Raw genomic sequence first — 230,686 nt, 5'->3', positions numbered from 1 at the left:
TCTCCATAATCTGTTGAACTAAACTCTCCTTGGTTAAAATCCACAAGCTTAACTCCATAACGCTCCTGTAATTTCTTATATCCTAAAGTTTCATAAACAACATTTATATCAGGAATCAGGGATTGCAGAGCACCTTCGCCAATTGTCAAATCACTAAAGCCGTGTTCCGCTAAGATGCGTACCAAGGCCTCCATCACTAAACTGGTGGTAATGACACCATAAGGCGGAAATGGTAATTTGTATTCCCAACATACAACGTTTGGTTTAATTAGGATTTTGTCATTTGTCGCAAGCCCTGCAAATCCATCACATAGGCTTAAGCACTTCTGAAGAGACTCATAAACATCCGTTACTCTAACTAGAGATACCGCTTCCTTAAGCATTGAAACTACCCTCCCTTTTTAAGCAATTGGATTATTAGTCATTATTCATAGGAATAAAAACCTTTCTTCGTTTTCCTACCCCATTCTCCCTTGGCAAATTTCTCCACAATTAATGGGGAAGGCTTATCTTTGGGGTCGCCAGTTTCTTGATAATGTTCCATAGTGACATAATAGGCCAGATCTATACCTGTAAGATCTATTAAACGGAAGGGCCCGATGGGATGCCCTAGAGCATTGGTTACTGCCAAGTCAATCTCTTCGGGAGTTGCTATCCCCATCTCCGCAAGAAACTGGGCTTCATGATGAAGAGCGACGAGGATGCGATTAACTAAGAAGCCATAAATCTCCTTCTTCAGCCAAACACCGTTTTTGCCCATTTTTTCGCAAAGTTCCATGGTTATTTGGGCAGTTTCTGTGGACGTATGCGGTCCTTGAACGACCTCAACTAGTTTCATGATCAGGGCAGGATTAAAAAAATGCATATTGCAGACTTTATCAGGGCGATTCGTAGCATCTGCAATTTTCGAACTGACAATAAAGGAACTATTGGTGGCTAAAATCGCGTGAGGCGGAGCTATCTCGTCCAGGTTGGCAAAGAGATCGCGTTTTACGTTAATCTTTTCAACAGCAGCCTCGATGACAAAATCTGCATCTCCAATGGCCTCTTCAAGGGATTGAGTAAATGAAATATTCGCCATAGCGAGATCAACCTGTTGTTGAGTTAATTTTCCTTTAGCAACTCTCTCCGGGAAATATGTGCGGGCAAATTCCTCAGCCTTGCCCAGCATTTCCGGATTAATATCTGTACAACTAACCTTATAGCCGGCCAAAGCTGCGCTCAAGGCAATTTGATGCCCCATGATACCTGCTCCAACGACCCCAATCTTCTTTACGTCCTCGATTTTCATTTTTATATCAATTCCTTTCACTCGCTCAAGGCACAAAACGTAATGAAATAACTTCATGCCAAGCATAAGAGAACCGACTTAACGAAACCTTAGAAAGCTCCTTCTGGAATATCAATGGCGGAAGTATCCCCTTCCTTAATAACCTTCACTGTTGCCATTATATCAGGCACAATATTTAGTAGATAAAACTTAGCAGTCTGGATTTTCCCATTATAGAAATCTTTTTCATCATCCCCTTGTTTCAATTTTTCTAGGGCAACTATAGCTTGTTGAATTAGTAAATAGCCCCCATAAAGTTCAGCTGTAATACGCAAAATTCTTGTACTGTATAAAGGAACGAGTCGGATATTTTCTTTAAAGTAACCTAAAACCGTGCCCAGAAGTTCCTGATAGGCTAACAATGCTTTACCGAGAACCTCAAACTCCCGGGCAAAAGTGTCGTGATTCTGGTTCGCCTGGACAAATGTTGCAATCTCCATTAGCCATTCTTTAAAGATATTCCCTTTATCCAGATTCCATTTACGACCGACTAAGTCCATTGACTGTATGAAATTGGTCCCCTCCCAGATAGAGTAAATCTTAACGTCCCTAGCTTGGCGCGCCACTGGGTATTCCTCGGTAAAGCCATATCCGCCAAAAACTTGAATGGCTTCAGTAATCATTAACCACCCTTGGTCAGAGCAATACGCTTTTACTAAAGGAGTGATAACTTCAATGGAACGTTTAGCTTTATTGACATCGGCAGGATCATCCCCAAATACGATTAAATCCTGATAATAGTAGCCCTTAAAGATCATAGCTCTCATTGCCTCTAGAGTCGCTTTTTGGGTAAGGAGCATACGCCTTATATCCTCATGCTGAATAATGGGAACCCTGTCTCCTTTGGGATTGTGAATAGGTCGACCCTGAATACGTTCTCTAGCATAGTGAACTGCATTATTATAGGCTACTGTCGCCACTGCAAGGGCACTGTGCCCTGTATCCAAGCGTGAACCGTTGATCATCATAAACATTTGGGCCATACCCTGTCCAAACCCTTTTTCATCCGGGGCGCTTCCTAACAGGATACCGCGACATTGCCCTTCATCTCCGAAACTAAGCACTGCTGTAGACGAACCCTTGAGACCCATTTTATGTTCAATCCCAACCGTAGCAACATCATTGGATTCTCCCAAACTGCCGTCTTCATTAACCCAGATCTTTGGCACAATGAATAAAGATAAACCTTTGGTGCCGGGAGCGGCGCCAGCCACTCGAGCCAGTACCAGATGAATGATGTTATCTGTAAGATCGTGATCCCCTCCGGTGATAAAACACTTAGTACCTTTCAACTTATAAATTAAGGGGTTGTCTGTAACATAAGCCTTGGTTGTCATATCCCCAACATCAGAACCGCCGCCTGGTTCAGTTAGGCACATTGTTCCTTCCCAAACTCCCTCGAACATTTTCGGAGTAAAAAGAGCGATCTGTTCCGGAGACCCGAAGGCTTTGATTACAGATGCTATACCCCCGCACAGCCCAACATAGGGAGACAAAGATGGGTTTGCACCAATAATAAACTCACGTACAGCTTGATTAAGGATCTCCGGAAGGGCGCCTTCTCCATCTACATCACTGTTGCTGGCTCCCCACCCATTTTCTTGAATGAATTTGAATGCTTTATGAAATGAGGGCGGAACTGTAACCTTTCCATCTTTAAAGATCGCTCCGATTGTGTCACCGTCATCATTCGTGGGAGCGACAACCTCTCTGCATACTTTTAAGGACTGATCAAGAATTCCATCAACATCCTCTATGCTTAAATAGTCCTGAAAGCGTTTTAAGCTAAGAATTTTTCTTCCGTCCAGCCACTCTTTTATAATAAACTTGTGGTCACGATTGCTAAATATATATTTACTTGCCATGGATAATCATCCTCTCTCCTAAGACTTTAAAAGTTATAGCGACTTAAATACTACAGATCTGGTCATATCAAGGTAATAATCGAGTCAATTTCTTATTTTCTTTTAAGTCATCTAAACTATCCTTGAGTACCAATATTCTTCTCTATTTTTTCTTAGACCTAGGTGACATCCCGGCAATAGCGCGGACAATGTCTTTTTTAGACTCTAAGTCGTACTGGGAAGTTATCGCAATCTGCTCCATAATCGGTGATCCCCCGCCATGGTAGGCACCGTATTGTGTTGGTCCCGAAAAACTGGAGAGACCAAAATCAGCAAAGTTCAACCAGAACTTGATTTGATCCTCGATGGGAATCTTCGGGTTTCGGTTAAGATACTTTTCCAGCAAATGTTTAGTTTCTGGATTTGCAAGGTCCTTTTCATAAGGAAACGTTGCAGGCATACCCCCTGCTATGTTGCAGAGAATCTCTTGCTCATGGAAGACGGCTTCCCCAGTTAGACACCTTCCAACGTTGGCATAGATTGAGTTTGGGATATAGCTGCCTGGACCATACTTCATGACTCCTACTCCTGGGATATAAACCTCTGGCTTGCCAAAATCAGATGCCGTATAACCTGCTGCATATCCCAGTTCACCTGTCATGATCAGCTTGGACAGCATCTCACGCACATGGGGGGTGCTCTCAATTCCATTTATTTCAGCCGCCAAACCGCTCAGACCAATGACATAATCAAGCATTGCTGGCTTGCATCCAGAATATGAATGGCGGTGGAACAAAGCAAACAATAGGGCGGCGATCCCCCCATGCTGGGTTTCTCCGCATAGGAATACGCGTTCCCAGGGAATGAAACAGTCTTCGAATATGATATAAGAATCCGTATAGCCATATTCAATTCCCCTTTGATAATGCTCGCGCTTGCGAGTATTGTGAATATGGACAACCTGCTTAATGCCTTCATAATCCGAAGGGACAGCAAAGGCCAAAGCATAAGCCTCTTCCCCTTTTTTAAGGGCCCGGTTAGGCACTACCAATATTTCATCGGATATCGAAGCTTCAGAAATATGGACCTTGGAACCACGGACTATAATGCCGTCACTTCGCTCTTCTACAACGTGGACATACATGTCAGGATCCTCTTGTTCGGCTGGCCGCTTCAGACGTTCACCCTTGACATCGGTCTGAGCGCAACTTGCTACAAGATCTTCTCTTTGAAACCGCTCCAGCCACTTAAGCCAGTTGTCATGATAGGCAGTTTTAGCCTTAGGGGACTTCTGAGCTTCAAAAGAAACGGCATTGATAGCGTTGGCGGCATCTATACCCATACACCGTTGAATGCACTGACCAACCTTATTGCACATAAATCGAGTCATGTCTTGCTTTTTATGTAAATCTTCTACACTCTGGTGAATGTGGTTAAAGCGATTAATGATTTCTCCTGTAATGTGGGACGTTGCTGTACAAAGATCCTTGCTGGCGGGATCCCAGGCCGCGTCAAAGGTCAAGCCCATGACATTGATTGTCCCTTCTTGACGCTCATCCAACCTATCCATTTTCTGTCCATTGCAATAGAGGTTGTTGTTCATTTTGCCTAATCCCTCAATATACTGAGCTCTTGTTCTCATAGTCAAACCCCTTTCAGTTCATAGTTTAATCATCCAATCCGTCGATGCTTACCCTCGTTTGTCAGATATTCTTACATGATCTTAACCCTAACGCCCCTGAAATCTTGCAGGTCTTTTTTCCAAAAAGGCTCTCATGCCTTCTTTTTGATCCTCAGTCGAAAAAAGAAGACTGAAACATTTATGCTCGTACTGCAAACCTGCCTCCAAGTCCATTTTAAGCCCTTCATTCACGCATGATTTAGCCAGACGTAAAGCCACAGCACCTCGTTCAGCAAAACGTGTTGCCATTTTCTTAGCCTCAGTGAATAACTGATCTGCAGGCACTACTTTATTAACAAGACCTATGCTCAAGGCCTCATCTGCCTTAATAAAATCCCCGCCAAATATTAGTTCTTTCGCCTTGCCAGCACCGATTAGACGAGGTAAACGCTGTGTTCCGCCGCCCCCTGGCAAAATACCCAGTTTTATTTCGGGTAAGCCAAACAGAGCATTGTCGGCAGCGATTCGCACATCCGCAACCAATGAAAGTTCACACCCGCCACCTAAAGCATAACCAGCGACCGCCGCGATGACTGGCTTAGGCATATTTTCAATTAAGTGAAATGCTCGATGCGAGGGGTTATCGCTTGTTGTCACATCCACAGCGGATGCAGAAGCCATCTGACCGATATCCGCTCCTGCAGCAAATACCTTATCCCCACCTGTGATGATCATGACACGCACAGACGGATCAGCAGCTATAGTTGAAGCAGCTTCAGCCAACTCGTAAAAGACCTGATTGTTTAGAGCATTGAGTACCGTGGGGCGATTAAGAGTAAGTACTGCGATTCCCTCTTCTATTTCCACAATTATTGTTTCATAAGCCATTTGAACAACCCCCTAATTTTGTTCTTAAATATATTGATTTTAAATTTTCTGAATATACCCACTAGTAATCTTTGCAAAAAGCATGCCTGTTTAGATGTATGGGTGATGACAAAGGGGCGTGACTGCTAGAGGTAGCGATAATTTCCTAAAAAAAAACTCCCAACAGGCAGATCCGCCCGTTGGAGGTTACTTAATCCGTATGGAATTAGATACAAAGCATAATTCCTTAACTATAATATAGTGCGTAAAACGCACATGCCCTAAGCCCTTCTACCCTTTGCTGAACGAATTACTTTATACCATACCGTCGTAACTTATCGTAAAATACTCTCCTGGAAAAGCCTAATGCCTCCATCGCCTTTGTACGATTATTCTTATGGGTGACTAAAGCCGATAAAATAAGTTCCCTTTCCACGGATGCAATAATCTCTTTTACAGAAGAAGAGTCCTTCGTCTTATCATATTGATCGAAAGTAGACGGTATTAATTGAGCAGGCAAATGATACATTTCGATAATCATACCATTACACACGATACTTGCGTGTTCTAATACATTTTGCAATTCCCTAATGTTACCGGGCCAGTCGTAATCCTGAAAAAAACCTACGACTTGGGGAGACAATATCAGCTCATGACCAACTTCTTTAGCAAACTGACCAAGGAAGGTTTTAGCCAGAGCTAGAATGTCATCTTTACGCTCACGCAGCGGAGTTAAATTAAGAGGAACGATATTTAAGCGGTAATATAAGTCACGTCGGAAAGCGCCTTGTTTGATCATACTTTCTAAATCTCGGTTTGTGGCCGCGATCACCCGAATATTGACTTTTATCGGTTTAGTTCCCCCTACTCGTTCAAACTCTTTTTCTTGTAACACTCGCAGTAGTTTTGCTTGCATGGTATAGCTCATATCCCCAATTTCGTCCAAGAAAATTGTGCCGCTGTGAGCCAACTCAAATTTCCCGAGCTTCCCTCCCTTTTTAGCGCCCGTAAAAGCACCGTCTTCATATCCGAAGAGTTCGCTCTCAATTAAGTCCTCGGGTATAGCTGCACAATTTACCTTAATCAGAGGCATATCTTTACGACGGCTGCTGTTATGTACTGCTCTTGCCAATACTTCCTTGCCTACACCGCTTTCACCCCGGATTAAAACTGTACTATCCGTGCGCGCTACCTTGGCAGCCAACACCAATGTCTCTTTAACGTTCCTGTTTTGTCCTACATATTCCTTGAAAGAAAGCGGCAGTTGCTCCCATTGTTCTAGCTGCTCTTTTAAATAGTCCGCCAGTCCCTTGGTTTGTTGCAACTCACGGTTTAATTCAACCACTTCGGTTATGTTTTTGAATGTAGAAACACAGCCAATAATACTGTCGCCATTATATAAAGGAAAGGAGCTCCCTACCACATCGATCCCTAAAGAATCCAAATAGTCTGCACCGCTGGTTGGCTTACCCGTTCGCAATATTTCAATCGCCGCTGCTTTTGGCTCAATCTTGTCTAATCTTCGCCCTAATACTTTAGCCACAGGCACTCCAAGAATTTTAGCATAAGCCTCGTTTGCATAAACAATCGTCGTATCGGAATCAATAACAAGCACTACGTCATGAATATTATCCAATATATGAAACAATAGTTCTCTGTCCCATTGTGGAAAATCGCTGGTTGTGACAGCATGGACTCCGACACTCATGCTTTTCCCCCATTCTCTTTGCTTTTTATCACCATTATATAGAAGCTGGTTAATTGAAGTAAAGGATAAATCATTAAATAGTTCAAATATTCTTGATATAATTTGATGCCCATAGAAACACAAAAAGACCTTGTTTAGGCCTTTTTGTGTTTCTATGGGCATTCGTGCAAACCGTTGTATACTAAAACGCACAACAATGTTTAGTTTAAACAGGTCCACCCTGCATATATGACAGATAAAGAAAACTTGGCTTGCGCCAAGCCTTCAGGTGCCGGCGGAAGCCTTAGTTGCACTTATGCTTCCAGAAAGTATGTAACCGAAGTTATACTTTCTGACTAGTATCAAAAAAGACTCGTTAACAGTGATTTAGCTTTTAAGCGTGACGTATGCCAAGCCGGATAAAACTCTCTCCTTCTTGTCGTTAGAGGCTTCTAAAATACAAACTAAGGTGTTTTTCGATCGCGCTTTAATAGAACCAGAGCAGGTTATCTTATCATTCGGTCGGACTATTTGCTCAAACCGCACATTGAATTTACTGATCGTCCCTTCTTCACCGATCCAATCTGTAAGCATTGTACCTATTTGGGCCATTGTTAACATGCCGTGCACTATCGCCCCCTCCAAACCGGCTTGGCGGGCATAATCATCATCTAAATGAATCGGATTAAAATCCCCTGTAGCCTCCGCGTATTGACGTACTTGCAAGTCACTGGGAACCCATTCTCGGATAGGAAGAGGTTCTGAAACCTGATAATCTAATAGGCTTTTCATTCGCCTTCCTCCTTAGAAGGTGCAATCAAGACAGAACTACTGGCAAATACCAATTCTCCTGCCAAATCATAACCAGTAGTTTCGAGCACTACAAACATCCTCTTCCCTAGCTTGCCACTGCGTTCATAAACATCTTTGACGCACTTCTTATAATTAAGACTATCCCCCACACAGAGCGGACGATAATATGTTATATTCTGTTCTCCGTGAATCATGCCAGGTGCCGGCAATTCTACTCCGGGAATGTTTGCCTGAACTAATGTTCCCACAAAAGTTGCTGGCACTCGGTCATTGAACCGAATCCCAATGGCTTCTGCGAACCTACGCACATCTTCAAGTTTAATTTTCAATGGGAGCAACTTGCTCTCAAGGCCAATTAACTCTTTGCCAATTATTATATTCTCCGCCCTCCTTCCTTTTTGCCATAGGTAATTGCCACTTTTTAAAGACCCATTTTCTTCTTAAGTTCGCCCAGTTTGATCTGTATTATTTCTAAATCTGGATCAAGCGCATTTGCCACCATATATTCATTTAAAGCTTCATAAAGATGGCCAGCACGTTCCTTGCAAATACCCTCACCTAAATGACGCATAGCTAAGCTCTCATGATCGAGGTCATCCTCGTTATGTCCAATATGCACGATTAACCTCCTTACACCTTTTGAAAGGTAAGTTCACATAGCCCGCTGCCCTCTGCCTCATTTTTACAAGTCATTTGCACGGGAGTTCCAGCTTGTTCTGCTGCCACTTGACAAGCTGCCAAGCAGAAGGTCTGGCAGTTGTTTATCCCTTTTTCAGCGAACTTCTTGCCTAGGCTGCAGTTAAAACTGCGCACTTTCAAGACCCTTGTGGTTGCTTCTGTGACCGTCCAGGCATCTCGTGGACGTAAAGCTAAAATGGCAAGTTCAACATATCGTTCAAAGACATGGGGAAAACGAATCCCAGTTTGCTGAGCTACACGTTCAATCATATCGGCCGTCCTATCTCGGTAGGCGTCGGAATCAGCGTTTCTTATTACAAGGTTCATAAAAGCTTTCCCCTGTTTTACCAGAAATTCCTCGCTGGTTACTTCGTCTGAGCTAAACAGACTTTCAATTGGGAATTCCTTGTTCACAGCATAAATTAGCTCCTTAGGCAGATCATAGACATAATCCTGACCGGGGTTTATCTTTAGCCTGCGCCCAGGTGCTGCCTCTGCACTGGGGTTGCCTTTGACTTTTTGCAAAACCTTAAAATCCAAAGCCATACTTAACTCCCCTTTGTTTTTAAAATGTTCAATTATTCCCGAATAAGTTAAGAATTACGTTGTTTTAATTGAGCTGCCCTTTCCTCCTTATATTTCTGGGCTAACTGATCACGGGGGACAAAATTTAGTTGTATAGCATCAATAGGACAAACCTTGACACAATCACCGCAACCGGAACACTTGTCGAAATAGCGTCCAACGATTCGATATTCACTGGGATCACTCTCTCGTCCTTTCCAGACTTTCGTCGGACCGCACACGAAAACTACCGATGGACATACACTCAAACACTTGCGACAGTTTAAGGGATCTTTGCATAAGTTATAGTCAATGCCAATTTGAGCAATCATTAGGTTCTCCTCCTTTTACCAGTTTTCGGCTAATCCGGGCAAACTTTGCCTGTCAATTAATTCGATAGCGCCACTTGGGCAGGCAGTTACACAGAGTCCGCACCCAAAACATTGATCTAAGTCTATATAAGCTTTGCTCGTGTAAACCTCAAGATTTAGAGCTTTAAACTGACAACGGCCCAAGCAACTTTTACACCCTGTGCATTTCTCTCGATCTACTTTAGCCACTGTGTGGCCCTTAAGCAGAAATTTAAAGTCATAATCGATCCTGTTACGCACCGCAACACACCCAGGATACTCGCATTGGCAGAGTCCCCCAATGTAGGGCGTGCCGAATACGTCAACCGTCTGAACTCTTCCTTCCTTGTGGTTCATCATTGCCCATTCTTTTGCTTCCTCCGGGGTAACGAATTCTACCCCGCCATGATACGTCTCAGGCCAACGTTCCCACTTATACATTCCAGGTCCAATGCCCATACACGTGAAGTTTTCCTCATCAGGCATACCCCTTTGCACTCGACGACATCCGCAGGTCATTTTAGCCAAGGGATATGCAATATCCAGAATCTGAAGATATTCGTCAAGGGTGACTACCTGTCCAAAATGTGTTTGATAGGCATGTTCCAAGGCTTCGCGTTTAATTTCGTCCTCCCATTCTTGATCCCCGCTGATTCTAGCTTTAACTAACTCTGCCACCACGCCGGCACCCATCCCGGCTGCCTGTGGGTCTGCATCAGCACCAGCCGCTTCTTTGCCCTCTTTGCGCACTTTATATAAACGTCTTGCATAGTTTTCCGGGTTGAGATACCATTTTTCGCCGTTACTATATTTATCACATACCCAACACATTCCGTGATACCTCCTTCTTTTTTGCCTGAATACATCCATTTAGCAATTGATCTACCAGGTGTGCCTCATTCTCAACTGGGGCATCAAATACGGTTACACAAGAGCCAACACTGAGTATACTGTGGGCGTCGCTCCCCCCGGTTCCTTTTTTACCTAAAATTTTTGTGGCCTTACGCGCCGCATTTATTTCCTCCTGACAGCTTCGGCCATTATAGACCTCCAAGGTGTCTACAAAGTCAAATATTGATCTCCTGCACATCACCTCCACTTCAATCGGTTCCAAACCACGTTCTTCCCTCGAGAATGGGGATAAGGCAAAATCAGTTCGAAAAGGATGCGCAGCGACCATCACCCCCTTCGATTCCCGTACGAATTGTGCTAATTTAGGCAAGTCAGCCCTAAGGTGTAACAAGGATTGATGAACACCATATACCAATATTTCTCCAACAGATGTGCTTAATTCAATTCCACCATAGACTTGAAGACCGCTTTCCTTGTGCAGTTTGGCCAACTCCCTTGGATCCCAACAATAATCATGATCGGTGATGCAGACACCATCTAAACCTTTCTGACACGCTGCGTGAATTAAGTCCCAAATGTTCATACGGCTGCAGGCCGAGCCCTGACTGGAATGCGTATGCAAATCAAACTCCATACTAGATTTCTTCATATTCCTCCCCGCTTAATTTCGAGCCTTTGCTATTACTATAAGCAATTTCCATGCCAACAAATTACTAAGCAAAACCATCTCAAGCGGATACTCACAATGTTCACTTCAAACACTCTAATTAATAGCCCTATAAACTCTCCTCAGGCGAGTCCGCAACAGCTCTCGGGAACGGCCATTATCTCAAGAAACTTGTCCTTCATAATCCATGAAATCATACAATAGTAATCAGTATGTTTTAATATCGTACACCAGGTTTCAATCAATGTTGACTTTTATGTACTACTCGAGACTAAGCAATAATGAATGTAGTTGGTAGGCCTTGAGGATCTGTGGAGGTTTATAAGAAATAGCCACGATTGAAATCGCGGCTATTTTCTGCCAAAAAACCCCTGAATAGATGTTGTTGCTTAATCTACTTGAAGTTACAAGCACTGTAGTAATAAATCAAGATATCCGTTCGATAATGAAAGCACACCCCGGCCCACCGCTGGCACACATAGTTGCGCAGGCATAACGTCCGCCCCGCCGATTCAACTCATTCATTGCTGCCATAATAATGCGCACACCTGTCATTCCAACTGCATGACCCAAAGATATACCCGATCCAACTGCATTAACACGATCCAAAGGAATATTAAGTTCCTTTTGACAGCCTAAGAATTGGGCTGCAAAAGCTTCATTAATCTCCCAGTAATCAATATCATTTAACTTAAGACCTGCAAATTTCAAAGCTCTTTCGACTGCTGGTACTACACCCATCCCCATGATTTTGGGCTCAACAGCGCCAGAAGCTGAGGAAACAACTCGGGCCAAAGGTTTTAATCCCAATTCCTTTGCCTTTTCAGCGGACATCATAATCATTGCCGCAGCACCATCGTTTAATCCTGAAGCATTAAAAGCAGTGACTGTACCTTCTTTTTTAAATACTGGTTTTGCCTTAGCTGCTAACTCCAGTGAAGCATTTGGATTAGCATGTTCATCAGTATCAAATACGTTAATTCCTGTTCTCGTTTTGATTTCAATTGGAATTATTTCATTCTTAAACAAACCATCTTTGATAGCTTTACATGCTCTTTGATGACTAAGTAATGAATATTCGTCCTGTTGTGCGCGAGTAATTCCGTATATTTCTGCGATATTCTCAGCAGTAACTCCCATATGGTAGCCTTCAAAGGCGCAAACCAAGCCACCAATCATTAAGCTGTCCTGAATTTTTTCCCCATCATTCAGCCGATAGCCTTTCCGGGCTTGCATAAGCAAGTAGGGGGCATTACTCATGCTTTCCTCCCCTACCGCCGCAACTACATCGACTCTTCCTAACATTATCTCCTGAGAAAGAATATCTGCTGCTCGCATAGAAGATGGACATTGTTGATGAATAGTTGTGGATATGGTTTCAACCGGGCATCCTGATTTTAGCGTCACCCAGCGGGCTGAGTTTCCAGGAGAACCGGCTTGATTGCATTGCCCCACCATTACTTCTTCAAGAATATTTGGGGATATACCAGCCTTATCCATTGCTCCTTTAAGGGCGATTACACCTAAATCATGTGCTTTTAAGCTTTCCAACGACCCTTGAAAATCACCGACTGCGGTCCTGGCGGCACTTACGATAACAACATCTCTCACCATTTAAGCTCCTTTCAACAGTAACCATATGTTTGATATTTAATACTTAACTCCATAATTTAAGTCCTACAGGATAGCATCAGCCAAAAGCAAGGTTCAATAGGAATACCGTTCCAAAGATAACGGATTACTGCCAATCCACGTCTATATTTTCCTGAACACCAGCAAGCTTCTCCGCTAAGTTTTTGCGGTGCGCGAGATTGATCAAACGACTGATCATAATGCGTTGGGCTTGGGGAGAACCTGCTCCATGCATAGATTCTGTCAGGTAGCCTACAGCAGCTGTCCCCATCGTTAGGTTTTCTATCAACCGGAGCATCCGCTGACGACTTTCTGCTGAGATGTCCGACTTGCCGATAAAATACTTTTTAATTAATGGCCCTACCTCCACGTGAGCGAAGTCTTTTTCTGATGGCATTGTAACGAATGCTCCTCCTGCAACATCTTGCGCTAAGCGAGCTATTTCATAGGGAAAACGAGTGACATTTTGTTTGCAGATATTAGCTAACAAAATATCAACGAGATAATTGCCAGATGCCGTTTTACGGCCCTCTGTGGAACAGGCAATTCCGCAAGAATATAAGGTCTCGTTAAGGTGGCACATCTCCACAATCTTGTCCTTTACATGGGAAGCCCGAGAAACGCCATTGTACTCTGCCATGGCCTGAGTTGCCCCGATTAGTGCATCACCAACCCCGACCTTGCACCCTCCATAACTCTGTCGATGATAGGAAGCAAATCTCTCTACCAGCATGGTTGAAAAATCAGTTTCGCCATCCATAAAAACACGATCCCACGGCACGAATACATCATTGAATATTGCCATAACCTCTTGACCGCCGAAATACTGATTCCCTACATCTATACTGCCGCTCTCTAATTTTCGGGTGTCACAGGATTGTCGACCATAAACGAAAACAATTCTTGGGGTTTCGAGAGGCACCGCAAAGCTTACTGCCCATTCTTTCTCGTTCTCCTTAAGTGAGTTATTAGGCATCACTAGGATCTCATGAGAGTTGAGCAATCCAGTCTGATGCATTTTGCATCCCCGGACGATAATACCTTTTTCATTTCGATCCACTATATGAACATATGCGTCCGGATCGGCTTGATCTCCTGGGCTTTTAGATCGATCACCCCGTGAATCTGTCATACATCCATCGACAGCAAGATCGCTCTCCTGTACATACTTCAAAAACTTAACGAATCGTTGATGATATGTGGTACCATGTTTTGCATCAATCTCAAACGTGGTGTTATAGACAGCATTGAATGCGTCCATCCCAACACAGCGTTGGAAGCAACAACCTGTTTTTTGACCCAGCAGACGTTGCATCTTGACCTTTTTTACCAAGTCCTCAGTACTCTGATGAAGATGTGTGAAACGGTTAACCTTATGTCCTGTCAGGTTCGATGTCGCGGTCATAATATCTTCATGTTCAGCTTCCATGGCCAACTTATAGGTCATTGCCATAGCGTTTACGGAAGGACGAACCATTGGATGATCAACGTAATTTTCTACCTTATCCCCAAACATATAAAGGTCAATTTTCATTTTACGAATATCATCAATGTATTCTTGCGGCGTTTTCAAAGTCATCCTTGTCACCTCTTTTAAATATTTCTTAAAGACTACCCGGTCGAACGCCTAAGTGGTAGCCACGCCGAGTAGCCATCTTGTGATTGCAATTTTCTTTTATTGCAATAGCTGTGCCAAAAATCTACAGTTTTTCTCTACGCGACACTTCTCTAACATTCCAGTTTTGAAGTTTGGCTAGCGCAAAGCCTTTTAAGGCAATAATGAACAATCAATAAATAAATAAAAATTGCAATCTCCAAGAACTTAATCACAAAGAGTCCTTTGAAGATTGCAATGCTTGTATAAATTTAATACATCAAGATAATGTTTTCGAAGATTTAGTATATAAACTGCACAGGTCACAGGAGTTTAATCAATTCTGAGACTCTCACTTCTGGTCTTCAAAGTGGCTGTGTGAACAAAATTTTACCGCCCTCCTTGCTAGAACTTACGCCTGATTAGCAGCTGCTGCTTGAATTTTAGCTTTTTCTTCTTCTACCAACTGACGGCGAAGAACCTTCCCGACAATAGTTCTTGGCAGCTCATTCCTAAACTCTACAAGATGCGGCACTTTATAGGCGGCCATTTTTGTTCTGCAGAAAGAGATAAACTCCTCTCCCGTCGCTTCCGTATTTGACTTTAGGACAATATAGGCTTTAGTCGTTTCTCCTCGATAACTATGCGGTACTCCTGCGACAACGACTTCTTTTACTTTGGGGTGTTCATAAAGGACTTCTTCAATATCACGCGGATAAACATTGTAGCCGCCTGCAATAATAATATCTTTTTTACGATCAATAATATAAAAGAAACCATCTTCATCCATTCTGGCAATATCCCCGGTGTGCAACCAGCCGTTACGCATTGTTTCCGCAGTCTCTTCTGGCTTATTCCAATATCCTTTCATCACTTGCGGACCTTTGATGCATAACTCACCTATTTCACCCACAGCGAGTTCCCTATTACCAGTCTCTAGATCTACGATAATACAATCCGTATCCGGGAATGGTATACCGATGGATCCTTCTCGAGTAGGACGATCTAAAGGATTGCTGTGTGTTACTGGGGAAGCCTCCGAAAGACCATATCCCTCAACTAAATTACCTTCTCCCTGTGTCACTTCCGCAAACTTTTGGGCAACCTCCAGAGGTAGCGGAGCTGAACCGCTGTTACACACTTTAATGGCAGCAAGACCTTCTTTGTATTCCGAGATGCGAGGGTGACTATTAATGGCCATATAGACAGTTGGAGCCCCTGGAAAAAGCGTCGGTCTGTATTTATCGATTACTTCCAAAAAATTATTCAATTCGAAACGAGGTAAAAGAATTTGGGTTGCTGCACAAGCCACTGCGTAATTTACACAGTTGGTCATACCGTAAACATGAAACACTGGTAAAATTGTCAAAATACGTTCTTTCCCATACTGTAGGTCCAGAGACCAGGATATGCTTTGGAAGGTATTGCAAATTAGATTTCGATGAGTGAGCATAACCCCTTTTGATACGCCGGTAGTGCCACCCGTATACTGTAAAACAGCGAGATCCTCACCTGAATCAATGAATACAGAAGGAGGATTAGGTTCATATTTGGCGATTAGTTCATTGAAGGAATATAGCCCTTCAATTGACTTAACAGGCGCGACAAAGTTAAAGCCAATTACCCTTTGTAAGGAGGTTTCTTGAATAATATTCTTTACTCTCGGATACAACGGCTCAAAGACAATAAGCGTCGTTGCCCCAGAGTCATTCATTTGGTAAGCTATTTCACTTTCTACATACATTGGGTTCGTTTGAACGACAATGGCACCCAATTTGAGCAAAGCAAAGAACGCGGTTTCCCATTCGGGACAATTCGGACCCATGAGTCCAACGCGTTCACCTTTTACTATACCCAAGTCCGCTAAAGCAGTTGCCAAACGGTTTACCTGATCACCAAAATGTTTATAGGTTATTTCTTGACCCTCAAAAATTATGGCTATCGTCTCAGGCATCTTGACTACAGCTTCATCAAACATTTGTCCAAGTGTCTTTGCAGGATATTCAAGGCTGTGACTACTGTAGGAAGGATAGCTTTGTAACCACGGTTTATCTGCAACTTGCATTCTTTGACTAACCTCCTTAAACTCTAACACATTTTCAACTCTTGGATTATTGTTACTAAAAGTCCGCCTTGAATCTTTCAAAAGGAAAACCGAGAGTCTTTATAATTTTCGCCTCCTCTTCAAAATATTCTGAATAGTACATTTTTTATTATAGCAAGAATCGTGCCACCAGTTAAAACACTGCACCTAGTGTCTAGGCCTTCTCTAAAAGCAGGGCAATGGGTACTATGTATGTATAAAATTTATACATACATAGTACATTATTACAAGGTTTTGTATACTTACTATACACAGCTATCTTTCATGAATAATTCCCCTAATTTTTAATGCACAGAAAGAAGACCCTATTCTAAGAACAGTGGTCTTCTTTCTGTGCATGTTAACATAAGGAAAGGTTGCGTATAGAAAGTATACAATTGAAACTAAACTTGTACAAAAGATGCTTCATAGAAGTTCGAGACTTAAAATACATAAAAACCATTGGCTGAAGTTAACGTTCATAAGGGGTAATTACCCATTTAACACAGCCATCTTCATGGTCACCGAAAACTTTATAACCATTCTCGATATCATTTAAGGGAGAACGATGGGTTAGCATGAATTTCGCATCAATTTTGCCTTCTTTAATCCAGTCCAGCATTTCCTCTAAACCCTCGCTCTTTTGAATACCCATTTTTAATTGAATATTTCTAAGAATCATATCCAAAAGTGGCATAGGGACAAGAGGGTCACTAAATACTGCAATCGTAGAAACAATTCCACTCGGCCTTGCAGCTGCAACTGACATCGCCATAGTTTCCGCAAGTCCTGGAGTTTCAAGAACTACTTCTGCTCCCAAACCACCTGTTGCTTCTTGAATAAGTTTTACGACATCATCCGTGTTTGGATTAAAGCCTGCATCAGCGATTCCTTCAGCTAACGCCATATCCACTCTGTTTTGAAGTATATCTACAGCAATTACCTGTTTGGCACCAAATACCTTTTTAGCTAATAAGCAGGCACTTAGTCCTACCGGACCAACTCCAATTACAGCCAAAGTTTGTCCCTTTTTGAAATCCGCGTTTTTCAGCCCATACCAGGCAGTGGCAAGCATATCAGGTATCAAAATGACATCTTCTTCAGTCAGTCCTTCAGGAATCTTAATCAGACCGTTTTTATGATGTGCATAGGGAGCTCTAACATATTCTGCATGACACCCTTCCAGTGGCCCGCGACTGCCGAAGACCCCACCATTTTTACATGCTACAATAATCCCCAGTTTACAAGCCAGACACTTTCCACAAGCAACACCAGGGTTAAGAATGCACAAGTCTCCGGGCTTCACATGGGTTATTTTAGAGCCAACTTCAACAACTTCCACGCAGCATTCGTGCCCCATAGTCTTTGGGTAAGTAACGTTGACAAGCTCGCCCCTGACAGTATGAATATCACTGGTGCAAATGGCTGCCAGGGTTACTCTGCCAATTACATCGTATGGATCAACTATCTGAGGCACTGGAACATCTGTCAGACTATACTTATTTGGTTCATGATATACGAGTGCTTTCATTGTCGCTTGTTCCATCGCCATTCCTCCTACCGTTTATTGCTGTTACGCCATAGTTTTAATTTTTGCGCTTCACGGATGAGGTCTTCCCTGAAATCGGGGTGAGCAATGCTGATCAAAGCCTCTGCCCGCTGCCAGGTGAACAGCCCTTTTAGATTGACTATTCCGAACTCTGTGGCCACATAATGTACTGCTGGCCGTGTATCGGTAACAACTGCGCCATGGGCTAGAAGGGGCTTAATACGAGAATGTACTTCGCCATTCTTATCCTTATATGTTGAAGCCATACACATGAAACTGCGACCACCTTTTGAATGATACGCTGTTTCTACGAAGTCTAATTGTCCACCGGACCCACTAATCATGCGCGGCCCAACAGATTCTGAACAAACTTGACCAGTAAGATCAATTTCAAGTGAATTATTGATTGATACAACATTGTCATTTAAGCTGGCAATCTTGCGATCATTGGTATAATCTGCGGTATAGCCTGCTACTGCAGGATTATTATCAATAAAATCATAGAGCTTTTGAGTTCCTAAGGCAAAGGTATAGACAATCCGACCGGGATCAAGTTGTTTTTTCCTTCCATTTAGTACTCCTGCATCTACCATATCTACGAAAGCGTCGCATAACATTTCCGTGTGAGCTCCTAGGTCTTTCAAATCAGATCGGGCAATTAATTGACCTAAAGCACTGGGCATGGCGCCGATTCCAAGTTGCAGACAGTCACCATTTTTGATCTCCTTGATAACATAATTTGCAATCTTTTGATCAACTTCCGTAGGCTCTTCAGAAGCAACCTGCGTCATACCACAGTGCCCTGCTTCAACAATATAATCGACTTCGGAAATATGAATATAATGACCGTAACCGCCATGGCCTATTGGCATATCTTCATTCACTTCAACAATAATTATTTTAGCGACATCCATAGATGCTCTATAGTGAGAAATAGTAGGTCCTAAGTTGAAATTGCCATGTTTGTCCATAGGGCTAACTTGAATCATCAGTATATCTACCGTCAAATTCTCACGGATATAGCGTAAAATTTCTGAATATTTTAGGGGCATATAAAAGACGCTTCCCGTTTGCGCCATATAACGGTCTGCAGCGGAGAAATGGGAACAATTCCAGGTAAAGTGCTCACCAGTGGGATCGGCCTTAAACCAATCATAGATTCTAGCTGAAACTCCACCAATAAGCTTGATATCAAAAAGTTCAGGGGTACGTGCGGCCAAGGCCTTGTCTAGAACCGGTAAAACGTTTGCAGCATAAGAAGAACCAATCCAATCACCACTTTTTACTACACTGACGGCTTTTTCAGGGGAAACAAGCTTACTTTGGTATTCTTTCACCCATGTAGACATTGTTATTTTCCTCCTCATCTTTAGAAACACGGCATTGGTGAAACCCGGATTCCGCGAAGACTTCGGTAGCAGCATTAAGAATTCGTTCAAATTTACTCACACATTGTATTTCTTGTATATTTTCACTCATAGGAATAAAAACCCTTTTTGCTTTTCCTGCCCCATTCCCCCTTGGCATATTTTTCAGCTATCGAAGGGGAAGGCTTGTCCTTAGGATCCCCGGTTTCTTGGTATCGTTCCATATCTATAATGTAAGTAAGGTCATTACCTGTAAAATCCATTAGACGAAACGGCCCAATAGGGTGTCCTAACGCATTCGTTAAGGCAAGGTCAATCTCTTCAGGGGTTGCAACTCCCATATCTACCAGGTACAATGCCTCCCGGTAGATTGCAGACAAGAACCTATTGACAACAAAGCCATAGATTTCTTTCTTAAGCCAGATCCCATTTTTGTTCATCTTCTTACATAAATCCATAGTTATTTGTGCAGTTTCTGTTGAAGTATGCGGTCCCTGCACTACTTCAACGATTTTCATTATCAGAGCAGGATTGAAAAAATGCATATTACAAACTTTATCAGGCCGTTTTGTTGAATCAGCAATCTTCGAACTGACGATAAAGGAACTGTTGGTAGCGAAAATTGCATGAGCGGGTGCAATTCTGTCCAACTCTTCAAAGAGCTTCCTTTTGATGCTAATCTTCTCTACTGCAGATTCGATGACGAAGTCAGCATCTCTCACTGCTTCTTCAAAGTTTTGAGTAAAGGTAGTATTTTTTATGGCTTGATCAACTTGTTCTTGCGTCCATTTTCCCTTAGAAACCTGTTGGGGAAAATATGTACGCGCAAAGTCTTGAGCTTTATAAAGCATCTCTAAACTAATATCCGTGCAGCTGACCTGGTAGCCGGCCAAAGCAGCGCTAAAAGCGATCTGATGGCCCATGCTGCCAGCCCCAATCACACAAATCCTCTTAATGTCTTCAACTTTCAAGGTTAAAAGCGCCTCCAACCCATATTATGTCAGTATCAATCCCTAATTCCAGCAAGGTATTTGGCAAGATTTTTCTTGGACTTCATGTCATATTGGCCAGTTATAGCAATACGTTCCATGATAGGAGATCCTCCGCCATGCACTCCGGCAACCTGAACGACTCCAGCATGCGACGAACACAACAGATCACTAATCATCCGGAAACAACGATGCTGAGCCTCAGCCGTAATGCCATCCTTACGCATGATGTATTTTGCCATAAAATCAGAGATAACCGGATTAAAGAATTCCTTCTCTGAGGGGAGAGTAGCCGGTAATCCCCCTGCTATTTCTGCAAGAATCTCGTGTTCGCGGTAGACATTAATCCCCGCATGGTAACGACCTACGTTTGTATAGACGATATCTGGAATTTGAGTACCTGAAGGAGCTTTGGTAGATTTAACGGATGCTGCGATACCTGCCGCAAATACTAATTCAGCCATTGTTACAAGTTCGGCTAACTCTTCTCTCACCTGACTGGATTTTTCTACGCCGTTATACTCCGCAACTAATGCAGTCGCGCCCATGAGCACATCTGTCGTAGCAGGCTTACAACCGGTATAACTATGGCGATGATAAGTTGCAAATAAGGAAGCCAGTTGTCCGGCGAATTTATATTCTCCACACATAAAGACTCTTTCCCAAGGTACTAAGACATCATCAAAGACTGTCAGTGAATCTGCTGATCCATAGTTATTAAACGGAGCCTGCAATTCTTCTCTAGGTCTGGGATTGGAAACCCGCACAACCTGGGAGACTCCCGGCGCATCCGCTTGGATCGCAAAGGCCACCGCCCAATCCGCATCCTTTTCAGTCATCATCCTTGTAGGCACGACAATAATTTCATCCGCGTAAGGGGCAATTGTGTTATGGGCTTTACAGCCACGTACAATAATCCCTTCATCCGTCTTTCCCACAACTCGAAGATAAAGGTCCGGATCAGTCTGTTGGTGGGGACGAAGGGAACGATCCCCTTTAACATCGGTTTGAGCGCAGTTAGCAACAAGGTCTTCTTCTTGATACTTTTTCAGATAATTTAGGAAACGCTCATTGTATTCAGTTCCCATCTCAAGATCGATATTTTTGGTAACTACGGATAAAGCATTAAGAGCGTCAATGCCCATGCAGCGTTGGATACACCCTCCAACCTTTTGACAAAAAAACCGCGTCATTTCTTGCTTTTTCAATAAGTCCTCCGGGGATTGATGGATATGGCAATAACGGTTGATTTTTTCTCCAGTGAGATGAGATTTTGCCGTAAGCAATTCTTCATTGGCTGGGTCCATAGCCCAGTTAAACGTCTCCGAAATGGTATTAACTCCATACTTTAGACGCGAATCATCCCTAGAGACAACTTCACCATTTAAATAGATATTTGGACGCATTGTCTTTAGTTTAGCAATATACTGTTCTGCTGTTCTCAAAATTACTTCCTCCTCAGTTATTTGGACTTCTGCCTGCGGTTAGTATCAAAAGCCCTATTTTCCTTGAAACTTCACTTGGCGTTTCTCTAAGAAAGCGTTCATACCTTCCTTTTGGTCTTCAGTTGCAAAGAGCAAGCTAAAGCATTTATGCTCATATTCAAGTCCTGCTTCCAAATCCATTCTAAGTCCCTCATTCACTGACGATTTAGCCAAACGCAAGGCCACTGCTCCCCTCGCAGCAAACCGTTTTGCCATTTTTTTCGTTTCAGCAACCAATTGATCCGCAGGAACCACTTTATTCACAAGACCTAAGCGTAAGGCCTCGTCAGCTTTAATAAAATCTCCGCTGAATATTAGCTCTTTTGCTCTCCCAGCACCGATCAAGCGCGGCAAACGTTGGGTTCCACCAGCCCCCGGCAAAATTCCCAGTTTTATTTCCGGCAATCCAAATTGAGCGTTGTCTGCCGCAATACGAACATCAGCGACTAACGTTAGTTCACATCCGCCACCAAGAGCATAACCGGATATCGCGGCTATGACTGGTTTAGGCATATTTTCAAGAAGTTGAAATGCCCTGTGTGAAGCTTTCTCCCCAGTCGCCACATCGACTGCCGTAGAAGTGGCCATCTGACCAATGTCAGCTCCCGCCGCAAAAACTTTATCTCCACCAGTGATAACAACTACCCGAACAGAATTATCTGCACTCAAACTCAAGGCCGCTTCCGCCAACTCATTAAAAACCTGATTATTCAGGGCATTTAATACCGCTGGCCGGTTTAAAGTTATCGTAGCAATTCCTTCTTCGATTTCCACTATGATTGTTTCGTAAGCCATTTGTCTGTCCTACCTCCTTGTTGAGAGTCTATTATTTACTGAATACACTCCTTTTTTTTTCAAATCTTCAGCCTTCTTTATTTCTATATTTGCAATAATTATGCCATAAAGCAAAACCCCCTTAAGACTAGAAACTTAGCCTAAAGAGGGTTAATTCATGTATATAATTGAAACAATAAAACACTTATACATAAGGATTAAGTATATAAAGTACACAACCTATTCTTCAATACCATACCTGCGCAACTTATCGTAAAATGCACGCCTTGAAATCCCCAACGCAGCCATTGCTTTAGTACGATTATTGTTATAAGTTGCTAAGGCAGAAACAATCAGGTCCTTCTCCACTCTGCCTATAACTTCCTTTACATCAAATGGCTTTTCCTTACTACTCGAACGATCCTCATAGGTTGGAATTAAGTGCGCTGGTAAGTGATGAAGTTCGATAGTTGTTCCACTAGCCACAATGCTGGCGTGTTCAAGTGCATTTTGCAACTCCCTAATATTTCCCGGCCAATCATAATCCTGAAAAAACCGAACCACTTGGGGAGACAGTATCAGCTCGTGACCAACTTCCCGAGAAAATTGATCAAGGAATGTTTTCGATAAGGCCATAAGATCATCTTTTCGTTCACGCAGAGGAGTCAGCTTGAGGGGAACAATATTCAGCCGATAGTATAAGTCACGCCGGAAAGTACCTTTTTCAATCATACAAGCTAAATCCCGATTTGTAGCTGCTATAACTCGAATATTGACCTTGACAGTTTTAGTGCCTCCTACCCGTTCAAACTCTTTTTCTTGTAATACACGCAATAGTTTTGCTTGCATCGTATAGCTCATATCTCCTATTTCGTCCAGGAAAATTGTTCCAAAATGAGCTAATTCAAACTTACCAAGTTTTCCACCCTTTTTAGCACCGGTAAAAGCACCGTCTTCATATCCAAACAGTTCACTCTCAATTAAATCTTCAGGTATAGCAGCACAATTCACTTTAATTAGAGGCTTATCCTTGCGTCGACTGCTATTATGAACTGCCCTAGCCAGTACTTCTTTGCCAACTCCGCTTTCACCAAGGATAAGGACGGTACTGTCTGTACGAGCTACCTTAGCTGCTAACACTAGAGTTTCCTTGAGACGACTGTTTTGTCCCACATATTCCTTGAAGGAAAGGGGCAAATGTTCCCATTGTTCCAATTGCTCTTTTAAGTAATCTGCTACGCCCTTTGTTCTCTGCAACTCTGTATTTAATTCAACGACTTCCGTAATATTTTTAAAGATCGATACAGCGCCAATAACTTCTTGACCATTCAATAGAGGAAACGAATTCCCAACCACATGAATATTCAAAGATTTCACGTGATCTTGGCCTTGACTGGGCTTTCCCGTGCGTAATACTTCAATTATTTTCGCTGAAGCTGTTTCAATCGAATCCAGTCTTCGACCTAAGACCCTAGCTACTGGTACTCCTAAAATCTTGGCATAAGCCTTATTCGCATAGACAACGGTTGTTTCTGAATCTATAACAAGAACCACATCATGAATGTTATTCAGAATTTCGAATAAGAGTTCACGATCCCAGTGCGGAATTATGCTGCTTGTTATGGCGTGGGCCCTTACACTCATTTCCATCCCCCATTTATATTGTATCCTAAGTAAACATTATATAAGAATGTTACCATATATAAAAGATTTTTTTGAAGGTTAGAAATAATCAATTTTTTCACTATAACGTTAAAGAAGTTGATAGAAAATCCCACTTAAATGGAATCAACCTCTAACTTCGTTCCCAAATTGAAATTTTTTAATTAAAACAGTTTTAATACAAATGAGAGTGCGCTCTCCTAAAAGCACACTCTCATTTGTATTCTATTAATCCATGACCTTTTTGATTCAAGAGCACCACCCCCTCTGCCGATCGCTGTACGTACCCCTGCTACTATAACTGCCTCCTGCATCATCCTCACCTCCTTTAACCTATAACGAAAATTCTTTCTTCAGCTGGGCAGCTATAATATTGCGTTGAATTTCTGAGGTTCCTTCATAGATACGAGTAATTCGAGCGTCACGATAGAATCGTTCTACTTCACATTCCCTCATATATCCCATACCGCCATGGATTTGAACAGCCATATCAGCTACACGACCAAAGACCTCCGAACCGAATGTTTTCACGATAGCAGCTTCTTTGATTATTTTTTCTCCTTTATCTATTCTTCGTGCAACATCATAAGTCAAACTGCGTAAGGCCTCAATTTCTATAGCCATATTGGCTAAATAATGCTGTATTATTTGGTTTTCAAAAATTGGCTTACCGAATTGTACACGTTGTAATGCATATTTGATGCTAATCTCCAGTAATTTTTGACTGGAGCCAAGATTCCGGGCTGCTAGTCCCGCGCGACCATTAGCCAAGATTTTTAGGGCGTTGACATATCCCTGCCCCAGCTCCCCTAAAACGTTTTCAACGGGTACTTCACAGTCCTCAAAAATTAGCTCGGCCGTTTGAGAACCGTGCAATCCCATTTTCTTCTCAAATTTCCCCACAGTAAAACCTTTAAAACTACGCTCTACGATAAAGGATGTGATGCCTTTGCTCCCTTTGCTTTTATCGGTTACCGCCATTACAGTGAAAACACCGGCAACATCACTGTTAGTAATGAACTGCTTGGTCCCATTTAGAATGTAACGATCGCCCTTCAGCACCGCCGTCGTTTTTAAATTACCTGAATCAGAGCCAGCAGACGCTTCTGTAAGGGCAAAAGCTCCTATTATTTCGCCAGTAGCCATTTTAGGCAAATAACGCTGCCTTTGTTCTTCATTGCCGCACGCTACAATCCCTACACTGCCAATTCCATTATGGCAACCAATAATGGAGGAAAAACAATTCGGTCCACGCCCTAATTCTTCATAAACCATGGCTTTACCGACCATTCCAGCGCCTAAACCACCGTACTCTTGAGGCATGCTTAGCCCGAACAAACCGATCTCAGCTGCTTTGTCCAACAAACTGAGAGGAACTTTTTCCTCTTCTTCCATCTGTTCAGCTAAAGGATCTACCTCTTTTCTGACGAAAGTTCTGACCGTTTGTTTAATAATACTAAGCTCTTCATCAGTGACCTCCATAGCGACTCCTCCTATCTGCTTATCCCGCCCCCCAAAAATTTAAGCACTTTAAAATCTTTAACTATGTAATAGAAGGACAATTTAGATATGCATTTCAATGACATCGTTCTCAATCTTTTACAGAATAATCGTAAAATCCCCTGCCTGTTTTTCTTCCCCACTCTTTATGTATGAACTTCTGAACAATCGTTGGGGAAGGACGATCTGCTGGATCACCAGTCTCTTGATAACGCTCCAAGCCCCTGTAATAGGTAAGATCTATTCCCGTCAGATCCATTAAACCGAAAGGCCCCAAAGGATGCCCCAAGGCTAATGTAACCGCCCTATCAATATCGTCGTGACTGGCTATCCCCATGTCAAGCAGATAAATCGCCTCGTTTCTAATAGCAACAAGAATTCGGTTAACTAAAAACCCATAGATTTCTTGCTTTAATAACACCGGGGTTTTTCCCATACGCACACAAATATCCATTAGTTTGCTAGTGGTATCCTCTGACGTATGGGGTCCTTTAACAACTTCCACAAGCTTCATAACCAAAGCCGGATTAAAAAAATGCATATTACAAACTTTCTCAGGCCGACTTGTCACATCAACAATTTTAGAACTTACAATATATGAACTGTTGGTTGCTAAAATAGTATGTGGCGGACATAAGCTATCTAATTGAGCAAATAACTGACGCTTAATTTCTAATTTTTCTATGATAGCTTCTATGACCAAATCAGCTTCTCGAGCAGCCTCAGCTAAATCAGAAATAAATATAAGATTCGCTTTTACAGCTTCCGCATCTGCTTGCTTGAGTTTTCCTTTAGAAACTCTTTCCGGCAGATAGTTTGAGACAAATTGCTCCGCCTTCTGCAAAACTTCTTCGTTAACATCCGTACATATTACTTTGAAACCAGCTAATGCAGCATTTAAGGCAATCTGATGGCCCATGCTCCCTGCCCCAGCAATGCAAATACTATTTATTGCATGTCCTTCCACTTTCATTCCTCCTAATACCGAATAAAGCCCTCAGTATTACCTTTAAATGCAAAAATAATGCCAACCAATATTAGAAACCCCTCCGCAGAACTGTTGACCCAGTTAGAGGAGGGGATTAAACGATGGTCATTAATTAAACTCTTTCAAAGATAGTTGCAATTCCTTGCCCTCCGCCAATACAAGCAGTGATTAGACCAAACTGGACGTCCCTGCGATTCATCTCATGAACTAATTTTGCTGTAAGAATTGCTCCTGTAGCTGCAATAGGATGACCATGAGCAATTGCCCCGCCATTGACATTTACTTTAGACATGTCGAAATGAAGCTCTCTGTCTACAGCAAGTACTTGAGCTGCGAAAGCTTCGTTTAATTCAATTAAGTCTATGTCAGCCAGGGCGAGTCCAGCATGAGCCAAGGCTTTTCTGGTTGCCGGCACTGGTCCGATTCCCATTATGTTAGGATCAACACCAGCGACAGCGAATGTGCGTACTTTAGCCAAAGGTTTTAAACCGAGGGCCTTAGCCTTATCAGCGGACATTACAACAACTGCAGCGGCAGCATCATTTACACCAGAACTGTTTCCTGCCGTGACAGTCCCGCCAGTTTTAAAGGCTGGACTAAGTTTAGCGAGGCCCTCTATCGTAGTTTGAGGACGGGGGTGTTCATCAGTGTCAAACATAATTGACTTATTCTTGCCAACTGGAATAGTGAGCGTGAGAATTTGATCTTTGAAATAGCCAGCTTCCATTGCTATACCCATTTTTTGCTGGCTACTTAGAGCAAATTCGTCCTGTTCTTGGCGGCTAATCTGATATTTCACCGCCAAATTTTCTGCTGTGATCCCCATTGGCGGGTTTCCAATTTCCTCAGTCGATAACTGGAAACTGCGGAATTTTGGTGGCGTCCTGCTGAAGAAATCGGTATGTTCCATGACATAGGGTGTCAGAGAACAGCTCTCTGTTCCTCCCGCAACATATACATCTCCCATACCTGCCATCACAGCTTGAGCAGCATAGTTGACAGCATTTAAACCAGAGCCACACTGCCGATCTATGGTTATTCCGGCAATTTCCATGGGTAAGCCCGCTTGTAGGGAGCATAAATGAGCGATATTGCCACCGGCATTCAAACAATTGCCAAAGATCACATCTTCAATTTCCAGTGGATCCAAACCAATGCGCTTAACTGCTTCTTTAATTACTTCCGCTCCATATAGGTGGGGAGCAATCCTTCCCAGAGTGCCTCCTGCTCGACCAATAGGAGTTCGGACAGCTGATACGATTACCGCTTCTTTGATCATTTAATTAACCTCCGTATTTTGCATTCTGTTTAATAAAACTTTTTAGGTTCTCATTCGTAGGTGTAAAAACCTTTTTTAGTCTTAATGCCATACTCTCCCTTGGTAAATTTCTCAACAAGTAATGGTGATGGTTTATCTTTTGGGTCTCTGGTATTTTGGTAGCGTTCCATTCCAACATAGTACGCTAAATCTATACCTGTGAGATCTATTAAACGGAATGGTCCCATAGGATGACCCAGTGCATTGGTGACTGCAATGTCAATCTCTTCAGGGGTAGCAATGCCCATGTCTGCTAGAAACATAGCCTCATTATTTAGGGCTGCTAAGATACGATTAACGACAAATCCATAGATTTCCTTTTTGAGTAAAACTCCATTCTTACCAAGTTTTGCTGCTAAATCCATTGTAACTTGAGCAGTTTCCATGGAAGTATGAGGTCCTTGCACAACCTCAACTAGTTTCATGACTAAGGCAGGGTTAAAGAAATGCATATTACAAACCTTTTCAGGCCTCATTGTAGCATCCGCAACCTCAGAACTGACAATAAACGAGCTATTAGTAGCCAGAATAGCGTGGGGAGGAGCGATCCTATCTAAATCTGCGAAGAGTTTCCGTTTGATATTCATTTTCTCAACTGCAGCCTCGATCACGTAGTCAGCATCTCCAGCAGATTCCTCCAGACTGGCAGTAAAACTAAGATTTGCTAAGGCCATGTCAGCTTGTTCCTGCTTCATTTTCCCTTTTGCAACGCGTTCCGGTAAATATCCCTTGACAAAGGCTTCAGCTTTATCTAACATCTCTTGGCTAATATCTGTTACGGATACTCTATACCCTGCTAAGGCGCAACATACTGCAATTTGATGGCCCATATTTCCGGCCCCGATCACGCAAATTTTTTTGATATCTTCAACATTCATCTAATACACCTCCAAAAAATTCCGATTACTCAAATACTTTATAAACAATCTCCTCAACATTTACCCTGGGGCGGAGAGCCGGACTTTGATTTGGAAAACCCACCGGCAATAAAGCCGTAACTACAAGGTTATTTGGTAACTCCAAGATCTCGGCTATCTTCTTCGCCTTCATTAATTGGACCCAGCACGTCCCTAAACCCAAGGACACTGCACGCAAGGCAATGTGTTCTATGGCAAGAGCTACATTCAACATTGCGTGAGGAACAAAGGCTTTTAGGGTATTAGCATCTATTGGCTTATCAACATCGGGATAATTGTTAAAAGCCTCTGGCCCGAAGACTCCGGAATCGATCAGTTCCTGCAACCTTTTCCTAGTATTGTTAGCATAGGTTGAAAGATCTGCACAACAGACTAGAAGAATCGGAGCTTCACTAAGAAACGTTTGATTGAATGCAGCAGCTTGGATTTTTTCCTTCACGTTCTGATTCTTAACTATGATGAAACGCCAAGGTTGATGATTTGTTCCTGACGGAGCTAAACGAGCCGCCTCTAGTAATTCTTGCAACATATCATCAGGCACAGGATCTGATTTGAACTTGCGAATACTTCGCCGCTCTAGAATTGCTGTCTTTACATCCATAACGACTAACCACCTTTCAGGCATAAGCCTTATACTTTTGATTAGGCTCGAAAGAGATTTTTCCAAGTCTTATTAAGCGCCGCAGATGTTTTTCAACCATAACTTCTTCGAAATATTGATAAAGGCTCTGAGGTTCAGGGTAGCGCTTATATATTATTTTCATTTCCATTAATTCCTGTTTAGACAAGGGAACACGTAAATTCTGCAAGATTTTCTCATCCCGTTGATCGAGTTTCTCTGCGTATTCTCTTAGCCTTTCTTGGATATTATCAGTTACCATACCAGAATGACTCGTCAGCATTACTTTAGGATTTAACTCGATTAACCGTCTGATGGAGGCAGAAAACTCTTCAATACTCGAACTTGCGTTGCCATACCAAGGTCCGAAGGGGGATAGGTCAATATCCCCCGAAAACAATATTCTTTCCTTTGGTTCATACAAGGAGATGTGACCTGGGGTATGGCCCGGCGTATGAAGCACTTGTAATACAATATCTCCGAAATCCAAAGTCTCGCCGTCTACCAGTTCTCTTTCTACCACACGACCTAGCATGGCATTTGGAAACGGGTATCCCTCAGGAAATTTTGGGTTCCGATTAAGTCCCGTATAAACTAAAAACTCCTTCTGACTGCGCAAGGCTGGCGCATCCAGAACGTGGGCCCAAACCCTTGCGTCCGGAAAACACTTGTTTCCAAAAGCATGATCCAGATGAAAGTGAGTATTAATAATCACGTCCACATGACCGGTTTCCAGTATAGCCTCCCTGCGGCTTTGTCCAAATCCTGCATCCACGATCACCTTAAGATCTGAATCGATCAGTAAACCGTTACAGTAAGGGTATCGTCCTTGATGCTCGCCGGGTATAAAGAAAAATTTTGGCAACAGCTCTTGAAACATTTCTGTACTCATTTTTCTATACTCATCTTTCTCAGTTACCTCAGATCTCTTTAAAAAGCTTCTTCTGGCATGTCGATGACTGAGGTATCAGCTTCTTTAATGATTCGGACAGTAGCCATAACATCAGGCAAAATATTACGAACGTAGAATTTAACGGTTTGAATTTTTCCAGTATAGAAAGCGTCTTTAGTACCTTCTTTGATTTTTTTATGAGCAACTAAAGCTTGTTGCAGTAACAAGTAAGCACTATATAGCTCCGCTGTAATCCGCAAAATTCTCGTGCTGTACAACGGCACCATTCTGATATCTTCTTTAAAGTAGCCAAACACTGTAGTCATCATGTCTACATACGACTGTAATGCTTCTCCGAGCAACCCAAATTCACGAGCAAATTCGGTATTTCCTTGGTTACTTTGAACGAAAGCACCAATCGCTTGCAAAAACTCCTTGAATATACCGCCTTTTTCCAGATTCCACTTACGACCAACAAGGTCCATGGACTGAATAAAGTTAGTACCTTCCCAAATGGAGTAAATCTTTATATCCCTGGCATTGCGCGCTACAGGGTATTCCTCTGTAAATCCGTAGCCGGCATAGACTTGAATCGCTTCAGTAACCATTAACCAACCTTGATCTGAACAATACGCTTTGACTAAAGGGGTAATGACTTCTATGAAACGTTTAGCTTGTGCAACTTCTTCAGGTGCACCACCAAAATCAATTAAATCCAAATAGTAATATCCTTGGAATATCATGGCACGCATTGCTTCTAATGTAGCCTTCTGAGTAAGTAACATGCGACGAACATCTTCGTGTTGGATGATAGGGACGCGTTTACCTCTCGGGTCAGTGATAGGACGGCCCTGAACACGTTCTTTAGCATATTCAACCGCGTTGTTGTAGGCTACGGATGCTACGCCAAGAGCGCTATGCCCGGTATCCATCCTTGACCCATTAATCATCTTGAACATTTGAGCCATACCTTGTCCGAACCCTTTTTCATCGGGTGCACTGCCTAACAGGTAGCCAAAGCACTGATCTTCATCGCCGAAGCTGAGGACTGCAGTGGACGAACCTTTTAGACCCATTTTGTGTTCAATTCCGACGGTAGTGACATCATTGGGTTCTCCAAGGCTTCCATCTTCATTAACCCTGATTTTTGGAACAATGAATAGAGACAGACCTTTAGTGCCAGGGGCAGCACCATCAATTCGTGCTAACACAAGATGGATGATATTTTCAGTAAGGTCATGATCTCCACCAGTAATAAAACATTTAGTTCCTTTTACTTTATATAATAACGGGTTATCCGTTGGGTATGCCTTAGAAGTCATATCTCCGACATCTGAACCGCCTCCAGGCTCAGTTAAACACATAGTACCGCCCCAAATCCCTTGGAACATATTCGAAGTGTAGAGATCCGTTTGTTCTTTAGAGCCAAACGCCTTAATTACGGATGCAATACCGCCTGCTAAACCGAAATAAGGGGTCATTGATGGATTTGCACCAATCATAAATTCACGAACAGCTTCGCTTAAAATCTCTGGCAAAGTGCCTTCTCCGTCGATATCCTTGTTACTTCCTCCCCAACCATTTTCTTCGACAAACTTGAAGGCTTTATGGAAAGATGGGGGAACGATAACCTTCCCATCAACAAACTTTGCACCTATATTATCTCCGTCATCATTAGTAGGAGCTAATACTTCTCTACTCATTTTTAAGGATTCATCGAGAATTGCATCAACATCATCAAAACTCAGATGATTCTCAAAACGCTTTAATCCAAGGATTTTTCTGCCGTCTAACCACTCTTTGATAATAAACTTGTGATCACGGTTATTGTAAGTATATCTGCTAGCCATAAAAAACACGTCCTTCTTAAATCAAATTTTTAAATGTAATCTCTAGGGTTGGTATTTTTCACCTCACTCAAGTTTAAGTTTTTTAAATTACCTTTTACATGAGCTTCTGTAAATAGGATTCTTATCTCTTTATTACAAGAACCATGCCAACTGCTCTTAATAGACGAAAATACTTTCTTACGTTCCCTGGTAATTTAATTAATATTCCTATCTTCCAAGGCTAGACATATTAATCTGAATAACATAATTAGTTAGATTTTAACAGTAGCGCCTATATAAGATTTGCACTAAAAAATATACCTGTATGGAATTGAAACAAACCAGAGAAATACTTCATCGATATCAGTATATATACCATACAGTTTCTTTTAGAGTTATCTCTCGCGAGTATATCCTTGGCTACCAGATACTTCAAAAGGCAGTAGCACCTCATAGGTCCCTTGCTCTGTTCAATATTTTCCGAAAATTTCAAACCTTTATTCCAATCCTAAAGAATTGTAAATACTATATATAGAAATGACTAAACGATCTGTTTAAGACCATGCGACTTCTGTGTATAACATTTATACGATATGTATATAATTGAAACAGTAATTTTCTAAACATCCCTATTTATACTCGCCTTTCTTATCCGTAAAGTTGTTAATATTAGATTTAATATCGGCTTAACTTTGTAGACTCAATAAAATAGCTTAGTTATTCACTCCAAAAAGTGTCTTTGGCCTTCAATATTAGGCTAAGACACTTTTTGTTTCTATAAACAATTTATTTAGAATATTTAAACAATTTCAGGCATCAAAGTTGCATATTAGTTTTGAGGGAATCAAATAAAATAATTTGGGCTGAGATGTGATGGATGACATACCAGCATACAAGAGGAGGCGAAATTTTCTAATCCAAAATAACTTAAAAAAATATAAGGAGGATGAACAAATGGCTTCTCTTGCAAGTGCCTTCAACAAACTGAACGTTATCTTCTTAGCTTTATTACTGGTACTTATTATGGCAGGTGAATTAATCTTAGAGCCTAGACACTTAGCTACTTGGCCGGCATTTTTAATTATGATCTTTTTCTTTATGTCACACATGAACATTAAGGAAGCACCTGCGATTTTAATAGGAAGTGCCTTTGGCCTGCTTAATCTTGTTCTAATCACATATTGGGTAGGTGCAACTGTCCCTATGCTAGGCGGGGACATGGCAAAAGTCACTGACCCCCATACCGTAGAAGCTATGTTCATATCCAAACTGATCTATATCGCATTGTTTGTCTCTCTTATCGTATTTTTAAAGGACATCCTTCCCTGGGTGTTTAACAACTATGCTTTTATGTGTTTCACAGTATCTGGCGCTGTATCTGGCGTATACACAGTTGCCGCCATTGCAGCACATACGATTGCAGGATACGCCAATGGTGTTGTTGCAGCGGGAGGTAATCCTGCTGCGATCTCCGCTATGAAGGCGGCGACTGACAAAGCAATTGCTGCAACAGTCCCTGTCGTAAATGTATATCAATGGATAGCAATCGAACTGATCGGCGGAGCTATCTTCATTGCTGGTATCTATGGCATCACCAAGCTGTTGGCTAAGCTCGCTGGGGCTCCTGCTGCCCACAATGATGTACAGGGATAAGACTTAAAAAAACCATATATGCGAAGCGCTCACAAAGGGAAAAAGTGGGCGCTCGTTTTAAGCCTTTAATTAATTATGAACTTAATATACTTTTTTTAGATAACGATGTAGATTTCAATTAGAAAGTTTATCACTTTAGCTCATTGAATCTATTTAGAAAGAGGCGTATATATGGAAAACACTGCAACATTGAATAACTTAAATGAAGAAAATATTTTTGAAATTATTGGAAAAATCGCATCGTTATTTCATCAAGTGATACCGATAGAGAATACTGTGATAATAACTGATAGAGAAAAATTCAGGAATTATTTTATGGGTTCAGAAGCTGTTGTAAAGCAATCTAACTTAATAGGGAGCCCCATCCCCGAAAAAGGACATATCCCTGTTGTCTTAAAGACTGGTGTCCATAAAATAGGCATTATGCCAAAGGAACTCTATGGCGTAGCATTTAAATCCTCAACCTTACCTATAAAAAATAATTCCGATACAATTATCGGAACCCTGACTCTTGCGTTAAGTTTAAAAGGTCAAACTGCTCTACAAGAGATAACTGAGAATATTTCATCTTCGGCTGACCAACTGTCAGCTACAACAGAAGATTTAGCATCCTCCGCATTATTATTATCCGATAATGTATCTGAGGTATTAGAACAAACTCAGGATATTCTGCAACTGATAGAGCAAACTAATAACATTTTAGATTTTGTAAATAGTGTTGCCACTAATTCAAGGCTCCTAGGCCTAAATGCGGCTATTGAGGCTGCACGAGCTGGCGAATTTGGGCGTGGTTTTGCCGTTGTAGCCGATGAAATACGTAAAATGGCCGAAAATAGTGCAAAATCAGTTACTGATACTAAGAAACTCATTTCAACGATTGATAATAAAGTTAATCATCTTATGCGAAAAGTTGAAGAATTAATGAATGTCGCACATACACAAGCGGCAGCTAACCAAGAAATGACAGCTACCATTCAGAGTTTCGCCGCCACTACTCAGACCATGCGAGCGGTATCAGAAATTATTTAAAATAATTTCAACAAGGTTATGAGTTGCTATTGCATAAGCAGTATAATTGGAACAAATAAGGTCGTACTTATACTTGAATTAAAATATAGACACCCTTCTAGGGCGTCTATATTTTAATTTTAGAATGTTTTTCGCAAAAATTGCTCCCTTACTTAGACTTAGTTAATCGAGGCAAATCCCAGAATTCCTTTTTTAACGGGACCTCATAGGTAATCTTAGTATATTGTTCTTTGTCATAAGTTTGCCCCCTTAAGAGGTCAACCAGAAAACGTTCACCACTGCGTTTGTCTTCAATAACGACCATACGACTCGGGTTGCTTTGCTGTCTTTCCAAAATAAAATCCCCTTATCAAATTAAAGTTTACTCACAAACAATAAATCACATCTGTTACAATTCGATAAATATTTAGAGATTCCTTCTTTGATTGCATTAAGGAATCGATGATTGCCACCTTAATATATGATTGCCAATTTGGAGATAATATATTAGTGAGTAAAATTTGAACAAAAATCTTTAATTCAATTAGTTCTTGAGAGATTTATAAATACTCGGAAACGGAAAGTAGGTCATACATGGAAAATTCATGGGTTTCACTATTGCCTTTTATCGTTGTCATTCCAATAGCGGTCTTAACTAAACAGGTTCTGCCAGGATTGTTTGCGGGTTTGATCCTAGGAAGTTATCTTATTCAACCGGATCTCTTTGGAGGAATTATTACACTTATCTCCTATCTGATTAACAATTTGGTAAAACCCAATAATATACGTATAATTATTTTCCTCTATGTGTTTGCTGGCCTCATCAATTTAACCAGGATGACTGGAGGAATTAAAGGTTTTGTTGACTTAGTAAGTCGAAAAGTAAAAACAAAACGCTCGGCCATGCTTCTTATATGGCTTTCAACAATTGGGACCTTTAATAATCCCAATTTTCGGATTGTAACTGTTGCACCCATCATGAAACTGCTGAAAAGAAGATTACCGATTTCTACTCAGAAGATCGGCTTCATGATTGAAGTCACCTCCAATCCGGTTGTTGCCCTTGTACCTGTAGCGACTGCCTTTGTCGGATATATGGTATCTTTGATAGGGACAGCGTTGCAACAGGTCGGCATTAATGAATCCCCTTACAGTATCTTCATAAAGAGTATACCTTTTAACTTTTTTTCACTTATTATAATTGGAATAGGAATTTACTATAGCTTTTTTAGAGAAATGAGCAACCATATGCAAGGAGATATGGTTGAAGATTCTGATGCCCAGCGAGAGGAAGAAGAGTTGCAAAAATGTATGCAAGCTTATGAAAAAGAAACTCCCAGTAAGCCTCTAAATCTATTATTGCCTTTGGGTATTATCTTAGTTATGACTTTGTATCTAAGTTGGCGAAATGGTCAGCCCAAGGCAATAAGTTTTTTTGATGCCTTTGTTAAGGCAGACGCACTTGGAGTTATGCTTGAGGCGCTCTTCATTACATTATTTTTATCTTTGCTTCTTTTCCTTTTGCAACGTTTCAGCGTTGCAAAAATCGTTACTCATTTCATTGATGGAGGCAATGAATTGGTCTCTGTTATCCTTATGCTTGCCTTAGTTTGGGCCTTATCCGCTGTCTCTGAAGATTTAGGGTTTTCCACCTATATTGCTTCAAATTTGATTGGTTGGATCCCCGAAACCTTTATCGCACCTGTAGTTTTTATCTTAGGGAGCTTTATAGCTTATTTTATTGGTTCATCATGGGGAACCTGGGGCCTGTTAATGCCCCTGGCAGTAACTCTCGCCCACCAAACCGGATCAAATATTATCCTCGTCATTGGTGCCGTTTTTGCAAGTGGAACGTTTGGAGCTTTCGCCTCCCCTTTGAGTGATAATTCCATAACCCTCTGCGCAATACTCGATCTGCCAGTAATGGAATATGCGCGATCAAAGTTAAAACCATCGTTAATTGCGGCTGGCTTAACGACGATTTTATTTGGAATTGCATCACTGTTTATTTGACTTAAGCCATTCCTTTATTTAACCAGGTAATTTAGAAAGTGCATTCTTACTTCCAACGATCACCAATACATCCTTTTCATCTATGACATCCTCTGCTCCTGGCGCAATAACAATATGCTCTCCCTTCTTCTTAATGGCCATGACATTAATTCCATACGCAGCTCTTAGATTTAATTCTCCAATCGTTTTCTTAAGAAAACGATTGGGAGCGGCAATTTCAAAAATGCTGTAATCTGGGGATAATTCTATAAAGTCCATGACATTCGAACGAATTAAGTTATGAGCTAAGCGTATCCCCATATCTTGTTCCGGATAAATAATTTGATCTGCTCCGATTTTTTCCAAAACCTTTCCGTGCTGAGACGATTGAGCTTTGGTAACTACAGTCGGAATTCCCATTTCTTTCAACATCAGGGTAATCAATATATTTGCTTCTAAGTCATCCCCCATCGCTACAACTGCAACATCAAAGTTTCGCACTCCTAAAGCTCGAAGTGTCTCTTCCTCTCGTCCATCAGCCTGTACCGCTTGGGTTACATCATTCATGATGGCATGGACGGCATGTTCGTTCTTATCCATTGCTAGAACATCATGTCCTAAGTCGCTTAAGATTTTTGCGACACTTGTTCCAAATCTGCCTAAGCCAATGACTACGAATTGTCTACGCATTAACAACTACCTCCTTTAGCCAATCAGCATTCGTTCATCCAGATATTTATAATTCGCTTGATTTTTCTTTTTCTGAGTAAGCACAAACGCCAAAGTTAATGGACCCACCCTTCCAGTGATGGTTATAATAATAGCTATTTTACCAATGACTGTTAGATCAGGAGTTAATCCTAACGACAGGCCTACTGTTCCGAAAGCAGAAGTGGCTTCAAATAAAACGGTAAGCAATAAAGTCCCAAACAGAATGAGCAAAGCAAAACCTACTACCAACACCCGAGATGGTGTGAGAAATTTACTTAATATGTTCAAATCCCATTCTCCCCAATAGTTCTTTATACTATATGCCTTAATCTGTCCAAAAACAATATATCTAATCTTACCCCTGCGGGACTTTTATCAGTAATATGTATATACTAAAGCTTGCTAACCAGCTTCAAAATAAAATCAAATTTTACTAAAAACATTAAAAAGGGTTTATAGTGAAATCTGTAGAAGTAAATCTACTTAATAATAAAGCAAAGTGAGGTGGTCAACATAACAATGAGCATTCTGATCGGTATCGTACCTTTAATACTAATCATTTTAATCATAGCAAGTGTGATAGGAATTAAAAAAGGCAACGAAGAATCTGTGGAAAGAGGTAACGAAATGATTAAAACTGTCTATGTTTATTTGATACTATTTGCAACGTTGATGATGACGATTGGGGGGACAGTAGCGGCTTTTATGGCTGTGGCTGATATTGTTGCTCCACCTGGTTATTATCAGAGCTTTGAGCAATATAAGATGCAACCCCAATATAAAGGAGAGATTCCAACGCCAGCTAATCCAACTCAAACTCTAAGTGATGCAGAGTTAAAAGAGCAATACGATCGAATTGTTAATGATGAACGATCCTTAACCAAACAAAGAGCCCTAAATAGCCTAATTAAGAGCTTCGGTTGGATTATCGTTCCTCTCCCGATATTTCTATTTTTTCAGCGCAAGGTGAAACAACCGGTTTAACCTCTATATCTAATATAAATTGCTAATCATCTAACGGAAACCTCCCCAGTCAAAAGACCGGCGAGGTTCTTCTTTTTAAGGTATTCAATTAAGAATTTCATTTCAATTGAAGTATAATCCAGCATCGATACGTCTAAAAGATAGTAAGGGCGGTGAACGGTATTTGCATGATGATGAAGCTCAAAACATCCTCAAAGGGGATGAAGAATTAATTAAATCTATCCTAGCAGGAAATGGCGAGCGATATGGAGATATCGTGGAGCGCTATCAGACAGGATTATACAGGACAGTTTATTATTATACTCAGAACGTTGAAGACGCCCGAGACCTCACCCAAGATATTTTTATCAAGGCCTATAACAATCTTGCTGGATTCAAACAGGGCTCTGCGTTTTCCACTTGGCTCTACCGAATTGCAGTAAACCATTGCCTCGATTGGTGTCGGAAGAAAAAACCCACATATGTAGAATCTTTCAGTCTGGATAATCTCTGTTCTGACGAAGACAGCCCAGAAGACTTGTTTCTACAGCAGGAGATTACCTCTGAAGTACAAGCAGCGGTCGGGAGCCTGCCGGCAATCTACAGTACAGTCCTTATCCTATACTACTTTGAAGACTTCAGCCCCCAACAAATTGCAGACATAACGGATATACCCAAAAGAACGGTGGAAACTCGGTTGTTTCGGGGTCGAAAAATGTTAAGAGACAAACTCCAACCTACATCTTCTGGAGGTGAAGACCATGACCTGTTATCGAAGCCGGGACAACTGGCACAGCTACGTTAAATACAGTTTGAGCGAGGCAGAACGAGACGAAATGGCTTCTCATCTAGCGAATTGCCCTGAATGCCGCAGTATCGTTGCAATTATTCAGGAGACATTAGAGAGCTTGGCAAAAAAGCAAGTAATCCTCTATCCTCCTCTAGATATCAAAATCAACGTTATGAAGGCTATTGATAAGAATCGGTATAGGGAAAACATGGTTAGCACGAACCCCTTCCACCTTTTCGAGTTAAAAAACTGGGGCGTTAGCATGATAGCAGCGGGAATCCTCCTTTTCGCCCTGAACCTAACCACCTTGAACCCTGGATCTGAAAACGGTCAGATGACCGAATTGCATACCGAGCTAGGTAAGCAAATTACTATTCCCTTCGATAAAATGAGCCAAGTAGCTAACGACGCTCTTGAAAAGATTGAATCTTTGAGATTGTCAAAATAGAAAAAGGGGGATTTACCCATGAATTGCCAATATCATCCCAATCAAGAAGCCCAAGCCATATGCGTGAAATGTAAAAATCCAATCTGCTCGGAATGCACAATTAAAGTAGACGATAAAACCGCCTGCCGCCAGTGCCTTGAACAAAATCTCAGTTTCAACCCAGCGTCAACAAATTCCCCTGCGGGCATCCCTAGAAAAACTTTTCTAGAGAAATTCCTGTTTCTCTGCTACAGTCTGATTCCTGGTGCTGCGCACATGCATTTGGGGCTTTTTCGACGTGGTCTTCAGCTGATGATCATCACCTTTGGCGGAATCGCTCTCATCAACTTTATCGGTTTGGATTTCCTCATTCCTTTTATAGTAATACCCACTTGGTTTTTCAGTTTCTTTGAGAGCCATCATTTAAGGAAGCGGTTTGAAAACGGGCAAACTATCGTCGATCAGGATCTCTTTGACCGTCAATTGTTTGATTATACTCCTCTTTTGAAAAATCGTCGCATAATAGGATCTACAATAATAATAATCGGCCTTCTCAGCCTAGTAAGGCAAATAGACAGATATTCATTCTTGCCTCGTCTTATCGAAAACTGGGATTATTACAACTTACTTAGAGGGAGTTTAGTTCCACTCTTGCTTATCTCAGGCGGTATTTACCTAGTCGTCAAAGCGACCCGTACACAACCGCCCAAGGAGAAATTAGACCCTGAAATATCAGAAAATCAATAATCCCTAATTAAGGTATCCATCGATCAAGGTCTTAATCACAAGCATGTCTATTGATAAAAAAACAAAACTTTGGTTATACTCTATATATCGGTTTGTGTCATCAGGAAGTAATATTGCAGATCCTCTGAACACGACGATATCCACTAAGAACTAAAGAGGTGTTTATTTATGTTTAATGACAAGATTTTGACTTGTCGGGATTGTGGCCAAGAATTTGTTTTCTCCGCGTCAGAACAAGAATTCTTTGCAGAGAAAGGGTTTACGAATGAACCCGGAAGATGTCCCCAATGCCGTGCAGAAAAAAAGGCTCAGAATCGTTCTTCGGGGGGATATAACAATAATCGTCAGGAACGGGAAATGTTCCCTGCCATCTGTGCTACATGTGGAAAGGAAACCACAGTTCCGTTTCGACCGTCTGGTGAGAAGCCGGTATATTGTCGGGATTGCTTCCACCCCGCCCCGCGTAACAATTGGTAGACATCCAAATATTAAAACCTCCCAGGTCAAACCGAGGAGGTTTTTTCTCTTTTTCTGATCTCTGCTTGCATATTAGCATACAATTCTTCGGAACAGTCCGGACAAATATCATGAGTAAATTCCGCTTCAGAATGTGCTTCTATGTAACTCTCAACTCGATTCCAGTAGCCCTTATCATCTCTAATTTTTTTACAAGATGCACATATTGGAATAAGTCCTTCTAACTCTGTAATCAGGGAAATATCTTCTATAACAATAACTGCATATCCCTGATGATTATATTCAAAGGGCGAGGAACTAACTAATATCGCCATTGCTTGGCCTGTAAGAAATTCCAGTTTTCCTTTTGCTCGACGAGTTTCTGTTCCCACAATCGCGTCCAAGGCTGTATTCCTGACTATGCATTCAGGACAAACTGAACTAAATCCACACCCTTGAGGATGGTCTCGATGATGTACACACCCTATAACTTCGCCACAACTTGCTTCCTTAAATCCCCCTCCCGTATATCCGAAGAAGGCCTTTGCCGATCGATTTAAAGCATGAACCTGGCACTTTGGATCAAGGAGCAAGGCTAACTGAGGGATAGTATCAAATAAAATTCTAGTAAACCCCTTTTGTTTCAATAATTTCTCCAAAACTCGCACACTCCTTTCCGAATACTAGTATTGCAATCTTGCTTATTGTTTCATAACTTTAAATTTATGTTTTAAAAAATATTAGTTCAATCTCAAAAAGCATAATTTATAGCTATATTATACTATAAAATCTAAATTGTCTGTATTATTGACAATAATATTAATCAACTATAAACACCTCCCAGTCGAAAGACCAAGAGGTGTTAGATTAATAATGAATCTGTATCAAATTATTTACGTTCTTTATTTAAACATTTCACAGTAGCTTCCATAACCCTCTTCGACTAGTACTTCTTTAGGAATAAACCGCAGAGCTGCAGAATTGATACAGTAACGAAGCCCAGTTGGCTCAGGACCATCCTCAAAGACATGCCCGAGATGTGCATCCGATTTTGCACTTACAACTTCAGTTCGCTTAATTGAATGACTAAAATCAGGCTTTTCCTTTATCTCTTCAGGCCTGAGAGGTTTTGAAAAACTCGGCCACCCACACCCAGAATCGAATTTGTCTTGAGAGCTAAAAAGAGGCTCCCCAGAAATCGCATCAACATAAATTCCTTCTCTGACATTATTCCAGTATTCATTTTGAAAAGGTGGTTCTGTCCCTCGTTTTTGAGTAACTTCATACTGTAACGTTGTCAGTTTAGATTTTAGCTCCTTTTCTTGTTCCTTTTCCTTTTCCTTATCCTGACTCCAATGTTCATCGAGAAACATATCCCGTCCTGATCCTTGTCTGTAGGCACCATATCTTAACGGAAACTTCTTATAATAACCTTGGTGATACTCTTCCGCGGGATAAAACGTTGCAGCTGGTATAATTTCCGTTACGATAGGATTCTGGAATCTCTTGCTTTTTTCCAGATTTTCTTTAGACCGTTCGGCAAGATTTTTCTGTTCCTGATTATGATAAAAAATGGCTGTTCTATAGGCTTGCCCTAGATCAATAAACTGTCCTCCTGGGTTAGTAGGATCAATTTGTCTCCAAAAAACCTCTAATAATTGAGTGTAAGACAACAAAAGTGGATCAAAGGTAACCTGTACCGCCTCGTAGTGCCCTGTCTTTTTGGAGTAAACGTCCTCATATGTAGGATATTCCAAATTTCCGCCAGTATATCCTGACTCCACTTTAACAATGCCAGACAATTCTTCAAACGGTTTGACCATACACCAAAAACAGCCTCCCGCAAAGGTAGCAAGTTGGAATTCGTTATTGTTCATAATTTCTTCCTCACATTCTCTCCATAAACATTTTCGCCACTTTTAGTTAGTTAATTAGTAAGCATATAATCAATTGAAATTAATATAATTAGCGTTATTATCAGAACCCATTGTTAACTTAGCAAACAATTCCTATATGCTATTATTTGATAAATTATGATAATCATACCCCTTATTAAGCTGATAGGTCTGATTAGAAAAGTAAAGCTAAGACGCCGACTGATGCAAGATACGAAAATGTTACTTTACATTCTCGGAATTTATGAGATAATTATGATAATTGATGAATGGTCATTCATTATATCAATGAGAAGAAAGGTGTGAGGTTGGTGTCCCTCTTACTTAATCCACAAAACTATGAAAGTCCGCAAAAAGATTCTCAATCAAAGGAAATAATGGAGAAAACTATTGCTTTTTTTGAGGAAAAAGGGCTCAGAAGCATCAAAGAAGATGATCAGGCAAGTCGATGGTATACAGATTTCTTAAAACTTATTAAAAAAGAACAAATTTTTTCTACTTTACTAACCCCGGCAGGATATGGTGCACCTGACTCACGATTTGATCTAAGTCGAGTCTGTGAATTTAACGAGATAAGTGCATTTTATTCGTTGTCGTATCAGTACGCCTACCAGGTTTCCATTCTTGGGCTTGGACCGATTTGGATGGGAGATAATGAAAAAGCAAAACACTTAACGGCGGAAAAGCTAAGAGAGGGAGCTATCTTTGCGTTCGGATTATCCGAAAAGGCTCATGGTGCAGATCTTTACAGTAATGAAATGTCATTATCTTCGACTAGCGAAGGGAACTACCTTGCTAACGGTGGAAAATACTATATTGGTAATGCCAATGAAGCAGCACTAGTATCGACTTTCGCTAAATATAGGGACTCTAAAGATTACGTATTTTTTATCGTAGATAGTCAACACCGCAACTACAAATTAATTAAAAAAATCTCAACTTCTGGGGTTCGTGCCGCCTATGTAGGAGATTACGAACTGATCGATTATCCAATCACTCAGAATGAGATTCTATCAAGTGGACCTTTAGCTTGGGATTCTGCCCTTTCTAGTATTAACATTGGCAAATTTCAATTAGGATTTGCCTCTATAGGTATTTGTACCCATGCTTATTATGAAGCTTTGAATCACGCCTCAAGCCGTGAATTATACGGTAATAAGGTCACTGATTTTCCACATATCCAGAAAATTTTCACCGAATCCTATGCCCGACTGATTGCCATGAAGTTGTATGCCTTAAGAAGTTTAGATTATTTTCGTTCTGCCACTGACAACGACAGACGTTATTTACTCTTTAATCCCATACAAAAAATGAAAGTTACTACTCAGGGAATGAAAATTATTGAAATGCTCCTCGACGCTATTGCTGCCAAAGGATTTGAACAAGACACATATTTTGAAACGGCCATCCGCGACATCGGTATGATCCCTCGCTTGGAAGGGACGACTCATGTAAATATTGCCCTCGTAATTAAGTTTATTAACAATTATTTCTTTAATCCTAAAGAATACCCCATTATACCCAAACGGGACGATCTGGCAGACGATTCCTATCTATTCCGTCAAAAGGCAGGGAAACTTGCGTCTGTCAGTTTTCCTGATTACCGTTTGGCCTACGAAGGAATTCAAGTCCCCAATGTAACTGTTTTTCAAGAACAAATTGAACTCTTCCGTTCCTTCTTAGAACAAGCCAGCCCTAATCAGGAACAGTTAAGAAATATTGACTATATGCTCGCCTTAGGTGAAATGTTTACATTAATTGTTTATGCCCAGCTGATCTTGGAAAACTCCAAAATCCATACTATTTCTTCCGCCTTACTGGATGAAATTTTTAGCTTTATAGTTCGTGACTTTGCTCAATTCGCCCTAACTCAGATTTCAAATTATAACAATTCTACTCAACAAGAAGATTTCTTAAAAGCCATGATGAAAAAGCCTAACTTAAATCCTGCTGCCATGCAAGCGCTTTGGGAGACAGAGGTTAAGCCTTTAGCAGGTACTTATCAACATGCTTAACCCTATTTGATTCTACGCAGTTTAGTCTGGCTCTTTGTTCTTGATAAAGGATAGACTTTGGGTACACTTTGTTTTTGTCTCTTCTCTGATTTGAGACGACGGTTTCTGGACCAAAAACCCACCGATACTATAATTACCATCGCTAATGTCAGTGTCAAATAGCCCATTATGCAGCACTCACCCTTCCAACCGAACAATATATTAGTTAATTATATGCCAAGGCCAATCTACTCAATTCCAACCTTATGATCATGTTAATTATTATCTTTCTAATTATATTGCCAAAGATTTTTAAATAGTATCATAAATAAAACTTATCTAGCGCCAACTGATTAGTATTAAAAGAACCCTTGAGATTTTATCCCATGGGTTCTTAGTTTTTCACTCGAACTGAATAGCGGCTCCCACCGTTCCCGGCCCAGTGTGCACCCCTATAACTGGCCCCACCTGAGTAAAAACCGTTGTCTGAAGTTGAAAGGCATATTCTAAAGCTTCCTTCAGATATGTTCCAGCCTTATGTGCAGCACCGTGAGCTACTACCAATCGGATTGGTTTCCTACCTTTAGTTAAATCTTGATAAGCCTGAACAACACTATCTAACGCCTTCTTCTGACTATGCGCTTTTCCATAGGTTTGATATACCCCGTCATCTCCTACCCGGATGATTGGCTTAATGTTCAAGAGCGAGCCCATGAAACCTTGAACCCTCCCGATACGCCCCCCCTTTTGCAGGTACTCCAACGTATTTAAAGTGAAAAGCGTTTCGATATTTTTTCTGGCCTTCTTAAGGTTCTCAAGAATCCATTCAGTATCTTGACCCTCTTTAATATTCCTTGCAACTTCCATTACCATTAGTCCTGCACCCAGGCTAATGGTTTTTGAGTCTACAAGGTGGATCCTTTCTTTGAACTTCTCCTTAGCCAGATATGCAGCATTAAATGTACCGCTCAAAGCAGAAGATATATGCACGGAGATAACTTCTTGATATTCCTCTAGCAACTTACTGTATAAACAGCTGAACTCTTCCGGAGTTGGTTGTGATGTTTTTGGAAGTATCTTATCTTCCATTAAACGTCGATAGAAGTCTTCACTTGTAAGCTCCCCATCAGAATACTCCTGCTCTCCAAACCTCACTTTAAGAGGGATTACATGAATATCAAAATCCTTTTTAATTTCTTCCGTTAGGTCAGCTGTACTATCCGTCACCAGGGCAATCCTTTTCATTAAAAACCCTCCGTTTTATAACATTCCATCTATCTTCAACATTCGGTAAATTCCGATGAATTCCTCCACTCCTATGAAAGAAATTTTATTTGAAAACAGAAAAAGGCTGAAAGGATGGTATCTCAGCCAATGTTTCTGTATATTAGCAGTTACGCAAATCTTAATTTCAGGTTTCTGGATATTTCTTGTAACAATTCAAAAGAGCGATTGATACTGGAGGTTCCATCTCCATTAATAAGACAACAACGAGACGGGGCTAACCAGGAACGATCATAAATCAAACTATCATCCAGTCCATGATGGTTAAGAAACTTCCATAAATCAAGCAAACGAGCAGTCAGTGATTGGATGGTCTCTGAACTTAATTCGCTGGTCAAAGTGGGGATAACTCCCCAGGAGATTATTTTTCCCCGTCTCAAAAATTCTTTTACTTCATCAATGTAGCGCACCAAAATGTGTCCCCAACTAAAAGCATCGACGGAAAGAATATCTATATCTGCTTTTAATAGAAAGGACCAATCGGGATTCCCGCATAAATGAACACCTTTCGGACCCGGCAGTTTAGACAAGAAAGCCCCGTACTCGACTTGAGCAACTTCTGAAGTATAAGCACTTAGCGAGTTAAAGATCATTTCTAATCCTGGTTCATCCAGCCAAACAAAGGGTGTAGAATGAACCTTCTTCAATTGATTATATTGCCAAGTTATCTTGTGATGAAGAAAATCATATAGAATTTCGCGAACAAAATCATTGTAAATCATTGGTTTTCTTTCTTCGTCGCAGATCTTTAGTCCAAAACTAATCGGACCAACTGTCTGTCCATGAATCATTTTATAGGAGGACAGATCCTGAGCTAAAAATCCATTAAACGCTGCTGAAGATTCTTCAGACAATGCAAAGTAATCTGGGCTAATGCTGGCCTCGAGATATTCATCAAGTTCCTGTGCAAAGCGTTCATGGGAGAAATGAAGGCTTTGTTTTCCTTCATTAACTATGATACCCGGGAAATGCTCGGCAAATTGAGCATACATATCTTCCTTAAATCGAAAACGCGGTAATTGAGGCCAAAACGGAATATCTAAACTCAGCGCCAATCTCTGAGCCGCTGGTAAATCAGTGTGCGGCAAAATGCCCATTGCGGTTGTTAAAGCTTGACCCGACAGCATTTAGAACAACCCCTCTCCGTTAGTCAGAATAGTTCTTTAATTCTTATCTTGAATTATACTAAAATCTGAACTGACTTAACATGACATGGATCACACAAACAAATTATGCACCATCATATGGCAAAGTAACTCCGGAACATACTCAAATGACCTTCCAGAAAGATATTGAAAACTAAGAACCTTAATCACAATATCCCTTATACCGAAGTTTTTCTAGATGCTCTTTCAAAATCGCTTCCAAATTAATGCCATATTGCTCTTCTAAAACAAACATCATTGTTACTGCCGTCTGAGCGACATCTACTAATTCTCGGGCCACCATCTGCATGGCTTCCTCTTCTTTCATCCGCTGGCTCTCTCCACTGAGTCCTCTAAGTTTACCAATTGCCTGAGCCAGCTCACCGGATTCTTCCATGATTTTAAGAGCTGTACTTTCCAGGGAGGGGCTCAAACGATTCAAACGGGGAAGAGTTACGGTTTTTGAAGCGAGCCGTTCTTTGCTAAATGTATTATTTTCAGTCATTTCACCACGACCTCTCGGCTTATCTTATCTTATCTATCACAGTATACATTATTATGGATGTGCAAATCGACTGTTTGTAAACCCAGAATCCAACTATTCCACTTGATTTCTATTCGAATATGTAGCAACAACAAAGAATGAGCATTTTTAGATACTTCAGCGGATCAAAGACTCCGCCTGTGAATCAAAAATGCTCTTTTCTCAATTATATCTGGCGGTTGTAACTTCCCCCAGTCTCTAATAGACTATAGTTTCTGCATTCCTAAGAAAACCTTTTCAGGAGTAATCGGCAAATGATTCTCTCTAACACCGACAGCATTATAAATCGCATGAGAAATGGCAGGCGGCGGAGTATTAGCCACCACTTCTCCAATTGATTTTGCCCCAAAAGGACCCGTGGGTTCGTAGCTTTCTTCAAAGGCTATTCGAACCTTCCCCACATCCTTGCGACTGGGAATTTTATATTGCATAAAACTGTTCGTAGCCATCTTTCCTATCTCATCATATCTTACCTGTTCATAGAGGGCCATTCCGATTCCTTGAGCAATCCCGCCTTCGGCTTGAATACGCGCAAGATTTGGGTTAATCACTGTACCGCAATCTATGACTGCCACATAGTCAATTAAGTCTACTTTTCCAGTCTCTCGATCAACTTCTACTTCAGCAAACCCTGCAATATAAGGCGGTGGGGATACTTCACACCCCTGCGTAGCATAACCCACTAACTGAAGCTTTCCCGTACCCAGGATGGTAAGTTCCGCTAGCTTAGCAAAGCTTATTTCTTGATCCCCGCTTAAAGTACGGACTGCTAAGCCATCGAATTCGACGTCTTGAGGGGCAACCCCTAAAATTGCTGCACTCTGTGCTAGTATTTTATTTTTCAACTCTTCTGCAGCCTTCACCACTGCCCCCCCCGCAACATAGGTCGTACTGGAAGCATAAGACCCTGGGTCATAGGGAGAAGTATCCGTATCTCCGGCATGAACAATGATCTTCTCCATGGGAACTTCTAATATCTCTGCAGCCATCTGGCTGAGAATCGTGTCACAGCCCGTTCCCATATCCGTAGCCCCAGTGAGCAGAGTGAAATTTCCATCATCATTTAAGCGAATTTCAGCAGAGGCAGTCCCGATATTAGCAATCCCTGAGCCTTGCATCGTGATCGCCATCCCTACTGCTCTCACTTTATTGTAACCGACTTCCCGACGCGGGAATTTTTCCTCCCAACCAATCAGCTCTTTGCCCTTGGCAATACAGCGATCTAAGCTTGAACTGCCCAACATGACTCCCGGCCCGGTAAGAAAAGTTTCCCCAACCTTACTGATATTTTTAAGGCGAATTTCCGTGGGATCCATCTTTAATTGTTCAGCTAACATATTTACAGTCGATTCCAGGGCGAATGTACCCTGAGTTGCTCCATATCCTCTAAAAGCCCCGGCTGGCATTTTGTTAGTGTATACGGCCTTCCCGTCAAACCGTACCGCTCTTGTTTTATTATAAAGCGGGAGCGTGTAATGCCCTACACAACCTAAAACAGTCGGGGCATGCTCTCCATATGCACCAGTATCCGATAAAACCTGCATATCGATAGCTCTAATAAAGCCCTCTTGATCTGCACCTAACTTAACCTTTAATCTCATGGCATGACGGCTTGTTGTAGCGCTAAAGGTTTCTTTTCGATCATAAATGATCATAGCCGGTTTTCCTGTTTTCAAAGTTACAAGGCCGGCAAATACATCCCCTGCCCCGGTTTGTTTTCCGCCAAACCCGCCACCGATTCTAGGCTTGATTACCCTGATCTTACTTGCCGGGATCTGTAAAGCTCTTGCCAACTGCCTTTTAATATGAAAGGGGACCTGTGTAGAACTGACTGCGATTAACCTCCCTGCATGATCCAGATAGGTAAAGGCCCGATAGGTTTCCATCATAGTATGCGCTTGAGCTTGTGGATAATAGACATCCTCTACCACCACAGCACAACGTTTAAATTCTTCGTCAACATCTCCAACTTCTTCATGAGAGGAAGATGTGATATTGTTTTCCTTTTGCAGCCCAATCTCAAAGTTACAGCTTAAGTCCTCTTCAGGATGAACGACTGAAGGATGCCCTACGGCCTGCTCAAAATCTAAAACAGGCTCCATCACCTCATATTCAACTTTAATTCTTTTCATAGCCAAAAGTGCAGTTTTTTCGTCTACAGCCGCTATAATAGCCACTTCATCCCCTACATAGCGCACAATCTGATCAAGGATTAGACGATCGTAGGGTGACGGTTCAGGATAAGATTGACCAGCTAACGTAAATCGAGCGTTGGGGACATCCTTAAAGGTGAGGATACATTCTACACCCTCTAAAGACTCCGCTTTGGAAATGTCTATTGACGTAATCTTGGCAAAAGCGTGTGGGCTTCTGAGGATTTTTACCACTAGAGCATTAGGCATAGCTAAATCCTCAGTATACACAGGTTTGCCCATGGCAATTGCCATTCCATCTATTTTACGAATGCTTTGTCCGACATTTTCCATTCTAAGCCACCCCCAGATAGATCTTTATCGCTCTAAGCTGTCCCATATAACCCGTACAACGGCATAGATTGCCCGTTAAATAGTGAATAATTTCTTCCTCTGTAGGGTTAACCAGCTCATTCTTCATAGCTAAGACGCTCATGATAAAACCCGGACTGCAAAAACCGCATTGTTCAGCCCCTTCTGCGCTGAGTATTTGGGCAAATTCCTCTGCTTCCTTGGGAAGTCCTTCTATAGTTGTGATTTTCTTGCCATGTGCCCGCAGAGAAAGGACAGAACAGGAAAGCATCGATTTACCATCCATCCAGACAGTACAAAGTCCGCAACAACTTGTATCACAAGCCTTCTTAACACTAAGAAAGCCATGGGATCTGAGTGTATCAGCTAAAAACTCATCGTTAGCGACTTCCCATTTAACAGCTTTATCATTAATCGTTAGTTCGATTTGCATGCCAATACCTCCATTATTCCCCGTTTGACAAGCGCTCTGCAAAGGGCTTTCCGATAGGTTGCTGTTCCCCTCGTATTCGTTCCAAATGATAACTCTTCGGATGTCCTCTTCGCTGCTTCTTCAATTGTTTCTGATGTTGCACCTTCCAGTGATAACAGCGCAGAAGCACTTATCGCAATCGCTGCTTTACTCGGCCTGGCGCCCACAGCAATCGTCCAGCGATTATTCAACATAGAGACCGCCACATTTAAGACCGCATAATCGCTGGCAGAGTTTCTGAAACTCAGATAGGATGCTTGACGCTTGGTTTTCTTAATCCATAATCTAACCAGGAGGTCCTTTTCCTTGGGTTTAGACAGAAAGTCCGCCAAAGGCATTCTGCCGGCCTTAAATAACTCAACCTCAGTGTCCAAAGACAACAGGGCCGTGATTAAATCAGAAAAACCGTATTTAGAATAAACCGAAGCACCCACAGTTACGCCGTTTCTAAACTGCACTCCAATAATGTCACGAAGGGATTGAGGAAGCACCCCATTATAATGCTCCGTTAACAGAGGATGAGTTTCAATGTCTCTCAGGCTCGTCATAGCCCCAATCTCAATAAAACCATCCGTTTCCTGTATATAATTAAGCTTAAGCTTAGTCAGGTCTACCCCTGTATTAATTCGCTTTTTGCCCATTTTCAGAAAAGCACAGCCTCCAAGAATGGTATTATTTCGTTTATCAGATAAGATCTGATAAGCTTCTGCTAGGTTATCTGGTTGAACTAAATCAAGAATAGTAAACACACTTGCCCCTCCTCAGTGACGCTAATTCTTTCGCAGAAAAAACAAACCCAAGCAGACAGGTTTCAACTCAAATTGGTGAGAGAAATCTGCCCGCCTGGGATCTGACCCTGCGGTATAATCCAAAAACAAATTTAGACTTATAAATAAAGTCTTTGGATATGTACAATGGCATATTGCCTTTAGTACATCTTTCGCTCATAGTCGGACCATTTACGGCAGTCCGGTAGAAACTTGCAGACCATATCTCTGCTACTATATGAACACTATTTATTTGCTGACCCAGAGTTTATTCTACAAGAAACTTAATCATAGGTCAATACATTTCCGAACATTAACATCATAATTTTGTATATCGTTCGATCAGAATCAAGATTGAAGCAGCCTTTTCACAACAAGTCCGTATATTTAAAAACAAGGCTGCAAGTTAATCTTACAGCCTTGTTCCTGAACAAAAGTCCATGTTTAGCTATTAGTATTATCAATCATTAAGTTTCCTTTAGGCCGTATGATAAATCCCTTTAAACTCATCGACTGCTGCATCTATATTAGCGGTATAGCCCATCTCTTGAAGAGTCACTCCAACAATTTGGAGTGCTTTAACAAACATTTCTTCAGTGGCATTCCCCATGTGCCCTATTCGGAAAGCCTTTCCAGCTAAAGCAGCTAAAGCTCCAGCCACGACGACACCTTTCGAAGCTAACTTCGATCTGAACTCCGCATCATTTAGACCTTCAGGATAGATTATGCAGCTCAAGGTTGGAGCCGCGACCGCTTCTTCTGCCAAGGGCTTCATGCCAAAGACTTTTAGTCCAGCTCTCACGGCGCGTCCAAGAGCTAAATGTCGACGATAACGGGTCTCCAGTCCTTCCGCCATAACCAGTTCCATGCCCTTATTGAAAGCGTAAATCATGTTAACCGGAGGCGTTGCAAAGTATTTTACTGGCTCATTCATGACTGGGAGCCAATTCTTAATATCAGTATAGTACCCCATAACAGAAGGCATCGCTTCACGTGCGGCCAAAGCTTTTGGTCCAAAGGCCACAATCCCCAGTCCGGGAGGAACGCCAATTGCTTTTTGAGATCCTGTTAAAACAACATCTATCTTGTAATCTGGGTGACCATAGGTTTTTTGCATATCCTCTTCCATGGCAGCAGAGGCACATACTCCATCAAGAATAAAGAGAGCACCAGCTTTTTTGACAACCGGAACCAATTCTTCAACATTAGCCATGACTCCAGTCGAGGTGTCAACATGAGTTACAGTTACTGCCTTGAAACCGCCTTCAGCCAATTTTTCTTCGACTAATCCCTTACTGATCTGCTGACCCCACTCCGCTTGAAGAGTCTCTACTTGGATGCCAAAGACTTTTGCCAAGGGAACAAAACGGTCTCCAAAATAGCCGTGACTAACCACAAGCAACTTTTCTCCTGGAGCAACAGTATTGATAATTGCCATTTCCATCGCCAAGGTCCCTGAACCTGCAATCACAAAAACTTCGCCATCTGTGTTGAACAATTGCTTACTTAAGTCTAAGCTATTCTTAAAGATTTCGGCAAATCTCGGATCAGTGTGTCCCATTGTCTCACTGGAAAGAGCATCATATATTTCATCCACAACTGGTGTAGGGCCTGGGACAAGCAGCATTTCTTTATTACGCAAAATATCCATCTCCTTTTTAATAATAAACACTTTGTATCGATGGGCTCAATAAGTGGATTAAGCCCCTGAACAATTAACTATACTTTCGAAGGAGTAAACCGCTCGAAGTAAGTTCTCTTTATCCATTAAAATTAATTAATATAAGTACGTTTATGGACTCACAGGTCCTGCATTACTAGGATTATCGACTTCTCTGTTGTCCTCCCTTCGTTGTATACACCAACCATATAGAATTATTACCAAGCAATTGCTGGTATGGATACACTGGATCTTTGTGTATTAGAAAACTTGGGTACCAAGCTGCAGGTGAAGGCCATAGTACAAAAAAAGAAGACCCCAACGAACAGATCCTGCTCATATGAAGTGAGAGAACCTGTCAGCTTAGGGTTGCGGATCGCAATTTACCCAACGGAATAATCCAAATACAGATTAACTTTTTGAAAGTCTTATAATCTGTGAACTTGGATTTGACTCCTAGGACACTTTCGCTCATAGTCGGACGATTTACGGCAGCCCGGTAGAAACTAGCAGACCTTATCTCTGCTTTTATATGAACTAATATTCACTTGTCATGATTATATTTTACAAGAAATATGGAGATAGGTCAAACATTTTTTCGAACATTTACTGGATTGATTGAAAGAACGTTCGATAATTTAAGATTCGCCCTTGCTGATCAATGAGTATAAGATCTCTAATCCTGAAATAATTTTTTCCATTTCCTCTTCACTGGCATTCTTAAGAGTATCATAGATGTACTTATTCATTAACTCATTAATGGCATTATTTTTTTGCCATTCTGGAGATAATGAGAGACGCACAATCCTCCGATTACTTTCAGGAATTTCTCTAATAACTACCCCCTGGCAGACTAAGCGATCCACAATTCCGGATACAGTACTTTTAGAAAGACCTAAACACTCACTCAGCTCATTCAAGGTTGAAAAAGGGTTCTTATGCAGACCCATAATTAAACCGATTTGAGGTCCAGTAAAACCATATTGTCTGGATTTTTTGTAGATTTGATCCCGATATACCTTGTGAATTGCTTTAAACAGAGATACGACGCGTTCAGAATCTTTACTCCAAGATTGTTGGAATTCGGGGTTCTGATCCTGTTCCATCTAATACCTCCCCCTTGACGAGACTTTTTTCGGGTTCTTTGTTCTTAGACTTTTTACTGCTTCTCATCATTAGAACCAAGAAAATAGCAATAACTACTGCGAAGACTGTTATGGCAATCACATAATTCATGGCATCCAGATAAGCCTGGGCATAAATCATTTTTCCGAGAGTTGTCAATGCAGACCCTTGTGCATCTCCTTGCGTCAATCCGTTTTTCATATAAATCCCTTGCAAGGCCTTCACCAAAGAGTTTGAGGCATGATTAAAGGGGGTAATCTGTTCAGTAAGTCGAGCATAATTATCGCTTGATTTTGTAGAGATCATAGTCGTCATAAATGTTATAGCTAAGGCACTCAGTATACTTCGAACGGTCGTGGACAAGGCCGTTGCCTTTCCATAGAGATGTCTGGGCACATCATTCAAACCTGCCGTATTGACAGGCATCATCGAAAAGCCAAGTCCAATCCCTCTTAAAGCTGCTACTAAGGTTATTGTTGACATTGCAGTATTCATATTAAACCTTGACATTTCATAGGTAGCATAGGCAACGATGATAAGACCTGGAATCGTAACGACTTTTGCTCCGTATTTGTCAAACAGAGCACCGCTTATAGGCATCATTAATCCTGATGCGATAGCGGATGGGAAGAGGATTAAACCGGTTTCCATTGCCGTATACCCTCTTATATTTTGCAAAAACAGAGGTAGTACATACATACCACCCATCATTGCCAAAGTCGTTACACCTGAAATAACTTGACTTAATGTAAAATTATATACTTTAAAGACCCTCAATTCAAGCAATGGCTCAGGATGGGTTAGTTCATTGACCACAAATATGAGAAGACTAAATAACCCAAATGTAAGGATAAGTGGAAATTTAACATTTCCCCAATCGATTGAATTACCCTCACCGAAAACGTACAACAGGCTGACAATGCCAGAAATCGAGGAAATAAATCCAACGTAATCGAAATTCCCTTTGTACGGTTTCAGGGGTGTCTCCCTTAGTAACAGCGCTGCTACAATAACGCCAATCACACCGACTGGAACGTTAACATAGAAAATAAAGCGCCAATCCATATATTGAATGATATATCCGCCCAGGGTAGGCCCTATTGCAGGAGCGGACATTGAAGCAATTCCCCAAAAACCCAAGGCCTTACCACGTTCATGGATGGGAAAAATCTGCATAATGTAGGACATGCCTACCGGCATAATAGCGCCGCCGCCTATGGCCTGAATCACACGAAAAGCGATCATGGTATTAGTACTCCAAGCAAAACCGCATAAAAATGACCCTATGGTAAAAAGGCCTAAAGCCCCAATAAACAGCTTTTTTATCCCAAAGGTATCACTGATGAAGCCTGTAATAGGCACAACAGCACCCATGGCAAGTGTGTATCCCGTCAGTATCCACTTTACTGTCTCCAAATCGGAGCCAAAAACATTCATCATTTTGGGAATTGCAATATTAACAATGCTGCTGTCCAGCATCACCATAAACGTACCTATTACAACGACAAGCAAAGCAGACCACTTATACAAGCCGCCATCTGCCTTTTCCGGTGTGTCATGTCCTGTCATATTTCATACACCCCATCACTTAATATGAATCTTCACGACAGCATTAGTACCGGGTAGCAATGTGACATCGCTTTTATCAAATTCAATTTTTACAGGGACCTTTTGAATGACTTTAGTGAAAGTACCGCTTGTTGATGAAGGTAATAAGGCGAAGGTAGAATTTGAAGCTTGACCAACATACTTGACTGTCCCGGAAAACGCCTTATTAGGAAATTGGTCAACCGAAATATCCACCTTTTGACCTTCTTTTATCTTTGTCAGCTTTGTTTCTTCAATATTAGCAGCGATATAAAGCTTTTCCGGATCAACGATTATGGCGACGGTTTGACCTGTGGAAATAAACTCGCCGACAGTTCCCTGCTTCTTGATCACCATCCCGCTGATAGGTGCCCTAAAAACAGATTGATCTATGTTAGACTCCATAAGGTTGCTTATTCCCTGACGCCCAAGGATTTGATCCTTAATAACCTTATCTCCTTCTTCAACATTTAGTTCCAAGAGCTTCCCCGAAATCTGTGGACTCACGCTCACTAGATCACCAGCCACTCGGGCATCCTCTGTTGAAACGAAATATGAATTTTTATACCAGTAATAGCTGCCAACACTGGCTAAAGCAATTACCATTGCGACAATTATTAGAGAGATTAATTTTTTTCGTTTGTCAGCCATATTCTTCACCTGCCACTATTTAATAATGCCGATTTCAGCCAGCATTCCCGGTTTTAATGTTTTATTGGGGTTGTCTACTTGAATTCTCACTAAAACGCTTTTACTGCGCGAGTCGAGCACAGGATCAATCACTGAGATTTTTCCCTTGAATTCTTGATCTTTAATTTCTGCAACTTTAACAACAACTTCCTCCCCGACACTTACATCTCCCATAAACCCTTCTGGCAAAGAAGCTTTAATATACAACGAGTCAACATTTACCACCGAAATAAGGATAATACCTGGGGAGGCTAATTCTCCAACATTTATATTTTTTTCACTAACTATTCCAGAGATCGGAGATACTATCATTCCATTACCCAACTGAGTTTTGGCAAGTTCTAAAGCCGCTTGGGACTGGCCAACCTGGGCCCGCATAACATTTAGAGACTCTTCTGTTTCTCCTTGGATTAGCAGATTTAGCTGATCTTGTGCAGAGTTGTATTGTGCCTGTGCCGCAGCTAACAGAGTCTGTTCGGTTTCAAGCTGGGCTTGGGAAATTGCTCCCGCAGCTAAAAGCTGTTGGTTTCGATCAAAGTTATTTTTGGCATTAGTATAACTTATTTTAGCACTATCTAGAGCTGACTGAGCTTGAGCTATCTGTTCCGGTCGGGCTCCAGCCTGCATCTTAAGCAAGTTTGCCTGGGCGGTATTAACTCCTGCCTCAGCCTGTGACACTTGAGCCTCAATATCTTTGGTATCTAACAAGATCAAGGAATCACCCTTTTTCACTGCTGAGCCTACTTCAACTGAAATATCAGATACTTTAGCAGATAGTTTGCTAGTAATCTGTGCCTTTTCATTAGCATCGACGATTCCTGCCATTACATACACAGGTTTACTTACTTCAACAGTAGTATCGGTTTCAACTTTTTGAGTTGAACTATTACATCCTGTAAGCAACAAACCCATAACTAATAGGATACTGACCATTCTTTTCATTACAATCCCCCTTTTTCGTTTCTACAAGAATTGTTCGCACACCTACATTTACGAGCAAGATTTAATTTACTGCGATTTTTAAGTTATGTCAACCCCTATTTTTCATTATTTTTGTTCCTGTTTTTTGCAGGGATGCAAGACCATAACCATAATAAAAAAACGCTTCTCAACTTTTTAAGAAACGCAAAGGAATAGAAAGGCACGAGACAAATTAACGCTTCCATATAATGGTTTACAAGTTAACGAATAGCATTAAGCGCAAAATGGCGTTTGAACTAGCTAAAACTTTAAGTCTTATTAGGAGGAGTGATTTTGATGGACAGATGGAGTCGCAGACATCGCAGGCGTTTTTGGCGTCGGTTTCCTTTGATAATTGTTGTTCCACGCTGGGGGCGTCGTCGTCGTTGGTAAATTAACAGAGATTATTGGCATCTGCGCTTAGCGCAGATGCTTATCTATTTTCTTGCAGGATTTCTTGTATTTTGGCATATTGAGCCTCTGCTTCATCCTCATTAATAAACCACAATACCCCTTGATCTTTTGATTCAATATTAAAGGTATGGATCAAACCATTAGATAGAGACCCTCTGCCCCACGCTACAAAAAGCTGCGCAGGAGAATTGACGGGATTAACCCCAGAACCATAATAAACAGGTATCCCATACACCTCAGTTTCCTCATAAATCCTAGCCTTTGTCATTCCACAAGGGTTGCCCATTGATTTCCCTTCTTTCCGAATTGATTATCGCTTCACTCTAACAAACAAATAGTCTATAATTGCAATATACATAAGAGGACAGGAGCGTCCAATGAATTGGGGGAATTCTATGTTTACTCAGGCTTATTCACCTGAACAATCTGCTTTTGGCAAGCTAGAAAATGGTCGGGATGTACTTATTCTCTATGTCAAGGAATTTAGCGAACAAGTCCGGTCCATTAACCAGTCCGGCCTTTCTAAATATACCTATCATTGGTTTGCAACAGAACATAAGGATGCCTATGTCCTGCAAGTAACCTGGGAAAATGAAATCCACATTGCTATCCGCTTTAACCCTCAACATTTTGGCCTAATTGACCAATTACTTCAACCCAAAGATGTTATCCTCACAACAACTCCCATATCACTCCTTATGGAAAAAGCCCAGATTAGCGACTATAACTTTATCGAATTCAACGATGTACTTACCTTTAGTAAATTATTGTTTGAAGTACCCAATTCCGAATATGAGAGTTAACATATAACAGCTTTTATCAATACTATTTCCTGAAAAGAAACCGTTGCAAATTCCTAGCACTGTCGTATAATGAGAAAAGATTGGCAAAGGCGCCGACCTGTTTTTTTCAGGTCGGTTATTTTTATTTAGGGGTGATCTGATCTACATGGCAAACGAAAATCTCGTTATCGATACTTCAATTCTACTAAGCGAACTCAAGGACGCGAACCAGGAAATGGGTCAAGTCATTGAATCCATCCGGCAAATAGCCCAGCACACAAACCTCTTATCTCTAAATTCTGCCATTGAAGCAGCCAGAGCAGGTGAAGCTGGTCGTGGCTTTAGCGTAGTAGCGGACGAAATTAAAAAACTGGCTACACGAAGTTTAGCTTCAACTAAAGAGAGTACTACGATCATTGAAAATATTCAAAGTAAAGCAAACGAGGTAATGGCTGTACGAATGGCCGATGTGGCCTATGACACGATTGATAAGATTGATCGGAACCTTTTCGAACGCAATTGCGATGCCCAAGCCTGGGCTGGTTTCGATAAAGTTAAAAACTGCTTCTGCACAACGATTAGTGACCGTTCTTCCATTGCCAACAGCTTATTAAAAAAACTAGTTGATATTTATGAGGTCTATAATGACCTATACGTATTAGACCCTGAAGGAATAATCGTTGCCGCTGGTGTTCATCACGAACTTATCGGCCAGAGCATGGCGGATAGAGACTGGTTTAAATCTGCCAAGGTTGAAAATACCATATCAGTAAGTGACCTTTACTATTCCACGGTTGCTAAATCTCATACCGTGGCGTATACATGCCCAATTCGTAATGATGGAGGTGAAATAATCGGATATTTTTCTACTCGATTCAACTGGAACTACATCTACGACATTATCGATTCTGCCCGAATAGGCAAGAATGGAGATATATTCATTATAAACAGCGCTGGATACGTCATTGCCTGCCGAAATCGCAAGGGTATACTTACAGATAATTTGAAGCACCTTAAGGCTGCCCAATTAGCGATTAATGGGGAAACTTACGGTTATATTTTCGAAAAAAGTACTATGGGTACTAAAATTTATGGGTATGCACACACACGTGGTTATAACGCCTATAAAGGAAAAAACTGGTCAGCTCTTGTCAGCGAAAACCTCTAAGAGCCTTCCCCTGACACTAGGATAGCGATCTAGATCAGTATGAGGCAGAAATTTGCTGCTGACGAACTTGTCCATAAAAGCAGAATTAGCATTTAGCTCAAAATATGTTACTTTTCCTGCGATCCCTTCTGCTTCCAAACGCTTGCAACGGGACAAAAGCACTTGGCGGGCCGCTTCACCTGAACTGTTACCTAGGCGCACGATCGCTGTCCTCGGAAGATCAGGGTAGAGACCTATCGTAACGGCAGACTCAATTGGAAGATACTGACCGAAGGCTCCAGCAGCATAGAAATGACTAATTTCTCGCCAATCACATCCAACATTTTCTATCAATAGATCCGTAGCTGCGTTGACTGCCCCTTTAGTCGCCATAAAATTATTAATATCGACCTGAGAAACAACAATGTCTTCCCCAGAGGCTGCTTCATGGGCAGGGACTATAACAAACTCCTTCTGTCCGTTCTGAAAACGGGCAGTTCGATTAATAATGCCGCTAAGGAAAAGTCCGGCGAGTGTGTCCACCAGACCTGAACCGCAAATACCGCGAGCAGGGAAATTACCTACTGTTGAATAATTCACCCAGCCTGTCTTTGGATCAATGGAAACATGATCAACTGCCCCTGGTTCTGCCCGCATACCATAGGTTGTAACCCCGCCTTCCAGAGCCGGTCCGGCTGCACCAGCACAGGCGACAAGCCACTCTTCATTACCTAACACGATTTCCCCATTTGTCCCTATGTCGACAAAAAGGGAAATGTCAGACTGTTGGTGCATGCCACTAACTAATATTCCTCCTATGACGTCTCCCCCAAGAAAACTGCCTATACTGGGCAAGCAATAGACTGGGGCCAAGGGGGCAATATCAAGGCCAATTTCTCCCGCCGGAATCAATCCCGGATTATTAACAACCGGAGTATATGGAGCGCGGCAGATTGAAGCAGGGTCTAGACCTAACAAAAGATGAATCATAGTCGTATTTGCCCCTATTGCAGCCGCGGTAATCTTACTTGTCTCAGTTGGAAGCGGATAAAGACGCTTTATCAGACGATTGAGGGTATTCAAAACCGCCGATTTCAGGCTTGCTAAACCGCCCGGTTCTGATGCATGACGAATCCGGGTCAGTAAATCCTCACCCATGGCAATCTGATCATTATAGTCTGCAGCATGTTTAAGTACCGTGCCATCGCAGAGATTGATCAGGTATACAACCACGGTTGTTGTTCCAATGTCTATGGCCAACCCGTAGTGTTCTTGGGCAGTATCACCGGGTTCTATGTCAATTAATTCCCAGGCGTGTCCAGTGTCTGCTACTGTGGCTGTAAGTTGCCAATTGGCACCCCTGCATATGCTGGGTATCTTGGGCATCATTGCCAACGGCACATATACAAAGCCGCCGCAACTGCGCTCTAACACTTGACGTATTTGGTCGACATCTGCTCGGTTATCTTGTGGGCCAGGCGGGTTAAGAGACAAGAATACCTTCCTGGTAAGGGGCTCGAGCTTATTTAGAGGGGATTGAACCTGATCCGAAAGAATCACCGACTTCTGATTATTGTTTGACATAATCGTACCTCATTTAAATTTTTTTGTAATTATTAATTATCATCCTATCAAATATCTTCTGAAATAAGAGTTTATAAATGTTTCAAATTTAATTGCTTACCAATAATGTTAGAAGCAAATAAGTAAGTTTAGATGAGTTTAATTGACGTTATATTATTCTAAATTCATGCCTGACTTCAATAGAGTTTTTTTGGCCAGGGGAAAAACTTTTCTCTGTAAATGTCACATGATTGTTGCGATCAATCAGTATCACCGCGGAAGACCTAGTTCCATAATCCATCCCTTGGATAAAGATTGAAGACAGCTGTTTTTCAAGAACATAATTAATTCCGGTATTGGGCAATTCGTGATCCAATGCCTTTTCATCATCGGCTAAAATTTCAAAAAGAGCTTGCGCTTTGATTAAGGTTTTGTTGTTCTCTATGTGATTTGCTAATGCTTGTTTAGCTTTAAGGACTTTAGGCCAAGGAGTATCTAACAGATGATTACTAAGACCATAGATCCCAGGTTTTAGTTCCTTAAGCTCCGATGTTTGTTTAGAATAATATACAAGACATGATAAATCTCCCACTATGAGATTAAACGGATTATAAAGTTCGCGATATTTTGCGACATCTTGCAAGTAATTGGTTGGGCATTCATTCATGCATAAAAAGTCACTGACCAGTTTCCCCCTGGATTTAGCATTCGTAAGTTGCAGAGAAGGGTCCCGATAGTTTGTCAGTGCTGCAAAACGCCCTGAACTGGTTATTCCCATCCAAGTTCCCAGCATTTCCAAATCCCTGCCAGCTAAAACCCAAGGGTAAGATTCCCAAAAATGAGCCTTTTCTGTTGGCCTCTGGAAATACTCATCCCTATTAGCTGCGAGAATTAGACGATAATTTGGATGGCAGTTATATGCAAATAAGATCAAGCACATAATTTTGTCCCTCTCATAAGAAATAATTCGCCAAAGCCAAAGACACTCCAACATGAGTGTCTTGTTTATTATAAGTTATTCTATAATAAATCGTAAAGAAAAAGCGGCTAAATTGTTAAAAACTGTATCTGTAACGTTTCGTCATGTGGATTTTACTTCGCGCTTTCGATACAGCAAGGAGCGGTGGACTCCTAATCTCCGAGCTGCTTCGTCTACTCGTCCATTGCATTCTTCCAGAACTTGATTTATATACTTCTCTTCCACGGCTTTCATAACACTTTTTAGAGTTCCTTGATAAGCTATATTAATCTCAGGAAAACATTCTAAATCATAATCAAAATTTAAAGTGTCATTAGCTGACGTAATCACTAATCTTTCAATAACATTCCGCAATTCTCGGACATTTCCAGGCCAACTATATTTTAAAAATGCTTGTGTCGCTTGAATAGAAAATCTCTTCTTGAGATTGTATTTTCTATTCAATTCCTCCAAAAATTTATGAGCGAAGGCAATGATATCCTCAGGTCTTTCTTTTAAAGGCGGTAAATCAATGGGTATTACATTAAGGCGATAGTATAAGTCGCTTCTAAACAATTTTTGCCTCATCATTATTTTTAAATCTCTATTCGTAGCAGCGATAAATCGAACATTGGACTTGTAAATGGTCGTATCACCTAACCTTTGGACTTCACTGGATTCTAAAACTCTTAGCAGCTTAGCCTGCATCGCTAGTGGCAATTCAGCAATTTCATCCAAAAACAAAGTCCCTTTATCGGCAATTTCAAACAACCCCGGTTTTCCTTGCGGATTTGCACCCGTGAAGGCCCCTCGCACATAGCCAAAGAATTCCGACTCCAGTAATTCATGAGGAATCGCTGCACAATTTACGGGGATAAGCGGTTCTTTCGATCGAAGACTATTGCGATGAATATGTCTAGCCATTATTTCTTTACCAGTACCTGTTTCTCCGATCAGCATTACAGTACTGTCGGTTTTCGCTATGACATTACTGATCTTCATAATTTGGCGCATTTGCTGACTCTCGGCCACAAGCTCTTTATTCTCCAAATCCACTTCACTCAAATACTCTACCGCATTTTTATAACGATTCACAGTTAATCTTTCTTTTTCTAAAGCTGCTATATACTCATCGACCAAATTTTTATCACGTGCATTAGTGATAACCATAACAATATCACCATTTTCATCCAGCAATGGATTACTGGTAACCATAAACTGAATTCCAAGCCTGTTTGTAACATTCCCTGATACTATAGAACGTTTTTTAATAGCCTTCATGGACGGAGAACAGTCATAGATACCCCTTTTTAGTAATTCCTTTACATTCTCCCCAATCAGTTCTTCAGCCTTACATCCCATAAATTTCTCCGTTCCTGAGTTAGACAAGAGAACGTTGCCATATTTATCGATAACAAATATCGCATCAGATGAATTATCAATAATCTGTTGTAAAAACTGTTGCTCGAGGGTTTTTCTTAATTCACACGTATAAGAGTCTTGTTGGTTAAAGTTTTGTTGTTTATGTTCAGACGCCACTTTTATCACCATCCTTAGAGGTTGAAATAGAAATGACAACGTCTACCCATCAAAATCTATTCGTTTAAAAGTTATTCTTATAAATTATATTAGAATATAAAATATTATTTGATTTATTCGACATTTCTGAATAAATTCCTTTTTAAAAATACTCATAAGCCATTAAATGTTTAAAGCCTTTGTGCATGCAATTAACGAATACTTCCGCGCCGTTGGATAAAGTCTACCTCCTTCGCCGCCAAGTGCTCTTATTGGGAAAGGCGGCTCGGCGATACTCTCCACTGGAGACTATCGTCACCGAAGCACAGTACGGGGTACCGCTCCCACTTGGAGAAGTGGGAGTCTCACGATGTAGATAAAATGATATAGCCTTCCGAGTGGTAGATCCTGTCTACACCCCAAGAAGGCTACAATTCAAAATAATAATATACCCATAAGATTATTGTGATCAGTTGATCGATTATCTATATTAAATTTCTCGCTAATCTTACTGAACTCTTCTAGTTAAACCACATATTTACCACTTTCAGAAATAGCTGCAGCAATTTCTTGCCTCAGGGCCACCGTGTTTCGGGTAGTATACTTAGTCAGCCTCTGCAGATCCTCCAGTAGGCTTGCCAACTCCTCATCCTCTGCAAGGGCAGCCAACGTTTCCTTAGCAGAGTACTCCAATAACCCTACGACAGCATTAATATAAGTCCTTGCCATACTGAGCTTAAGTTTTGCCTTGGCCTCACCCTCATTAGCTACGGCTTTCTGAGCTCGCAGCCAAGCACTCTCCATGGCAAAGGCTCTAATAGCCATATCTGCTAGTCTTCCAACTATTTCTTGATTTTTTTGTAAATCCTTCCCATATTTCTGAAGCCCGGCACCCATGGTCAGCAGGAAGATATCCTTTGCTGCCTGTACTAAACCCGCTTCCCCTTCTCTGATCAGATCTCCAGATCTGATTTCTCCCTTGAGTTTTTCGATTGCTTCCTGAAGGGGCAAATCCCCTTTTGCCGCTCGGCGCAACAGGGTAGAGGGAATCAAGACACGGTTTATTTCGTTAGTCCCTTCAAAGATACGGTAAATCCTCGCATCCCTGTAAAGTCTTTCGATTGTGTATTCGGAACTAAACCCATAGCCACCATGAATTTGTACCCCTTCATCTACTGAATACGCTTGTACTTCTGTAGCAAAAATCTTGTTCATCGAGCACTCTATAGCATATTCCTCAATACCCTTGGCCGCTATTTGTCCTCCGTCATCACCTGAGGTGTCCAAACTGTGCAGTATGTTTTCCAACAACCCACCAGTACGATAGACCATGCTTTCAGCCACATAAGTTCTAATAGCCATTTCAGCAAGTTTTTCCTTAATTAGGCCAAAATTTGCGATTGGCGTGCCAAACTGCTTGCGGTCATTAGCGTAGGTGGCCGCTAGTTCCAGAGCATACTTAGCATTACCTAAGGCATTTGCAGAAAGCTTATAGCGACCCAGATTTAGTATATTGAAAGCCACAACATGCCCTTTGCCGATTTCGAATAGCAGATTTTCCACGGGCACCTTTACGTCTTCAAAGATTACGGACCGAGTGGAGGAACCTTTAATACCCATTTTATGTTCTTCAACCCCAGTAGAAAGACCATTTGAATCTCCGTCTACGATAAAAGCAGTAAACTTATCTCCGTCTATTTTAGCGTACACTATGAATATATCGGCCATCCCGGCATTGGTGATAAACTGTTTGGTTCCGTTCAGGATATAATAATTGCCATCAGGACTTAAATCTGCCCTAGTCCTCGCAGATAAAGCGTCCGATCCTGCCCCCGGTTCAGTCAAGGCATAGGCCCCAACTTTTTTACCGCTGACGATACCGGGGAGGTATTTTTTCTTTTGCTCATTGCTGCCGAACATGACAATGGGCATACTGCCGATACCAGTCTGACCACCGTGAGTCATGGCAAAAGAACCCGACCTCCCGATACACTCTGCAATGATGGTAATGCTGATTTTATCCATATTCATACCATCATAATCTTCCGGGATATCTGCGCCGTTTAAACCTAACTCTCCAGCTGCCTCTAGAAGTTCCCTGATTAGGCCTTCCTTTTTGGATTCCAGCTCATCCATTCTGGTCAATATACTATCATTAACGAAACCCGCAGTAGTCCGGTAAATCATATTATGCTCAAGTGTAAAATCCTCGGGGGTAAATATATCTTGAGGGTTAGTCTGACCGAAGAGGAAACTCCCCCCTTTAGGTAAGTTACTCATAGGCTCACTCTCACTTCCATCGAGTTATCTAAGGGTCTACTTTCCCGTGAAGTTAGGTTTCCGTTTTTCCATAAAAGCCCCTATGCCTTCTTTACGGTCGTCGCTGGCAAAAGCAGTGACAAAACATTGGATTTCCAGCGTTAAGGCAGAGGAGATATCTAGATTCAGCCCCGTGTTAATAGCTGATTTAGCCATAGCCATAGCCACAGCAGGTTTAGAGGACAGTCTCTTGGCTAGTTTTTGAGCCTCTTCAAGAAGTAATTCTGTGGGTACCACTTTATTTACAAGACCAAGACCTAAAGCTGCTGAAGCATCAATAATATCGCCCAGGAAAATAAGTTCCTTGGCTTTCGCTGCACCAATAAGCCTTGGCAGGCGCTGAGTACCTCCTGCACCCGGGATAATGCCCAGACCAATTTCGGGTTGCCCAAATTTGGCGGTATCGGCAGCCACACGGAAGTCACAGCACAGAGCTAACTCGCACCCTCCTCCTAATGCCAGGCCGTTGATGGCAGCAATAACGGGTTTTCCTAAGTTTTCAATTCTTTTGAAGGCAATCTGAGAATCCTGACAAAAGTTGTAAACCTCAACTGGGGTCAGATTAGCCATTTCCGTAACATCCGCGCCGGCTGCAAAGGCCTTATCTCCTGAACCGGTCATAATAACAGCTCCAACAGATATGTCGGACTGCAATTCATTAATAGCCTGAGTTAACTCCTTAAATATTTGAGTGTTCAGGGGATTCATCGGAGGACGATTTAAGGTGATAGTAGCCACTCCGTTTTCTTTGCTCACCTGAATTGCTTCATACGTCATGAAATCACACTCCTTTACTTTTGTAATCAAACCAACCAGCACCAGTCTTCTTGCCAAGGCGTCCAGCCCGTACTATTGCTTTTATAGTCTGCGGAGGATTCCATTTAATGTCTTTTGATTCATTAAATAAATAATCTGCTACATGAACTGAGATTTCTACGCCGGTAAAGTCCATGAGTTCGAAGGGACCCATTGGATAGTTTAGACCTAGTTTAACAGCAGTGTCTATATCTTCAGGGGTGGCTATACCTTCTTCTACGATGCGAATGGCTTCTAGGAATTGAGGCATCATGATGCGATTTACGATAAAACCTGGTGTGTCCTTCTTAACCACCACTGGGGTCTTGCCTAAACCTAGTGAAGCCTCTGAGGCCAACTTTACGGTCTCATCACTAGTGTAATAACCTCTGATCACTTCTACCAAGCGCATAATCAGAGGTGGATTAAAGAAGTGCAGTCCAACCACCTTATCCGGGCGGGAGGTTGCTGAGGCTAATGCAGTAATTGACATGGAGGACGTATTCGAGCCAAAGATTGTTTCAGGACCACAAATCTTATCCAGTTTTTCAAAAGCACTCTTCTTAACTTCCATATCTTCAAAAATGGCTTCAATTACCATATCAACAGACGCAAAGTCCTCTATTTTAGTCGTGATCGTGATCCTCTTTAATACTGCATCTTTTTCTTCGAATGTCATTTTCTGCTTTTCGATGCTCTTATCCATAAAGCCAGCTATACGCTTAACTGCGCCTTCGCCAAACTTCTGTTCCACATCACATAGTATCACCTCAAACCCTTTTATTGCTGCCAAATGAGCAATTCCGCCCCCCATTGAACCAGCACCTAAAACTCCAATTTTCTTAATTCTCATCATCAGTACCTCCTATATTTTCTAATTCTTACATGATTTTTCCGATTCTCCCGCTTTCCCAATTTCTTCAAGTTAATCACCAATATCCATTAGTGCTGTCAGTAATCTCACGCGGTTTTCTCTTTTTTCTGTCAAATTTAATAAAACCGCTTCTCGTTGAAGGCTTAGAGTCTCTATTCGTGTCATCATCGTTAATCAGACTCCTCTTTAGAAAGCTCCTAAATACTACCTTTGGATTGGAGAATTTCAGCCAACCTTCCCCATTTTTCTTGGAATATCTCCGGTGGCATTGGTTTTACATCTTTGATAATCGGTTTGAAATCCATCAACTCCAAAATGTCCTTTTCCAGGTTAACCCCAGGCGCGATTTCAATCAGCTCCAAGCCTTCCGCCGTAAGTTGGAAAACGGCCCGTTCTGTGACATATAAAACCAATTGTCCATCCTTCACGGCATACTTCCCGCTGAAGGTGATTTGTTCTACATCGGTTACGAACTTTTTTCTTTTTCCCTCTTTCACGATCATCAATTCACCCTCGACAATTTCCAATTCGGCTCCGTCAGTAAAGGTTCCACAAAACACAACGTTTTTAGTATTTTGCGTTATGTTAATAAACCCTCCTGCTCCAATTGGCCTCCCACCGAACTGGCTAACGTTGACATTACCAAAAACATCAACCTGTCCCATTCCCAAAAATCCGATATCAAGGCCGCCCCCATCATAAAAATCAAATTGAAAAGCTGTTCCAATAATACTTTCCGCATTTACAGAATGACCGAAATCTAAGCCTGGTGCTGGCATGCCGCCAATCGCACCTGATTCCGTTGTCAGGCACACTTGGTCCGCAACCTTTTCCTCTGCGCAAATCTTTGACACACCATCCGGCATCCCTATCCCTAGATTGACGACGACATCCGGTTTTAATTCCATAGCCGCTCTCCTGCATACGACTTTTCGATCATCCAATTTCATCGCATTGACTGACATTGAATCAACCGCTAGTTTTATTTCCCCTGTAAAGGCTGGGTTAAAATACGTACACATGGTTTGATAATGCCACTCAGGCTTAGCAACAAGTACATAATCAACTAGGATACCCGGAATACACACCTGCTTAGCATGTAGTGTTCCTGCTTTTACTAAATGTTCCACCTGGGCTATGACGATCCCCCCACAAGCTTTCGCTGCCATGGCCGCTGATAAACCCTCAACAGAAACCCCTTCCCGATAATCCGAGATATTACCACGTTCATCTGCCACCGAACCCCGGACAAGGACAACGTCAAGCTTCGGTAGTTTGTAATGAAGCCACTCCTCGTTTTTAAACTCTATGAGTTCCACGAGATCCTCACTATCTATGGCTTTCTGGTTAAGCTTCCCTCCAACAATCCTCGGATCAATAAAGGTACCTAAGCCGACTTTAGACAAGATACCTGGACGCCTACTGGCTATATTGCGTGACATCGTCACAAACACGCCCTGAGGTAGCGTATAGGCTTCTAGCTTATTTTCCATGACAAGTTTGGTTATTGCTGGTCCGGCAACTGCAAAATGTCCCGCTACCAATCTCTTCAAGAGTCCCTCAAGAGCAAAATGAGCAACCCCGCGATCTTTGAAGTTCCCGACGCCTGTAGCGTAATAGAGTGTTAAATCACGAGGATGACCGGTTTCAAGAAAACTTTCTCTAATGCCGACAGCCACTTCTTCCGCAAAGCCTCCTAACCCGAAGCCTGTAGTATAAATGGTGTGCCCATCCTTTACATACTTTCGTATCTCTTCAGATTCAATGATTTTAGGCATATTTTCACTTCCTTTCATGCTATTTATAAATGAGGGGAATTCTTGAATTAGCCCCTTTTTATAGCGTTACACAGGGTTTCTTCCCAAGTTAAGAAACCCTGATAACGAGAGCAGCACCGGTGTCGCCAGCTGCACATCCTGTGAATAGACCATAACCACCGCCTAGAATAGCCAGTTCTTCAATCATTTCTATAATTCCCCGACCGGCAGTGGGTCCTTGAGGATGCCCATAAACAAGAGAACATCCATAATTATTCATGTTCATGACATCAAGACCCATTACGTTAGCCATGTATAAATCATTGGCCGTAAATGGATTGTGCGATTTGATTGATTTTAAGTCCTTGACACAGATACCTGCTTTATCTAACGCCATTTGGGATGCCGGAACTACTGCTGCTGCCATATGAGCCTTCTCTGCACGGGCATAACCATAGGAAAGGATCTGAACTTCGATGTTTTTATCTGAGCTCAGTTCACGAGCTTTATCTTTTGTTGTTACAATAAGACCGCAGTTACCATCAGCCGGGTGGGTTTGAGCACCAAATGAGTGTACTCCGCCTGGAATAACTGGTTTTAGTGGAGTCAAACTTTCAAAAGTTGTGGGTGTAATGCCTTCATCGGTTTTAACTTGGCCCGTTTTCTTTTTGCTTATTTTATATTCTGCGGAGACCATATAACGTTTTTGGAACGCCCGATCATTAGCCAAAGCATCCTGATATTGCTCGTACCGTCTAGCCGTAACCCTGTCTACGTCTTCCTTGGTAATCCCGCCAACTTTTTGGACCACGTTTTCCGCAGTCTGAATCATGGCTGCTCCGGCCCAAGGGTCATTGGCGAAGTTATCCATCAGCCAACTTTCCGCAATCAATTCGCCGCCTGGACCCTTTGGATTAGGCCAAACTGTGAAAGGACCATTAGAAGTACGGTCTGTGAGCATGCAAAATGAGGTTTCGTAGAGACCTGCTTCGATAGATATTGCCGCTTGATTTAAAACAGTCGTGGAAGTCGAGCAGGCCTGAGTAATATGCATTCCAGTAATATTTGGGGCTCCCATTAGAGCTGCCGCCCATGGACCATCGTAAAAAGTATGCAGTTGACCAATGGTTTTACCAAAAACAAGATATTCGAATATCTTTGGATCAATTTCTTTTGTCGCCAGCCACTTTTTAGTGGTCGACGCAGCCAGTTCAACGGCATGTTCATTTTGCAAACTCCCCTGCCACCGAACAAAAGGTGTACTGTAATAACCACCATAGGGAATATAAGCTTTTGAATACATTTGAATAACCTCCTTATTGTTTCTAAGTCTCAAACTCGAGGATAAATCCCAACACCGTTTACTTCCAACACCCCATATTATTGTGTAGATAAATTCCCTCTGGTTCGAAATATAAGCAAGATCCATACCAAATCATCAATAGATAGCGGTCAATTATCATAAAAATCCGAGAAGACCCAATTTGCTTAATAATCAGTTAATTTTTTCTATGTTAAGTTACTAATTCGTTGGTGTTTATTAATCCTTAATAGCTAATCCTTAAGAATTGTCGCATTATTACTACAACTTGATTGTATAAATACGACATTTTACATAACAACACCCCAACTAAGATTTGCAACTCACTTTGGTCACCTGATTGCATCCCTTTTTCATTGTTTATATGCCCCCCCTAATTGCTAGCTAAAAGCAAGATCTGCCAAATTGCCGTATTAATAATTATTACAAATAAAAAAGATAAGCATGAATTAATAATAATCCCTGCTTATCTGTATAGATGTTATATAAACTTTAAAAGTCTTCATAAAAAATAGTTGCATAATCACCATAACCTAATGCGTTGACAAATAGCTGAATACTTCACCTCTTGAAATTTTATCCGCTTTTTTTGCGATAATACTCATAAGTTGCTTCTATATGAAAACCAGTCTTTTGATAAAGCTCTATGGCATTGGCATTTTCGTTATTGACGTCAATTGTGATATCCGATCTTCCTCTTTGCAATAAGTCATCTACAATAAGGTGAAGCAGTTCTTTCCCGTACCCCTTGCTGCGATATTCAGGTACAATACCGAATCCAAATATCGTCACATCTTCTTCCTCTAAATTCACAGAAGCTATACCAATAATCTCATCATCCAAAACCGCAAGATATTGTTCCCTTGTATCCGATAAGAAGCAGTTTTCAATTAGGCTCTTAGATTCTTCACGGCTGTCGTCGAACACCTTCATATTAGCGGCAATCGCCTTTTCAAGATCCTCTTGCACTGCCTTTAACAGAATTAAGCGATACCTATTAAGACGAGTATAACTCGCCCTATCAAATCTCATAAAATACTCAGTATGATCATAATCAGCATTGAGAGCATCAATTACCCGTTTACCCGAAATTGATGGGCTTTCGCATACAAATAGAAGTTCGGGAATATCAAATGCTCTTAATTCTTCAACTGCTTTTCCTAATAATGACTTGAAGTATCCTTTTCCTCTAAACTTTGGCAGAGTGTAGGCAGTAATCTCTGCCTCATTTTTTGTCGGGATAAACATAGATAACATACTTATTAACTTGCCATTTTTATAGAGCAGGAAAAAACTTTTAATCTGTTGATTGATGTTCAATGACGAATCTAAAAATACGCTTCCTCTAAGGCTATCATGGTCAATACAAATCCCTTCTAAATCAAGTACCTCCGCGATAGCCTTTTGCCTTAAACTTACATAAGCTCTTATAGTCATTTTTGCCCCAAATTGCCTCCTCACTGTATAACCCGCATCCTTTTACATCTGCAAAGTCCTTAAGAGATAATACCATACCAATCAGTTACTAAACACATATATTTAAAGTTATTCTACTTTAAAATAAGTCCTCAGAAGGTGCTCCGTTAGTTATTATAACACTTTCATCATGTGTAATTGTGAGAATATACTAATTATCTTATCTAAAGAAGAGTCCACTCCTTATTTTTAAAGGCATGGACTCTTCAAACTCTATTCACTCAGCTCTAAGGCAGGACAAATATAACCATATATTATTTAGCGGTCTGGTTGCGGTAATCGAAGACTCGCTTGGCTTTACCTGCACTCCGTTCCAAGGTACCCGGTTGGACAATTTTCAAGCGAACGTTAATTGAAAGAACACTGTGGAGCTTCTGGCGGATGTAGCCGGAGAAGTCCTCCAACTTTGAATAAGGCTCGAGTAAATCTTCACGGGTAAGCTCGACCACCACTTCCAGCTCATCGAGAAAGTTACGTCTGTGGACATTGATGACATAATGGGGACCGATACCTTCGATCGTCATAAGAACGCTTTCAATTTGAGAAGGGAAGACATTGACCCCGCGAATAATTAGCATATCATCTGTTCGACCGATAATCTTACGCATTCGAGCCGTGGTTCGCCCACACTGGCAGGGATCCTGGGTAACGCGGGAAATGTCCTTGGTTCGAAAGCGGATCACTGGGAAAGCTTCCTTAGTCAAGGAAGTAAAGACTAACTCGCCTTCCTGGCCCGGCTCAAGAACTTCACCCGTCTCTGGGTCAATCGTCTCAACGATAAAATGGTCCTCAGCAATATGATGACCGCATTTGCAAGCGCATTCCCCAGCAACGCCTGGCCCCATGACCTCACTTAAGCCATAGTTATCGGTAGCAAGAATGTGAAGTCTGGATTCGATTTCGCTGCGCATTTCCTCCGTCCAAGGTTCACCGCCGAACAGCCCGATCTTTAGCTTCAATGAAGAAATATCAATACCCATCTTCTCGGCAACCTCTGCAATATAGAGGGAATAGCTCGGGGTCGATATTAGTACAGTAGTACCGAAATCTTGCATTAGCATGAGCTGTCTTTCCGTATTCCCTCCCGAAACGGGTACTACCAAGGCCCCGGCCCTCTCCAATCCGTAATGGAGGCCAAACCCTCCTGTGAAGAGGCCATAGTTAAACGCTATTTGAGCAACATCTTCCGAAGTGACCCCTGCCAGACTGACCATCCTCGCTGTCAGATCCGTCCAGGTATTGAGATCATTAGCCGTATAGCCGACAACCACAGGACGGCCAGTCGTTCCGGATGAGGCATGAACCCGTACCACTTCTCTCTGGGGAACAGCGAAAAGACCAAAAGGATAGTTACCCCTTAAATCGTCCTTTGTCGTAAATGGTAAGCATTTTAGATCGACTAAGGATTTGATCTTCTCAGGAGTTATACTTAACTTTTCGAATTTCGCACGATAATGAGGCACCCTATTGTAAACCCTGTTGACTGTCCACTTCAGACGTTCCAGTTGCAGTTCTTCCAGCCGGCCGCGACTCATACATTCTTGTTCAGTATTCCAGATCACGATAAAACCAACCTCGCTTCTTTGGAAATTTAAAAACTCTTTTCACAAAACAAAAAATAGCTACCACAAGAAAGGATAGCTATTACACAAACAATTGCAAAATGCTTCATATTCTGCCATCCTTCCATTCTATTAATATGACTCAACCCTAATCCACTTGCCAATTCTACCTTGCTACAACCTGTGAAACAGCTCACAGGTTTTCTACATTATTCATTCTAACTAACTATTGTGTAATTGTCTAGAGTTTTTTCCCCTTATGTATTTCATACTATATACCTACAGGGAGGTTACTCGCATACTTATATACGTCTAATACCTGTTTAGCCGATAAAGTACTTCCCAGAATCCCCGCACTGCTGCCAAAAATATATCCGCTCTCCATACCCTCAATAGAAGTTGCGGTTAATAATTCCAAGACTTTTTCAGTCCTGTTTTCCTCTGCAAACCATCCCAGATCGTATCCACCCATTAGACAGAGCCGATTTTCCGTCGCCATTCTGACCTTTGCTATATCAGCAAGGGAAGAAAAATCGAGGGAATGCAAGCCATTAAAACCTAAATTAATAATATCATCTAATACCCGCAATAAATCTCCATCCGCATGGAAGAAAACTGGAGCCTTTTGGCCCCTGAAAAATTCTGTTTGCTCTGCAAGGCCAGGGAAAAAGTCCTTACGCAGAGCCACAGGGGATATAAACGTTCCACTCTGATATGCTATATCGTCCGCAACGATTATTCCGTTTGCCCCCGAAGCCATAGCATTTAACCCAAGTTCGATATTAGCAGCTACAGACTTAGCGACAAGCTTAGGTATTACAGGGTCACATTTAGCAATTGCCAGCAAATAATCAGTAAACGAAGTGAATAGCTTAGCAGTTCCTTGAAAAGGGCCGTCGATTATAGCAAAAACAAAAAAATCCGTCTCTTTTCTCCATAGTTTAAGTTCCTCCCAAACCTGTCCATTGTCTTGTTGTGACAATGCAGGGGAAAAAGCTAACGCATCAAGTCCACACAGTTCACAAGCCTCTACTTTGTCTTTAAACGTTACGCTCTCTTTCAAACTTAATAATTCTGCAATAAAACCATCTTCAAGATGAAACTCTCCTTTAGGGAGGCGATCCACCTTCTCAAATCGTACAGCCGCCATTATTCTTTCAATTTTAGTCATCACTTTGCACTACTTCCTCTCTATAGGATTGCATTCGAAAGTTCGTTCCTCTTTCATTCTTCAATTCCCTGTAATTTTATGTAATCTCCTTTAAAAGAGGTTATACAAGAGTCCGATTATTCTTTAGATTCATAGTTATTATAATCTTTCAGTCAGATTAATACTAGACGCCTCAAAATAACAAGCCACGCTTTGCTCAGCGTGGCTTGTATTTTACAATTAATAGAAGAGACGATTAGTGTATCCTTGATACCCTTGAACACCCTGGCCTAAGAAACCTTGACCTTGAACACCTTGGCCTGCAAAGCCTTGGTCGACAACGACGGTTCTAGTAGTCTGTTGATAAATATGCTGAGGAACATCGATAATATTCTGACGGTTAATATTCACAATAGGATGAATAACTGGGACCATTCGCTGAGTGTAAAAATCTCGAACACAATATTGCGGGGGGCAACAGATTGGTTTACATCCATGCATTTAGAAACTCACCTCCTTAACTTTACTATATGCAAGAAATATATTTATGGTATAATATTCCAACAAAACATTATCCTGTTTGAAACGAGATATAAATAGACCCAAGCAAATCCAGAATTTGCTTGGGTCTATTTATATCTCGTTTTCTGATTTTTTATAAATAAAGCCTCTCCAAATCTACCTTTGGTACCAGGCCTTCTTGTGACGCTCTGCTCAGCAAGGATGCAACCGCTTTATATCCGATCTCGCCGATGTGTTCGGTGAATTCGTTAACGTAAAGCTTAATGTGCGCCTGAGTTACCTCAGCAGACAGCTCTTGGCTGTGGTGCAACACATATTCACTCGACGCCTTGGGGTGAGCCCAGGCATATCTGACTGATTCCTGAATCCAGCTGGAGATTGCAGACAAATCAAGTGAGCGTCGAGCAATAATAGCTCCCAGCGGAATCGGCAGATCAGTGTCTTGCTCCCACCAATTTCCTAAGTCTGCCATGAGAGTAAGCCCATATGCAGGATAGGTGAAACGCGCCTCATGGATCACAAGCCCTGCATCGACTAAACCATCACGCACCGCCGGCATAATCTCATGAAAAGGGAGCACTGTAATCTCGCCTACTCCCCCTGGCACATTTTGCGCTGCCCATAACCGAAAGAGCAAATATGCAGTTGACCGTTCACTCGGAACCGCCACCCGACTGCTATGCAATTTCGCAGGATCAAAGATGCCGCCTGCTTTATTTGAGGTCAGTAGCAATGGCCCGCAGCCCTTACCCAAAGCACCCCCACATGGCAACAGGGCATATTCAGACAATACCCACGGCAGGGCCGCATATGAGATCTTAACCACATCAGGGCCGTCGGAACCAGCGGCCATACCATTCGTAATGTCAATATCTGCGTAGGTTACATCCAGCTTAGGTGCACCGGGTATCAGCCCGTGTACCCATGCATGGAAAACAAACGTGTCATTGGGACAAGGAGAGAATGCAATTTTCATACTAATACCTCCGTTAATACTTCGCAAGCAGCTTCCAAAACGTCCAGTGCTTCTTTAATCCGCCATGCAGACCGATCACGCGGACCCACTATGTTTGAGATTGCGCGAATCTCCAGAACCGGCAAACCGCGATCAAGGGCTGCAAATCCAACACCAAATCCCTCCATCGCTTCTGCTGAGGCGTCATTTATCCGGGCAGCCAGTTCTATAGCTGTCTCAGACGTCCCAGTAACGGTTGAGACTGTGAGCACCGGGCCGGTATTAACAGGCAGTTTCGCATCTTGCAAGGCCTTCGTAATGCACTTTGCTAAGTTAGCATCAGTCAGAATTCGGGTCATTCCGAAACCCAACTCATCTAAACTATTGAACCCATCTGAAGTCTCCGCCCCCAAATCGGCGGCTACGATCTCTGTCCCTACCACGAGTGAACCTACTTCAGCTCTGCCAGGGAAGCCTCCGCCGATACCTGCACTAATAACCAAGCTGTATTCGGCTCCAACAAGCGCCTTAGTCGTATTAACTGCAGCAACAACCGCACCGACGCCCCCCACCAAAACATCAAACCTTGGATCTCTGTGTAAAGCTCGCACTACCGCATCTCTCTCGGCCGATACTGCCGTCACTACTAGGACACGCAACTGAGATTGCTGTCCGAAAGGAATTATGCTAGTTGGTTTTTTTAATCTTTGTTCTGAATCCAAAAAAAATACTCCCTTATATGTGATTCTAATTAAAAAATTTCCATTTAGAAAATAGTTTTGACAGACAAAACTAGGGCAAAAATCCTTGCTCCACAAGAATCTCAACCCCAATTTATATGTTAACAGTTTCAGAAGTGCAGATGCCAAGATAAATGGAGCTAGACTGTCAGGAAGCTTGCAACGGTTTCAAAGCCAATTCTATCTACAGTTTTGGCAAAACGTTCTCCTTTTAGACCATTTTCACGATAAAATTCCATAGCCTTATCCACAATATTGAGCGCCTCACTAATAGAGTACAAACCAGGCAACTCTCTCCCCACATGTTGTATTTGACTAAACATTCCTCCGATAGTAATCGCTACTTGGCCCTGTTTTCGCCCTTGCAATCCGATGCATCCAAGTTGGGGTTTCGAACAACCATTCCTGCATCCGCTAATCGTTACTCGGAATTTATTAGGAAGTGCAATATCGTATTTCCCTGTATAAAACTTTTCATTTATTTGCCTAGTCAATTCTGCCGTATCGAAAAAGCTAACTTGACAAACATCCCCTTTACACGTGAGTGCCGGTCTTACCCTCATCCCCGTACTTCCTGCCGACAGCCCCGCTTCCCTAAGCTCACGTGCGACAGCCTCTAAATCCTGATACTTGATCCAAGGTATTTCTACGTTTAAGCGTTGGGTTAAGGTAAAATAACCCCTGCCATAGTTCTCACTGACCTCTGTGATCTTTCGAGCTTCCTGGGCATTCATACTGCCTCCCTGTATTAACACCCTGCAGGAAAAATGAATACCATCTTTGTAGACGATATAGCCTCGTCCTTTTAACGCCTTTTTCTGTTCATCAGTTAATTCCATTTTAAGTACTTCTCCTCCCCTGCTCCTTGATCTATACTATAATTCTTAAATTTCATTTTAATTTAATATCTAACGGAAACCCGCCCCCTGTTCCCTGAAGGAACTTCTCCAGAGCTTCATAACTCTGGGCTCCATGGACTGCACGACCATCAACAATGAAACAAGGAACACTTTGAATTCCCAGATGCTGAGCTTCAGCTATATCCTGGGATACAGCTTGTTTATATTTCCCGCTAAGGAGAGTCTGCTTAAATTCTTGACTGTCCAGTCCAATCTGCCCTGCCAGCTCGATTAAAACGCCTACATCATTAATATTCTTTTGTTCTTGGAACTGAGCCGCAAAAACTGCATCATGATATGCATTGCCAAGCCCCTGTTCTTCCGCAAATTTAGACCCTTCCAGGGCCAATCTTGAGTGTTTGCTCTTTTCATTAAAGTTCATATTGAGCCCGTACTTTTTCCCTAAAGCTTCGACACCAGCCTTTGCTCTGGCCAAATATTCCGGTGATTTCTCAGGGAGTTCAATCCCCTCTGGCCTAAGTTCAAAAGCTTTCCATTCTACAGTTAAATTTTTATCCTTGGCCAACTGGTCAAGGGGGACTTTCCCTATCATACAAAAGGGTCATAAGAAATCCGAGAAGACTGTTATTTTACTTGACATCAAGATTACAACTCCTCATAGAAGGGCAATTGCTCGCCCCTGATAGTTGCTATTCTCCACAAGTAATCGTTACCCATGCCTTCTCTCTTATCTTCAATAAATCCTTTACTTTTCAGTAGATTCAAAGTGCTTCTGTTAGTAGCATATCCAGATAGATACCTCGCCCCTTGCTCTTTAGCGAATAGTCGCAAATTATTAAGTATCTTTTCCATAGTACCATCACTTAATAGATCGAACTCTTCATTCTTAACTAAGACGATGTCATTGATGAAGATTTCTTGTTTGTTAAGCTTTGAAATGTGAAGACTAATTAAAGCTTCCTCAAAGCCTAATGTATCTACCCACATAATCTGAGGTATCTGAATCCCGAGTAAACCTGCAAGTTCGGGACTATTACAGTAGGTAGTATAATATTCCTGCAAGAGTTGAACTAGTTGCTGATTGTATGCTCTAGACTGAACAGAGATGTTATATTGTCCTGGATACTGAAGTCTTATTTCATCATCACGCAGCACCTTTATTCCAGGGTCTCTTCCAATTTCAGATTTCAAGTCATCAACAGGAAAAAGACTCTTTATTTCATCCTCCGAAGGATTCCATTGTTCCGAATAGATACGCTGTGCCTTAACTGCCATCTAATGTCACACGCCTTTCAAATACCAAAAATCTTTTAAATGTATACAGGACAACTTAATTCCAAGCTTTTCTACTTACAATAATACAGTATTTAGGATTAAACGCCAACTCGCCCCTTCAATAGTCCTCTTGGGATTTGCACTCATAATTACCCTTCCGATTTTGAAATTGGGCTTCCCATAAAAAGCTTACCATTTAAAGTCCCTGCCATGGTTTTTATAAAAACATAGCTCCAAAGAAGAGCAAGGGAAAATGTTAAGAAAGCACTAAACCCATAAGTAAGGGGCGTTAAATAGATTGAGGCTATTTTCTGACTTGCTATTGTATAGGCTGCCAAGGGGAAGATAAACGCCCACCATCCCAACCCAAAAGGGATTCCACCTCTTCGCATATGATGAATGGAAATCAGTCCAGTAATCCCAATTACCCAAATACCAAATCCCCAGATTATAGTTGCCCCTAAGTAAGCAAGATCGACGGATGTTAATATTCCTAGGTTTTCGGCATTTTTTGCAATATCTATGATGGCAATAGAAGCAAGACCAACAGCACTTAACAGGATCCCGAACGACGGCGTCAACTCCGCTGGAGGAAGCGCATGTTGGGCAAGACGAACAAAGATCACGGAACTAATAAATATAAACAAAAAGAAACCTATCCCCAGCATAATTGTGTTGATAATGAAAATAGACATGCTCCAAGTGGGCTTATGGCTTAAACTTTGAATTAAAACAGCATTTCCCAACAACAATGTTGCCATATTAGCTATCGGTGCCATAATCCAGGAGAAATTAGTCGTTTCTGGTTTGGGTGCCACTTCAACCTGAATAATCCTAAAAGTCGTATAGAAAGAGAAAAAGGTAACTCCCGCTAACCCCGTAATCCAGGCAACAGTTGTAAGTATGAAGGTCAGGGATCCGCTTAGATATTGACTCCAAATCGTATAGATATTTGTTCCAACAATTATTGTGGCTACGGGCATTGTAACAAAGAAATTGCTTGCAACTGGATGATGAAGATCCCTTCGAACATACTCAAAAAAAGAGATCCACCGTATAACCCATGGAACGAGAACCAAGAAAAAAAGAATATCAGCCAGTGCTGCAACTGCTAAGCTCAACATATTTCCTGCGGGAAAGACATACTTCCATTGATACAAGATATTTGCAAGTCCCCCTGTACCCATAACTACAGCGAACCATCCTGGTGCTAAGTATTTTATAACGTGATGCTCAAGCATATCCTAAAAAATCCCCTCTATAATTATGTCTTATAAATTAGCTTATAATCCAAATCTTTTTTATATGGTATATTTAGCAATGCATTTAGCGATCTCCCCTTCTTGCAATCATTTCAATCTCCACTTGAGCCCCCAAAGGCAATGAGGAGACACCAATTGTAGTACGGGCAGGATAAGGCGAAGAAAACTTAGCTTTATAGACTGAATTCATAGCATCAAAGTTTACCATGTCTGTTAGAAAGACATTCACCTTAATAACATCATCTGACGTTAAACCCGAAGCAACTAAAACATTGAATAGATTTTGAAAGCATTGTTCAGTTTGAGTAGTTATATCACCTAAAACAAGCTTTCCTGTTGCGCAATCTATAGGGGTTTGCCCCGAAAGATAAATGATATCACCCGATTCTACGGCATGGGAATACGGTCCGATTGCAACTGCCCCGTCAGCAGTGTAAGCTTTTCTTGGCATTTGAAAATTCTCCTTAAACTAAATAGTTTCTTAAACTAAGATATCATACCACAAATTAACATAGTTCAAATAAATTCTTATTTCAGTTTACATAGAAACTAGCAGGGAAACAATCCCTTTCATCTAACTAAACATTAAAACAGTTCAATAACACCTTTTAAATTTAAATAGGCAGTCACTGAAAATCGTACTAATGCGGTGTCTAACTTAGAAATTTCAAGTTTAGAACGCTTTCATGACTTAAACAGGATAGTCGCGTTAGAATATTCGATAGTAATACTTTCGGCCTGGAAAATAGATTTTCCAGGCCGAAAGTATTGACTCGTTAGGTAATGAAAGTATAACTGGTCCAAAAAAGAGAGGAAGTTTTATACTTCCTCCCTTAGACTCAGACCCTAGCAATATTTTTTGATTTATAGTTTAACTCAATAGACCGTTCCAAACTGGCAGAGCTGCGAAAACGATCAAACATCGTAAAGTCAGTCCACCCACCATTACCGCTCCGTCACAAAGTAATAAAGCATTCTGGCTTTTCGCACTGGCTCCCTGGTTTACTCCCGCTGGCATATCTGCATTCTCAGATAAGTTTTGTTCTTTCATCGCTAAAGGCGCTTTCTTCTGGCGCCGAGACTGTTGAACATAAAAAACCAACGGTCCAACAAGCCCTGCAAGGATGAGGAGAAGCCAGAAAGGTAATGCGAGGGATTCTGTCAACAATAGGTTAGCTGATACCATGGCGACAGCTCCTTGGCCTCCGGAATAGATGAGTGCAAAGAAAGCAGTGATACTTATGATCTCCATACTAACAAGCCATAAATGGACTTGTGAAACTCGTTCCTCATGGACTTGGTGTTTTTCAAAGAAGTGCGCCAATAATGAGGTCAAGGATAATCCCGTCGAAAGGGCAGATACCACAAAAACTACTGGCATTAAATATGAGTTCCAAAAAGGCACTCCTTCAACTACTGCCAAGAGCATTCCTGTATAGGCGGCTGTTGCTAACGCTAATATTGCGCCAATATATGATAATACATCTGGAGCTTGCTTCTTGTTCCATACAAAGAACGCCTTAATAAAGGCCACGAAAATAAATGCTGTCAGAATATAGATTCCCCAAGTCATAACCGAACTAAAATTAAGAAACATGTTTATAATCAACCACGGTTTCTTTAGACCTTGCCTCAAATCCGTGATCAATAACAAGGCTCCAAAAGCAACAATTGGTGCTGAAACGTAATAGCCGACTCGGTTCAAATTAGTTTTTTTACCCAAAAAACCTTTTTCCGCTGCAAAAGAAGTTAGATATGCCCCCGCACCAAGTCCACCTAGAAATAGGTATATGGCAATAAGCCAACCCCAATGTCCCATTTTAAAATCCTCCTCTCGTTTATTATTTAGGAATTGCAATCATGGATGGATTCGTAATCTTAGGGTTTGGAAGCCCTTTATAGTTTAGATTTCCCTGTTGCGACAATTCCTTCATATTCCCCATAGTCAACGCTTGTGTAGGACAAACCCCCACACACATGGGACCTGATCCTGAATCTTGAAGCTTGTAACAAAAATGGCATTTTGAAACAGCTCCTGTTTTTTTCTGAATATGAGGCGCATGATAAGGGCAGGCATACAAACAGTAGCCGCAACCAACACACTTACTAGAATCCTGAATGACAACGCCGTCACTTTCCCTTTTTGTATAAGCGTTAACCGGACACACTTTGGCACAAGCTGGGTCAGCACAGTGATTACAACTCATAGACAAGGCATCACCCTTCTCATTGCGAAGAAGCTTTCTCCAAGGAGAATCCGCTTCCCACTTGTAAGTCTCTTGACAAATCCTCACACAGTTCTCACATTTAATGCATTTTGCTTCATCGTAACTGAACCCAATTTGTTTTTTCGTTTTCGGCTCTGCGTTTTCTTTAACAGTTTCTTCAGCCCGCAGGAGCTTAATTGGCATCAGGCCAATGGCAGCAACAGTTCCGAGCAATAATCCACCTTTAATTACACTGCGCCGGGATAATTCTATTCGTTTATTATGCGACATATTTTACAGCTCCTTTCAGCAATCGATCACTTATTGGTCAATGATATTGCTCATTGCTCTAAATGACAATAAATTACTCTTTCTACGATAATCTAACATAATGCGACATAGTTCACAATGGTATATTTTTCATTAGTAAAGCTTTCCAAGAAACTATCTTTTAAATTATAGTAAAAATTCAATCCACCTCAATTTTCGTTTAATAATACTTACTAAAAAATGGAATGGTCTTTGCTAGACCTTGTCTAATATTCAGATCAAAGAATATAAAAAGGGTTAGTAAAAACTTTAATACAAGTTTATTACTAACCCTTTTGCCCACTTCTAGTTTGAATAGTTAATCTTCACCCACCATCTTAGACTCCAACTTCTTGTAAGATAAATTACCTCACTCTGAATCCTTACTGAGCCATTGATACATAACAAAAGCATCTACGAATCCTTTTTCCTTATGGTTAAATGCCTTCTGAAGGGTTCCAACTATGGTAAAACCACATTTTTTCCATAATTCTACCGCTATATGGTTAGTACTTACCACACAATTATACTGCATTGCCTTAAATCCATGATTTTGAGCTTCTTTTAGGGAGTGCATGCACATCAGTCTTCCGATACCTTCACCTCTAGCTCTATCTCTGACAGCATAGCCGGCATTGCAAACATGTGCGCCTAAACCGGGTTGATTCGGCTTCAAATAGTAAGTACCTACAATTAAATCATTTTTTATTGCTACAAATGTAGCTAATGGAGCTTCCGTCCAAATACTGAGTGCCTCTTCCTTAGAAGTATCTGGCGAGAAAGTGTATGTGTCACCTTTGGAAAAGACCTCATGTAAAATCGACCAGATTTGCTCAAAGTCCATTTTTTCAGCTTTTCTTATCTCAATCATTTTTTCTTTACCACCCTTTACGACTGCGCCAGAACTCCGGCTGTATTAATACTATCAAGGTAAAGAGCTCTAATCGACCCAGCAGCATGCAAAAAATAAGTACACTTTCACCAAAGGGGTTAATTGAAGAAAAGGTAGTGGTCGGACCGATCACCCCAAAACCTGGACCAACATTCCCTAAAGTCGTCACAGCCGCACTCATCGCAACAAACGGTTCCAACCCTGTTGCCGCTAAAAGCAAAGTAGCAACCGCAAAGATGGCAATAAAGAGAAAGAAAAAAATTGAGACTGTATTTAAAACTACGGGATCAACCGTCTTATTGGTAAAGCGAACATTAATCACCGCTTTGGGGTGAATCGCTCTTTTCAACTCCGTCCAAGCAAGTTTAAAGAGAACGATAACCCGAAACACTTTAATTCCTCCTGATGTAGACCCAGCACTTCCGCCTATAAACATCAGACTAAAGAGGATGATCTTGGCCACAGAAGGCCATTGATCAAAGTCAGCCGAAGCATACCCTGTAGTGGTTATAATTGAGACAACTTGAAAAAGCGCTTGCCGTAATGAGGTTCCACCTCCTTGACCCATAGTCCACCACAAACTTAGGGTAATCAGAAGCGTTGAAACTGCAATAATCAATAAATAGAACTGAAACTCTAAATCTTTAAAAACTTTGCTTATTCCAGATCGCCAAGCTTGGAAATAAAGTCCAAAGTTGCCTCCGGCTATAATCATAAAAACTATAATAATAAGTTCGATCCCTAGATTATCGTAGTAAGCTATGCTGGTATTTTTTGTTGAAAATCCACCAGTAGCCATCGTTGCAAAGGAATGATTGACAGCGTCGAACAAGTTCATACCAACGAGTATTAATAGAATAATTTGAACAACTGTGAGGCCTAAATAGATTTGCCAAAGTTTTAGTGCATTATCTCTAATTCGGGGAAGGACTCGTTCGGAAATCGGTCCGGGAACCTCAGCATTGAACAAATGAACTGCGCCTGTCATGTTCGGAAGAAAGACAATAAATAACACAATAATCCCCATGCCTCCGAGCCAATGAGTTAAGCTACGCCAAAGAAGAATGCTCTTTGGGAGGATTTCTACATTGTCAATGACGCTTGCACCCGTAGTGGTTAATCCTGAAACTGTCTCAAATAATCCGTCGAGATAAGTAGGCACAGCACCACTAAACACATATGGTAATGCGCCGGCCAAACTTGTCAATAGCCACGCACCAGCAACAATAACAAATCCTTCCCGCACACCCATGCGGCCTTCTTTCTGTCCGTGAGTTACCAGTATGACCCCTGCAACTAAGGTTACAATTATTGAGAGCGAAAACGAAAGAATGCTCCCCTCCTGCCAAATCAAAGCCACCAGAAAAGGGATTCCCATAAATCCAGCATAGGCAATCATCAGACGGCCAAGAATGTTTTCTACAAATGAATAGTTCACTGCCTTACCCTGCCTTAAAATGTTTTACATATTTTTTTCACTAAATTCGGGAGCGTAAAGATTACTGCGCGATCTCCGGCTTGAAGTATAGTGTTTCCATCAGGAATAATAAGTTCATTTCCTCGTACGAGTGCACCAATCAAAATATTATCCGGGATTTTTGCATCTTTAAGTTTACGACCGATAAGCGAGGACTTTCCAGAAACCACAATTTCCATCGCCTCCGCTTTAGCGCCTTCCAGTAGCGATACCGAAACGACTTCCCCTTGGCGTACCTGGCGCAAAATAACTCCAGCAGTTAGGAGTCTGGGAGAAAGAATCACATCAACTCCCACTTTACCCATGAGAGACATATATTCAGAACGACCTACACGGACTATCGTCTTTTGGGTTCCCAAGTCTTTAGCTAAAAGGGCAAGTAATAAATTCAGTTTATCATCGCTCGTTAGGCAAACCACAGCATCTGTTTCCCCAACCCCTTCTTCGATTAACAAGTCAATATCTGTGCCATCACCACAGAGCACAAGTCCCTTATCAATGATCTTGGCCAATTCATTGCAACGTTCTCGACTTTTCTCTATGACTTTTACTGAAATTCCTTCCTGATCTAAGATTTTTGCCAGATGTCTCCCGATGCGACCAGCACCAATGATCATCACACGTTGTATCTTTGTTTTTGTCTCAGAGAAATGTTCGCTGAATCCCTCAATAGCTGCCTGTGCTCCAACAAAGAAAACACTGTCTTGAGGTAATAAGCAATCTGTACCATGCGGTATAATCATTCGATTCTGACGGAGGATTCCAACAACGAGTACTTGATCCGGTAAAGTCAATCTTTTAAGCTGAATATTCACATACGGAGACTCTGCTCTAACCCGAACTTCCAACAAGCGTACTTTACCATCACCGAAATCTTCAACATCCAAAGCTGCAGGAGTTAGAAGAATGCGACTAATTTCAACTGCCGTTACCATTTCTGGATTGATCGTCAGGTCAATGCCTAGAGCTTTATTGAAATCAAGCTGATTCTTTCCTGCATATTCCTGATTCCTAACACGAGCAATGGTTCGGGATATCCCTGCTTGTTTGGCTGCCATGCAGGCAATCATATTTACTTCATCCCGATCCGTTACTGCGACCATTAGGTCCGCTTTCAACAAACCGAAATCCGCAAGGATTTGGGGACTAGCTCCGTTACCGCTGATCGTCATTACATCCAAGCTATTCTGAACGATGAGACGCCGCTCTTCATCCTGCTCAATCACCGTAATTTCATGTCCCTCTTCAGATAATCGCTGAGCCAAACTAAATCCAACTTTTCCGGCTCCAACTATGACAATGCGCATAGCTTTTGTGTGCTCCTTCCCCTTAGCCCAAAATAAGCAAACTTATCTTACTTCTAGTTTAATGGTTTTATTTTCTTGTTTTTAGCACATTATGAACAACGTACTGCTATTCGGCAAGATATACTAAAATCCCTTTATTTATATGAATAGTATTTATCAAGAGTTTTCCTTGTAAGCAACATTGTCCCCTTCTTTAACAAAATGATTCCTTGAGAAGTTTGACCAAAAAAATTTACTCTGATTGAGGATTGACTAATTTATTTCCTGAACTATATGTGATAGACTATTTCAATTACTAGCTCAAAGGCGGGAATTAAAATGCTTATTGGAGCACGTACCATCAAAACAGGTCTTGCTGTCGCAACTACGCTCTTTATCTGTAATGTATTTAGTATTGAACCTGCGTCTTTTGCCGCCATTACTGCAGTGGTAAATATGCAGCCTTCTGTTAGCAAATCCATAAATAATGCTTGGGAACAAATTGGCGTCCATTTGCTGGCTATCGTTTTCTCCTTAATTATGGGTTTACTCTTTGGCACAAATCCCATTTTCATAGGCACTACGGTAGTATTTCTTATTATCTTTTGCAACTGGATAGGTTGGCCTAACGGAATCGTTATGGGAATTGTCTCAATCATATTCATCCTCGATTCTCCTCGAGAAACCTTTCTTATCCACGCTCTTTCCCGATCCCTCAGTATCTTTGTCGGTCTTGGGGTGGCCTTACTTATTAACCGAATTCTGGCCCCGCCAAGATATAAATCCAAATTTATGAGTACTCTAAACGATCTTGTCCAACTCACATCAAAGTATTTCTTAGAAAGCCTTAACACCTTCATTCATGCAGGAAATTTCACCTACTATCAGAGGCCTGATCCTCAAGAGCAACAAAACCTGCTTGATGAGGTGACTAACCTCTACGAGCATGCCAGAGAAGAAATGACAATGGACGATCATCCTCCCTTTATTGAACGACTATTGGAGATCTGTCGAGGCTTTATCGAACGCGGAGAAAGCATTAATCAAATGACTGCACAACGAGTAACAAGAAGAAGAGAGTCCTATTCCCCCGAAGAACTGCAAGAGATCACGGCGGAATTCAAAGAAATTCTGGATATCTTGTCTCTTGGATATGAGAAGCTTGCCGGGCTCATTGACTCTCTCTCCTCAGGAGTTACCGAGAAGAAAGGTTCAGGTTCTTATACGGAGGATATAGGGTATTGGGAATCATTTGACCGTGCCATTGATGATTGGAATCGTAAAGTTTGTGGCGTCTTCTATTTACGGGCTTTAATGGAAGTTTCTGTTGTTGCAACTGAACTGCGTTGGGCAAATCGGCGTACCATAAACTTGCTGAATATGATTAACAAACAATCTGAAAAGAAACTAAAGAATAGTGTCTGATTCTCTTTTATATGATATGCTTCTATACATCGAATGCCAGCACAATGTGCTGGCATTTAAATCTCTAGGGTTTATAAATAAGAGCACGTACTGATCTCACCTAACACCAATTAAAATCGTTTATTACCCTAACTATTATCTTACGACAATCATTGAGCAAATCACCACTCAAATTGATGGTTTGTTCAACCTTATAAGATATCTACCCAGCTACACACACCCTCTCGGCTGAATATAACCGAATTTCTTACACATGCATATATCCTCAGACATATGGTTGAGTAAGAAAAACTCAACACCTAATAAAGTCTTAGCTCGATTTTTTAGGATAAGTTGGAACCTTCTTAAAACAATCCTTGCGGACTGCAAAAAAGCTTTTCTCCACCCTTGAAAATCTTCCCTCCGATTTTATATAAGCGTTTATCACCTCATATAAAGTCTTTGGCCGATTAATTATACACCCCTTGAGGAGCATATATAAATCTTGGCTCAACCAATACGTACCCTTATGATCATAGTATAAACTAAGTCCCTTATAATACTCTGGTAATTATTACATCTATTCTAGTTTACTTAATTCACTTATCAGACTAAATTAATTAGCCCAATGATACTTGGTAAAGAGATCTTCTTCCATTGGATCACCCTGGGAGTTATAGAGGTTCTTATTAGGGGAATAAAGAATCCTTTCCTTTTCCTTCGAATTCTTCAGAGATAAATTCTTCGATATTTCAACAGCTGTATTGAGCGGTATCATCGCATATAATTCTTCCATGTCCGAATTATTCATTCGAATGCAGCCCTGAGAAACATTTTCACCAATAGTCGCAGGAGTATTCGTACCATGTATTGCATAATTCATATTTGACAATTCCATTGCTCTTGTCCCATAAACATTCTCTGCTTTATGGACGTTCTTATCCGGATTCATAACTTTTTTGGATATGCGCAGAATTCCTTCCGGAGTTGTGTCATCTTTACCTAGGGCAACCTTATAGTTACGAATAATTTTGTCTTCTGATATAACGGATAAACTATTACTTTCCTTATCGATAGCAATAGATAGAGGCATAAAAGGAATATCCTTATCATAGGGAAGATTAGGCTTTAGGGCATCTTTCACTACAGAAACTAAGTCCTTTTCACTCGATAACTCTATAAGCGAAAAAAGCCACCCCCCGTCTCTTGTCGGAAAAGTAGTGACAACATTCTTTAACATATATGGTTCCTTCGGTAATTCAGTTAAATAATTATCAGGATACGCCTGATTAAGAACCTTTAAATCTTTAGGCATATACCCATTTTCCTTAACAAACTGGTATAAAGCACTCCTAACTACAGTTGCAGTCTCCCATAATTGACGTTCTTTGTTATTCATGGCAACCTGATTGTCTGGAAGATAAATATAGACTTGGATATTCCTATCTCCGCCTTCCCATACTGCCATACCAATTTCATTACTCTTTTCGTCCATCGCCAATACTTGTTTGGCAGTTCTGGGATTCAACTCGTATTCTATTTTTAACTTTCCAACAAGTTCATTAACTAGTTTTTCTCTGTTCAAATCTTTTTCGGGAATGATGATGACAGATTGATTATTAGGGATAAACCCAATACTGTTGGGCTTCATCTCTATAATTTCATAAGGCAACATATAAGTATAATTGTGGTTAGAATAATTCAGCGTTTTTGATTCTTCAAACGGCAAGAAAAGGAACGCCCCAAGAACGCTTAAGATAATGGCTGCAATAAACAACAGGATTATTTGTTTGTTACTAAATCTCGCAGGTTTAGTAATCTCAATTATTGTCTTTTCAGTTAGTTTCATCTCTCGCTCAATTCTTAGCGCTTCTAATCTAGCAGGTACAAACCCTTTGTTGAAAGAATGTTTTACTAAATTAAAAGAGCGTGTTACTGCCTTGCGATATAAAATTAAATACTTGTCTACTCTTGTGGTGTAGAATTTCTCTAAGTATTTTTTGGCCTCTAACTCTGCGTCCATTCCAACGTGAAACATTGCTTCCCCATTGTCGGCTTGCCTCTGCAATAGCTTCTTCCAAAATAATGGATCGTTTTTAGACAGATAATAACCATTATCTAAGTAAAATAAGTTTGCCTTAAGATTAGAATTAGACTCCAACTTAACACATCCTTTATACTTGTCTGCTAACTTGAACAATCTATAGTATTCATAACTCAAAGCAATTAGACTCTTTTTCCAAGGCCTCAAAGAACATTTAAACTTTTTTTACTAATATCCAAAAAACGACCATTCACTTATCATTAGCAGGTATGGTATTTGTATTTAATATGTTATAAAATAACAGAAATAGTCAGAGGTGCTGATAAGTTAAAGGAGTATATATGAAACTTAAAGGATTTATTTTTGATCTGGACGGGACATTAATCAATTCACTGCCAGTCGTACGAACTAGTTTTGGTCGTACCCTATTAAAGTTTTCTGGTCGTGAATACTCTGACAAAGAATTATCTTCCTTATTTGGGCCATCTGAGGAAGGAATCTTCAAGAAACTTTATCCAGATTTATGGAGGGAAAGTCTGCAGTTTTATCTAGACGAATATGACCGTCTTCATGTAGACTATGCTGAGCCCTTTCCAGGTATAATTGAAGCTCTGAATCTCCTGCAAGAACGAAAAATTAAGTTAGCCCTTGTATCCGGCAAGGGTGCTGGAAGCATGGAAATATCTTTAAAGCACTCGGGATTAGAACATTTTTTCGAAAAAATTATAACCGGTTCAGAGCATCGAGCCAGTAAACCCGATCATATTCGCCAAATCCTGGATCTTTGGCATTTTTCACCTGAAGAAGTCGCTTATGTGGGTGACATAGCATATGATGTACATGCTGCTAAGGAAGTGGGTGTTTTATCCATTAGTGCGCTTTGGGCTGAAACCGCACAGATTCAAAAAGTATTGGCTGCGAATCCTGTCTGCGCCTTTGAAAAGGTTGAATCATTTATTGAATGGATTAGCAATACTTTGTAAAGAAGAGGCGGGATTGCATCCGTTTCTTATGAAACGTATCCTCAAAGGCGATGATTAAGAGAACGTTTTAAAAAACGCATTTTACAGGTGTAACCTTATTGGACAATCAATCATACTATAAACCAGGTAAGGCAAGATCTTTCACTTCCGTAACATTCTTCCTCTAGTCTTAGTCGTCTTATGGACTGTGCAAACAGTCATATGAATGAGGAGAGTGATGTTATGCTTTACCGAAGATCTAATATCTGCAAACCAAAACCTGTTATACCCCAATGCGGTCAACTTCCTGGAACACTGTTGCGAATTTTTATACCGCCCGGCGCTGTTATCAATCTATTAAACCTTGTTGAGGTTGCTTCACCTAGTGGAATTTGCTTAATTATTCGTTTGCCTTTCCTCGGTGGCGGATCTGGTAACACTATGAATCTGGATTCTATCGTTAGTGCAGTTCAATCAGCTGGTGGAAGAGTGGAATTCGCTTAGTAATCTGCAGCGGCCTCTTTGGCCGTTGCCCTACATAAAAGTTATTACTTATAGTTTTTCACAGGAAGTTGTTAGCGCTCCCGCTTTCAACCCTTTTTATATGAACTACTTTTATAATTCAACTACAATAAATTATAGAATTATGTTATTGTTGAACATAGGCGATGTCGACACAAAGGAGGAGTATGAATGCTTGAGCTACAAAAAGTATCTCTAGAAATACAAGGAGATAAAGGTTTTGAGATTCTCAAGAATATCAATTTAAAGTTTTATGAGAAAAAAATATATGTTGTTACTGGTCCAAATGGCGGAGGCAAATCGTCGCTGGCCAAAATTATTATGGGTGTCTATAATCCTACCTCAGGCCAAATCCTACTTGATGAACAAGATATTACATCTATGAGTATTACTGAGAGAGCTCGTATGGGTATTGGCTATGCTTTTCAAAGTCCCCCACGCTTTAAAGGAATAAAAGTTAGGGAACTACTAAAAATGGCTGCCTCACATAATCCGGAAAAAGTAAATATCTGTGATCTCCTCTATGATGTTGGATTGTGCGCACAAGACTATCTGAACAGGGATGTGGATGCCAGTCTCTCAGGCGGAGAAATGAAGAGAATTGAAATCGCCACTGTACTTGCGAGAAATCTAAAAATCGCGGTATTTGATGAACCTGAAGCAGGGATTGATTTATGGAGTTTTCAAAAACTCGCTGAAACCTTTAGAAATATTCATATGAAATATGATACAACAATCATCCTCATCTCTCATCAAGAACGCATTATGGAGCTCGCCGATGAAATAATCATTATGTCCAGTGGCATGGTGAGCGCGCAATCGGAACGAGATATAATCCTTGCTGGAATTATGAATAATGATTCTTGTGCATGTAGTACTAAATGTGTGAAAGGGGTTGGTCAAAGTGCTGAATGCGTTGGATAAGCTGATGCTGGAGAAAGTGGCCGATCTTCATGAGATTCCACAAGGGGCTTTTAACATTCGTAAAAACGGAGCTGGAGTACAGCGCAATACAACTGCCAATATTGACATTATCACCAAAACTGATAAGTCAGGAATTGACGTGATCATAAAACCTTACACAAAAGGAGAAAGCGTTCATATTCCGGTTATTGTTACAGAAGAAAACATTAATGATGTTGTTTATAATACCTTTGAGGTTGGCGAATATTCAGACGTTGTGATTGTTGCTGGATGTGGAATACATAATTCAGGACACCACAAATCTCAGCACGACGGAATTCACACTTTTTTTGTTCGAAAAGGCGCCAAACTGAAGTATGTAGAAAAACACTACGGGCAAGGTGAGGGAAAAGGCCAACGAGTTTTAAATCCTAAGACGATTATCGAAGTAGAAGAGGGTGCTGCAGTCGAACTAGAACTGATACAAATAAAAGGGATTGACCAAACAAAACGGGATACAGAAATTCGTCTAATGGATAATGCAAAGCTTGTAGTTACTGAAAGGCTTCTCACCTATCAAGATCAAGAGGCTGAATCAAATATAACCGTAGAATTATTGGGAGTAGATTCTTCCGCCCAAATAATTTCCCGTTCGGTTGCTCAAAACGATTCCAAACAAGTATTTTATTTTGATCTTATTGGACGAAATAAAGGTCGTGGTCATATACAATGTGATGCCATAATCATGCATAATGCTCAGGTTCTTTCTACCCCAAGGATTTCTGCTCATCATAGTGAAGCACAGCTTGTTCATGAGGCCGCCATTGGCAGAATAGAATCGGAACAGTTAATTAAATTAATGTCTTTAGGATTCTCCGAGCAGGAGGCAGAAGATACAATTCTTAATGGCTTTCTAAAATAACACTCTTTGTTATATAATGAACAAAAAGAAGGGACCTTGAACAATAAAGGAGGATGAGGTCTAATGTTCAAAAGAATTTTAGTACCCACAGACGGCTCGGAACCATCACGTCAAGCCCTTATAGCTGCCGTAGAACTAGCCAAAAAATATAATTCAGAAGTAGAGCTTTTCCATGTAACTCCAACTCCAGAAGCTTACTATGGATATCACATGGGGTTTAGTAACCTTCTTAGTCAGGATCAAATTGAAAATCACGGCAAATTAGCCTTAGAAATCACTCTCAAGGGCATTGATGTTGGAGACGTCCATTTAACAAAGAAACATATATCCGGACACGCTGTAAGTGGTATCTTGGATGAAATTAGAAGAGAATTTGACTTAGTAGTTATGGGAACAATTGGTCATGGTGCCCTTACGGGAGCAATTGTAGGTAGTGTTACGCAACGTGTACTGGCCCAGTCCCCATGTCCCGTACTTATAGTTAAATAACATGCTATCGTCTCTGCCAGGACTTTCGAATTTAATAAAAACAAGGCTGGAAGCTCTTAGCATATTCCAGCCTTGTTTCTTTACTTACATTCGAATTAACTCAACCCAATTTTTGGCCATTACACCTCTATCTTCAAATTGCTCGCTTCGCTCGCCAGTTTATACAAAGCTTCATCTGATACGCGGTATACTGTCCAATCGTCCATCGAAACTGCCCCAACCTGTTTGTAGAACTTAATAGAAGGTTCGTTCCAATCTAGACACCATCATTCCAATCTGCCGCACTTTCTGTCAATAGCTAATTTAGCCATATATGACAAAATAATCTTCCCCATACCTTTTCCTCTCATTTCAGGTTTAACGTATAAATCCTCCAAGTATATTCCAGGTCTTCCTAAAAATGTAGAAAAGTTGTGGAAAAATAAGGCGAAGGCTATTGGCTCATTTTTGTATTCCCCAATAATCACCTCCGCAGTTTTCTGTTCAAAGAGAGATCTTCTTAAATCTTCTTCAGTAGCTACAACTTCAGACAACATTTTTTCATAGTCTGCTAATTCCTTAATAAAACTTAATATAAGGGAAACATCTTCAATTTCTGCGAATCTCAATTTAAAATGCGCCAAACATGTGTCAAGTAACTTTTTCATACTCTCTCCTTGTTATATTTTATTTAGCAGAACAATCCTTCTAATAATGAGGTTTCGAGGTCAAGAACTTTGATCCTGATAATTGACATACCTATTCAAATAGATTTTAATGATGATTAGTTATAATTTGAGGATTTTAAGGAGGTAAAGTTTTGAAATATCTCAACCCATTACTTTTGGCTATTCCGATCAGCATTTTCATACATCTGACGGATTACTCGCCTGTCTTACTTTTTGTTACTGCCTGTTTAAGTATAATACCTCTTTCCGGCTATATGGGCAAAGCCACAGAAGAAATTGCCATTTATGTTGGCCCAAGAGTAGGCGGTTTGCTGAATGCCACTTTTGGTAATGCCGCAGAACTTATTATTACTATTTTTGCTCTAAAAGCAGGACTTGTAGAAGTGGTCAAAGCATCCATTACAGGATCTATTATCGGAAATCTCCTTTTAGTGTTAGGACTAAGCATGCTTCTCGGCGGTTTTAAATATAAAACCCAAAAATTTAACAGGGCTGCCGCTGGTATGCATACTTCCATGCTCCTTATGGCCGTGACGGGACTGATTATACCTGCAGTCTTTCTCAACACACACTCTAATCCCGCTGCAGAGCCCTTAAGCCTTGGAGTTGCTGGAATTTTAATGACAGTCTATATACTTAGTCTAATTTTTTCTCTTCATACACACAAGGATGTTTTTCGACCTAGTCAAGAATGTTCAGATTCCCCAAATTGGTCAAAACTTAAAGCTTTTTCGATTCTGCTCATCGCTACTTTTTTTGTAGTCATTGAGAGTGAATTTCTGGTCGAAGGGATCGACCCTGTCGTTAAAACCTTGGGAATCAGTGAGCTTTTCATTGGGGTCATCGTCATTCCAATCATCGGCAATGCTGCAGAGCATTCTACCAGCGTATTAATGGCCATGAAGAACAAGATGGATATCAGTTTGGAAATTGCTATAGGCTCAAGTACTCAAATTGCGCTCTTTGTCGCACCTCTGTTGGTTTTCCTGGGATACTTTATCGGGCAACCCCTCGACCTATTGTTCACTGGGTATGAACTCATCGTTATTATTATGGCTACTGTAATCACGGCGATTATAAGCATGGATGGCCGTTCCAACTGGTTAGAGGGTGCACAACTTTTAGCAGCCTATTTCATTATGGCCTTAGCTTTTCTTTTTGTTTAATTACTAATAACCATATAATCTCATAAGAAAGAATTCTTTTCCCCCGAAATGAATTTTCTGCTTACTAAAAGGGCCCTTAGCTGGAAGTAAAGAGATGCCAGTCAAGGGTCCTTTTATATTTAATTGTGCAACTCGCTTCCCTTTATGCCCGCCATTAGTCAGTATTTACTCAATTGACTGCTACGCCCGTAATAACCTTTGTTAATAGTTCATAAGTACATAAAAGCAAAGAAAAAATTTCATACTAAAAATATTGAATTGAAAGGAGGTTCCTATGAAAAACTTATCACGAAAAGCAAAAAAGTGGCTTCTCATTGGCATACCCCTATTAGTTATCTTTGGCATTTTCATCGTAGCACAGTATGAGCGGACTTCGACCACATATTACTGCGGAACGACCTGTCATATTATGAAACCCCCTTACGAGACCTCTCTTCATAGTACTCATCGTGAAACAAACGGGGTAGGCTGTAAAGATTGCCACATTCCACATAATAATATCGTCGAACAGATTGTATACAAAGGCTATTCAGGTGCCAGGGATTACTATAAAAACACCTTTGCCCCACCCGATGTGTTACATACAACAGAATGGAGCAGAAACATACTTCAACGCAACTGCCTTAATTGTCATTCTACGGTCGGTGCTCGAATTAACACCAGTGATGGAAAACAATGTTTTGAGTGCCATCGTGGAGAGCCGCACGATTCTCCCACTCAGCCTTTCAGCAGTCAACAAATTCATACGGCAATTCGTTAATAATGGAGGTAACTTTTAATGCAAAAATTTTGGCGTAGCTCTCTTTTAATTAGTCTTATGCTGATACTAACAGGATTTTTAATACTTGGTTGCAACCAAGATTCATCACCAACTCCTCCAACAACAGCAACGATACCAGAGGGAGAACTCGATCCAGCCGTCTGGGGGAAAGCATACCCCGATCAATATGCCAGCTACCAAAAGCAAAAAGAAGAAACAAAGGGAAATTCTAAATACGGAGGTTCCCTCCCTGAATCTCATCTGAAAGAATCTCCGGCTCAAGTGAAACTATTTGCAGGATACCCTTTTTCGGAAGATTATAACGAGGAACGGGGCCATGTTTGGGCTTTGGAAGATGTTACAGGAACACTGCGTGTTGGACCAAAAACTATCAGTTCCTGCTGGAACTGCAAAAGCCCCAATGTTAAACCACTCGTCGACAAAATGGGAGATTCCTTCTGGTCAACTCCTTTTAACGATTTAAAAGATCAAATTAAGCACCCAATCTCCTGCGCGAACTGCCATGACCAAAAAACTATGGCCCTCACTATTACCAGTGTACCCCTTCTCGATGCCCTGAAAACCAGAGGAATTGACCCTGCAAACTTTAGTCGGCAAGAGATGCGGACTATGGTGTGTGCGCAATGCCATGTTGAGTATTACTTTAAACCAGATAACAAGAAAGTCACCTTTCCTTGGAACTACGGTCTAAAAATGGATGATGCAGAAAAGTTATATACTGAGATAAGCTTCAAAGACTGGGATCATAAAGAAAGCCAGGCTCCAATGCTTAAAGCTCAACACCCAGATTATGAACTCTTCTCTACAGGCGTTCACGCAGCAAACGGTGTCGCGTGTGCGGATTGCCATATGCCCTATGTAAAACAAGGTCAAAGCAAAATTTCCTCACATCATCTTCAAAGTCCACTTAACTCTGTCTCTCAATCCTGTCAAACCTGTCATAAACAAAGTGAAGAATACTTAAGGAATCAAGTTATAGGCACCCAGGATACTGTGTTTAAAGCAAAAGTTGCATTAGAGACTGCGCTCACAGACGCCATCAATGCCATCACAACCGCCTCCAAAAACCCTGCTGCCAAAGCAGATATGATGAATGAGTCCAGAACTTTGCATCGCCAAGCCCAGTGGCGATGGGATTATGTATCTGCTGAAAATAGCATGGGATGGCACAGCCCTAAAGAAGCCTTGAGGATACTAGGTGAAGGGCTTGACTTAGCACGGCAAGCACAACTCAAAGCAAATTTGGGGGTAGGGGCAGCCGTTGAAGGTTCGTCTGATCCTAACGCAGGGAAAACTCCTGGTTCAGGCACAGCGGTGGATGCCGCCGGTCCAGGTACAGCGCCAAAACAATAAGCTTTAAAAAGCATGCGTTGATCATCTAAAAACTTTTAAAATTTAAACACATGATATCCACGTGAAACCGCATCGGTCAGCAGTTGCGGTTTCACGTAGCTCTTAGGGATTTTTCCACAAGAAAAACCGCCTTAACCTTTCGGGTTTAGCGGTTTCGTGGAAATTTTCATTACATCCCCTTACGATTAGCCGTCATCTTTTGGGATTTGCACTACATTAGTTTGCGTACCACAAAATTGTCTTCAATCAGAAGCCAATTCTGTGGAAAGTCGTTTCCTAAAACCCAATAGTAGAAGCCTCTAATCCCAAGCTCTTTGACCAAATCAAACTTGGCTTGCATACTCCTTGCATCCTCAAACCAAACTTCATGTTGTTTTCCCTCTTCATCTGTGTATCTAAACCACGGAGCTTGAGAGACTTTGTCATAGTTAATACTTACACCGTAACGAAGGGCGAGTTCCAAAGCTCTTTGCGGGCTAATAGACTTAGCAAACTTACCCCCAGCTACATAAGGCAGGGTCCAGTCATATCCATATAAAGGCATCCCCATCATGATCTTCTCTTTCGGTACAACAGATACAGCATACTGCATTACGTTTCTCATCTGAGGCAATGGCGATACTGCCATTGGTTTTCCACCGGACCATCCCCATTCATATGTCATGAAAAAGATGAAATCTACGACTTGACCGATCGCCTTATAATCATGACCCTCGTAAAGAACTCCGCGTTGCTCTGCCCTATACTTTGGTGCCAGTGCAGCAGAAATGTAATACCCACGAGACTTTAATAATTGCCGGGCCTTCTGTAAAAATCGAACATACCGCACTCGATTTTCAGCTCCCAAATATTCAAAGTCAAAGTCAAGACCCCTGTATCCTTTCTCATTCATAATCTGAAGCACTTGATTCAGCACTCGATCTTGCAAAGCTTCGCTCGTCAAAATTGCGGTGGCAATTTCCGTGCTGAATTGTCCCTCCTCAAAATTAGTTAAAACCAAAAGGGGTAAGACTCTGTCCTTAAAAGCGGCATTAAGCGATGGCTGATCCTCAACGGGGGTTAGATTCCCATCCCGATTAACCGCATACGTAAAAATCGCCAAATAAGTCAGGTGCTCGCCTACTTTGTCAACAGCCTCGGCCGAACGGCCTCTGGTCATTCTCGGATCGATGTATGCGTTTGTTTCTATGGGTTGCTTTGGTTTCTGAGACAAATAAAGCCGTAACCCAACCGGAATATTATTAGGATCTGGAATCTTGTTGATTCTGACTAACTCTGCTACTGAGACATTATAACGGCGGCTGATTAACCATAGGCTTTCTCCCGGTTGAATAAAATGATATCGCCCTGTTATCGGTATTACAAACGTTTGCCCAACGACCAATCGATTAGGATTTGGAATCTGATTGGCATCCGCAATCTCCTGAGCGGATATCCCATAATCTCGGGCAACCTTGCTGAGAGTATCCCCAGACTTTACCACATGAATTTGCATAAAAATCCTCCTCTAAGCTAGTAAAACCCCCTTCTGCTAATTTATGTTCAGAGAATGATAGTCGCGCCTATAGAAAAGAAAAATGACGGCAAATGTTTGCCGCCAACTTATATATTAAGAATATCTTAATGTTATCAATATAGATAAAAGCTTTCATCTCTAAATTAGATATTTGAGATTTCCCTCCATCGATCTATCGAGCTTTTTACTTATAGGTCAGTCCTCCCCTGATTTGACATCTACTTTCACATCGTAGAGTGTACTCCCTTCTGCTCGGTCCGTTAAGCGTTGGGATGTAAGAGCGTTTACTGAACTGTCTCCTGGCATATTTTCCTTTGAGAACAGGCCTTCCGTTACCACGACCCCTTGAGGAACGGCAGTCGTTAACTTAAGATTAAACTCTACCTCTCCTCGCTCATTAAAGGCGATCACCCTCTGCCCGTCTTGCAATTTCTTGTATTCCGCATCTTTGGGGTGCATTTGGAGACAGGGCGCTTCCTTCTTCTGCAGTAAATCAGGTCGCTCGTTAAACGAAGAATTTAACGAATATAAACTGGGGGAACTCATTAAATAAAAGGGGGCATCATCCTCGTAAGGATCAAAATAGTGTGGTAATGGCTCAGCATCATTGGGATTGTATAATTCAATTTTACCAGAAGGAGTAAGAAAGGCTGTTTTATAGTTCTCAGGTAAAGAAAGTTCTACTGGATGGCCTGCTTGGAGTTTCACCCGGTCTACTCCTTCCAGCCAAGGTGTTGGCGGATCAATTAGTCGATTAATCAGGTCATCGACCTTTTGAGCAAAGAAAGGCTCTTCAAAGCCCATAGCCTGAGCGAGCAACTGAAAAACCTCCCAGTTAGACTTAGCTTCCCCTACAGATGGAATAATCGCCGCCGCTCGCTGGATACCATAATGCCCATAGGCCCTGTAAATATCCGAGTGTTCTAAGGAACTCGTAGCCGGCAAGATAATATCAGCGTAACGAGCTGTATCAGTCATAAATCGTTCATGAACGACCGTAAACAAATTCTCTCGCATTAGTCCCTTGATAACCATCGTTTGATCAGGGGCTACAACAGCCGGATTGGAGTGGTACACGTACATGCTCATGATCGGCGGTTTTGATAATTCCGTCAGGGCATACCCCAGCTGATTCATATTCACGACACGGGTTGGCTCAGGCAAGAAATCTTCACGGGTAACTTGACTCGTGTCAAAAGCTGAGCCGGAAGAAACACTTGCCAGCAACCCGCCTCCCGACTTACTCCAAGCTCCGATTAGTGCAGGAAGACAAGTAATTGTTCTGACCGTCATCGCACCATTCCCATAACGGCAAAGCCCTGATCCCAAAGCAATAAAAGGTGCACGAGCTTTGCCGTATTGAAGCGCCATTTCTTCGATCAAACCCACTTCAATCCCAGTAATTTGGCTTACTCTATCTGGCGTATATTCGGGCAAAACTTCTGTTCGAAGCTGTTCATATCCTTGGACATACCTAGTAATGAAAGGTTGGTCTATCCAACCCTCACGAGCCAGGATATGCATTATACCGAGGGCCAAAGCACCATCTCTTCCAGGTCTTACCAGCACTACCTTATCAACAATCTGCACGGTGGGATTTTCGTAGGTGTCAATGAGCCAAACTGTCGCACCACGTTTTTTGGCTTCACGGACCTTATTCAGAAGGTGGATGTTTGTAGCCAGCGCATTCGTGCCCCACAAGAGAATAAAATCGCTTTTTTCAACTTCATCAGGATGAGGTGCGAGGGTCTTCCCCATAACAGATGCCCAACCATAACCTTTAGCTGATGAACATATAGTGCGGGCCAACCTGGAGGCTCCTAATCTATTAAAAAAAGCCTCCCCGCAATTGCGTTGAACAACACCCATGGTTCCCGCGTAGGAATAAGGTAAGATAGCTTCCGCCGTATAATCAGAAATGATTCCCCTCCAACGGTTGACAATATGTTGAATCCCTTCCTCCCATGAAATAGGTTTAAAATGGCCAGCTCCTTTTTCACCAATGCGCAGGAGCGGACGTGTCAACCTCTGCGGGGAATGAACTGTTCGTTCATAATGAACCATTTTGGGACATAAAGCACCTTTAGTAAACGGGTGTTCCTGATCACCCGTCACCTTTACGGCTTGTCCATCAACGACTGTAACTAAAAGCCCACACGCGTCAGGACAATCGTAAGGGCAAACTGAGCGTTTTACTTCAGAATTCATACTACACTTCCTCTTTAAACACAGTTTTTTGATAAGCATAAAAATCTTTATCGTCCTTTTACACCGATTTGAACATTGGAGATGCCTGTACGGCATAAAACCATTATATAAAATTATTAGCTCCTTTTCTGCTGGTAACTCCTCATATTTGTCCAGAATCCCTACTTTATAGAAATTTTATTTTCCCTAGTTTCTATTTTGCAGAAACATAGCCAGTTTCTTCGACCAGACCTTGTCCCTCCTCAGATAGTATCCAGTTGAGAAATTTACTGACATTTTCCTTCTTATTTGATTTTAAAGTGACCGCATAGACGGGGACTGTAAAGGGATAGGTTTTATTGCGCACTGTTTCTGGGGTTGGTTTAACTCCATCAATAGCCAGATACTTAATCTGATTGTTTCTAATCATCTCGGTTGAGTAATACATAAATGAATACCCTATGGCGTTCTTGGCATTTTTGTAACTTGCAACCTGACTTATGATTTCGCCCATACCCCCTGCTCTGGTTTCTCTGGTCTGCTCTAACATAATCATGTCTTTCATTACTTTATTTTGCATAACTGTTTGACTACCGGAATTTTCAGGACGTTGATAGGGCAGTATCTTATTCCATGGTCCCCCGACTTCTTTCCAGCGGGTGATTTTGCCGGAGTAGATATCCTGGATCTGTTTTACAGTCAAACTCTCAACCGAATTTTTAGAGTTTGTGAAAAATACAAACGCTTCACTCCCAATTGGAGTTAGGACAAACTCATCCCCTTTGGCTTTAATCTCTTCAAGGTGAGCTTTCGACGGCTCCGCAACAAAGATCATATCCGTCTGGCCCGCTATTAAACGTTCATAGGCCGTCCCTGTTTTGGAACACTTTACCAAATCGAGCGGAAACCGCTCACTTGCCACAAAGGCGGTAGATATATCCTTCTCGTTGTTGTTCTTGTTAACTGTATAGTAGTCACCAAGCCCCTTATAAACCGCTTCAACAAACGCCGCATAAACTGGATAGGCGGCTGTCGCACCGTCAAGACGGGGCATAGAATCCAGCTTAGTAAATTGCAAGCTGGCAGGTTTATCAAGCTTAGCCAGCCCGTTGTCAGGCTTGAACGGTGCCTTTTCCATCAGATCAAATTCTGTTAAATCCTTCCCTACCGTTGACTTCCCATAAAGCAGTTCTATCATACCATTATTAATAACCTCTCTAGTCACGATCCCCGAAAAGGCAAAGACAAAAAAACAAAGCAGGGCTAAAGCCACCTTGAAATTTCTCGCTAAGGCGCCATTTACCGCAGTCTTCGCTGTCCATTCAAACAATCCAATCCCCATTAGAAACCCAACATACCCCATCAGTTCTGCCACAGGTATAATAAAATGCAGACCAGATAAAGAAAGACCTAGTCCAAAGATCAAAAGCATTGGGTTTTTAAGAGCATACACTCCCCACCAACCTGAATTGAAATTCCCCTTTGAAAACGTTAGTGCAACAATAGCAAAGACCAAAGCATAGATAATTGGGACAAGGGCGGGGAAATACCTTTCCTTTGCGCTGTCGGGCTTATGTTTGGACAATCTTGCAAAAAAATAACCAACAAAAATCCCCACCATAACTGAACCTGTTAGGGCTATTAATAAAAGAATTAACTTCCTTGCATCCCTGCCAAGCTCGTATAAGCTTAGCCCATCTGTGATCGACGAAACCATGAGAAGTCCTATGGTGAGCAAAAACGGTATAAGAATCATCTGGGTTGCCAAAGAAGTTCCCAGATACTTTTTATTTGATAACAAGTTTGAACACTCCTATCTAATATTCTCAACTGTATTTACAAACATGCCCCGATAGCCACTTTTCCTTTCCTTAATCCTCACAATTCGGCAAAAACTTGTTTAGTCCTTCTAAATATGCAAAGCAAAGATTATTTCTTTTAGTCACCCTCTCCCCCCCATTTCACAGAATCTAGACTTAAAGTCCAATAAACTTTCACAATTTGCACCCTTTCCTTTAACATATTTCGGATATCCTTAGGGAAGTAGCACTTAGTCAGACAAAGAGAACTTCAAAATAATACTCCATCAAAATTGTTTGATTGCCATAATCTCTGAAATCCCAACTAAATCTGGCTAGTGAACTCGTTCAGCTAAAGCTGAACATCGAGACTTCGGTGGGGGAGTCTAACACCCCCTTAAAGAAGTGGGTGTCTCGGAATTGATAAAGGAGGACATAAGTATGGAAGAAGAATTTCGCTCAACGCTCAATGATATTTACGGCCCTACAGATAACACTGACGCGGTAAAGGAAATCGAAATATTGTCCGCCGTACAACAACCTATCCCCCACCATAAACCGAAGAGAAAGGTTGTTACCTACGCCAGTCTCTGTTTAATCAGTGCCGTCATTGGCGGCCTGACTACTGTTGCCGCAGTCCCTTATATTTACCCGGCAAACACTTCCTCACCACTGCAGACAACTAATTCCTCGTTTACACAAGTTGCTAATTATACAGCCGATGAAACTATTTACCCTGTAGCGCAAATTGCTAAAAATGTGGGTCCCGCAGTTGTGGGGGTTTCAAACCTCCAATCGAGTCGAGGTTTTTCAGGAAACTCCAATCTCCAGGAGGCTGGAAGCGGCTCAGGGTTTATCATTGATGCTGAAAAGGGCTATATTGTGACCAATAATCATGTGATTGAGGGTGCCCAAAAAATCACTGTCAGTCTAAGTGATGGACGTTCTCTTGATGCGAAACTCATTGGCGCTGATCCGCGCACAGATCTTGCGGTATTGCAGATTTCGGATACAACAAACCTTACCGCGGTAGCGCTAGGAGATTCTTCAAAAGTTGAAGTCGGTGAATCTGTGGTTGCAATTGGAAATCCTGGCGGCGATGAATTTGCACGTTCCGTAACTACGGGAGTCATCTCAGCCACCAATCGCACCCTAAACCTCCAAGGCGTTGCGAGTTACAATCTAATTCAAACAGACGCAGCCATAAACCCTGGTAATAGCGGCGGACCGCTTGTGAATTATCAAGGACAGGTTATCGGCATTAACTCGGTGAAATATGCCGAAACAGGCTTTGAAGGAATGGGCTTTGCAATTCCAATTTCAGACGCCTTGCCAACAATTCAACAGCTGATCGCTTCAGGAGTAGCCACGCATCCAGCCCTTTTAGTCAGCACCGATGATCAATACAATACTTACGCTAAAACTAACAATAAACCCCAAGGGGCCTACATTTCAGGAGTAACGCAAAATGGTCCAGCTGCAAAGGCCGGAATTCAACAGGGCGATGTCATTACCAAGATTAACGATGGCCAAATTCAAAATTCTTCGGACCTAATTCGTGAGCTCTATAAAAACAAGGTAGGCGACAAAGTAACCATAACCTATATCCGGGATGGACAAACTAAGCAAGCAGAAGCAATTCTAGGAGAATTATCTTCGACTTAAAAAATCAATCGTTATCGGAATAAGAACGACAAGGCTGAAACAAATTCGTTTCAGCCTTGTCGTTCTGCATAAGGAACTCTTACTCAATTATTTTCGTCTTAATCTGTGTTCCATTAGCATATTTTTCCAAAAGTCCTCTAGCAAGTTGAAGATATTCTTCAATATTAATTTTGACACTAAAAGAATAAATACACATCAGTATTTGGCTGACATTATTTGTGATCATTGCTCTCTCCGAATCACTTGTAGGACTTCCAAAACTACTAATAGAATCTGTTAACACGGGAAGACTATTTATATTTACAAGGTCTTTACCTATGCCTTTATACTGTTCTCCTTCTTTACCTATCCTTAAGGAGATAGGAGAATGCAAGTTTTTGACATTATACGACCCGACCGGTAACATTGACTTCAATGATATTAGATTATTAATGTCAACAATATTGTTTATTCTATAAACTCCTTTTCCTTGTAAGACCCTTCTAATTAATGCTTCTGAAGACAGCCTGTATCTACTGGGCGCTTTACCTAATCTTTTATAAGCTTCTCTTCCATCATTAATCCCGGGTAAGGCTTCCAATTCTTCTATATGTATTTGCCGTTTTAGAACATCGCAATAATTATTTATTTCCTCCCATAGACTGTCAGCACTGCTGTCAACCTTTACATTTGCTTGAATACATCCAAGTTTAATATTAGGACAAATTGTTTTTAATTCGCTACATATCACAATGTCTATCAATCTCATCTAACTCCTTATTCCTATTCAATGGTATATATTGGGATGAAACACCCATAACAATCACTACGCCACCAATTATTGCACTCATTAGTATCTTCTCATCTAAAAATATTAAAATGTAAATTAGGGATATAAACGGAGTCAAGTAAAGCAAATTAGAGATGATATGAGTCTCTCCCTCTTCTAAAGCTTTAAACCAAAATATATAAGAAATACCATTAACAAAGACTCCATTATAAATAATCCATAGCCAAACATTAACGCTTGGCAAAATAATTTCTGAAAACATCAAAGCCGTTGGAATAATGAATATTAATGCCGATAAGAAATAGATAAAAACACTTATTGTTTTGTCAAAGTTATACTTTTTACCTAGCACAGAGAACAATGCAAAAACAAAAGCTCCACTAAGTGCCAATAGATCTCCTTGGAAATTGGTTAAATTAAATGTTGCTATATTTCCTTTAGTAGTTATTACAATTATCCCAAAAAAGCTGATCGAAATTCCTACAACCTTTTGTATCGTGAGCTTATCTTTAAGTATTATAAAGGACAAGACGAGCACTATAATAGGCCAAGTGTAGGCCAAGATAAAACCTTCAGAAGCTGTTGTTTTACTTAGTGCTCCGTACAAAAAAACATAATACAAATAATTTCCCAGGAAGCCAAGCAGAAGCATTATACTATATTGACTCTTGGTATATCTTTTCAAGAAATTAACTTTCTTCTGGAATACTATTAATATCCCAAGCACTAGCGTTGAGAAGAATGTCGAATAAAACAAAATCTGTAAACTATCCAGCTCCAATAGCATTTTTTTTGTTGCTACGGGTATAGAGGCCCATAATAAAATGCAAAGTGCTAAATTAGTATAGGCTATTTTTTTGTTTTTTAATAACCGTAATTCCAACTGTAATTCACTCCTAATAATGCCTGGGTAAAATTAATTGTGCATACACATATGCGTGTGATTAAGTCTGGAATCATATACCCTGCGTTCACATTTAATATTTAATACTCTCCAAAGCATTCATCTTTTCTTCTAAGATTAATATAACTTGTTCAGTATATTATAGCATGAATATTGGTAAGCTCCAGTATATCACTGTTTTGAGAGCTTTCATTGTCTTCCTATCTATCATGCATCATGCATAATTCCAATGATATTTACACAATTTAAAATGACCTAACTGAATATTCGCCTAAACGATAATTACTTGAAAGAAGGGATTGGAAAAAATGTCAACTGATTACGAATTTATTTCTTTAGATCTTTATCAAGAATGTATCGAGCCATTAGATACTGACTCTCAGACAAAAATGATTGCAGGAAAAGAACATAAGGCATATCAACACGCCTCCCAATGGACAACTATTCATCCAGATCTTCCATGAATATTTCTTCGTTTAGAAAATGATAAGCGCATGTGCCTAATTAAAGAGCATTAACATAACTTGAATTAGTTTGTTAATGCTCTTTCTATGCTTCCTTCAGTTTTATACTGTATCTTTCACTGCTTTGGGGCACTTTCGGTGATAATGTTATACTCTTAACTGTCTTATAACAACCCCTAAAACAGCGTAAGCTGACGTTCGCCATACCCTCGCTTGTAACCTTTTATAATTTCATCCATTTTAAAAAGAATTCCCAGCTTTTCACACTCACTCTTACACAACTTCCAAAGCTGATCGGCTTTTGGTGAACTGCACTCATAAGAATTACCGAATTTACGAATGTAGCTCTCTTTAAGATTCGGAAAAATTTCATCTAATTTTTTGTAATACCAATCCCTTTGATTTTGCCTGAGTGTTACGCCGAAGGCAGGGTATATAAATTTTGCACTGTTTTCATGGGCAATACGAATAATCCCACTAATGTTCTCCTCATTATCCTCAATAAACGGCAAAACTGGCATCAGCAGTACCCCCGCAAAAATACCGTTCTCAGACAACTGTTTAAGGGCAGAAAAACGCTTCGAGGATACTGCCGCATTAGGCTCGATCTTTTTGCAAAGCTCATCATCACAAGTGGTAATTGTCAGCTTAATGAGAACAGGAGAATGCTGGCGTATTTTTTTTAACAGATCTATATCCCGTGTAATCAAATCACTTTTTGTAGCAATTGAAACGCCAAAGCGATAAGTGTTAATAAGCTCTAAGGCACCTCTCGTCAGTTTATATTCCTTTTCAAAAGGGTTGTATGGATCGCTCATTGCGCCTGTACCTATGACTCCCGTTCTGCGCTTTGACTTAAGCTCACGATGAATTAAGGTAAGAGCATTTTCCTTAGCTCTCACCTTATCAAAGTTCTCAACATGGTAACACTCACTTCGGCTGTCGCAATAGATACACCCGTGATTACACCCTTTGTAAATATTCATGTTGTAGTTGTTTCCAAACCAATTATTATCCCCACTATAACCTGATAAAATAGCTTTCGCCGGTATGAAATCCATATTGAAGCCCTTTCTCTAATCATTCACAGCAATATAAATATGTATTTCTTGATTTTCCATATCATTAGAATTATTTTGATATTCTTCAAAGTCTGAGCTGTATTTACGGTCCAGCGATAATCCCCACAGATTTGACCAAAATTCGGCTACCGCATGTTGCATGTGCCCCTTGACAATGAACTTGGCATAGTTCCCACGCGGGATCATTTTTACAACCATCTTTGCTATGTCAGTGGCTTCGCTAACCTCGCAGCACGCTAAAAACTTATAAGGCTTTGTAAAGTCTCCTTCATAGTCAGTATAGAGCCCAATCCCTTTGGCATTAATCTTATTAGATATAGAATCATAGACCCCTGCCTGCAAGAATTCTCCCCAAAGCATTCCAATATCTGTCATTGCCCGGTTTTCTTCATTGGTGGTGGTAACCATAAGCCCGACTACTGTCTTTTCTTCCACAAGAACAACTTCATAATCCATAGTCTCGCCCTCCTTTGATTAACGCCACACGGTACTTAATGATCAGTTCCTCCGTGTAGATCGTTGATATACAAAGGATACCATGGGTAATATGACGACATAGTGTCATATTACCCCTATGGACTATTTATATTGTTTTAAAGTCTCTTCTAACCTCTCAATAATAATATCCTGAATATGCTTGGGTTCTATAACCTCAACAAAGCTGCCGAAGGATAGAATATATCCATAAACCCATTCATCTTCAGGATATGAAACACTTACATTAAAACTTCCATCGGAATTTTTAACAATCTCATTTTCGTCAAATTCATCATATACACGATAGGCGACAGATGGTTTAAAACGCAATTTTAAGTCAACCCTCTGGAAATTGATTCCTTGGGCGGGCTCGTTCACAAGTTCTTTCACTGATTCTTTTTCAAATGATTCTTCAGTCATTCGTAGATTTTTCATTCGATTAAGTTTGAAGATTCTAAAGGCTTGTTTTAATAAACAGCGACCCTTCAAATACCATGCTTTATCCTTAAACCACAGTTGCAATGGCTCTACAGTTCTGAATGTTTTTTCTCCGTAGGAGCTAAAATAATTGAAGGTAATAACTCTTCTGTTAACAATTGAGGTTTTTAACAGATTGAACGTTCCTCTGTCCTTACTACCCCAATTGGAAAAATCTACGTCAATCCAATTATAATCTTCTTTATCAAAGAGTGCCCCTAACTTAGCGATAATAGTGTCTACGTCAGGATAATTTATAGCATTTAAGGTTTGCAAAGCAGTTAGTATTTCAGTCTGTTCAGTATCTGACAAGACTGATCTATTGAGTACAAAATTGTCAAGGAGGCTGATTCCTCCGCCTTTGCCTCTGCTCATATACACCGGTATCCCAGCGTTGCTTAAGGCTTCAATATCTCTGTAAATTGTGCGCACAGACACCTCGAACCGCTCAGATAATTCTTTAGCGGTTATTGTTTTGCTATTAAGAAGGCTATATACGATTTCAAACAATCTATTAATTTGCATCTTATCACCTGTTATCATTATACCTCAAGGAAATGACAACAACATGTCATATTAAGATTATTAAACCTCCGGTCCTTCTTTTACCCTTATTAAAAACCCATCTGCCAGATCTTGAGCGATTTGTTGACATTTCTCGTTGTAGCGATTGGAAAATGGATCATTAAATCCGTGTTTTCCATTTAACACGTGTACATCTACAAATTTCTTTTGTCCAAGGGAACTTGTCAATTCCCGAACATTAAATGACTTTTCTTCTTCAGCGAAGATTAATAATACCGGGCAATTGGGAGTTATGCTTTCATAGTCCCTTATTCTGGAACCATAGTAACAAATTATTCCGTCTACCGAATTTTCAAGGTCACTGCATATCCATGCTGAGGTTGCTCCTACGCTAAACCCTAGTAGAAATACATATTTATAGTCTGATTTAGCTTTCAACAGTATTGACTTAACTTCATCCACCATTGTATAGAAACCAATATGTTCAATGAAGTACTGGTAAGCTTCTTCTTCTCTACTGTAATCGAAATAATCGCCCGACTTCACAAAATTCGGACATAAAACACGGTATCCAGCCGCTGAATATTGTTCACAAATCAATTTGAGATGCTGATTGATTCCATATATCTCGTGTAAAACGATTATTACTGATTCCTCATTATTATTAATACTATTAACCATCTCATAGACTCCAACCTTTTCATATTTATAAAGGTCATTTCACATAATTCATACCTTTTTAATGACTTCAATTTCCAACCTTGTTAGTGAAGCTACCAATCAAAAACAAGGGATTTTACGACCGCAAAATACTCTCTTAAATAAACGTTCGGCACGATATACCAGGGTGTTGGGGACGGAATACCCACCGGGATTAACCCATTGCGCTGAGCAAGAATTTTTGAGCGGAAGAGATGAAAGTCATTTGTGATCACCGCAACCGTCTCTGAGTTTTGAAAGCCCGCTTGACGGGCTAATATTTCTTTACTTAAGCGGAAGTTTTCCATTGTGCTTGTAGATTGATCTTCTTTAAGGATACGTTCGTCTTTAATCCCATGATCCACCAAGAAACGGCGCATTCCTTCCGCTTCAGAAATTCCTTCGCCAGGACCTTGCCCCCCCGAAAGGACTACTTTTACCTTGGGATGCGCCTCCAAATAGTTTAGACCCTTTTGCATCCGCTCCCAAAGTGTCCAGGAAAGTTGTTCTCCATTCAGACCTGCCCCTAAAATAATCAAATAGTCCACCTCGACAACTGGATCTGGGCGAGAATTAGCAATGATCTCCCCCTCGATTACCAGAAATGAGATCAATCCAATCAAGAATAAGGAAATAATACCCTGACGAAGCTTAATGAACCATGGTCTATCTTTTCTTAAAAGGATGGATTTCCAGAAAAGTTCCTTGACCACAACCGATAAAATCAACATCCCTCCCAAGACCCCTGGTAAAATCGTTCCTAAATTAATTCCCCCATTAGATAAAAAGAGCAACAAAGTATCTAGAATACCGATAGTTCCTAAAAAGAAAAGAAGCCCTCTCACTTTTCGATTGATTTTCATCACTCCTTTCTATGCCTTATGCTAGTTATTATTCATCGGAATCGGTCCCAACTCAAAGGTATCTCTCAGGCTTTTCGCCCCCTGAATATCCCTGTCTTTAATTCGTTAATATACTCTTGCTTCTCTGGCATATTCGTTAATTCAGCATGAGAAACTGCTAATTCAATATCATAGGGCACCCTAACAAGTGATATTGTAAATGGGCCTTTATTTTTATCATCTAAATTCCCTTCAATGATTCCATATGAAGCTTCGGTTATATCAAGTGGATTGCCAACACTTCCAACATTAAAAATTGTCTTTCCATCGAAATTATCTACGTGAGCGCCATGTATATCTCCATATCCAACCACATCTGCTTCAAGATTAAGTGTTGATGTCGCTTCAAATAATTTCATTCTCTTGCATTGTTCAGTTGAAAGGTAGACTCTATGAAAAAGATCATTCGGCGATGCATGACACAGTCTTAATAGCTTTCCACTAATATAAAATTCTTTATAGATTGGCAATTCCTTCATATAGTTCAGTCTTTCGACTCCCAGAATACTCTGATGCCACGTTAAAATTTCATGCCCCGTTTGTTCTGTCAAATAGTAGTCCCAGTTACCCTTAATCACTACTTCGCAATGTTGTCTAATTATATCTACAGTCTCAGCTGAACTTGGACCTTTTCCGGCTAGATCTCCAAGACAAAATATTCTCTCAATCCTTCTATTTTTAATATCTTCTAATACAGCTTCTAAGGCGGGCAGATTCCCATGAATATCAGATATTACGGCAATTCTCTCCATTTTGATCTCCTTGCTATTTAATAATTTGTGTTTGCCAGTTATGTAATTAAAACAACCTAAGCTGACATTCCGCAATTATCCTTCAGAATGCCTTCTTTTCGAAAAGACTGCTGTAAGTGTACTTAACAAATATCTTCCACTTCTTAGCGCAAATCCCTCCTAACGTTGAAAATCTTATCATTGTCTTATTTTCAACGTACTCAAAACAAGGCTGGAAGCAATAACGCTTCCAGCCTTGATATTGAGCATTTATCAAACACCCGTAGTCACTGCAATACCTTTTCCACAAATACCCTTACCACTTCAGGATCAACTGAATGCCAGAGTTTTTCAGCAATTCTTCAATGGCAACCTCTTCAGGCAACGCACTGCGATAACTTCGTTCGCTGGTCATGGCATCGAACGCGTCAACTATAGCTATGATCCTTGATTGGAAAGGTATCTCTTCTCCCTTTAAACCTCTAGGATACCCATGTCCATTCCATCTTTCATGATGGTATAAAATGTATTCCGCTATTTCTGCCATATCATTAACGGTACTGAGTATTCTGTAGCCGATTTCAGGATGACGCTTTATATCTTGCCATTCATCCTCTGTTAGCGCACCTGTCTTATTAAGTGTTGTTTCTTCTATTGCTACTTTCCCGATATCATGAAGTAAACCAACGGTCTTTAGTTCTTCGACTTCTCCTTCAGGTAATCCTAAAGCTTTCCCCATACATTCACATAAAGCAGATACTCTATGCGAATGTTGTTCTTCTCGCTTATTTTTCTCGTGAAGGGTTCTAATGATAGCATTGATCGTTTTCCCCCTCATACTTGGGCTTTCATATAATTTTCTCTTATACATATAATCTTCAGCCTTTTTAAGGATTTCCCGGATATCTTCTTCTCTGTCAATTTTTGTTTCCCAGCCAAAAGAAATAGAGATCTCAATGGAACCTATTGTTTCTTTTAAGGCGTTTTCTTTAATACGCTTAACAATTTGTTCTGTTTCATTAGTGTCTGTCTTGGGGAGCAGTATGACAAATTCATCCCCGCCAAGTCTAGCGATAATATCGTCCCCTCGGCACCCTCTGACGATTACCTGACCTACCTTCTTAAGAAGCTCATCCCCCATGGCATGACCAAAGGAATCATTAATAAGCTTTAAGCCATTAACATCTGCCATAACAATAGTTAAAGGTAAATTTCTCTGTACATTTAGGCGCTTTAATTCCTCTTCAAAAAACCGTCTATTATATAGGCCTGTTAATACATCCTTATAGCTTAAGTATTCCAGTTTTTGTTCTAATAGTTTGCGTTCACTAACATCTCTCCAGATTGCATGTGAAACTTGTTTACCATTAAGCAATATCGGAGTTAACATTATCTCAACTGGAAATTCAATGCCATTTTCCTTTCTAAGCCACCATTCAAATTTGTATTTACCATTATTTTGAGCATATTTATTAATATCCATTGCTTTTTCCATTGAAGAGATTCCATCGGGTTGCCTTTCAGGTGAAAGCTCCCACGTCGTTTTACCCACAATTTTACCCTTTGAATCATAGCCCAAAAACTCAATTGCTGCTGGATTACAATCAATAACTTTATAATTCTCTAATAATAATATTGCATCGGATGAACCCTCAAATAACCTGCGAAAAGTATATTCACTGGATTTTAAGGCATCCTCATTCAATTTTTGTTCGGTTATATCTTCTACCATACATATTTCACTTATACTGCCTTCATACTCCAGATTCAAGGTGGCAACAGTTATCTTAGCCCAAACTACAGAACCATCGGGCTTAATATATCGTTTACTCATATTGAAGCCCTTTATCTTCTTGTCATTAACTAAAACTGAATTCTTCAAATTTCCTTGAACATCATCGGGATGAGTGATGGACATCCAGTCAATACCGACGGTTTCTTCTATTTCCCTGCCAACGATCTCAGCAAACTTTGGATTTATCTGATATAGCTTTCCTGTTAATGTATCACTTAAAGCAATCCCTAAAGGCGCTTGCTCAAACATAGTTCTAAATTTTTCTTCACTTATAATTAACTTCTTTTCATTTTCAACGTTCTGATTATATTGCAATCTTAGTTCTTCTTGAGTCGCTGTTACTTGTTGTATATATGCTTGAAGTTCTTCATTTTTGTGACGAAAATTAGATATCAAACGAACTAATATATAGAATAATAAAGCGAGTAATGAAATTACAGTAAATAAACTATTATTATCCAAGTGCAACTCTCCTCAAAACACAGTAACTAGATAATTATATCATTATTTACTATTAGAAATTTAACTTTATAATAGTAAATAATGTGACTAACTATCTTTTTCTGAAAACAAATATTTTTCACTCACTTTTAACAGACCTTCTTAAAGAAGATGCGAAATTTCATAGATGATACGATAAATTTCGTAATAAATTCATAATACCTCTTGCATTTGGGATTACTACTCGTATAGAATCTACTAGACTATATAATTGGAGGTTAGACATGAGTAGATGGAACGTTTATGTCACCAATGAGATTCCTAAACCGGCCCTCGATATGCTCGAAGAGTATTGCGACATGGAGGTTAATCGAACGGGCCATGTTTTAGAAAAATCCGTTTTATTAGAAAAGGTTAAAGGAAGAGATGCTATCTTAAGTTTGCTTACTGACCCTATTGATGCAGAGGTGATGGATGCCGCAAAAGGGGCCAAAATTTTTGCAAACTATGCTGTAGGTTACAACAATATAGACATCCCCTCCGCTACTGAAAGATGCATTATGGTCTCTAACACACCGGGGGTTCTTACTGATACAACAGCAGAAATGGCTTGGGCTTTATTGTTTTCTATGGCGCGAAGAGTCGTAGAATCAGATAAGTACTCCAGAATGGGAAAATATAAAGGTTGGGGTCCAATGCTTTTTTTAGGGCAGGACGTAATGAACAAAACCGTTGGGGTAATTGGTGCTGGAAGAATTGGCATGTCTTTTGCTAAAAGGGCAAAAGCCTTTGATATGAAAGTACTCTATTCAGACGTTGCAGCTAATCCGGAATTCGAAAAAGAAACCGAGGGTCAATACGTCAGTCTGGAAACTCTTCTTAAAGAATCCGATTTTGTTTCCATTCATACTCCACTTGTCCCAGAGACCTTTCATTTAATGAGTACAAAAGAGTTTAAACTAATGAAAAATACTGCAATTTTAATAAATACCTCCCGCGGTCCAGTAGTGGATGAATCCGCACTGGTAAAGGCTCTGCAATCCGGGGAAATATGGGGAGCGGGTCTTGATGTGTACGAATTTGAGCCTGAGTTTGCTGAAGGACTATTGGAGCTGGACAACGCTATCGTTTGCCCTCATATTGCCAGTGCCACAATCGATACCCGCACCAAAATGGGGATCATCGCTGTGACCAATATTTTAGCGGCCATGAGAGGGGAACTTCCCCCGAATTGTTTAAACCCAGAAGTATTCAAAAAATAAAATTCAACTAAATTGAGATGGGAAGTGGTGTTTCAAATGAAAAAAGTATTTGCAGATAGAATGTCTTTGCTTGGTACAGAAACTGCTTTTGAAGTTTTGGCAAAAGCTAAAAAGTTAGAAGCTCAAGGTAAAGATGTCGTCCATCTAGAAATTGGCGAACCCGATTTTGACACCCCTAAAAATATTATTGATGCCGCCTGCCTTGCCCTAACCAGCGGATATACACACTATACTCCCGCTCCCGGCATCCCAGAAGTCAGAGAAACAATAGCTGGATACATTCGCAATCATAAAAAAGTTGATGCCTCTGCTGAGGATGTAGTTATCGTCCCAGGCGGAAAACCGATTATGTTTTTTTCCATCATGGCGACTGTGAATCCCGGCGATGAAGTAATTTATCCGAATCCCGGCTTTCCGATATATGAATCCGTAATTCGGTTTGTGGGTGGAACACCTGTCCCAATCCCTTTGCGAGAAGAAAATCAGTTTCGATTGGATGTTAATGAACTAGCCCGGTTAATTACACCAAAAACTAAAATGCTCATTATTAATTCCCCAGGAAATCCTACCGGTGGTGTTCTTACAAGTGATGACATTAAAGCGATTGCAGACCTGGTGAGGGGAAAAGATATACTTGTTCTTTCCGATGAGATATACGATCGAATCGTGTATAGTGACACTCCCCTTCTTTCTATTGCCTCGTTGCCAGGTATGAAGGATTGGACCATTATCTTAGACGGGTTTTCGAAAACCTATGCCATGACGGGTTGGAGATTGGGTTACGGGGTTATGCACCCTGAAATTGCGGCTCGAATTGCTCAACTTATGGTCAATTCTAATTCCTGTACTTCAGCATTTACTCAAATGGCTGGAAAGGAAGCACTCACGGGACCACAAAATGAAGTCGAAAATATGGTAGCGGAGTTTAAGAGGCGCCGTGACATTATGGTTAATGGCTTAAACTCAATTTCCGGAGTGAGCTGTCTATTGCCTGAGGGGTCATTTTACGTATTTCCTAATTTCAAATCCTTCGGTAAAGACACAAAAGAAATAGCTGATCACCTCTTGTACGATGCAGGAGTTGCTTGTCTGGGGGGCACCGCCTTTGGATCATACGGTGAAGGATATCTCCGTTTCTCCTATGCAAACTCGGTAGCGAATATCGAGAAGGCTCTAGAACGTATTGAAACTTCGTTACTTAAAATCAGATAGTCAAAATTACCTACTTCAAATTTTTAATTAAAAACCGCTGGGCTTTATAAGTACCCAGCGGTTTTTCCTACCAACGAGAGTTCAATGTAAAAGGGCAAGTATCTTTTCCTTGTTAAAACCTACAACAGTTTCATCCCCCACCAAGAAAGTCGGAACACTATTAATGTTCCTACTTTGCAACTCTTTTAAAGCTTCCTGATCAGTACTGATATTCTTCTCCTCAAAAGGAATATTGTTCTGCGAAAGAAACTTCTTCGCTACTGTGCAATATGGTCAGGTATTGTTGGAAAACATAGTTACATTTTTCATTGTTATATCCTCCTGTTAGTTTATTTTATTGTTAGTATCACATAAATTTCAGTTTTCATTCATTTTATCCTATACGCTTTACAAGCCCTCAACACTGACTTCAGGGTAAATATTAACTTAATGTTTTGGATTGAAAGACGAGGTCATAATATACACTAGATAAAGTTAAAATTCCAATTATCGATAACCATTCTAGGACTAAGGAGGCGCACTCATACATGCTAAAGATCGCATTATGCCAACTCCCTGTTAAAGCCGATAAACATGAAAATCTTAACCAAGCTGCAAGCATGGTGCAGGAGGCTGCATCTGCCGGGGCACAATTGGCAGTCTTGCCAGAAATGTTCAATTGCCCGTACGATATCCATTGCTTTAGGAACTATGCTGAAAATATACCCTCTGGAGAAACTGTGAACCACCTCTCTGCCCTGGCTCGCACCCACGGTCTTTTCCTCATTGGCGGATCTATTCCAGAATTGGTCGGTGAACTCCTTTACAATACGAGCATTGTATTTGATCCAAAGGGTGAGATTATTGCCAAGCATCGCAAGGCACACCTATTCGATGTATGTGTCAAGAATGGGATTGAGTTTACGGAGTCACAAGTACTGTCTGCGGGAAATACCACTACAATATTTCAAACACCGTGGGGTAAATTCGGTGTGGAAATATGCTATGATATCCGCTTTCCTGAATTAACTAGAAAAATGGCTAAAGAAGGGGCACTCCTTGTCATTGTTCCTGCTGCTTTTAACATGACCACCGGTCCGGCTCACTGGGAATTATTATTCCGAAGCCGTGCTCTAGATAACCAGATCTTTATGCTGGGTACTTCTCCCGCCCGCAATTTCCAGGCTTCCTATGTTGCCTACGGCCATTCCATAGCCGTCAATCCTTGGGGCCAAATACTTGCACAGTTGGACGAAAAGCCGGGAGTTCTGATAGTTGATCTTGATTTTACTCAGATTGAAGAAGTTAGGGAGGCACTGCCAGTTTGGAAGCAACGCAGAGAAAATCTCTACTAAAAATTGGATTTCTGATGCAAGAAAATGCCGATACTTTATCCATTAGAGTGTTTTAATACACATTAAATTAAGTATTGTCTGTTCTACACTCACCTGTTATAATTCATACATATTCTTTTACGTCTCTCTCAAATAAACTATCGCAAATGAAGCTCAAAGGAAGAACCTAAGTGAAAGGAAGTATGGTAGGACGGAAAAATCATTTTTATAAACTAGGAAAAGTTCAGAAAAAGAGAAGATCTGTACTCATTATTTACACAAAAAATAAAGATTGAGGGGAAAACAGAATGGTTAGAATGGTAGGTAAGAAAAAATCACTTATTCGCTTAGGGTCCATGCTGTTAATTACAGCATTAATGTCTTCAGGTTGTGGAAGTAATTCACCCGCTAAGACAGAAGATAAACCAGTTAAAGTTGGAATTATTGATACTTATACTGGCGGTGCAGCTGTATATGCCAGTGACTCTTTAGACGGTTTTAAATTAGCTGTCAAAGAATTTGCCGATAAAGGTGGTCCAAAGATCGAATTTGTTACTCGTGACGACGAATTCAAGCCGGATAAATCAACAAGCTGGGCTAAAGAACTCGTAATGCGCGAACAAGTCGACTTTCTGGCAGGAACTACGAATAGTGCAGGCTCACTAGCTGTTTCACAATATGCTAAAGAGAGCAAAGTACCCTTCATCGTATGGGGTGGAATGAGTGAAAAAATCACGGGTGAAGCTGGACATCGTTATGTATTTAGCACTTTGCCAAATACTGCGATCATAGGAAAAGCAGGTGCCGCCCAACTCTCCAAATCGTCCTATAAAAAGGTTTGGTTAGCCGGAAGTGATTATGAATATGGTCACTCTTTGATCAATAACCTATGGTCCAATTTGACAACACTTAAACCCGATGTTCAGAAAATGGATGAATCTTGGTGGCGCGTTGGAGAAACAGACTTCACTCCGTATATTAACGCTATCCGCAGCGCAAAACCTGATGTGCTAGTAGTTGGTACTGGGGGAGCAGATATGGTAGCCTTTATGAAAGCAGTCAAAGCAACCGGGCTAAATAAGGAAATCCCAGTCTGGGCACACACCAGCTACGATCCTTCCACTCTGAGACCCTTGGGAGACCAAGCTCCAGAGGGTGTCATGGGTACTAATCCTTATCTGTATAATTATCCGGACACACCAGAAAACAAGGCCTTTGCTGAAGCGTTTAAGAAGGAATATAATCGTGAACCCGCTGCATTTGCCTTATATGGTTACATGGGCGGCAAGTTCCTTGGTGAAGCGATTGCTAAAGCCGGAAGTACAGATAAAGAAAAGATCATTGACGCTATGGAAGGATTAACGATTGATACCCCTGTCGGCAAAGCAACCCTGCGAAAAGAGGATCATCAGGTGGCTATTCCCATGTCCTATGGTGTAGTTGCCAACGTTAATGGCGTCTTTACAGGCAGTGACCTTCACAGCTTAAATTCCGAGGAAATTATGCCCTCTGTTGACCAAATCCTTAAGGCTCGGTCAAAATAGTATGAGGTTTGTTAATTAAGAAATAACGGGATAAATAATGGGCGGTGCTGCTAGGTACCGCCCATTTATGCAATCATTAATGACGGGGGAGATTAACCCATGGATTTTGCTACACTCGCTAGTCAGTTTTTCATTGGACTAAGTCGCGGAATGATTTTCTTTATTGTTTCTGCAGGACTCACTCTCATCTTTGGGGTCCTAAGAATTACTAATTTTGCTCACGGTGCACTTTATATGGTAGGTGCATTTATTGCTTATTCAGTCTCAACTCTATTTGGACAAGGTCCTTATGGCTTTTGGTTAGCCCTGCTGGTTGCCCCTATCGCAGTCATGTTCATTAGTTTGGTGATCGAACGCGGGTTGCTCAGATTTATCTATAACAGGGATCATTTAATACAGATGCTATTGACTTATTCGCTTGTGCTTATCGCGGGGGATCTGGTCAAAATAATTTGGGGAACAGAATATAAATCTATGCATATTCCTGAAGCTTTAAGGGGTTCCTTTAATCTATGGGGGGCTTCTCTTCCCTGGTATAATGCTTTCTTGCTGGTTGTCGGACCTGTTGTTGCACTCGGTTTATGGTTCTTCTTATCCAAAACTAATCTAGGTAAGATTTGTCGTGCAACAGCTACGGACCGCGAAATGGTGGATGTCTTAGGTATTAACAGTACCAAGGTATTTGCTATGGTTTTTGCGCTAGGTGGGTGGCTTGCCGGCCTGGGAGGAGCTTTAATTGCTCCAACAACCACCATCTCCATGGGTATGGATGCCAGTATTATCATTTATGCCTTCTTAATAGTGGTAGTAGGTGGCCTGGGCAATATATGGGGCGCACTCATTAGTTCAATTATTATGGGAGTTGGGGAGGCCTTTGGGATATTATTTATCCCTGGAGTTGCTATTATAATTCCTTATATTATAGCGGGTGTTCTCCTTATCCTACGACCTTCTGGTTTACTAAAATCTGCCTGGTAGAGAAAGGAACACAGATATGTCCACGAATAATTTGAAGTTAATTGAAAATCCGAAGGGAAAGTTTAATACCTATCTAGGCCTGGGTATAGCAGCAGTCGGCATTATAGTCCTTTTGCTAGCCCCTGGGTTTCTAACCCAATATTATGTCTACTTGCTAGCCACTGTTTTTACAACGGCTTTACTCGCCACAAGTTTGAATTTGGTTCTGGGATACGGTGGACTGCTTCATCTCCACCATGGCGTTTTTTTCGGAGTGGGCGCCTATACAGTGGCGATCGTTACAACCAAAACTTCTTGGCCATTTGCTGTTGCCGTCTTGCTCGCCCCTCTGGTTGCTGCACTCATAGCTTTAGTGATTGGATGGTTTTGTGTACGTTTAAGAGGCCTGTATTTCGGTATGCTTACACTGGCACTAGGTCAATTGGTTTGGGCCATTGTCTATCGCTGGAATGCACTAACCAATGGAGATAACGGAATTCATGCAATACCTGTTCCGGAATTCCTTACCTCAATCAATTCTGTCTATTATGCAACTCTTTTAATTCTAGTCATTTCTTTAATAATTCTATATATAATCACCGAATCCCCTTTTGGTCTCATGTTACTTGCTACTCGTGATAACCCTGTTCGCTCTGAAAGTGTTGGTGTCAATGTCAAAAGGCATCGCTTGACAGCCTTTGTAATTGCCGGATTCTTTGCAGGAATTGCAGGTGTCTTATTTGTCTTAGTTGAACGTTCTGTTGCCCCTTCTCTTTTATTTTGGAGCGAATCGGCAGAGGTTCTGATTATGTGTTTAATGGGTGGACTCACTGTATTTATGGGTCCAATGTTGGGTGCAGGTATTTTAGTCCTTTTATCTATGGTTGTTGGTCTGTACACAGAGTACTGGCTTCTTGTCCTTGGACTGCTGTTACTCCTTCTGGTATTGTTCTTGCCTCAAGGTATTCTTGGTTATCTTATGGAGATTTATAACAAAAGCCAGGATAAGAGAGGAGGAAATTAATATGCTTCAGGTTGAACAGCTCAAGAAATCGTTCGATGGATTTCAAGCCATTTCAGATGCTAACCTTTTGGTTCCAAAGGGTGAAGTTGTAGCAGTTATTGGTCCTAATGGCGCAGGAAAATCCACGTTATTTAATTTAATAACTGGACACTTGCAGGCGGACTCCGGCCATATCCGATTTCAGGGTAAAGAAATCACGAGTATGGCTCCCTATAAAATCTGCCATAGAGGAATGGCCAGGTCTTTTCAATTGATCAATATCTTCTCAAGTCTTACGGTTTTTGAAAATGTGCAAGCTTCAGTCATTGCTAAACATCGCTTAGATCAAAACTTTTTCAGACCTGCAAAAAAACTTTTTATTGAAGAGACATTGGAAATTCTGGACAGTTTCGAATTGTTTGATTTTAAAGATCGTTCGTGCAGTGCTTTATCTTATGGGGACCAAAAGGTCCTAGAAATTGCCATTGCCTTGGGGAGCAAACCTGAACTCCTTCTATTAGATGAGCCTACAGCTGGAATGTCATCAGAAGAAACCCGCAGAATTGTCAATCTTATTAAGCACCTATCTCGTGAAAAAGGCCTTACAATACTGCTTACTGAACACGATATGGAATTAGTTTTTGATGTTGCCCAAAAAATAATGGTACTTCACCAAGGTAAAACAATTGCTCAAGGTCTGCCACAAGACATCAGAAATGATAAATCTGTGCAAAATGCCTATTTGGGGGAAACTGGATGATGTTAGACGTTAGAGACATTCATACCTACTACGGATTAAGCCATGTTCTGTTTGGTTTATCTTTAAAGGTCAATCAAGGAGAGGTCGTATCCTTACTTGGTCGTAACGGGGTCGGAAAGACAACGACTCTCAAGAGTATTATTGGAATTACCCCGCCAAAATCCGGACAAATCTATTTTAAAGGACAAGACATTGCGAAAACCCCTACTAAGCGGATGGTTAAATTAGGGATTAGCTTTGTCCCTGATGACCGCAGGATTTTTGCAGACTTGTCTGTGCGTGAAAATCTCGAGATTGCCGATGGCATCAAAACAGGGGTTTGGAATTTGGCCAAAGTCCACGAGTTATTTCCTGTACTCAAAAGAACAGAAAACCGACGGGGTGGGAACTTAAGTGGAGGAGAACAGCAAATGTTAAGTATTGCCAGGGCCTTGCTTGGAAATCCAGAGCTTCTGATTTTAGATGAACCTACCGAAGGTCTAGCGCCATTGATCGTTAGGGAATTGGAAGAACAAATTATTCAGCTTCGTTCAACCGGGATATCGATTCTTTTAGCCGAACAAAACCTCAAATCTGCTTTAAAATTAGCTGATAGGTGTTATGTTCTTGAACGAGGACAGGTACGCTTTGAAGGTACCGTAGATGAGTTAGCCGAAAATGAAGAAGTTCGTTCGAAGTATTTATTGGTATAAGGAACAATTGCATTATTATCTGTAAAATATCCACTTTTTAAGATAGACCGAGGCTGTTCATTGCGCCTCGGTCTACTTATATTTTTCTATAAGTAAAGAACATCTCTCTATGCCTCTACGGAGCAAATGGAACTGTTCTTTACAATTAAACTATCTAATGCAAAGGCCTTCCATCGCTTCACCTTGAAGTTTGGAAGGCCCCTTATTCTTTATACCACTATTTAGGCAGTTTAATTTCCTTAATTCCCGAAAATCTGAGCTGCCTCTTTTAACACATCATCCGGCAGATTAATTCCGATAGCCTTTGCTGTGTCTTTATTGGCATAAATCTGCATATCAGACATGGTCATGACTGGAATATCCCCAGGGTTCTTTCCATTTAAGATCTCTACAGCCATGTCGGCAGTCTCTTTCCCAAGCACAGTATAGTCTATACCGTAGGTTGCCAGCCCCCCATCCTTAACCATTGAATCGGCTGCCACATATACAGGCAGCTTGGCGTTATTGGCAATTTGGGCTACTAAGGGCATCGCAGAAGCAACTGTGTTATCATTGGGTGAGAAGAGAACATCGACTTTACCTACCAGAGATGTGACAGCCTGCTGTACATCAGCGGAACTGGTCACGGTCGATTCGATAATCGTTAGATTATTTTTACTAGCATACTCCTTTAGATTTTTAATTACAGATAGGGAATTGGTTTCACTTGAATTGTATAATGCGCCAATGGTTTCAAAATTCGGGGTGATCCGCTTGGCCAACTCCATTATTTTCTCAGCAGAAACAGCATTTGAGGTACCCGTTACATTACCGCCTGGTTTTTCAAGATTAGTCACGACTCCTGATCCCAAAGGATCAGCACAAGCCGCGAAAAGCACGGGAATATCCTTTGTTTGACTTACAGCAGCCTGTGCTGAGGGTGTAGCAATAGCGATGATAAGGTCATATTTATTGTTTACAAATTTAGTGACGATTGTCTTTAGCGTAGACTGATCACCTTGGGCATTCTGATAATCTATTGAAATAGTCTCACCATCTTTAAACCCTTTCTCCTGTAACTGATTGACAATAGATTCTTTGATAGTATTCAATGAGGGATGTTCTACAATTTGGACGATACCGATAGTCTTCTTTGCTGAAGTCTTATCAGGGGTTTCAGTTTTACTTGGTGAGCAGGCCGTTAAAGAAATCAATAAGGTCATGGTCATTATTACGGAAATCATCATTCTTGCCAATTGCTTTTTCATTAAAATACCTCTCTTCTATTTAATATTTCTGGCAACTGCATGTTCTGTTCTTACAAACAGAACGGTGAAGATAAAAATAAAACGTCTATCCTTAAAATAAGGACAGACGTTAATCTGCGGTACCACCTTAGTTAATGCATAAATAATAATGCATCCCCTCATACAGAGTGCCAACACACTCTTAGCCCGATAACGCTGGCTCTGCGTTGGTAACTACTAAAGCCTGAGCTTTTTCGTTCCACCCTCTGGGGCCCATTTACCCGCTCCATTACCTGCCGAGCTTCCACCTTACTCGACTCTCTGTGAGGTTGGTCATGCGGTTTTACTTCCCCTTCAACGGTTTATATGATAATAACACCCTTATACCATAAATTCAATACCATTTAGAAATATTATGCCCTAGCTCATAATCGGAAAGGTGTTTCCACCGTGAGGCATTACATAGATGGATTTAGGTTGCTGACCAAGCATTTGGGTTGCTAATTGCCATGCCTCTGCTGGAGAATGGGCAGGAACCATCTTCACCAGTTTTACCACATCTTCTGGTAGAGAACTAATCAAAATAACTGGTGTCTTTCTGCAAATGCTCGCTGTTCTCAAACTTACAAAACCAGGCATAGTAAAGTCAGCATGGAGTCTAGCACTCATATCCTCTACCTCGCCATATTTAAAATAATCCTGAAAAGGTTGAGAACCTATCCCATCTGAGCATTCACTAACCAAGATAATAATGCCACCCTCTTTCACAGCGTAAGTAGCATTATCTAAAGCTTTAATTGATTGGTAAAGTTGAATATCTTTAGGATACCCACCGCTTGAAACAATAACTAAATCAGCTTTTTCTTTGATCTCAATGCCGAAGATTTCTTCGGTTACCCTGCACCCCGCTAAATGAGCCTGATGCAACTCACCCGCCGCAATATAGACAAACTCTTTCTTCTCGTTAACAACGACATTAAGGATGAAATCTACGCCTACTAGACGAGCGATTTCTAACATATCCTCTGCAACTGGATTGCCCTCCATTTTTCCGGTCTGAATGTTTGGATTAAGTCCTGAGGGCCCTGCTTCTTTAAGCGCCAAAGCATGGTTTTTTTGGATCATCTCGTAGCCACAGACCCCAGGAGCAATTGACTTACGTCCGCCACCAAAACCTGCCAGCAAATGATAGGCTATTCCTCCGGTAAGAATTACCTTGTCCGCTTCCCATACCCGACGATTGATCTTGATGGGGGTACCTTGGGTGGATAAACCTAAATCAACCAAATCTTGAGATTGACACTCATGATCGAAGACAGGAACCCTCTCTAGAACCTTTGCTCCACAAATTGCCGTATGTTCTTCTAATGTCAGCAAGCGGTGATCCCCAGTAGCCGTTACAAGAGAAATGTCCTTATCCGGTATTCCTGCCATATTTAAAACATCGAGTAACACCGGCAAAAGAACATCCGTCCGTACCCATAGTCTAGTATGGTCACTAACTACAATAACTACTTTGTCTCCTGGTTTTACCACCTCAATAAGTGGAGCCGTTCCAAGTGGATGGCCAACAGCTTGAAGAATCGCCTGTTCTATATCTAAAATTGGCTGACTAGCTTTTGCTTCAATCTCCATAGCGTTCACGGAAGACGGAAGCAAAAAGGACAGCGTTTCTTTACCATAGGCAACCTCAAATCTATTCATCCTTTAATCTCCTCCCTGCGATCTAAAACTGTAGTTTCCATAATAGGCAGCGGCATCTGTATTTCCATCATCTGCATCTTAGTCCAGATTATTCATATACACATAAAATAAAGCTTAACTATATATTGTATTAAAAAGTGAAAGGAAGTGAAAAAAGTTACTAAGGGTAGTTTGTCACAAAGGGATAGTTTTAAAAGGGGTGTGAATAAAAATATGAAGACAATTTTATCAAAAGCGTATGCGGTCATTCTGGCAACATTATTCACATTATTAGCTAGCGTTGCTCCAGTTTTAGCTGCGGCTGACAGTGCCATGTCAAGCAATGGAGTCCCTGTAAGAATTCGTGTCTACATTGTGGCAGGCCTAATTGCAATCATTGTAATCCTTGCAATTACGACTACGCACAAAGAAAATAACTAAGATGTTCAAGAACACAGAATTACTTGTGGAATGGAGTTTTAAAGAGACTTAGCCCATAGTCGCTTAAAACCATTGGTTTAAGCGACTTTTTGTTACACCTTATATCTTCATCAATTTTTCCGCAGTAAGTCCTTTGGCTTCGTAAGCCATTTCCAATAGTTGCGCAGTATGCATCACCTGCATTGGAATCCCTTGGCGATTCAGGCCGTCCTCAATATGCATTCGACAGGCAGAGCACCCTGTAGCCAATATCTCTGCCCCTGTTTGATGAACAGATTCCACTTTATAATCATTGATTTTAGTCGAAAGTTCGTAGTGATATAAGCTGAAAGAACCCCCACTGCCACAGCAGGTATCTGCTTTAGTCATTTCTTCAAAAATCACGCCAGGAATACTTCTGATAATCTGTCTGGGTTGTTCTTTGACTTTCAACCCTCTGACGAGGTGACAAGGATCGTGGTAAGTGACTTTTACTGGTAACCGACCCATTTTTCCCTCAAATCCCTCCAAAGAAACCACCAGTTCTGTGAAATCTTTGACCATGGACCCTAGCTTCTTGGCCTTTTCAACATAGTTCGGATCATCCTTAAGTAACTCAGCATACTCCTCCTTCAGGCTTAAACCACACGTGCCACAAGCCACGACAACAGCATCAACCTTTTCTTTCAGGAAAACATCTATATTTGCCCTCGCCATTGTTTTAGCAGTTTCATAGTCCCCATTAATCCGAACAGGAGTACCACAGCAGTTTTGGAGAGAAGGAATTATAACTTCCACTCCATTTTGATTAAGGACGTTGATAACTGCCCGACCGGTATCTGTATAAATGTAGTTGATCATGCACCCAGTAAAAAAAGCTACCCTCATGGTTGCTTCAGAGACTTTAACTACTCCGGGATACATGCTCTTAAACGGTTTTTGAGCGAGGGGAGAGAGGAGTCTTCTCTTGTCTATTCCCAAGGACATTCTGGGCAGCATTCCTTGCCCATTAGGCCCTTTCCGGAAGACTAAGCCTTGAAAAATTCGTCCGGTCCTCATTCCCGTGTTAAATACCCAACGGTTTTTTAAAACTAAGCGAAAGATTAGATTTTTAAACGGAGAAAGTCCTTTCTTCTCTGCGATCTCCTTACGGGCCGCTTCTACTAGCTTGTCAACTTTCACCCCGCTCGGACAGTTCACAACGCAAGCCTTGCACATCAAGCACAACGACATCTTATCAATAAAACCATCCGTTAAATCTAAGTCTTTACTTATGACTCCTCGAATGAGCTTAACTCGCCCTCTGGCGACTGTGGACTCTGCCTGCAACTCTTTAAAAACAGGACAGACATTTTGGCAGGCACCGCAACGAATACATCGGATAACTTCTTTCTGCCAAGACTCTAATGAACGATCCATTTCATCACGCTCCAAACATTACGCCAGGGTTCAAGATATTATTAGGATCAAGTGCTTGTTTAATTTGACGTTGAACTTCCAGTCCAACCTCCCCAGTCTGAATGGTAATGAACTTTGATTTCGCCCTACCGATACCATGCTCACCGCTTAATGAACCACCCAGTTCTACTGTAGCTATAAAGATCTCGTCGATGGCCTTTTCGACCCTTGCCATCTCTTCTAGATCCGTCTCATCAGTAAGGATGGTGGCATGCAAGTTGCCATCTCCGGCATGTCCCAGTATCGCAACAATAATGTTATATTTAGCCGCGATTTCTTGAATACGGTTCACAGCGGCCGGAATACTGCTGCGCGGAACCGTCGCATCTTCACCGATAATGGTCGGTCTTAACCTCGACACGGCTGCAAAGGCCGAGCGGCGCGCGCGCCATAATTCTTCTGCTTCCTCTTTAGTCTTGGCAACCCTGATCTGGACTGCTCCTAATCGACTGCAGATTTTCTCTATCTTTCCAATCTGTTTCGCCAATATTTCCGAGTCCCCATCAACTTCTATTAAGAGCACAGCACCCGCCTCTGTGGGCAGTCCAACTTTAGCATATTCCTCAATATTTCTAATGTAAATGTTGTCCAACAATTCGAGTGAACAGGGAACTAGTCCCGTAGCAATGATTTCTGATACCGTTTCACAGGCTTGAACAATCTCAGGAAAAACTGCCATCATAGTGCTCTTAGCTTCTGGTAATGGAATAAGTTTAACGATGATTTTAGTTATGACACATAATGTCCCCTCTGAACCAGTAAATAACTTTGTCATATCATACCCGGTCACATTTTTAATTGTTCTTCCACCGGTATTAATAACTTCCCCTGTGGGAAGTACTGCCTCGAGCCCGATTACATAGTCTCGAGTGACTCCATATTTCACGCCACGCGGTCCTCCTGCACATTCGGCCACATTGCCGCCCATTGTTGAAAAGGCCTGACTGGCGGGATCTGGGGGATAAAACAGGCCTATTCGCTCAACTTCGCTCTGTAATTGGCCAGTAATGACGCCGGGTTCCACAACAGCAATTAAATTTTTGCCGTCAATCTCAAGTATTTTGTTCATTCTTTTAAGAACCAAGATAATACAATCCCCTACAGAAATAGTCCCTCCGCTGACATTTGTCCCTGCCCCCCGTGGAACCACAGGAATCATCTCTTGATTAGCCAGCTTGATTATCTGTGCTACTTCTTCGGTGTTACTTGGATACACAGCTACGCCCGCCAAATCCTTCTTAAAATCCGCCTTAACAAATGAAGCGTCATAGGTATAACAATACAGATCTTCTAACTCTGTATATAAGTTGTCTTTTCCAACAATTTCACTTAGTTTCTGAATAATCTCTGGCCTCAACTTGTTCCCTCCTTGAGTCGGATCTTTTTTCTACAGAATTCTTCGTTATACTAAGAATAATATATTATTTCGCTATTTACAGCTAATATCCTTTAAAATTAAGAATAGAAACCGACAAATGCCAGTCTCCATCCCATTAGTCAAACACCATTAACTGCTGCCTTTCGCATCGAGAGTATCGGTTTACATCTCAATGAATGGCGATATATTATTTAAGTTCGTAAAGGAGCGCTTCTGCTTTAGTTATCCGCTCGACGAGTCCAATATGTACCAGATGCTCTAAGTGTGATAATGCCTCTCCTGAAGCGAACCATTTCTGTGAAAAAGGGAAGTCAGCCCATTTCTTATGACTCAAATCCCAGTGCATAGTTGCTGCCATTTCAACAGGTGTCTTTCCGCCGTCTCTTAATATGCCTCTAATCTCATTGAGGCGTTCTTCATGATGTCTCAGAAGCTCAGTAATTCTTTTTCGATGATCCCTGATAATAGTTCTATGAGCAGTAAACATATAATCGATTTCATACTCAAATACCTTTTTTAAGCTCTTGAAATAGGTTGCTAAAATATCCTGTTCGAATCCCCAAAAGGTTATATTTGGGGTTATTTCATCCAATATATGGTCTCCTGAAAAAAACAGCTTATGTTTCTTCTCATACAAACCGATGTGGCCTGGTGTATGCCCTGGTATATCCACGACTTCGAAACTATAATCTCCAATATCTAATTTTTCCCCTTCATATAAGGGGCTGAATTCAAGAATCTCAGTCTCTCTAACCCCAAACTCTTTGCCAAACTTAGATAAACTTTCGCTTTCAAAGCCTAATAGTTTGTTGAGCACTTTGAAAAATACATTCTTTTGGGAAGTTTGATTATAAATGTCTCCATCAATCTTGCTAAAATAAATAGCGTGCACTCCCTGTTTTCTAAGCATAGTTGCCAGACCTGAGTGATCAGTATGCATATGGGTTATAAAGAGATCCGTTTTATTTAGGTCGATGTTTAGCTCTTCTAGGCCCCGCATTAACTCACTTTGGCATTCTACAGTGTTAAATCCTGTATCTATAATCAAATTCCTACTCTCAGATATAATGACGTAACTATTGATAGCCTTTAAGGGATTTTTAGGGAGAGGTATTTCGTTTTTGAAAATATTGGGGTAGATTTCAGTGATCATTTTAAAGCCTCCAAATTAATTCTCTATCGAAAGGGTAACATTAGTATAAAAGACTGGCACTAATGCGTTACAAGTATCTTTAATGTATTATACCTTGTTTTAACAGTGATGTAACCGTTCTCTAAGTCTTGTTAGCTAATTCGGTCTTAAACATCATCAAGATATTTTTAAGTAAGAACAATGAAATCACCCCTTGTGATTATAATCAATTAATCGCAAGGGGTGATTTATTGATTAAAATTGGGATTATCCTTCAATCATTCGCTGGATAATTGGTTTTTGTTGTAATCCCCTTTTTCTGTGATGGCTGTCCGATAGCAGGTACCACTGACTAAATAATATAGCGAGTCAACCTTTTCCCCTTGCCGGATAATATATGATTTTTTCTTAAATTCACAGTAAACAACTCCAGGCATTTTAAGCAGGTCCATGCGGGCTCTCCTTCTAACAAATCTTTCATCCATGTTCAAAATGAGGTTTATCACCCTTCATTTTAAATAACGGCAACAGAAACAACAATCCAATAATATACAGTACTCCCGCTGCTTCATACATAGCTACTAAAGAAAAGGTTTCTTTAAGCAGCCCTGCTACACTCATCGACAAAACCATAGCTCCGGTATACAAGGGCATCAGAATCCCATTCACTCGGCCAATAAACTGATTTTCAGAATTTTGCATCATCATCATGTTAATTCCGATCATAATGCAAGGAAGAACTAGTCCCATGAATAAATTTATTAGATAGGTCAACCATGGGATCGTCGAAAGTCCACTAATTACTATACAGATTGCAGCGATGAACATCCCAAAGGCCAAGAGTTTTTGTGGAGCAATGGCTTTAGCAAAAATCATAACGACGATTCCACCTATAAGCATCCCTATTCCGTTAAAGGTCAAGAGCCATTGCAAACTCTCTTTTGGCAAGCCAAGCCGTTCTGTGACCAGAAAGATTCCTAAGGGTTGAACAAGTCCCCCTCCCAAGCCAGCAGCCAAAAAGCACAAGCCTAAGAGTGTCAAGATTTTCTTCCCCATTACATATCGAATACCTTCCAGCATTTCTTGACGTAGGGTTGTGCAGGTCTTTTCTACGACCTTCACACGATCTGGAGGCAGTAACGTCAAGGTACCCGCCGAGAGTAAAAAGGCCAGGCCCATTACACCAATGGAGATGATAATTCCAAACTTCTGATAGACAAAGGTGCCAAGGATTGGTCCAAGAATCATAAAGATAGTAAAGATCGTCTGATAAATTGACATTACTGGTTGTATTTGCTCGGCTGGCAGATTTTCCTTTATCAGCTTCATACCTGAAGGCATAGAAAACTGGGATAAGATTGCCGAAATGATTGTCGTGAAAAAAACGGCTTTCCAAGTACCCAATACCAAGGTGAGCAAAACAGCAAACACTGACACTGCACTGAGAACATCACACCAGATCATTGTTCTCTTAGGACGCCAACGGTCCGCAAAGGTTCCGCCAATAAACGAGAAAATCAACATCGGCGCATATTCTGCCACTGAAATCATAGAGATGGCAAACGCATCCCCATTCGTCTGTTCCATGACAAAGAGTAACACAGCAAAATTACGCACCCAGATTCCAATCTGCAAAAATAACACAGATCCTAAAATCGCTTGCACTAACCGATTACGGATTAAATCTAACATAAAAGCCCCCTATCCATTTTTGGACAGGAGGCAGAAACACCTTAATAATTGAACTGAGTTGCCTACCCTTAACACAGCATAGCACGAAAAGGCCTAAAACCTTTCCTCAAAGCAACCCAATTATTTATTAAAAATGCTCATACTAATCCTATCCGAAAAAATTACTCGTCATATTAACAAGAATCTTTGTGTGAACAAGAATTAGTAGCGCATTTTTTAAATAGTCACCCTTTCTTAACCAATACTACTATAGGCTAAACTATTTGAGATACTAAGTCAAGATAATTCTAAAAAATCGAATTTACAATAGGCGATGCCCCTGACTCGAACAGGAGGACCCCAAGCGGAAATCTTCCCTAATAATTTTTTATGATCATTGTTCATTTATTTCGTCCTTTCACGTGATCTGTCTTGTTCCTGTTAATATGGGACTCTTAATTATTTGAAAACCAATTATTAAATTTTCTTATGTAACTTTCTTAGATAAAAAACGGCTACGCATTTATGCGTAACCTTTAACTTGCAATTCGTCCAGCTTATTTCGTTCCCGTATATATGAAGATGGCATCTCTTAGGAATTCTGCAGCGCCCGGTTGCTTCTCGTCATAGTATGCCATAAATCTCGGATCATCTACATACATTTGGGCAAGTCCAGCATGGGCTTCTTTTGAATAGCTATCCCAAGAATAACATAGCCACTGACGATGGAGCACTGCAATTTTTTGAGCGAGTTCTCCAGCCGGATCGCCTGTTTTAAACGCAGCATAAAGGGTTTCATTAACCTCTGCAGCAAGCTTCGTCATTTCGTCGTATTTTTCTTGAGACATCCCGTTCATTTTTTGATTAGACTTATTAACCGTCTCATCTCCATATTTTTCGCGGATTTCCTTGCCATACTTTGCTTCATTGTCATCCACGAGCTTTTGCTTAAAGCCTTCAAACTTTTCTTTATCCGACATGATAATTCCTCCCTCAGTTAGCGCAATAGTTTTGTCAACGTTGGCAATCAGCTCATTCAACTGCTCTCTTTTTTCAAGAAGCTTTTCACGATGTTCTCTCAGTGCTTTTGTTCCGTCGAAAGAAGGGGCCGTTACGATATCTTTAATACTCTGCAAGCCTACACCTAACTCTCGATAAAAAAGAATCTGTTGTAAACGATCAACTTCAGCTTGTCCATAAATGCGATACCCTGAAGAATTAATTCTCGTCGGCTTAAGAATTCCTATCTCATCATAATATCTCAAAGTACGGGTGCTGACACCTGCTAATCGACCTAATTTTTGCACCGTGTATTCCACGTAATCACCTCCTTAAAATGAATATACACCTTTACGCAACGTAAATGTAAATAGGTGTTAAGCAATTTTTTAATATTAATTTGCTAACTTACGATTTAAACTTAGGAGAAAAATCTAGGATTAAGCTCGTAACTAGCCCTGAAGCAAAACCTGTAAGAAACATCATTGACATGACCACATTGGCAAGATCTTCAAAACCGGCTCCACTATGCACTGTCTTAGCCAAGTACAGGTAATACAGACCACCAAGCAGGCACAATAGGGCTGGTGAATATTTAACACTCTTTATTCCTGGTAATAATCGCCCTAGAATATAGGTTATGCCTGAAAAGAATACTGCAATTCCAAATACGATTAGAACCAAACGATTCATCGCACTGCCTCCTTATTTAAATTTAGATATTTACTTCTTCAATCTTTCAAAGTGTGAAATCACTTGATTCGCTAGACGCATAGTCCTGATACAAGCATAAATTTCAGAGCTAAACCTCATGGCCATCTTATTTAAGACCTGAGCCAAGGTACTCTAATCCAAGGAGTTCATACATATAGACTTTATCCATAAAAGAAGTACTGCTGGGAGGTTGAATCAACATTACTTTCATGATTTATTAGTTTTATGTCATCGTTACAGCTCTTTGCCCTTCTACAACCTTTATCCTATCTTTACCAAATATTAAGTAAAGATATTCCGCATTTGCTTCACCATAAGGACCTATACCGATCAACATAATTGTCGATCGGTTCAATATGTGTCATTATGAAACCTTTTCGAGATATTTCGTCTTTATGCTGTTCAAAGATATACTGATCTACCTCTCTGCTTTTCAAGAATATCATTATTCTCAGGCTGCCCGCTTTGAAAAGGGATAAGTTGTATTGAATCATCTGACGAGTTATTTCGCCACTCTGCTTCAAGTATGAGGTATTGTAATTAAACAGCCAAAAAGTCTTAAGATGATATAAATCAAATTATAAATTCCAAAATTAACTAAAACCACATTGTTTAATCTGGATTATTGAGAATAATCAATATTTTATATTTCCAGATGAAAAATTTTCCTATTTATAAGATTAAATCTATTTTGACAATTGTCTTTAAGTTATAAGTAAAACGTTATCTAAAGTTTTTTTATTTTCTAATAAAGACAATTTAAAATTATAAAATAACTTTAAAAAAGTATTATATTTTAAAATAAACTTACTCTATTTATTAGTGAAAATAAACTCAATTATTGAAAATATTTTGCATTTAGTTTATTATATTATTATACTCTTAAAAATATATATATTTTTAAGTCATATGGTCTGATGGGTTGACCATTCAAACGTATTGAAGAGTAAGTCATGGATAAAAAAGGGGGTGATTGGATATTTCCAATAGGGACCAACATTGTTATCTATAAAAAAATTAGGAGGTTTTTGAAATGAGTACAGGGTTATTAGCTATACTTTCCCTACTCCCAATCGCTGTTGTGGCAATCTTTCTTGTCGGGTTAAAATGGCCCGCAAGCAAGGCCATGCCGATCTCATATTTCGTAGCAGCCGCACTCGCTCTTTTTATCTGGCAAATTCCCGGGGCCCAAGTCGCCGCTGCAACTGTTAATGGAATTATAACTGCTATTACTCTCATGTACATTATTTTTGGCTCTATTCTTCTTTTAAACACTATACAAGAAAGTGGTGGGCTTCAAGCAATTCGCAGGGGCTTTACAGGAATTACTACGGATCGAAGAATTCAAGTCATCATTGTTGCTTGGCTTTTTGGTTCTTTTATTGAGGGTTCTTCTGGATTCGGAACTCCTGCAGCAGTAGCTGTTCCACTAATGGTTGGACTTGGCTTCCCTGCTATGGCTGCAGTCGTAGCCGGAATGATGATTCAGAGTACACCCGTTTCCTTCGGAGCAGTAGGAACACCCATGCTCGTGGGTGTTAGCACAGGGTTAAATTCACCTGAATTGGTACAATATGCAACTTCACTGGGATATACTGACTGGCGCGCCTTTATTGCATTTGCCATTGCCACTAAAGTCGCACTTCTCCATTTTATTGCAGGTGCCTTTATTCCCCTCTTTGTCGTGGCTTTCATGACCCGCTTCTTTGGTAAGAATAAATCCTTTAGTGAAGGCCTACAAATCTGGAAATTTGCTCTTTTTGCCGCTTTTTCTATGACAGTCCCTTACCTATTAGTAGCCAATCTACTTGGACCTGAATTCCCATCTATGATCGGTGGATTAACGGGTCTGGCAATTGTTGTCACTGCCGCCAAAAAAGGCTTCCTTATGCCAAAAGGCGAAGCTTGGGATTTTGATGCCAAAGAAAATTGGGATCCGGAGTGGACAGGAACGATCGAAGTTAAGGATATTTCTTCGAAGCATGGAACTATGAGTTCCTTGATGGCTTGGATGCCTTATGTTCTTATTGGATTGACCCTTGTAGCTACCAGGGTTTCATTCTTGCCATTCGCTACTCTGCTAAAAAAAGCAAAATTTGTTTGGCCTCAAATTTTCGGAACAAATATTACAGCCTCTTGGGAAATTCTTTACTCTCCAGGTACAGCATTTATCTTTGTCACTATCATTACCTACTTTATTCATAGAATGAGTGGTCCAGCTTATGCCAGAGCATGGAAAGGTTCAGCAAAAACAATGCTTGGGGCAGGCTCAGCCCTTATCTTTACCGTCCCCATGGTTCAAGTGTTCATGAATTCCGCAGGCGGCGCAGCAGGCTTCGACAAAATGCCGATTGTTCTTGCTGAAGCTGTTGCTGGGTTAGCAGGGTCCGCATGGCCAATCTTTGCTCCGCTAATTGGTGGCCTTGGAGCTTTCGTAGCTGGAAGTAACACCGTTTCCAACATGATGTTCTCCTTGTTTCAGTTTGGCGTGGGAGAGCGAATTGGAGTTGATCCGACCTGGATTGTAGCTCTTCAAGCCATTGGTGGTGCAGCAGGAAATGTCATCTGCGTACACAATGTTGTCGCCGCTGCCGCCGTCGTAGGCCTCCTTGGAAAAGAAGGCTATGTTATCCGTAAGACATTGGTCGTATTCACATACTACGCTTTACTTCCAGGTGCAGTTGGTTATTCTATACTTTATACAGCGCAAAAAGGGTTCTTTAACGCAGGAACGATTATTGCTGCATTAGTTTGGGCTTCTGCAATTTATATTATTGCAACAAATAAAAGTAGACTTGCTAAGCTTGACAATCCCATTTCAAAACGTGTTGCAGCAAAATAGCAGCTATCTTTTGACCTAAAAACTGCACCCAAAAGGCTCCTCAGTATTTATTGAGGAGCCTTTTGATGCGACGTCCAGTCTCATTTTGAAGGTTCTGGTTTAAAACTAGACAATAATCTGCAAGGAATAATAAGAGGTGAACTAGTTCCAACAAGTTTAGCATTCACAAAGCTATATTGTTGTCGGAAAATCTCAGTGTTTTTATACCAAGGATTTGAATTACCCCCAAATACAAAGTTTCCCAGACTATAGACAATGCACTTTCCCTGATACATTTCGTACGTTTGAAGAACGTGAGGGTGATGACCAAGCACTAAATCAGCCCCTTGATCAACAGCGAATTTACCAAGTTCTCGTTGTTCTTGCTTTGGATTGGGTTTGTTTTCTATACCCCAATGAAAACTTACTACAATTAATGAGGTTCTTTCTTTGAGAGCCTGGATGTTTGCCTTTAGTTCAGACTTCAGGTTTTTTGACAGAACCCCTTCCTCCAATGGGCCTAAAGTATTAACCCCTATTAATCCTATCTTTACTCCATTTTTTTCATATACAGCGACTTTCTTATCCCCGAAATGGGTTATTCCCGCATGATCCAAAGTCGCTACAGTATCTGTAAACCCTTTATTTAAAAAGTCCATACTGTGGTTATTAGCCAGGTTTACTGCTTCAATGCTTCCATCTTTCAAGATAGCTGTATAATGGGGATTTCCCTTAAAGAAAAAAGCCCGATTTCCCTGAGAACTTTTATCAGGTTTTTCGGTTGCCTCAGTCAAAGTTCCTTCTAGATTAGCAATAGTCAGATCATCCTCGCTCAGAATCTTCCTTGCCCCTGAAAAAAAATATTCGAGACCTTTTAATTTGTAATACTGATCAAAACTGCCTGCGAATAAATAGCGTTCATCCTGCCCCAGTGTAACATCTCCAATGGCGCTAATGGTAATACTCGTCTCTTGATTTTGAGGTACAGCTGGGGGCGATGAAACTCGGACAGAATTAGCAGGTTGATAGGTATCTTTGTCATCAAAATGCCACCACTCGGTTGCTAACGGTTTAAAACCATGCTTGACCATGACTTCTTTTAAGTACTTTGCATTTTGGTTTTGATTGGCTCGAGCTGCTTCAGACGTAAAAATGTCAAATCCGGTTGGCATCGCAAGTTCATTTCCCTCAATATCAATTAGGGTCAAATCAACAGCAGATCCCCGCGAGTGGTTGGAGTAGCCTTTATAAGGGTTTGCGACATACCGTGTATCTGGAACGAGATTCCACATTGCAAACTGTGCCTTGGGAGTTCTATAGGCATCCCAAATCTTCAGTCGGTATCCTTTTTTCTCGACTTCGTCAGCAACTTTTTTAAGTTTTTCAGTTGTTCCTTGGCGAAGAAACGCCTGAGAACTATCATATAATTTGGAATGTGTAAAATTATCCGTGGTTGCATATTTTATATCTACATCTACAGAAGGAATTATATGCTGGATATCTACAAAATCAGCATTGACTTCAACTATGTTTTGTAGCTGAGCGGATGCATCCGATGCTTGAACTTGGGCTTGAAATCCTAAAACTAATGTTAGGGTCATGAGGATAGCCAGAAATCGATTCGACACGAAAGAGACCTCCCCTTTGACTAAAAATTCACCATGAATTTAAATTCTCCAGGAAGGTGTTCAATTATCTCCATCATGTACTGGTAAAAAAAGGTCGAGTCCTTCTTTAATCATTCTAGGTATATTATGTTATTTCCCTAGACTAATCATCTATTCTTAAACACGGGTTTTCGTTTCTCGGCAAATGCCGCACACCCTTCTTTGAAATCCTCGGAAGACCAAGTCAGAACTTGATACATGGCCTCCAACTCAGTCTGTTGATAATAATCATTTTTGCCGGCTTCGCGCAATAGCTTCTTATCCAGGCCAACTGCCATTAATGGTTGCAAAGCTAACTTTTCTGCCCATCTTATAGCCTCAGGTAAGCACTCTTCATGCGGGACTACCTTGTTTATTATTCCCAACTTTTCTGCTTCCTCGGCATTAATGATTTTACCGAACCACAGTAATTCAAGAGCTTTATGATAGCCCACTTTCTGAATCAGAAAATGCGATGCACCGCTATCCGGACAAAATGCCAATTGCATAAAGGTAAAACCAATACGCGCTTTTTCAGAGGCAATAATCAAGTCACAGGCCATACATGCGGCTACGGAAGCACCTGCTACCACTCCATTAAGTGCCGCTATGACCGGTTTTTTTATTTCATAGATCGCTGTTACAAGTGCGCCTGACGCATCATAGGTCTCCTTAGCGCTGATAGGGTCTTTTATTTTAGCCAGCATAGAAATATCTCCCCCGCTAGACCACCCCTTGCCCGCTCCAGTAATGACGATGATCTTTACCGCATCATTTTCCGATGCCTCCTTACAAGCAGCCTGAACATCTGAACAAAGTTGGTCATTGACTGAATTCATTGTGTCTGGTCGATTCAATGTAAGTACCGCAACTCCAGTATCCATAATTTTCAGTTTAACAGTTTTCCAATCCATATTTTTCTTTCCACCTTTCTTGAAACCGTAAGAATGAAGTCTAAAATAAAATTCCTCTGACTATATATGAATTACCATTCATATTCTGATAATTCAAATTCGCCGAATTTTATTATAATCCTCTATTTCTCTAATCAAAATTTCAATTATTAATGATTCATCCTATTTCGTGTTGACCAGGTGCTTGTATACTCCCTTGCAGTAAACAAATGAATTATTACTAAGCAGATTAAATGTAAGAAGCTAGAGGCTGTAATAAGCCCCTAGCTTTTTAAGAGAATAGTTCGTCCAAATTAAACAATATAAACCTATTTATCATCCGTCGCTTTGCCATCACCGAAAACAGGGATTGAATCCCCTAAAAATGTTGGTTCTGGTTTTATGATCTTTGCCCACAAAAAGTCTTTGTTCCTAGCTGCTATTTCTCTCAGGTTATACATAAACATTGCCTGTCCATAGTCACGTTTGTCGGAAGCAACTCCATAGGCTTCTAAGCCTAGCTCCCTCGCCACAAAAACTGCTCGCTTTAGATGATATTCCTGAGTAACAATAATAACCTTTTGAACTTTAAAAATATCTCTGGCTCGGTATATACTCTCATAAGTGCTAAAGCCGGCATGATCCATAAATACGTCCGAACTTGGCACACCTTTATCTTTCAAAAAGCTCTTCATCGAATTAACCTCATCATAATCCTTTTGTCCGTGATCTCCGCTCACTAATAGTTTGGGCGCTTTCTCCAACTCATACAGTTCATAACCTGCAGTTAAACGATCATTAAGCATAGTGGACACAGTTCCGCTTGAAAAAACATACGCACCTAAAACCAGAATAGCATCTGCTTTAGGAACGTTATTGGGACTTAATATGTAGCTTTCACCGACTGATTCTACACTATTGTTGATAATTAAGACAGTTGAACATCCAAGAATAATTATCACAATCAATGAAACTAATATCTGTTTTAGACGCTTCTTCAAAATAGATCCACCCTTCCCCTTATGACACTCCTCTGTTTCATCAAGTTTCATGTCCCAGATCAGCGGAATAGAATTACTGAGGATGGTATTTGGATTTTATTTAATTATCTTCCATTATATGTCATAGCAAGAAATATTCAAACATTCCCCTGTTTAAAAAGCCGCTAACTTGACAATCTGTTAGCGGCTTGGATCTATCATATTACTATCAAACATACTCGAAACTTAGCCTAATAACATTCTATCATTATCCAACTCAGCTCCGCTTCTTTTCTCGAACTGCTCGATCAGTCGATCTACGGTCATGTCTTTTCTTTCTTCGCCCTGAAGATCCATCATGATCTTTCCCCCATGCATCATAATCGTTCTTGTCCCGTATTCTAAGGAAGCCTTCATATTATGCGTGATCATTAGAGTACACAGTTTTTCCTCAGAGACAAGTTTATGAGTTAAACCCAATACCTTGCGAGCTATAGTAGGGTCAAGTGCCGCGGTGTGTTCATCGAGAAGTAAGAGCCGCGGTTTAATAATTGTAGCCATCAGAAGCGTAAGGGCTTGCCGCTGTCCTCCAGAAAGAAGGCCTACCTTCTGCTTGATTCTATTTTCTAGGCCGAGGTCTAACAGTTCAAGTCGTTCCTTGAAAAGAGTGGTATCCTTTTTTGTCACTCCAGATTGTAAACCTACAGATTTCCCCTTAGCAAAGGCGATAGCCAGGTTTTCCTCAATGGTCATATCATGGGCCGTTCCCTTCAGTGGATCCTGAAAAACCCTTCCAATGTGTCTAGAGCGTTTATACTCAGGATCAGAGGTGACATCCTTCGAGTCAAGAATGATCCTGCCCTCATCAATTTCATATACTCCTGATATACAATTCAGAAGCGTCGATTTTCCAGCGCCATTGCCACCAATGATCGTAACAAATTCGCCTTCCTGAAGTGACAGGTTAACCTCATTAAGAGCGATTTTTTCATTGGTGCTCCCTTTTCCGAAGGTTTTACTTAACGACTCAACTCTAAGCATCAGGTTATTTGCTCCTTTCATGAGGTGTATACGATAATTTCCGTTTTACTACAGAAAACGCTTCTTAAGAATAGGCATAGACATCGCTAAGGCCACAATCACCGCTGAGACAAGTTTTAAGTCAGTAGGCGGCATTCCTATTTCAAGTGCAAAGGCAATAATCAAGCGATAGAGAATCGATCCCAGAATGACCGCAATCAGCCTTCTCATGAGAGAACTTACCCCAAAAACTACTTCCCCGATAATCACTGAGGCCAGTCCGATAACCACCATACCAATCCCCATCCCAACATCTACGAACGATTGAGACTGAGCAATCAGCGCACCAGCCACGGCAACTAAACCATTGGAAAGAGCTAATCCCACTAGAATTACTAAATCCGTATTAACTCCCAGGGCTCTTACCATTTGATCATTGTCCCCCGTCGCTCTTAAAACGAACCCCAGTCTTGTCTTCAAAAAGAGGAACAGTAAAAGGAGTAACAGAGTCAACACAGCTAGGGAAAATAACAACTTGCTATAATCATACCCGCCCAGAATTATTCCTTCAAAAGGTTTAAAAACAGTTGCTTTATTAATCAGGGGGATATTGGCCCGCCCACTCATAACCTTTAGGTTCAAAGAATATAAAGCCAGCATGGTTAGGATTCCAGCTAAAAGCGGTTGAATCTTTAGTTTGGTATGCAACAAGGCAGTGATAGACCCTGCTCCACATCCCGCTATAAATGCGATCCCCAAGCCGAGAAACGGATGTCCGTTAAGACTCATGACGGCAGACACCGCCGCACCAAGCACAAAGCTGCCGTCCACACTTAGGTCAGGCATATTAAGGGTTCTAAAAGATACAAAAACCCCTAAAGCCATAATTGCATAAATGATTCCCAATTCAATGGAACCCAGTAACACCATGACACTCATATTTAAACCCCTTGTTTCTTAATTTTCGAATACCTGAGCTGCTTCTTTCAACACATCATCTGACAGATTAATTCCGATTGCTTTTGCAGTTGTCTTATTAAGATAAATATCCATATCCTTCATGGTTTTGACTGGAATATCTCCAGCCTTTTTACCCTTCAAGATTTCCACAGCCATAATTCCAGTCTCTTTACCTAATACTTGATAATTAATTCCGTAAGTTGCAAGCCCTCCATCTTTAACCATGGAATCAGCTCCAACGTAGATAGGTTTTTTCGCTCTATTTGCTATTTGAGTCACCAGAGGCATAGCAGATGCAACTGTGTTATCAATGGGCGAGAAAAGAGCATCGACCTTATCTACAAGAGAAGTAACTGCCTGCTGTACTTCAGAGGAATTAGTTACAGTAGCATCAACTACCGTCATATTGTTTTTCTGAGCATACGCTTTAAGTTCATTGATCACGGATACAGAATTTGTCTCACTCGAATTATATAATGCCCCAATTGTTTTGATATCAGGAGTAATGCGCTTGCCAAGCTCCATAATTTTTTCTGCTGATACAGCATCCGATGTACCCGTAACGTTACCGCCCGGTTTCTCCATATCGGTAACCAATCCAGATCCCAGGGGATCAGTACATGCTGAGAAAAGAATGGGAATATCCTTCGTCTCACTGACGACTGCCTGAGCTGAAGGAGTTGCAATAGCAACAATAAGGTCATATTTATTACTTACAAATTTTTGAGCTATGGTCTTCAAGTTAGTCTGGTCTCCTTGGGCATTTTGATAATCAATCGTAATAGTTTCGCCATCTTTATAGCCTTGGGCCTGTAACTCCGCTATCAAAGACTCTCTAATGGTGTTTAGTGAAGGATGTTCAACTATCTGCACGATACCGATTTTCTTTTTAGCATCGGTGTTGCCTGTGTTTTCTGTTTTACTGGGCGCACAAGCCGTTAAGGAAAACACCAGGGCCAAGGTCATAAACGCTGAGATTACTGCCGCCAATTGCTTTTTCATAGAAGATACCTCCCCATTCTAATTAAAAAATTTGAGGGTTTCCTTCTCTGCACGTCTCATTCAGTTCGCGGTTCTGAATGGGACGAAGTGTGGGACACACAAAAATAAAACGCCTATCCTATAATAAGGACAGACGTTAATCTGCGGTACCACCTTAGTTGATGCATAAAAATGCATCCTCTCATGCAGAGTGCCAACACACCCTTAGCCCTATAACGCTGGCTTTGCGTTGGCAACTACTAAAGCCTAAGCTCTTTCGCTCCACCCTCAGAGGCCCATTTACACGCTCCGTTACCTGCCAAGCTTCCACCCTGCTCGACTCTCTATGAGGTTGGTCATGCGGTTTTACTTCCCCTTCAACGGTTTATATAATAATAGCACTCCATCAATTGGATTTCAAGAGCAACTTTCTTGCTCAATCCTGCAGGCAAGCGGAATGTCTTGCTGGCTAAATAGATCCAGTCGCTCCGCTACGCCTTAATTTTTGCTATAACATCTCTAATTAATCTTGCCGTTATCCCCCATATAATCACTCCTTCAACCCTATAGACATAAATATTATTCATAATGTTTCCCCATGGCTTGGTATACTGCTCCTCTAACCCTAGTTCTTTCGCAGGCAAGAGAATAACTTCTTCCCCTGCCTTGTTGATGTATGACGGATTGGCAGTAATGCTTACCTGATATACCTCGGGTTCAGTTCTCTCAAAGTACGAGACTGGAATGGAGAAAACTCTCTCGACTTCATGCGGATTAATGTTTAGGTCATCCAGACTGCTAATATCCAAGACGCCCAGAAATGCGTCTACAGTGGTGCCCATCACTGAAAAAATGGTATCAAGCGTACCAATGATACTTATCTTATTAGAGACAACACCTAATTCTTCTGCAGTTTCTCTTATAGCGGTCTCTTTAAAGTCAGCATCTTTATTGGGATCAAATTTACCGCCCGGAAAGCAAATCTGTCCAGCTTGTCTTATAGCGGCAGATCTTTTTTGAAAAATAAAATGATATTCTTCATCGATTAGCATTAGTAACGCTAAAACAGCAGAATTAAAATACTCTTCTTTGCCATTTATTCCAGGCACTGCAGGCATCTTTCCCTTTAAATCTTCTAGCATAAATTTATCCATATCTTAGCTCCACTTATCCTCTCATAAATCTTCCTAATACCTTAATCTCAACACGCTCCATCAAACCAGCTATCACATACTTTTAAAGCTATACTGCATGTGTAACAATTCTGTACAAATTCAAAAAATTCCTTCTATCCTATATTATAAATAGTGGAGGAAAAAACTATTTTAGTGTACAATTTAATTGCTTCGCAATACTTATTAAAAATGGCACCAAGATTGAGCAAGGGAGTAATATTATGAATGAGATTGCCCAAGACTTAAATAACAAAATACAAGAGGAAAATCCCTATGTTTATGAATTATTATCAACTCTTGGAAAAGAACTGTACTATCCCAAGGGGATCTTAACTCAAACTGCTGAAGCTAAGCAGAAAGCCTACCGTTTTAACGCCACGATAGGGATCGCAACTGAGAAAGACCGCCCGATGTTCTTACCGTTAATCCAAGAAACTCTAGCTGACTACGATCCTAAGGACCTTTATCCATATGCTCCTCCTGCAGGAAAACCCGAGCTTAGAAAGCTATGGCGAGAAAAAATGATAATAGAAAATCCTTCTTTAACGAATAAATCCTTTAGTTATCCCATCGTTACTAATGCATTAACCCATGGTTTAAGTATTATCGCGGACTTATTTATTGACGAGAACGACCCTCTTGTTTTACCAGATAAATTATGGGGGAATTATACCTTCATCTTTGGGGTCCGCAGAGGAGCAAAAACCATCTCTTTTCCTTTCTATACTGAGGAAGGGACCTTCAATACTAAAGGTATGAAAGAAGCCCTACTTTCTAAAAAAGACCATGGAAAAGCTATTTTACTGCTTAATTTCCCAAATAATCCGACAGGGTATACCCCCACTGAACAAGAAGCAACGGACATTGTTGAAGCCTTAAAAGAAGTCGCTGAACAAGGAATGAACTTAGTCGTGATTAGCGATGATGCTTATTTTGGGTTATTCTATGAAAATACCATCAAAGAATCACTGTTTGGCCGAGTCGCCAACATACATCCAAGAATATTAGCCATTAAGGTAGATGGAGCAACGAAAGAAGACTATATGTGGGGCTTTCGTGTAGGCTTTATCACCTTTGGTTCTGAATTTCCTGCTGTACTGGATGGCTTGGAAAAAAAGACTCAAGGCATTCTGAGGGGAACGATTTCCAGTGCTTCTCACCCAGCCCAAACATTTGTTTTAAATACAATTCGTTCGACAGAATTTCAAGCTCAAAAGCAAGAAAAGTTTGAAGTATTAAAGAAACGAGCCTTTAAAGTTAAACAGATACTTGATCAAGGTGATTTTAACGACGCTTGGGACTACTATCCATTTAATTCAGGGTATTTCATGTGTCTTAAACTTAAAGGGGTCAATGCCGAAGCCTTGCGCATTCATCTCCTTGAACAATACGGTGTTGGAGTCATTTCACTTGGTGAAGGGGATATTCGGGTAGCCTTTTCTTGTGTCGAGGAAGATGAACTGAAAGACCTCTATGATCTAATTTATCAGGGATTTAAAGATTTATCAGAGCAGAACTCTTGAGGTAACCCATAATCCTCTAATTACCCCTTATACTATAGCGTCTAAAACCTTTATTTGTAAAGAAAGAACAAACATCCAGATGCAACTAATGAACTCGTTCAGCTAAAGCTGAACATCGAGACTTCGGTGACGTAAGTCTCCAGCATGATAGTCTCCGGTGGAAATTAACGACGAAAGCGCACGGCCCGTAACGAATACAATTGCGCTGAGGATAGACTTATGCCGATGGGGCATATCTACAGATGAATACATTCGCGCCGTAGGATGGAGTCTACCTCCGCGCCAAGTGTTCCTATTGGGAAAGGCGCTCGGCGATACTCTCCACTGGAGACTATCGTCACCGAAGTAGAATAAGGAACACCCACTTGAAGAAGTGGGTGTCTCTAAATTGATAAAGTGAACCCTATAGAGTGGACTGATAAAAGGTCTAACCCTATAGGATTTTTTTCTTTGATCAATTTAGGTGGATAATTTTGTATAAAACGTTAATTTTCATTTGACTTTATACTATTAAAGAGCTATCATAAATATTAATACAGTCAATTGAACTCTTTATGTAATGCAATAAATGTATTTAACATATTATAGTTACACTATATTGAATTAAGGTTGTGTTTTGATGTCAAATGATGAAATAGAAGAAAAACTCTTGGGACCCGTAGAAATGATTATAAAGGGTGCAGAAAGTCCTTTGTTTTCAAAGTTTAGTAACAATAAAGGCATACCCGATATAGAATTAATGGCATCACAAATCGTTAAATTAGGTACAAGTAACTCCATTGGGTCCATAATTGGCGTAAATGATCAAGCTTTCGAGGTTGCAACAATTCAAAACTGGGTAAAACGGGGCATCATTGAGAGTCCAGACGGTAAGAAGTATCCACCACAACAAGTGGCTAGAATCCTTATGACTAACGATCTTAAAGTGTTGTTTGAATTGAAAGAGGCCAAAGAAATTATCGACTATGGGGAGTCGATATCAAATTTTACATTAGTTGAGTTATATGAATATCATTTATCTCTGTTTAGTGAGATTGAGAAACTTACCCCAAGTCTAAATGTACTTTACGGAAGAGCATTAGAAATAATTAGAGCTAAAAGAGATCCATCAGAAGATGATATTAAGGTATCAACCTTTGTGACATTTTTGACAATATCCAAGTGGGCAAGTTTTACGAGGGAGCTTATTCTGAAGTGGATTGAATCGCCCTCAATTGATGGGGTATAGAATGACTAAAGGAGGCATTATTCAATGGCTAAAGCTATCAAGGAAACTACCCCTGACACTAGTTTGAACATTATCAAAAATGGAATTGCACAAGCTCATGTGGATACTAGCGGTGTGATGGGGGTCCACTACGAGGTAAAGAGAATTTGTACGAAGACAGATCATGCTTTAACGGGCATAATGAAGGCTCACTTAGAAAAGCGAACTAATCTTTATCCTTTGAAATCAAGTAAATGTTAGCTTTTAATATTCTTTAAGGAAGATGCTTCAGACATGAGGTTACGAAAGGCAGGCGAAAGAATCGTGCTTATCATGAAAACTATTAAGGGTTTAAAGCATATATTGATATTCCTTGGTTTATCAGCTTTATTACTTGTGGGTATAAGTCTATTGCCGTAATGCTCCAATTTTAAGCTCTTGTCAACGGCAGCAAGGAGAGCACCTACTTTAAATTTTGTGGAACTGATTACTTTACTTTAGTAACAGGCATGCAGATATTACATTAATTATTCAGGTAAAGAATATGTAGTTTCAAAAGGGAGCGATTAATTGCACAAGGACAAAATTATAAAAGTTGGTATCGGTTTTACGACTGGGAGAAAGAGCTTTCAAAAGGTGCTGAGAACCTATATACACACCTGGAAGGAATCCGGGTTGGTAGAAAACAAAAGTATTAGTTTAAATCTTTTTGTAGCATATGATCTCGATTATCATAAAACTAAAATAACTGACTACACCAATGTACACCCAGAACTAGCAGAACAGATTGATAGCAGCAATTTTATTGGTAGCATTGCTATAAAAGAAGAAATTGACTATTTAATTCGAGAAAACGTCATCAATTTTAGTGAAGTTCCCTTGATCTTTGGTAAGGGGTATGCAGCCAAACGTAACGCTGTGCTATATAACGCTATTAAGCACAATATGGATTATCTGGTTTTTCTGGACGACGACGAATACCCGCTGGCAGTGACCAATACTCGTAATACAGCAATTTGGGGAGGCCAGGAGGTCCTGACAGGCCATCTTAAATATATTGCTCAAGCAGACATCACCCATGGGAATCATTGCGGCTATATATCTCCTATTCCCCATATAGAGTTTAATGACACTATGACCGAAGCGGATTTCCGTTCATTCATCGAGGCAATCAGCAATGATATCATTAACTGGGATACTTTGAAAACTGTTATGGAAAATGGCGGAGTAACCTACGCTGATACAAAGATATTGACTAGCCCTCATGCCATAGAGGTTCAGGAAATAAACCATTCTAAATTCATCTCAGGTGCTAATCTGTGTATCAACCTTACCGATTCTCGTCGTATTTTTCCATTTTACAATCCGCCAGGAGCTAGAGGTGAGGATACCTTTTTAAGTACCTGCCTTAGCGAACGAAAAGTTTTGCGCGTGCCATGTTACACATTTCATGACGGGTTCTCAACTTACAATGACCTTCTAGAAGGTGTTCTCCCACTCCGATTAAAATTTATAAAGGCTGATACCGAGCAAATTACCACTCGCTTTTACAAGGCCTGTATAGGTTGGATTCGTTATAAGCCATTACTGCTCTACATCACACAAAGAGATCATTACGAGGAAAAGATTGAAGAGATGCGCGAACAACTTAACAAGATATTACCAAAAATATGCGCTTATTTCGGGAAGCCGGATTTTATTAAAGTCTTAGCTGAATTGGAGAAATACCATAAAAATGTTGAAAAGCATAATCGCGAATTCCTTGAAACACAACGTATTTGGGCAAAAATCATGGAACACTTTGCAAGGCCTTAAATCTAAAACAATAACCATGCCAGATGCATTAAAGCACCCTATCGAGTTAGACTGTAAAAGTCACGATAGGGTGCTTTAATGCATCTGGCATACATTTACGAAAATTAGAAATTTAGCATTAAGCCTTTCTATAAATAAGTTGGATATTGGATAATGTTATACAACAAATCTTAGATTCATTACAGATAGATGTAAAGTATTTTATCTAAAAAAGCCCAATTTAATTATTCAAAGGAGATAGTCGTTTATCGACATTATTTCCTATAATATTCAGGAATTCGGCATGTCATAATTGTATAATATTACCATGATATAAACCTTAATTTTAAAGGAGGTCCGTAATGAAAACTCGAAAAAAATCTCTTTTCATGGTTTTGCTTCTTATAATAATGTTTTCTTTTCCTAGTGCTGCATCTGCGCAAACTGATGAGTATGGCTATAACGCTCAAGCACGGACGTTTAAAGGAACTTTAGCTAATTGGGAAGCCTTTATGCAAGGGTTACCTCCAACTACTTTTGATTGGAAAGCAACGGATGTTATTTTTATTGAGCGAAAATGGGACAAACTCTTCGATCCCATGATTCAGGGAAACCTGCCATCAAGTGCCGGGGCATGGCAGAAAGTTGATCTATGGGAATATTTATCCGGTGATAAACTGGGATGGACATGGCATCAAGCTTTGGCAGTAGTTTATTCCCCAACCATACCGATTCCTAATGCGATTGAACTTACAGCAGATGAAATGGGGGTTACGGGCTTTTATTGTGTGGTGCAAAAAGAGTGGTTGATAGATCCAAATGGGAAAAGGATTGAGATTCAAGACTTTATGTTAAAACGCAACATCATAAAAAGGGCACTCCATGGGCAAGGCTGGAAGCATTAGCTTCCAGCCTTATTAGTCAGACTTCAACTGTATTCCTATAATCAATCTTCTAAATACATCATATGGTCTCTATGGGCACATAGGATGTGATATTCAAAGATCTCTAACTGGACCTGGTTAGTGTGCCTTCCTCGGGTCTTATTATACGATCCTGATGATTAAATTTCATTATAGCCTTCGAAACGACCGCCGCAATCGGTTGTTGAAAGAGAAGTGTTAAGACAATAGGTAAGGCAACTGTAGCCGGAAAATAAGAAATGGCTATAACAGAACCAAAGCCTGTATTGCGCATTCCTACATTAAAGATCATGGCAGTTACAACCTCTTGCCGCCGATCTTTTAAAAGATAGCTCCCGCAAAACCCAATCAGATAATTAGCAGAGACTAATCCCACAACGACGATCATCATTTTGACTGCCGAAATATCCCATTTTATATTCGGAAGAACAACAGCAGAATTGAGAAAGACAACGAAGAAGCTAGCAATCTTCGAAGTTACTCCTCCTACTGAAACAGAGAAGTTCTCCAACCTCCCTTTAGTTATTTCATTAATTACCATTCCAAGGATGCTCGGGATAGTAACCATTAAGAGTAGCCGCAATACCATGTTTCCATAATCGATAGCAATACTTGTTCCAAGAATAATTATAAAAAAGGCTGGAAACAAGATAGGGATCAGTAAAGTATCCAGAGTCACCGTCACCAATGCGAGTGCAATATCTCCATTAGCAATCGTGGTCCAAATAACCGAAGTGACCGCAATCGGGATAGTGGAACCAAGTAAAAGACCTAAGCGCATGTAGAAATTATCTGGGTAGATCCAGAGTCCTACCCCCCAGGCAACAAGCGGTGAAATGCCATGGATCAAAAACATGCTCCATAAAGGAACAAGAGGTTTCGTTAAAATACGAACAACATCCTGAAAGGTTGTACGTAAGGCGCTCATAAAGGTCATATAGGCAAATAAACCTGTTGCTAAGGCACTGATAAGCGGTGAATTTATAAGCGGAATGAAGAATCCAACGGCGATTCCAGCTGTTACCATTACAAACATATACCTATTTAACCATTGGTTAAACTTAGTCAAAAAAGTTTGCATATTTTATACTCCATTATTAATGTCATCTATACCTTAAACATTGTACACCCTGTACTGCCATATTAAAAGATAATCTATTAATACCGCTTAGGCGCGTTTAATGAACCAATGTGTATATAAAACAAAGCTGGAACTCTACTCCAACTTTGTTTGTTTCAAACTATTAAATTTGACATCCTACTTACGCCGCTCAAACAACTCCCTGGCTACCTCACTGACTCCAACCCCGCGCTCTTCAAGCATCACTAACACATGATAGAACAAATCCGATACTTCACACCTTATCTCTTCGGGATCAGCATTCTTGGCGGCGATAATCACTTCCGCACTTTCTTCTCCGACTTTTTTAAGGATCTTATCAATCCCTTTTTCAAAGAGATAGGTGGTATAGGCTCCTTCAGGCCGTTCCTGATTTCTGGAATGAATCACATCTGTCAACAGCTCTAGGGTCCTTCCCAGTGTAGGCTCAGGCCTTACTTCAGGCTTTCCAATTCCCTTAAATCCTTCCCTGGTCAGATCATAGTGAAAACACGAGAAATAGTCTTCATGGCAAGCCATGCCGATTTGCTTCACAGTCAGAAGTAAGGCGTCCTGATCACAGTCAAATTTAATATCCACGATCTCCTGGAAATGTCCTGAGGTTTCCCCTTTCAGCCACAGAGATTGTCGACTTCGGCTATAATAACAAGCCTTCCCTTCAATCAGAGTCCGACCTAAGGACTCTTCATTCATATATGCCAGCATTAAAACTTCCCTAGTCTCCACATCCTGAGCAATCGCAGGAACAAGCCCGTGAGCATCCCAGCGGATCTTCGATAAGTCTAAAGCTTGTATTTCATTTGCATCCATATATATCTCAAACCTTTCTATCTATATCGAACTACGAATGTCGCACTAAGATTCCCCGTTGCGCCAGATACCGTTTAGCTTCCTCTATGCTGTACTCCTTGTAATGAAAGATCGAAGCCGCTAAGACGGCGTCCGCTTCCCCTAAGGTGAGTCCTTCCGCTAAGTGTTCTAAGGTTCCAACCCCACCGCTCGCTATGACGGGCAGGGACACGGCTCGACTCACAGCCCGAGTCAATTCTAATTCGTAGCCCATCTTAGTTCCGTCGCGATCCATGGAAGTCAAGAGGATTTCTCCCGCACCAAGAGCTTCCGCCTCTGCTGCCCATTCCAAGACATCCTTGCCGGTCGCTGTTCTTCCACCATGAATATACACTTCCCATTGACCTGGTGCGTTGCTTCGAGCATCAATAGCCACGACAATACACTGACTCCCAAAAGCATGGGCCCCTTCTTGAATAAGCCTGGGGTTCTGAACCGCAGAAGTGTTTAAAGCAATCTTATCCGCCCCCGCCCTAAGCATGCGGCGAATATCCCCGATAGTCCGCAGTCCGCCCCCAATGGTGAAGGGAATGAAAACTTGCTCGGCTGTTCGGCGTACTACATCAACCATTGTTTCTCGGTTATCAGACGAAGCAGTTATATCTAAGAAAATTAACTCATCAGCACCTTCTTGGTCATAGAGAGCTGCGAGTTCCACTGGGTCCCCCGCATCACGTAACTGCACAAAATTGGTTCCCTTAACCACACGCCCCTCATGGACGTCTAAACAGGGAATGATCCGCTTGCTTAACATGTCTCATCCCCTCCTCAATCCTGTTTTACTGATTCGCTTGGTGCTACATATTTCTGTTTCTTATCACTCGATCTTCCACCAGTAGCCTCTAAAGCTTCCCTCAAAGTGAAAGCCCCGCTATAGAGAGCTTTTCCTGTAATAGCACCCTCGATAAAAACTCCTCTAAGCGCCTCAGCCTCCAACTTTCGCAGATCATCTAACGTAGAAATTCCACCAGAGGCGATCACGGATAGGCCAGTTTCCTGGGCCATCTGTACAGTGCTGTCGATATTAGGTCCTTGGAGCATTCCGTCACGCGAAATATCTGTGAAAACCACGCTTTCGATTCCCACAGCTTTCATAGCCTTCCCTAAGTCTACTGCTTGCATTTCTGTGGCTTCCGCCCAACCTTGAACTGCAACCAAGCCATCCTTGGCATCAATCCCCACAATAACTCGTTTCCCATACCGACGTGCTGCTTCGGCGACCAATTTCGGGTTTTTGACGGCGATTGTTCCCAAAATCACCCGTTCAACCCCTAACTCTAAAAGCTCTGTAATCCGCTCCATCGTGCGGATTCCACCACCTACTTGAATTTTCATCGATACACTTCTCACAATCCGCCGTATGGTTTCGTCATTCATTGGTTTTCCAGAAAATGCGCCATTCAGATCAACCATATGTAAATACTCGGCACCTTGATTCTCAAATTCTTTAGCAACATCAACAGGGTTATCTGCGTAAATCGTAGAATCTTCCATCCGTCCCTGTAAAAGGCGTACCGCTTTTCCCTCTTTAAGATCGATGGCTGGAAAGAGTTTCATCCTCATTCACCCACTTTCCAAAATTCGTTAGTATCTGAAGTCCCCAAGGACTTGATTTCTCTGGGTGAAATTGTGCTCCCCAAACATTGTCCTTGCCTACAACGGCAGGAAAAACGACTCCATAGTCGCTGGTCGCTACGATATCCTTCTTCTCACCAGGTTCCGCATAATAGGAATGAACAAAATAAAAGTAGGATTCATTCGGAATCCCTTCCAGTAGATGAGAGGGTTGCTCCAGTCGCAAACTATTCCAACCCATATGGGGAACCTTTCTACCCGGCGGAAATTTTACCACTCGGCCAGTTAAGAGTCCTAACCCGGTGTGCTCACCGTGCTCTTCCCCAATCTCAAAGAGAATCTGCATTCCCAGACAGATTCCCAAAAAAGGGCGCCCTGAGCGAGCGAACTGGGTGAGTGGCTCAATCCATCCCCCTTGTTCCAATGCCTGCATTGCATCAGCAAACGCCCCAACGCCTGGAAGTATAAGACCATTCACAGTGCTTAGTTCCGCTGGGGAAGCCATAATAGTTGCCTCAAAACCAACCTTTTCTAAAGCCTTCTCCACACTTCTTAAGTTTCCTCGTCCATAATCTACAATTCCAATCATCTTATAAAACTCCTTTGGTTGAAAGGATACCACGATACCGAGTGTTCTGGCGTAGAGCCAGTCCCAGAGCTCTCCCTACCCCTTTAAAGGCAGCTTCTAAAATATGATGTCGGTTCTTCCCAGAAAGCTTCCTCACATGCAAAGTAAGCCCGCTCTGTACCGCTAACGCTCTGAAAAACTCTTCTGCCATCTCGACTGGAAACTCACCAACCATACCATCTGAACAATCCACATCCCAAACTAGATAGGGCCGATTCGAGAGGTCCAATGCCACTTGAACAAGGGCTTCGTCCATAGGAAGCAGGGCCTCACCAAGTCGTTCAATCCCTGCTTTATCGCCGCAAGCCTCCCGCAGTGCTTGCCCCAGCACGATCCCACAATCCTCAATCGTATGGTGGGCATCCACCTCCAAATCCCCGCTGGCCTCAAGAATTAGATCCAGATAGGCAAATCGGGCAAACGCTGTCAGCATATGATCAAAGAAACCAATTCCCGTCTTTACTTGAGCCTCTCCTGTACCATCAAGATTCAAGCGCACGCGGATTTCTGTTTCCTTAGTTTTCCGTTCAATACAAGCTTCTCTCATTTATTCTATCCTTTCTACACTCCGGTGTAATTCATATTTAAGCAATTATAGCCGTAATATTTACTTGAAATCATCTAGGGTTTAATGATTCGAACTTTCTTTTTTATGAGTCTTCCAATATGATTTTTATCTGCCGAAAGTTGGTTATGCTCCTACGCTAATCTCTCGAACTGCACGGATAAATTTTTTATTTTCCTCTGGAAGTCCCGCGCTGATACGCAGGCATTTGCCAAGAGAAGGAAGCATGCCCATGTTCCGGACTAGAAAACCTCGTTTTAGCAATTCTGACGCCCACTGATCAGGATCTTCCGGTTTAAAGAGAATGAAATTTGCTCGCGTTGGGTAAACCGTTAGATTGGGAACCAGATTTAAGGCGGCTTGTAATTTTTGTGTTTCTGCTTTAATTTCCTGGATTTGCCCTTGGTACTCATTTAAAAAATCCAGGGCCAGGATTCCGGCTCTCTGACTAAAAGAGTTGACGTTGAAGGGTGGCCGTACTCTGTTGATTAAGGCAATGGTTTTCGGTTGTCCCAATAGATATCCTAAGCGAAGTCCTGCCATTCCAAAAGCCTTGGAAAATGTTCGCATGATCACTAAGTTAGGGTAATTTTCTATCTCAGGAATCAGAGTTTCCTCTGAAAACTCAGCGTAGGCCTCATCTACTACGACTATTTTTCCGCTTTCCCTCACAAGTCTAAGAATCTCATTCCTTGGAAAGAGCGATCCCGTAGGATTGTTGGGATTACAAACAATGATTACCTGAGCCTCTGGGGCTTGGCCTGCTGTTAACATTCGCTCCGTATCCAAGTCCAGGCCGTTTAACAAGGGCACTTGCACAACTGCCGTTTCCGTCAAGCGAGCATAGATCTGATACATGCCGAATGTCGGTGGATGGATAATCAAAGATTTCCCCGCACCCCCAAAAGTGAGCAGAATCATTTGGATCAACTCATCCGAGCCGTTTCCAATTAGAATGCTTTCCGGAGAGGTTGAAGTATACCTAGAAATACGATTCTTGAGATCCTGACCCATTCCATCTGGATAGCGGTTAAACGCTAATTTCTCGGCGAGCAACGCTTCCCGCATTTCCCTAGGCCAAGGAAACGGATTCTCATTGGCATCTAGTTTAATGCACTCCGGCATATAGTTCGTTTCGTAGGGAACCAGCTCACGAACAGCAGGGCGAACAAACTGTTCAGGATTACTTAACTCAGTTTCCATCGATTACATCTCCCTTGTATAGAATTTCTTGGCAACTGCTTTATTGTTGCTTCTCTAACTTTCTCTGCCCCTAACTTAATCTTTTCCCCTCTAATTTTCGCCTTCTTTTTCTCTAAACCGCACTTCTACAGCGCGGGCATGTGCTTCTAACCCCTCGCTGCGGGCGAGTAAAGCAATCTGCTTGGCGTCTCTCTTAAGGGCTGCTTCCGAATATCCGATCACACTAACCTTTTTCATAAACATATCCACATTAAGTGGAGAATAAAAACGTGCCGAGCCTCCGGTCGGTAATACATGGTTTGGCCCTGCAAAGTAATCTCCGACAGGTTCAGGAGAATATCGTCCTAGAAAGACCGCCCCAACATTGCGGACTTGACCTAACCAGGAATACGGGTCTTTGACGACTAGTTCAAAATGCTCTGGGGCAATTTTATTAGCCAAATCCATTCCTTCTTGGAGATCTGAGACAAGAATCGCCGCTCCATAGGTTTCCCAAGACGCTCGAGCAATCTCAGCACGGGGTAAACTTTCCAGTTGTCTTTCCACAGCAACGATTGTCTGTTCAAGAAGTTCTCGAGATGGCGAGACCAAGATTGCCGAGGCTAACCGATCATGCTCGGCCTGGGAGAGTAAATCCGCGGCTAATTCTTCTGGACATCCGCTCTCATCCACTAGAATTAAGATTTCACTTGGTCCGGCCAGCATGTCAATATCCACTGTTCCAAAGACTTGCTTTTTGGCTAAGGTCACGTAAATGTTCCCAGGTCCGGTTATCTTATCAACCGGAAAGAGGTTTTCCGTTCCATAGGCTAAGGCGGCAATTCCTTGAGCTCCGCCCACTTTGTACACTTCGGTCACTCCTGCTTCAGCCGCCGCAACCAAAACCTCTGGAAGAAGAGTTCCATCAACCCTAGGGGGACTGACCATCACGATTTCCCGTACTCCAGCTACAATTGCCGGTAAAGCATTCATCAAAACCGACGACGGATAAGACGCTGTTCCCCCGGGTACATAAATACCCACTCGCTTGAGCGGAAGCAGCAATTGTCCAAGAATACTCCCATCTGAATCTGGCTCTAGCCAGGAGATTCGTTTTTGTTTTTCATGGTACCTTAAAATATTTGCTTTAGCGGTACGCAAGGCCTGTAAGAAATCTTCACTCACCTCTTGATAGGCCACTTGAATCTCCTCATCCGAGACACGCAAACCGTTTTGCCGCAGGCTTACATGATCAAATTCTTCAGTTAGTTGATAAATTGCGTCTTCTCCCTCGTCCCGAACACGTTTGAGTATTGCTGTAACACGTTGCTCTAGAACTTCATCCTCCCCATACGACTTTCGAGTAAGACGTTGTAAATTAAGATCAGTTAGCTTCTCAACTTTCATAAATCGCTCATCCCCCATATGTTAGTAAATCTTTGCGTAAACACTCGACCAAATCTCGAATCCGCTCGTATTTCATGCGGTAGGCTACTCGATTAGCAATTAGGCGGGTAGTCGCTTCAAGAATCGGGGCTACCTCGACCAAATGGTTTTCCTTGAGCGTTTTTCCCGTGGAAACAATATCGACTATCATTTCTGCCAGATCAACACACGGAGCTAACTCCATATTTCCGTGCAATTTAATGGGAGTCACCTGCATGCCAATTCCGCTAAAATAGGTCTCTGTTACCCGAGGGAACTTCGTGGCAACACGTTGATGGTTTAGTCCACTTAAATCGTACTCTCCGCTCGGAAGTTTAGGAGGAACACTCGCCTCCAACATTGCCACCACAAAACGACAATAGCCAAATTTCAGGTCCAGTAATTCCGCCACATCCTTGTTCTCTTCCAGCAAGGTATCCTTCCCTACGAAACCCAGATCCGCTGCCCCATATTCTACATAGGTCGGAATATCAGTAGGTCTGCAAATTATAATCTTTACTTTACTGTTCGGAAGATCATAGAACAGCTTCCGTGAATCTTCATTTACATGGCTGCATTCTATCCCAACCCGACTCAACAATTGAATCGAATCAATAAGCAACTTTCCTTTAGGTAAGGCAATCGTCAAGAATTCTTTATCCAACTTGGCATCCCCTCTCAAATGTCCCAAAACACAATACTTTTAGTTTTCCAGTTCAATTCGTTTTAGCGCTTTAGTTAGTTAAAGCACTAATATATTAATTATATCAATGTACCTTCACTCTGGCAACCCCTTATCATAAATTTAAATAAGTCCTAATCCTCCGAATTTTTCCTAAGAATTTATCAAAATAAAAGTTAAAACCTTTTAAATTGGTGATATTCACGTGGGGCATGGTGAAAACCGAACTAAAAAACAGAGAGTAGTCAAGCTGACTTTCTCTCTGCTCTTATATTTTAAAGCTCATTTTATAGATAAAAACTAATTTGCTCATTATCCTTATCTGAATCATTAGTTCTTCAGGTTTAAACTTATTATCTCTATCTCTTTCAGGATTTAAAAGGCTAAGTTATCATCCGATAACTTCAATTCCTCAAAATCTTTAACTAGCTGAGCTAACTCGTCATTAGTAATATACCTCTCGCCCGTTTCAGTAGTCTTACTAAAGTCAACAGTGTTTAAAACGCCCAAACAACCCCTGTTTTTATCATCAATCTCTGCAAAGGCCTTCGCCAGATAGGAACCTAAGTCTTGTTTTTCTAGTTTTACCATGTCCCAACGCGCGATCCTCGGTACAAACAAACGATAGGATTCCCTTTTTTCTAACTCTTCCTCTATTTGACCTTGAGACAACCCTTTCACCGTAAGTTTTTTACGCCTAACCTCGCGTTCCAGTTTAAATCGGTCGTTTAAACGCTTTAAAAAAAGAATTGCAATGACATATTCTTTGAATTCCGTAGCTTCCCGATCCCCTCGTAAAGAATCGCAAGTCTCATCCAAAAAACTTTCGAGCTGATCTAGAGATAATTTGCCACTCATTTTTCAGCCTCCTATCTTTCAAGGTTCAATCTCCCATCTCCATCCCCAGAGTGCGCGCCGCTAACAATAAGGGATCATTTAAGGGCACAAGTTTAATTTGATCCACTGCTTCACGGAGGGGAACTCTTACAATCTCCCTGCCTTGCAGTGCTACCATGATCCCAAATTCTTCTTCCAACGCAGCATCTACCGCCGCAGCCCCATAGCGAGTAGACAGTACTCGATCATAGGCATTAGGGGACCCTCCGCGTTGCAGATGTCCGAGCACCGTCACTCGGGTTTCCATCCCGTAATGCTCTTCAAGATCATGGCCAATTTTAGCGCCAATCCCTCCTAATTTAATCGGGTCAACTCGCCCGGTCATCATTCGTTCAACTACCATTTCGCCACCCAAGGGCTTTGCACCTTCTGCCACGACGATAATACTGAATTTCTTTCCTTGCTTGGCTCGTTTCTGAATACTTAAGGCAATCCGATTAAGATTATATGGAATCTCCGGAATTAGGATGACATCTGCTCCTCCTGCGACACCAGCGTACAAAGCTATCCAGCCAGCATAACGACCCATGACTTCAAGAACCATGACCCTATGATGAGATTCCGCTGTGGTATGCAAACGGTCCAACGCTTCTTGGGCTGTATCCACCGCCGTTTGAAAACCAAATGTTTGATCTGTGGCCATTAAATCATTATCGATAGTCTTAGGAATTCCAATAACTTTAAGTCCTTTATTCGCAAACTTAAGAGCGATGTTCAAACTCCCGTCCCCACCGATGGCTAACAGGGCATCTACTCCGTGCTCTTGCAAATTTCGGATCACGTCGTCTGAGCGATCTACAGGTTGAGTCATCCCATTTAGTTTCATTTCATAAGCAAAAGGGTTGTCTCGATTCGTAGTTCCGAGAATAGTACCCCCGCGTGGTAAGATACCCGAAACATCCTTCAGAGAAAGAGACATAAAATCTCCTTCTACAGCTCCACGGAAACCATCCCTAATACCAAGCACTTCAATTCCATATCCATGCGCGCTCTTAGCAATTGCCCTGATCACAGCATTAAGCCCCGGGCAATCTCCTCCGCCAGTAAGTACCGCAAGTTTACGCAATCATTACACCCCCTTTTATTTAGATGTATTTATTACGTTATTATATAATATTCCAACACAAAAGTATGCTAAACGTTTTCCGCATTCCAAATACTCACGTATTTACATCAACAACGCAAGCAACGTCTGCACAAAGATTTGGACAAGGGAAACATCCCCGTCTAGCTTTCCTTATTCAACATATAAAATTTGCTTTATATTCTTTTGAAGCATTATTTTCTGAGCTTCGTCTTCTCCTAATACTCCCAGAGCCATCTCGACTCTTTTCCCTTGGGATCTTAAAGCTTGGCACTGACTAATGATCTGCTTTGCATCAGAACCATATACCAACACATCTGATCCCTTGACTGCCGAAAGTGGGAATTGTTCTAATAAATTACCCAGGTGGATAGCGAACCCAGTTGCTGGTTGCGGAATCCCAAAGTCACCATATAAAGCATCATAACGTCCGCCTTCAACGACTGGAAAACCCATTCCCGGAACATACCCTTCAAACACCGCCCCAGTATAATATGAAAAGCCACGAAGTATACCTAAATCTAAGGATACATTTGCTTGAACTCCGAAATAATTTAAATACTGATAAATTCTTCTGAGGCTTTCGACGGCTTCCCGAATCGCTGGCCGCTCACTCCAAGCGAGGACTTCATCGAGAATTTCCTCTCCTCCATGAAAATGGGGCAACCGAAGTAACAGCTCCTGAACTCGCCCTGGCAGGCCACTTTGTATGACACAGCTTTCTACACCCACCATATCTTTGCGGGCTAACGCTTCTTCCAGCTGAGTCTGTATCCCTTCATCGACCCCTGCTTCCAGCATGAGCCCTGAAAAGATCCCCATATGCCCCAGGTTAAACTGATAATTATCCAAGCCTAAACCAGCAATAGCTTCTACTGCTAGGGCAATTACTTCTGCATCGGCAAGTTCTTGATCAGACCCTACAAGCTCTACACCGACTTGGCGGAACTCTCTGTGTCTAACGGTAGTGTTTCGATAGACATCTGCACCATAACACAAGCGCAGTGGAAATTCCCCACCGCGCATACGTGTGCTGACAAGGCGAGCAATAGGTATCGTCAGTTCTGGACGTAACGTTAATATACGCCCTTCGCGGTCAAAAAATTTGTATAATGAATCCTCTTGTTCAACATCTGGTTGAACGCAAGCAGAATATTCCAGAGTGGGAGTCAGTACCTTTTGGTAAGACCACTGTCGAAAAAGTGTAAGAATTTTTTCTTCTAAACCCTCTTGCACGGCGATCTCCTCAGGTAAAAGATCTCGCATGCCCTTTGGTATACGCAGCCCTAAATTTGTTCTCAGCATCATGATTCTCCTTCATTGGTGTCTATTTTCTGTGCGTTCTGTTCTTTCAGACGCCTCAAGATGAGTTGGTATCCATCTGCTCCGAAATTCAAACAGCGTTTTACCCGGCTGATCGTCGCAGTACTAACTCCCGTCACTTCAGTAATCGCCGTATAGGTTTCATTCCTTTGTAACATTTTAGCAACTTCCAGACGTTGAGCCAAAGCCTTAATTTCTGCAACTGTCGCAATATCTTCAAAGAACCGATAACACTCTTCTTTGTTTTCAAGCAACAAAACAGCTTCAACTAGGGCATCCGTTAAGGGATTCTGTAAACGCTCATCACTTGACATGCATTTTCCTCCTCAAATAGAACAAAATCACTGTCTCCCTTTAATTTATTAAAGCGCTGTGCTGTTGTCAAGCTTTTTATATTTTAAGATCAAGATTACCTCTTGCAAATGTCTCTCCCCCTATGCTAAAATATAAACATTCATTAGTACACTTGACACAAGAAAACTTCATATAAGACTCTTATTCAGAGTAGGTGGAGGGACTGGCCCGATGAAGCCCGGCAACCGGCATTTATGCACGGTGCTAACTCCTGCAGAGAAATCTGGGAGATAAGAGGAAAACCGAATGGTACTCCGCGGGTTTTCTTCGCGGAGTTTTGTTGTGCGCTGGCCAAGGACGGCCAAGTGTCCCTGTAGCCAAGACTCGAACAGGACGTTCGAGATTAGAGCGCCGCCATGGATGGCAAGGGGCCATGATGGCGAGAAGGGACCTTCCAGAAATTCAAATAAAGGAGGTAAGCCTTTGATTCAGATTAATCAATTAGTCAAAAAGTACTCCTCCCGCCAAGGGACCATCATAGCCATTGATAATGTATCCTTGAACATATTGCAGGGAGCCATCTACGGTATTATTGGATTAAGCGGTGCAGGCAAAAGCACGCTGGTGCGTTGCTTAAACCTTCTTGAGAAACCTACGAGCGGTCAAGTCGTCGTTGCCGGACAAGACTTAACCAAGCTTTCTAACCGAGAACTTCGTCAAGCGCGTCAGAATATCGGAATGATCTTTCAACACTTTTATCTCCTTCAATCGCGGACCGTTGCAGAAAACATTGCCTTTCCTTTAGAAATTGCCGGAGTACCAAAGAAAGAAATCTCGATAAGGGTAAAAGAGTTACTCCATCTCGTCGGTCTGGAAGACAAGTCATCTGCTTACCCTGCTCAATTAAGCGGGGGCCAAAAACAGCGAGTTGGCATTGCGCGAGCGCTCGCCACAAAGCCTCAAGTCCTTCTGTGTGACGAAGCCACCTCAGCGTTAGATCCACAAACCACTCTTTCAATCTTAAACCTGCTTCGCGATATTAACCAAAAACTCGGTTTAACAATAGTAATGATTACCCATGAAATGAAAGTGGTCAAAGAAATCTGCACGGATGTTGCAGTTATTCATGAAGCCCGTATTGTGGAAAATGGCCCTGTCGAGTCTGTTTTCATAAAACCGCAATCAGATATCGCTCGCCAGTTTATCTCAACCGTTTTTCCGAACGAACTTCCTGCCGACCTGTTAAAGGAGCTTTCAACACATCGGGACTCAGAAATTGTTCGCATTCAATTTCTTGGCTCACGAGCTTCAGATCCGATTATTACCGATTTATTACGCACTTGCGACGTTCGGGCAAACATCCTCTATGGGAGTATCGATCATTTGAGATCTACGCTCTTTGGCACTTTAACCCTGGAACTACTGGGAAACCCCGCACAGCTTAAAGAGGCTCACCGCTATTTAGCATCTCGGGAATTAAAAGTGGAGGTGATTCAACATGCCCTTTGATTCATCCCTGCTTTTTCAAGTCACTTTTTGGGCTGATTTACTCCGACTTATTATCCCGGCAACCGGCGAAACCCTCTATATGGTCGCCGCCTCTACGGTATTCGCTTACCTGTTAGGACTCCCTTTAGGCATTATTTTGGTTGTCACCTCTCCCGGACACATTATGCCCAACCCGTGGGTAGAACGAACTTTAGGAACCCTTGTCAACATCTTACGTTCCGCTCCATTCATCATTCTTTTAGTAGCCTTAATCCCATTCACTAAATCAGTTGTTGGCACGTCCATCGGCACAACAGCTGCAATTGTCCCACTTGTTATCTCCGCTGCTCCGTTTGTGGCCCGAGTCGTGGAAAGTTCCCTAAAAGAAGTGCCCTACGGCGTGATCGAAGCAGCTTTATCCATGGGGGCATCCCCCAAACAAATTATTCAAAAAGTTCTTCTGCCTGAAGCGAAGGCTTCACTTATCCTAGGCGTCGCCATCACGACGATTAGTGTCATCGGCTACACTGCAATGGCTGGTACCGTTGGCGGGGGTGGGTTAGGAGACTTAGCCATTCAATATGGCTACAGTCGTTTCCGAACCGATATTATGATCGTCACCGTCGTCATTCTAGTCGTGATCGTTCAAATCATACAATCTCTGGGAACTGCACTGGCACGCAAACTTACTCATTAAACCAAGGCTGTTACCTCACCGGCGCTTCATCTGCTACGAAGCACAAAGCAAACCCTATTATTCAATGTTCAAACCAAACTCAACAAATAGGAGGAAGAAATCATGTTTAAACTTAAAAATCACCGTTACCTTGCTTTATCACTCGCTGTTTTAGTCACTCTTTCCCTCGTACTCTCAGGCTGTGGCAGTAAGGCCGATGCACCGAAAGCCGGATCCAACACACCCTCAAACACCGTACTGAAAGTTGGCGCAACCCCAATTCCCCATGCCGAAATCCTAGAGTACATTAAACCAGCTCTGCTCAAAGAAGGCGTTGACCTCCAAATCGTTAACTACACTGATTATGTCCGCCCCAACTTAGACTTGGATACTGGAGATATTGATGCCAACTTCTTCCAACACACCCCTTACCTGGATTCCTTTAACCAAGACCATTCCTTAAAGAATGTTTCAATTGCTAACGTGCACATTGAGCCAATGGGAATCTACTCTAAGAAAATCACCAAACTCGATGACCTCAAAAACGGGGGTACTATAGCCATTCCTAATGATCCCTCTAATGCCGGTCGAGCCCTGGCACTGCTAGCCAAAGCCGGTCTCATCCAACTAAAAGATGGAATTGGAATTAAGGGAACGGTTAATGACATCCAAGATAACCCCAAACAACTCAAAATCACCCCGCTCGATGCTCCTCAGCTTCCCAGAGTACTCCAAGATCCTAAAGTTGTTGCTGCAGTGATCAATACAAATTACGCTTTAGAAGGTGGACTCAACCCGCTCAATGATTCTATCATTATGGAAGACAAAGAGTCACCTTACGCAAATATTCTTGTTGTCAAAGAAAGTAAAAAAGACGATCCTGCTCTGCAAAAGCTCGCCAAAGCTTTAACCTCCCCTGACGTCAAGAAGTTCATCGAAGACAAATATAAAGGGTCCATTGTTCCTGCATTCTAAAAAAACTTATTTCATGAGTAAAGCCACCCCACTTTTTAAGATGGGGTGGCTTTACTCATATCCATTCTTGATCTAGCCAATAATTTACTCGACTGGAAACTTAACTGTAACCGTTGTTCCGGTATTCCCCGACTCGAAACTAATTTTAGCATTATGTCGAACAGCTATACTTTGACATATTGCAAGCCCTAATCCAGTCCCTCGTTCTTTTGTTGTTAAGAATGGAGTCCCTAATCGATCGAGTATTTCAGGATCAACCCCTCCACCTTGGTCGCAAACTTTAAGAATAATATAATCTTCAAAAATATGAGTTCGAATGGTTAGAGTCATGCCTGCTCGCATTGCCTCCAATCCATTTCTTGCTAAGTTCAGAATCAACTGTCGAAGCTCGTTTCCATTTCCATGAGAGTCGGGAACCTCTTCAAGCTGAAGAATGATTGTTTTGTCTTGATTGATTGCATCAGCTGTTAAGAGTGGGGACAGAGTTGTTACTATCTTGGATATATTGATTAACTCAAAGCCGATCGACTTATCTTTGGCTAAACTCAAGAAATCGGTAAGGATTAAATTCGCCCGATCCAGCTCGTCTGTCATTAATTGGAAAAAATCGTGATATTCTAGCGTCTCTTTCTTAGATTGGAGCAACTGAAGAAAACCGCGAACCGTCGTCAGCGGATTCCTAACCTCGTGAGCAATACCCGCCGCCATTTCTCCCACCATATTAAGTCGCTCTAGACGCGCTAATTCACGATCAGCACTTCTTCTGTCGGTTATATCAATAAGCACTTTGAAAACCAGCCTGGAACCATCTGCATCAATGAAGGGTTGAGAATATATCTCATAAATGCGATTATCAAAAACCATTTCTTTCCATACAGCCGTATCGTTTCTAAGCACCATCGAGGACATACAATCAGGACATGGAAACGGCAAGCCTGCAATAACTTCAAAGCAGGGTTGGTCTAAGCCTGAACCAAATTTTGATTGAAAGCTATTGTTGGCAAAGCGTATTTTGTGATTTTCTTCTTGAAGATATATTAATCCAGGAAAGCTGTTAAATAACGAATACAAACGGTGATGCTCTTCTTCTACGGCCTTTTCAATCATCCGTCTTTCCTCAATGTTACGGAGAAAAATCGAGATTCCGCTTGGAGTTGGGTAAATACTGACCTCAACCCATTGCCCCATTGTTAGAGCATAGGTCTCAAATCGAGTTGGAATCCCGTCATTCATAACCTTAAGACAAGCGTCATTAATCGTTTTATTCGATACCTTATGAGTTTCCCAATAATCAGTTCCTACAATATCTCCATTTATTCCATTAGCTTCGCGCGCTTTAACCATAGCCTGATTGGCGTAGGTTATGACCCATTCACGATTTACCGCCTTAAAGCAGTCTCCAATACTTTCTAAAATATTGATCATCTCTTGATTTGCTTTTGCTAATTCATTTTCTGCAGTTTCTTTTTGGATGATTTCGCTTCGAAGTTGTTCATTTGTTTTCTCTAGTTCATCCGTACGAAATTTGACTAATTCCTCTAAACGTTCCTGGTATTGACTTAGTTCCTTTTGTTTAAGTTCACTATCAGTAATGTCCCAAGTAAAGGTAATCCTGAAACACCGAGAATTTACAGTAATTTCATGATTATTAATTCGAACAGGAAAACAGCTTCCATCTTTCTTCATATGCACGGAGTGATATTCATAACGATCATCATATACCCTTGGACCAACTTCAGCCAAAAGGTCTTTTTGATGTCCTGGCGCACAAAGTAGATCATACATGGATTTACCTATTAATTCTGAGATGCTGTACCCGTGCATTTCAGCATAGTGAGGATTGACCTTTAGCAATTTTCCATTACTGGCATCAGCAACGACCATTCCCCAACTAACTTCAAGGAAAATCCGTTCCCAAATTCCGTTTTCTTCTCGAACATCCGCTAAAGTTGCTTCCAGTAAAGCAACTTTTTGTTTTAATTCCATGATCTCTTCAGTTGACATTATTCATACCACTTTTCTTATTAGATTGCGGTCATGTCCATGGAACTGACTAAGATATCCATATCATTATATAGTGATGTCAATAAGTTTCTCTTCGACAAATATCTCCTCTATTCCTTCTTATGCAAGCACTTTAAAAATAATAACTGTTTACTCCCTTTAAATAAGTAATTGTTCAGCGAAAGCCAAAAATCGAGCCTTTATACACACTAAAACGCACACTCGCGCGGAAGGACTTGCACCCCTCAAAGCAGAAAAAACGAACTCCCACTTGATCAAAGCGGGAGTCTTATCATTAGATAAATTTACATACTACGTGATTGCGCCCGATTGTTTACCAGTCATAGTATTTACCTTCAACTTAAAAAGAGTAACTCCTGCTAACACAGCATCAACAGGGAAAGGTTGCTCATTTGAATATTGTTGCATGATTATTTTCATTCCTTCTCGCTTAGCCGCTATGTCATCGATGAATTCAACTTCTCCGAAACCAACAACACTCTGATACCGCATTGTCCATTCACACCCCTGCTCGCTCGGCACTAGTTCTGTATTGATCTCAACTTCAAAGCATGCCTGAGGATTTTCGCGTAGAATCATAACTTTTAGCCCCTCATGCGCAGAATGAAAATACAATACCCTATCTGCGTAACCAAAGTTCATCGGAACAATATAAGGCATATCCTTAAAGGATACCGCTAATCGGCACACCTGAGCCTTCTTTAGGATCTCATCCATTAAATCCTGATCAGTTATTTCCTTATCACTTCTACGCATGTTTTGCCTCTTTTCATATTCTTTATCAATTCCGAGACTCCCACTTATTCAAGTGGGTGTTCCTTATTCTACTTCGGTGACGATAGTCTCGATGTTCAGCTTTAGCTGAATGAGTTCACTTTAGAGGCTCCCAAACAGTTTTAGCTATTGCAAGTTCTTGACGGTCATCGTTCCCGAGTACAACATGCCTATACGCTGAGTTGTTGGCCCTTGGATTAGCAGCATAGCATTTTGAGCAAATACTGGTTCCATACGTAGTTGCCTTCTTATAGGTGATTTCCAGGGCAGTCAGATGATTATTCTGGTAAATATCCTCAGGAACCACTTCTAGCATCCATTGAAGATAATTAACATTATTGACATGTCCGTTAGTATCAATATCACTGCGTCTAACCGCAAATATCTGTTCATTCCCTTCTTCCTGTTCACCTTCCCCTATCGTAGGTTTCTCCAAAGACTCTTCAATCGCTCGCAGCGAGTTAACTCCATAAGCATCTTCAAAATCCGGGGGGATTCTGGAGGGACGCTTGCTTTCTGTATTATAAAAGATCCACAAAGACGTGGCTCTGCCGATAATCTTCTGGTCCCTGTCTATAATCAAGAAATCTCTCGTTCCATAAAAACGTTCAAACCCAGCAGACCAGGTTTCTATCGTTACCTTTTCACCCAATACAGGATAGCGTTCCATCTCAAGCTGCCACTTATTTAGGATCCAAGCTTGTTTTTTGAATCTTAACCTCTTAACTCCTTGTCCCACTGCCTCAGAATGGGAAATTGCAGCATCTTCTAAGCAATGAAGTATGGTCAGGGGAGTTGCCTTCTCATACGGGTTCACTTCATGATAATGCACTTCGAATTCCATTCTATACTTTCTATTTTCCATTCTCTGATCCACCTTCGTTAATCATAAAAGCTTTAGCCCCTAAGCCCTTGGTTCGATCAACTAACTTCGGATGGAGATGAACTCCCTCCCAAGAAATTTCCTCCTTTGAATTGTGTGTCGAAGATTTGTCGATAAAGACCTTTCTTCCTAAGTAATTCCTCATGATTTCCACTTTCAGCAATAGTTCCATTCTCGATAACAAAAATTTGATCAGCCGCTAAGACTGTTGACAGTCTATGGGCAATAACAAAACTTGTTCTATCTCGCAACAAGGGTACCATCGCCTTTTGAATATACATTTCCGACACGGAATCTAAAGAAGATGTAGCTTCATCTAGAATAATAATTCTTGGGTCTCTCAAAATAACTCTGGCAATAGACACTCTTTGCTTTTCTCCACCGGATAACTTGATACCTCTATTTCCAACAATTGTTTTATAGTGATCTGGCAGAGTCATAATAAAATCATGAATATAGGCGGCTTGGCAAGCCTCAATCATCTCTTGCTCTGTAGCATCTTTTTTCCCATACCTCAGATTTTCTTCAATAGTATCATTAAAAAGATACGGTTCTTGTATAACGATCCCAATCTGGTTCCTAAGCGATTCCAGGGTAACATCTCTGATATCCCGGTCGTCAATCTTAATACTGCCTCTGTTCACCTCATATAATCTTGGAATCAAGTTTGTAATGGTGGTTTTCCCCACACCACTGGAGCCAACTAAGGCAACCATCGTGCCTGGATTTATGGAAAAACTTATATTTTCTAACACTTTGACCTTGCTGTTATATGAAAAATATACCTTTTCAAAGTCTACCTTCCCTTTAATTACTTCAAATTTCGCAGCACCAGGTTTATCTTTTATCTCTTGTTTCTGATCTAAATATTCAAAGATTCTCTGAAATAAGGCTAAGGATCTGGTGACATCTATGTGAATATTAGAGAGTTGCGAAACTGGTAAATACAACCTCCCCAAAAGAGCTACGAAAGCAATTATGCTTCCAATGGAAATTTCACCTTTTATAAATAAATAGCCGCCATAAAAGTAAATAAGCATCGGCCCAATTGCTATAAAAGTGGTTATTGTCATTCTGAACCAGCGCCCTACAACCGATTCCCTAAGTTGCAAGGTTATAACTTCTTTATTAGTCTTTTCAAATCTTGCTAATTCATCTTTTTCCTTGGTAAAAATCTTAGTGAGCAGCGCTCCGCTAACACTAAAGGCTTCCTGAATAATCTGGTTAAGGTCACTAATTTTCTCCTGACTCTTTGTGGCTATTTTCCATCTAAGCTTCCCTACTTTTCTCGTAGGGATGATAAAGGCAGGCAGTATGATCATGCCAACAAATGCTAATTTCCAGTTCATCATTATTAAAACTGCCGCAGTTGAAATAAGCACAACAAAGCTGGTTAAGGCATTGACTATGGTTGTGTTAAATATATCCTGAATTCCATCAATGTCGCTCGTTATTCTAGTAATAATCTCGCCTGGCTTGGCATCGGTATAGAAATTTAGGGACATGTTCTGTAAATGAGCGTACATTTGATTTTTCATATTTAGAATTATATGTTTAGAAATCCAAATGCTGAGGTAAGACTGGGCTACTTGCAACAATCCTAAGATCACTGTTACCCCTATAGAAACAAAAATCAACACACTTAAGAGCATCAAATCCTTTTGTGGTAAAGCATTGTCAATGATATTCCTAATTAGCATCGGTGGTACAAGCCCCAGTATTGAGATAATTATTATTATGCTAATTACGAGAAGCATTTTCTTCCAATAAGGCAAGAAATAGCTCATTATTCTTGAAAGCATCTTTCTGGTAACCTGGGGCATTTCTTCTTTTGCAAATCTCAATCTGCCGATTCCCTGTTTCATAGTATCCACCAACTCCTAAGCTTTGACGAGCTAACTCCCTTTACAATTATAGCATAGTTGTTCCCATTAGAAAGGAACAACAGTCACAAACACACTGTCCCCGCCTGCTTCATCATCCTAGCCCAAACTTAGCTTCATGTCCCTAATTTTAAAAGAACCAAATAAGTATAAGCCTCCGTGGGAACAAAAGAAACTCCTCAACATAATCTATTCAAAATGAACTTTAACTAAAAGTTAGCCTCGGCTAACCTATGGATCAGAAAGTAGATTAGCTTGGCAACGAAAAGGGGGTACATAGTGTGAGGGATGCAGAACGAATCAATTCATTATCAGACTTGTCTCTGGGTTCGGACTGTCAGATAGTTTCCTTAGAGTTGAGCGGACTCTTACGGCGCCGTATTCTTGACTTAGGAATCGTTCCTGGAACGTTAATACGCTGTATTCGACGTGGACCTTCTGGTGATCCAACCGCTTATATGGTGAGGGGAACACTCATTGCTTTGCGCAGCGAAGATGCTGCCCAAATTTTTGTGAGAAAGTTATCGAATGGAGAGGAATGTGTATGATTCTGTCTGCAGAAAAAAAGAACAACCAATTCACCGTTGCCTTAGCAGGTAATCCAAACGTTGGAAAGAGTACAATTTTCAACGCGCTGACCGGGCTCCATCAGCATACTGGTAATTGGCCCGGTAAGACGGTAGATAATGCCCAGGGAATCTATGAGCATCAGAAAAAATCGTTTTTAATAGTTGATTTGCCTGGTACTTATTCATTATTAGCTCATACAGTTGAGGAACAAATAGCCCGGGATTATCTCTGTTTTGCAAACCCAGACGTTACAGTGGTAGTCTTAGACGCAACTTGCCTGGAAAGAAATCTTAATTTAGCTCTTCAAGTCTTTGAGATAACATCCAAAGTCATTGTCTGTCTGAATCTGATGGATGAGGCTACTAAGAAAGATCTCGTAATTGATGTGCCCTCATTAGAACGTGAGTTGGGTGTTCCAGTAGTGGCAACCGCCGCCCGTCAAGGAAAGGGACTTTTTGAACTTCGCAAGAAAATATTCCAGGTTGCTTCAGGATCTTTGCAACCAAGTCCTCGTCAAATTAAATATTCCTCAGATGTTGAAAATGCTCTCAAAGAATTGCTGCCCTTAGTAGAAAACATAGCAAACAATACGTTGTCCCCCCGTTGGATAGCTCTAAGGCTTTTGGACGGAGACCAAAGTTTTCTAAGAAGTCTAAGCAATTATTTAGATATCGACCAAGCTTCATTTCAATTTCAGGATTGGGAGGAATCTAAATGTGCGCAATGAGCCCTTCTAGAGTTCTAAGTGAAGTTTATGGTCAAGCTGAATGTGTTCGTAATTCCTATCTAAAGTCATTCAGCGATCAGATCGTTGCAGATATTTATGGAAATGCTGAGCAAATTACGAAGCACGTTCTCTCAAAAAAAGAAAGCCAACGAATTAGCTTTGATCTAACTATCGATAACCTTGTAACTTCAAAGTGGTTTGGCTATCCGCTCATGATTCTCTTATTGGTTGGCGTCTTTTGGCTAACAATAGAAGGGGCGAATTTCCCTTCTGAACTCCTTGCCACCGTCCTCTTTGCATTTCAGGATCAGCTTACTCTTTGGTTTCAATGGGCAGGGGCACCGAATTGGGTACATGGAGTTCTCGTTCTGGGAGTTTACCGTACTCTGGCTTGGGTTATCGCTGTAATGCTGCCTCCTATGGCTATCTTTTTCCCCTTATTTACTCTCTTAGAAGACTCCGGTTATCTGCCGCGCATTGCTTTTAATCTCGATCATATTTTCAAAAGGGCAAAGGCTTGTGGTAAACAGAGTCTGACAATGTGTATGGGGTTCGGATGCAATGCCGCCGGAGTTACCTCATGTAGAATCATCGACTCTCCTCGTGAACGCTTAATCGCGATTCTAACCAACAATTTTGTCCCTTGCAATGGCAGATTTCCAACATTGATAGCGATTACCTCCATTTTTATTGGCGGTGCAATTGCATCCTATTCAGGGTTAATCAATGCGTTGGTTATTTCCACAATAATCCTGTTGGGAGTCGCTGTTACATTGTCCGTCTCCTGGATATTGTCTATGACAATTTTGAAGGGAGAACCCTCTTCATTGGTCTTGGAATTGCCGTCATACCGCCGACCTAAGATTGGCGCAGTGATCTATCGGTCCATGCTTGATCGCACCCTGTTTGTATTAAGACGTTCAATCATTGTAGCCGCTCCTGCTGGAGCCGTGATCTGGATTCTAGCCAACGTCTATATCGGGGACCAAAACATTCTATCCGCAGTAGCGCATATACTTAATCCCTTTGGACAGTTAATTGGACTGGATGGATTTATCCTAATGGCTTTTATTCTGGGTTTGCCAGCAAACGAAATCGTCTTACCAATTCTCATAATGAGTTATCTCTCCACTGGCTCTCTACAGGATTACTCCAGTTTAGAGGAGTTGCGAAACGTTTTAGTAAGCAACGGATGGACCTGGCTAACCGCGATAAATGTCATGCTCTTTTCCTTGTTGCATTGGCCTTGTGCTACCACCCTCCTGACAACCTACAAGGAAACAGGCAGTAAAAAATGGGTTTTTCTATCTTTTCTGATTCCGACACTTATCGGATTTACTGCTTGCTTCATTTTTACTCAAGTAGTTCAATTCTTCGGCTTAGTTTAAATCAATAGATTCTATAGATTGGTTTTACTGGAAGACACTATGTATTCCAGTAAAACCTTATGCCATTCTGGGTTTTGATTTAGAAATGTGACAATTGCTTGGATAGAGCGGATGGTAGCTTCTGAAAGATAATGTTCCATCGCCTCGGCTTCTGCTGCAATATCGCAGTCAGTATTAATGAGCACCAGGAATTCCTGTAACAATTGATTGCGTTTCACTAAGAAATCGCCAAGTTTTTTTCCTTTTTCTGAAAGGGTAATCTCCCCATAACGTTGATAATAAATATATTGGCCATTTTTCAATTTGCGCAACGCTTTCGTTACCGATGGCAAAGAAACCCCCAGTTTTATACTGAGGTCAGTGACCCGAACAGTATCTGCAGATAGAGAAAAACGGTATAGCTCTTCTAGATAGTCCTCTAAACTGGGGGTGAGAATACCCATCGCTACTCCTTTTCAAAGGTCTTTTTAAATACTTATGCGATATTGTCTCAGAACTTTCCAACTCCCAAAGAAGTACCCAGTTTACTAATCGGACTTTACTATACTGCCAGAAGGTGTGACCTACAAAAAGCTTTCTTCCCCAAAGCATAATTATCGGATTTTTCTGTTTATTTGTTGGGGCAACCTAAATTATTTGGATAGAACCCTATAAAAAACATACACTACAACACAGACAGAATTAAGGATAATAAGCCGCGGAGGAGGCACCTTCGATGTATAAAAAGGATAAAAAGACCATATCAGTAGCTGTCCACCCAGGATTACGACGCATTTTACTCAAAAACCCAACTCAAGAATCCTTAAGTACGATTATTGAATACCAACTCTTTGAACAGGCCAGTCCACCCCTTTCCGACGACATCCTTCGCCTGTTACCTTCTTGGGAACAGCAAGCCTTAGAAGGAAACGAGGTACTAGCCGGACTTATCCAGTACATGTCTCAGCAATCCCTAAGTTTTATAAAAAACCAGAAAATTATCCAAGCTAACCTCTTACGCATACGAATTTTAGCCTCAACGCCCGGAATTATTTCCTTTCCCGCCACAGAAATTCAAGAAAACCTAATTAATTTCTTAAAGTCTTCTGATATTTTGGCTGATCTTCCAGAATTAGAGGTCGTATCATTTTCAGCGAACGAGATTAAGCCCCTCTCTTCTGATTTAGCTCGTTTTCGGTTAACTCCCCACAGCCGCCGTTATATTCAGAATCTATTCCACCCTGAAAGGCGTGAAGCTATTCTATCTGTATTGGCTCATATTACTAAGAATTATCCCCTGATATCTACTTGCCGTCAGGCCTATGCCCTTATGCTGTCACTCGATAACCCTGACATTTGGGGAAACCATCCTTTTTGTGTTCGCCTAATCGCCAATCGTTTTTGGGATAATAAAATAATGAAAACTACAGAAGCATAACTGCGCTCTTTTTACTTGCTATCCTTAGCTTGGCTAAACCAATCTATTAATTGCCGGGCTATACTTCCACTGCTCGGAATCAGCGGAAGCTGATCGGCAGTAAACCATCGTGCATCTAAGATTTCTTTTTTGTCAATATTTAAATCCCCACTGTTGTAATCAGCTGTAAACCCTACCATTAGGGAATCTGGGAAAGGCCATGGCTGGCTGCCGAAATATTTAATGTTTTTAACTTTTATGCCCACCTCCTCTGCTACTTCCCTTTGCACGCACTCTTCAAATGTTTCTCCCGGCTCAACAAAACCAGCTAAAACACTATAAAAACCAGCTTGAAAACGACTCCCCTTTGCCAACAATATTTCATTTCCCCGAGTAATGGCTACAATGATCGCCGGGGAAATCCGTGGATAATTGACAAATCCACAGGAGGGACAACGTTTGGCCCTTTCATCCATTTTGTTTTCTGTCTGTGCTCCGCATTGACTGCAATACTGATGGGAACGATCCCAATGCATAATTTGATAAGCTTTACCCACCAAAACAAACAAATCTTCTGGGATGTGATCGAGTAAGCGCCTTAAATTACAAAATGACATGCCTTCGGGTGCAACAGTATTTGGAGAAAGTTCAGCAACGTAACATGGACGTCCGTCCAATTGACCAACATATTGTCTCCTCATCGGTCTTATATTTAACTGATCCGGATTAATGTCAGGCAAAGCAAATTGTCCGTTATTTTCTATGACAAGAAACTTATTCCCTTTGAACAACAACCAATATACCTTTTCATTTTTTTCCTCTTGGTAGTTGAATCCTGGTTCAAAAAACATTCGGGCATCCTCTTTTCATCGCTTGAAGTATGAGTCAGTTTAGTCCATTTAATTATTTATCCTCCCCCTACTTTAGATAAATGAACCGTTCCATACTTGGAATATATGGGGACCATTCATCTTGGGGGTGGTTCTCTTTCGCTTGCTCAAACTGATAGAGTTCTGCATCCATGGCATCTGCATAGTGAATCACTAAAGCTTCCATCAATTTTGGACGCTTTGGTGATTGCCATTCATATTTCCCGTGGTGGCTTGTAATAATATGCAACAACTTAGAACGCTGATCCCGTGAAAAACTTGGGATTTTAGCAATTTCCTCAGTTAAGAGTTCGATCCCTATGATAATATGCCCCAGCAACCGTCCTTCTGTTGTAAATTTAACTCCCCGATCGTAGGAATACTCACCAATCTTGCCGATATCATGCAAAAGCGCTCCGGCCACAACTAAATCACGATTTATTCCGGCGTAATGCTTGGCAATTCCTTCTGCAAGCTCAGCCACTCTAACACTGTGCTCCCAAAGTCCACGGAGATACGCTTGATGAATTTTCATGGCTGCCGGAGCTTTGCGGTAAGCATTTCCCCATTCCGGATGCCCTAAAATCATCTCCATCAGCATTTTGAGCTCCGGTTGGATTATCTTCTCTATAAGAACAGCTAACCTTTTTTCCAACTCGTCTGCAGTAACCGGGGAACTTGGTAAGAGATCAGACAAGTCCACATCCTCTTTTGAAACTATCTGGATAGCTTCAATTGTTAGCTCAATAGTACCACGGTACTCAGAAGCAACTCCTTTTACCCGAAAGATGTCCTGATCTTTCAGCCATACAAGAACTTGTGGATCATAATTCCATATCTTCCCTTGAATCATTCCTGAACGATCTTGGCACGTCATGGAAAGATATGCCCCTGGTTTTTGGCGAAAGGGCACCTCTTTCCATTCATTAACCAGCAATACCCCTTCAAATCGTTCCCCAGCTTTACAGTCTCTCAGCATATATTAAATACTTCCTTTCTTTATCACAGCATCTTTTATCATATCATAACAAACTGGGGAGACATTCAGCTGAAAAGATGTTTTACTAAAGATCTCGAGTCGAGCTTTGTTTTTATATTCCCATATTTAGATCGTTCTTGGGAATAAGAAAATAAAAAAATACAATTAGGAGGGGACAGCAAAAATGGAATTGATAATGTTTCCCTAAAAAGCTATATGGAAGATAAGCAAAATATTCTTCCTATTACAAACTAAGTCTGATCAGACATAGTTACTCAACGTCTCGCGAATTCTTTTGAGAATAAGTTGACGAAGTTCCATTGGTTCTAAGATTTCAGCTGCTGATCCAAACCCTAATACCCAGGTAATAAATTCATTAACCCCTATGATCTCATCTTGAAAGAGCATTGATCCATCCTCTAATATCGTCAATTTACTGTTGCGATGGGCTACATCTTTGCGTACCTTAGCAAAAGTTTGAGAACGATCGAGAAAGCGCACTTTAACCCTCAATAAATCTCCATATTCCATCCCCCAACGCGGACCAAACCAATCCTTTAGAGAAAACCCGTCCGGGTAAACAAAGGACTCAGTGGTTTCGTTGACTTCCTGGATATTGTTTAAATGATAAGTTTTTATCACCTCGCCCTGCCGAGCAACCAGATACCAATACCTTAGACGTGAGTAGTAAACAATTCCCAAGGGGTCTGCCGTTACTTCTCTGCCATTAAATAAGATCCTAACTCTTCGAGTCTCCCTAATTGCGTTTTCAATCAAGGGAAACGTTTTTCCTTGGATAGGCTCTAATGGTGTTAGTTCTCCTTTAATGTAACGGTAATTCTCCTCCTCTCCTAAGTCAAAGCCGGACAAGATCTTTTGTCTTAGCCCTTCTTTCAGCGCATTTTCCTCCTGCAAATAATCTAAGGTACCTAAAACCCCTATTGCCTCCCGGACGTTCAAATGGACTGGAGTATATCGTTTTTCTGCTGCAGCCATAAACCATTTAACCTCCGGCTGAAACAAATCCTCTTCGGCATCATTTCCTTCGTCATGATCCGTATATAAAGGAAACGAGGTTTCAATAGAAGAAACCAACACTTTCAGGTCCTGTTTCATAGTCCCCCAAGGAACACCGCAGGCATCAGCTAAGTCACTTCCGGATAACCCCTCTGGATGAATTTCAATTAAGGCCATGATTTTCCCCATACGATTAATCGAGTCCATGTGAGTCACCTCCATACATTTGCAGGAGTCGGGAAAATTCTTCAGTAACTTTTTTTCTAAGCAACGGAGGCTTGAGAACCTCTGTCCCCGCCCCAAACCCTCGTAACCAAACCGCTAATTCGTCCAGTCCTTCAACCTGATCTTCCATGAGCAGGCCTTCTCCATCCTCCACCAGAGTGCAAGTTTTACGTTTAGCTAACTCCACTCGCACGCGATTTAAGGTTGAATAATAATTATGAAACTTAATTACTACGGGGATTGGATTCTGATCTCGGTAAACCCCCCAGGCATACTGATACCAAGTCTTTAAATCAAATCCTTCTATTGGAGCAAATGATTCGGGTAACCTTGCAACATCTAAAATACGGTTTACCAAATATGTCTTAATCTTCTTATCCCTCTCATCCTGAGCGATAAGATACCAATTATCAAGCACCCAGTAATAGACAATTCCCAGAGGATTTAGCCTAAGTTGCCTTGCCGGCTCCTCTTCTTTGCGATAGAGGATGGAAACTTGGTTTTTATTCTGAGCCGCTTCTTCGAGTTGAAAACAACACTGACTGCGATGAACATCCTGAGTAGGAGTTCTTCCATGGACGAATATTGTCTCCCTCGAATGAGCGTTCTGCCCTATCCACACTTTGAGTTTGGCTTCAAGGGTTTTCATTTCATCTGGAAAAGGCGCCAGAGCACGCGCAACATTCAGCGCTTCTAAAAGAAGCGTTTTCTCCCGTTCTGCTAACTGGAGAGGAGGGAGCATTTGTTCAGAGCAAATTACATACTCTTCCCCTTTATGTTTGAGGATATTCTTTTTGACCAAGTCTTTTATAGCCCGTTCGAGGGTTTTACTGCTAACTTCTTCTTCATCCCGTCGATTAAAGCGTTTGTAGATTTCGGTTATGGTTAATCCTTGAGGAGTAGCAGTGAGCATGCGCAAGATCTCCATTTGTCGAAGGGTTGCTGCCTTGACAGGCGCTACCCCATTCCAACCACTCAAATGCAGGTAAAGTCTTTCTGTTCCATCCTTCTTAAAGCCAAAGCCATTATCTTTCATTTCTTCCAAATCTCTTTGCAGAGTGATTTGATTTACTCCGAATTTTTTAGCTAAACTTTGAAGGGAATGCACCCATGGTTCTGTGGCAACATTTTTGACGATTTCGCGTTGGCGTGTTAACTTATCCAAACTTGTAATCCTCCAATCCCTTGCAACCGAAAAAAGAAATGATAGAATAGATATGGCAACATTAAGGAGGTGAATCCACGATTGGATCCTAACCTTAAAATGAGTTCGAACATGAATATTAACATTACACAGAAAGCAATGAAATTCCTTCAGAAGGCTAAAAAAAATAAACTTTACATAAAGCGCATTGTAGTCACTCAGTGTTGCATCCCGCTCTCTACTCCCCCTGCCGTGCGAAAAGGAAGCCCAAGGAAGCCTGAGGATTTTCACGAATTTATTTTTGATGGAATCACGGTGTATTATGATCGCGATTTAATCCCGAAGCCGAAATTAACCATCGATACTGAAGGGCTGGGCTTGTCCGAACGATTAATGGTTTCTGATTGGGTTATTAAATATTAAAGTCGGCCTTTGGCCGACTTTAATATTACTTTTAGAAGTTAATCCAATCCATTTACTATTATTTCAAGACTTGCAAACTCATCTTATAGTCGTAAATCAATTCATTAAATTCCTCTGGCAAACCGTTTTCACGAAGTAACTTCTGGGCTTTTTTTAATAAGTATTTATGTACTTCTCCCCTGGTAATTAGAAACCTAATCATCTTCTTCATATTTAGATCATCTGTCAGTTCCAGCTGTTGCTGATATAGACGAATCACTCTAGTTTCCGTCTGGATATCCATCTGCAGCATTTTAATAACGTCCAGGCTTTGGTTAATCTGCGTAATTCCCCATAAAGCACCCTGGGTATTAACCAGAGATAAGGGTGGTCCTCCCAGTTTATTAATCGCTACTGAAATCAATTCCATATGTCCAAATTCTTCTGCAGAGATTATCCCCAGCAGTTCTCGAATATGTCGATTTGATATATTCGAACGTTGGTTAAAGTATTGTAAGGCTGATGCCAACTCACTGTCAATTCCTGAATAATGTTCTGTCAGCACTTTTGCAAACACTGGATCTTCACGTTCAACGTGGATCGGATAAAACAAACGTTTGTGATAATTAAACACTTCCATCCCACCCTCTATTTAAAGAATCCTGCCTTTATTATATGGCGATAGAATCCATGTGGTCACAAGCGACTGAATAACACTTCTCTTTTGTCATTAATAAACTGCTCAGAGGAAGTGATCGAAAGCGTTATTACATTGTCCTATTTGTCAGAGCTTGGATCATTTTGTCCATCTCGTGTAAAAAACAAGAATCCTGCCACATAATTTGTGAGCAGGATTCTTGCTCTTATAGCCATGGGGCAAGATGTCATAAAACGAGTGCGAGAGTTTAGTGGGGATTAGTCAATTTAAAGAAAAGAAATCCCCTCCCGTCAAAGGAGGGGGAAAAAGAAAGAAAAGAAGGGGAGAAAAATGAGAAGAATATATGTTAACCGTTGCAGTAACGGGTAATCATTACTGACTAATCTAAGTATAGATCATCCGTGTTACATTGCCATGAAGTTTGTGTGAAGAATATGTTAAACCTTATTATGGAAATTTTAGTTTCCTAACCCTTTCACGCCAATATCCCGTCGAAAATGTGATTTCGGGAAATCAATTTCATCTACCAGAGCATACGCCTTCTCTCGAGCCTTTTGAAGGGTTTGTCCTTCAGCAGTTATTCCCAAGACCCGTCCTCCAGTACTCAGAAGCTGTCCTTCATGAATTCCTGTTCCGGCGTGAAAGATAACTGCATCTTGACCACTCTCCAATGGCAATCGGATCGGTACCCCCTTTGTGTAAGCTAAAGGATAGCCCTCAGCAGCCATTACTACACAAACTGCAACTTCATTTTTCCACTCCAACTGAACTTCGGAAAGATTTTTTTCTGTACACGCCCAAAGAACTGGCAGAAGATCTGACTTAAGTCGTTTCATAACCACTTGGGTTTCTGGATCACCAAACCGAACATTATATTCTAAGAGTTTAGGGCCCTGCTTAGTTATCATCAACCCCAAGAAAAGTACTCCTACAAAGGGAGTCCCTCGTTCTTGCATTATCTTAAGAGTCGGCGAAACAAGGTTGCGCATGACGATTGCTTCAAGTTCAGTCGTCCAAATTGGAGGAGGGCTATACGTACCCATACCTCCAGTGTTAAGCCCCAGGTCACCCTCTAAGGCCCGCTTGTGATCCTGAACAGGAACCATAGGTAAAGCTGTAACCCCATCCGAAAAACACAGTAAGCTAACTTCTTGCCCCTCTAAGAACTCCTCGATAAGCAATTTTTTACCTGCTGAACCAAAGTTGCCGTCCATTATTTCATCCACCGCTTGGAGGGCAGTCTCCAAATCCATTGCTACTATAACACCTTTACCCGCCGCTAAGCCATCCGCTTTCAAAACACAAGGAGCGCCTATGGTTTCAATGTACTTTTTGGCTCGGACCGGATCTTCAAATACTTGCCACTCTGCTGTAGGAATCTTAGCGCCTTCCATAATCATTTTGGCAAACGACTTGCTTCCCTCCAACTGAGCTGCAGCCTGAGTCGGCCCAAAGATTCTCAGACCCGCCTCCTGAAAAGCATCTACAATGCCTAAACTCAAGGGGTCTTCTGGACCGACAACCGTTAGATCGATCTTCTCCTTAACGGCAAATTCCACTAACCCGGCAATATCCTGAACAGAAATTGGGACATTCCAGATAACTGTCCCGGCATTTCCCGGTGCTACATATAAGCGTTCAAGTTCAGGGCTTTGCGCCAACTTCCAAGCTAAAGCATGTTCTCGTCCGCCGTTGCCTATAATTAACACACGATGCTTCTTCACTGTCTGACCCCGCTTCCCATTTATAACCATTTGAATTTATCATTAATGCTGAAAATGCCGGCGATGTGTAAAGACCATAATTATATTTAAGCGATTAGCGGCTTCGATAACCGAAGGATCATTGCGAGACCCCCCTGGCTGAACGATGGCACGAATACCCGCTTTTGCAGCCTCTTCGATCGAATCAGGGAAAGGAAAGAAGGCATCCGAGGCCAGATAAGCCCCTTTAGCTTTATCTCCGGCCTGTTCAAGCGCAATCTTGACTGACCCAACTCTATTCATTTGCCCTGCTCCAACACCCAGCGTCTGTTTATGATCTGTGACTACGATAGCATTTGACTTGACATGTTTCACAATACGCCACGCAAAATCGAGGGCTACTAGATCTTCTTCCGTAGGTTTTTGTTCTGAAGCAACATCCCATTCGCTAACTGAAGTGGTCCCCTGATCGACCTCTTGAACAAGATATCCACCTTCAATACTTCTGGAAACCCAACCGGGCATAACCTTGCCCACGTCCCCTCTGCCAACCACAAAGAGTCGAAGATTTGTTTTAGCACTTAGAATCTCGCGAGCTTCCGGACTAAAATCTGGCGCTATAATGACTTCATAGAAACGTTCTTTAAGGGCTTCAGCACATGCTGTATCTACGACACGATTAAAGGCGATAATGCCGCCAAAAGCGGAAACCGGATCTGCAGCAAATGCATTTTCATAAGCCTCAAGCGGTGTCTTGCCTATTGCCACTCCACAGGGGTTAGTGTGTTTAATGATCGTCGCTGCGCACAATTCAAATTCACGCACAAGTTTCCAAGCAGCATTCATATCTATCCAATTATTGTACGAGAGTTCTTTCCCTTGAAGTTGTTTGCCGTTTGCGAGGGTCCCCACTCCGGCCTCTGAACTAATATAGAAGGCTGCCTTCTGCTGTGGGTTTTCGCCATAACGCAGTTCTTGAACCTTTTGAGCAGTTATGCGAAGCGTCTCCGGGAAAGTATCCGGCGGTTCAATCTGCCGCTCTAGATACCCGGCAATCAGTCGGTCATATTCAGCGGTATGAGCAAAAGCTTCAGCAGCTAGTCGCTTGCGCATGCCCGCAGGAACATTCCCTGTTTCACGCAAAACGCTTAAAACTTCTTCATAAGATTCTGGATTGACCAACACGGTAACCCGCCCATGATTCTTAGCTGCAGCGCGAACCATGGTTGGCCCGCCTACGTCTATATTTTCTATGGCCTCTTCAAAGGTCACTCCAGGCTTAGCAATAGTCTCTCGAAATGGATAAAGATTAACCACTACTAAGTCAATATAAAAAATTCCGTTCTGTTCCATTTGTTCCATATGTTTGACACTGTCCCTCGCCAAAATCCCACCGTGAATTAAAGGGTGAAGTGTCTTGACTCGACCATCTAAAACTTCAGGAAATCCCGTGACCTCACTCACATATTTCACCGGGATATTAGCTTCATCAAGTGCTTTGTAGGTCCCCCCGGTTGAAATCAACTCGAAGCCTAAATCTGCAAGTTCACGCGCAAAAATTACAATTCCCTTCTTGTCGGAAACGCTTATGAGAGCTCTTCGCTTCATCCCAATTCCTCCTGTTGCAAAATATGTACTCTACGCCCAGTCCGCTCTACTTTCCCTAAAGCTAACAAGCGAACGGCATCGGAATAGAGACGATGTTCCACCGCTAAAATTCTCTGAGACAAGCTTTCTTCTGTATCCTCTGACAACACAGGCACTGCCTCTTGTAAAATAATTGGGCCGCTATCCAAGCCTTCATCAACAAAGTGTACAGTACACCCACTTACTTTGACTCCATAATCCAGTGCTTGACGTTGGGCGTGGAGGCCTGGAAAAGCGGGCAGTAATGAAGGATGGATATTCAGGACCGGAAAATGTATTTGACTCATACAATAAGGACTCAAAACCCTCATATACCCTGCCAAAAGTAACAGCTCCACCTCATTATTTTGCATCCAGATCAAGATATCTTCCTCTTGGGCTTGACGATGCTGATAATTACTGATCGGAAAAACACGGGCAGGAATTCCAGCCTCCTCAGCCAGCATTAGTGCACCAGCCCCTGGAAGGTCTGATCCAACAGCCACTATCTCGATAGGAAGGTTGCCGCTTTGGCAGGTTGTAATCAAAGCTTGAAGATTACTCCCACGACCTGATGCCAGTATTGCCGTCCTCATAAGCCACCCCTTCTCCAGTAACGACACTTCCAATAACGAAGCTTTTCTCACCTAACTCATCAAGTTTTTGTCGAACTAATCCCTCAGCCTCTGAACGGACAATCAGGACATAACCAATTCCCATATTAAAAGTCCGATACATTTCTGACCAGGCTACATCTCCCAGGCGTTGTAACAACGAAAAAATTGGCGGTCGTTTCCAAGCTGATGTATTAATTCGAATCCCCAAACCTGCGGGCAATATTCTGGGAACGTTATCCGTTAAACCTCCACCCGTAATATGGGCCATGCCAAGTATCTCTGCATCAGAAAGAAGCAACAAAATTGACTTGACATAAATGCGGGTTGGGCGAAGCAGTGCCTCCCCAAGAGATTCCCCTAACTCTGGGAATTCTTCATCTAAGGAATAGGATTCGAAGATTTTTCGGGCTAAGGAGTACCCATTGCTGTGAAGACCGGACGAAGGTAAACCGATAAGTGTATCTCCTGCTTGAATCTTTGAACCGTCGATTAACTTATCTTCATTCACCACTCCCACTGAAAATCCTGCAATATCATATTCGTCTTCTGCATAGAAACCAGGCATTTCTGCCGTTTCTCCCCCGATTAAGGCACAGCCGGCCATTTCACACCCACCGGCAATCCCGCCAATGACCTCGGCCAGTCGTTTCGGTTCCACTTTTCCAACCGCCAGGTAATCGAGAAAATACAAAGGTTCTGCCCCTTGTACCAAGATATCATTAACACACATAGCTACCGCATCTTGTCCGATGCTATCGTGCTTATTCATTTGAAAAGCAAGGCGCAGCTTAGTTCCTACTCCATCTGTTCCAGAAACAAGAACTGGATTTGGATATTTAGCCAAATCTAGTTTAAAAAGCCCGCCAAATCCGCCTAGCCCGCCGAGGACTTCTGGTCGAAGAGTCCGAGCAACCGCTGGTTTGATACGTTCTACAACTTCATTTCCCGCTTGGATATCAACCCCTGCGTCTCGATATGAATATCCCAACAATGCTTCCTCCTTCCGTATATTAAGCTCACCCACAAGAATTATGAGATTCAAAATTGCTCTTACCTCGGTTTAAACTCGAAACTGGAATAGGATACGCTCCATTAAAGCAAGCCAGGCAAACAGCCTCTGTCCCCAGTGCGCGAAGCAAGCCCTCCTCAGAAATATAGTGCAATGAATCTGCCCCAACATACTGTCGAATTCCATCGACATCCAATTGATTGGCAATGAGCTTTTCCCGTTCTGCAGTGTCAATTCCATAGAAACACGGGTAGGCCACTGGAGGAGAACTGATTAAAAAATGTACTTCTTTAGCTCCCGCCTTCTTGACCATTTCCACAAGCTTAGAACTAGTCGTTCCTCGGACGATAGAATCATCGATCATCACGACACGTTTATCTTTCAGAACGCTCGCATTAGCATTAAGTTTAAGACGAACTGCAACTTCTCTCATTGCCTGAGTCGGTTGAATAAAGGTTCTGCCCACATAACGATTTTTAATAAGTCCTTCTCCAAACGGTATTCCCAATGCCGTCGCATACCCTAAGGCCGAAGCAGTTCCGGAATCTGGAACTGCAATTACAAGATCTGCTTCAATCGGACATTCATGGGCCAGTTCTATACCCATCTGCCGTCGGCTCTCAGCTATATTTAACTGATCCATCGTACTGTCTGGTCGAGCGAAATAGATATATTCAAAAGCACAGCACGCCCGCTTAGTTTTGTTCAACCCCCGACGTGAGTGTAGTCCTTCTTTATCAATTACAACAATTTCACCAGGTTCTACATCTCTTACAAACTCTGCGCCAATAGTATCAAGGGCACAACTTTCCGAAGCTAGACAATACCAACTCCCTAGCTTCCCAATACATAAAGGGCGAACGCCTAGGGGATCCCTGATTCCAAAAAGCTTATCCTCCGCTAAGATAACCAAGGCATATGCCCCGCGCAGATCCATCATGGTCTTAACTAGCGCGTCTTCTAATGATTCTCGGCGATACCGAGTTATAAGGTTAATAATCACTTCACTGTCAACCGTCGTTTGGAAAACCGCACCGTTTTTTCCTAGTTCTTCTCGAAGATCGGATGCGTTTGTCAAATTCCCATTATGTGCTAAAGCCATCATACCTTTTTGATAGTGTACCACTAAAGGCTGAGCATTTGCCAGCAGACTTGATCCCGTCGTGGAATATCGCACATGACCGATGGCCATTTTCCCTTTCAAGCCTTCTACTATGCTGTCAGAAAAAACTTCCGACACTAAACCCATTCCTTTATGCACATTGATGCTCAAGCCATTCGAAACTGCGATTCCAGCGCTTTCTTGACCACGGTGCTGTAAAGCATAAAGCCCGTAATAAGTAAGACGGGCAACCTCTTGATCGGGAGCATAAATACCAAAGACTCCACATTCCTCTTTCGGTTTGTCCTCTCCAAATTCGAACATTTTCGGCCCCTCTCTCCCCCTTAGTTCCGCGCTTGCGGCGAAGTACGTCTAGATCATATAAAGATATCAGTACTTCACCGCGTCATTTTAAGAGATGATTAAATACTATTCTCACTTCTAAGCTTACTTGCCATAGCATGCTTGCTTAAGGGTCTATGCAAGGACCGCCTTAACCCTGCGATAGACTTCTTGATACGCTTCTTCGACTTTTCCCAAATCACGTCGGAAGCGATCCTTGTCCAGCTTTTCGCGTGTTTCAATATCCCAATAACGGCAAGTGTCTGGAGAAATCTCATCGCCAAGATAAACTTTTCCATCACGCACTCCGAATTCCAGTTTAAAGTCGATCAATTCGATACCCGCTTTTACTAAGATAGACTGTAAAATCGAGTTGACTTTTAAGCCCATGGCTTGAATTTCTCGCGCAACATCCATACTCGCCCAGCCCATCGCCTCGACGTGAGATTCATTAACCATCGGGTCCCCCAACGCATCATCTTTATAATATAATTCTACAACCGGGCGTGAAAGTACAAAACCTTCCTCTACTCCAAGACGCTTTGACAGACTTCCGGCCACAATGTTGCGCACAACAACTTCGAGTGGAATCATTTCTAAACGATGTACAAGCATATCCCGATCGCTTAACAATTTAACATAATGGGTTAGAATACCCGCTTTTTCAATTTCCTCAAAGAACAGTGCTGATAACTGGTTATTGACCAATCCCTTATCCACGATTTGTCCTTTTTTCTCCCCGTTGAAGGCAGTGGCATCATCTTTATAGGCTACCCAGAAATATTCATTTTGATCAGTGTCATACACTCTCTTAGCTTTTCCCTCGTATCGTAATTCTAACTTTTCCATTAAGTATAACCCCTTTCATATTTGGTGAAGTATGCCAAGTATCTGTTGCAAGTATTTAAGCATTTCATCTTTAGTTGAGCGAGTTCACTTCCGTTCAACTGTTTTTATTCACCTAAACGAGTTCTAAACGCTGAAAAATATCTGCTACATGCTTTGTATGATAAGCATAATCAAACAGGTCGCTTATTTCTTTTTCATCTAAATAATCTCGAATATCGGAGTCTCTGCTAATTAAGTTCTGAAATTGCTCTTTAGTATTCCAAGCTTCCATAGCATTGCGTTGAACCAAGGAATATGCCATCTCCCGACTGACACCCTTATCAACCAAGGCTAACATAACTCGTTGAGAAAAAATCAAGCCAAATCCTTTGTCGATATTCAACTTCATTTGTTCTGGGAATACTTCTAGCCGATCTATAAGCTGTGTCATCTTATGAAGCATATAGTCTAAAGCAATTGTGCTATCCGGTAAGATCATTCGTTCCGCAGAAGAATGTGATATATCTCTCTCATGCCATAAGGCAACGTTTTCCAGTGCTACTTGAGCATTGGCACGAATAACCCTGGCCATGCCGCAGATACGTTCAGGAGTAATCGGGTTTTTCTTGTGAGGCATAGCCGAGGAACCTTTCTGCCCTTTTCCAAAAGCTTCTTCCACCTCATGAACATCAGTTCGTTGTAAGTTGCGAAGCTCAGTTGCCATTTTATCAAGTGAACTTGCAATCCCAGCAAGGGTTGTCATGAAAAAGGCATGTCGGTCACGTTGAAGGATTTGGGTAGAAATCATAGCCGGCTCTAAACCAAGCACTTGGCAAACATGCGCTTCAACTTGAGGATCTACATTGGCGAAGGTCCCTACCGCACCAGAAATTTTCCCTACCCTTATTTCCTCTCGAGCGAAAACTAAGCGCTTTTTTTGACGTCTAATTTCATCGTACCACAATGCAAACTTCAATCCTAAGGTAATTGGTTCTGCGTGAATTCCATGTGTGCGTCCCATCATCAAGGTGTCCCGATGTTCAATCGCTCTGCGGTTCAGAACCGCTTCCAATCCCTCTAGCTTAGCCAACAAAATATCAGACGCTTCCACTAATTGCAGGGAGAGTGCCGTATCAAGGACATCAGAGGAAGTAAGGCCGAGATGAATATGTTTTGCTTCATCTCCCACATTTTCTGCTACATTGGTCAAAAACGCCAACACATCATGTTGGGTCACTTCTTCAATCGCTTGCACCCTTTCCCAAGAGAAGGAAGCCTTCTTCCGAATAACTTCGACAGCTTCATTCGGAATTTTTCCTAGCTTGGCCCATCCTTCGCAAGCGGCAATTTCAATTTTCAGCCATAGTTCGAGGCGATGCTCGTCTGTCCAAATCCCACCCATTTGAGGAAGGGTATAGCGTTCAATCATGCTTACATTCTCCTTTAACCTTGACTTAATCTTTTTTGCAGTGCTTCGTCCTTCTCTTCAATATCTTTCATCATCTGAGCTCGATAGTTTTTAACCTTTATACTCAGGGGTTTATCCTCAACGGCTAGAAACTGTACCGCAAGCAAGGCTGCATTGCGTGCCGCACCAATGCCTACGGTTGCTACCGGAATTCCCGGGGGCATTTGCACTATGGAGTAAAGAGCATCAATACCCTCCATGGCGCCACTGCTTAGCGGAACACCAATCACTGGTAGAGTTGTTGCTCCTGCTACAACCCCCGGCAAATGGGCGGCCAACCCTGCCGCTGCGATGATTAGTTTACCGCCTTGGGCTTCAAATGCTTTTACCCAGTCGACGGTTCTCTCTAAAGTCCTATGCGCAGAAGAAATTTTGACGTCAAAATCAAGTTCAAACTCACGAAGAACTTTGACGGATTCCTCCATGACCTTGTAATCCGAATCACTTCCCATAATAACCCCAATCTGGCTCATTTAAGTTTCCCCTCTCTCCTTACATTTTCCTAAAAACAATATTAAAAAAACCAGGCCAGGCAGATTACACCCCCATTAAAACAGAGTGAAACCTACCCGCCTGGGCTTTTATCCCTTCGGTGTAATTTGATTTCGCAATCAAACCTGTACCACTCGGACAAAGAAATAATACAAATACATTTGCCCTAGGTACACTTTCGCTCATAGTCAGACCATTTACGGCGGCCTGGTAGAAACTTGCGGACCATATCTCCGCGGTTATATGAACACGTATGAAATTTTCATAAGTTTATTTTACAAGAAGGTATCAATAAGGTCAATAGAAAATCGAACATTAATTTAAATTCCTAAGTAAACGTTCGACTAGTGTCCGATAGATCAAGATCATGTTTTTAAACGAAGAATTGGGATCACCCCCTCCAAATATAGAAAGACATCTAATTTGTAAGATCTTTGTAAATATCAGAGGGCCGTAACGAAACTAAAGTTTCGTTACGGCCCTTATCTTAGTTTTTTTCAAATCATTGATTTTACTTACGAAGGTTATATGATCATCCTCACTAAGGTTTTTGCCTAAGACATCCATAATTCTTGACACAAACCATCAGGGGAGAAGGAAAAACATTCACACCCAGCCCGTTCAAACAAATTTAGATTTACCTGGGACAAGATAGCGCTCGCAAGTTTGGTATTATAATAACGACCTGAATCATAAACTACGAGTCCTATAACACAAAGGGCTTGAAGAAATCACCCCCAACCAATAGGCGGCATATCCAGTGCTCCAGCAATTTCATGAGTCGTCATACCTCTACACTCCAAAAACGTAAAGACGTCCAGTTCAACACCTGTAAATAACACCTCGGAAAACCAGTACCCAGTTGCCAAGTCTTCCAAATACTGAGACCCTACTTCATGGGGATTATATCGAAGAAAATGTGCTAGTCCCATCTTTATTACCTCCCCTCGGGATTTCTAGAAAAGCTGCAGCTCAGCCTAAATACATCAGTAGCATCTCCACCTTGCTACGCATTTTTAAAAATTAATTATGTTTGCTTATACTGCTAGCAAGTTCCTCCCGTTTTCCCTAAGTGTTCCCCAACTAATTTCATAGCACAGAAACCACCGCACATCGAACAAGCTTCTGCTCCCTCCTCATTACGCTCTCCTCGAATCCGTCGAGCTGTTGGTGGATCGATTGATAATTCGATTTGTTTGTTCCAATCTAAGGCTTTACGAGCATGAGCCATGGCTAAGTCCCATTCCCGCGCACCCTTAACACCATTAACAATATCTGCAGCATGAGTGGCAATGCGTGTAGCAATTACTCCTGCATGAACGTCTTCAGCGGTTGGTAAGCGCAGATGTTCAGCTGGTGTAACATAGCAAATGAAGTTTGCCCCTGCCATAGCAGCCGCTGTAGCTCCGATGGCTCCAGTGATATGGTCATAGCCCGGTGCAATATCCGTGACCAAATTGCCAAGTATATAGTAAGGAACATGATGGCAAAGTTGTTTTTGGAGCAAGATCGTTGCGGGGATCTGATCCACAGGTACATGGCCTGGACCTTCTACCATCACTTGGACTCCAGCCGCCAGAGCCCGTTGTACCAATTCCCCAGCCACAATCAACCCTTGGACCTGGGCCCGGTCCAGAGAATCTTCGATACAACCAGGTCGGATTGCATCTCCAACACTTAGAGTTACATCATATTTTTTACAAATCTCTAGTACGCGATCAAATTGTGTGTAGAGTGGATTCTCTTGCTCATGGTGAAACATCCAACCCGTTAAAAAGGCTCCGCCGCGACTAACAATATCTGTGATTCGCCCTTGATTTTTTAACCTTTCAACGATAGACATGTTTAAAGCAGCATGAATTGCCATAAAATCAATTCCACGTTCTGCCTGACGTACAATCATTTCGAACATATCCTCAGCCGTCATACCGACAACGCTTCCATGCTTAGCAATACTTTCCATGCCTGTTTGGTAGGTGGGGACAGAGCCGACAGGTAATGTAAAAGTATCCAGCACCTGACGGTGGAAAGCATCCACATCTCCGCCAATACTTAGTTCCATAATGGAATCCGCTCCAGCCGTAACGGCAACCTTTATTTTATGCAGCTCATCGGAAAAATCCACACAGTCCGGTGACGTCCCGATATTAGCATTTACTTTAGTACGGAGTCCTTCCCCTATGGCGATTGCAACTGAGTTCTTACGTTGTTTGTTCTTTAAGATCACTGCCCGACCTTGAGCAACCTTCTCACATAACTCTTCTACCCTAAGCCCTTCTACCTTTGCTAATCTCTCTACCTCAGGCGTAATAATTCCTTGTCTCGCTTTAATTAATTGTGTCATTCTAATCTCTCCATTTCTTAATTAAGCTTTTAATTTAGCCATGACGGAAACTTCATCTTCTATTGAAATAAATTTACAATCTGACCACCGGCCTCTGACAACTGACTTTTGTCAGCACTCCCACGGCAGTTCTTGAAAGAACTCACCTGCTACAGCCATGGCACAACCGTTTTTACATTTTTTGCAGAAAGGTTTTTCGCTCAATTGGAAATCCGTAAGCCTTTCTCGATCTAAGGCTAACGTTTTCTGGGCTTCTATATTCTGCTCCCGACGTGCTTGACTCATTTCAAGGTCCCAATTTACTGCTCCTGGGTACCCTTTTGCCAGATCAGCCACATGAGCAGCAATACGTGCAGCCACTACTCCCCGATAGACATCCTGCGCATCGGGATAACCTATATGTTCTGCGGGTGTAACATAGCAAAGAATATCCGCTCCAGCAGCACCAGCCATCGCTCCTCCGATAGCAGCCGTAATTTCGTCATATCCTGGGGCTACATCCGTCGATACCGGTCCGAAGACAAAATACGGAGCACCTTGACATACTTGTTTTTCCAATTTAACAGTTGTCGCAATTTGATTAGGTGGAGTGTGACCAGGTCCCTTAATCATGATTTGAACCCCCGCTTGTCTGCTGCGCTTTACCAGCTCGCCCAAAACGACGAGCTCTTCAGCTTGAGAACGACATAATGAATCAGCTCCTGCACCCGGTCTCATTGCATCAGCTAAACTTAAAGTAACTTCGTATTTTTGGGCGATTTCAAGGATGCGGTCGAACATGGTATACAAAAAGTTGTCCTTACCATGATAGAGCATCCAGCCCATCAACAAGGACCCACCTCGACTAACTAGATTCAGAACTCGCTGATCTGCCTTGGCCGTTTTAAATAAACCAGAGTGCAGGGCGCTGTGTAAGGCCATAAAATCAACTCCATCGGCAGCTTGGCGTTCCATAACCTTAAAAAAGTCTTCTGGCTCAAGTGCTAAAGCTGAACCCTTAGTACATACAGCCTCAGCAAAAGCCTGATACACCGGTAGTGTACCTAAAGGTAACGGTACTCTTTTTATAATTGTCCGCCTTGCTTCGTCCATATTTCCCGCTGTACTCAAATCCATGATGGCATTAGTTCCTGCCCTGATGGCCTCATCCACTTTAAATAGTTCATCCGTTAGACTATCCTCGTCTGCGGCCAAGCCAATACTTGCACTAACCTTGGTACTTAGGCCCAGCCCAAACCCTTGAGGCATTTGGGGCTTGTGATGACCGTTATAGGGAATAACAATTCGTCCGGCAGCAACCCGTTCCATAAGTAGTTGGACATTCATTTGTTCGTTGCGGGCTACAAAGGTAAACAACGGGGTTTCCTGACCCTTTTGGGCCATTTCCATTAACGTCAAAACTTACAATCTCTCCTTTCTAGGTTGACTCATTCCTTGAAAAGAACAATCTGTAGTGAAAATAAATAAAAAAAGTCTCTAATCACAAAGTGACTAGAGACTTTTCCATAATCTCATCCACACTACTCTTGGTTCTTCGACAAGGTAGGCTTGGCTTAACTACAAGGCAGGTCTCCTGGCTTACGGATCAACACTTCGAAGCACCTTCCGGGAACTAACCCGTGGTAATATGCTTCTTGCTTCCCGTTTACAGTGGCGGGACCGCGCCGGACTTACACCGACTTCCCTATTCTCCTCACAATGAGGCACCTGTAGTTATTGAATTTTCCAAACACATTATAAACAATAAATGGATATTTTACAAGGTTTTTTAGTTCCCTGTTGTTCTCATTATTGTAACCTTGAAAGTATTCCGAAAAATTTTATCACTATAAAGATAGCCCTACTCTGATGCTTCTTCCGTTTTATAAATTGAATTCTTAGAAAGAATACTATACTCCCCATCACCGTTATGAGTGATTCTTGAAATGTGTCTTATAGGGAGGTTACACTTATCACAGTAACCATGAGCAAAATATTTTTTTGCTTTAGTCACTTCTCTAGTCTTTTTCAGAGCTTCGTCACATTGTGGACAAAATATACTCACTTTATCTAATAAGGATTTCAGTTCCCTAATCTTTTCCTCGTTTTCTCTCTGCACTTTTTCCCAATTAATGATTAGATTGCGAGATAAATTAAATACTCCTTTGAAAATCTCCGCAGTATAAAATGCATCACTTAATGCATCATGAAAAGGAGATGTTTTTTCAATTTCTAGGCCTTCTACAGCACTTTCCAGACTTGGTTGCTTTGAAAGGCCCCCATGTTTCATATAGATTTGTTGAATATTTATGTATTTGTCAAATGACAGTGAATCAAAACCAAAAAACAAACAATTATCCCTTAACCCCAAAATATCGTCCTGCCCCCAAGAGCATAAAACTGAATCCTTTCCAAGCCAAGAACTAAAGCTTTTAATTGCTTCACCAAAAGATTTCCCTTTAACAACCATACCTGAACTGATATTTGTTTTTTTCTTAACATAGGGATTGATTCTCTTATAAATAACAGGCCTAATGATTGAATTAAACTCACTAATAGTCTCTAAATTTTCGTTTAGTTTGACCGCTCCGATCTGGATGATTTCACTTTTTAAAGCGGGATTCGCATAATCCCCTTCTTTGAATTTAAAGAACATATTAAATTCCAGATCAAATACTATATAGTTCATCTTACACCTCCTCTACCACTTGTATATTATAATACCTCCAAGAGATAAACGCACATACAAGTTTCAACTCATTTTTTTCTAACTGCATTTCAAAGTATATTGCGCGAATTATGGCCGCTTTAAACAAGAATCATGCCAAAGCTTGGCTCGATACATCCAACTTTTAAAAAGAGACGAGCTTCTTTTCGAATACTAGTGAAAGTTAATGAATAGTATAAAATCTAGGTCTTTTTTTGTACATTCTGTGAATACTTAATCATGAGGTGATTAATATGTGGTTCAATAAGAGTACCGAAGCCGTGCTAGAGGAATTCAAAGTAAATCTAACCACCGGTTTATCAGAAAATGAAGTGCTCCAGCGACGTGAAAAGCACGGTTTAAATGAGTTAACATCTAAAAAACCAAAAACTTTATTTAGTATTTTCCTGTCTCAATTGAACAATATCATGATCTACATTTTAATTGGTGCGGCACTTATTTCGGGTTTTATCGGAGAAATCAGCGATGCTGTTATCATCGGAATTGTGATTCTTATAAATGCTATCGTAGGTGTCATTCAAGAATCTAAGGCAGAAAAAGCCCTCGATGCCTTGAAAAAACTTTCAACGCCAAAGTCATTAGTTAAAAGAGACGGAGAATCGAAAGAAATTCCTTCTCAAGAAGTAGTCTCTGGAGATTTAGTGATAATCGATGCAGGAAGATACATTCCCTGTGACCTTCGTCTTATAGAAACAGCCAATCTGCAGATTGAAGAATCGGCCCTTACCGGCGAATCGGTTCCATCTGATAAACAGGCAAATTTAATTATTGAAGCTGAGGATACCCCTCTTGGGGATCAGAAAAACATGGCATTTATGTCTACCTTAGCAACCTATGGACGTGGAGTAGGTATCGCTGTTGCCACAGGTATGGATACTCAAATCGGGAAAATTGCCACCATGCTCGAAGAATCGACTGATGAGCAAACTCCTCTTCAAAAAAAGATTGAAGAGTTAGGCAAAATCTTGGGCTTTGCAGCCATAGGAATTTGTGCCCTCATGTTTTTAATAGGGGTGCTTCAAGACCGAGATCTTTATGAAATGTTTTTAATTGCTCTTAGTTTAGCTGTCGCAGCAATTCCTGAAGGGTTACCTGCTATCGTCACTATAGTCTTGGCCATGGGTGTACAACGGCTGATCAAAGAACATGCGATTGTTAGAAAACTCCCTGCAGTAGAAACATTAGGATCAGTTTCAGTTATTTGCTCTGACAAAACCGGAACTCTTACTCAAAATAAAATGACGGTTACCCACTTCTTTGCTAACGATGAACAAGAAGAAATAACTTCAATTGACTTAAATAAAGAGGCTCATAGACTCCTTCTGGAAAATCTAGTCTTGTGCAATGATTCTACTTACTCAGAAACCGCCAAAACTGGAGATCCTACAGAGATTGCCCTCTTAGAAGCCGGCAAAAGATTTGACCTCTCTAATGACTTGTTGCAGAAAACCTATCCCAGAGTTCATGAAATTCCGTTTGATTCGGATCGTAAATTAATGACGACAGTTCATAACTATAATAATCAATTCATAGTCTTCACCAAAGGTGCCTTAGACAGTTTACTGAAAATCTCAACTGACGCTTACATAAATGGAGAAACAGTAACTTTAACCGAAGAACTTAAGAATAAAATAATTGAAGCCTCAAACAAAATGTCCGATGATGCTTTAAGAGTCTTAGGCGCTGCTTATAAGTCACTTGCCGCTGATCCCTCGAAGGAAGGTAGGATAATAGAAGAGAACCTAACATTTATTGGCCTTGTCGGAATGATTGATCCTCCCAGACTAGAAGTCAAAGACTCTATAGCGCTTTGTAAAAAAGCTGGCATAAAAACTGTTATGATTACAGGAGATCATAAAAATACAGCCTTCGCCATAGCCAATGAACTAGGTATTTCTAATAATATCGAGGAAGTTATCTCAGGTTCGGAACTAGATAAACTGACCCAAGATCAGTTAAATGATAAAATCGAGGGTTTATCAGTTTTTGCTCGAGTATCTCCAGAACATAAAGTTACAATTGTAAAAGCGATTAGATCTAGGGGAAACATCGTTTCTATGACTGGGGACGGAGTAAACGATGCACCCTCGTTGAAAGCTGCAGATATTGGAGTGGCCATGGGAATCACCGGAACCGATGTTGCCAAAGGCGCTGCAGATATTGTTCTAACTGATGACAACTTCTCAACTATTGTCTCGGCGATTAAGGAAGGCCGTAATATCTTTAACAACATAAAAAAATCAATTATCTTTTTACTATCTTGTAATTTAGGAGAAGTAGTTGCTCTCTTCCTGGCGATTCTATTAGGCTGGGCTTCCCCTCTTAGACCCATCCATATTTTATGGGTCAATCTAGTCACTGACACTCTCCCTGCTCTTTCCTTAGGTGTCGATTCTGGAGATCCCACAGTCATGGATAAAAAACCCCGTGATCCAAAAGCCACACTTTTTGCCGAAGGCGCTGGTCTAAGGCTGATTTTAAATGGTGCTTTAATCGGGTTTTTAACTTTAACGGCTTTTGTAATAGGAAACAATCTATATCCTGATTCCTTAATGCATGCTCAGACAATGGCCTTCGTGGTCTTGAGTATCTCTCAACTGTTTCATTCTTTGAATATGAGGCATCCTGATAAATCGATTTTCCAGCTTGGTGTCTTTACCAATAAAAACTTAGTCTATTCAATATTACTCGGGATTTTGCTCCAAGTGATTGTAATTACAGTACCTTCATTAGCTTCAGTATTTAAAGTCTATCCTTTGACTATAAGGGACTGGGCCTTTGTTCTACTACTGTCTGTTATGCCTTTAGTGATCAACGAAATTATAAAAGCAATACGCCGTAACAAGATTAGTGGTAAAACAGTTTAAAAAAGATAGAGACACCTGCAAGAAGCCCTTCTTGTGGTGTCTCTATAATATATTCCTCTTTTACCAAAAGCTTAACTGTTTGTAAGTGCTAACCTTTTGGTATTGATTAAGTAAATTGTCTAATTGCTGACTAACTTCAACCACTTCGCTATCAACAAGGTTTCGAGTAAGCGCAAATTTATTGAGTCTCTTCCGTAATACCTCAATTCTTTTCAAAAGTTTCTTTTCCACATGGATTCCTCCTGAAATGTGATCTCTCAAGAAGATTTTATTGCTTTTCTGATGAAATGGCAAGAATAAATTTCCCATTAATAGGTAGTCATTTGTCGTAATATGGTATTTTTTCCTCAAAAATTCCAGGTTTATATGTGCTGTAATATTATTTAAACTTTATTGGCTGTCGAAATGCAAAGTAGAGGAATTTCATGTTGAATGCTGGCTAACAGACCCGTATCCACTATAGCGTTCCCCCCTCTTTCAAACTCCCCCTCTCCTTTTTGAAGGTTAATATTTATGTCACATCTATTCTCTTATCAAACTTATTTTGCTCCCTTGGTCTGAAACTGATGCTTTAACTTGCCACTACAACCCAATTCCTCTTTTTAGAGAAATCACAATGAGCGAAAAAAGAACACAAAACAGGCGTCTATGATTACCCCAAAAAGGAGTAGAATTCATAAACGCCCGCCAAATACTCAAACACCTCTTAAACCCTTGCAACCCCTGTATTTACACCTCTTTTACCCTATTCCCACTCAATCGTCCCAGGAGGTTTCGAGGTAATATCATAAACGACACGATTGACGCCTTGTACCTCGTTCACAATCCTAGAAGATATGTTATGAAGCAGATCATAAGGGAGTCTAGCCCAATCTGCTGTCATAGCATCCTCGCTGGTGACAGCTCTCAGGATAATGGGATATTCATAGGTTCGACCATCTCCCATAACACCGACGCTTTTGATGGAAGGGAGTACAGCAAAACTTTGCCACAATTCACGATACATTCCAGAACGGCGAATCTCTTCTAAAATGATTGCATCCGCTTCCCGTAAAATATCTAACTTCTCACGGGTCAGTTCTCCAAGAATGCGGATTGCCAGACCTGGTCCAGGGAAAGGTTGACGCCAGACAATCTCCTCACTCATGCCCAGTTCAGTTCCTAATTCGCGTACTTCGTCTTTAAAGAGCATACGCAAAGGCTCAATAAGTTCAAATTGCATGTCCTCCGGCAAACCACCAACATTATGATGACTCTTAATAGTTTCTGCGGTTTCTGTCCCGCTTTCCACAATGTCCGGATAAAGCGTTCCCTGAACCAAGAAATCTACTTGGCCTAACTTCGACGCCTCTACTTCAAAAACACGGATAAACTCATTGCCAATAGCTTTACGCTTAGTTTCAGGATCGGAAACCCCTTCAAGCTTTTCCATAAAACGCTCTCTGGCATCTACAAAAACCAAGTTAAGTTGAAACTGCTCTGTAAAAACCTTTTTAACCTGTTCTGCCTCATTTTTACGCATAAAGCCATGGTCGACAAAAACACAGGTCAATTGATCCCCGACTGCACGATGTACTAAGGCAGCAGCAACTGAGGAGTCTACTCCACCGCTCAGAGCACAGAGAACACGCCCACTTCCAACCTTGGCCCGTATCTCAGCAACTTGTAACTCAATGAAGGACTCCATCGTCCAGTCCCCAACACATTTACAAATGTCGAAGAGAAACTTCTCTAGCATCGCTTGCCCATCTGGGGTATGCCTAACTTCAGGATGAAACTGAACGCCATAGAAGTGACATTTTTCGTTCATCATGGCTGCAACTGGAGTATGACTGGTATGGGCAGCAACTATAAAGCCCTCAGGCAATGTTTGAACAGAATCACCGTGGCTCATCCAACACGGACGTTCTCCACCTAATCCATGCCATAAATCAGTTGCCTTATCAATAGTAAGCATCGCTTTTCCATACTCGCTGGCTACAGGATGGACGACGCTTCCACCTAATTGTACGGTCATTAACTGCATTCCATAGCAAATCCCAAGTATGGGAATCCCCAAAGCATAGATTTCGGGATCTACTTTAGGAGCGTTCGGTTGATTGACACTTGCCGGACCGCCAGAGAGGATAATCCCCTTTGGCTGACGAGCTTTAATTTCCTCAATCGATGTTTTATAGGAAATCATTTCAGAATACACATGCGCCTCACGTACACGGCGAGCAATAAGTTGATTGTACTGTCCCCCAAAATCTAAAACCAAAACGACTTCCTGTGTCACTTCATTCATCACCATTCCATATTAATTAAATAAATTTATAGGCTTCCTGTTTCAAAACACCAATATAAGGTAAATTACGATATTCCTCATTAAAATCCAAACCATACCCTACAACAAATTCATCTGGAATCGAAAATCCATTATAATCCGGAAAGACATCTGCCTGTCGACGTGCGGCTTTATCGAGAAGCGTTACTACTTTTACACTTAAAGGATTCCGCGCTTTCAGATTTGCTTTTAAATACTTCAATGTCAATCCCGTATCAACAATATCTTCAGTAATTAAAATATGGACATCATCGACACTGCGCTCTAAATCCTTGAGAATCCTCACTACCCCAGATGATTGAGTAGATGCACCATAGCTCGATAATGCCATAAAATCATAAGCTAGCGGCAATTTGATCTCTCGAATTAAGTCTGACATAAAAGGTACGGCACCCTTTAAGATCCCGAGGACCAAAAGATTCTTTCCTTCATAATCTCTAGTAATTTCTGCGCCCAGTTCAGCTACGCGTTTACTCAATTCTTCTCGTGATATTAACACCTTTGCAATATATTCTTCCATTCAGGGCACCTCCACTATACTATAAAACTGCGTTTCTAGAAAACTCATGCCAAAACTATACCAGAGGCTTGTCCATTGTGCAAACACTTTATGACTTAATAGCAATTTATTTTAGAAAAGTGGCCAATACCACGCTTGCAGGCGATGTCCAAGTGTCCCCTCACCTGAACTAGTACAAAAAATATGCAAGCAGTATGCCCAAACTGGGTAAACCGCTTGCTCTTCAACCATAGAACTGTCCTTTTAGATGTCAGGTGCCTGAATATCTATTTTCTTACCAATATCTTTAAACTCGAGTGTCATCGTCATGGGGTCGGACTTAGCTTTATTTTTCGCTTCAATAGACGCTTTAACAAGTGTCTTATCTGACTTTCGAATATAAAGCGTATACTGGAAATCTGTCCAAAATACCTCCATCATTTGATTCTGTACACTAGGTTTTAACTGACATACCCATACTTTTTCACCATTAACTTTCTCTTGACCGCTAAGCATCACCTCTCCTAGCTCTTTCATTTGAAGCGAAGATAAGGGATTGAGCTCCGCCAGAAAGACTTCCTGGGCTGCTGGAGCGTTCGCAAACCGAATCCACTTCTTACTAAAAGGGTCTTTGCTGTACGTAGAATCTCCGATTTTGATCATCTCTACTTCGCTCCCAACCAGCTGACCCAAGATTCGAGTGTTTCCACCATCCTTTTCTCCTAGAATCTGAGTGAGTACGCGATCTTTTCCCTCAACCCATTGATGCTGGGTTAAACTGTAGCGAAAAGAGGTCGCTGCGTTCAGTCGTTCTAAGCCGTGCGTGACTAAATTAATGGGCTCTGGCTGCCAAAAATAGCGACCTAGAAATACCCCCATCAGCACGATGCTGATTCCGATGAGTAACCATAATCCTCTTTTCTTCATTTCATGCCCCCCTGGCGGAGTTCTTACCCTACTTATATGTGTACTTAGCTTGACCTATTCCATCGAAACACCCGTGAAAAAACTAATAATCACGTTTCCAAAATACTTTTCCAGAGAGAAAAGAATTACAATACATTCCATGCTTGTTTGTCATTAAGCAAACTTTCAGCGGAACATCAGCTTCATTTCAGACTTGTATTTCATAATGATGTTGACGTACAAAACCACATAAAGAAACTGAGGATTGAAGGAGGAAACATTAGTAAAGATACACGTGCATTACTATACCAATTTGAAAATAATTAATGATTTGCAGAAAGAAGGCGCTAGAACATATGAACGACAAATCACTTACCAAAATAATGTTAGATATTGTCATGGCGATCCTGTTTGTTACCTTGATTTTTGCGCATGAAACTGGACTTGTGTTCCATGAAATTGTAGGCTTATCCATCTTCGCCCTCTTTGCAAGCCATGTTCTATTGAACTGGTCATGGGTTAAAAACGTCACAAAGAACCTATTCAATCGAAAATTAAAGACATCGGCCAAGCTGAGATATGCTTTAAATGTGACAATGTTCCTGACTATAGCTACTATAACCATTACTGGTATACTCGTTTCACAAGTAGTTTTTCCATCACTGGGATCCTCACTGGGCAGTAAACTATTGGTGTTGGTCCATACATGGTCGGCCTATCTCGGTTTAGGACTCTTCGGACTTCATATTGTCTTGCACGGGCACTATCTTATGGAATCAGTGCGTAGAATATTAGCGAATCTTAGAACGAGCAATGCCAGAGAAACATTCCTCCGTCTTGGGACAATTGCCGCGGTTGTCATTGTCTTATATTCCAGAGTTATTTCCATCGCGACGAACAATGTGAACAGCCAGTCTACCCAATATGCTACACAGATAGCTAGTTCATCTCAAACGACCTCAATTTTAACAGGAAGAGAAAATAGTACAGATATTCAGGTCTATACGGAAACTACCACTGATGTTGGAGACACAATGAGTCTTACAGACTATCTTGGAGATATGCATTGTACAGCCTGTCATAAAAACTGTTCTTTGTTAAGTCCTCAATGTGGTAAAGCTGACCGACAGATTAAGTCTGCTAAAATTACATATCAAGAACTATATAGCAACACATCATCATAATACAAAGAATCTATGATGCAAGTTAGCGCCAACTGCCGATTGACAAACAAGATAACTCAATTTATAATTTTAATATACCCACAAGGGGTATAGGCTTTTTTTGGTAGTGGCGAACCATCATGCCAAGTTTTGATCTGCTTTGTCAGGAATGTGAAGAGAAATTCTCTCTTTAAGCATTATCAGCCAAAAGGAAAAGCAGATGCGTTTACGCTACCAAAGTCTAAGATGATCCAACGGTTTACTGCATGCACTACAGTACTATGGATCTACACGGCCTTCGGGTTTTAGAGCGGTTTGCCTGGGAAAAACCGTGTAAAGCAAATAAGAATTCAGTTGAGCATACGCATATGGGGAAGGAGTAAGTTGCTATGAAGAACGTCATCATATTCACCACACAAACCTGACCGCATTGTTTTACAGCGAAGAAGTTTCTTTCGCAGCATAAGATTCATTTTGTGGAAAAGGATATCAACCGTGATGAACAAGCCCGCTCAGAGTTAATCCGTAGAAACGTCAGCGGAGTTCCTTCTTTTCTGATTGGTGATGAATTGGTTGTCGGCTTTGATCAGGCGCGGATTCTACAGCTAGTCGATCATCGGGTCATAGAATGCGAGAAATGCCAAGCCAAGATGCGGGTTCCTATTAATAAAGGAACACTCCAAGTAACTTGTCCGAAATGTTCGTATTGCTTTAATACTACGCCGGAGAGAATTTAACCTTGTTATGTAAAAACCCGCTCAATTGCAGCGGGTTTTTACATAACAAGGTAATAGCTTATATTCCTTTGTACCATTTCCGCAACAACTGTGCTTCGCTAAACTCCCACCACGCCCATTCAGGCCACTGAGAAATAAGGGGAACCCTGTCTCGCCAAAAATAAATAGGTTACCAAGCCCATTAAGAAAGAGTCCTCTCGCAAGTTCAGTTAACTCATGAGAGGACTCCGTAAAAATTTTTTATAAGTTATAGCAAAAAAGTGGTATGACCGCCAGCCTTTGGGTCCTGTAACCCTTGGTCCACAAGACTTTCAGGCTCTTTTTACATCATGCCGCCCATTCCACCCATGCCGCCCATTCCGCCCATGCCAGCCATAGCGCCTGCTCCGCCATCTTTTGAAGGCTGGTCAGAAACTAAGCATTCCGTGGTAAGAAGCATAGCAGCGATAGAGCCTGCATTTTGCAGAGCCGAACGCGTAACTTTAGCTGGATCAACAATACCAGCAGCAATCATATCTTCATAGATTTCAGTTACCGCATTGAAGCCAATTCCTCGTTTGCCGGATTCACGAACTTTGCCAACCACAACGGAGCCTTCATGCCCAGCATTGTTAGCGATTTGACGAAGTGGCTCTTCGAGAGCACGGCGAATAATATTTACACCTGTTGCCTCGTCACCCGTTAATTTAAGTGAATCTAAAGCTTGGATAGCATCAATGAGAGTTGTGCCTCCACCAGAGACGATACCCTCTTCAACAGCAGCACGAGTAGCAGCTAAAGCATCTTCAATGCGGAGTTTCTTCTCCTTCATTTCAGTTTCGGTTGCTGCACCTACCTGGATAACTGCAACCCCACCTGCTAATTTTGCCAAACGCTCTTGGAGTTTTTCACGATCAAAGTCAGAAGTGGTTTCATCAATCTGACGTTTGAGGGCTTCAACCCGCTTTTTAATGTCTTCAGAGTTACCAGACCCTTCAACCAGAGTGGTTTCCTCTTTTGTTACACGAACTTGGCGAGCACGTCCGAGCATTTCAACTGTGGTGTTTTCCAGCTTAAGTCCTAGATCTTCGGTAATTACTGTTCCACCTGTAAGTACCGCAATATCTTCGAGCATAGCTTTGCGACGATCACCAAAGCCAGGAGCTTTAACTCCAACGCAGACAAAGGTTCCGCGAAGTTTATTGACTACGAGAGTAGCAAGAGCTTCTCCGTCGATGTCTTCAGCAATAATCATCAGTTGACGACCAGCTTGTACAACTTTCTCTAATACCGGTAAAACGTCCTGAATCGCACTAATCTTCTTGTCGGTAATTAGGATATAAGGATCATTAAGTACAGCTTCCATTTTTTCTGTATCCGTGATCATATAAGCGGAAATATAGCCGCGGTCAAATTGCATTCCTTCAACCACTTCAAGTTCGGTGGTCATACCTTTGGCTTCCTCAACTGTTATGACGCCATCTTTGCCGACTTTTTCCATAGCTTGTGCAATCAGATCACCGATGTTCTTATCGCTAGCAGAAATTGATGCGACTTGAGCAATAGCTTCACTAGTTTCAACAAGTTTGGCATTTGCTTTAATGTCTGCAACTACAACTTCCACAGCTTGCTCAATTCCACGTTTGATGCCCATAGGATTGGCACCCGCTGCGACATTCTTAAGCCCTTCGCGAATAATTGCTTGTGCTAAAACAGTAGCAGTTGTCGTACCGTCTCCAGCTACATCGTTAGTTTTGGTAGCAACTTCTTTAACCAGTTGAGCTCCCATATTTTCAAATGGATCTTCTAATTCGATATCACGAGCGATCGTAACTCCGTCGTTCGTGATTAGAGGAGATCCAAATTTCTTATCGAGAACTACATTACGACCCTTAGGTCCCAGGGTAACGCGAACAGCTTCAGCGAGGGCATTGACACCGCGTTCTAAAGCGTGACGTGCGTCTTGGTTGAAAATAATTTGTTTAGCCAACGTATATTCACTCCTTAAAAATAATTCTTATAGTACTAGCCAATAATGGCTAAAATATCGGTTTCTTTCAGAATTAAGTATTCCTCACCATCATACTTAACTTCGGTTCCTGCATATTTGGAATAAATTACACGATCACCGGCTTTAACATCTAAAGCAATGCGTTGACCTTTTTCCATTTTACCAGGTCCTACAGCGACTACTTCGCCTTCTTGTGGTTTTTCCTTAGCAGTATCTGGCATAATAATACCGCTCTTTGTTTTTTCTTCCATCGGGAGTGCTTTAATGATTACCCGATCTGCGAGAGGTTTAATGTTCATGAAGAAAAGTCCCTCCTATGTTTTTATTTAATATTTGTTAGCACTCGACTCTATTGAGTGCTAACAATATATCTATAATAATATGCAAGGGGCTGCGGGAAAGCAACCCCCCTAAATCCCCAAAAATTTGGGTTTAAACGTTATTTACTTTGAAAATCATCCAATTGCTTCTTGTTTCACGCTCTAGATATTTTAAATTTGCTTAACCCCTCTCCCCCTGCGCATCTCCATATCGTCTAACCACTATAATTGCCAGATTTAGACCCTTCTATGCATAATTTTACTCTAAAGTTAATTTTAATTGCCGCTGGGATACTTCCTCATATAGGCTCCCCAATGCCTTCTGAACCTTAGGATTTTTTAGATTAAGAAGGTATATTTTTGTCTTACCAATCTTCAAGTTTAGATCGGGATGCTCTTTCTCTGTCAAAATATCTTCTTTCAAAGTATACCGAATAAACTCTTTTACTTGTGAGATCGAACGTCCCAGAAGTTCTGTCAATGCCGCTCTAGCCTTAGTGGATGCGACATAGGGCAAACGTACCTGGAGTGTTCCAAGGACCTGAATTCCTTGTTCCAAATCCTGCTCTGGATGATACTCCGTATCATGTTTTTCCAGGAGAATCCACTGCAAAAGATCATCTTCCTCACAAAAAGGTTGCAAAGCATGATGAACACTTCCAGCTATCCCAATCACCTTTACGTCTTTCCCCCAGGCTCGTACTTTTCTTAATAATGAAAGAAAGTCTCCATCACCTGTTAGCAATAAATACATATCAAAAGTAGATGCTCTTGTCAGCAATATTTCTTGAGCTTCGAGCATTAATTCTAGGTCTGCCGCATTTCGCCGAAGTTCTGTGCTCGAATAGTTATTCTTTCCATAGACATGACGTGTAAAAACATTAGTTTTCTCAAAGGTTGTTTGGGTTCTCCAAAATTCCTCGCGGTCAAAGTTAGCATAGAGATAGACAGCCAATAAAGAGATATTATTACGCTCTGCATATAGTTGTAGAAACCGAACTAACTGTTCTGGCGATAATTCATACCCTCGGTCTAATAAACTGGTCCAAATATTCTCATAATCGACAAATGCTATGGCTTTCAAATTGATCACCTCACAGCCCCCTAATCTTCTATATTCTACGTGATAAGATGGACAGACGTGACAAGCCGCCGTTACAGGCTCTTTATGCAAGTATTGCAGATAATTATTTCGGAATACAGGACTATTTACTGACTGTAACGAACTACAAAGAAGTTCAGGTCCTATTTTTAGCATAAAGTTCAGGAGGAAAAAGTTTGAGAACCAATTATTTAAGCAATAAAAGATTAGGACTTTTCTATGCGATGTTTTCGGGCATTTTTTGGGGTACTAATGGTACCTTCTGCACTTTGTTAAGTGACCTTGGTCTGGGGGCACAAAGCATTGCGATTTTAGCTCCGGCCTATAACTTAATATTTTTTTCAACCATGCTGCTTATTACTAATAAACCGGGTTTCAAAATCAAACCGAAGCTGTTGGTATTTATATTATTGGGAGGAATGACCTCCGCGATCTCAAATACTTCGTTCGTTAAATCTGTAAGCTATTTCCCGGTAGGAATTGTCTCTACTCTAATTTTCTGTAACGTATTTGTTATTATGATTATTTCAAGAATTGTCTTTAAACATAGGATTACTACAAGGAAAATTGGAGCTGCAATCATCACTGTCTTTGGAGTTTGTTTAGTTCTGGATGTTTTTAGTCAAGGATTTCACCTCAACTACTACGGATTATTCTGGATTTTAATGACTATCTTGAGTTGGTCAATAATGATGACTCTAGAGAAATACTTATTAGAAGAGGGAGTGGATGAAAATGCCGTTCTGATGTATATTGCTTTATTCGCTGTAATAATTCTATCATTTTCTACTTCCCCTGTGACTGTGGTAAGTTCAATCGTTCAGATAAGCAGTAAAACCCATGGATACGCCTTATTAGTCATCTTAGGTTTTGGCTTGATTCCTCAAATCGGCTGTTATTCTTTCTATATAAAAGGCTTAAAATATATTGAGCCCAGCTATATGCAAATTTTCTATTCACTTGACCCAGTTATGGCAAGTATTTTAGGGTATTTCGTATTTAATCAAACCCTGAATTTTAGCAATATGGCAGGAATGTGTATTATCCTTGGAGTTGTGATTTATATTCAGATTGCTGAAAACCGAGAAGGGATAGAATCAACGACAAAAGTTGCAAAAGTATAGCAATTAGTATCCATAACTCAAAAGGGATTGGCACATCGCCAATCCCTTTTGAGCTACAACTAAATCAACTTTTGAATTATTATAGTTTATGTTATAAAATCACTCCGAATTAACGACTGATTAAAGTTGCTAAACTGTTGATGCACATTCATTGGCTTCCCCTTTGAGAATTTGAATTCCATGAGGAATTGCAGGGGCAATTGCAGCGAAACACTCGCGTACCGCTTTAGGACTGCCCGGCATATTAATAATCAATGTCCGCTTTCTAAGGACTGCAATTGCTCTGCTTAACATAGCCTTTGGCGTTACTTTAAGGCTCTCCATACGCATCACCTCAGCTATACCCGGGACCATACGATCTGCTACAGCTAACGTTGCTTCTGGGGTCACATCCCGCATTGAAAATCCGGTCCCCCCCGTAGTCAAGATCAAATCCAAGCTAAGCTCATCTGCCCAAAGACACATCGTTTTTTCTAGTGTCGCTTGGTCGTCTGGGAGCACTACGTACTCCACTACCTCCCCGCCGATCTCTTGAACAAGTTTGGCCAAGGCAGGCCCTGACAGATCTTCTCTTTCTCCACGCGACCCCTTGTCACTTGCAGTAATTACTCCCACACGAAGCATTAACTAATCACCTCAATACTATCTCCAACTCGAACTGCTCCGCCTTCCAGTAATCGAATAAAGATCCCTTCTTTTGGCATGACACAATCCCCAGCCTGATAGAAGATCGCGCATTTCGTATGGCACTCCTTGCCAATCTGGGTAACTTCCCCTAAACTAGTTGCACCAATTTTTAGCTTTGTTCCCATCGGCAAAGTAAACAATTCTATTCCTTCTGTTGTTAAATTCTCTGCAAAATCTCCTGGGCCTACCTTCAACCCTTTATCCTGCATCGTCTTAATACTTTCCATCGCAAGCAAGCTAACCATACGATGCCAATCTCCACCATGGGCATCTCCTTCAAGGCCAAAGTTGACTCTTAAGACTCCTTCACCCACATTCTTTTTGCGCATTCCTTTCCGCTCACTTGTACAAACCGCAATAATTTTCCCCATTATAAAGCCCTCTCTTTCATACCAGATTATTTAACGTACGAAATGTCCACTTTTCCCGCCCAACTTTTCAACTAGATAAATATCCCGAATCGTCATAGTCTTATCAATTGCTTTGCACATATCGTAGATGGTCAAGGCAGCGACACTAACCGCTGTCAGTGCTTCCATTTCCACACCAGTTTTGCCCTGGACTTTCACGATAGCTTCGATGTCTATCTCACCGGGTTCTACCAATTTGAAGCTTAGTTTGGCACCGGTTATTGCTAAGGGATGGCACATAGGGATCAACTGTGAAGTCTGCTTTGCCGCCATGATTCCTGCGACTTGGGCCACTGCCAAAACATCTCCTTTGGCAATAAGACCTGAGCGAATTCTTTCCAAGGTTTCTGGCATCATCAGTATTTTTCCCTGGGCAACGGCAACTCGCGCCGTTTCAGCCTTGTCACTGACATCTACCATTCGAGCGCGTCCTTCTTCATCAAAATGTGTTAAATCCACTGCTTACCCTCCAATCTGAGACATTACACGTGTATCTTGCCACGCTTCGTTATTCATATGATGCTCTGCGGGTTTATGCCAAACTGCCTGAGCAAATACATTCAGAATATCCTGGTCTGAACTGCCCGACCGCAGGACCTCACGCAAATCAACTTCATGTTTGCTATGCAAACACGGTCTTAGCTTACCGTCCGCTGTTAAGCGCACACGATTACAAGTATCGCAAAAATGGCGACTCAGGGCACTAATAAAGCCGATACTTCCCTTATAACCACTTGGCCGGAAATACTCTGCCGGGCCTCCACCGGGAATGTCTTTGGTTGGAAGGTCATCTTCATTCAGGCCTAAAAGTTCTTTCATTTCCTTAATTGAGACAAATTCATTACGATGCTCTGAACTAACGCCAATTGGCATGAGCTCAATAAATCGGACATGGAGCGGATATTGCTTAGCCAGCTTTAGAAAGCTGGGCAACTCTTCCGTATTAAACCCGCGTACAACTACGACATTAATTTTAACTGGATTTAATCCGGCCTCAAGAGAACGAAAGATCCCTTGTATCACTTTCGAGGCATCACCCCCCCGAGTATTCTCGAAGAAACGAGTTCGATCCATAGTATCCAAGCTGATATTAACGCGCTGTACTCCCGCAGCTTTTAAATCAAAGGCCATTTCCGAAAGTAACATTCCATTAGTTGTAAGCATAAGATCCTCGACCCCCGGAAGTTGAGCCGCCTCACGCAGAAAATCTAAGATATCTTTGCGAACTAAAGGTTCTCCCCCCGTGATGCGAAAGCGCCTAAAACCTAATTGAGTACTTATCTTCATCAACCTTAGTATTTCTTCGAAAGAAAGAATGAAGTCATGGGGCATCCACTCTATTCCTTCAACCGGCATACAATATTTACAGCGTAGATTACAACGATCAGTGACTGAAATTCTGAGATAGTCAATTCGCCTAAGAAATTGATCTTGCATTGCGACTCCTCTTTCTTAGATTAAATTTGGAAACACAAAAAAACCCGCGGTCTGTAAACAACCGGGGAATATATTCCACCTGTCGACAGACTCCTTTCCAGCAGGAGATATCACAGTTTCCCGTAATACCCGAGTGTCTTAAGACACTAGTCTGGTCACCATAGCCTCTGCTTTAGGTAATCCAGCTTCGGAGCACGTACTATTCAATTTTAACCTTATTAGAAGATAATTCGCGATAAGTTTGAGAATTCCTTTTATTAATACATATACATTTACCTTTTTATAAAAAAAAGATTCAGGTTTTTCCAAAAATATTGTACACTATAAGAAAGGTAAGGTCCAAGGAGGTAACAATGCCAAACCAAACTATTGCCCATTCCATTCTTAAAGCTAAGGGGACATCACTAGAATGGGTGGAAGACACAGTAGTCCGAGAGGTTCCTCTAACCGTACACTACAACCGCGAGGAGATTGCTACGCTATTGTGCTCGCCTTCTCAAACTGAGGAACTTACACTTGGATTTTTATTCAATGAAGGGTTCATTCGAGTTCCAGAGGACGTATACGAAATTCGCCAAGATCCCTCGGACCATATGATTTGGGTCGAAGGTAAACCCTGCGTCTTACAAAAAGAACTCATGAGCAAACGATTTGTTTCCGCTTGTTGCGGTAAAAGCCGAGCTTCTTTTTGTTTTGCCAATGACGCTCTAATGGTCAAACCCCTTACATCAACCTATAGCATTTTACTTCAAGAAGCCTATGATTATGCTAAGTTTCTGCAATCTTATCTCCCACTCTTTCAGGAGACCGGTGGGGTACACAGCGGGGGAGTTGGTTATAAAGGGAATGTAATCCTGACAAGTTATGATATTGGCAGGCACAATGTTTTTGATAAGCTCGGCGGTGAAGCCTTTCGCACTAAGTTAAATCTCGAAAACCATGTGATTTTTTTCAGTGGTCGAGTCTCCTCGGAAATCCTGCTTAAAGTAGCCAAAATGAAAGTACCCATACTCATCGCCCGTGGGGCACCAACAGATATGGCCCTTTCTCAAGCGACTGCTTTAAATATCACTGTAGTTGGGTTTGCCAGAGAACAACGGTTAAACATTTATACCTGTCCGGAACGAATCATCCTCTGACCACTAAGGACAGTTTGAAGTTCTTGATTATCGTTTGCGGATAGCAGTCCAATCTTCCGGTGTATTAACGTTATAGAAGACCTTCGCTAAATCCGAAAAACTCTCCAATTCCGTTTCCTCCACATACTTTACTGAACAAACCAGAAAGAGATCGATAATCTTGAGGCGACCAGCCTCAAGACTATTTTTTATTGTGGGAAGGCAACGGCGATGATAAAAGGCATGCAAAGGATGAAGGCCGGAGTGAGTTTTTGGAACGACGATATCATACTCCGGAATCCACTTTGCCAAAAAACGAATAAGGTCCGTTTTTAAAAACGGCATATCACAGGCAACAAAGAAAACATTATCATAGGCCGCTGTTTTCAAACCCTGATAAAGCCCTTCTATAGGGCCTCGATCAAGAAGCTCATCCCTAATTATGGGTACTTCATACCGTTCAAAAAGTTCAGGTTTGTTGCTGCTGATGATCACCTCAGAAAATATGGTTTGCAAAACCTCTAAACTCCGTTCCACCAGAGGTTGTCCATCCATTTCGAGAAAGGCCTTATCTTTTTTCATTCGTGAGCTTTTTCCACCCGCTAATAAAATTCCGGTCGCATTTAATTTTGGAAGTTGTTTTCCCAAGTCCTGCAGTGGCTTAGTAATTTCTAAAGACCTCCTCGTATTCAGTGGACGAGAACCGAGTCAGAATCCGTTCCCCCACAATAGTTACGGGAACTCCGATCGCCTTCGTCGTATTTCTTAACTCCTTTAGATGCTTAGGTAATAGGATGTTCTTTTCTATAAACAAAATCCCTCTGCCTGAAAGAAACCGCTTAGCGCGTGCACAGTATGGGCAAAGGGGCAAGGTATACATAATTACTTCTTGATTCAAAAACTCTCACTCCTCAACTTATTTAAAGCCGACAAATCTGCATTCAATGTACCATATTCAAAGTTTTATGTCACGCGGATTAATCTCTCCACTCTCCCGAGAGAGAAATTCAAGAAATTGTATATTATTATATTTACACCTGTATCCTTTTAGTAATATAATGGCTCAAGGAGTAATTCCTGCCAGTGGTGTTACTCACAATTTAATATATCTTTTTTGCTAGGGGTGCCCTTCGGGGCTGAGATGAGGAAACTCAATCCCTTTGAACCTGATCTGGTTAATACCAGCGGAGGGAAGCTAATCGTTATACTTATTTAGAAGTATTAGTGAGAACTGCTTACCGCAGTTCTCACTTTTTTATTTTCCCCTCTGCCAATGGTACTAAGACAGATCCCCTGCAAAAACGTATTTAGAACTGATGAAAGGAGTACAGTCTGTTCTGTTACCCTGTAAATACAGTATTGCAGTTGCTCAAAGACATATCATTCAAAACATAGCCATTAGTAAATTTAAGAAAGAGTGTGATTAGATGAGTACACAAATGGAACGAGCTAAAAATGGAGTAATCACCACGGAAATGCGCACTGTCGCAGATAAAGAGGGGCTTTCCTCTGAAGAAATTAGGCTTCGGGTGACGGCGGGCAGCATTGTTATCCCCGCTAACCATAATCACACATCTTTGAGTCCGGAGGGCGTTGGTCTTGGGCTAAAGACGAAAATTAATGTTAATTTAGGCATCTCTCCGGAGTGTGCCAACCTTGAAAGTGAGCTGGCAAAAGTTCGCATGGCTTTGGATATGAAAGCGGAAGCAATAATGGACCTCAGCAATTACGGTAAAACTATCGAATTTCGCCACCGGCTCATCGAAATGTCTCCAGCTATGATCGGCTCCGTCCCTATGTATGACGCATTGGGTTATTTAGATAAGAAATTAGAAGACATCACACCCCAGGAATTTTTAGCCGTGGTTGAACAGCACGCTCGAGACGGGGTTGATTTTGTTACCATCCACGCTGGCATCAATAAGGAGACTGCCCAGCATTTTCGTCAGACTTCTCGAGTTACCAACATCGTTTCACGGGGAGGGTCTTTACTATATGCCTGGATGGAATTGACCGGGCAGGAAAACCCTTTTTATGAGTACTTTGATGATCTTCTGGATATCTGTACAAAATATGATGTCACAATAAGTTTGGGAGATGCTTGCCGGCCCGGAAGCATCGCCGATGCCACAGACGGAGCTCAAATTTCCGAATTAATTGTAATGGGAGAATTGACTCAAAGGGCTTGGAGACGCAACGTTCAAGTCATGATCGAAGGACCTGGCCATGTTCCCTTGCACGAGGTTGTGACTAACGTTCAGTTGGCGAAAAAACTTTGCCACGGTGCACCTTTTTATATTTTGGGGCCATTAGTCACCGACATTGCTCCTGGTTACGATCACATCACCAGTGCCATCGGTGGGGCTTTAGCCGCCTCAGCAGGAGCAGATTTCCTCTGCTATGTGACGCCGGCTGAACACCTTCGTTTACCCACTCTGGACGACGTGCGCGAAGGGATCGTTGCAGTCAAGCTCGCAGCACATGCCGGGGATATCGCCAAAGGGATACCCGGAGCGGCTGAATGGGACAGAAAAATGAGTCAAGCCAGACAAGATTTAAATTGGGAAGCAATGTTTGGTCTAGCCCTGGATCGCGGAAAACCCGAACGCTATCGTAAAGAGTCCTCCCCCGAGCATCAGGATAGCTGCACTATGTGTGGGGAAATGTGTTCAATGCGTCTCATGAACCGAATTATGGACAAATAGATAAATTAGCGATAAAAAAAGGCCTTCCTCGTTGGGAAGGCCTTTTCTACTAATTAAACTTTTGAAATCTTTACGCCACACACTTTATACTCGTAGGTTTTGGTGACTTTATCATAGGCTCCATTGGTCAAGACGTTAGTCGGTGAATCAAAATAGTGAAGGGTCATAAAGACCATACCCACGGGCACCCGTTCCGTAATCATAATTTTAGTTTTCAGCTCGCCACGACGGGAAGCTACTTTGACTTGTTCACCGTCTTCGAGTCCGAGTTGTTTGGCGTCCAAAGGGTTAATTTCAGCCAACTCTTCCGGAGAATGGATTTCCAGAGATGGAGAGTGTTGTGTGAAAACATTGTAATGGGAAAGTTTTCGTCCGGTACTGAGTAAGAGTGGATAATCCTCATCCGGTAATTCAGCAGGCAACTGATTCTCTATCGCCACGAACTGTCCTTTGCCTCGGGTGAATTTCCCCTCATGCAAGAACTTCGTCCCGGGATGTTCAGCATGCGGTACCGGCCATTGCAAACCTTGTGTGCCCAAGCGCTCATGGGTGATCCCTGCAAATTGTGGGGTAAGCTTCGCAATCTCTTGCATAACTTCTTCCGAAGATTGATATTCGAAGGGATAACCCATACGAGTCGCTAATTCACAAATGATCTCCCCATCTGTCTTAGCATTGCCGATTGGTTTAATTGCTTGATTAACCATTTGCACTCGCCGCTCAGTGTTCGAGAATGTGCCTGTCTTTTCAGCATAACTAGCTCCAGGTAAGACAACATCTGCCAACTTAGCTGTTTCGGACAAAAAGATTTCTTGGACTACAAGGAAATCAAGGGCCTGCAGACCTTTGCGCACATGGTTCGCATCAGCATCGGTAATGACTGGATCTTCTCCTAAGACATACAAAGCCCGTAAATCTTTACTAACCGCTGCTTCAAACATGTCTGGAATCATAAAGCCTGGATTGGGGTCTAAGGGAACTCCCCAAGCGGCTTCGAATTTCGCCTGTACTTCTGGATTCGCGACCTTTTGGTAGCCGGGATAAACGTCAGGCAGTGCACCCATGTCGCAGGCACCCTGAACATTGTTTTGTCCACGCATTGGGTTAACTCCCGAACTTTCTTTACCGATATTACCGGTTAACATGGCCAGGTTCGCCAAGCTCATGACGTTATCTGTACCACAGGTGTGCTCTGTAATTCCTAAAGTATAGAAGATTTGAGCTCGTTCTGCAGTAGCATAGATTTTAGCTGCCTCTACGAGATTCTCCACGGGAACTCCCGTTACTTTACTTACTACTTCGGGTGTATATTTTTGCACGGCTTCACGAACTTTTTCAAAGCCTTCTGTTCGTTCTTCAATGAACTCTCGATCTTCCCATCCGTTCGCAAGAATAATGTTCATAATCCCGTTGATTAGAGCTATATCAGTGCCCGGACGAAGTCTTAACCAAACATCTGAATGGTCAGCAAGATCAATGCGCCGAGGATCGGCCACAATTAATTTTGCACCTTTAGCCAGCGCTTGCTTCATTTTCGTTCCAATGACTGGATGAGCCTCAGTTGCGTTTGAACCAATTACAAACATTACTTTGGTGTTTGGAATTTCATTAATGGAGTTGGTCATCGCTCCGGATCCAAATGAGGTGGCCAGACCGGCCACAGTGGGAGCGTGTCAAGTCCTGGCGCAGTGATCGATATTATTCGTACCGATTACCGCGCGCATGAATTTTTGCATAAGATAATTTTCCTCGTTAGTGCAATGGGCAGAACTCAAAGCAGCAATAGAGTTAGGACCATAGGTCTTCTTAATCTCGCCTAACTTCGTGGCGATTAAATCTAAGGCCTCATCCCATTCTGCTGGTACTAGTACTCCATCTTTCCTGATCAGAGGAGTTGTGACACGATTATCACTGTAAATCATGTCCATTCCAAAGCGACCTTTGACACAAAGAGCTTTGCCATTAACAGGGGCATCCGGATTGGAGGTCACCCCAATCACTTTTCCATCTTTAACATTCAGGTCAAAGTTACATCCAACGCCACAGAATGGGCATGTAGTTTGGACTTTCGATACTTCCCAAGGACGTCCTTTACCGACCATTTGCTTCTCTACCAAGGCCCCTACCGGACAGACCGAGACACATGAACCGCAGAAATCACAATCGGACTCATTATAGGGTAAATTAAAGGCCGGACCCACTTGGGTATCAAATCCACGATGCGAGAAATCGAGAATGCTTTTTCCCTGAATTTCAGAACACGCTTTGATACATTTTCCACACAGAATACATTTATTCTGATCCCTTAAAATAAAAGGGTTTCCACTATCGATCGGAAGATTGCGTTTCTCCCCTTGATAAACTTCACCGGTTACACCATAGTCATAAGCATACTCTGCTAAAGAACAATCCCCCATCTTCTGGCAAGTCATGCAGTCTAAGGGATGATTGGCTACTAACAGCTCCAAGATTACTTTGCGTGCATTGCGGACTTTAGGATTTTGAGTCTCTACTTTCATGCCCTGGGTTGCTTGTGTTACGCAAGAAGGTGGCAGATTGCGCATTCCTTCGATTTGAACAACACACAAACGGCAGGCACCAGCAGAGGTGAGCTCCGGTGCATGACACAAGGTAGGAATTGGAATATTATTCATGCGACAGGCATCAAGTACGGTCGTTCCCTTAGGAACGCTGACTTCACGTCCATCAATTGTTAATGTAAGCCACTCCAAAGTGTTTCACTCCTCTCAGTTTGTCCATCCATATGGGTAGTTTCATTGACCTAACTAGGCACGAGTAACCGCACCAAACTTACATTTCTCTATACAGGTTCCGCATTTAATGCATTTTTCTTCATCTATAACATAGGGAGTATTGGTCTTCTTATCCCCTGAAATACAATTCGTCGGACAGTTCTTAGCACAGAGACTGCACATTTTGCATTTCTCCACATCAATGGAATAACTCAACAAAGCTGTACAGTTATGCGCAGGACACTTATGGTCATGAATATGAGCCTCATACTCATGCCTAAAGTATTTAAGCGTTGCAAGAATAGGACTTGGTGCAAATTGCCCTAGGCCGCAAAGGGAGGTTTCTTTAATAGTTATGGCCAGATTTTCCAAGGTATCGAGATCTTCCTCTTTTCCTTCTCCCTTGGTAATTCTATCTAGGATCTCGTACATCCGCGTGGTTCCTTCTCGACAGGGAGTACATTTCCCACAGGATTCTTTCTTGGAAAAGTTCAAGAAATAACGGGCAATATCCACCATACAAGTGGTCTCATCCATAATAACAAGTCCACCAGAGCCAACCATTGCCCCAGCTTGTGTTAAAGTATCATAATCAACAGCAAGATCGAGCATGTCCTCAGGCAAACAACCACCAGAGGGCCCTCCAATTTGTACTGCTTTAAATTTCTTGCCTCCCTGAATGCCATCTCCAATATCAAAGATGATCTCTCTAAGTGTTGTGCCCATAGGGACTTCTACTAAACCTGTATTGTTGACTTTACCGGTTAAAGCAAAAATCTTCGTGCCTTTACTTTTTTCCGTCCCAAATTGGCCATACCATTCTGCTCCATTGCGCAAAATATGCGGTATATTGGACCAAGTTTCTACGTTATTGATATTGGTTGGTTTTCCCCATAGTCCACTAACGGCAGGAAAGGGCGGGCGTACTCTTGGCATTCCACGTTTCCCTTCGATAGATGCCATTAAAGCGGTTTCCTCTCCGCACACAAAGGCCCCAGCACCTTCAAATATCTTTAGATGAAAATTAAAGCCTGAGCCTAGAATGTTATCTCCTAGGTAACCTGCTTCCTCTGCTTGCTTGATCGCAATTCCCAAGTGCTTAATAGCTAAAGGATATTCTGCACGGCAGTAGACGTATCCTTCGTCTGCCCCAATGGCATAAGCACCGATGAGCATTCCCTCAATGACAGAATGCGGATCTCCCTCCAGCACACTGCGATCCATGAATGCTCCTGGATCTCCTTCGTCAGCGTTACAAATAATATATTTTTTGTCACTGGGCGTTTGACGGCAGAAACCCCACTTTAACCCCGTTGGGAAGCCAGCGCCGCCGCGCCCCCGAAGTCCAGATTTCTTAACTTCTTCCATAACCTCTTCAGGTGACATCCCTTTAAGGGCCTTTACAATGCCTTTATATCCATCCCGTGCCGTGTATTCCTCAATCTTCTTAGGATCAATAACCCCACAATTATGAAGAACAATTCGATGTTGCTTTGCAAAAAACCTTATATCGCCCATTGAACTAACTGGTTTTTGGGTTGCTTGATCGACAAGCAGAAGTCGTTCGACACGTTCCCCTTTGATAAACTCTTGCTCAATAATTTCTGCAACATCTTCCTCTGTAACCCGGGTATACAAGATCTGCTGCGGTTCTATAACAAGCGTCGGTCCTTTTTCACAAAACCCTTGACATCCTGTCCCAACGACGCTTACAGTCTTTTCAAGACCTTGCCGTTTGATCTCATTATTTAAAACATCAATGATCGGAAGTGCTCCAGAAGAGGCACATCCTGTCCCTGCACAAACTAAAATCCGTTGGTTCTCAGCCATCCCTTTATCCTCCTACTCGTATTTGGCCAATATCCCGGCGATTTTGTCCGGTGATAATCGTCCATGAACCTCATTATTGATAGATATCACCGGTGCCAGACCACACGCCCCAATACATGCTACAACTTCCAAGGTAAAGCGACCATCTTCGGTCGTAGCTCCATCTGTAATCTTTAATTCTTTCTCGATCGCTTCAACGACTTTGGCGCCACCGCGAACATGGCAAGCTGTTCCCAAACAGATATTGATTAAATTCCGTCCCACTGGTGTTAGACGGAACTGAGCGTAAAACGTTACCACGCCATAAATTCTTGCTACTGGAATACGAGTTGCTTTACTGATGTGTTTAATTACATGGGCCGGTAAATACCCATACACTTCTTGGGCTCCTTGTAAAATCGGGATAAGAGGCCCATTGCTATGTTTATGCTTGTCAATAATTTCATCCAACTTTATTTGCTTAGGATCTACTAACTCCTCACACGCAGTGCTCAAAAAAATCCCCCCTATTGAATTCCTATCGTTTCAAAATCATAGACCGTTTTCTCCGTGATTAATTTAGTCATTTTGGCATCGTGTTCATCAATTGGTACTTGTCCAATAATTTGGCATTCGAAAGCAATCGCAACTCTAGGCGTTGAGGGCTTTAGCCGCATAAAAAAGCGATCATAGAAGCCTCCCCCATACCCTAAACGATTTCCTTGCAGATCAAAACCCGCCCCAGGCACAACAACTAAATCAATCTCTAAAGGATTTACTTCATCTTTCGTCAGTTTGGGTTCACGGATTCCCCAAGCTCCTGGCTCAAGATCTAATGCCAGATTGCTGACTTCAAGTGGAAGAAGTATGCCTTTAGGTGCACAACGAGGTAATATCAGCTTTTTGTTACACGCTATTGTCGCCTCCGCTAAGTCCGTCGTTTCCACTTCATCGCGAAAGTTAAGAAATAACATCACTGTATGAGCCTTTTGGAAGTCCGGTAAATCTCGAAGTTTCTGCTGAATAATTAAACTTTTGGTCCTTCTCTCTTTCTCGCCCAAAACAGCTCGCTGAGTTAAACACGATTTGCGTACTTCGGCCTTCAAGTTCATTTTTTCCTCATTCATCGTAGAGCTTCCCTTTCGGTAAAATCTCGTGCCTTTAAATTAATTCGATTAATATTATCGAAATCCTTCCACTTTAATGAAAAATTTTGATAATATTCTCAATATGCAAACATATCGTCTCCCATATTCATATTATTTACACAAATGAAACATCATTTCAACCCACAAAGTTATCCACTTATGGAATCTAACTATTTCGGCTTGTCCATAGGTTATCCACATTATCCACAGGTCCTGTGGATAATGCTATCCCAAACCATCATTTTTTAGGCAAAGCTCTAAAACCGCTATTATGACTTATCTACAGACTTATCCACATTGTCCACAGGTCCACCTTATCCACAGAACATATGATTCATTACCTGCTCCTCAGCCCCGCCTAGCGCAGGGTGACATAAGTGCGACGTTTTTACGCAACAAAAAATAGCAAACTATCGTTCAAACTCCTGATGTAGAAGCTTGAACGATAGTTCGTTTGCGTCGTAAAGATCGCACATTGTCTCACACAAGTCCCAGTCCCGGGACCGCGTTAAGGGTCCAAGGGGCAAAATCCCCTTTCAAATAATGATAATACCCTGCTGTTGCAATCATGGCCCCATTGTCCGTACAGAAAATGGGCGAAGGATAAACCAAACAAACACCTTTCTCAGCCAACTTATGGTCCAGAGTTTCACGCAACAACCTATTGGCCGCAACACCCCCTGCCAAAAGCAACGTCTTGACTCTAGTTTCCTTGATAGCCAGCAAAGCTTTTCGAACCAGAACATCCACCACTGCTTGCTGGAAAGAAGCTGCAATATCTGGAACACTGAGTGTCTCTCCCCGCATGCGGGCAGAATTTAAGGTATTTAAAACAGCAGATTTCATACCGCTGAAACTGAAATCCAAACTGCCCGGCTCTAACATTGCGCGAGGGAAATTAAATGCTTGCGCATCCCCCTCTTGAGCAATTCTTTGAATCTGAGGACCTCCTGGATAACCCAATCCTAAGGTTCTAGCCACTTTATCCAGTGCTTCTCCAGCCGCATCATCCCGCGTGTGCCCCAAAACCGTATATTGCCCGTGGGCTTCAAATAAAATGAGATGAGTGTGTCCTCCTGATACTAACAAGGCTAGAAGCGGAAATTTTAAATCCTGATGCTCTAAAAAGTTTGCATAGATGTGCGCTTCCAGGTGATTAATGCCAATCAGCGGAACTCCAGCCGCATATGCCATTGCTTTAGCTCCTGAAACCCCGACCAATAGGGATCCGACCAGACCTGGGCCATAGGTTACCGCAATCGCCGATAAATCTCTAAAAGTCAGCTTTGCTTCATTCAAAGCTTGTTGCACAACTGGCTGAAAATGCAAGCTGTGTTCACGCGAGGCAATTTCCGGCACAACCCCTCCATACTTCTGATGTGTGGTTATTTGCGAAGATATGACATGACTTCGCAAATCCCTTCCGTTCAACAAAACGGCTGCAGAAGTCTCGTCACAGCTTGTTTCTATCCCCAAAATTACAACATTGCTCTTTTGACTCTCCATCATATCTTATTCACTTCCATTCCCAAATCAGCCCACATTATCAGTGCATCTTCTCCAGTATCGGCGTAATAACCTTTGCGAATCCCCGCTGTGGCAAAACCTAATCGACTATATAAAGACTGTGCAGGGCTATTCGATTCCCGAACTTCAAGTGTCATCCGTTCCATACCTTCCTGCATCATTTTCTCCATAACGGAACGCATTAGAAATTCTCCCCAATGTTTTCCTCGATAGTTTGGAGCAATAGCCACGTTTGTAATATGACCTTCATCCAAAATGAACCACAATCCCATGTAACCAATTACCTTATCATCCAACTCCAAGCAAACATAACGTGCATACTCATTATCTTTTAGTTCCGCTTTAAAGGCCTGCAAGGACCAGGGCGTAGAAAAAGAGGCAATCTCAATCTCCATAATTGCCTCGAGATCATCCATAAGCATGGGACGTATAATACTGTTACTCATGTCCCTCGCTCCTCCGCGCTTCCTCTTTCTTCGCCCAATTAACCTCCGCCTCAGAAAAACGGATGTAATACGGCTCAACCTGTTCTCCTTCGCCCGTTTCTTGCCATCGTTGCCATACTGCGCTTACAGCATAGGCACCACGAGGTAAACTTATGTACTCCGGTAAAATCACCGCTCGCTCGCCCAGTACTTCCTCTATACGCCCCTTAGCTTTCTCCACTGCATCTCCAACGAAACAAATGGAACGGTCTAATCCCTTTAGATATTCCAACCATTTACCTATAGGCATGGCCTGTGGTGGAGTTAAACAATCCGCCTTTTCTGCTCCTCGCGTCCAGTTATAACGCGCCGTATACCATTCATTCTTGCGTGCATCTAAAATGGGAACAATATCTTCCACTCTTCCCTTACCAGCCCAAGCCAAGGCATCCAAAGACACTACGGCAATCAGCGGGAGCTTCAGAACCTGTGCCAATCCCTGTGCTGTAGCGATTCCAATCCGAATACCGGTGAACGAACCTGGCCCACGCACTACGCCGATCATATCTAATTCCTGAAGTGTCCAGTCTGCAGCTGTGAGCAGTTGATCCAGCATAGGAATGATACGCTCCGAATGGGTCTTTGTGGTATTTAAAAAACCCTCGCCAACTAGTCTTCTATCTTCTCCTAAAGCCACAGCTGTAACTTTTGTGGTTGTATCTATCGTTAAGTATTTCATCTGCATCCTCCTATTATTTGAAGAGAAACTCTAAACGTTGCTCCCAACTGGAGTCTTTAGCATGAAAGATAATCTCGCGGGGCATTTCTCCACTTCCATGAATCTCAACATTTAAACAGTCATCCGGCAAATAATCTTCTGCAATTTCTGGCCATTCAATTAAACAAATCGCATCTTCCACGAACGCATCTTCAATCCCAATGACTTCTGCCTCTTCCGGGCGTCGCAATCGATAAAGATCCATGTGAATTAAACGGATCTTAGTACCTTTTATATGGCTTTCATATTCATGTATCAAAGTGAAGGTCGGGCTGGTCATAGGGCCGACAACACCTAACCCCTTGCCAATTCCTTGGGCAAAGGCCGTTTTCCCGGCACCTAAATCCCCCGTCAGCGCAACGACGTCTCCACCAAGCAAACACTCACTTAGTTTTTTTCCCAACTCATGGGTTTGATCAACCGTTAAACTCGTAACTCTACAGTCCATTTTCTATTCCTCCTGATACAATAACTATTATTGTATCCAAAGACATTCGTTCCCCAAACTCCAAAATGATCAAAGTTTCCTGCGGCTTAAACTTAGGCGAACTCCTCTCCCATAAAAACACTTCAAATCTTACACGACCGTTATCAGGTTAAGAATCCGTGCCTTTTGACAAACAAACAGTTTTGCATTCATATAACTATAATTAGAAAGAAAAAACTTGCACTTGCGATAGAGCGCGAAGATAACACCTCATTATCACTCCCCAAGTCTCACCGATGAAATATAGCCGAGGTTGGATAAATTCCAGATTACTGCGTTGGCGATTCCAGCAGAGAATGGGAGTCCTAAAGAAGATTTAACCCTCTTCAGTTCACTCCGTCTTCTTTAGATTCGGGTTTTACAATCTTCCCGTCAATAATTACGTAGAGCGGGCAAGCCGTGATTGTAAACGGATGTTCTGACCAAATAACAATATCTGCATCTTTTCCAACCTCAAGAGACCCTATGCGGTCGGACACACCTAAGATTTCTGCCGGATTGATGGTAATGGCTCGCAAAGCATCCTCTCTGTTCATCCCTGCTTTACACGCTAAAGCCGCACAAAGCGGAAGTTGTTCAATTGGTGTGACAGAATGATCAGTCATAATCGCAACCTTTACCCCTGCATTAGCTAAAATTCCGGGCGTTTTAAAGGATTTATCCTTAAGCTCAACTTTTGCACGGTTGGTTAGCAAAGGGCCTACCACAGCCGGATACCCCAGTTCTGCAAGTTCCTCTGCAATTTTGTGCCCCTCCGTGCAATGCTCAATGACTAAGTCTGCGTCAAATTCGCGGGCAATTCGGATTGCAGTTATAATGTCGTCTGCACGATGAGCATGAGCACGAAGAGGAATTTCACGATTGATCACCTTTACAAGGACCTCTAAACCCAAATCTCGCTCTGGAAGTTTATCGGGATCCGATTTACCTTGTTCTAATTTATCCTTATACGTCTGAGCATCTACTAAAGACTGACGAAGTAGTGCTGCCGTTCCCATCCGAGTCATGGGCATTTTCTTTTGTTCACCGTAAACCATTTTAGGATTTTCCCCAAAAGCAATTTTCAAACCAGCAGGATCACGAACAATCATTTTATCAACGATTTTACCAGCTGTTTTCATGACTAGCCCTGTTCCTCCAATCACATTGGCACTCCCAGGCACAGTAAATACTGCTGTCACTCCTCCTAAACGAGCATCGCGAAAGCCTTCATCTTCCGGGTTAATTCCATCAATCGCCCGCATGTCTGGAGTCACAGGGTCTGTCATTTCATTAAAGTCTTCCCCTTCCCACCGATAGATCTCTTCTCCAATTCCCACATGACAATGGGCATCAATAAATCCCGGCAACACGAAGCAACCTAAGGCATCAATCACTTCAACATCGATTGGTACGTCTGCATCCATTGTTTCTGTAAGTGCTGTTATTTTTGTCCCCTCGATCAAGATATTCCCCAAAAATTCACGTCCAGCCATTGTTTTAATCTGACCGTTCTTTATTAAAAGCTTCTTTAATCCTCTATTCACCTTTTAGCCTCCAGTTTGAGTTTTATGTATAGGGTTTCCCTCTAAAAACAAGCTCTAAAGACCTATTCCTATTGAAATGTCAATACGCTCATTTAATGATTATAACACATTTGTCATTATCACTGCACAAGATTGCAGGAGTTCACTCCCTTGAAAGGATAATATTTGATAATCTCCCCGTATCACATGGGAGTATAATTCCAAGGTTGTCGAATAAGCTACATTAAAAAGTAAGGTAATTCTTTAAAGCAAACGAGGGGTTAATAGTGTAATTTTTCACTATTAACAGAAACTTAATCTTGTGAAATGTTTTTTTTGGCATAATATATTGAATTATTTTTCAATATGCATTATTATTAATTTATTCACTAAGTAAATAGGTAGATTAGTGGATAGAACTGGTAGCCACTTAAGAAAAGTTTAAGGAGGTGATAATGAAACAACATGAGTTTAGTTAAAAATCACTAAATAATGAAACAACATTGATAGAAGCCGATAAAGTTAATAAAACAAGAACGGCATTTAAAACAATTGTGTAAATATTCTTAAGAATCGCGAAAATCTCTAAAGGGGGGATGCTTGGAATCTTTAATTGTGTTCTATGTCGTGGTCTTATAAATTCATTTAGGTGCCCTATTTTTGGAAGGAGGCCTACCATTTTGTATTTACAAAATTATAATCCAACAGGTAGCTTTTGGTTTTCTGTCTTCTTAGCTGCAGTGCCTATCTTAACTTTGCTTTATTTTTTAGCCCTTCACCCCCATAAAGCAAAAAATGGTGAAAAGGTACTAGGTATTTATGCTCCTTATGCAGCAGCTATTGCTGTAGGTGTAACTTTTCTGATATGTATTTTTGTTATGAAAATGCCTGCAACTTATGCTGCGGCAGCTTTTGGTTATGGAGTCATAAGCGGTTTATTTCCAATTGGTTGGATTGTCTTCGGTGCAATTTTCTTATACACAATGACTGTTGTTACAGGTAAATTCGAGATTGTTAAGGACTCGATTGCCGGAATCACTGCGGATCGCCGCTTGCAAGCCCTACTCGTTTCGTTTAGTTTCGGGGCCTTTATCGAAGGAGCATCTGGTTTTGGTACTCCAGTAGCCGTGGCAGGCGCTATCATGGTCGGTCTAGGTTTCCGACCATTAACAGCCGCTGTAGTTTGCTTAATCGCTAATACAGCACCTGTAGCATGGGGAGCAATTGGGACACCGGTTCTGACCCTTGCAAAAGTCACAGGTATTTCTGATGGTTTGATCACGCAAATGGCGGGTAGACAATTACCGTTCTTCTCTATCCTCATCCCCTTTTGGTTGGTGGCAACTTTAACCGTGATGGAAAAAGGGAAATTGAAGGAAATCTTTGAAGTATGGCCAGCCATCTTCGTAACAGGCGCATCCTTTGCTGTCACCCAGTTCCTAATGGCTGAAGCTCATATGACAATGCTCGTCGACATCGGAGCAGGAATTATGAGTATTATTGTTACCTCTATCTTCTTGAAAATCTGGAAACCCAAGAATATTATTACCAATGAAATGGCTTATGCCAAATTAGAGGGCAGAGATCCAGGTAAACCAAAAGCTATTCCAAAACATCCTCTTCCAGTTCTCTTACAAGCTTGGATGCCTTGGGTTTTCTTGGCTATCTTTGTAGCTATGTGGGGAGTTCCAAGTATCAAGGCTTACCTGAACTCTCTCTTCAATCCTAGTTTTAATGTCCCTTTTCTGCATGGTTTAGTTTTCAAAACAGCTCCTGTAACTGCAGAGGCTGTAGCTAAAACCGGTGAAGCAGCAGTGTTTAGCTTCAATCTTATTACCATGGCAGGAACGGGGATTCTGATCGCGGCCTTCATTACAGGGATTCTTTTCTTAAAAGTTACTGCTGCTCAGTGGAAAGAGATTCTCGTTACTACAATAGTTCGTCTGAAAATACCCCTTTCCGTTATCTCTTTGGTTATTGGTTTAAGTTACATGACAAAATATGCTGGAACTGATGTTGTCATGGCTTTAGCCTTCGCTAAAACTGGTACATTCTACCCCTTCTTTGCAGTTATGATTGGATGGTTGGGAGTTTTCCTTACAGGTAGTGATACCGCTTCAAACTCTCTGTTTGGAAATCTTCAGCTTGTAACTGCTCAACAGTTGCATCTTGACCCACTCTTAATGGTTACTGCTAACAGTACTGGTGGAGTTATGGGTAAAATGATTGATGCTCAGAGTATTACAGTCGCGACAGCCGCTTGTTATGCTGATGCTGATGAAGGAGTCAGAAATATTGGGGTTATCTTCCGGAAGGTATTCTGGCACAGCGTTGTGTTGGCTATGATGATGGGTGTCTTAGTCTGGCTGCAAGCGTATGTCTTCCCTTGGATGGTCCCTACTATGAAATAGTCGCAATTAAAGAAAGGGCTGACCTAATCTTAAAATTAGGTCAGCCCTTTTAATTTGTTCATCTTTATTTAAACGAGTTCACTCTCTGTTCTTATGTTAAATAGAAAATATAAAGAAAATTCGCCCGTTTAAGCAAGTTGTGACCCCATGCTCGTTTTATGGTTCAAGATTATAGACCTAATTACTAATTGTAAGATCACGCATGGATAGGCTCACTCGTTCTCTCGCTTTATCAAGCCCGATCACGCGAACTTTGACAATATCACCCACTGCAACCGCTTCCATGGGGTGTTTAATGAATTTATCACTCAACTGGGAAATATGAACGAGACCATCATGCTTAACACCGATATCTACAAACGCTCCAAAATCTACGACATTTCGCACGGTCCCCTCTAAAATCATCCCTTCATTAAGATCTTCCATATGAGTGACATCTCTCCTCAGTAACGGTCGCGGCAAATCCTCCCGGGGATCTCTGCCGGGTCTTTGTAAGGCATCTAAGATATCACGAACAGTCGGAACTCCCGCTCCGAACTCTTCAGCAAGCTCTTTAGGATCTAAAACAGAAAGTTTCTTTCGGACTTCAGTGAGACGATCTCTCAAATCCCCTGGGGTATGCCCGATACTTTTCAAGATGTCTTCAGCCAACTGATAAGATTCCGGATGAACAGGTGTATTTTCCAAAGGATTAACCCCATCCGGCAGACGAATAAATCCAGCACACTGAATATACGTTTGGGCTCCAAGTCGAGGAATTTTCTTAAGTTGATCGCGCCGGCTAAATTTCCCATTTTCATCTCGCCAAGCAACTATATTTTTAGCAACCGCTGGCTTTAACCCGGCCACGTATTGCAGCAGAGACGCTGAGGCAGTATTTAAATCAACACCTACGACATTAACACAAGATTCTACGACCCCGTGCAGGGATTCCTCCAAACGTTTAGGTTGGACATCATGCTGATATTGCCCTACTCCAACCGCTTTCGGTTCAATCTTTACCAATTCAGCTAAGGGATCTTGCAGACGTCTGGCAATGGATACTGCACTCCGTAAGGAAAGATCAAAGTCTGGAAACTCTTCTCCAGCCAACTTCGAAGCAGAATACACAGATGCTCCTGCTTCACTCACCAAGGTGAATTCAACGGAAATCCCATCCTCCTGAATCATTTCTGCCACAACCTCTTCTGTTTCCCTTGAAGCTGTACCATTCCCAATCGCAATTATATTGGCATCATGCTCTTGAATAGCCTTCCGCAAAATTGCTTTTGCCTCTTCACGCTTGCCCTTTCCCGTATGCGGATATATTACACCTACTTGATGTAACTTTCCCGTCTCATCCACAACCGCCCACTTACACCCTGTCCGAAACCCAGGATCAAGTCCTAAAACCATTTTTCCGCGCACGGGAGGTTGCAGTAAAAGCTGACGCAGATTGGCAGCAAAAACTTTTATTGCTTGTTCTTCTGCTTGAGCAGAAAGTTCAGCTCTCATTTCCCGCTCAATTGAAGAGTCAATCAATCGCTTATATGAATCAAGGGCAGCTTTTTGGACCAGAGAAGCACATGGTCCTGTTTTGACATACCGCATTTCAATAATTCTATGTATCGTTTCAAGCGGAGCTTCAATTTTGACAGATAAAAACTCTTCTTTTTCTCCACGGTTCAAAGCTAAAATCCGATGAGGAGGGATCTTTCGAACAGGCTCCCGATAATCATAATACATTTCAAAAGAAGAGCGCTCTTCGGCTTTTTTCGCTACAGCAACAGCTACCACATCCCCGACTCTGAAGGTTTCTTCCCTTATCCTTTTACGCAAGGCAGCATCATCTGCAATGGTTTCTGCTATAATATCCATCGCTCCAGCTAAAGCTTCCTCGGCAGAATTAACCTCTAACTCCTCATTCAAGTACTTTTCAGCTTCTGCTTGAGGATCTCCTCTGGTATATTGAACTAACAGCCACTCCGCCAAAGGTTCAAGGCCCTTCTCTTTGGCAATTGTAGCCCGTGTACGGCGCTTCTGCTTATAAGGTCGATAGAGATCTTCGACATCTTGAAGCACCGTCGCACCAGTAATTTGAGTCGACAGTTCTTCTGTTAGCTTCCCCTGCTCGTCAATAAGGCGCAGCACTTCCGTTTTACGCTGTTCCAAGCGTCGTAAATAGTCTAAACGGTCAACGATATCACGCAACACATTTTCATCAAGCTCACCTGTTGCCTCTTTACGGTAACGGGCAATAAAAGGAATCGTATTTCCCCCATCCAATAAGCTGACAGCTTCTTTGACTTGATTTATCTTCAGATCAAGTTCCTTAGCAATGACAAGATTGAAATCCAATGATAACTTCCTCCCTAAACCTAATTACAAGCTTAACAGACATTCTTATCTATTATACCATTGTTCTCCAACCGAAGAAATCTCAAACACTTCTATTCAAATTTTTGAGATGCGCTTGCTAAAGGGAAAGCTGTGGAAGAGTCTTAATACCCTGCCACAGCTTTAAACAATTCTGTTTAATTCACTAAGACTTTGGATTTTCCTTGCGAAGCTCTTCCGCGGCCGCTCTCCACTGTTCTCTCGCTAAATTAACAATCTTCGTTTCTCCATCAGCATCTTTATGTTGAATGATTTTAGAAAAATAAGAGACAGCCTTTTTGTACTGTTCCAAACGCCGACTGAGTTCACCGATCATGAATAAAACTCTTATTTCAGACATTGAAGTATCCGCAAAATCTGAGTGAACAAAGGATTCTTCATAAGCCTTAAGGGCTAAGACTAAGAAACGCTTTTCTTGCTCAGTATTATCTTCAGTCCGATAAAGCCAAGCTAAACGCAAGCAAAGACCTGCTAGCACAGCATTTTTTTCTTTTTTGAGAGTGCCCGCCAGAATAGCAAGTTTATAGGATTCTAGCGCTTGTTGAAGATCCCTTTCCTCACCAAAGTTCCTTTTTTTCCAATGCTTGGCGATTCGAGAATTTATAAGCTCTTTAGAACCTAATGGAAATTGCTCTGAAAATTCTTCAGAAAAAGCGAAACCACACTCAGGGCAAACATTGACGAAATAATAGTGCGGATTGTAATTTCCTTCTCGAAAATGAGGGCAAAAATCACTGTCAGTTCTATATGGAACTGAAAAACGCGAACGAACTCTCTGGGTAATAAACGGCGAACCGCAGTAAATACAAGTTAGTTTCTTCTCATAAAACGCATTGACTGAAGTCATTAACAGGCCCCCTTGTATCTAGGATATATTTATGCACATTTCTGCAACCCGGCTATCTTGAAAGTACAAAGTACTTCCTTAGACCCGTGGCTTTGCGTCTCTACCTTTCGATAGGTTTGCCTATGCTGTTCGTAATTGATTTTATTAATATAAATCCGATATTTTATAGGATTCGACAGTAAAAGCTGTATTCCTTTAGTATTCCTAAATTTCCCTTCCCTTATATATCTTGTTCCTCAACGCTCAAGAAACCTTCCGTACTTATAGAGTAACATTCTACAATTTTCAACATTCTCCTCCACCTATCCATTTTGAATTCAGTTTTCTTGACATTATGAATTGTATTTATTCACTTAAATCTGATCTAACAAAAAAGCATGAGTCAGGACGGCGTCTTGACTCATGCTTTCGGACGATATATTTTGAGTAAACTTTTTATGAAACAGTTCCCACTAGGATAACACGATTTACTAAGCCGTACTAAACTTATAATTTAAACATTGTTACACTGCCCTGAAAATCTGTTGCCATTTGGGCAAGGGAGGTTGCTGACCTACGAATTTCCTCCATGGAAGCACTCTGTTCTTCAGTACCTGCGACCACATTTTCTAGGCTACCTGATATTTCTTTAGGAATATTTGCAACATCGAAGATTGATGCAACAATAGTCTCCGTATTTGCCCCAACTTTCTGAACCACATCGGCTACAGCTTGTGCCTGTTTCGAAAAGTCATTGACTCCTTGCAATATATCTCGGAATGCTTCGCCAGCCGAATTGACCATTGTAATCCCTTCATGTACTGCAACAGTTCCATCATTCATTGTCATGACTGCTTTCGTTGTTTCCTTTTGAATTTCATCAATCAAAGCACTGATCTTTCCAGCCGCATCACTTGATTGTTCGGCAAGCTTTCGGACCTCTTCTGCAACAACAGCAAACCCTCTTCCCTGCTCCCCTGCTCGCGCTGCTTCAATTGCCGCATTCAAGGCCAGTAGATTTGTTTGAGCGGCAATATTGGTAATTAGCGC

At 41.5% G+C, this 230,686-nt stretch carries 212 protein-coding genes, 2 pseudogenes, 8 riboswitches and 1 other annotated feature (2 of these 223 only partly in view); of the genes and pseudogenes, 52 read left to right on the top strand and 162 right to left on the bottom strand.

What is annotated here, in order from left to right:
* The 30 genes from BUB11_RS11995 to BUB11_RS11855 form a co-directional block, all read right to left on the bottom strand.
* Positions 1–383, bottom strand: partial view of a DUF362 domain-containing protein gene (locus tag BUB11_RS11995; protein WP_073029982.1) — the beginning only. Its footprint begins 919 nt before the window's first position; 383 of the gene's 1,302 nt are visible here — the first part of the coding sequence; its start codon is at positions 381–383; its stop codon lies beyond the left edge, outside the window.
* A gap of 41 nt (positions 384–424) precedes the next feature.
* A complete protein-coding gene (locus tag BUB11_RS11990) occupies positions 425–1,291 on the bottom strand; it encodes a 3-hydroxyacyl-CoA dehydrogenase family protein (protein WP_073030030.1) in 867 nt (288 codons plus the stop codon).
* Positions 1,292–1,380: 89 nt separating this feature from the next.
* The gene (locus BUB11_RS11985) at positions 1,381–3,195 is read right to left on the bottom strand and encodes an acyl-CoA dehydrogenase family protein (protein WP_073029981.1); all 1,815 of its coding nucleotides are present in this window, start codon (positions 3,193–3,195) and stop codon (positions 1,381–1,383) included.
* Between the two features lie 142 nt (positions 3,196–3,337).
* Positions 3,338–4,816, bottom strand: coding sequence for a 4-hydroxyphenylacetate 3-hydroxylase family protein (locus BUB11_RS11980; RefSeq protein ID WP_073029980.1), 1,479 nt, complete (start codon positions 4,814–4,816; stop codon positions 3,338–3,340).
* Between the two features lie 87 nt (positions 4,817–4,903).
* Positions 4,904–5,683, bottom strand: coding sequence for an enoyl-CoA hydratase/isomerase family protein (locus BUB11_RS11975; protein ID WP_073029979.1), 780 nt, complete (start codon positions 5,681–5,683; stop codon positions 4,904–4,906).
* A 289-nt stretch (positions 5,684–5,972) separates the two neighbouring features.
* Positions 5,973–7,370, bottom strand: a complete 1,398-nt coding sequence (locus tag BUB11_RS11970; RefSeq protein WP_073029978.1) for a sigma-54 interaction domain-containing protein — start codon at positions 7,368–7,370, stop codon at positions 5,973–5,975.
* 366 nt (positions 7,371–7,736) lie between these two features.
* Positions 7,737–8,141 carry a MaoC family dehydratase gene (locus BUB11_RS11965; protein WP_073029977.1) on the bottom strand — a complete coding sequence of 135 codons (405 nt, stop codon included), beginning with the start codon at positions 8,139–8,141 and terminating at the stop codon, positions 7,737–7,739.
* A complete protein-coding gene (locus BUB11_RS11960; protein WP_242947530.1) occupies positions 8,138–8,491 on the bottom strand; it encodes an FAS1-like dehydratase domain-containing protein in 354 nt (117 codons plus the stop codon). Before BUB11_RS11960 ends, BUB11_RS11965 begins: the two co-directional genes overlap by 4 nt.
* A gap of 92 nt (positions 8,492–8,583) precedes the next feature.
* Positions 8,584–8,781, bottom strand: a complete 198-nt coding sequence (locus BUB11_RS11955) for a hypothetical protein (protein WP_073029975.1) — start codon at positions 8,779–8,781, stop codon at positions 8,584–8,586.
* An 11-nt stretch (positions 8,782–8,792) separates the two neighbouring features.
* Complete coding sequence (locus tag BUB11_RS11950; RefSeq protein WP_073029974.1) at positions 8,793–9,386, bottom strand: hypothetical protein; 594 nt, start codon at positions 9,384–9,386, stop codon at positions 8,793–8,795.
* 47 nt (positions 9,387–9,433) lie between these two features.
* Entirely contained in the window at positions 9,434–9,736 is a 303-nt protein-coding gene (locus tag BUB11_RS11945; protein WP_073029973.1) for a 4Fe-4S dicluster domain-containing protein, read from the bottom strand.
* A gap of 15 nt (positions 9,737–9,751) precedes the next feature.
* Entirely contained in the window at positions 9,752–10,585 is an 834-nt protein-coding gene (locus BUB11_RS11940) for a 4Fe-4S binding protein (protein ID WP_073029972.1), read from the bottom strand.
* Positions 10,569–11,255, bottom strand: coding sequence for a DUF6282 family protein (locus BUB11_RS11935; RefSeq protein WP_242947529.1), 687 nt, complete (start codon positions 11,253–11,255; stop codon positions 10,569–10,571). Before BUB11_RS11935 ends, BUB11_RS11940 begins: the two co-directional genes overlap by 17 nt.
* Positions 11,256–11,699: 444 nt before the next feature.
* The gene (locus BUB11_RS11930; RefSeq protein WP_073029971.1) at positions 11,700–12,884 is read right to left on the bottom strand and encodes a thiolase family protein; all 1,185 of its coding nucleotides are present in this window, start codon (positions 12,882–12,884) and stop codon (positions 11,700–11,702) included.
* 127 nt (positions 12,885–13,011) lie between these two features.
* On the bottom strand, positions 13,012–14,484 hold the full coding sequence (locus BUB11_RS11925; RefSeq protein ID WP_073029970.1) for a 4-hydroxyphenylacetate 3-hydroxylase family protein: 1,473 nt from the start codon (positions 14,482–14,484) through the stop codon (positions 13,012–13,014).
* Between the two features lie 427 nt (positions 14,485–14,911).
* A complete protein-coding gene (locus BUB11_RS11920) occupies positions 14,912–16,564 on the bottom strand; it encodes a long-chain-fatty-acid--CoA ligase (RefSeq protein WP_073029969.1) in 1,653 nt (550 codons plus the stop codon).
* A gap of 490 nt (positions 16,565–17,054) precedes the next feature.
* The gene (locus BUB11_RS11915) at positions 17,055–18,128 is read right to left on the bottom strand and encodes a zinc-binding dehydrogenase (protein WP_073029968.1); all 1,074 of its coding nucleotides are present in this window, start codon (positions 18,126–18,128) and stop codon (positions 17,055–17,057) included.
* An 11-nt stretch (positions 18,129–18,139) separates the two neighbouring features.
* A complete protein-coding gene (locus BUB11_RS11910) occupies positions 18,140–19,480 on the bottom strand; it encodes an acetyl-CoA hydrolase/transferase family protein (protein ID WP_073029967.1) in 1,341 nt (446 codons plus the stop codon).
* Complete coding sequence (locus tag BUB11_RS27035; RefSeq protein WP_200797907.1) at positions 19,449–19,610, bottom strand: hypothetical protein; 162 nt, start codon at positions 19,608–19,610, stop codon at positions 19,449–19,451. Before BUB11_RS27035 ends, BUB11_RS11910 begins: the two co-directional genes overlap by 32 nt.
* Positions 19,603–20,469 (bottom strand): 3-hydroxyacyl-CoA dehydrogenase family protein, encoded by an 867-nt coding sequence (locus tag BUB11_RS11905; protein WP_073029966.1) that lies wholly within the window; start codon positions 20,467–20,469, stop codon positions 19,603–19,605. Before BUB11_RS11905 ends, BUB11_RS27035 begins: the two co-directional genes overlap by 8 nt.
* 35 nt (positions 20,470–20,504) lie before the next feature.
* Positions 20,505–21,932: a 4-hydroxyphenylacetate 3-hydroxylase family protein gene (locus BUB11_RS11900; RefSeq protein ID WP_073029965.1), complete on the bottom strand. Its 1,428-nt coding sequence runs from the start codon at positions 21,930–21,932 to the stop codon at positions 20,505–20,507.
* A gap of 54 nt (positions 21,933–21,986) precedes the next feature.
* Complete coding sequence (locus tag BUB11_RS11895) at positions 21,987–22,766, bottom strand: enoyl-CoA hydratase/isomerase family protein (RefSeq protein ID WP_073029964.1); 780 nt, start codon at positions 22,764–22,766, stop codon at positions 21,987–21,989.
* 219 nt (positions 22,767–22,985) lie between these two features.
* Complete coding sequence (locus BUB11_RS11890; RefSeq protein WP_073029963.1) at positions 22,986–24,389, bottom strand: sigma-54 interaction domain-containing protein; 1,404 nt, start codon at positions 24,387–24,389, stop codon at positions 22,986–22,988.
* 351 nt (positions 24,390–24,740) lie between these two features.
* Positions 24,741–25,889 (bottom strand): acyl-CoA dehydrogenase family protein, encoded by a 1,149-nt coding sequence (locus BUB11_RS11885; protein WP_073029962.1) that lies wholly within the window; start codon positions 25,887–25,889, stop codon positions 24,741–24,743.
* A gap of 109 nt (positions 25,890–25,998) precedes the next feature.
* Positions 25,999–26,880 (bottom strand): 3-hydroxyacyl-CoA dehydrogenase family protein, encoded by an 882-nt coding sequence (locus BUB11_RS11880; RefSeq protein ID WP_073029961.1) that lies wholly within the window; start codon positions 26,878–26,880, stop codon positions 25,999–26,001.
* Positions 26,881–27,007: 127 nt separating this feature from the next.
* Entirely contained in the window at positions 27,008–28,174 is a 1,167-nt protein-coding gene (locus BUB11_RS11875; RefSeq protein ID WP_073029960.1) for a thiolase family protein, read from the bottom strand.
* Positions 28,175–28,224: 50 nt separating this feature from the next.
* Complete coding sequence (locus tag BUB11_RS11870) at positions 28,225–29,091, bottom strand: 3-hydroxyacyl-CoA dehydrogenase family protein (protein WP_073029959.1); 867 nt, start codon at positions 29,089–29,091, stop codon at positions 28,225–28,227.
* A 25-nt stretch (positions 29,092–29,116) separates the two neighbouring features.
* Positions 29,117–29,731 (bottom strand): nitroreductase family protein, encoded by a 615-nt coding sequence (locus BUB11_RS11865; RefSeq protein ID WP_073029958.1) that lies wholly within the window; start codon positions 29,729–29,731, stop codon positions 29,117–29,119.
* Positions 29,732–29,747: 16 nt separating this feature from the next.
* Entirely contained in the window at positions 29,748–30,641 is an 894-nt protein-coding gene (locus BUB11_RS11860) for an MBL fold metallo-hydrolase (RefSeq protein WP_084110264.1), read from the bottom strand.
* A 38-nt stretch (positions 30,642–30,679) separates the two neighbouring features.
* Complete coding sequence (locus BUB11_RS11855) at positions 30,680–32,491, bottom strand: acyl-CoA dehydrogenase family protein (RefSeq protein WP_073029957.1); 1,812 nt, start codon at positions 32,489–32,491, stop codon at positions 30,680–30,682.
* Positions 32,492–33,424: 933 nt separating this feature from the next.
* Between BUB11_RS11855 and BUB11_RS11850 the strand changes: the two genes are divergently transcribed.
* Entirely contained in the window at positions 33,425–34,123 is a 699-nt protein-coding gene (locus BUB11_RS11850) for a hypothetical protein (protein WP_073029956.1), read from the top strand.
* A gap of 171 nt (positions 34,124–34,294) precedes the next feature.
* Positions 34,295–35,152: a methyl-accepting chemotaxis protein gene (locus tag BUB11_RS11845; protein WP_073029955.1), complete on the top strand. Its 858-nt coding sequence runs from the start codon at positions 34,295–34,297 to the stop codon at positions 35,150–35,152.
* 148 nt (positions 35,153–35,300) lie between these two features.
* On the opposite strand, the gene BUB11_RS11840 is transcribed toward BUB11_RS11845, so the two are convergent.
* The gene (locus BUB11_RS11840; RefSeq protein ID WP_034600576.1) at positions 35,301–35,486 is read right to left on the bottom strand and encodes a hypothetical protein; all 186 of its coding nucleotides are present in this window, start codon (positions 35,484–35,486) and stop codon (positions 35,301–35,303) included.
* Between the two features lie 239 nt (positions 35,487–35,725).
* Between BUB11_RS11840 and BUB11_RS11835 the strand changes: the two genes are divergently transcribed.
* Positions 35,726–37,144 carry a Na+/H+ antiporter NhaC family protein gene (locus BUB11_RS11835; protein ID WP_073029954.1) on the top strand — a complete coding sequence of 473 codons (1,419 nt, stop codon included), beginning with the start codon at positions 35,726–35,728 and terminating at the stop codon, positions 37,142–37,144.
* Between the two features lie 18 nt (positions 37,145–37,162).
* Here the strand turns inward: BUB11_RS11835 and BUB11_RS11830 are convergent, their stop codons facing one another.
* Positions 37,163–37,813: a potassium channel family protein gene (locus BUB11_RS11830; RefSeq protein WP_073029953.1), complete on the bottom strand. Its 651-nt coding sequence runs from the start codon at positions 37,811–37,813 to the stop codon at positions 37,163–37,165.
* A 15-nt stretch (positions 37,814–37,828) separates the two neighbouring features.
* Complete coding sequence (locus tag BUB11_RS27030) at positions 37,829–38,122, bottom strand: potassium transporter TrkG (protein WP_242947528.1); 294 nt, start codon at positions 38,120–38,122, stop codon at positions 37,829–37,831.
* A 231-nt stretch (positions 38,123–38,353) separates the two neighbouring features.
* Here BUB11_RS27030 and BUB11_RS11820 point away from each other — a divergent pair, with 231 nt between their 5' ends.
* The 5 genes from BUB11_RS11820 (at position 38,354) to BUB11_RS11800 (ending at position 41,238) form a co-directional block, all read left to right on the top strand.
* On the top strand, positions 38,354–38,818 hold the full coding sequence (locus BUB11_RS11820; protein WP_242947527.1) for a hypothetical protein: 465 nt from the start codon (positions 38,354–38,356) through the stop codon (positions 38,816–38,818).
* A 106-nt stretch (positions 38,819–38,924) separates the two neighbouring features.
* On the top strand, positions 38,925–39,602 hold the full coding sequence (locus BUB11_RS11815) for an RNA polymerase sigma factor (protein WP_242947526.1): 678 nt from the start codon (positions 38,925–38,927) through the stop codon (positions 39,600–39,602).
* Positions 39,559–40,035 (top strand): anti-sigma factor family protein, encoded by a 477-nt coding sequence (locus tag BUB11_RS11810; protein WP_073029950.1) that lies wholly within the window; start codon positions 39,559–39,561, stop codon positions 40,033–40,035. Before BUB11_RS11815 ends, BUB11_RS11810 begins: the two co-directional genes overlap by 44 nt.
* A gap of 18 nt (positions 40,036–40,053) precedes the next feature.
* Complete coding sequence (locus BUB11_RS11805) at positions 40,054–40,761, top strand: B-box zinc finger protein (RefSeq protein ID WP_073029949.1); 708 nt, start codon at positions 40,054–40,056, stop codon at positions 40,759–40,761.
* 168 nt (positions 40,762–40,929) lie between these two features.
* A complete protein-coding gene (locus BUB11_RS11800) occupies positions 40,930–41,238 on the top strand; it encodes a zinc-ribbon domain containing protein (protein WP_073029948.1) in 309 nt (102 codons plus the stop codon).
* Between the two features lie 26 nt (positions 41,239–41,264).
* Here the strand turns inward: BUB11_RS11800 and BUB11_RS11795 are convergent, their stop codons facing one another.
* Both BUB11_RS11795 and msrB read right to left on the bottom strand, forming a co-directional pair.
* Complete coding sequence (locus BUB11_RS11795; protein ID WP_073029947.1) at positions 41,265–41,876, bottom strand: nitrogen regulation protein NR(II); 612 nt, start codon at positions 41,874–41,876, stop codon at positions 41,265–41,267.
* Positions 41,877–42,119: 243 nt separating this feature from the next.
* Complete coding sequence (msrB, locus tag BUB11_RS11790; RefSeq protein WP_073029946.1) at positions 42,120–43,094, bottom strand: peptide-methionine (R)-S-oxide reductase MsrB; 975 nt, start codon at positions 43,092–43,094, stop codon at positions 42,120–42,122.
* 329 nt (positions 43,095–43,423) lie between these two features.
* Here msrB and BUB11_RS11785 point away from each other — a divergent pair, with 329 nt between their 5' ends.
* Positions 43,424–45,127, top strand: coding sequence for an acyl-CoA dehydrogenase family protein (locus BUB11_RS11785; RefSeq protein WP_073029945.1), 1,704 nt, complete (start codon positions 43,424–43,426; stop codon positions 45,125–45,127).
* A 381-nt stretch (positions 45,128–45,508) separates the two neighbouring features.
* Here BUB11_RS11785 and BUB11_RS11780 read toward each other — a convergent pair whose 3' ends face one another.
* The 12 genes from BUB11_RS11780 to BUB11_RS11725 all read right to left on the bottom strand — a co-directional run bounded on the left by BUB11_RS11780 (position 45,509) and on the right by BUB11_RS11725 (position 58,544).
* Entirely contained in the window at positions 45,509–46,351 is an 843-nt protein-coding gene (locus tag BUB11_RS11780) for a DegV family protein (protein WP_073029944.1), read from the bottom strand.
* Between the two features lie 149 nt (positions 46,352–46,500).
* Positions 46,501–47,517 (bottom strand): uroporphyrinogen decarboxylase/cobalamine-independent methonine synthase family protein, encoded by a 1,017-nt coding sequence (locus BUB11_RS11775; RefSeq protein ID WP_073029943.1) that lies wholly within the window; start codon positions 47,515–47,517, stop codon positions 46,501–46,503.
* A gap of 181 nt (positions 47,518–47,698) precedes the next feature.
* Positions 47,699–48,040 (bottom strand): MazG-like family protein, encoded by a 342-nt coding sequence (locus tag BUB11_RS11770; RefSeq protein ID WP_073029942.1) that lies wholly within the window; start codon positions 48,038–48,040, stop codon positions 47,699–47,701.
* Between the two features lie 245 nt (positions 48,041–48,285).
* On the bottom strand, positions 48,286–50,565 hold the full coding sequence (locus BUB11_RS11765; protein WP_073029941.1) for a xanthine dehydrogenase family protein molybdopterin-binding subunit: 2,280 nt from the start codon (positions 50,563–50,565) through the stop codon (positions 48,286–48,288).
* A 1-nt stretch (position 50,566) separates the two neighbouring features.
* The gene (locus BUB11_RS11760; protein WP_073029940.1) at positions 50,567–51,016 is read right to left on the bottom strand and encodes a (2Fe-2S)-binding protein; all 450 of its coding nucleotides are present in this window, start codon (positions 51,014–51,016) and stop codon (positions 50,567–50,569) included.
* On the bottom strand, positions 51,001–51,804 hold the full coding sequence (locus BUB11_RS11755) for an FAD binding domain-containing protein (protein WP_073029939.1): 804 nt from the start codon (positions 51,802–51,804) through the stop codon (positions 51,001–51,003). The genes BUB11_RS11760 and BUB11_RS11755 overlap by 16 nt, the downstream gene beginning before the upstream one ends.
* Before the next feature lie 178 nt (positions 51,805–51,982).
* Positions 51,983–52,084: riboswitch (purine riboswitch) on the bottom strand.
* A gap of 216 nt (positions 52,085–52,300) precedes the next feature.
* Entirely contained in the window at positions 52,301–53,464 is a 1,164-nt protein-coding gene (locus BUB11_RS11750) for a pyridoxal-phosphate-dependent aminotransferase family protein (RefSeq protein ID WP_073029938.1), read from the bottom strand.
* Positions 53,465–53,936: 472 nt separating this feature from the next.
* A riboswitch (purine riboswitch) is annotated at positions 53,937–54,038 on the bottom strand.
* 82 nt (positions 54,039–54,120) lie between these two features.
* Entirely contained in the window at positions 54,121–54,588 is a 468-nt protein-coding gene (locus tag BUB11_RS11745) for a MarR family winged helix-turn-helix transcriptional regulator (protein WP_073029937.1), read from the bottom strand.
* The gene (locus tag BUB11_RS11740) at positions 54,545–56,176 is read right to left on the bottom strand and encodes a DHA2 family efflux MFS transporter permease subunit (protein ID WP_073029936.1); all 1,632 of its coding nucleotides are present in this window, start codon (positions 56,174–56,176) and stop codon (positions 54,545–54,547) included. Before BUB11_RS11740 ends, BUB11_RS11745 begins: the two co-directional genes overlap by 44 nt.
* Positions 56,177–56,191: 15 nt before the next feature.
* Positions 56,192–56,845 carry an HlyD family secretion protein gene (locus tag BUB11_RS11735; RefSeq protein WP_073029935.1) on the bottom strand — a complete coding sequence of 218 codons (654 nt, stop codon included), beginning with the start codon at positions 56,843–56,845 and terminating at the stop codon, positions 56,192–56,194.
* Between the two features lie 15 nt (positions 56,846–56,860).
* The gene (locus tag BUB11_RS11730; RefSeq protein ID WP_073029934.1) at positions 56,861–57,826 is read right to left on the bottom strand and encodes an HlyD family secretion protein; all 966 of its coding nucleotides are present in this window, start codon (positions 57,824–57,826) and stop codon (positions 56,861–56,863) included.
* A 451-nt stretch (positions 57,827–58,277) separates the two neighbouring features.
* A complete protein-coding gene (locus BUB11_RS11725; RefSeq protein ID WP_073029933.1) occupies positions 58,278–58,544 on the bottom strand; it encodes a hypothetical protein in 267 nt (88 codons plus the stop codon).
* A gap of 109 nt (positions 58,545–58,653) precedes the next feature.
* Between BUB11_RS11725 and BUB11_RS11720 the strand changes: the two genes are divergently transcribed.
* Positions 58,654–59,061 carry a hypothetical protein gene (locus tag BUB11_RS11720; RefSeq protein WP_073029932.1) on the top strand — a complete coding sequence of 136 codons (408 nt, stop codon included), beginning with the start codon at positions 58,654–58,656 and terminating at the stop codon, positions 59,059–59,061.
* 145 nt (positions 59,062–59,206) lie between these two features.
* Positions 59,207–60,208 (top strand): methyl-accepting chemotaxis protein, encoded by a 1,002-nt coding sequence (locus tag BUB11_RS11715; RefSeq protein WP_073029931.1) that lies wholly within the window; start codon positions 59,207–59,209, stop codon positions 60,206–60,208.
* Here the strand turns inward: BUB11_RS11715 and BUB11_RS11710 are convergent.
* The 24 genes from BUB11_RS11710 to trkA form a co-directional block, all read right to left on the bottom strand.
* Positions 60,182–61,771 carry an ASKHA domain-containing protein gene (locus BUB11_RS11710; protein WP_073029930.1) on the bottom strand — a complete coding sequence of 530 codons (1,590 nt, stop codon included), beginning with the start codon at positions 61,769–61,771 and terminating at the stop codon, positions 60,182–60,184. The genes BUB11_RS11715 and BUB11_RS11710 overlap by 27 nt on opposite strands.
* A gap of 148 nt (positions 61,772–61,919) precedes the next feature.
* Positions 61,920–62,690 carry an NRDE family protein gene (locus BUB11_RS11705; RefSeq protein WP_073029929.1) on the bottom strand — a complete coding sequence of 257 codons (771 nt, stop codon included), beginning with the start codon at positions 62,688–62,690 and terminating at the stop codon, positions 61,920–61,922.
* A gap of 141 nt (positions 62,691–62,831) precedes the next feature.
* Positions 62,832–64,253 carry a sigma-54 interaction domain-containing protein gene (locus BUB11_RS11700; RefSeq protein ID WP_427846308.1) on the bottom strand — a complete coding sequence of 474 codons (1,422 nt, stop codon included), beginning with the start codon at positions 64,251–64,253 and terminating at the stop codon, positions 62,832–62,834.
* Positions 64,254–64,751: 498 nt separating this feature from the next.
* A complete protein-coding gene (locus tag BUB11_RS11695; RefSeq protein WP_073029927.1) occupies positions 64,752–66,506 on the bottom strand; it encodes an acyl-CoA dehydrogenase family protein in 1,755 nt (584 codons plus the stop codon).
* A 36-nt stretch (positions 66,507–66,542) separates the two neighbouring features.
* The gene (locus BUB11_RS11690) at positions 66,543–67,322 is read right to left on the bottom strand and encodes an enoyl-CoA hydratase/isomerase family protein (RefSeq protein ID WP_073029926.1); all 780 of its coding nucleotides are present in this window, start codon (positions 67,320–67,322) and stop codon (positions 66,543–66,545) included.
* A 4-nt stretch (positions 67,323–67,326) separates the two neighbouring features.
* Entirely contained in the window at positions 67,327–68,193 is an 867-nt protein-coding gene (locus tag BUB11_RS11685) for a 3-hydroxyacyl-CoA dehydrogenase family protein (RefSeq protein WP_073029925.1), read from the bottom strand.
* A 218-nt stretch (positions 68,194–68,411) separates the two neighbouring features.
* Positions 68,412–69,992 carry an acyl CoA:acetate/3-ketoacid CoA transferase gene (locus BUB11_RS11680; protein ID WP_073029924.1) on the bottom strand — a complete coding sequence of 527 codons (1,581 nt, stop codon included), beginning with the start codon at positions 69,990–69,992 and terminating at the stop codon, positions 68,412–68,414.
* 88 nt (positions 69,993–70,080) lie between these two features.
* Positions 70,081–71,274, bottom strand: coding sequence for a thiolase family protein (locus tag BUB11_RS11675; RefSeq protein ID WP_073029923.1), 1,194 nt, complete (start codon positions 71,272–71,274; stop codon positions 70,081–70,083).
* 594 nt (positions 71,275–71,868) lie between these two features.
* Entirely contained in the window at positions 71,869–72,729 is an 861-nt protein-coding gene (locus BUB11_RS11670) for a GNAT family N-acetyltransferase (protein WP_073029922.1), read from the bottom strand.
* Between the two features lie 293 nt (positions 72,730–73,022).
* Entirely contained in the window at positions 73,023–74,330 is a 1,308-nt protein-coding gene (locus BUB11_RS11665) for a phenylacetate--CoA ligase family protein (RefSeq protein WP_073029921.1), read from the bottom strand.
* Between the two features lie 271 nt (positions 74,331–74,601).
* Positions 74,602–75,501 (bottom strand): uroporphyrinogen decarboxylase family protein, encoded by a 900-nt coding sequence (locus BUB11_RS11660; RefSeq protein WP_073030027.1) that lies wholly within the window; start codon positions 75,499–75,501, stop codon positions 74,602–74,604.
* Between the two features lie 219 nt (positions 75,502–75,720).
* Positions 75,721–75,981, bottom strand: a complete 261-nt coding sequence (locus BUB11_RS11655) for a spore coat protein D (protein WP_073029920.1) — start codon at positions 75,979–75,981, stop codon at positions 75,721–75,723.
* A gap of 154 nt (positions 75,982–76,135) precedes the next feature.
* The gene (locus tag BUB11_RS11650; RefSeq protein WP_073029919.1) at positions 76,136–76,978 is read right to left on the bottom strand and encodes a 1,4-dihydroxy-6-naphtoate synthase; all 843 of its coding nucleotides are present in this window, start codon (positions 76,976–76,978) and stop codon (positions 76,136–76,138) included.
* A complete protein-coding gene (locus BUB11_RS11645; protein WP_084110262.1) occupies positions 76,975–77,679 on the bottom strand; it encodes a futalosine hydrolase in 705 nt (234 codons plus the stop codon). The genes BUB11_RS11650 and BUB11_RS11645 overlap by 4 nt, the downstream gene beginning before the upstream one ends.
* Before the next feature lie 158 nt (positions 77,680–77,837).
* On the bottom strand, positions 77,838–78,536 hold the full coding sequence (locus tag BUB11_RS11640; RefSeq protein ID WP_073029918.1) for a sulfite reductase subunit beta (hemoprotein): 699 nt from the start codon (positions 78,534–78,536) through the stop codon (positions 77,838–77,840).
* A 52-nt stretch (positions 78,537–78,588) separates the two neighbouring features.
* The gene (locus BUB11_RS11635; protein WP_084110268.1) at positions 78,589–79,197 is read right to left on the bottom strand and encodes a DsbA family oxidoreductase; all 609 of its coding nucleotides are present in this window, start codon (positions 79,195–79,197) and stop codon (positions 78,589–78,591) included.
* A 5-nt stretch (positions 79,198–79,202) separates the two neighbouring features.
* Entirely contained in the window at positions 79,203–79,832 is a 630-nt protein-coding gene (locus BUB11_RS11630; protein WP_073029916.1) for a hypothetical protein, read from the bottom strand.
* A gap of 149 nt (positions 79,833–79,981) precedes the next feature.
* Positions 79,982–81,073, bottom strand: coding sequence for a TDT family transporter (locus BUB11_RS11625; RefSeq protein WP_073029915.1), 1,092 nt, complete (start codon positions 81,071–81,073; stop codon positions 79,982–79,984).
* Positions 81,074–81,158: 85 nt separating this feature from the next.
* Positions 81,159–81,545 carry a RidA family protein gene (locus tag BUB11_RS11620; protein WP_073029914.1) on the bottom strand — a complete coding sequence of 129 codons (387 nt, stop codon included), beginning with the start codon at positions 81,543–81,545 and terminating at the stop codon, positions 81,159–81,161.
* A gap of 420 nt (positions 81,546–81,965) precedes the next feature.
* Complete coding sequence (gene nrfD, locus BUB11_RS11615) at positions 81,966–82,913, bottom strand: NrfD/PsrC family molybdoenzyme membrane anchor subunit (RefSeq protein ID WP_073029913.1); 948 nt, start codon at positions 82,911–82,913, stop codon at positions 81,966–81,968.
* Between the two features lie 22 nt (positions 82,914–82,935).
* The gene (locus BUB11_RS11610; RefSeq protein WP_073029912.1) at positions 82,936–83,592 is read right to left on the bottom strand and encodes a 4Fe-4S dicluster domain-containing protein; all 657 of its coding nucleotides are present in this window, start codon (positions 83,590–83,592) and stop codon (positions 82,936–82,938) included.
* Positions 83,593–83,980: 388 nt separating this feature from the next.
* On the bottom strand, positions 83,981–84,481 hold the full coding sequence (locus BUB11_RS11605; RefSeq protein ID WP_242947525.1) for a GNAT family N-acetyltransferase: 501 nt from the start codon (positions 84,479–84,481) through the stop codon (positions 83,981–83,983).
* Between the two features lie 7 nt (positions 84,482–84,488).
* Complete coding sequence (locus BUB11_RS11600; RefSeq protein WP_073029911.1) at positions 84,489–85,940, bottom strand: TrkH family potassium uptake protein; 1,452 nt, start codon at positions 85,938–85,940, stop codon at positions 84,489–84,491.
* 14 nt (positions 85,941–85,954) lie between these two features.
* The gene (trkA, locus tag BUB11_RS11595) at positions 85,955–87,286 is read right to left on the bottom strand and encodes a Trk system potassium transporter TrkA (RefSeq protein WP_073029910.1); all 1,332 of its coding nucleotides are present in this window, start codon (positions 87,284–87,286) and stop codon (positions 85,955–85,957) included.
* A 318-nt stretch (positions 87,287–87,604) separates the two neighbouring features.
* Between trkA and BUB11_RS11590 the strand changes: the two genes are divergently transcribed.
* Positions 87,605–88,690, top strand: a complete 1,086-nt coding sequence (locus BUB11_RS11590; RefSeq protein ID WP_073029909.1) for an FUSC family protein — start codon at positions 87,605–87,607, stop codon at positions 88,688–88,690.
* Positions 88,691–89,285: 595 nt separating this feature from the next.
* Here BUB11_RS11590 and BUB11_RS11585 read toward each other — a convergent pair.
* Positions 89,286–90,830 carry a L,D-transpeptidase gene (locus tag BUB11_RS11585; protein ID WP_073029908.1) on the bottom strand — a complete coding sequence of 515 codons (1,545 nt, stop codon included), beginning with the start codon at positions 90,828–90,830 and terminating at the stop codon, positions 89,286–89,288.
* Between the two features lie 224 nt (positions 90,831–91,054).
* On the opposite strand from BUB11_RS11585, the gene BUB11_RS11580 reads away from it, so the two are divergent.
* The 5 genes from BUB11_RS11580 to BUB11_RS11560 all read left to right on the top strand — a co-directional run bounded on the left by BUB11_RS11580 (position 91,055) and on the right by BUB11_RS11560 (position 94,511).
* A complete protein-coding gene (locus BUB11_RS11580; protein WP_073029907.1) occupies positions 91,055–91,696 on the top strand; it encodes an HAD family hydrolase in 642 nt (213 codons plus the stop codon).
* A 222-nt stretch (positions 91,697–91,918) separates the two neighbouring features.
* The gene (locus BUB11_RS11575; RefSeq protein WP_084110261.1) at positions 91,919–92,179 is read left to right on the top strand and encodes a hypothetical protein; all 261 of its coding nucleotides are present in this window, start codon (positions 91,919–91,921) and stop codon (positions 92,177–92,179) included.
* 189 nt (positions 92,180–92,368) lie between these two features.
* Positions 92,369–93,121, top strand: a complete 753-nt coding sequence (locus tag BUB11_RS11570; RefSeq protein WP_073029905.1) for an ABC transporter ATP-binding protein — start codon at positions 92,369–92,371, stop codon at positions 93,119–93,121.
* Positions 93,102–94,022 (top strand): SufB/SufD family protein, encoded by a 921-nt coding sequence (locus tag BUB11_RS11565; protein WP_073029904.1) that lies wholly within the window; start codon positions 93,102–93,104, stop codon positions 94,020–94,022. Before BUB11_RS11570 ends, BUB11_RS11565 begins: the two co-directional genes overlap by 20 nt.
* Before the next feature lie 63 nt (positions 94,023–94,085).
* Complete coding sequence (locus tag BUB11_RS11560; RefSeq protein ID WP_073029903.1) at positions 94,086–94,511, top strand: universal stress protein; 426 nt, start codon at positions 94,086–94,088, stop codon at positions 94,509–94,511.
* A 119-nt stretch (positions 94,512–94,630) separates the two neighbouring features.
* Here the strand turns inward: BUB11_RS11560 and BUB11_RS11555 are convergent.
* Positions 94,631–95,158 (bottom strand): annotated as a pseudogene (locus BUB11_RS11555) (GNAT family N-acetyltransferase).
* A 152-nt stretch (positions 95,159–95,310) separates the two neighbouring features.
* On the opposite strand from BUB11_RS11555, the gene cax reads away from it, so the two are divergent.
* From cax to BUB11_RS11540, 3 genes are all read left to right on the top strand, one after another.
* The gene (gene cax / locus BUB11_RS11550; RefSeq protein ID WP_073029902.1) at positions 95,311–96,345 is read left to right on the top strand and encodes a calcium/proton exchanger; all 1,035 of its coding nucleotides are present in this window, start codon (positions 95,311–95,313) and stop codon (positions 96,343–96,345) included.
* 274 nt (positions 96,346–96,619) lie between these two features.
* Positions 96,620–97,105: a cytochrome c3 family protein gene (locus tag BUB11_RS11545; RefSeq protein WP_073029901.1), complete on the top strand. Its 486-nt coding sequence runs from the start codon at positions 96,620–96,622 to the stop codon at positions 97,103–97,105.
* Positions 97,106–97,123: 18 nt separating this feature from the next.
* Positions 97,124–98,479, top strand: a complete 1,356-nt coding sequence (locus BUB11_RS11540) for an ammonia-forming cytochrome c nitrite reductase subunit c552 (protein ID WP_073029900.1) — start codon at positions 97,124–97,126, stop codon at positions 98,477–98,479.
* Positions 98,480–98,690: 211 nt separating this feature from the next.
* On the opposite strand, the gene BUB11_RS11535 is transcribed toward BUB11_RS11540, so the two are convergent.
* The 3 genes from BUB11_RS11535 to BUB11_RS11525 all read right to left on the bottom strand — a co-directional run bounded on the left by BUB11_RS11535 (position 98,691) and on the right by BUB11_RS11525 (position 103,983).
* Complete coding sequence (locus BUB11_RS11535; protein ID WP_073029899.1) at positions 98,691–99,974, bottom strand: glycoside hydrolase family 18 protein; 1,284 nt, start codon at positions 99,972–99,974, stop codon at positions 98,691–98,693.
* A 216-nt stretch (positions 99,975–100,190) separates the two neighbouring features.
* Positions 100,191–102,203, bottom strand: a complete 2,013-nt coding sequence (locus tag BUB11_RS11530) for a molybdopterin-dependent oxidoreductase (protein WP_073029898.1) — start codon at positions 102,201–102,203, stop codon at positions 100,191–100,193.
* Between the two features lie 193 nt (positions 102,204–102,396).
* Positions 102,397–103,983, bottom strand: coding sequence for a substrate-binding domain-containing protein (locus tag BUB11_RS11525; protein WP_073029897.1), 1,587 nt, complete (start codon positions 103,981–103,983; stop codon positions 102,397–102,399).
* 439 nt (positions 103,984–104,422) lie between these two features.
* On the opposite strand from BUB11_RS11525, the gene BUB11_RS11520 reads away from it, so the two are divergent.
* Positions 104,423–105,646, top strand: coding sequence for a S1C family serine protease (locus BUB11_RS11520; protein ID WP_084110260.1), 1,224 nt, complete (start codon positions 104,423–104,425; stop codon positions 105,644–105,646).
* 79 nt (positions 105,647–105,725) lie between these two features.
* Here BUB11_RS11520 and BUB11_RS11515 read toward each other — a convergent pair whose 3' ends face one another.
* Together BUB11_RS11515 and BUB11_RS26620 are read right to left on the bottom strand one after the other, a co-directional pair.
* Positions 105,726–106,394: a B3/B4 domain-containing protein gene (locus BUB11_RS11515; RefSeq protein WP_242947524.1), complete on the bottom strand. Its 669-nt coding sequence runs from the start codon at positions 106,392–106,394 to the stop codon at positions 105,726–105,728.
* The gene (locus tag BUB11_RS26620; RefSeq protein ID WP_084110259.1) at positions 106,366–107,298 is read right to left on the bottom strand and encodes a DMT family transporter; all 933 of its coding nucleotides are present in this window, start codon (positions 107,296–107,298) and stop codon (positions 106,366–106,368) included. The genes BUB11_RS11515 and BUB11_RS26620 overlap by 29 nt, the downstream gene beginning before the upstream one ends.
* A 329-nt stretch (positions 107,299–107,627) precedes the next feature.
* Here BUB11_RS26620 and BUB11_RS27800 point away from each other — a divergent pair, with 329 nt between their 5' ends.
* Positions 107,628–107,783, top strand: coding sequence for a hypothetical protein (locus BUB11_RS27800; protein WP_200797906.1), 156 nt, complete (start codon positions 107,628–107,630; stop codon positions 107,781–107,783).
* 176 nt (positions 107,784–107,959) lie between these two features.
* Here BUB11_RS27800 and BUB11_RS11505 read toward each other — a convergent pair whose 3' ends face one another.
* The 7 genes and pseudogenes from BUB11_RS11505 to BUB11_RS11475 form a co-directional block, all read right to left on the bottom strand.
* Entirely contained in the window at positions 107,960–108,844 is an 885-nt protein-coding gene (locus BUB11_RS11505; RefSeq protein ID WP_073029895.1) for an SPL family radical SAM protein, read from the bottom strand.
* 15 nt (positions 108,845–108,859) lie between these two features.
* The gene (locus tag BUB11_RS11500; protein ID WP_073029894.1) at positions 108,860–109,321 is read right to left on the bottom strand and encodes a GyrI-like domain-containing protein; all 462 of its coding nucleotides are present in this window, start codon (positions 109,319–109,321) and stop codon (positions 108,860–108,862) included.
* Between the two features lie 123 nt (positions 109,322–109,444).
* Positions 109,445–110,344, bottom strand: coding sequence for a helix-turn-helix transcriptional regulator (locus BUB11_RS11495; RefSeq protein WP_073030023.1), 900 nt, complete (start codon positions 110,342–110,344; stop codon positions 109,445–109,447).
* Positions 110,345–110,404: 60 nt separating this feature from the next.
* The gene (locus tag BUB11_RS11490; RefSeq protein ID WP_073029893.1) at positions 110,405–111,025 is read right to left on the bottom strand and encodes a dienelactone hydrolase family protein; all 621 of its coding nucleotides are present in this window, start codon (positions 111,023–111,025) and stop codon (positions 110,405–110,407) included.
* 92 nt (positions 111,026–111,117) lie between these two features.
* Positions 111,118–111,906, bottom strand: a complete 789-nt coding sequence (locus BUB11_RS11485) for a YdcF family protein (protein ID WP_084110258.1) — start codon at positions 111,904–111,906, stop codon at positions 111,118–111,120.
* Positions 111,907–111,971: 65 nt separating this feature from the next.
* Entirely contained in the window at positions 111,972–112,697 is a 726-nt protein-coding gene (locus BUB11_RS11480) for a metallophosphoesterase family protein (RefSeq protein WP_073029891.1), read from the bottom strand.
* Positions 112,698–112,963: 266 nt separating this feature from the next.
* Positions 112,964–114,933: pseudogene (locus BUB11_RS11475) on the bottom strand (HD domain-containing phosphohydrolase).
* 263 nt (positions 114,934–115,196) lie between these two features.
* Here BUB11_RS11475 and BUB11_RS11470 point away from each other — a divergent pair.
* Together BUB11_RS11470 and BUB11_RS11465 are read left to right on the top strand one after the other, a co-directional pair.
* A complete protein-coding gene (locus BUB11_RS11470; RefSeq protein WP_073029890.1) occupies positions 115,197–116,174 on the top strand; it encodes a 2-hydroxyacid dehydrogenase in 978 nt (325 codons plus the stop codon).
* Positions 116,175–116,210: 36 nt separating this feature from the next.
* The gene (locus tag BUB11_RS11465) at positions 116,211–117,386 is read left to right on the top strand and encodes a pyridoxal phosphate-dependent aminotransferase (protein ID WP_073029889.1); all 1,176 of its coding nucleotides are present in this window, start codon (positions 116,211–116,213) and stop codon (positions 117,384–117,386) included.
* Positions 117,387–117,467: 81 nt separating this feature from the next.
* On the opposite strand, the gene BUB11_RS11460 is transcribed toward BUB11_RS11465, so the two are convergent.
* On the bottom strand, positions 117,468–117,695 hold the full coding sequence (locus BUB11_RS11460) for a glutaredoxin family protein (protein WP_084110257.1): 228 nt from the start codon (positions 117,693–117,695) through the stop codon (positions 117,468–117,470).
* Between the two features lie 218 nt (positions 117,696–117,913).
* Here BUB11_RS11460 and BUB11_RS11455 point away from each other — a divergent pair, with 218 nt between their 5' ends.
* From BUB11_RS11455 to BUB11_RS11430, 6 genes are all read left to right on the top strand, one after another.
* Positions 117,914–118,720: a carbon-nitrogen hydrolase family protein gene (locus tag BUB11_RS11455; protein ID WP_073029888.1), complete on the top strand. Its 807-nt coding sequence runs from the start codon at positions 117,914–117,916 to the stop codon at positions 118,718–118,720.
* Positions 118,721–119,007: 287 nt separating this feature from the next.
* Positions 119,008–120,243, top strand: coding sequence for an ABC transporter substrate-binding protein (locus BUB11_RS11450; RefSeq protein WP_073029887.1), 1,236 nt, complete (start codon positions 119,008–119,010; stop codon positions 120,241–120,243).
* A 99-nt stretch (positions 120,244–120,342) separates the two neighbouring features.
* The gene (locus BUB11_RS11445; protein ID WP_073029886.1) at positions 120,343–121,221 is read left to right on the top strand and encodes a branched-chain amino acid ABC transporter permease; all 879 of its coding nucleotides are present in this window, start codon (positions 120,343–120,345) and stop codon (positions 121,219–121,221) included.
* Between the two features lie 16 nt (positions 121,222–121,237).
* Entirely contained in the window at positions 121,238–122,224 is a 987-nt protein-coding gene (locus BUB11_RS11440) for a branched-chain amino acid ABC transporter permease (protein WP_084110256.1), read from the top strand.
* A gap of 1 nt (position 122,225) precedes the next feature.
* Positions 122,226–122,963: an ABC transporter ATP-binding protein gene (locus tag BUB11_RS11435; RefSeq protein WP_073029885.1), complete on the top strand. Its 738-nt coding sequence runs from the start codon at positions 122,226–122,228 to the stop codon at positions 122,961–122,963.
* Positions 122,960–123,655, top strand: coding sequence for an ABC transporter ATP-binding protein (locus BUB11_RS11430; protein WP_242947523.1), 696 nt, complete (start codon positions 122,960–122,962; stop codon positions 123,653–123,655). Before BUB11_RS11435 ends, BUB11_RS11430 begins: the two co-directional genes overlap by 4 nt.
* A 239-nt stretch (positions 123,656–123,894) precedes the next feature.
* On the opposite strand, the gene BUB11_RS11425 is transcribed toward BUB11_RS11430, so the two are convergent.
* Positions 123,895–124,902 carry an ABC transporter substrate-binding protein gene (locus tag BUB11_RS11425; protein WP_073029884.1) on the bottom strand — a complete coding sequence of 336 codons (1,008 nt, stop codon included), beginning with the start codon at positions 124,900–124,902 and terminating at the stop codon, positions 123,895–123,897.
* 95 nt (positions 124,903–124,997) lie between these two features.
* Positions 124,998–125,248 (bottom strand) — a binding site (T-box leader).
* 53 nt (positions 125,249–125,301) lie between these two features.
* The gene (gene larAH10, locus BUB11_RS11420; RefSeq protein WP_073029883.1) at positions 125,302–126,585 is read right to left on the bottom strand and encodes an NPN-dependent 2-hydroxyacid racemase, LarAH10 family; all 1,284 of its coding nucleotides are present in this window, start codon (positions 126,583–126,585) and stop codon (positions 125,302–125,304) included.
* 213 nt (positions 126,586–126,798) lie between these two features.
* Here larAH10 and BUB11_RS11415 point away from each other — a divergent pair, with 213 nt between their 5' ends.
* Entirely contained in the window at positions 126,799–127,005 is a 207-nt protein-coding gene (locus BUB11_RS11415; RefSeq protein ID WP_073029882.1) for a hypothetical protein, read from the top strand.
* Between the two features lie 99 nt (positions 127,006–127,104).
* Here BUB11_RS11415 and BUB11_RS11410 read toward each other — a convergent pair whose 3' ends face one another.
* The 7 genes from BUB11_RS11410 to BUB11_RS11380 form a co-directional block, all read right to left on the bottom strand.
* A complete protein-coding gene (locus BUB11_RS11410; RefSeq protein ID WP_073029881.1) occupies positions 127,105–128,403 on the bottom strand; it encodes a (Fe-S)-binding protein in 1,299 nt (432 codons plus the stop codon).
* A 4-nt stretch (positions 128,404–128,407) separates the two neighbouring features.
* Complete coding sequence (locus tag BUB11_RS11405; RefSeq protein ID WP_073029880.1) at positions 128,408–129,799, bottom strand: FAD-binding oxidoreductase; 1,392 nt, start codon at positions 129,797–129,799, stop codon at positions 128,408–128,410.
* A 208-nt stretch (positions 129,800–130,007) separates the two neighbouring features.
* Entirely contained in the window at positions 130,008–130,973 is a 966-nt protein-coding gene (locus BUB11_RS11400) for an MBL fold metallo-hydrolase (RefSeq protein ID WP_073029879.1), read from the bottom strand.
* Positions 130,974–131,230: 257 nt separating this feature from the next.
* Entirely contained in the window at positions 131,231–131,404 is a 174-nt protein-coding gene (locus BUB11_RS11395) for a cyclic nucleotide-binding domain-containing protein (RefSeq protein WP_242947522.1), read from the bottom strand.
* Positions 131,405–131,429: 25 nt separating this feature from the next.
* Positions 131,430–132,644, bottom strand: a complete 1,215-nt coding sequence (locus BUB11_RS11390; RefSeq protein WP_073029878.1) for an MFS transporter — start codon at positions 132,642–132,644, stop codon at positions 131,430–131,432.
* 536 nt (positions 132,645–133,180) lie between these two features.
* The gene (locus tag BUB11_RS11385; RefSeq protein ID WP_073029877.1) at positions 133,181–133,942 is read right to left on the bottom strand and encodes a MerR family transcriptional regulator; all 762 of its coding nucleotides are present in this window, start codon (positions 133,940–133,942) and stop codon (positions 133,181–133,183) included.
* 88 nt (positions 133,943–134,030) lie between these two features.
* Positions 134,031–134,315 (bottom strand): hypothetical protein, encoded by a 285-nt coding sequence (locus BUB11_RS11380; protein ID WP_073029876.1) that lies wholly within the window; start codon positions 134,313–134,315, stop codon positions 134,031–134,033.
* A 1,054-nt stretch (positions 134,316–135,369) separates the two neighbouring features.
* Here BUB11_RS11380 and BUB11_RS11375 point away from each other — a divergent pair.
* Positions 135,370–137,178 (top strand): L-lactate permease, encoded by a 1,809-nt coding sequence (locus BUB11_RS11375; RefSeq protein ID WP_073029875.1) that lies wholly within the window; start codon positions 135,370–135,372, stop codon positions 137,176–137,178.
* Positions 137,179–137,258: 80 nt separating this feature from the next.
* Here the strand turns inward: BUB11_RS11375 and BUB11_RS11370 are convergent, their stop codons facing one another.
* The 7 genes from BUB11_RS11370 to BUB11_RS11340 all read right to left on the bottom strand — a co-directional run bounded on the left by BUB11_RS11370 (position 137,259) and on the right by BUB11_RS11340 (position 144,791).
* The gene (locus BUB11_RS11370; protein ID WP_073029874.1) at positions 137,259–138,785 is read right to left on the bottom strand and encodes a CapA family protein; all 1,527 of its coding nucleotides are present in this window, start codon (positions 138,783–138,785) and stop codon (positions 137,259–137,261) included.
* A 146-nt stretch (positions 138,786–138,931) separates the two neighbouring features.
* Positions 138,932–139,717, bottom strand: a complete 786-nt coding sequence (locus BUB11_RS11365; protein WP_073029873.1) for an enoyl-CoA hydratase/isomerase family protein — start codon at positions 139,715–139,717, stop codon at positions 138,932–138,934.
* A gap of 308 nt (positions 139,718–140,025) precedes the next feature.
* Positions 140,026–140,697, bottom strand: a complete 672-nt coding sequence (locus BUB11_RS11360) for a SanA/YdcF family protein (RefSeq protein WP_073029872.1) — start codon at positions 140,695–140,697, stop codon at positions 140,026–140,028.
* Between the two features lie 225 nt (positions 140,698–140,922).
* Positions 140,923–141,717, bottom strand: a complete 795-nt coding sequence (locus tag BUB11_RS11355; protein WP_073029871.1) for an ABC transporter ATP-binding protein — start codon at positions 141,715–141,717, stop codon at positions 140,923–140,925.
* Positions 141,718–141,765: 48 nt separating this feature from the next.
* Positions 141,766–142,635 (bottom strand): ABC transporter permease, encoded by an 870-nt coding sequence (locus BUB11_RS11350; protein WP_143187607.1) that lies wholly within the window; start codon positions 142,633–142,635, stop codon positions 141,766–141,768.
* Between the two features lie 18 nt (positions 142,636–142,653).
* The gene (locus tag BUB11_RS11345) at positions 142,654–143,658 is read right to left on the bottom strand and encodes an ABC transporter substrate-binding protein (RefSeq protein ID WP_073029870.1); all 1,005 of its coding nucleotides are present in this window, start codon (positions 143,656–143,658) and stop codon (positions 142,654–142,656) included.
* A gap of 470 nt (positions 143,659–144,128) precedes the next feature.
* A complete protein-coding gene (locus BUB11_RS11340) occupies positions 144,129–144,791 on the bottom strand; it encodes an NUDIX hydrolase (protein WP_073029869.1) in 663 nt (220 codons plus the stop codon).
* Positions 144,792–145,033: 242 nt separating this feature from the next.
* Between BUB11_RS11340 and BUB11_RS11335 the strand changes: the two genes are divergently transcribed.
* The 5 genes from BUB11_RS11335 to BUB11_RS11315 all read left to right on the top strand — a co-directional run bounded on the left by BUB11_RS11335 (position 145,034) and on the right by BUB11_RS11315 (position 150,241).
* Positions 145,034–146,335: an aminotransferase class I/II-fold pyridoxal phosphate-dependent enzyme gene (locus tag BUB11_RS11335; protein WP_073029868.1), complete on the top strand. Its 1,302-nt coding sequence runs from the start codon at positions 145,034–145,036 to the stop codon at positions 146,333–146,335.
* A 619-nt stretch (positions 146,336–146,954) separates the two neighbouring features.
* Positions 146,955–147,563, top strand: a complete 609-nt coding sequence (locus BUB11_RS11330) for a DUF1836 domain-containing protein (RefSeq protein WP_073029867.1) — start codon at positions 146,955–146,957, stop codon at positions 147,561–147,563.
* Between the two features lie 24 nt (positions 147,564–147,587).
* Entirely contained in the window at positions 147,588–147,803 is a 216-nt protein-coding gene (locus BUB11_RS11325) for a hypothetical protein (protein ID WP_073029866.1), read from the top strand.
* A gap of 414 nt (positions 147,804–148,217) precedes the next feature.
* Positions 148,218–149,357 carry a hypothetical protein gene (locus BUB11_RS11320; RefSeq protein ID WP_242947521.1) on the top strand — a complete coding sequence of 380 codons (1,140 nt, stop codon included), beginning with the start codon at positions 148,218–148,220 and terminating at the stop codon, positions 149,355–149,357.
* Positions 149,358–149,698: 341 nt separating this feature from the next.
* Positions 149,699–150,241: a hypothetical protein gene (locus BUB11_RS11315; protein ID WP_073029864.1), complete on the top strand. Its 543-nt coding sequence runs from the start codon at positions 149,699–149,701 to the stop codon at positions 150,239–150,241.
* Between the two features lie 103 nt (positions 150,242–150,344).
* Here the strand turns inward: BUB11_RS11315 and BUB11_RS11310 are convergent, their stop codons facing one another.
* The 13 genes from BUB11_RS11310 to BUB11_RS11250 form a co-directional block, all read right to left on the bottom strand.
* Positions 150,345–151,340, bottom strand: a complete 996-nt coding sequence (locus BUB11_RS11310) for a bile acid:sodium symporter family protein (protein ID WP_073029863.1) — start codon at positions 151,338–151,340, stop codon at positions 150,345–150,347.
* 177 nt (positions 151,341–151,517) lie between these two features.
* Complete coding sequence (hisIE, locus tag BUB11_RS11305; RefSeq protein ID WP_073029862.1) at positions 151,518–152,189, bottom strand: bifunctional phosphoribosyl-AMP cyclohydrolase/phosphoribosyl-ATP diphosphatase HisIE; 672 nt, start codon at positions 152,187–152,189, stop codon at positions 151,518–151,520.
* A 31-nt stretch (positions 152,190–152,220) separates the two neighbouring features.
* The gene (gene hisF, locus BUB11_RS11300; RefSeq protein ID WP_073029861.1) at positions 152,221–152,982 is read right to left on the bottom strand and encodes an imidazole glycerol phosphate synthase subunit HisF; all 762 of its coding nucleotides are present in this window, start codon (positions 152,980–152,982) and stop codon (positions 152,221–152,223) included.
* Between the two features lie 14 nt (positions 152,983–152,996).
* Positions 152,997–153,785: a 1-(5-phosphoribosyl)-5-[(5-phosphoribosylamino)methylideneamino]imidazole-4-carboxamide isomerase gene (gene hisA / locus BUB11_RS11295; RefSeq protein WP_073029860.1), complete on the bottom strand. Its 789-nt coding sequence runs from the start codon at positions 153,783–153,785 to the stop codon at positions 152,997–152,999.
* Positions 153,757–154,392: an imidazole glycerol phosphate synthase subunit HisH gene (gene hisH, locus BUB11_RS11290; RefSeq protein ID WP_073029859.1), complete on the bottom strand. Its 636-nt coding sequence runs from the start codon at positions 154,390–154,392 to the stop codon at positions 153,757–153,759. The genes hisA and hisH overlap by 29 nt, the downstream gene beginning before the upstream one ends.
* A gap of 1 nt (position 154,393) precedes the next feature.
* Entirely contained in the window at positions 154,394–154,978 is a 585-nt protein-coding gene (gene hisB, locus BUB11_RS11285) for an imidazoleglycerol-phosphate dehydratase HisB (RefSeq protein ID WP_073029858.1), read from the bottom strand.
* A 144-nt stretch (positions 154,979–155,122) separates the two neighbouring features.
* Positions 155,123–156,199 carry a histidinol-phosphate transaminase gene (gene hisC, locus BUB11_RS11280; RefSeq protein ID WP_073029857.1) on the bottom strand — a complete coding sequence of 359 codons (1,077 nt, stop codon included), beginning with the start codon at positions 156,197–156,199 and terminating at the stop codon, positions 155,123–155,125.
* A gap of 90 nt (positions 156,200–156,289) precedes the next feature.
* The gene (hisD, locus tag BUB11_RS11275; RefSeq protein ID WP_073029856.1) at positions 156,290–157,585 is read right to left on the bottom strand and encodes a histidinol dehydrogenase; all 1,296 of its coding nucleotides are present in this window, start codon (positions 157,583–157,585) and stop codon (positions 156,290–156,292) included.
* Between the two features lie 7 nt (positions 157,586–157,592).
* Positions 157,593–158,267: an ATP phosphoribosyltransferase gene (gene hisG / locus BUB11_RS11270; RefSeq protein ID WP_073029855.1), complete on the bottom strand. Its 675-nt coding sequence runs from the start codon at positions 158,265–158,267 to the stop codon at positions 157,593–157,595.
* Between the two features lie 393 nt (positions 158,268–158,660).
* The gene (locus tag BUB11_RS11265) at positions 158,661–159,143 is read right to left on the bottom strand and encodes a type I restriction-modification system subunit M N-terminal domain-containing protein (protein WP_073029854.1); all 483 of its coding nucleotides are present in this window, start codon (positions 159,141–159,143) and stop codon (positions 158,661–158,663) included.
* Between the two features lie 25 nt (positions 159,144–159,168).
* On the bottom strand, positions 159,169–160,248 hold the full coding sequence (locus tag BUB11_RS11260; RefSeq protein WP_073029853.1) for a 6-phosphofructokinase: 1,080 nt from the start codon (positions 160,246–160,248) through the stop codon (positions 159,169–159,171).
* A 171-nt stretch (positions 160,249–160,419) separates the two neighbouring features.
* On the bottom strand, positions 160,420–161,571 hold the full coding sequence (hisZ, locus tag BUB11_RS11255; protein WP_073029852.1) for an ATP phosphoribosyltransferase regulatory subunit: 1,152 nt from the start codon (positions 161,569–161,571) through the stop codon (positions 160,420–160,422).
* Positions 161,571–161,903 carry a YerC/YecD family TrpR-related protein gene (locus BUB11_RS11250; protein WP_073029851.1) on the bottom strand — a complete coding sequence of 111 codons (333 nt, stop codon included), beginning with the start codon at positions 161,901–161,903 and terminating at the stop codon, positions 161,571–161,573. Before BUB11_RS11250 ends, hisZ begins: the two co-directional genes overlap by 1 nt.
* Positions 161,904–162,081: 178 nt before the next feature.
* A riboswitch (SAM riboswitch) is annotated at positions 162,082–162,180 on the top strand.
* A gap of 186 nt (positions 162,181–162,366) precedes the next feature.
* Between BUB11_RS11250 and BUB11_RS11245 the strand changes: the two genes are divergently transcribed.
* The 3 genes from BUB11_RS11245 to BUB11_RS11235 all read left to right on the top strand — a co-directional run bounded on the left by BUB11_RS11245 (position 162,367) and on the right by BUB11_RS11235 (position 165,022).
* Positions 162,367–163,392, top strand: coding sequence for a methionine ABC transporter ATP-binding protein (locus BUB11_RS11245; RefSeq protein ID WP_073029850.1), 1,026 nt, complete (start codon positions 162,367–162,369; stop codon positions 163,390–163,392).
* Positions 163,382–164,068 (top strand): methionine ABC transporter permease, encoded by a 687-nt coding sequence (locus BUB11_RS11240; RefSeq protein WP_073029849.1) that lies wholly within the window; start codon positions 163,382–163,384, stop codon positions 164,066–164,068. The genes BUB11_RS11245 and BUB11_RS11240 overlap by 11 nt, the downstream gene beginning before the upstream one ends.
* A gap of 102 nt (positions 164,069–164,170) precedes the next feature.
* A complete protein-coding gene (locus BUB11_RS11235) occupies positions 164,171–165,022 on the top strand; it encodes a MetQ/NlpA family ABC transporter substrate-binding protein (RefSeq protein ID WP_073029848.1) in 852 nt (283 codons plus the stop codon).
* Between the two features lie 84 nt (positions 165,023–165,106).
* Here the strand turns inward: BUB11_RS11235 and BUB11_RS11230 are convergent, their stop codons facing one another.
* The 4 genes from BUB11_RS11230 to BUB11_RS11215 form a co-directional block, all read right to left on the bottom strand.
* A complete protein-coding gene (locus BUB11_RS11230) occupies positions 165,107–167,026 on the bottom strand; it encodes an ATP-binding protein (RefSeq protein ID WP_073029847.1) in 1,920 nt (639 codons plus the stop codon).
* Between the two features lie 312 nt (positions 167,027–167,338).
* Positions 167,339–167,803, bottom strand: a complete 465-nt coding sequence (locus BUB11_RS11225; RefSeq protein WP_073029846.1) for a pyridoxamine 5'-phosphate oxidase family protein — start codon at positions 167,801–167,803, stop codon at positions 167,339–167,341.
* Between the two features lie 115 nt (positions 167,804–167,918).
* Complete coding sequence (locus tag BUB11_RS11220; protein ID WP_073029845.1) at positions 167,919–168,686, bottom strand: acyl-[acyl-carrier-protein] thioesterase; 768 nt, start codon at positions 168,684–168,686, stop codon at positions 167,919–167,921.
* A gap of 56 nt (positions 168,687–168,742) precedes the next feature.
* Positions 168,743–170,569: an ABC transporter ATP-binding protein gene (locus BUB11_RS11215; RefSeq protein ID WP_073029844.1), complete on the bottom strand. Its 1,827-nt coding sequence runs from the start codon at positions 170,567–170,569 to the stop codon at positions 168,743–168,745.
* 299 nt (positions 170,570–170,868) lie between these two features.
* Between BUB11_RS11215 and BUB11_RS11210 the strand changes: the two genes are divergently transcribed.
* From BUB11_RS11210 to BUB11_RS11200, 3 genes are read left to right on the top strand one after another with little or no spacing between them, the layout of a single operon-like run.
* The gene (locus tag BUB11_RS11210) at positions 170,869–171,135 is read left to right on the top strand and encodes a FeoA family protein (protein WP_084110255.1); all 267 of its coding nucleotides are present in this window, start codon (positions 170,869–170,871) and stop codon (positions 171,133–171,135) included.
* The gene (locus tag BUB11_RS11205; protein ID WP_073029843.1) at positions 171,132–171,884 is read left to right on the top strand and encodes a FeoB small GTPase domain-containing protein; all 753 of its coding nucleotides are present in this window, start codon (positions 171,132–171,134) and stop codon (positions 171,882–171,884) included. Before BUB11_RS11210 ends, BUB11_RS11205 begins: the two co-directional genes overlap by 4 nt.
* Entirely contained in the window at positions 171,872–173,272 is a 1,401-nt protein-coding gene (locus tag BUB11_RS11200) for a nucleoside recognition domain-containing protein (protein ID WP_073029842.1), read from the top strand. Before BUB11_RS11205 ends, BUB11_RS11200 begins: the two co-directional genes overlap by 13 nt.
* A gap of 11 nt (positions 173,273–173,283) precedes the next feature.
* Here BUB11_RS11200 and BUB11_RS11195 read toward each other — a convergent pair whose 3' ends face one another.
* Complete coding sequence (locus tag BUB11_RS11195; RefSeq protein WP_200797905.1) at positions 173,284–173,715, bottom strand: metal-dependent transcriptional regulator; 432 nt, start codon at positions 173,713–173,715, stop codon at positions 173,284–173,286.
* 272 nt (positions 173,716–173,987) lie between these two features.
* Between BUB11_RS11195 and BUB11_RS11190 the strand changes: the two genes are divergently transcribed.
* Positions 173,988–174,689 carry a hypothetical protein gene (locus BUB11_RS11190; RefSeq protein WP_073029841.1) on the top strand — a complete coding sequence of 234 codons (702 nt, stop codon included), beginning with the start codon at positions 173,988–173,990 and terminating at the stop codon, positions 174,687–174,689.
* 11 nt (positions 174,690–174,700) lie between these two features.
* Here the strand turns inward: BUB11_RS11190 and nudC are convergent, their stop codons facing one another.
* The 4 genes from nudC to BUB11_RS11170 all read right to left on the bottom strand — a co-directional run bounded on the left by nudC (position 174,701) and on the right by BUB11_RS11170 (position 178,923).
* Positions 174,701–175,519, bottom strand: a complete 819-nt coding sequence (gene nudC, locus BUB11_RS11185) for an NAD(+) diphosphatase (RefSeq protein ID WP_073029840.1) — start codon at positions 175,517–175,519, stop codon at positions 174,701–174,703.
* A 67-nt stretch (positions 175,520–175,586) separates the two neighbouring features.
* On the bottom strand, positions 175,587–176,516 hold the full coding sequence (locus BUB11_RS11180) for a 3'-5' exoribonuclease YhaM family protein (protein ID WP_073029839.1): 930 nt from the start codon (positions 176,514–176,516) through the stop codon (positions 175,587–175,589).
* A 261-nt stretch (positions 176,517–176,777) separates the two neighbouring features.
* On the bottom strand, positions 176,778–177,740 hold the full coding sequence (locus BUB11_RS11175) for a helix-turn-helix transcriptional regulator (RefSeq protein WP_073029838.1): 963 nt from the start codon (positions 177,738–177,740) through the stop codon (positions 176,778–176,780).
* Entirely contained in the window at positions 177,727–178,923 is a 1,197-nt protein-coding gene (locus BUB11_RS11170) for a helix-turn-helix transcriptional regulator (RefSeq protein ID WP_073029837.1), read from the bottom strand. Before BUB11_RS11170 ends, BUB11_RS11175 begins: the two co-directional genes overlap by 14 nt.
* 81 nt (positions 178,924–179,004) lie before the next feature.
* Here BUB11_RS11170 and BUB11_RS11165 point away from each other — a divergent pair, with 81 nt between their 5' ends.
* Positions 179,005–179,325, top strand: coding sequence for a CC/Se motif family (seleno)protein (locus BUB11_RS11165; RefSeq protein ID WP_073029836.1), 321 nt, complete (start codon positions 179,005–179,007; stop codon positions 179,323–179,325).
* A 58-nt stretch (positions 179,326–179,383) separates the two neighbouring features.
* Here the strand turns inward: BUB11_RS11165 and BUB11_RS11160 are convergent, their stop codons facing one another.
* The 13 genes from BUB11_RS11160 to BUB11_RS11095 all read right to left on the bottom strand — a co-directional run bounded on the left by BUB11_RS11160 (position 179,384) and on the right by BUB11_RS11095 (position 194,161).
* On the bottom strand, positions 179,384–179,938 hold the full coding sequence (locus BUB11_RS11160; protein WP_073030018.1) for a manganese catalase family protein: 555 nt from the start codon (positions 179,936–179,938) through the stop codon (positions 179,384–179,386).
* Between the two features lie 482 nt (positions 179,939–180,420).
* Positions 180,421–181,716, bottom strand: coding sequence for a phosphoribosylamine--glycine ligase (gene purD / locus BUB11_RS11155; protein ID WP_073029835.1), 1,296 nt, complete (start codon positions 181,714–181,716; stop codon positions 180,421–180,423).
* 12 nt (positions 181,717–181,728) lie between these two features.
* Positions 181,729–183,273, bottom strand: a complete 1,545-nt coding sequence (purH, locus tag BUB11_RS11150) for a bifunctional phosphoribosylaminoimidazolecarboxamide formyltransferase/IMP cyclohydrolase (protein ID WP_073029834.1) — start codon at positions 183,271–183,273, stop codon at positions 181,729–181,731.
* Positions 183,270–183,887, bottom strand: coding sequence for a phosphoribosylglycinamide formyltransferase (gene purN, locus BUB11_RS11145; protein WP_073029833.1), 618 nt, complete (start codon positions 183,885–183,887; stop codon positions 183,270–183,272). Before purN ends, purH begins: the two co-directional genes overlap by 4 nt.
* Entirely contained in the window at positions 183,850–184,896 is a 1,047-nt protein-coding gene (gene purM, locus BUB11_RS11140) for a phosphoribosylformylglycinamidine cyclo-ligase (protein ID WP_073029832.1), read from the bottom strand. Before purM ends, purN begins: the two co-directional genes overlap by 38 nt.
* A 28-nt stretch (positions 184,897–184,924) precedes the next feature.
* Positions 184,925–186,343 (bottom strand): amidophosphoribosyltransferase, encoded by a 1,419-nt coding sequence (purF, locus tag BUB11_RS11135; protein ID WP_073029831.1) that lies wholly within the window; start codon positions 186,341–186,343, stop codon positions 184,925–184,927.
* Between the two features lie 153 nt (positions 186,344–186,496).
* Positions 186,497–187,210 (bottom strand): phosphoribosylaminoimidazolesuccinocarboxamide synthase, encoded by a 714-nt coding sequence (gene purC / locus BUB11_RS11130; protein WP_073029830.1) that lies wholly within the window; start codon positions 187,208–187,210, stop codon positions 186,497–186,499.
* Positions 187,211–187,322: 112 nt separating this feature from the next.
* Positions 187,323–188,618 (bottom strand): adenylosuccinate lyase, encoded by a 1,296-nt coding sequence (gene purB, locus BUB11_RS11125; protein ID WP_073029829.1) that lies wholly within the window; start codon positions 188,616–188,618, stop codon positions 187,323–187,325.
* Positions 188,619–188,632: 14 nt separating this feature from the next.
* Positions 188,633–189,130 (bottom strand): 5-(carboxyamino)imidazole ribonucleotide mutase, encoded by a 498-nt coding sequence (gene purE, locus BUB11_RS11120; protein ID WP_073029828.1) that lies wholly within the window; start codon positions 189,128–189,130, stop codon positions 188,633–188,635.
* Positions 189,131–189,314: 184 nt separating this feature from the next.
* A riboswitch (purine riboswitch) is annotated at positions 189,315–189,416 on the bottom strand.
* 464 nt (positions 189,417–189,880) lie between these two features.
* Entirely contained in the window at positions 189,881–190,081 is a 201-nt protein-coding gene (locus BUB11_RS28275; protein ID WP_084110254.1) for a methyltransferase family protein, read from the bottom strand.
* 113 nt (positions 190,082–190,194) lie between these two features.
* The gene (gene bzaB, locus BUB11_RS11105) at positions 190,195–191,493 is read right to left on the bottom strand and encodes a B12 lower ligand biosynthesis ThiC-like protein BzaB (RefSeq protein WP_073029827.1); all 1,299 of its coding nucleotides are present in this window, start codon (positions 191,491–191,493) and stop codon (positions 190,195–190,197) included.
* 111 nt (positions 191,494–191,604) lie between these two features.
* Positions 191,605–192,891, bottom strand: coding sequence for a phosphomethylpyrimidine synthase ThiC (gene thiC, locus BUB11_RS11100; protein WP_073029826.1), 1,287 nt, complete (start codon positions 192,889–192,891; stop codon positions 191,605–191,607).
* A gap of 148 nt (positions 192,892–193,039) precedes the next feature.
* Positions 193,040–193,218: riboswitch (cobalamin riboswitch) on the bottom strand.
* Positions 193,219–193,333: 115 nt separating this feature from the next.
* The gene (locus BUB11_RS11095; RefSeq protein ID WP_073029825.1) at positions 193,334–194,161 is read right to left on the bottom strand and encodes a 3'-5' exonuclease; all 828 of its coding nucleotides are present in this window, start codon (positions 194,159–194,161) and stop codon (positions 193,334–193,336) included.
* A 272-nt stretch (positions 194,162–194,433) separates the two neighbouring features.
* Here BUB11_RS11095 and BUB11_RS11090 point away from each other — a divergent pair, with 272 nt between their 5' ends.
* Positions 194,434–197,067 (top strand): calcium-transporting P-type ATPase, PMR1-type, encoded by a 2,634-nt coding sequence (locus BUB11_RS11090; protein WP_073029824.1) that lies wholly within the window; start codon positions 194,434–194,436, stop codon positions 197,065–197,067.
* A 60-nt stretch (positions 197,068–197,127) separates the two neighbouring features.
* Here the strand turns inward: BUB11_RS11090 and BUB11_RS11085 are convergent, their stop codons facing one another.
* From BUB11_RS11085 to BUB11_RS11070, 4 genes are all read right to left on the bottom strand, one after another.
* On the bottom strand, positions 197,128–197,298 hold the full coding sequence (locus BUB11_RS11085) for an aspartyl-phosphate phosphatase Spo0E family protein (RefSeq protein ID WP_073029823.1): 171 nt from the start codon (positions 197,296–197,298) through the stop codon (positions 197,128–197,130).
* Positions 197,299–197,812: 514 nt separating this feature from the next.
* Entirely contained in the window at positions 197,813–199,345 is a 1,533-nt protein-coding gene (guaA, locus tag BUB11_RS11080; protein WP_073030017.1) for a glutamine-hydrolyzing GMP synthase, read from the bottom strand.
* A 25-nt stretch (positions 199,346–199,370) separates the two neighbouring features.
* The gene (gene hpt, locus BUB11_RS11075; protein WP_073029822.1) at positions 199,371–199,913 is read right to left on the bottom strand and encodes a hypoxanthine phosphoribosyltransferase; all 543 of its coding nucleotides are present in this window, start codon (positions 199,911–199,913) and stop codon (positions 199,371–199,373) included.
* 243 nt (positions 199,914–200,156) lie between these two features.
* Positions 200,157–200,819, bottom strand: a complete 663-nt coding sequence (locus BUB11_RS11070; protein WP_073029821.1) for a hypothetical protein — start codon at positions 200,817–200,819, stop codon at positions 200,157–200,159.
* Positions 200,820–201,154: 335 nt separating this feature from the next.
* Here BUB11_RS11070 and BUB11_RS11065 point away from each other — a divergent pair, with 335 nt between their 5' ends.
* Positions 201,155–201,982, top strand: a complete 828-nt coding sequence (locus BUB11_RS11065; protein WP_073029820.1) for a DUF4405 domain-containing protein — start codon at positions 201,155–201,157, stop codon at positions 201,980–201,982.
* 368 nt (positions 201,983–202,350) lie between these two features.
* Positions 202,351–202,698, top strand: coding sequence for a glutaredoxin family protein (locus BUB11_RS11060; RefSeq protein ID WP_084110252.1), 348 nt, complete (start codon positions 202,351–202,353; stop codon positions 202,696–202,698).
* A 322-nt stretch (positions 202,699–203,020) separates the two neighbouring features.
* Here the strand turns inward: BUB11_RS11060 and groL are convergent, their stop codons facing one another.
* From groL to BUB11_RS11045, 3 genes are all read right to left on the bottom strand, one after another.
* Positions 203,021–204,667: a chaperonin GroEL gene (gene groL, locus BUB11_RS11055; protein ID WP_073029819.1), complete on the bottom strand. Its 1,647-nt coding sequence runs from the start codon at positions 204,665–204,667 to the stop codon at positions 203,021–203,023.
* Positions 204,668–204,702: 35 nt separating this feature from the next.
* Positions 204,703–204,987 carry a co-chaperone GroES gene (gene groES, locus BUB11_RS11050; RefSeq protein WP_073029818.1) on the bottom strand — a complete coding sequence of 95 codons (285 nt, stop codon included), beginning with the start codon at positions 204,985–204,987 and terminating at the stop codon, positions 204,703–204,705.
* Positions 204,988–205,267: 280 nt separating this feature from the next.
* On the bottom strand, positions 205,268–206,092 hold the full coding sequence (locus BUB11_RS11045) for an NYN domain-containing protein (RefSeq protein WP_073030016.1): 825 nt from the start codon (positions 206,090–206,092) through the stop codon (positions 205,268–205,270).
* 194 nt (positions 206,093–206,286) lie between these two features.
* On the opposite strand from BUB11_RS11045, the gene BUB11_RS11040 reads away from it, so the two are divergent.
* Positions 206,287–207,234, top strand: coding sequence for a DMT family transporter (locus tag BUB11_RS11040; protein WP_073029817.1), 948 nt, complete (start codon positions 206,287–206,289; stop codon positions 207,232–207,234).
* A gap of 129 nt (positions 207,235–207,363) precedes the next feature.
* Here BUB11_RS11040 and mog read toward each other — a convergent pair whose 3' ends face one another.
* From mog to moaA, 4 genes are read right to left on the bottom strand one after another with little or no spacing between them, the layout of a single operon-like run.
* Entirely contained in the window at positions 207,364–207,858 is a 495-nt protein-coding gene (gene mog / locus BUB11_RS11035; RefSeq protein ID WP_073029816.1) for a molybdopterin adenylyltransferase, read from the bottom strand.
* A complete protein-coding gene (locus BUB11_RS11030) occupies positions 207,858–208,292 on the bottom strand; it encodes an MOSC domain-containing protein (RefSeq protein WP_073029815.1) in 435 nt (144 codons plus the stop codon). Before BUB11_RS11030 ends, mog begins: the two co-directional genes overlap by 1 nt.
* Before the next feature lie 30 nt (positions 208,293–208,322).
* Positions 208,323–208,790 carry a cyclic pyranopterin monophosphate synthase MoaC gene (gene moaC, locus BUB11_RS11025; protein WP_073029814.1) on the bottom strand — a complete coding sequence of 156 codons (468 nt, stop codon included), beginning with the start codon at positions 208,788–208,790 and terminating at the stop codon, positions 208,323–208,325.
* A 3-nt stretch (positions 208,791–208,793) separates the two neighbouring features.
* On the bottom strand, positions 208,794–209,768 hold the full coding sequence (moaA, locus tag BUB11_RS11020) for a GTP 3',8-cyclase MoaA (RefSeq protein ID WP_073029813.1): 975 nt from the start codon (positions 209,766–209,768) through the stop codon (positions 208,794–208,796).
* A gap of 74 nt (positions 209,769–209,842) precedes the next feature.
* Positions 209,843–209,973: riboswitch (molybdenum cofactor riboswitch) on the bottom strand.
* Positions 209,974–210,121: 148 nt separating this feature from the next.
* Here moaA and fdhD point away from each other — a divergent pair.
* On the top strand, positions 210,122–210,907 hold the full coding sequence (gene fdhD / locus BUB11_RS11015) for a formate dehydrogenase accessory sulfurtransferase FdhD (protein ID WP_073029812.1): 786 nt from the start codon (positions 210,122–210,124) through the stop codon (positions 210,905–210,907).
* A gap of 27 nt (positions 210,908–210,934) precedes the next feature.
* Here the strand turns inward: fdhD and mobA are convergent, their stop codons facing one another.
* Together mobA and BUB11_RS11005 are read right to left on the bottom strand one after the other, a co-directional pair.
* Entirely contained in the window at positions 210,935–211,534 is a 600-nt protein-coding gene (gene mobA / locus BUB11_RS11010; RefSeq protein ID WP_282433999.1) for a molybdenum cofactor guanylyltransferase, read from the bottom strand.
* A 13-nt stretch (positions 211,535–211,547) separates the two neighbouring features.
* Entirely contained in the window at positions 211,548–211,784 is a 237-nt protein-coding gene (locus BUB11_RS11005) for a glutaredoxin family protein (RefSeq protein WP_073029810.1), read from the bottom strand.
* A 211-nt stretch (positions 211,785–211,995) separates the two neighbouring features.
* A riboswitch (TPP riboswitch) is annotated at positions 211,996–212,096 on the top strand.
* A 217-nt stretch (positions 212,097–212,313) separates the two neighbouring features.
* Between BUB11_RS11005 and thiC (BUB11_RS11000) the strand changes: the two genes are divergently transcribed.
* A complete protein-coding gene (gene thiC / locus BUB11_RS11000) occupies positions 212,314–213,591 on the top strand; it encodes a phosphomethylpyrimidine synthase ThiC (RefSeq protein ID WP_073029809.1) in 1,278 nt (425 codons plus the stop codon).
* Between the two features lie 53 nt (positions 213,592–213,644).
* Here thiC (BUB11_RS11000) and fdhF read toward each other — a convergent pair whose 3' ends face one another.
* The 9 genes from fdhF to BUB11_RS10950 form a co-directional block, all read right to left on the bottom strand.
* The gene (gene fdhF / locus BUB11_RS26610) at positions 213,645–216,323 is read right to left on the bottom strand and encodes a formate dehydrogenase subunit alpha (RefSeq protein WP_084110251.1); all 2,679 of its coding nucleotides are present in this window, start codon (positions 216,321–216,323) and stop codon (positions 213,645–213,647) included.
* A gap of 54 nt (positions 216,324–216,377) precedes the next feature.
* A complete protein-coding gene (gene nuoF / locus BUB11_RS10985) occupies positions 216,378–218,174 on the bottom strand; it encodes an NADH-quinone oxidoreductase subunit NuoF (RefSeq protein ID WP_073029806.1) in 1,797 nt (598 codons plus the stop codon).
* Between the two features lie 12 nt (positions 218,175–218,186).
* The gene (gene nuoE, locus BUB11_RS10980; protein ID WP_073029805.1) at positions 218,187–218,669 is read right to left on the bottom strand and encodes an NADH-quinone oxidoreductase subunit NuoE; all 483 of its coding nucleotides are present in this window, start codon (positions 218,667–218,669) and stop codon (positions 218,187–218,189) included.
* Positions 218,670–218,680: 11 nt separating this feature from the next.
* Positions 218,681–219,280 carry a 5-formyltetrahydrofolate cyclo-ligase gene (locus BUB11_RS10975; protein ID WP_073029804.1) on the bottom strand — a complete coding sequence of 200 codons (600 nt, stop codon included), beginning with the start codon at positions 219,278–219,280 and terminating at the stop codon, positions 218,681–218,683.
* Positions 219,281–219,781: 501 nt separating this feature from the next.
* The gene (gene tsaD / locus BUB11_RS10970; RefSeq protein ID WP_073030015.1) at positions 219,782–220,807 is read right to left on the bottom strand and encodes a tRNA (adenosine(37)-N6)-threonylcarbamoyltransferase complex transferase subunit TsaD; all 1,026 of its coding nucleotides are present in this window, start codon (positions 220,805–220,807) and stop codon (positions 219,782–219,784) included.
* Entirely contained in the window at positions 220,807–221,274 is a 468-nt protein-coding gene (rimI, locus tag BUB11_RS10965; RefSeq protein ID WP_073029803.1) for a ribosomal protein S18-alanine N-acetyltransferase, read from the bottom strand. Before rimI ends, tsaD begins: the two co-directional genes overlap by 1 nt.
* Entirely contained in the window at positions 221,267–221,992 is a 726-nt protein-coding gene (tsaB, locus tag BUB11_RS10960; RefSeq protein ID WP_073029802.1) for a tRNA (adenosine(37)-N6)-threonylcarbamoyltransferase complex dimerization subunit type 1 TsaB, read from the bottom strand. Before tsaB ends, rimI begins: the two co-directional genes overlap by 8 nt.
* A 13-nt stretch (positions 221,993–222,005) precedes the next feature.
* Positions 222,006–222,479, bottom strand: coding sequence for a tRNA (adenosine(37)-N6)-threonylcarbamoyltransferase complex ATPase subunit type 1 TsaE (tsaE, locus tag BUB11_RS10955; RefSeq protein WP_073029801.1), 474 nt, complete (start codon positions 222,477–222,479; stop codon positions 222,006–222,008).
* Positions 222,480–222,844: 365 nt separating this feature from the next.
* A complete protein-coding gene (locus BUB11_RS10950) occupies positions 222,845–223,993 on the bottom strand; it encodes an amidohydrolase (protein ID WP_073030014.1) in 1,149 nt (382 codons plus the stop codon).
* Positions 223,994–224,700: 707 nt separating this feature from the next.
* Here BUB11_RS10950 and BUB11_RS10945 point away from each other — a divergent pair.
* Positions 224,701–226,434 (top strand): L-lactate permease, encoded by a 1,734-nt coding sequence (locus BUB11_RS10945; protein ID WP_084110266.1) that lies wholly within the window; start codon positions 224,701–224,703, stop codon positions 226,432–226,434.
* A gap of 177 nt (positions 226,435–226,611) precedes the next feature.
* Here the strand turns inward: BUB11_RS10945 and BUB11_RS10940 are convergent, their stop codons facing one another.
* The 3 genes from BUB11_RS10940 to BUB11_RS10930 form a co-directional block, all read right to left on the bottom strand.
* Entirely contained in the window at positions 226,612–228,771 is a 2,160-nt protein-coding gene (locus BUB11_RS10940) for a Tex family protein (protein WP_073029799.1), read from the bottom strand.
* A gap of 184 nt (positions 228,772–228,955) precedes the next feature.
* Positions 228,956–229,657, bottom strand: coding sequence for a DUF2225 domain-containing protein (locus BUB11_RS10935; RefSeq protein ID WP_073029798.1), 702 nt, complete (start codon positions 229,655–229,657; stop codon positions 228,956–228,958).
* Positions 229,658–229,696: 39 nt separating this feature from the next.
* A riboswitch (cyclic di-GMP riboswitch) is annotated at positions 229,697–229,788 on the bottom strand.
* Between the two features lie 355 nt (positions 229,789–230,143).
* A protein-coding gene (locus BUB11_RS10930; protein ID WP_073029797.1) for a methyl-accepting chemotaxis protein crosses the window boundary here: on the bottom strand, positions 230,144–230,686 show its 3' end. The gene runs 1,521 nt beyond the window's last position; the window shows 543 of its 2,064 coding nt (coding positions 1,522–2,064); its start codon lies beyond the right edge, outside the window; the stop codon is at positions 230,144–230,146.

This window comes from Desulfosporosinus lacus DSM 15449 (genome assembly GCF_900129935.1).
Taxonomy (GTDB): Bacteria; Bacillota; Desulfitobacteriia; order Desulfitobacteriales; family Desulfitobacteriaceae; genus Desulfosporosinus; species Desulfosporosinus lacus.
This window is presented reverse-complemented; position numbering and strand designations above follow the sequence as displayed.

Coding starts and splice junctions, on each gene's coding strand:
- BUB11_RS11990 (WP_073030030.1), bottom strand. CDS start 1,291: ATGAAAATCGAGGACGTAAAGAAGATTGGGGTCGTTGGAGCAGGTATC.
- BUB11_RS11985 (WP_073029981.1), bottom strand. CDS start 3,195: ATGGCAAGTAAATATATATTTAGCAATCGTGACCACAAGTTTATTATA.
- BUB11_RS11980 (WP_073029980.1), bottom strand. CDS start 4,816: ATGAGAACAAGAGCTCAGTATATTGAGGGATTAGGCAAAATGAACAAC.
- BUB11_RS11975 (WP_073029979.1), bottom strand. CDS start 5,683: ATGGCTTATGAAACAATAATTGTGGAAATAGAAGAGGGAATCGCAGTA.
- BUB11_RS11970 (WP_073029978.1), bottom strand. CDS start 7,370: ATGAGTGTCGGAGTCCATGCTGTCACAACCAGCGATTTTCCACAATGG.
- BUB11_RS11965 (WP_073029977.1), bottom strand. CDS start 8,141: ATGAAAAGCCTATTAGATTATCAGGTTTCAGAACCTCTTCCTATCCGA.
- BUB11_RS11950 (WP_073029974.1), bottom strand. CDS start 9,386: ATGGCTTTGGATTTTAAGGTTTTGCAAAAAGTCAAAGGCAACCCCAGT.
- BUB11_RS11945 (WP_073029973.1), bottom strand. CDS start 9,736: ATGATTGCTCAAATTGGCATTGACTATAACTTATGCAAAGATCCCTTA.
- BUB11_RS11940 (WP_073029972.1), bottom strand. CDS start 10,585: ATGTGTTGGGTATGTGATAAATATAGTAACGGCGAAAAATGGTATCTC.
- BUB11_RS11935 (WP_242947529.1), bottom strand. CDS start 11,255: ATGAAGAAATCTAGTATGGAGTTTGATTTGCATACGCATTCCAGTCAG.
- BUB11_RS11925 (WP_073029970.1), bottom strand. CDS start 14,484: ATGACTTTGAAAACGCCGCAAGAATACATTGATGATATTCGTAAAATG.
- BUB11_RS11920 (WP_073029969.1), bottom strand. CDS start 16,564: ATGCAAGTTGCAGATAAACCGTGGTTACAAAGCTATCCTTCCTACAGT.
- BUB11_RS11915 (WP_073029968.1), bottom strand. CDS start 18,128: ATGGAACAAGCGACAATGAAAGCACTCGTATATCATGAACCAAATAAG.
- BUB11_RS11910 (WP_073029967.1), bottom strand. CDS start 19,480: ATGTCTACATGGGTGAAAGAATACCAAAGTAAGCTTGTTTCCCCTGAA.
- BUB11_RS27035 (WP_200797907.1), bottom strand. CDS start 19,610: ATGAGTGAAAATATACAAGAAATACAATGTGTGAGTAAATTTGAACGA.
- BUB11_RS11895 (WP_073029964.1), bottom strand. CDS start 22,766: ATGGCTTACGAAACAATCATAGTGGAAATCGAAGAAGGAATTGCTACG.
- BUB11_RS11890 (WP_073029963.1), bottom strand. CDS start 24,389: ATGAGTGTAAGGGCCCACGCCATAACAAGCAGCATAATTCCGCACTGG.
- BUB11_RS11885 (WP_073029962.1), bottom strand. CDS start 25,889: ATGGAGGTCACTGATGAAGAGCTTAGTATTATTAAACAAACGGTCAGA.
- BUB11_RS11880 (WP_073029961.1), bottom strand. CDS start 26,880: ATGAAAGTGGAAGGACATGCAATAAATAGTATTTGCATTGCTGGGGCA.
- BUB11_RS11875 (WP_073029960.1), bottom strand. CDS start 28,174: ATGATCAAAGAAGCGGTAATCGTATCAGCTGTCCGAACTCCTATTGGT.
- BUB11_RS11870 (WP_073029959.1), bottom strand. CDS start 29,091: ATGAATGTTGAAGATATCAAAAAAATTTGCGTGATCGGGGCCGGAAAT.
- BUB11_RS11865 (WP_073029958.1), bottom strand. CDS start 29,731: ATGGATGTAAAGACAGCAATTCTAGAGCGGCGAAGTATTCGCAAGTTC.
- BUB11_RS11860 (WP_084110264.1), bottom strand. CDS start 30,641: ATGAGTACAGAAATGTTTCAAGAGCTGTTGCCAAAATTTTTCTTTATA.
- BUB11_RS11855 (WP_073029957.1), bottom strand. CDS start 32,491: ATGGCTAGCAGATATACTTACAATAACCGTGATCACAAGTTTATTATC.
- BUB11_RS11850 (WP_073029956.1), top strand. CDS start 33,425: ATGGCTTCTCTTGCAAGTGCCTTCAACAAACTGAACGTTATCTTCTTA.
- BUB11_RS11845 (WP_073029955.1), top strand. CDS start 34,295: ATGGAAAACACTGCAACATTGAATAACTTAAATGAAGAAAATATTTTT.
- BUB11_RS11835 (WP_073029954.1), top strand. CDS start 35,726: ATGGAAAATTCATGGGTTTCACTATTGCCTTTTATCGTTGTCATTCCA.
- BUB11_RS11830 (WP_073029953.1), bottom strand. CDS start 37,813: ATGCGTAGACAATTCGTAGTCATTGGCTTAGGCAGATTTGGAACAAGT.
- BUB11_RS11820 (WP_242947527.1), top strand. CDS start 38,354: ATGAGCATTCTGATCGGTATCGTACCTTTAATACTAATCATTTTAATC.
- BUB11_RS11810 (WP_073029950.1), top strand. CDS start 39,559: ATGACCTGTTATCGAAGCCGGGACAACTGGCACAGCTACGTTAAATAC.
- BUB11_RS11805 (WP_073029949.1), top strand. CDS start 40,054: ATGAATTGCCAATATCATCCCAATCAAGAAGCCCAAGCCATATGCGTG.
- BUB11_RS11800 (WP_073029948.1), top strand. CDS start 40,930: ATGTTTAATGACAAGATTTTGACTTGTCGGGATTGTGGCCAAGAATTT.
- msrB (WP_073029946.1), bottom strand. CDS start 43,094: ATGAACAATAACGAATTCCAACTTGCTACCTTTGCGGGAGGCTGTTTT.
- BUB11_RS11780 (WP_073029944.1), bottom strand. CDS start 46,351: ATGAAAAGGATTGCCCTGGTGACGGATAGTACAGCTGACCTAACGGAA.
- BUB11_RS11775 (WP_073029943.1), bottom strand. CDS start 47,517: ATGCTGTCGGGTCAAGCTTTAACAACCGCAATGGGCATTTTGCCGCAC.
- BUB11_RS11770 (WP_073029942.1), bottom strand. CDS start 48,040: ATGACTGAAAATAATACATTTAGCAAAGAACGGCTCGCTTCAAAAACC.
- BUB11_RS11765 (WP_073029941.1), bottom strand. CDS start 50,565: ATGGAAAATGTCGGACAAAGCATTCGTAAAATAGATGGAATGGCAATT.
- BUB11_RS11760 (WP_073029940.1), bottom strand. CDS start 51,016: ATGCAAATCGAACTAACGATTAATGATAAAGCTGTTAAATGGGAAGTC.
- BUB11_RS11745 (WP_073029937.1), bottom strand. CDS start 54,588: ATGGAACAGGATCAGAACCCCGAATTCCAACAATCTTGGAGTAAAGAT.
- BUB11_RS11740 (WP_073029936.1), bottom strand. CDS start 56,176: ATGACAGGACATGACACACCGGAAAAGGCAGATGGCGGCTTGTATAAG.
- BUB11_RS11735 (WP_073029935.1), bottom strand. CDS start 56,845: ATGGCTGACAAACGAAAAAAATTAATCTCTCTAATAATTGTCGCAATG.
- BUB11_RS11730 (WP_073029934.1), bottom strand. CDS start 57,826: ATGAAAAGAATGGTCAGTATCCTATTAGTTATGGGTTTGTTGCTTACA.
- BUB11_RS11725 (WP_073029933.1), bottom strand. CDS start 58,544: ATGGGCAACCCTTGTGGAATGACAAAGGCTAGGATTTATGAGGAAACT.
- BUB11_RS11720 (WP_073029932.1), top strand. CDS start 58,654: ATGTTTACTCAGGCTTATTCACCTGAACAATCTGCTTTTGGCAAGCTA.
- BUB11_RS11715 (WP_073029931.1), top strand. CDS start 59,207: ATGGCAAACGAAAATCTCGTTATCGATACTTCAATTCTACTAAGCGAA.
- BUB11_RS11710 (WP_073029930.1), bottom strand. CDS start 61,771: ATGTCAAACAATAATCAGAAGTCGGTGATTCTTTCGGATCAGGTTCAA.
- BUB11_RS11705 (WP_073029929.1), bottom strand. CDS start 62,690: ATGTGCTTGATCTTATTTGCATATAACTGCCATCCAAATTATCGTCTA.
- BUB11_RS11695 (WP_073029927.1), bottom strand. CDS start 66,506: ATGAGTAACTTACCTAAAGGGGGGAGTTTCCTCTTCGGTCAGACTAAC.
- BUB11_RS11690 (WP_073029926.1), bottom strand. CDS start 67,322: ATGACGTATGAAGCAATTCAGGTGAGCAAAGAAAACGGAGTGGCTACT.
- BUB11_RS11685 (WP_073029925.1), bottom strand. CDS start 68,193: ATGAGAATTAAGAAAATTGGAGTTTTAGGTGCTGGTTCAATGGGGGGC.
- BUB11_RS11680 (WP_073029924.1), bottom strand. CDS start 69,992: ATGCCTAAAATCATTGAATCTGAAGAGATACGAAAGTATGTAAAGGAT.
- BUB11_RS11675 (WP_073029923.1), bottom strand. CDS start 71,274: ATGTATTCAAAAGCTTATATTCCCTATGGTGGTTATTACAGTACACCT.
- BUB11_RS11670 (WP_073029922.1), bottom strand. CDS start 72,729: ATGACTATAAGAGCTTATGTAAGTTTAAGGCAAAAGGCTATCGCGGAG.
- BUB11_RS11660 (WP_073030027.1), bottom strand. CDS start 75,501: ATGACTAAAATTGAAAGAATAATGGCGGCTGTACGATTTGAGAAGGTG.
- BUB11_RS11655 (WP_073029920.1), bottom strand. CDS start 75,981: ATGCATGGATGTAAACCAATCTGTTGCCCCCCGCAATATTGTGTTCGA.
- BUB11_RS11650 (WP_073029919.1), bottom strand. CDS start 76,978: ATGAAAATTGCATTCTCTCCTTGTCCCAATGACACGTTTGTTTTCCAT.
- BUB11_RS11640 (WP_073029918.1), bottom strand. CDS start 78,536: ATGGAATTAACTGATGAACAGAAAAAGGCGTTAAAAGGACGAGGCTAT.
- BUB11_RS11630 (WP_073029916.1), bottom strand. CDS start 79,832: ATGGCAGTTAAGGCACAGCGTATCTATTCGGAACAATGGAATCCTTCG.
- BUB11_RS11625 (WP_073029915.1), bottom strand. CDS start 81,073: ATGCTTGAGCATCACGTTATAAAATACTTAGCACCAGGATGGTTCGCT.
- BUB11_RS11620 (WP_073029914.1), bottom strand. CDS start 81,545: ATGCCAAGAAAAGCTTACACTGCTGACGGGGCAGTTGCAATCGGACCG.
- nrfD (WP_073029913.1), bottom strand. CDS start 82,913: ATGGGACATTGGGGTTGGCTTATTGCCATATACCTATTTCTAGGTGGA.
- BUB11_RS11610 (WP_073029912.1), bottom strand. CDS start 83,592: ATGTCGCATAATAAACGAATAGAATTATCCCGGCGCAGTGTAATTAAA.
- BUB11_RS11605 (WP_242947525.1), bottom strand. CDS start 84,481: ATGATTGAGATAAGAAAAGCTGAAAAAATGGACTTTGAGCAAATCTGG.
- trkA (WP_073029910.1), bottom strand. CDS start 87,286: ATGCGCATTGTCATAGTTGGAGCCGGAAAAGTTGGATTTAGTTTGGCT.
- BUB11_RS11590 (WP_073029909.1), top strand. CDS start 87,605: ATGCTTATTGGAGCACGTACCATCAAAACAGGTCTTGCTGTCGCAACT.
- BUB11_RS11580 (WP_073029907.1), top strand. CDS start 91,055: ATGAAACTTAAAGGATTTATTTTTGATCTGGACGGGACATTAATCAAT.
- BUB11_RS11575 (WP_084110261.1), top strand. CDS start 91,919: ATGCTTTACCGAAGATCTAATATCTGCAAACCAAAACCTGTTATACCC.
- BUB11_RS11570 (WP_073029905.1), top strand. CDS start 92,369: ATGCTTGAGCTACAAAAAGTATCTCTAGAAATACAAGGAGATAAAGGT.
- BUB11_RS11560 (WP_073029903.1), top strand. CDS start 94,086: ATGTTCAAAAGAATTTTAGTACCCACAGACGGCTCGGAACCATCACGT.
- BUB11_RS11545 (WP_073029901.1), top strand. CDS start 96,620: ATGAAAAACTTATCACGAAAAGCAAAAAAGTGGCTTCTCATTGGCATA.
- BUB11_RS11540 (WP_073029900.1), top strand. CDS start 97,124: ATGCAAAAATTTTGGCGTAGCTCTCTTTTAATTAGTCTTATGCTGATA.
- BUB11_RS11535 (WP_073029899.1), bottom strand. CDS start 99,974: ATGCAAATTCATGTGGTAAAGTCTGGGGATACTCTCAGCAAGGTTGCC.
- BUB11_RS11530 (WP_073029898.1), bottom strand. CDS start 102,203: ATGAATTCTGAAGTAAAACGCTCAGTTTGCCCTTACGATTGTCCTGAC.
- BUB11_RS11520 (WP_084110260.1), top strand. CDS start 104,423: ATGGAAGAAGAATTTCGCTCAACGCTCAATGATATTTACGGCCCTACA.
- BUB11_RS11515 (WP_242947524.1), bottom strand. CDS start 106,394: ATGAGATTGATAGACATTGTGATATGTAGCGAATTAAAAACAATTTGT.
- BUB11_RS27800 (WP_200797906.1), top strand. CDS start 107,628: ATGTCAACTGATTACGAATTTATTTCTTTAGATCTTTATCAAGAATGT.
- BUB11_RS11505 (WP_073029895.1), bottom strand. CDS start 108,844: ATGGATTTCATACCGGCGAAAGCTATTTTATCAGGTTATAGTGGGGAT.
- BUB11_RS11500 (WP_073029894.1), bottom strand. CDS start 109,321: ATGGATTATGAAGTTGTTCTTGTGGAAGAAAAGACAGTAGTCGGGCTT.
- BUB11_RS11495 (WP_073030023.1), bottom strand. CDS start 110,344: ATGCAAATTAATAGATTGTTTGAAATCGTATATAGCCTTCTTAATAGC.
- BUB11_RS11490 (WP_073029893.1), bottom strand. CDS start 111,025: ATGGTTAATAGTATTAATAATAATGAGGAATCAGTAATAATCGTTTTA.
- BUB11_RS11485 (WP_084110258.1), bottom strand. CDS start 111,906: ATGAAAATCAATCGAAAAGTGAGAGGGCTTCTTTTCTTTTTAGGAACT.
- BUB11_RS11480 (WP_073029891.1), bottom strand. CDS start 112,697: ATGGAGAGAATTGCCGTAATATCTGATATTCATGGGAATCTGCCCGCC.
- BUB11_RS11470 (WP_073029890.1), top strand. CDS start 115,197: ATGAGTAGATGGAACGTTTATGTCACCAATGAGATTCCTAAACCGGCC.
- BUB11_RS11465 (WP_073029889.1), top strand. CDS start 116,211: ATGAAAAAAGTATTTGCAGATAGAATGTCTTTGCTTGGTACAGAAACT.
- BUB11_RS11455 (WP_073029888.1), top strand. CDS start 117,914: ATGCTAAAGATCGCATTATGCCAACTCCCTGTTAAAGCCGATAAACAT.
- BUB11_RS11450 (WP_073029887.1), top strand. CDS start 119,008: ATGGTTAGAATGGTAGGTAAGAAAAAATCACTTATTCGCTTAGGGTCC.
- BUB11_RS11445 (WP_073029886.1), top strand. CDS start 120,343: ATGGATTTTGCTACACTCGCTAGTCAGTTTTTCATTGGACTAAGTCGC.
- BUB11_RS11440 (WP_084110256.1), top strand. CDS start 121,238: ATGTCCACGAATAATTTGAAGTTAATTGAAAATCCGAAGGGAAAGTTT.
- BUB11_RS11435 (WP_073029885.1), top strand. CDS start 122,226: ATGCTTCAGGTTGAACAGCTCAAGAAATCGTTCGATGGATTTCAAGCC.
- BUB11_RS11430 (WP_242947523.1), top strand. CDS start 122,960: ATGATGTTAGACGTTAGAGACATTCATACCTACTACGGATTAAGCCAT.
- BUB11_RS11425 (WP_073029884.1), bottom strand. CDS start 124,902: ATGAAAAAGCAATTGGCAAGAATGATGATTTCCGTAATAATGACCATG.
- larAH10 (WP_073029883.1), bottom strand. CDS start 126,585: ATGAATAGATTTGAGGTTGCCTATGGTAAAGAAACGCTGTCCTTTTTG.
- BUB11_RS11415 (WP_073029882.1), top strand. CDS start 126,799: ATGAAGACAATTTTATCAAAAGCGTATGCGGTCATTCTGGCAACATTA.
- BUB11_RS11410 (WP_073029881.1), bottom strand. CDS start 128,403: ATGGATCGTTCATTAGAGTCTTGGCAGAAAGAAGTTATCCGATGTATT.
- BUB11_RS11400 (WP_073029879.1), bottom strand. CDS start 130,973: ATGATCACTGAAATCTACCCCAATATTTTCAAAAACGAAATACCTCTC.
- BUB11_RS11395 (WP_242947522.1), bottom strand. CDS start 131,404: ATGGACCTGCTTAAAATGCCTGGAGTTGTTTACTGTGAATTTAAGAAA.
- BUB11_RS11390 (WP_073029878.1), bottom strand. CDS start 132,644: ATGTTAGATTTAATCCGTAATCGGTTAGTGCAAGCGATTTTAGGATCT.
- BUB11_RS11380 (WP_073029876.1), bottom strand. CDS start 134,315: ATGAATCGTTTGGTTCTAATCGTATTTGGAATTGCAGTATTCTTTTCA.
- BUB11_RS11375 (WP_073029875.1), top strand. CDS start 135,370: ATGAGTACAGGGTTATTAGCTATACTTTCCCTACTCCCAATCGCTGTT.
- BUB11_RS11365 (WP_073029873.1), bottom strand. CDS start 139,717: ATGGATTGGAAAACTGTTAAACTGAAAATTATGGATACTGGAGTTGCG.
- BUB11_RS11355 (WP_073029871.1), bottom strand. CDS start 141,717: ATGCTTAGAGTTGAGTCGTTAAGTAAAACCTTCGGAAAAGGGAGCACC.
- BUB11_RS11350 (WP_143187607.1), bottom strand. CDS start 142,635: ATGAGTGTCATGGTGTTACTGGGTTCCATTGAATTGGGAATCATTTAT.
- BUB11_RS11345 (WP_073029870.1), bottom strand. CDS start 143,658: ATGAAAAAGCAATTGGCGGCAGTAATCTCAGCGTTTATGACCTTGGCC.
- BUB11_RS11340 (WP_073029869.1), bottom strand. CDS start 144,791: ATGGATAAATTTATGCTAGAAGATTTAAAGGGAAAGATGCCTGCAGTG.
- BUB11_RS11335 (WP_073029868.1), top strand. CDS start 145,034: ATGAATGAGATTGCCCAAGACTTAAATAACAAAATACAAGAGGAAAAT.
- BUB11_RS11330 (WP_073029867.1), top strand. CDS start 146,955: ATGTCAAATGATGAAATAGAAGAAAAACTCTTGGGACCCGTAGAAATG.
- BUB11_RS11325 (WP_073029866.1), top strand. CDS start 147,588: ATGGCTAAAGCTATCAAGGAAACTACCCCTGACACTAGTTTGAACATT.
- BUB11_RS11315 (WP_073029864.1), top strand. CDS start 149,699: ATGAAAACTCGAAAAAAATCTCTTTTCATGGTTTTGCTTCTTATAATA.
- BUB11_RS11310 (WP_073029863.1), bottom strand. CDS start 151,340: ATGCAAACTTTTTTGACTAAGTTTAACCAATGGTTAAATAGGTATATG.
- hisIE (WP_073029862.1), bottom strand. CDS start 152,189: ATGGATGCAAATGAAATACAAGCTTTAGACTTATCGAAGATCCGCTGG.
- hisF (WP_073029861.1), bottom strand. CDS start 152,982: ATGTTAAGCAAGCGGATCATTCCCTGTTTAGACGTCCATGAGGGGCGT.
- hisA (WP_073029860.1), bottom strand. CDS start 153,785: ATGAAACTCTTTCCAGCCATCGATCTTAAAGAGGGAAAAGCGGTACGC.
- hisH (WP_073029859.1), bottom strand. CDS start 154,392: ATGATTGGAATTGTAGATTATGGACGAGGAAACTTAAGAAGTGTGGAG.
- hisB (WP_073029858.1), bottom strand. CDS start 154,978: ATGAGAGAAGCTTGTATTGAACGGAAAACTAAGGAAACAGAAATCCGC.
- hisC (WP_073029857.1), bottom strand. CDS start 156,199: ATGGAAACTGAGTTAAGTAATCCTGAACAGTTTGTTCGCCCTGCTGTT.
- hisD (WP_073029856.1), bottom strand. CDS start 157,585: ATGAAAGTTGAGAAGCTAACTGATCTTAATTTACAACGTCTTACTCGA.
- BUB11_RS11265 (WP_073029854.1), bottom strand. CDS start 159,143: ATGAGTGGCAAATTATCTCTAGATCAGCTCGAAAGTTTTTTGGATGAG.
- hisZ (WP_073029852.1), bottom strand. CDS start 161,571: ATGCTGAGAACAAATTTAGGGCTGCGTATACCAAAGGGCATGCGAGAT.
- BUB11_RS11250 (WP_073029851.1), bottom strand. CDS start 161,903: ATGTCAAGTGATGAGCGTTTACAGAATCCCTTAACGGATGCCCTAGTT.
- BUB11_RS11240 (WP_073029849.1), top strand. CDS start 163,382: ATGCCCTTTGATTCATCCCTGCTTTTTCAAGTCACTTTTTGGGCTGAT.
- BUB11_RS11235 (WP_073029848.1), top strand. CDS start 164,171: ATGTTTAAACTTAAAAATCACCGTTACCTTGCTTTATCACTCGCTGTT.
- BUB11_RS11230 (WP_073029847.1), bottom strand. CDS start 167,026: ATGTCAACTGAAGAGATCATGGAATTAAAACAAAAAGTTGCTTTACTG.
- BUB11_RS11225 (WP_073029846.1), bottom strand. CDS start 167,803: ATGCGTAGAAGTGATAAGGAAATAACTGATCAGGATTTAATGGATGAG.
- BUB11_RS11220 (WP_073029845.1), bottom strand. CDS start 168,686: ATGGAAAATAGAAAGTATAGAATGGAATTCGAAGTGCATTATCATGAA.
- BUB11_RS11215 (WP_073029844.1), bottom strand. CDS start 170,569: ATGAAACAGGGAATCGGCAGATTGAGATTTGCAAAAGAAGAAATGCCC.
- BUB11_RS11205 (WP_073029843.1), top strand. CDS start 171,132: ATGATTCTGTCTGCAGAAAAAAAGAACAACCAATTCACCGTTGCCTTA.
- BUB11_RS11200 (WP_073029842.1), top strand. CDS start 171,872: ATGTGCGCAATGAGCCCTTCTAGAGTTCTAAGTGAAGTTTATGGTCAA.
- BUB11_RS11195 (WP_200797905.1), bottom strand. CDS start 173,715: ATGGGTATTCTCACCCCCAGTTTAGAGGACTATCTAGAAGAGCTATAC.
- BUB11_RS11190 (WP_073029841.1), top strand. CDS start 173,988: ATGTATAAAAAGGATAAAAAGACCATATCAGTAGCTGTCCACCCAGGA.
- nudC (WP_073029840.1), bottom strand. CDS start 175,519: ATGTTTTTTGAACCAGGATTCAACTACCAAGAGGAAAAAAATGAAAAG.
- BUB11_RS11180 (WP_073029839.1), bottom strand. CDS start 176,516: ATGCTGAGAGACTGTAAAGCTGGGGAACGATTTGAAGGGGTATTGCTG.
- BUB11_RS11175 (WP_073029838.1), bottom strand. CDS start 177,740: ATGGACTCGATTAATCGTATGGGGAAAATCATGGCCTTAATTGAAATT.
- purD (WP_073029835.1), bottom strand. CDS start 181,716: ATGGTTATAAATGGGAAGCGGGGTCAGACAGTGAAGAAGCATCGTGTG.
- purH (WP_073029834.1), bottom strand. CDS start 183,273: ATGAAGCGAAGAGCTCTCATAAGCGTTTCCGACAAGAAGGGAATTGTA.
- purN (WP_073029833.1), bottom strand. CDS start 183,887: ATGAGGACGGCAATACTGGCATCAGGTCGTGGGAGTAATCTTCAAGCT.
- purF (WP_073029831.1), bottom strand. CDS start 186,343: ATGTTCGAATTTGGAGAGGACAAACCGAAAGAGGAATGTGGAGTCTTT.
- purC (WP_073029830.1), bottom strand. CDS start 187,210: ATGGAAAAGTTAGAATTACGATACGAGGGAAAAGCTAAGAGAGTGTAT.
- purB (WP_073029829.1), bottom strand. CDS start 188,618: ATGATTGAACGCTATACCCTTCCTCAAATGGGTGGGATTTGGACAGAC.
- purE (WP_073029828.1), bottom strand. CDS start 189,130: ATGAGCCAGATTGGGGTTATTATGGGAAGTGATTCGGATTACAAGGTC.
- BUB11_RS28275 (WP_084110254.1), bottom strand. CDS start 190,081: ATGGGACTAGCACATTTTCTTCGATATAATCCCCATGAAGTAGGGTCT.
- bzaB (WP_073029827.1), bottom strand. CDS start 191,493: ATGACACAATTAATTAAAGCGAGACAAGGAATTATTACGCCTGAGGTA.
- BUB11_RS11095 (WP_073029825.1), bottom strand. CDS start 194,161: ATGAACTATATAGTATTTGATCTGGAATTTAATATGTTCTTTAAATTC.
- BUB11_RS11090 (WP_073029824.1), top strand. CDS start 194,434: ATGTGGTTCAATAAGAGTACCGAAGCCGTGCTAGAGGAATTCAAAGTA.
- hpt (WP_073029822.1), bottom strand. CDS start 199,913: ATGGAAGAATATATTGCAAAGGTGTTAATATCACGAGAAGAATTGAGT.
- BUB11_RS11070 (WP_073029821.1), bottom strand. CDS start 200,819: ATGAAGAAAAGAGGATTATGGTTACTCATCGGAATCAGCATCGTGCTG.
- BUB11_RS11065 (WP_073029820.1), top strand. CDS start 201,155: ATGAACGACAAATCACTTACCAAAATAATGTTAGATATTGTCATGGCG.
- groES (WP_073029818.1), bottom strand. CDS start 204,987: ATGAACATTAAACCTCTCGCAGATCGGGTAATCATTAAAGCACTCCCG.
- mog (WP_073029816.1), bottom strand. CDS start 207,858: ATGCTTCGTGTGGGAGTAATTACTGCAAGTGACAAGGGGTCGCGTGGA.
- BUB11_RS11030 (WP_073029815.1), bottom strand. CDS start 208,292: ATGGGGAAAATTATTGCGGTTTGTACAAGTGAGCGGAAAGGAATGCGC.
- moaA (WP_073029813.1), bottom strand. CDS start 209,768: ATGCAAGATCAATTTCTTAGGCGAATTGACTATCTCAGAATTTCAGTC.
- fdhD (WP_073029812.1), top strand. CDS start 210,122: ATGCCAAACCAAACTATTGCCCATTCCATTCTTAAAGCTAAGGGGACA.
- thiC (WP_073029809.1), top strand. CDS start 212,314: ATGAGTACACAAATGGAACGAGCTAAAAATGGAGTAATCACCACGGAA.
- nuoF (WP_073029806.1), bottom strand. CDS start 218,174: ATGGCTGAGAACCAACGGATTTTAGTTTGTGCAGGGACAGGATGTGCC.
- BUB11_RS10975 (WP_073029804.1), bottom strand. CDS start 219,280: ATGAATGAGGAAAAAATGAACTTGAAGGCCGAAGTACGCAAATCGTGT.
- tsaD (WP_073030015.1), bottom strand. CDS start 220,807: ATGGAGAGTCAAAAGAGCAATGTTGTAATTTTGGGGATAGAAACAAGC.
- rimI (WP_073029803.1), bottom strand. CDS start 221,274: ATGAGTAACAGTATTATACGTCCCATGCTTATGGATGATCTCGAGGCA.
- tsaB (WP_073029802.1), bottom strand. CDS start 221,992: ATGAAATACTTAACGATAGATACAACCACAAAAGTTACAGCTGTGGCT.
- tsaE (WP_073029801.1), bottom strand. CDS start 222,479: ATGGACTGTAGAGTTACGAGTTTAACGGTTGATCAAACCCATGAGTTG.
- BUB11_RS10950 (WP_073030014.1), bottom strand. CDS start 223,993: ATGGCTGGACGTGAATTTTTGGGGAATATCTTGATCGAGGGGACAAAA.
- BUB11_RS10935 (WP_073029798.1), bottom strand. CDS start 229,657: ATGACTTCAGTCAATGCGTTTTATGAGAAGAAACTAACTTGTATTTAC.